Consider the following 230,686-nt stretch of genomic DNA (forward strand, 5'->3'; position numbering starts at 1 on the left):
ATCATTTGGTAAAATTAACGGCAGAAAAATCCTGAAAATCAATGAGAAATGTATAAGAAAATGGATTAAACCAAGCTTTTTACTGCCTTTCGTAAACCCTCGATGGTTAGGGGAAACATAGGGACAACATCTTCGATGGCCTCGATGGTCGGAGCACCCCAAAAACGTTTGGGTTCGGGATTGAGCCAAACCGATTCAGGGAAATAGCCGACCAATTCTTTGAGTGATTCCAGTCCACTTTTTGCTTTTCTTTGTTTTTCATCAGAGTTTGCAGAATGATACGCATAAGGATTGTAAGGTGTCCCCATTAGCTCATAAGGAGCCATATAGGCATCACCCACAAATATCAATTTAGTGTTTTTGCGAAACTTCTCTTCGAAATGTTTGAGCGAGATCCTTGATTGAAATTCGTGGTTTTCGTATAAATATTCGTGAAAGATATTATGAAAAAAATAATTATGAACTTCTTTGAAATGATAGAGTCCTCTGCTGGCACTAAAAAGTTTGCTCACTCGATCGGAATGCGGGGTCATACTCCCCCCAATGTCCATTATGAGTACGAGCCGAAGTGAATTTTTACGTTCTCTTTCTTCTACAAGTTCTATTTCACCTCCATTTTCACAGGTTCTATCAATCGTTTTATCAACATGGAGTTCCCTCCTTCCTTCTTTTTTTAAGAAGCGGAGTTCTTTTAAAGCTAGTTGAATGGACCTTGTATCTAAAATTTCATCTTCTCTGTATGCTTTGTATTTTCGTTCATTCCACAAACTAACGCCAGATCGATTCCCTTCTCCTTCCGTATTTCCTCCAATGGAAATTCCATTGGGATTATATCCAGAATTGCCAAAGGGTGAAGTTCCTGAAGTCCCAACCCATTTATTTCCGCCATTATGGCGTTCTTTCTGTTCCTCTAATCTTTTTTTTAGTTCTTCAATGACTTCTTCCATACTCATGTGAGGAGCATTTTGTTTTTCCGCATCAGTTAAATGTTTTGGAATATTTTCTTCCAACCATTCAAATAAGGTATCTCGAAATTGGATTCTTTGTTCTTTCCAAGAACCAAAGGTTTGGGAAAAAGCTAAATCATAACTATCATAGTATTTTAAATCTTTGACAAAATTGAGGCGTCCTACTCGGTACAATTGATCTAAACTCATATATCCAGAAGGGTCCGTTAACTTTCTTAAGGTGGCAAGAAATGCAATCAACTCTCCCGTAGAACAAGGAACAGATTCTCGCCTTAGATTGTAAAAAAAATCCAAAAACATATCAGTTTAAGTAAACTCGGTAATCCTCTTCCGATTTAAATAAAGTTCCGGCAAAAGGAATTTTACTCGATTCCAAAGTTTCTCCAGAAACTAGAAGAACTTGAATCCAGTCCAGGAGTTCACTCGTAGAAGGTTTTTTACGAAGGCTTTCAATTTTTCTTATCGAATAAAACATTGCCAAAGCTTTTTCCATAAATTCTGTTTCAATCGAAGGATAATGTGCGCGGATGATCTCTTTCATTGCTTCCCGTTTTGGAAATTCAATGTAATGAAAAATACATCGTCTTAAAAAGGCATCTGGTAGTTCCTTTTCATTATTCGATGTGATGATGACAATTGGTCTTTCTATTGCAACAATATGTTCCTTGGTTTCCGGAATAAAAAATTCCATTTTGTCTAATTCCAAAAGTAAATCGTTAGGAAACTCAATGTCTGCTTTATCAATTTCATCAATGAGAACCACCGCTTTGTGGGATTGTGAAAATGCTTCCCCCAGGGCACCAAGCCGGATGTAGTTTTTGACATCCCGAACTCGCAGCATTGCCTCCTCTTCTGGAAACCGCGAATCATTCAGCCGAGAGACCGCATCATAGAAATATAATCCTTCTTTTGCAAGGCTTGTGGATTTGACATGCCAGCGATAGAAAGGGAGTTTTTTGGTCTCGGCAAGGAAACTTGCGAGGAGTGTCTTTCCAGTCCCTGGTTCTCCTTTGAGCAGGAGTGGTCGCTTTGTAATTTCTGCAACTTGGACCGCTTCTTTTAGATCTTCGGACAGGATATAATCAGCCATGGTGTACCTTTTGGACTCCAATCTTTTCAGAAAAACAGGGGAATCCACTAAAAATTGCTTTTTGTAAGAAATTGAATTCCCATATTGAGGAATTGGAACGATAGTAAATTATGGGCGATTTTGATAATACGAAACGAGCAATTGGCGTAGGGAAACTGGATGATTCTGCAAGAAAGGATATGTTCAATAAGTTTGTCAATGCCGGCGGGGAGATCATAAAGGAAAAACAACCGCCAAAAGAAGACGACACAAAAAAAAGTCGCCCGGAACCTAAGGTGCGCCAAAGCACAGTTTCTCGTGGTGGTGATGACAGCCGTTCGGGAAGTCGAGGTGGAAACCAAAACAAATCCGATTCAGGGAACACAAAGTCCCAGGCAGATTCCAAAGCACAATACGAAAAAGAGATTAGTAGTTTTTCTGCTCGGTTTGGAATCAAACTGAAATGTTGGCTTGCGCGAGTCACTTCTTTTGGTTCGAGTGATCTCACTCCTAAGTTTATGCACGACTTTAGTATTCGCGCAAAACAAGCATTAATTGAGTTACAATACAGCGGAAATGAACTTTTAGCCAACCAACAATATTCTCCGCAATTGAGTAAGGCACTCGATAAAATTAATCCTCTACTTGTCGAATTACTTGCGATGGGTCAAAAACTATACAATGGACCTGAATTAACAGACATTACAGACCCAATCATGGTAGCACCAGAGTCTCCCGTCGCCATTGAACGAGTAAAAAATCCTATATTCGCTCTTTTTAAAAGGATGTATATTCTTTATCCTTACCAAGAGACTTTGAAAAAATCTTTTGTCCAAGCATACGATGAATTACAAAAATTAGAGGGAAAACCTTCTCTTATTTATGCGAATAAAAAACGCAAAGTAACACAAGAGATCGATAACCTATTTGAAGGTTTTTTCGACAGACTCTATCTTGTTGTCCTTCGGGCAGAAAATAAAAATATTCCACTAATTTCTCGTTATATGGAAAATCTCCTTGGGATTAACCCAGAAGATCGCCCTGGACAAAGAAAATCAGGTGAAAACGTTCCTGGTGGAAAAGAATTAGAATCTAAGGATTCAAAAAAAGAAGAAGAGAATAAAGAAGAGGATAAAAAAGAAGAAGAAATCCCTCTTTCCAAAGAACAGGCGTATGGACTGCGTCTGATGCAGATGTATTCTATCCCCAAACTTCGTAAAAAGTTTGATCCAAAAAATGAATACGCTAACATTCCGGATTCAGACAAAGCGTTACTTGCATTGTTTTACTTTTATGAATTTGATGATGAATATTCATTTGTGATGACCACAAAAAAAATTGATATCAAACCTGGCTCTGTCAATGGAGTGAAGGTGGATTATCGTCAAAAGATGTTGGATATCTATGAAGGCACAAGAACCATCATTGACCAATTCCGAATTTATAATGACATTCTTAGAGAATTAGAAAAACACAAAGCAAACCCGGGCGCAAATTATATTGAAGCTTCAAAAAAATTAACTGGGATTGAACAAAAACGTACAGGACAATCGAGAACAGTTCGTTTGGCGATTAAAGAATTTAGCTTAAAATCTAGAGATTCCCTCCTCGTGCTCATCAAAGATATGAAGGGCAAAAAGGAAATCGTCGCAAACATGAATGATGTTTTAACTTTGGATTCCATGGAGTCTCGTAAAAGACTCAATAAAAAACCAGTGAAACAATGTATCATGGAATCTTATTGTTATTTGATGGCTTTGTATGATCGGCTAGAAACCGGAGATTTGTTTGGTGGACTTGTGGAACTTACACCAGATCAAATGAAATCTTCATTCGGTGTAGATGTTGGAAACGGAACCGTAGAATCTAGTGGAACAGAACTTGCTGATTTGGATAAGGAAACAAATGAATCAGAAACGATGAACCAAACATCAAATGATACAGAAAGTACGGGTGCAAGCGATGTTTCAACAAATGAAGAAAATGACAGTTCTGATGATCCTTTAGATGATGACATATTACCATCGGGGAATCCTTTTTAATGGCTGTCATCAAAATCGCAATTTATCAAAAGAACTTACACAAACGGATTAGCCCAGAGGAAATTGCCAAAATCCAACAAACTAAGGCGCATTTTTTAATTTTACCAGAAGGTTTTCCTCACTTCTTTCAAAGTGAATCCCCTGAAAATGCGGCGAATCACGAAAAAGAATACCAAGACCATTTATTAGAAATCTCTGAAAGTTTCTCTGGAGTCATTTTGGGAGGAACTCATTACCGGAAAAATGAGGAAGGACTTTTGGTTTCGGCACTTCCGATTCTCCAATCCTTAGTTCTTGTTGATTTTTATGAAAAAAAATCTCCTTCTTCCTCGAAAGAACCAGGTGTGAAGGATGGAAAAACTGAATCTATTTTCATTATGGGTGGACTTCGGTTTGGGCTTCTTGTCGGAGAAGATTTGGAAAACAAATCCATTTGGGAAGAGTTTAAAAAAGAGAATATCGAAATTATTTTTTACCTATCTTCAGCAGAACAAAGCCGTTCATATGAAGAAGATCTAACTTACTTTGAAGCACTTGCAAAAGAAAAATCAGTTCATTTCATACGTGTTTGTGGTCCATCAGAAGGAAAACCTGCAAGAAGTTTATATGCTTCACCTTCGGGAATCAATTGGAAAGTGGGAAAAGTAGAAGAAGACAAGGATGTTTTAAAAACTTTGTCAGTGAATGTGATGAGAAGTTATTTGTTATAATCGTATTTGATTTGGGACAAAATTATAAATGGTTTGTCCCAAAATTGATTCTTTTTTCTAATTTTATTTTTTATCTAACTCTTTCCAATCCATTGTCAGTAAAAGAATTACGATTCCGATTGAAACGCAAGAGTCTGCGACATTGAACGCAGGCCAACGGTCGAAGAGTAAAAAGTCTGGCCACTCAAAATCTAAAAAGTCAACGACACCAATGTATTCAATCCCTGGTTTTTCAGGAGTGAATCCAAATCGAAAGCCTTCTCCCGGAATTTTTACAAAAAATTTATCTAAAAAGTTCCCGAATGCACCCGCCATAACAAAGTTCCAACCCCAGGCGTTTCCCAAATCGGCATTTTGCCAACGGTAGAAAATAAGAAATACAATCGCAAATCCAGTAGCAAACAAAGAAGGAAGAGCATTGTCTTGGAAAAGACCAAATACAAAACCTGTATTAAATGTTAATGACAATCTAAAAAAATCACCTAACACAGGAATACTTTCATGAGCTAACATTTTAGTGATGATGATGTATTTAGTGATCAGGTCTAAAAAAAGACCAAATAGAACAAAAGCCAAGTATCCAGGTTTAAAGACAGAAAAAAAAGGAGTTTTAGGTAGATTCATAAATTAGAGAGGGTCCGTTTATTTTTGTTTCCAATAACTTAGACTTGATTTGGCTAAAGACCAAAAACTAAGTCCTGATAGTATATAAAATAATATGCTCGGTTCTTTCCAGAATTTTTCAGAATAATACATTCCGAAAAAGAAAAATATCGATCCTAATGCGCCAAAGGTGAATATTTCCTTGAGTCTTAGCTCCTCTTTTCTGGATGAATCTGGGGTTTGGAATTCGCCTCTGTTCCATTTATATAAAAACTCATTTAATTCCTTCGGTAAGGAAAAAAGACTCGTAATGAACTCCTCTCCCTCATCTTTCCAAAGTTTTTTTAAGGAACTTCCTTTCAGAACGATTTGAGAAAAGGGTTTTTCAGCATATTCAATCATTGAACGCGTCGGATCAAGATAAGAGGAATTTCCAAGTAATAGGGCCAGAACACGGTGGAGACTCAGGAAATTTGGAGGTAGTTTTAGACTAGAAAGCAATCGTTTCAAACTTACTTGGATTTCTTTTAAAAAACGGAGGTCTTCGGCGGGTCTTAGTGTATCAAAGCTGATATTACGAAAATGATCTGTCGAATCAAGGATACGATTTAGTTTTTCAAGTGAGTATTTGACAATTTGGATGAGTTCTTCTTTTGATAAGGATTCTGTAACAGCACCTAACTCAAATAAGGATTCTGTGATCAAATGGTAATCTTTTCGCATTGCACCAATTAAAATTCTTTCTAAAATACGTGTTTCTTCTTCGGAGATGGACTGGACGGCGCCGAAATCGATAAAACAAAGTTCCCCTGTTTCCATAAAAATTAAATTTCCTGGATGTGGATCTGCATGAAAAAAACGATACTCAAAGATCATAAGTATATAAGCCCGAATTAGTTTTTCTAAATTGGGATTTTTCTTTGTATAAGAATCTAAAGGTTCAATTTCATAGATTTTTTTACCCTCCACAAATTCTGTTACTAATGTATGTTTGTTACATAGTTCTTCAATGGGAGTTGGAAAAAAAAAATCTTTCTCCAAAGCAAATAATTGTTTCGTATATTTTAGGTTTTTTAACTCACTTCGAAGGTCTAGTTCCGAACGTATCATTGTGTTTAATTGTTCATTCACTTCTTTGGCTGAAACTTTAAAAACAAATCGATCAATAAGCCAAATCACCCTAGAAATAGTTTTTAGATCGCGAATGGCATCTTCTTCAATTTTTGGATAGAGGGTTTTGATTGCTACTTTTTTGCCGTTATAATATCCGATATGAACTTGGGCTGTGGATGCACTTGCATAGGAGGTTTTATCTAAATCGGTAAAGATTGTGTCCATTGACTTTTTATAGTCATATAGCCAACGTTCGTTGATTTCTTCAAATTCTCTAGGTGGGATTTTGTCCTGTAAATCCTGGAGTTCCCATAAAAATTCTTCTGGTAGTATATGGAATAAATTGCTGACAAATTGTCCAATTTTGATGTAAACACCGCCCATTGCAAAAAAAAGATGTTTTGTTTCTTTGCCTTTTCTTTTAAGAAAGTGAATGCGGATGGATTCGTATTTGGGTTCTGAATAAAATTTCTTTTTGAATTTTGTCAAAAAAAGATGTTCTATCCAGGTTTTAATAACAAATAGATAAATCGAAGCGGACCTGTGTTTTTTAGAGTTCATTGTTTTCGCCTGTAAATTGATTCTATCAAGTTTAAAATTTCGATATTATCAGAAAGAGTTCCTTCCATTCTTTGTTTTTTTCCTTGGATCACTTGATTTATTTCTTCATAAATTCCAATGAATGCATTTGCTGTTTCTGGTTTTGGGAATTGTTTGGGAACGAAAGGAACCAAACTCTGAAACCCTTGGTATAACTGAGACGGTACGGATTGATAAAAAGAAAATCCATCATTTGAACATATGATTCGATTTGAACTTGTATGAATGTCTATTTCGAATTGAAAGTAGTCTCGTCCACCTGATACATCTAAAAATACTTCTACACCGGCTTGGTTCTGAAACCAAGCAACAGCTCGTGTTTCTACAGAATTTTTTTTTGGCCTTTCCAATTTGGAATGGAGTAATTTAGGTTTTCCAATCAACCAGTGGATCAAATCAACTGCATGGGTTCCGTCATGAAGTAAAGGACCGCCTCCTAACTTAGAAAAAGCAAGGCCCGGATTTTTGGCTGATGTGAAAACGGATGCTCGAATGGATTTGAGTTCACCAAACACTCCCTTGGTGAGTTGGTCTTTCACAAATTGGTAACTGGGATGATAACGTCTTTCATGGTTGATCCAGATCCTTGTGTTGTGCTTTTTGGCCAACTGATGGATTTTCTTTGCTCCATTTTCTGAAAGAGCCACAGGTTTTTCGATGAGTAAGTTGGGAATTCCTGATTGGATACAATGAATGGCCCAATCTTCATGGTAAGAACTGGGGGTCGAAATAACTGCTAAATCGATAGAAGACCCGAAGGAAGTTTTTCTTGGATCATTTGGCACTAGTTTTGCATCCTGATCCCATTGGGATTGGAACAATTCGCATTTTTTTGGGTCGGAATCATATCCAAGAAGAAACGAAAACCGTTTTTTCCCCCACTCGGATTGTAAAACACCCATATGGGTACAAGGTTTTTTACGAAATGGATCCCTTTCCAAACCGGAACAAATCCGTCCTAGACCGATCAGGATGGTTTTGATTTTGGATCGTTTCATTTATCTTTTTCTTCCAAATCTTTCTTTCTGAAAGAAACTGGCGTAGAAGCTATGATCGCACCATTTGAATATTCCCTGTCAACTATTCTAAGTTTGTTTTCCAAAGACTGGCACTGGGAACAAACAGAGAATCCTACTTTCCAATGGATCACTACCTCCTCTATGGAAACAAAAGACCGGTCACTATTTGTACCTCTGCAGGGAACAAGAGATGGACATGAGTTTATCTCTGATGCCTTAGCCAAAGGTGCTTTGGCCTTCCTCTGCGAAAAAAATCATCCGATTTTAAAAACTCTTTCCGAATCCGAAAGGAACAGGGCCATCTTAGTTCCCGATTGTTTGGTGGCACTCGGAAAACTTGCAAATTATCACAGAAATCGATTCCAACCCATTGTTCTTGCGATCACAGGTTCTTCCGGAAAAACAACAACCAAGGATTTGTTAGGTGGTTTGTTCAATTTTTTAAATCCAAAAACTCTCGTTGTGACAGAAAAAAATTATAATAATGAAATTGGATTACCTTTTACTTTATTTCGAATCACAGAAAAAACTCGAGTTGCCATTTGTGAACTTGGGATGAACCACAGAGGAGAGATTTCAAGGCTTTCTCATATTGCAGAACCCACACATGCACTTATCACCAATATTGGTTCAGCTCATATAGAAAATCTCAAATCAAGACAAACAATCGCAGAAGAAAAGATAGATATCATCCAAGGAATGCGCCCCCACTCTGTTTTATTTGTACCGGATGATTTGGAATTTTTAAGCCGGGTAAAACTCAGAACGAAACAAAAAAATACCAAACTCATCGTTTGGAGTCATAAAAAGAAACCAAACTTAAAAACAATCCAAGTAAAACCAAATGGATTTCAACTGGAATGGAATGGCCAAAAGGTGGAATGGAAACTCCCTGGAGAAAAACTTTTAAGCAATGTTCGCGGAATGTTTGCAGTTGGTATACATTTCCAAATAAATCATCATCAAATTTTAAAAACAATAGAAACTTATAAAAGTCCCGACAAACGTTTGAATATCAATCGAGGATATTATACGATCATTGATGATTGTTACAACGCAAATCCTGAATCAATGCTTTCAAGCATCGGAGCGACAGGCCAGTTTGCGGGAAATAAAAATGTAGTCTGGATCCTTGGTTCAATGAAAGAACTTGGGAAATTTTCAAAATATTACCATGAAGAAGTTGGCAAAGAAATCCAAAAAATTGGGAAAGGAATCTTACTTGGATTTGGCGAAGAAACAAAGCCAATGGTAAAAAAAGTTCCGGATGCCCGATGTTTTCTGGATGTGGAAGAACTTGTTCAGTTCGTAAAAACAAACGTGCCAAAAAAATCTGTTTTGCTCGTGAAAGGTTCAAGGTCTATGAAAATGGAACGAATTGTTATGGCCTTGGAAACATTTAAGGGTTGATCCAGAATTGGCTTTTCCTAGATTACACGTATGCCTACAAATCTACCTAAAGTAGCTGTGATCATGGGTTCTCATTCCGATTGGGAAACCATGAAAGAAGCTTGTGATATTTTGTCAGAGTTCGGAGTTCCTTATGAAAAGGAAATTGTGTCCGCTCATCGTTCTCCAGAACGAATGGTAGAATTTGCGAAATCGGCAAAACAAAATGGTTTTGGTGTGATCATTGCTGGTGCTGGTGGTGCTGCCCATTTACCGGGAATGACGGCTTCTCTAACCACGTTACCCGTATTAGGTGTTCCAGTTCAATCCAAAGCATTGAACGGAATGGATAGTCTTCTTTCTATTGTACAAATGCCGAAAGGTGTACCTGTTGCCACTCTTGCCATCGGAACCAGTGGTGCCGCAAATGCAGGTTTATTAGCAGTTCGGATTCTCTCTCTTTTGGACCAATCATTACATTCAAAGTTAGAGTCTTATGCGGATACAAATCGAAAGTTAGCTCTTTCGAAAAATGACCAACTTATCTAAAGAGAATCATATATGAAAATTGGTGTTTTAGGATCGGGTCAGTTGGGCCAAATGATGTGTTTAGAAGCTCTTCCCCTTGGTTATGATTTTTACTGTTATTCTCCAGATAAAGAATCACCTTGTATGCGTGTTGGGGCTTTTTCAACCGTTGCATCCTATGATTCACTTTCTGATTTAAAAGAATTTCTTTCAAAAGTAAACGTTCTGAGTTTTGAATTTGAAAACATTCCCAAAACCACCTTAGAATTTTTGGAATCGGAATCAAAACAAACCCCTATTTATCCACTACCGAAAGCTTTGCTCATTGCCCAAGACAGGTTTTTGGAAAAAACACATTTTAGAAAATTGGGATTTAGAACTGCTGAGTTTTTTCATCTCACAAAAGATAGTTCTAATCAAAAAGTTTCAATTGGTTTTCCTTGGATCATTAAAACCTTACGTTTTGGATACGATGGGAAAGGACAGGTGAAAATCCAAGATGAAAGCCAATACAAAAAGTTTTTAGAAACTGCCTTTCGAAATGAAAACGAAGAATACTTAGTTGAAGAAGTAATTAAGTTTCAAAAAGAAATCAGCATCATCCTCACTCGGTTTCAAAATGGCGAAATTGTTTGTTATGGTGCTGTTGAAAACGAACACAAAAATCATATTCTGGATCTTTCAATTTATCCAGCAAGAATTCCCGCTGGGCTTAATTTAGAAGCCATCGAAATGGCCTCAAAATTAGCGGAATCCATCGGTTATATTGGAACCATTGGGGTAGAATTTTTTCTCAAAGACAATCATTTGTATCTCAATGAATTTGCTCCTAGACCACATAATACTGGACATTTTACACAGGATTGCCAAAGTTTTTCTCAATTCCATTTGCATGTTTCTGCCATCACTGGGAATCATCCCCCAACAGATGTTAGGCCAAAACCAACCTTAATGAAAAATATTTTGGGTAATCAATATGAGGAAAGCCTAAAGATTGCTCGTACACTTCTAAAAGATGATAGATACCAGTTACATCTTTATGGAAAAAAGGAAGCGAAAATCGGAAGGAAAATGGGACATATGAACTTTAAAGGAAATTTAGAGGAAGTAAATCCCCTGTTCCACGATTTATAATTCATTCATTGGTTTTTAGTAAACTAAGCCCCCAGTCTCGAACATTACCAGCACCCAAACAAAGTAGAATGTCTCCTTTGTTTAATTTATGTTTGATGGAAGTTAAATCGGATTCGATTTCTCCACTTAACAATTCAGTGTTTTCGGAATTTAGGAATGGTAAAAAAGATTGGTGGCTGATTCCGGGAATTGGAGTTTCCCCAGCAGAATAAATTGGAAGTAAAAAAAGATTATCTGCACAAGCCAAAGACTTAGCCAAATCTTCTAATAACAATTGAGTCCGAGTGTATCGATGTGGTTGGAAAACTACCACAAGTTTACCGGTTGATTTCAATTGGTTCGTTAGGGAACAAATGACCATTGCAATTTCTGTTGGATGGTGACCATAATCATCCATAATCGTCACTTCGTTCCAAGTTCCCAAAGTTTCCTGTCTTCGTTTTACACCGATATAACGAGAAAGGATTTCCACTGAAATTTCTGGTAGAATCCCTGTTACATAGGCACCTGTTAAGGCGACAAGCCCATTTGTCAAATAATGAACACCCGGATATGGAAGTTGCAGAAAATACTTCTTAGGCTCGGGAAATTGAAATTCTAAAACGCCATCTTTGATTTCATAAACAATCGAAACCAATTGATTGCCGAGTTTTGATTGCAGTTTTCGAAACCATTCTTTCTCTAATTCTTTTTTCTCCAGACAAAGATACAGATGGAAATTTGGATGAAAGAAAATTTCCTTTGTTTTATGAGTCAGTACATCCCGAATCCCTGGATCATTTGCAAATAAAACAAGGTCCCCTTCCACTCCAAAGGCCATATATTCAAAAAAAGCATCTTCCAAACGATCTCTTGTTTTGTAATAATCCAAGTGATCGTTATCAATATTTGTTAATAAACGAATAGAAGCTTTGTGTTTCAAAAAACTTCCATCAGATTCATCTGATTCGTAAACAGCAAAACTTCCTTTCCCTATTTTTCCTCCTCTTTTTTCAAGAAGGCTTGTATCTCCACCAATCATAATGGTAGGATCCATTCCCTGTTCGGAAAGGATTTGGGAAACCATCGTTGTTGTTGAAGTTTTGCCGTGGCTACCTGCAACAGAAATTGATCTCTGGTTCGAAACAAGCAGGTGCATAAATTCAGATCTATGTTTTAAAGAAATTTGTTTTTCTCTAATTTCATCAAACACTTGTTTGTGTTTGTCATTGATAGCGGAACTATAAACTACCATTTCTATTCCATCTAGGGGAATTTTAGAAATCTCATTTTGTATCAGAGCCCCTCGTTGTTCTAAGTAAGCAGTGGTATCTGTTTTTTTTTGATCATATCCCAAAACAGGAAGGTTTAAATCAAGAGCCATATGAGCAAGACTCGACATCCCACTCCCACCAATTCCTAAAAATAAAATCGGACCTTTCATTTCTTTCGATACGTCAGTTATGTTCAGTAAAAAAATATGAAACTGTTTGGTAGGCTGCATTGACATTTGACAATGCCAAGGATACATGTCCCATCTCACGAAGGATTTCAGAATGGTCTTTCCATCCAAGTAAAATCTGTACAAGTCTTGTTGGGTCATCCGAAGTGGAATGAATGCTCACACCAGCACCTTGTGATTCTATATAATTTGCATTTTCCTTTTGGTGGTTGTCTGCAGCGTAGGGATAAGGAATAAGGATCATTGGCAATCCAAACACCAAACATTCAGCAAGAACACCGGCACCAGATCTTGCCACAACGATGTTTGCCCACTCATAGTTTGGTTTCATATCATTGGCGTAAGAAATGATTTCTGCGTCACCGACTGATTTTGATTTTGTTTCCTCATATAGAGAAGTCCCAGTGAGAAGTCTGAATTTATATTTTGATGAAATTTCTGGATTCTCCATTGTTTTCAGAATCATTTGGTTGAGTTGCCTTGCACCTTGTGATCCACCAAGCACCAAAACATTTACTGTATTCTTTTTGCCTTCATGAAGATTTTCATTTTGTCTTATATTGAGGTGTTCGGGAATCACTCTTCTTCGAACAGGATTACCGATGATTTTTCCCTTAATGCCGTAACCTTCCGCTAAAGGAAAACTAAATGCAATTTTTTGAGAAAACTTAGCAAAAATCCGAGTGATTTTTCCCGGTACACAATTTTGTTCACAAAGGTATAAATGTTTACGAAATAAAATCGCATATAGGATTGCAGGAAGACTAGAATACCCCCCCATCCCAATCACAGCTTTTACTTTTAATCGATTGAATAGAATAATGGTTTTTAAAAAGGGAAATAAGAACAAAAGAGGATAAATAATTGTTTTTAGACCACCTAACTGCGGTACATTATGCCAAAGGACTTCACAAGGAGGATTGAGTAAATCTGGGTTGTCTTTATTTCGGACAAGAGAATGCAAATACACCGCATCAAACCCAAAGGAAGAAAGTTTTTCAGCCAATACTTCTGCGAGCGCAACACCAGGAGAAATATGACCACCGGTTCCACCGGCAGCAATTAGAACAGATCCACTCATAAGACCAGGTTCTCCTTACTTGTGATGTTGGCAAGAATTCCGAATAGGATGAATATAGTGATCAGAGACGATCCCCCATAACTAAGAAACGGAAGGGAGATTCCTGTGACTGGAACAATTCCGGTAACTACAAATAAATTCAAAATTGTTTGGAACCCAAAGAGAATCAGAATCCCTGAACCCAAAAAAAAGCCAAGTTTGTCTTTTGTCCGAAGGAGTAAAAAATAGATCCGAACTAAAAGAAAGATAACGAGAAAAAGAAAAAACAAAAATCCTAAAAATCCAAAATCTTCCACAAAGGAAGCCATCACAAAATCGGTATGACTATAGGCCAAATAACGATGGGCGTAACCTGATCCTACGGGCCTTCCCAAACTTCCTCCATCAAAAAAGGCACGAAAACTAGTCACAAGTTGGTGCCCTTCATCAAATCGAAATTTATAAGGATCAAGCCAGATTTCTAAACGTTTTTTACGATACCCAACTTGTGTCACAAGAACAACTAGTAGCGGTAGAACAGAGGCACCCAAAATAAAAAGCCGTTTCATGGGAAAACCTGCAAGCAGGACGAAAAAAAATAAAACAAGTAGAAGTTCGACTGTGGTTCCAAATGCCGGTTCAATGACAATGAGAACTAATGTTACAAAAATAAGAAATACTGAGGTAATTTTCTTCCGGTCCCATTTTACCTTTTTAAAATCAAAGTTATAAAAAAAATAAGAAGAAAATAACAGAATGCTGATTTTAGAAAATTCGGATGGTTGGATTTGAACTCCACCTATTTGGATCCAACGGTTAAAACTTCTTCCATAACTTGTCCCAACAGATTTTCCAAGTCCAGGAATGAATACGGAAATCAAAAGTAACAAACTTAAAACAGAAAATAAAAAAGACCACCTAACGAGAAATTGGTAAGGAATTTGACTAAAAACCAAAAAAGTGAATATTCCAATTCCACCCCATAACAACTGCTTGTTTAGGTAATAATTGGGATCTGAAAATTCACGTTCTGCGGGAATCACGGAGGCACTGTACATAATGACAATGCCCATTCCGAACAAAAGAAAAATCCCATACAATACCGGACCATCAAACCTCGAAGTCCCAAAACGAAAGAGGTTTTGTATGTTCCGAAAAATTTGCATTATTGGATTTTCAGTGTAGATAAGGTAATGATGGCAAGAATGATTCCAATGATCCAAAATCGAATCACAACCTTTTCTTCCGACCAACCTGACAATTCAAAATGATGGTGCAAAGGTGCCATTTTAAAAATACGTTTCCCTGTCAGTTTAAAGGATCCTACTTGTAAAATCACGCTCACTGCCTCAGCCACAAATATACCTCCGAGGATGACAAGAAGGATTTCTTTTTTGAGCATAATAGCAACAAGTCCAAGTGTGGACCCAAGAAATAGAGATCCAGTATCACCCATAAACACTTGGGCAGGATGGCAATTAAACCATAAAAATCCCAGTAAAGCCCCAGAAAGACCTGCTAGAAATACAGAGTATTCGTGAGAACCAGGAAGGTAAGGAATGTGGAGATAATTAGCAGCAGAAGGAGTTCCTGATACATAGGAAATAAGTGCAAATGTTGCTGTGGCAATGACTACGGTGCCGGAAGCTAATCCATCCAAACCATCCGTTAAATTGACTGCATGAGAACTTCCAATGAGTACGATGATAGCAAAGGGAACTGCTAAAATTCCTAAATTCCAAACCGGGCCTTTGACAAATGGCAAAAACAAATCGGTAATTGTAAATATAGTTCCTTTGGTTGCAACGATATTTGATTTTCCCGTAAAGTAGAAGTAAAGAGTTGTGATGGATACAGCAAAGAAGATGGTAACTAAAAATTTGGTTCGAGCACGCATTCCCCCTTTGATTTTTTTAACCGACTTCATATAATCATCAGTAAATCCAAGGCCAGCAAATAGAATGGCTGACACAAGAAGTAACAAAACATTTAGATTGGAAAGATTTCCCCATAACAGCGTTGAGATGGTAAGGGATAATATCATAATAAGACCACCCATTGTAGGTGTTCCTGATTTGGCAGCATGGGATTGCGGACCGTCGTTACGAACCGATTCTCGAAACTTCAAAGAGAGAAGAAACGAAATCAATGACTTTCCAAAAAGAAAAGTAATAAACATAGAAGTAAGACCCGCCATCATCGCACGGAGTGTTACATAACTAAAAACTCTAAGGAAACCATAATCGTTTCCAAACGATTCATAAATCCACTGGAACATTCTATTTCCCCTATCGACCTAATTCTAAGTTTTGAAAAGCATTCTCTATTTCTTCAAAATCGATAAATTTTGTTTTTTCTTTTCCGATGATTTGGTATGTTTCATGACCTTTTCCGGCTACGACCAAAATTCCATCCCGTTCCAGTAAACTCACGGCTCGTTTGATTGCCATTCGTCGGTCGACGATTTTTTCATATCTCTGGAACCCACGGGAGAACCCAGATTCAATTTCGTCTAAAATAACCTCTGGCGACTCCGTCCTCGGATTGTCTGAGGTAAGAATGACTAAATCAGCTAGATTCTCAGCGATCTTTGCCATTTGCGGACGTTTGGTGCGGTCTCTATCCCCTCCACATCCAAATAAACAAATGATTTGTTTGGGCGCAATTTCCACGCAGCTTTTTAAAATGTTTTCTAAAGCATCGGGTGTATGGGCATAATCCACAACGGCAATTCTTGATCTATCTGGAAATGGAACCACATGGAATCGTCCAGGAACAGTTGGAATTTTTTCAAGACAGGAAATTACTTCTTCCCAAGGAAAACCTAACTCGTAAGCAACTGCTAACGCAAATGATGTATTGAATACATTAAAATTTCCAAGTAGGTTTGTTCGAATTTTACGAACTTCAATAAAAGGAAGGTTTTTTGCTTTTTTATGAAAGCGATATTCACTTCCAAGTAGAGAAAGTTTTGTATTCGAATAATTAAATTCCCCAGATTTTCCAAGTAAATAAATTGGGGATTTGAATTTTGCTTCCGCAATTCGTTTTACCATCTTTTCCCCAAAGGAAACATCTGAAGCAACGAGACCAAATTTATTTTTTACAGAGGATTGTTCCAAAAGTTGAAAGATTTTAAATTTACTTTCAAAATAATCTTCCATAGAAGTATGAAAATCCAAATGATCCTGTGTTAAATTTGTAAATCCAGCGCAAGTAATTTCAAGACCTGCTACACGCCCCAGTTTTAATCCATGGCTACTCATTTCCATAAAAACATATTCAATGCCTTCATCTAACATCTGTTTAAGAAGTAGATTTAATGAAGAAGCATCTGGAGTTGTATATCCCGATTCTAAAACTCGATCCATAATTTGAATTTGAACAGTTCCAATCAGGGCAGCATTTTTCCCAACTTTCCTTGCTAGGTGAAAAAGGATGAATGTTAACGAAGTTTTTCCATTGGTTCCAGTGATGGCCACAAGTTTCATTTTTTTGGCTGGGTTCCCTGCAAGCAAACATGCAGTTTTCCCATGGGCCTCGCCCACGGCTTCTTCCGTTTCAAGGACCACCGGAAAGGATTCTAAAGTTTTTAATTTAACATCACGTTTAGAAATAAGAACAACTTCAGATCCTTTTGCAAGAGCCATTTTTAAAAATGCCTCTTGTTTTTCTGTGTTTTCTTCCGGCAAAACGAAGATATCCCTGGCTTCTAATTTTCGGCTATCAGCCCAAATATAAGCTACTTCAGTTGAACTTTCTCCTTTGATTAGTTTCAATTCAGGGATTCGTTTGATAATTTCTGATACTTTCATTATTTTTGAGTGATTACCTCATCAGGAATCGGAGGAAGTTCGATGGTCACCGTACGATTTCCTAAACTGATGGGAAGAAACTGGTAAGTCCTTCGGTAAAGAGTTTCGATTCGTTCTGCAGATGTATAAGAAACAATTCCTATTTTTAATTCATCGTTTTTGCGTTTTAATTCTTCTTTGGTGGAAGTACGTTCGTGGATCTGTCTGGTGAGTCTTGCCTTTTCCAATCCTTGCCAAACACTCGAATAAAAAAACAAAAGAAAAGGAATTAAGAGAACAAAAGGTTTGAGAGGAGAAATAAAATCGACAAAGAATTTCGGAATGTTCTTTAATTTTCCAGTCATCGTTCCCATCTCTTATTTAATATCGGACTTATTCTTTGAAGACCTCTTAATTTTGCCGATCTGGATGCCCGATTTTCTTTGATTTCCGTATCGGTTGGTAAAATTGGTTTTTTGGTTAGAATTTCAAAATGTTCGGATGCCTTTAGGTCGCGGAAGGTCCATTTGACAATTCTGTCTTCTAATGAGTGGAAGGAAATACATGCGAGTACGCCACCCACTTTCAAACACTCGGCAAGGTTACGAATTCCTTTTTCTGCATGTAACAGTTCTTCGTTGACTTCAATCCGCAAAGCCTGAAAGATTTTTGTGGCTGGATGTGATTCTTTTGGCCAGAACTTTCTTGGGATGGAAGCCTCCACAAGCTTTACCAGGTCGGTATTGGTTTGAAATTTTTTTTTGTGTCTCGACTGTACAATGTTATTTGCTATTTTTAATGCCCAACGTTCTTCCCCATATTCCCAAAACACTTTTTTTAAGTGTAAAACTGTGCTATAATTGATAATGTCGGCGGCAGTTTTCCTGCCCACTTGCGGTTCGAGCCTCATGTCCAAAGGTTCTTCATTTTTAAAAGTAAATCCACGTCCTGAATGTAGAAAATGGAAAAGAGAGACACCTAAGTCAACCAAGGCTCCGTCGAGACCGGGGCAATCTAAAGATTCCAAAAGTTCCTTATCCACTTCAGAAAAATTCATTTGAAAGGAATGAACACGGTCAAGAGAACCAATGACAGATTGAATTTCTTTTTTTGCCCTTTCCAACATGACAGCATCTCGATCAATCAGGATGAGCTTTGCATTTGGGAAGGTTTGTAGAATGAGTTTGGAATGACCACCTTCACCAGCAGTCCCATCTAAGAACCACTGGGGTTCGGTGACTTCCGATTTTTGTAGCAAATCAATGACTTCTCTTGGAAGTACGGGAATATGAGGCGATTCTGACACTGTTACTTTCTTACTGTATACCTGTCAAAATCCTTGCAATCCTTTAATCCTTTGGGGAGATTGAAAGTACAAATGAGTTCCTATGAAGAACATTCTCTTAGAAAAAACCTGTTCAGCATAGGGAAATTGGGTTATGCCAAAGGGGACAGACCCAATGTGGATTGTATCCTTTGTGGGGTCCGAGACAAAAACGAAATTGTTCCCAACCTGACCATTGCCGAAACCGAACTTTCCATTGTTTCGGTGAATCTTTTTCCTTACAATCCAGGCCATATCATTATCTTTCCCAAACGTCATATCATCCACTACTTAGAACTTACGGAAGAAGAAGCATTGGACATCCATAGGTTGACCCAAAAAACGATGCGAATTTTGGAAAAACAATGGAAGGTGCAAGGGTTTAATATTGGTTATAATTTAGGAAAAAATAGTGGTGGGTCCATCCCTCATATCCATGAACACATTGTGCCCAGATTTCCCAATGAGGCAGGTTTTTTAGATGTACTTTCCAATACTCGGATTGTCATCTATGAACCCTACCAAATGTGGGAAGATCTAAAAAAGATTTGGGCCAATGAACCAGAGATTGTTTAGTCTTTCTTCTGGTAGATGGTATGTCCTAAAAATTTAAAACTATCCGAAATTCCAAACATAGTTTCCGAGTGACCAAGAATCAAATATCCTTTTGGTTTCAAACTGGCTTCAAAGTTTTGGAACAAAGTTTTTTGGGTTTGTTTGTCAAAGTAAATGACCACATTTCTACAAAAGATTAAATCCAATTTGTCTGTGATCGGAAATGGGAAATGCAAAAGATTGATTTGTCTAAAATCAATCAAAGCCTTTAGGTGAGGTTTTGCTTCATAATAAACATGGTCTTTTTCAATGATTTTATTGAAATGTTTGATTTTCACTGCCTCTGAAACTGGTTCGAGACGATCATCCCGATACACTCCTTTTTTTGCAGTGGCAATCACTTGGGTATCAATATCTGATGCGTAAATTTTACAATTCCAACCAGGTTTTGTGTGGAAGTAGTCATAAACAGTGATGGCAATGGAATAGGGTTCTTCTCCAGTGGAAGACGCAGAACACCAAATCCGAAGTGATTTGGGACCACCAGTGGCGACTGCTTGTTCTAAAGCAGGAAAGTATTGGTTCTTTAAAAATTCAAAATGATGGTTTTCGCGAAAAAAATCGGTTTTGTTAGTGGTAATCCGGTTGATTAGCTCCTGCATTTCTTCCGTAGCAAACTTAGGATCTAATTTTAGTTTTGCTACATAGTTTTCAAAACTAGTAATCCCTAAGGTACGGAGCCTTGCATTGAGTCTGGACTGGACCATGATTTTTTTATGCGGAGCTAAAAAAATCCCAGCTTGTTTGTACACTAAATTTTTAATGAATTCAAATTCGGCATCACCGATTGTGTTTAAAGATGTTCGAAAGTCCAATTTGCCCTCGTAAGTGATTCGACACGTTTTTCTCGATCTGACAAGTTGTTTTTTAGAAGGGAAATTAGATAATGAAAATTGGCATTGTAAAACACCTGAATGCCCGCCCCCTAACCCTGTATTTTGAAAGAACTTCCGGATATTTACCATTGTATGAGAACCCGAGTGTTCTCATCGAACTTCTGAAACAAGGAGAATTGGACTGTGCCCTCGTTTCGTCTATCGAATGTGAAAGAAACCACGAAACCTTGGATTATACGAAAGTTGTGGGAGTTTGCGCAAGAGATGTCGTTCGTTCTGTTCTCTTCTTCCGGCACGAAAAAGATACCGGAATGCCCCAGGTTGTTTATACAGACAAGGGGTCTAGGTCGAGTGTGGCCCTATTACAATGTTTACTCTATCGTGAGTTTGGAAAAATTGTGGAGGTAGTTCCCACCCCAGCTTCTGAGATCTCGCAAATGATGTTAGATGGGATTGGGTCTCACCTTTTGTTTGGAGACCATGCCTTATTACAAACTCCAGTTCCTGGATACCAAGTTGTGGATCTTGCGGAATGGTGGAACAGGTCAACCGGACTTTATTTCTGTTTTGCTTTTTGGGCCTTCCCCAAAGGAAAGGTTTGGGATGACAGACTTTTTTTAACCGCTTTGGAATACGGGCTAAAAGAATTGGACTCCATCATCAAAGAAGAAAAACGATTGCCGATTGCGGTGACAGATCGTTATCTCAAACAAGAATTACACTATATACCAGAACAGAAAAATTTAGATGGTTTTGATTTGTTTATCAAAACTGCCAAAGAGTTAAATCTCGTTTAGAAAAAACGGATTTTGTACTCCCAGGTTTTGGAGTCTGGATTTTCCAAAGTTTCTTGCAATGGGATTTGGTAAGTTAAATTTCCAAGTCCAATAAAACCACGGTTCGAACTACATTCTGAATCTTTAGGAAATAAAACCTTAAACTGAATACGTCCTTCTTTGAGTAACCGAGACGTCTCCGAAATGATTTTTTTCTCACCGGCACTGCTATCAAGAATTGCATTATCTGTTAGGTTAGGAAAATCTCTTTTGACAGTGAGAGATCTTGGTTTTGATTTAATAGAAAAAGTTCCAATCAATACCCCATCCAAATGCAAAGGATCTTCAAAGTCGAGTTTGTAGGAAACCTTTCCTTTTCGTTTGAAATACATATCAGTGGTTTCTGATTTTTCCAATTCCCGAAAGGTAAAGTCTCTCACCTGTAGATTGTTATTCGATTTTTTTTTAACAGAATTAATGATTTCTTCTTTGGAAGTAGGTAAAAATTTAATCAGGGAATCGTTGGAATCCCTTTTTAAGGGAACTGTATAGGCAATTTCGACTGTTCCAGAGCTGAGTTTTCGAAAGAGGATTGTCTCTTCGTATTCAAAACAACCGACAAAAAATAAAATGAGAACTAAAGGAAAACGGAACACACCCTAGACTTCCCATATAGAATGCCTAGGGTCAAGGACTATTTGGAAACGGGGTAAGCTTCGTTTCCGTGTTCTAAAATATCCAAACCTAATAATTCTTCTTCTTCCGAAACCCGGAGTCCAATGGTCTTTTTGATTATATAAAACATAAGGAAACTGGTTGGGAAAGCCCAAAGAAAGGCAGTCGCCACTCCGATTGCTTGCGCTGCAAATTGAGCAAATCCAGCCCCGGAAAATAATCCTGTTTCTACACTAAACAAACCGACTGCCAAAGTCCCCCAAGCCCCACAAACCCCATGAACCGAAACAGCTCCCACTGGGTCATCAATTTTGATTTTATCTAAGAAAAGAACGGAAACAATCACAAGGACCCCAGCCACGGCTCCAATACAAATGGCACCGGTAATACTCACCACATCACAAGGAGCGGTGATGGCGACAAGACCTGCCAGTCCTCCATTTAAAGTTAATCCAATTTCTGGTTTTTTGAAAAGAATCCAAGTGAGAACCATAGCAGCGATGGCACCGGCGCAAGCAGCCATATGTGTGACAACAGCGATCCTTGCAAAACTTCCTCCCTCTATGGAAGTCGTTGAACCAGGGTTAAACCCAAACCAACCAAACCAAAGGATGAACACACCAAGGGCAGCCATGGACATATTATGACCCAAAATAGGATACACACGCCCATCGGTTTGAAATTTTCCCATCCGAGGTCCCACTACAATCGCACCAGCAAGTCCTGCCCATGCTCCTACACTATGAACAACAGTGGATCCAGCAAAGTCATGAAATCCCACTCCTTCTCCACCGCCAAGTCCAAGAGATTCTAAAAATCCTGTAGAAATTCCGAGTAAGCTCCCCCAAGCAAAGGAGCCAAAGATTGGATAAATAAAAGCCGTGATGATGATCGAAAAAACCAGATAAGCTGAAAACTTTGTCCTTTCTGCCATCGCTCCCGAAACAATGGTTGCAGCAGTCGCAGCAAAAACAATTTGGAAGATAAAAAAAGTATACTTAGAGGGATCCATACTTCCATCCTCAGCATTGATGAGACTTTCTGCAAAGGAAGGAACACCCACTCCAAATCCTGTTAACACTTGGGGACCAAACATAATGGAAAAACCAATCACCCAATAGGCAATGGCTCCCACCGTTAAGTCAGAGAAGTTTTTCATCAGAATGTTCACAGCATTTTTGGCTCTTGTGAATCCTGCTTCCACATAAGCAAAACCTGCTTGCATAAAAAATACAAGAAAGGCTGCTATACAAGTCCAAACCCAATTTGCCTCTTGTTTTGTTGTTTCTAAGGCAAGTTTTGTTTCAGCGAGAGAAGACTTGATACTTGCCATTTCTTTTGCCAATGATTCTAAACTTTCTTGGTTATTTGTTACTTCTTCCGCTCCAATTGTGGAGCCAAAAAGAAGAACCGTTAAAAATAAAAATATGCTAACTTGTTTCATAAAACTTTCCTTAACCGACCTTTTGCGAGTGTGATTCTAACCTCAAAAGAGAAGTTTTTAATTCCAAACTTTGAGGTGTGTTCTTTACGCCTTGTTGCAATACTTTGATTGCTTTTGGTTTCGCATTTTCTTTCAAATAACATTGTGCAAGTAGGATACTTGCTTTGGCAAAACTATGGTCACTGGAGAGTGCCATCTTTAACGCTCGTTTTGCTTCCGAAATCATCCCCGCTTTGTAATACGCCCTTCCCATCATAAAATGAGAGGCAGCTGTATTATCACCCGAAGTTCTCAAATATTCTTCTAAATATCGAATTGCCTCTTTATATTTCCCATCTCGGTAATACATTTTTCCTAAAAACACCAATATCTCTTTTAAAGAAGAATCAATACTAAAGGCCTTTAAGGCTTGTGCATATGCTTCTTCCATTTTCATTTTTGAATTGGATTGTTTCGCCAATTGGATGTAATGCGAAGCTTCTGGAATGGAATCCCCACAATAAAGGAAAAGAAAACTTAAGTCGTCTCCATTGGGAACGTCACCTTGATAGGCTCTAAATCTCTCCACAAAGGCTGCGGACAGTTTTTTTAAGTCAACCTTTCCTCTTCCTTCCATCACAAGTTTTTCTCGTTCATCATGTAACCAGGATTGGATTCTTTCGACACCAACCTCATCTTTTAAATGATTTCTTTGTTCACTGAATCCATCAGAGATCAAAAGTAAAAAATCTCCTGGCTCCAAACGGCCTTGTTTTTCTTCGTAATCAATTTTTCTGACTGGAAGAATCCCGAGAGGAACTCCTTTTGTATCATACTGAATAAAAGTGTCATCAGCTGCTTTGTAATGCAACATTCGTTGGTGGCCTGCGTTTACATAACCGAATGTATAATCGCTAAAGATCCGAACCATAAAAGCTGTAAAATAGGTAGATTCTGGTAATTGTTCTCTTAGTTTTTCACCAAGTTCTTCCATTATTTCGGTGAGTCCAAGTCCTGCCATCACGGATCTGCGGAATTGGTGGTGGATGGCCATGGTAACTAGCGCCGCAGGAATTCCATGTCCAGATACATCAATGTTAATAGCTGTTAAAGAATGACCTTGTCGAACGATATCAACTAAATCACCACTGACTTCTGCCATCGGTTCATAGTGGCTTGCAAAATAAATTCCATTCCAAGCACTTAAGTCCTGAGGGAGGATTTGACTTTGGACATTTCGTCCCATTTTTAAATCCCATTCCAACTGATTCAGGATGGCAGCTTCTCTTGCTCTGGCTGTGACAAGTCCTTCAATGAGTCTGACCCCGTAAAGAGCTAGTGCCAGTTGAGATGTCAATGCTTCTAAAATTTCTAAATCATCGGTGATATAAAAATTTTCGCGTTCACTTTCCACCGCAAGTGTTCCAAGAATTTCTTCTTTTTGCATGATGGGAACACACATCACTGATTTTGTGGTTTCACCTTCATCAAAGAAGTGAGCCGAACGAGTGAGATCATTCACAAGAACAGGTTCTTTGGTTTCAAAAACTGCTCCCGAATAACCTTCTCCCATCACTAAATTTCTACGGGGAGGTTCGGTCTCTTTGACAAACTTGACAGGGACAAGATACTCTCCATCCCAGAGCCGGAGTGTCGTATTGTCCGACTCAAAAATTTCCTGACAGATCAGGATGACTTTCGAAAAGAGTTGGTCTTCTCTATCTAAATTAGCAAATTCTTTGGAAATGTAGAGAAGGATCGCAATTTTATCTTTATCTGTTAATCCTCCCACGACCTTGTTTTGTCCGCGGAAGTTGACGAGCATTCGTTTGGAAACTTTGAAATCAACCATATAGGATACCTTTCTGATTTAGATGCAAGTATCGTACCGACAGTGCATCTCGCCTAAAGAAGTCAGAATATCCTATATTTCTCTACAATATGTACCTAATTAGAACAAAAGGGAGAAGAAGTGTTTATGGAAACCAGCCATTTTGTGCAAGATTTAAGCAAATGGTGTTCTTCATTGGAACTGAATTTGGATTTGTGCAGAGGCTCGAGTCTCAGCCCCGTCTCTTTCCGGAACACCGAGGCCTGATCTTTGCACAGAAATCGAGTACAAATACCCAGGACCCAGCTCTCCAGGAAAAATGGAACCAGCAACTCCCAGAGAGGCAGTATAAAACCCTCTTAGGTTCGAATCCGCACGAAACTCTCTACCTAATCCAGATAAAATTTGGAATGATTCAATTTTCCCAATCGCTAAACCAATGTTACCTGCATACATCGTATGAACTGGATATTGAAGAGAATTTTTCCCACCATTGAGTGAAGTATAAGATTTTTCAAAAAAGGTTCGATTCCCCTCTACTTGGATATCAATCCATTCATTCAGTCGATAACCCAAACCCACTAACAACCGTTCAGGGAGACGTTCTTTTAGTTTTTCAGTTTCTAAGTATTTGTCAAATCGATAGGTTCCTGGTGATTCTAAAATGAACCCCAATCGAAAGTTACCATATTGAAATGCACTTGATACCGATACATTCCAAGAATAGGAACTATATCCACCCATGCGTCCCGAAACACCCGGACCCAAATGAAGGGCAAATGATAAATACTCGTTCCATCTCCAGGTTACAAAACCTTGAAAGGCATAATTCGAATACCTTTCATCCGCCGGAAAAGATCTTAAAAAAATTGGTTTTCCCCGAAACCCAAATCCTATCGATTCCGAATATGAAAAATAAGTGGCACCAGAAAGATATAAGGGAGATGTTTTTGGATTCGCATAACTTACGTTTACTCCACCGTCCACAAGATGTTTATTTTGAAATGAAAGAAAGGCAGAATTTCCGTAAACGGTTCCCATTGAATTTGGGCTAACTACCCCGGATGAAGATAATCCCAACAAGTAGGCAGAAGGATAAGCTGATTCATAACCAGAAACTTGTGCGGAAATTGTTCCTAAAAAACAAGTGGAAAAAAAAAGAGCAATGACAGGGAAATACCATTTTCTTTTGAAAATCATTTACTGCCATTACTCCAAAGATTTATTGGAAAGAAAAGGGATTTCTTATGACAAAACCACTCTACAAACAATTTCGGTCCCCACAAGGTTGGTATTCCTTTCTATTCCCTGCGACTTGGGAACATATGGTGGTGGAAGAAATTCCTGCTTTTTTTCATCCCGATGGCGGAGGTGCTTTGCAAGTTTACGCCTTCGAATCAAAATTAGAAGATTTCAACGTTGACAAAGAATTAGAAAACTACTTAAAAATTCACGAAATCGATTATGATGCAGAAAACGTGGCAGTTTTTGAAAACAATGAAGGTTCTTCTATTCGCGCCTGCGAATTTTTAAAGGAGGATCGAGTATGGATGGTGTATATGGTTGCAAACCAATCTAGAATGCTTCTTGTTACCTACAATTCTGATGAAGAAGTGGGTGATGAACTTTTCCAACAGTTAACTAACATTATCAGTTCGGTACGGTTTTTGAATTAATTTCTTTCCCTTTTTTACTTTACAGAAATAAAATTTATCTTAGTCTCTATTCCACTCGTTAGTGTCGGAATTAGGAGACCATATGAAAAAAATAGGGTACGGAATTGGAGCAGCCATTGCAACAATTCTCCTCATCGTAATCATCGCGTTAGTTTTTGCTGGTAGTTTGATCAATCCCAGTTTTTTAGTCAAACAGATCGAATCATCCATCAATGTACGAGCCCATGTCGAATCAGTCAACATCAGTCTATTCAATGTCCTCTCTGGAATTGAAATTGAAGGGATCATCCTTGCCCCAAGAGATGAAGTAGCCAATAAAGGCATCCCACTGGACGAAAGAAAGTCAAAACCAAAAGGTCTCATCCAATTGGGAAAAGCAGATGTTAAAATATCTTTTTTAGCACTTCTCACAAAAACCTTGAAGGTAAACAAAATCCTACTCAAACAACCAGAAATCTCTCTTACGATGAATGAAGATGGTGGAAATAATTTAACATCTCTTTTTAAAACACCTAAAATCGTAGATGGTGAAAAGAATCCAGCGCTTTCTCCAGAAGCTTTAGCGGAGAAAAAAAAAGAAGCTGAGGAAGAAGCAAAAGAAAAAGCAAGTGCCCCACCTTCAGGACCTTTTTCCATTAAGGACATACCGATTGCCATTAAGATGGGACTTGTGGGGATCCAAGAGGGAAATATCCAAGTCAATATGAGAAAAACTGGCCAACAGATTTTGGTTCAAAAATTAGATTTAGAGTTAAAAGACATTGATATTGATGGAAGTGATTTGAATTCGCATAACAATGTAAATGTGAATTTTGATGCTGATGTCACAATCATTGGTAGAAACAAAAAAGAAGCTGCCAAGTTTTTATTGGAAACAGAAGGAAAGGTAACTCCTTTTGTGGTCAAAACTGGACTTGTGAATCCTAAAGTAAATTATGAAGTTACCATGAAAGAAGACTCTTTTGTTTCCGGATTTGCTGCTTTCGATGCAATTGCAGGGGAACTTCCAGCGTTAAACCAAGCCGGTTTGAAACTAGATAAACTCAAAGAAAAAGCGGAACTAAAAAAAGACGTATCCTTTCATATAGAATATAGCAATGGAAAGGTAACCTTTCTAGATGAACCAACATTTCCAACTAAAAACTATGACTTACAAATCACCAAAGGGTCTTATATAGTTACCACAACCAATTACCACGAAATGAAAATGGGTATGCTCTATGATGAAGATGAATCCAAAAAATCTCTCGCATCAGTGGATGAAAAAATCAAACAAGCCACGAAAGGACAAGGCGATCCGAAAGCCCTTCGCAATAAAATAGTTGGGAACTTGGTGAAAGACGAAAGGCTTTTTATTCCTTTTCGAACCTATGGAGACATACGGAATCCAAATGTAGAACTTGGTGTGGGTCTAGGTACCATCACCGATCTAATCGGGGGTGCTGTCAAAGAAGTCATCAAAGGGAAAGCTGGTGATGCATTGAAAAAAATTCCGGGTGCAGGAAATGCTCTGAAAGGATTGGGATTTTAAATCGAATCAACATCCCTTTACTTTTCTCTATGTATAAAAAAAGGGACTAAATTTTTAGTCCCTTTTTTGTTTGGTTTTAGAAATCAGTTAGAGTTTTTAACTTCTACTTATCTCCCACCACCAGATCTTTTTCTCATACTGGCATCCAAAACTTTTTTACGAAGGCGTAAACTTTGCGGAGTCACTTCCAAAAGTTCATCATCATCTAAAAATTCAATGGATTGTTCCAAGGTGAGTTTCTTCGGTGGAACAAGACGAATTGCTTCATCTGATCCAGAAGCACGAACGTTGGTGAGTTTTTTCTCACGAACAGGGTTTACTTCCAAGTCGGAATCTCTACTGTTCATCCCAAGAATCATCCCAGGATATACCGCTACTTGTGGTTCAATGAAAAGATCCCCACGTTCTTGCACTTTCCATAATGCGTAAGCAGTGGATTCCCCTGAGTCCATAGAAATAAGAGCACCGTTTTTACGACCAGGAATTTCACCTTTGTATTTATCAAAACGTAGGAAACGGCTAGACATTACCCCTTCCCCACGAGTTTCAGAAATAAAATGACCTCTAAATCCTATGAGTCCTCTTGTCGGAATGGTGTATTCCACACGAGTGATTCCAGAAGTATGAGCATCCATTCCTGTTAATTCCCCTTTACGGCGGTTTAGCTCTTGGATACATGCGCCCGAGTATTGGTCAGGAAGGTCCATTACGAGTGTTTCGTAAGGTTCAATCTTTTCCCCAAGTTCGTTTTGTTTGATGATTACTTCTGGGCGTGATACTTGGAGTTCATATCCTTCCCGTCTCATGTTTTCAATGAGGATGGATAAGTGAAGTTCTCCACGTCCTAAAATTTTAAAACGATCTTTATCTTCTGTTTCTTCTAAACGAAGTGCCACGTTGGTTTCAAGTTCGCGGTCAAGGCGTTCGCGAAGGTTTCTTGTGGTAACAAACTTTCCTTCTTTTCCAGCAAACGGAGAGTTGTTGACCATAAAGAACATGGAAACGGTTGGTTCTTCTACTTGGATGGCAGGAAGTGGAAGTGGATTTCCTAAATCACAAACAGTATCTCCAATGAACACATCTGGAATCCCAGCCATGGCAACGATATCTCCAGAACCTGCCTCATCAATTTCGTAACGAGTGAGTCCTTCATAACCGTAAAGTTTTGTAATTTTATAGTTAGCAGTGGTTCCATTTGTTTTTGCAAGTGTTACATCAGCGCCTTTTTTCATGGTTCCTTGGTAGATTTTACCAATGGCAATACGACCTACGTATTCATTATAATCAAGAGCTGTGACTTGGAATTGGAGGGCTTTGTCACTTTCGTTTTTAACAGCAGGCACATGTGCCAAAACTTTATCCAGAAGTGGTTCAATGTTAGAACCAGGAACTTCCGAAAGTTGGTTTACGGCCCAACCTTGTTTGGCCGAAGCATAAATAATTGGAAAGTCTAACTGTTCTTCGGTGGCACCGAGATCACTAAACAAATCAAATACTTTGTCTACTGAAAATCCTGGTCTTGCGCCTTCCCGGTCTACTTTGTTCACAACCACAATTGGTTTATGGCCGAGTTGGAGTGATTTACCCAAAACAAATCTTGTTTGTGGCATCGGACCGTCGAATGCATCAACAAGTAATAGTGTACAGTCTGTCATGGACAGAACTCGTTCCACTTCCCCTCCAAAGTCAGCGTGACCCGGGGTGTCTACGATATTAATGCGAGTGCCTTTGTATTTTACCGAAGTGTTCTTGGCAAGGATGGTAATCCCTTTTTCTTGTTCCAAAGTGTTGGAATCCATGATTCTTTCTCGGTCTTCTTTTGCGGTTACGGCGCCCGTATGGCGAAGGATACAATCTGTTAGTGTCGTCTTACCGTGGTCGACGTGTGCGATGATGGCGATGTTGCGAATTTCCATTGTTTTTACCAGAAATTCTAATCCAGTTAGGCTGTAAATGGGGATTTCAGTTTGACAAGAGGTGCCCATCAGAAATCCTGGTAAGAACTACATTCGAGAAAGAGATTAGGATAGTTATATGTTCGCCATCATTGAACTTGGAGCCAAACAATTTAAAGTGTCTCCTGACCAGGTATTCGTCGCAGAAAAAACAGGAAACTCGGTTGGAAGCACAGTAGAAACGAAAGTCCTACTCCTTTCCGATAACAACAAAGTCAACATTGGATCGCCAGCGCTTTCCGGTGCCAAAGTGACTTTGAAAGTATTAGAAGACTGCAAGGGTGAAAAAATCCACGGCTTTAAATACAAAAAGAGAAAAAACTACAAGAAGTCTTGGGGTCATAGACAACAACTCCAAAAACTCCAAGTAGTATCCATCAACGGATAATTGATTTATAGTATAATTTTTAAAGATTTAGGAGGGCAAATCGCAGGAATCCAACTGGAAGGACATTCTCCCAAGGACTTAGGTTCGAAAGGCGAAAACCTTTTGTGTGCAGGAGTCTCCACTCTGGTTCAGAGTGCTCACTCGTATTTGGCATCACAAGACAGTTTGGAATCGGAAGAAAAACGAGACGGGTATTTAAGCTTTTTAATCAAAAAAGACCAAAGAGTTGGCTACCAAAGCCTACTTTCCATGGTCGAGTTTGGATTAAAATCTTTAGAAAGGTCTCATTCCCAAGCGATTTCCATCCAAGACGAAATAATAAAGGGGTAAACAATGGCTACAAAGAAAGGTGGTGGATCCACAAAGAACGGTCGTGATTCGGTATCGAAAAGACTTGGTGTAAAAGTTTACGGTGGACAATTTGCTATTGCTGGTAATATCATTGTTCGCCAAAGAGGAACTGAATACAAACCGGGAAAAAACGTAGGGATTGGTCGTGACCATACTCTTTACGCACTTGTTGACGGTGTAGTGACTTTCGAACACGTAACTAGAGAAAGACAACAAATCTCCGTTTACCCGAAAGTGTAATCCTCTCATACATTTGAGAGGCAAAACCCGTTTTAGGATCTCCCTTAAACGGGTTTTTTTTTGACCAAAGGATTATATGAGCGGATTTATCGACGAAGTACCCATTCAAATTCGAGCCGGACACGGAGGGGCAGGTTCTGTCCATTTCCATAAAGAGAAATTTGTGGAATTTGGTGGTCCGGATGGGGGTGACGGAGGCAAAGGGGGCGATGTGATCTTTGTTGCCGAAGGTCGGATGATGACTTTAGAAAACTACCTCCCCGACCGAATGTACGCAGCCCAAAACGGAGAACCAGGGCTTGGTCAAAACCGAAATGGTAAAAACGGCGAAGACTTAATCCTCAAAGTTCCTGTAGGAACTCAGATTATTGATTCTGTGACAATGGAACTTATTTATGATTTTAACCACGACGGTGAAAGTTTTACCATTGCGACCGGCGGACGTGGTGGTAAAGGAAATACATTTTTTAAAACATCTGTCCAACAAGCTCCTAGATACAGCCAACCCGGAGAGGAAGGTGGCGAGTTTTCCTTAATTTTAGAATTAAAGTTACTGGCAGATATTGGTATCGTTGGTCTACCGAATGCCGGTAAGTCAACCCTACTCGCAAAAATCACCCACGCTCATCCTAAAATTGCTGGCTATGCCTTCACTACCCTTTCACCTAATCTCGGTGTGGTGCATAGACATGAAGATTTGTTTCGTTACACTGTTGCAGATATTCCGGGAATCATCGAAGGAGCTTCTCGTGGTGTGGGACTTGGAATTAGTTTTCTCAAACACATTGAACGTGTCCAAGGGATTTTGTTTTTATTTGATGGTGGAAATCTACAATTAGAAGAAGAATTAGAAATGTTACGAAGTGAACTTGGAAATTATAACCAATCTCTTTTAAACAAAAAATATCTTCTTGTTATTAACAAAATGGACATTTGGGATAACGATCCCACATTCACTGCAGAAATCCAAAAAAACTATTCAAATTTAGGAGAAATCATTTGTATTTCTGCTGATAAAGAACTGAATCTGGATTACCTACTCGAACGAATAGACAAAGTATTTTTTGAAGACAAATCGAAGATAGTTTATGGAAACACGTAAGGATTTTTTAAACTCCATCCAAAAATCAAAACTCATTGTGATTAAAATCGGAAGTGCTCGTGTTTCCGGTGAAGAATCTAAAATTAATGATTTTTTGTATGACCTTGTGGGAGACATTCGTTCTCTTCGTGACCAAGGAAAGGAAGTGATCCTTGTTTCTTCTGGTGCTATTGCCCAAGGAAAAAAACTTCTAGTGGACCAAAGTGGTCCTGTTTCTTTACCCAATGGGAAAACCTCTCTCGCCGAAAAACAGGCATTTGCTGCCATGGGCCAAAACAAACTCCTCAATCTTTACGAAAGTTTTTTTAGTCGGGTGAATGTTCCGATAGCGCAAATTCTATTTGGACGAAAGGATTTGAATGAAGAAAAAAGTTTTACAAATCTCAAACAAACCTTCCGCCAACTTCTAGATTGGGGAATTCTTCCCATCGTGAACGAAAATGATTCCGTATCCACAGAAGAAATCAATTTAGGAGATAACGATATCCTTTCTGCGATTGTTGCCTCCATTGTGGGAGCGGATCTTCTTCTCATCCTCACTGGAGTCGATGGATTTTTGAAAGAGAATTCGAAAATTGATTTATTCACGGAAATTACTAAAGATACCGAGAGCCTGGCAACGGGACCTTCGGGCCCAGGGACTGGGGGAATGTTCACAAAAATTAATGCCGCTAAACTTTTGTTACCTTATGGAATCAAAACGGGGATTGTGAATGGAGAAAAAAAACATGCCATTTCACAGTTTTTTGAAACGGAAAACTTTGGGACTTTGGTCGCCAATCGTTCATTAGCCCATCGTGTGCCCAGTGCTTCTGAAATCCAAACGCATTTTTTTTCCTTCCAGGCGGAGTAAACTATGGCAGATCAAAATTCAATTTATGCAAAAACATTAGCCACCAAAGCAAAGTTAGCAAGCAGAGGTTTAAAGGCTTTAACCACCTTAGAAAAAAACTCAGTTTTAAAACGTGTGGAAGAACTTCTTTTGGCAAATCAAAAGCAGATCATAGAAAAAAACCAAATCGATATGAAAAATGGCCAGGAAAAAGGTTTGTCATCATCGATGATGGACCGTTTGCTTCTAGATTCCAAACGAATTGCTGCTATGGCAAAAAGTATCGAAGAAATTCGTAATTTGCCAGATCCTGTGGGTGAAGTGGTTCGGGGCACCATCCTTCCCAATGGACTCGAACTTCTTACCAAACGAGTGCCCATTGGTGTGGTGATGACGATTTTTGAATCTAGACCCAATGTCATCATTGATATTGCTTCCCTTTCCTTTAAATCGGGGAATTCCTGTATTCTACGTGGTGGTTCAGAAGCATTTCATTCAAATTTTATCCTTTCTTCTTTATTTCATCAGGCCATTGAAGAAAAAAACCTACCCGGCGTGACAAAGGATGTCGTGACCTTTGTCGAAAATACAAACAGAGAGGCAATGGTTCCTTTTTTCCAATTAGATGATTTGATTGATGTGATTGTTCCCCGAGGTGGAGAGGCTCTCATTCGGTTTGTATCCGAAAACAGTAAAATTCCTGTCATCAAACATGATAAAGGTGTTACCAATCTATACCTTTCCCAACATGCAAATCCAGAGATTGTCCTTCCGATTTTACTGAATTCAAAAGTGCAACGCCCAGGCGTTTGTAATGCTTTGGAGAACCTTTTGGTTCATAAAGACTATCCTAATTTAAAAAATTTATTGGAATCTTTGGAAGCAAATGGGGTTCAAATTCTTGGGGATGAATCCATTTGCAAAATTCTGCCTTCGACCAAACCGGCGTCGGAAGAAGATTTTTATACAGAGTTTTTAGACACGAGACTTAGCATAAAATTAGTAAATTCTCTTTCCGAGGCAATGGAAAACATTCGAAAATACAGTTCGGGTCATACGGAATGTATTTTGTCTGATGACATTACAGAAATCCAAACCTTCCAAAAGGAACTAGACAGTGCTGCCATTTTTGTCAATTGTTCCACTCGGTTTCATGATGGCGGTGAATATGGACTTGGTGCCGAGGTTGGAATTTCTACTGGTAAACTCCATGTCCGTGGACCAATGGGACTCATTCACCTAACAACGACCACAACTTATGTGACAGGAAGAGGACAAGTCCGCGGATAAAGATGGAAGTTTTGTTTTTTGGAGGAAGTTTCAATCCCCCACATTTGGGACATCGCCATGTCATTGAAACGATTTCCAAATTCTATCCCAATGACTTACTCTATATTTGTCCTAATTTTGTTTCCCCATTAAAAAAAACGGGAAAAGAGTTTCGTGCAAATGAAATTTGGGAATTATGTTTGAGTGAATTTGAAAGTTTCCTTTCGGAAAAAGTGATCCTTTGGGATGAGGAAATCAAAAAACGAAATACAAGTTATACGGTTGATAGTTTACATTTATTGCAGAATCTCCATCCAAATTCGCAAATTTCTCTTGTGATAGGAGAAGATAATTTAAGCTCCTTTGATCTATGGAAGTCCTATCGAGAAATTCTAATTCTCGTCAAAATGGTTGTCGTGGTGAGAAGAGAGACTTCTTTTCCAAATGAAGTTTTCATTCCAGATTTTTTTCCCAAATCTAAAATCACAGTTTTGGCAAATCCAGTATTACCCATCAGTAGCACGGAAATTCGACAAGTTTTGAATGGAAACTTAGTCACAGAGTATCTTTTACCTAAAACTAGGGAACTTGCCCTGAAGTTTTTAAACGCAAAAGATAATGGTGGCCCAAAGTGAAACAAATTCCAAAGACAAATGTTTCCTTTGAGGATTGGATTTTATTTTTTACCGAAGAAGTTCCAAACCATGTCACAGAAACCAGGTTCCAACATATTCTCCGAGTGGCCAACTATGCAGAATCACTTGCAAAAATTCACGGACACCCCTATCCAAAAAAAGCATACCTCGCTGGCCTTTGTCATGACATCACCAAACAGAAAAAATCGGAAGTCCATTCGAAACTCTTTCAAGAATATTCTCTAGACCTAAACGATATTCCCTCGCAGGCCCTACATGCTTTTTCGGCTCCCTTATGGTTAGAGAAAGAATATGGTTTTTCCGATCCAGAAATTGCAAAAGCAATCTCCTCTCATACATTGGGAAATACTTCCCCTTCACTTTTGGACCAAATTCTCTATGCTGCAGATTTTTTAGGATCTGATTTTGCATTCCGACAACCTGACCTTTCCTTATGGGTGGCAAAAACAGAGGAAAATTTATTATACGGAGTTTTTATGAAAGCCTCTCAAACCATTTCTTTTCTTATGGAAAAAAAGGAAGTCATCCATCCTTATACATTTCAGATGTACAACCGATCCGCCAATTTGATTAAGGAAAACCAAATCGATGTTACGTGAAGCTCCCAAAAAACAACCAATCCCTGCAAAAACACTTTTGATTGCTGCAGGATCCTTTTTTTTGATTGCCCTTTTGTTTTTAATTTTCCGCTCCAAAGGTGGATTTTCGTTAGACCAAAAATTTTCACAAAGCAAACGACTTCCCATCCTTTTTTCTGTTCTAGGTGAAAAGGATGAGTATCTATTTTCTCTTTATGCGGAGTTTTATCCCAATGAAAAGAAAGCTGCCCTTTTTTTTGTAAATCCAAAAACCAGTTTTGATGATGGAAGTAAATGTCTAAAAGAGAAAGGAAGCTCAGCACCTTCCTATGTTGAGTCTGTTTTAGAAGACACTTTAGATTCCAACATCCCCTTTAAAATAGTTTTGACCAAAGAACAATTTCAGAATTGGGTCAATTTACTCGGTGGGTTAAATTTATTTTTTGAGCCGAAGTCATTACACATAACAAAGAATTACGCACGGAATAAACAAACCTATATTCTAGATGGCGAGGACACATTTGATTGGATGAGTTCCCTTGCAGATGAATCGATGATTTCCTATATCAGAAGGCTCGAAATCCAAGAAACAATATTCTTAACCATCCTTGAATCCATTCATGATAAAAAAGATCTACTCGGAAAACAAAGGGTAGCTTATCTTCATAGCCAGATGACCACAAATCTTTCTGTCAAAGAATGGGAAACATTGATCGATTTTTTGAAGAAAGAAAAGATTCATTTTGGAGTTTCCGAAGTTCCAGGTGAGCCAATGGGTCGCCCAAAATTCAAAGATGAAGTTTTAAAAGCCAATGAAGAAACGGTAAAAGTTGCCTTCCATAAATTTTCTAGTGAACTCAAATCCTTATCTTTTAGCGAAGGGGAAAGAGCAAGGATCGAAGTCTTGAATGGAACTCCTAAAAATGGGCTTGCCAGATATGGTAAGGTGCTTCTGAATGATAAGGGTCTGAAAGTTCTCTCCGTTGACAATGCCTGGGATTCTAGTTTTAAATCCAGTATCATCCTAAACCGCTCCGGAAACACACAGTACACCGATCTTATCTCCGATACATTTCAAGGACGCAAGGTTTACTTTGCACTGAGAAAAGATTTAGGGTTAGATGCCACTGTGATCCTCGGGGAAGATTTTCAAAATTCCAAGGACTAAAATGCCGAATATCAGCGCCGAGACAATAGAACATCTCAAAAAAATCAAACAAACGTTAATTGACAAAAAATGTGAAAACATTCAATTTCTGGATCTAAAAGACGTACATAGTTATTTATCCTTATTTGTAATAGCAACGGTCAAAACAGAAACACAAGGTAGATCTTGTGCGAAAGATATTGATAAATACATGAAACCTTTGAAACTTGCAGTCAAAAGACAAAACCTAACAGATCTACCCAAGGACGCAACGGGTTGGATCCTTCTCGATTACGGTGAAATTTGTGTGCATATTATGACAGACGAAATGAGAACCTACTATTCATTAGATCGTCTCTGGGGAGATGCCACTCCTATTGTTGTATAAGAGTGAGTGCTTCTTCTAGATTGTCTTTTGGCAATTCACAAGAAAAATTACGGCAAACATAGAATAAAATCCCAGAGCCCGCCCCTCTACCCGTAAGGAGTTCTAATTCTTCCGCTAATTGTTTTGCCTTTGATTCTTCTAATACTAGCCAAACCAAATTCGGATCTTTTAATTCACTTAGTTTTTTCCGAATGGATTTGATTTCCGTTGCATCCTTGTCTTTGTAAACCACAAGGACTTCCTTCGAAGGGTATTGAAATTTTTGGAATGCTGATATCATCGAAGGGTAACTTAATGAATTTTGCGTTAGTTCTGGAAGGAAATAAGAAAAAATAGCATTGGCCTTTGATTCTAAATCTTGTCCTTTGTATCCAAAAGAAAACAAAAGATAAAACAAATGTAAGATGGTTGAATTCCCAGATGGTTCAACTCCATCGTAACCTTCAATAGTTCTTACAATTAAATCTTCATTCCCATGAAAGGATTCGTAAAATGGACCCACAGTGGAGGCAAAATGAGAAAACAAATATTCCAAAGAACGTTTTCCCTTTGTATAGGCTTCAATATCTTCATCCAACTGAAAAAGTTTCATAGAAACCCAAATGAATTCTGCATAATCGGGTAAGGTTCCAAAGTATTTGGCCTCTCCTTCCCGGAATCTCCTTAATATGGAACCATCATCACCAACGAGTTGTTTTGTGATAAACTGATAAATCTTTTTGGCATCATTGAGATACTCAGTATCACCGGAAACTTCATAAGCAGACAAAAGTGCTCGGATCCAAAGACAATTCCAGGAAGTAAGGACTTTGTCATCCCGAAGGGGTCGAATCCTTTGGCTGCGATTTGCCAAAAGTTTTTCTTTTGCGTATTCTAATTTGTGAGTAAACTCTGGTTTGAATTGAATTCCATCCACAAAAGGATTTTTTCCCTTCCAATATACATGTAAGATGTTTTGGTGTTCAAAATTTCCTTCTTCGGTGACATTCCAAAATCCTTGGATTTCTTCATCAGGAACAATTTGATTCAATTCAGAATGGGTCCAAAGATAAAATTTTCCCTCTTCTCCTTCCGAATCGGCATCTTCTGCGCTGGCAATCCCACCGGAATCCAAGGTCATATCACGTCTGATATAGGTAACGATTTCTCGAATCACCTCTAAAAAGAAAGGTTCTTCTGTAGCCTTGTATAACAAAGAGAGGGCTTCTACATAGAGGGAGTTGTCATACAACATTTTCTCAAAATGGGGAACGAGCCATTCATGATCAGTCGCATAACGGCAAATTCCACCACCCACTTGGTCATAAATCCCACCGGATTTCATGGCATAGGCTGTGTTAAATGCCATCTCCAAGGCACGTGGGTCTTTTTTTAATAAGTAGAATTCCGTAAGGAAACTGAGGGCCATACTCGGGGGAAATTTATTACTTGAGTTGGTTTTGAATCCAAAAAATTCCTTATCGTACACTTGCAGGTATCGTTCAAAATTATTTTCGATGATTTCTTTAGCAGGTAGCTTTCCTTCATTGGGTCTAGTTTCATTATCACGTAAATACTGTGTCAAATCAGAAGCAGCTGTGACGAGTTCTTCTCTTTGGTTCTTCCATGCTTCCGAGACCAATCGAAGGACCTCTTTAAAGCTTCGTTTTCCGTAGCGATTTTCAGGAGGGAAGTAAGTTCCCCCAAGGATTGGTTCCTTTGTGGGGGTAAGAAACATATTGAGAGGCCAACCCCCTTGGGTTCCCATAGCATGCAAAGCATCCATATAAATTTTATCAATGTCTGGACGTTCTTCCCTGTCTAACTTGATGCATACGAAATTACGGTTTAAGACTTCTGCTGTGGAATCATCTTCAAAGGATTCCCGTTCCATCACATGGCACCAGTGACAAGTCGAATACCCAATGGACAAAAGGATGATTTTATCCTCTTTTTGGGCTTTTTCGAAGGCTTCCGCTCCCCAGGGAAACCAATCAACGGGATTGTGTGCATGTTGTAACAGATAAGGACTTTTTTCATGAACCAAACGATTCGGTTTTTTCGACAGATTTGCCACAATGTTCTCCCAGAAACTAAGGTTTCTCCACGTAGCTTTTTACATTTTAGGTTGATTGACAAGATTGATTTTTTCATCTTGTCTGTGTAAGGGGTTTAAGAAGTTTCCATTGAACAGTCACAATATTTCTACCCCGTATTTTTTTATCAGTCCTCGAAAGTTGACCAGCTGGTTAATATCTTTTAGTCTTTTAAGTTTCCCTATTTTTGCGGAAACTGACTTTGAAGAGGATGTCAAACGGATGCAGCTTTCCCAGTGGGAAAATGGGAATACCATTCCTGAATCCCTCCAATCGGGGAATGGTCCGAAAAAACTACGACTCACGATCTCCCAAGCCATCGAACAGGTGATTGAGAACAATACCATTGTTCAAAATGCCAAATTGGAAATTGTCAAAGCTGACAGCCCCGAATGGAAAAATGAATCCAAATACACTTGGAAGGCGTTGGCAAGTATCCAGTCTTCCAAACAACTTTTTCCGAATAACAGAAACAACATCTTTGCCGGAACAATTCGTTCCCAGGATAAAATTTCTGCCGGTATCGAAAAACAATTCAAAACCGGAACTTATTTCAAAACAGAAATCAGTACAATTCGTTATGACGTAAATGCCTTTGAAGATCCTGCATCTCAGAGTGGATTTGGAAGTTTACTTGCTGCTCCCCCTATGTACACAGGTGCTGTCACTGCGACATTGTCCCAAGAGTTACTGAAATATGGATTTGGTAAAAACGAAGAAGATAAAGAAAAACTTTTAAAAAATCAAACCCTTCTTGTTCGCGAAAACTATATCAACATATTGACCCAACTTGTAGTAAAGATCCTCGTGGATTATTGGTCTCTTAGCATTGTAGATTCTCGAATTGCCACATACGAAAAAGTATCAAAAAATACAGAAGAGATCAGGCGCCTAACCTTACGAAAAACTGGACTGGGGCTCTCGGAAGGATTTGAAGTCAACCAGTGGAACCAAGCATTTCTTAGAACCCAATCTCTTTTAGAAAAAGCAAAAGTAGATCGAATTGAAGCCGAAAGAAATTTAGTGCGAATTCTCAACGTGGACACTGGCTCTTCTATTGAAGGAGTCACTGACCTAAGTGAAACTTTGCCAACGGGAATCAACCTCAAGGCTGACAAAGAATATGCACTTTCTAGAAGAACCGATTACTTAATGTTAAAACGGGAAAGAGAAATTGCAAAACTTGCTTTGAGTACTGCTCTTGCTGAAGATGATCCTTCATTACTTGCCACCTTTTCTTATAGCTCGATTGGACAGAATTTTATTTCACCCCAAGACAATTTCATTGCGCGCCAAAGAGGAATCACATCCTTTAACCATCCACAAATTCTGGCTGAATTAAAGATGTCTTACCCTCTTTGGGACTTAGGAATCAAAGCGGGAATTCGAGATGCGGAAACGAATCTCAAAGTGAACGAGATGAAAATCCAAAACTTGGAACAAGAGATTACGCAAGAAATTGATAACCGGTACGAAGCGGTTTTAGCTAGCCATGCTCTTTTAAAGGACTTATTAAAAACCAGAAAAGAAACCGAAATTTTCTATAATGGACTGATCGAACGATTTCGCCAAGGACGGTATACAGCCGTTAACGTCAAAAATGCCTTGGATAGTTTGGCGAATGTCGAACTTGCCGTGACACAAGCAAAGATTAACTTTAATATCAATTTAGTTCGTTACGAATTGGCTAAAAATTCTCTATTTGAGAAATATGGTCTCGATCTTTACTCAATCTTAGAGGAAGTCGAAAAAAGAGCCAAACAAGAAACTGACAAATTATGAAAGTTTACCCTTCGCACAGAAAAGAGGAAATGGTTCGTTACAGGCGAACCTTCCACCAGTTCCCCGAACTCAAATATGAGGAAAAGGAAACTGCTTCTTTTGTGAAGGCACATTTAGAGTCTTTGGGTTTTCAAGTGGAATCAGGGATCGCAGAAACTGGACTTGTTGCTTTATTTGATTCTGGAATTCCTGGAAAAACCATCCTCGTCCGAGCCGATATGGATGCCCTCCCCATCCATGAAGAAAATAACCACGACTACAAAAGCAAAAACCCCGGTAAGATGCATGCTTGCGGACATGATGGGCATACAAGCATCCTTATGGCACTTTCTTCTGAACTAAAATCCTCTTTTTCGGAATTTGTCCCCAAAGGTCGAGTTCTCCTTTGTTTCCAACCAGCGGAAGAAGGTGGATCAGGGGCTGACAAAATGATCGCTTCTGGAATTTTGGACCGGTACAAAGTAGATTCCGTTTTTGCTCTCCATGTTTGGAATCATATTGATCTCGGGAAAGTGGGGGTTGTCAACGGTACCATGATGGCTTCCGTTGATGAATTTAAAATTACAGTAAAAGGAACCTCTGGCCATGGAGCAATCCCCCAGCACACAGTGGATCCGATTGTAGTTGGTTCTCACTTGGTGACCGCTTTACAGACATTAGTTTCCAGAAATGTGGATCCTTTGGAACCCTGTGTGGTGACCGTGGGATCATTCCATTCTGGAAATGCCTTCAATGTCATCCCGGAAACAGCAACCCTTCATGGAACAGTTCGCACCTATTCCAAATCCGTTTATGAAATGATTCCCAAACGAATGGAATCTCTGGTGAACCAAATTGCCGCTGGGTTTGGAGCCACCGTTGATTTTGAATACAACCGAATTGACAAACCCACCATCAATGACTCAGGTATGGCTGACATCGTCCGAACCGCTGCAAAAAATGTTCTCGGTGAAAACTGCCTCACTGAAGAAAATACAAGGACCATGGGAGGCGAAGACTTTTCGGCTTTTCTAATGGAAAGACCAGGTTGTTATTTTTTTATTGGTTCTCGGAACGAGACCAAAGGATTTATCCACTCCCACCACAGTTCTTTTTTTGATTTTGATGAAGATGCCCTTCCCATTGGCCTTTCCGTGATGAAAGAAGTCATCAAAACCTATCTTTTAAATTCAATTTAAACAAAAATAAACTTGTCTGTTTTTTGGCCCATTCTATTAGTTAGACATCTAACCATTTTTTCCCGAGGATTCCTATGATATCATTCGAACAAGTAGACGGAATCGGATTTATCCGATTGGGCATTAACGACAAGAACAGTTTTTCTAACGAATCGTTTTTGGAATTGAAAAAAACAATTCAAATCGCTAAGGAATCCAATTCCAAAGCCATCGTATTAAAAAGTGATTCTCCTGGGTCTTTTTCTTTAGGACTTGATCTTACCACTGTCAGCACAATGGATCTTTCCAAAGATTTAGCTCCCTTTTTAAATTTGTTCTATGACAACTTAAAAGGTTTGTTTACCCTTCCCGTTCCAACAATCGCAGAAATTTCTGGCCATGCTTTAGGATATGGAGCGATGCTTGCCCTTGTTTGTGACTATCGTTATGCGACAGAAGACATTCGATTTGGTTTGCCTGAGGTAAAAATTGGAATCCAAGTTCCTTCATTTATCTATACCCTTCTCGGTGAAGCCGTTGGATATGATGCTGCAAAAAGGCATGTATTGTTAGGTGATGCATTTAAAGCCAAAGAAATGCCAAGTTTGTTTGAAGAAATTGTTGGAACAGAAGAAGACGTAAAGAAAAAGTCGAAATCTCTTCAAACCAAACTAAAGAAAAATTCCCTGTCAGCAATGAAAGATACAAAATTAGGAATTTTGAATGTACAAAAAAACATTTTATCGTTAATTGAAACGGATATCCAAGCGACCATCCAAAGTATCCAATCAAAGGATGCGCAAGAAGGTATTTCTGCTTCCGTTCAAGTCAGAAGACCTGTTTTTACTTCCTAAAAAAAGCGAATGATTTAATTTTCTCTTTTATTTCGAATGTGTTTGTAAATTTCTTCGAGGATAGGATATAAAATATCCTCGCTTTCTTTTGAGATTCCCCATGTTTGTAACGAAAGAAGTTTTGCAGAAATTGTCACAATCTTCTTTCGTATTTTTTTCCCATCCTTTGATAAAAGTAAGGCCCATTCTCTTCCGTCATTTGGAGATGGATTTCTTTCCACAAGGCCCTCTTTGACCAATCTGTTGACAAGAACTGTACAAGTGGGCTTCGTCTTCTCAATGGTTTTGGCAATTTGTGTCATATTGATGGGAACAGTGCTACGTAAGAGAAAGGTTAAAATTTCAAAATGTGAAGTCGTAAGCCCGGGATAACCCAACTTTTCCATTTCACTACGAACAATGTCTGCAATTTCCGAGCTGATACGATCAAAATAGCGAACGGATCGAAATCGTTTTGGAAGTTCTCTACTCATCAAAAACCAACTAACATTAAAAAGTTGGAATCCATTAACTCTTTAAAGATTCAATTTCAGAAATTTCTTTCGGAATGGATTCGGTTAAATTGATGGGCGTTTTACCATGGATGAGAATATCATCCTCGATTCGAATTCCAATCCCTCGAAATTCTTTCGGGATGGTTTCATCCGTTGGATCAAAATACAATCCAGGTTCCACAGTCACTACCTGACCATCTTTCAATGGTCTAGATTTTCCATCCAAAAAGTATCGCCCGACATCATGTACATCCATTCCCAAATAATGACCTGTCCGGTGCATATAAAATTTTCGGTAGGTGCCCTTCTCGATGATCTCTTCTAAACTCCCTTTTAAAAAACCCATTTCCCTTAGACAATCACTGAGGAAGCGAACCGTTTTTTCATGCACTTCATTAAAAGGAGTTCCTGATATAGAATTACGAATCGCATTTTTCTGAGCATACAAGACAATTTCATAGATTGTTTTTTGTGCTTCAGTGAATTTTTTTCCCACGGGGAACACACGTGTGACATCTGCCGTATAATAATTCCATTCCGCACCTGAATCGACAAGGACCAAATCTCCCTCTTTGAGGAGGTCGTCATTACTAACGTAATGCAGGATACAGGCATTTTTTCCTGCGGCAACAATATGGCCATATCCCCCTCCAATTGATCCGTATTTTATATACTCTTGGTCAAGGAGAGCTTCCAATTCATATTCATACATCCCCGGTTTACTCTCTCGCATAATGCGCATATGTCCATGTTTTGTGACATCAGCTGCATTCTTTAAGATTGAAATTTCCTCTTTGGATTTAGTGAGTCTTTCTTCATGTAGAAAATGTGGATGTTCGATCCTATGCGGACCGAATTTCCCTTCCCTTGCCCTTTCCGATAGATTTCGACATTCGGAAATCAGCTCCCGGTCACGGTCTGGATTTTCTCCAAAAAAATAGTATAAGGTATGATTCCCAATCAGGATGGCAGACTTTTCTTTTTCCCATTCACTTAAATCATAAGAAAAATCCAAACCTAACATGGATTTGATTTTTTCTTTTCCAAGTCGAATCCCCGTCCAAATTTCTTTTTCTTTGTCTTTGGGTAAACAGAACATCCCTGAAACATCATGAGTGATGACAAGGATAGAGTCTTCTTCTGTAATCCCTGTTAGGTAATAAAAATCGGAATTCTGGCGAAACTTATATTCTACATCCCGGTTTCTAATCTTATGGTTTGCTGCAAAAAGTAAAAAGATTTCCCCCTTTTTTAACTTTTTCTGAATGTTTGTGATCCGACTACGATATAACTTAGAATTGTATTCTCTTGTTTTTTTATTTGGTAATTTCATGAGTGATGACTTCCTCTAAGGCCTCGAAAATACGTACAGGATTTTGGTCCATCATACAACGAAAATGTCCTTCTGGACAAATTCGTCCACCGTGAATCCCGCAAGGCCTACAATTTAGACCTTGTACTTCCATGATTTTATGTTTATCTGAAAGGCTTCCATATCCAAACGCAGGGATGGTTGCACCATACAACATAACCGTCGGAGTATTAAAAGCAGATGCAAAATGAATGGGACTTGAGTCGTTGGAAATAATCGCACTGGCATTCCGAATCCAAACCATTAGTTCTTTTAAATTTGTTTTACCCACAAGAGAAAACAAACGATCCCTTTCTTTTAGTTCTAAAGGCTCTGTTTTCATCAACCGTATTATGGTATTCTCAATTTCTAAATCTGCTTTGCTTCCAATTAAAATAACTGTTTCCTTTCGTTTGCGTAGGATTTGTGTAATGACACTCACAAATTTTTCTTCTGGCATTCGTTTGGTTTCCCAAAGAGAAGAAGGAGCAATCAGAATGTATCCTTCTTCATGGTTTAAAATTTCTTTTTTCTTTGTTAAAAAAGAATCTTCCTCTGGTTTCCCTGGGAATAAATATGGTCGTCTTTCTCTACCTGTAGGATAATCATATTCCTCAAATAATAAGGAAAATAGTTTTTCCACTTCATGTGGACCTTGTTTGGGTCTTTGCACCGTCTTTGTATGTAAAAAAGAAAAACCAGATTCTTTATAACCAATACGAATCGGAGCCCTAGTGAGGTAGGATAACAAACTTGAACGAAACGAAAAATGTGCCGAATACACTTTGTTAAAGTTCTCTTTTTTTAATAATCCAGCGAAATGCAAAAACGCAAAAGGATTCTTTTTGATTCGTTTTTTATCAAGTGACCAAACTTTTGTTAAATCTGGATTGTTTTCCAAAACAGATTCTGTACCTGCATTCACGAGTACATGGATTTCTGCTCCAGGATGTTCCGTTTTGACCGCATGGAAAAACGAAGTGGATAGGATCAGGTCACCTAAAAACGCGGTTTGGATGATGAGTATTTTTTCTGGCATCAGTCTCTTTCTAGTATCGACACAAAGTTGTTTGTAGCAAGTCCACCTATACTTTGTGCTATTGCCAACCGCTTTTCCGGCCATTCCTCAAAGAACCGGCAAAGTTCGACAATTTGTGCAAGGCCAGAAGCACCCACAGGATGGCCCCGCGATTTGAGCCCACCTGAAGAATTGATAGGAATTTTGCCCTTAGGATGGGTAAGGCCTGCTTTTACCTGGAATAAGGCTTCACCTCGTTTGAAAAAACCTGCATCTTCGGCCCCAACAAGTTCAAAAGGAGTAAACGCATCGTGAAGTTCTGCAAAATCAATATCACTTGGTCCCACACAAGCTTCAGCATAGGCTTTTTCAAAGGCAATGCGATTGGCCAAAAAACTGGGATCCGCTGATGAAAGAAAAGGAGCGGTTCCCGACCCCATCCCTTTGACAGAAATGGAACTAGGATTTTTGGAAAGGATCAGCGCTGCCGACCCATCGGAAAGTGGTGAGATATCATACAAACCTAAGGGACTTGCAATCTTTGTTTGGTTTTGGTATTCTTCCTGGGTTAAATTCTTTTTGATATGTGCTTTTGGATTCAAGAGACCGTTGTCATGTAATTTTTTTGCAATGGCAAAAAGGTCTTCTTCTTTGTATCCATAATCATTTAAATACTTACGAGTGATCATGGCTCCACCTTGCGCCATAGACATTCCAAGTGCTCGTTGGGAATCAGAGAGAACAGAACCTAACAAAAGATTACTCTCTTCTCGGTTGAGTTGGCTCATCAATTCTGTTGCCACAACAAGTCCATGCTCAAACCTTCCACTGAGAATTAAATTCACCCCCAATTGGAAAGCGGCTGCTCCTGAAGAAGAAGCCGTTTCCATTCTTATGGAATAAACGTCACGAATTCCCAATAAACCCGGGAGTTTTGCAGATAAATGGTATTCTTGATTATAGGAATCAGGTGAAAAACTAGCGTAAATGATGAACTGAATTCTGTGAGATTGAAACTCATGTACAGATTGTTTTGCGGTCACAAAGGATAAATCAAGTTGTGATCCTTTGTGTTTTCCGAATACACTCAATGATGGATTGTGAATGTAAACTTTCTTCATTGGAATATACTTTACGCTTGCCTATTCTATGAAAACCAATTATCTTTCCATTTGAAGAGAGAAAATGAGGCTACCCATATGAAGGGAAAAAAAGAAGTAATCGACATTTTAGCGGAAGTTCTAGCTGCAGAACTCACAGCCATCAATCAGTATTTTATTCATGCAAAAGTCTGTAAAAACTGGGGGTATTTGGAACTTGCTGAATACCTCAGAAAAGAGTCTATCGAAGAGATGAAACATGCAGACGAAATCATTGAAAGGATTCTTTTTTTCGATGGAACTCCTGACTTGCAAAAGTATTTAAAAATCAACGTAGGCCAAACGGTTCCTGAGATGTTGGATCATGACTTACAGTTAGAATACAATGCGGTAGAAAGACTCAACCGTGGCATTGATATCTGCGTAGCAGCCAAAGACAATGGAACAAGAGAACTTTTGGAAAAAATCCTTGTTTCTGAAGAAGAACATATTGATTGGATTGAAACACAAAAATCCATTATCGATTCGATTAGCATCCAAAACTACTTGGCTCAAAAATTAGGAGACTCGGAATAAAACCTACTCACCCCACTTACCATGCCATTTGCGGAGAAGGACTTTCTCCGCTTTTGGAAACCGAAATAAAAACCCACCATCTTAAAATTACCAGTTCCAACCGGGGTGGAGTTTTTTTTGCCGGAAAAAAAGAAGATGTCATTCAGTTTGCCATTCATAGCAAGTTTGCATCAAGAATCAATTTACAGTTGTTACATGAAAATGCGGAGACTTACGACGAATTTTATGCCAAAGTCAGTGAACTTCCTTGGGAAAAATACATTGGACCCGAAGTTAGTTTTCGAATAGATGCTGAAACCAAAGATAAATTAAAAAATTCTGAATTCACTATGCATCGAACCAAAGATGCAGTCCTTGATCGATTGCGGAGTAAAAAAGTCCCTCTCCCGGAAATTGAAAAACGAATGGCAGATATCACCATAGTTGTGAGATCTCATACAGACAAGTTTAGCATTGAAATTTCTCTTTCGGGAGATCCCGTTGGAAGACGTGGATACAGACTTTTTGCAGGGAATGCACCTGTGAGAGAACCCATTGCCCAAGCCATGCTCGAAGTATCCGGATGGAAAGAAGGAAACACTTTGGTTGATCCCATGTGCGGATCGGGAACCATCCTCATCGAAGCGGCTCTCCGCGAACGGCTGTATGGCGAAATCAATCGTTTCCTATTTGCAGAATCTCCTGTTTTTCAAATCTTATTTCCAACGTATGTATTCAATGAAAGGAAAAAAGAAAAACCAGATACTCCGCATCTCTTTGGATTTGATGTTGATCCAGAAGCAGTTCGGATTGCAAAAGAAAATGCATACGAAGCTGGGGTGGAAGATTTTGTGCAATTTGAAGTAGGAAATTGTTTAGATATCAAAAACCAATTTGGAAAGGAGGGACATGTAGTGACAAACCCTCCTTATGGGGACCGGATAGGAAAACCAATGGAAGATTTAAAAGAGATGTACTTTCAATTTGGAAAAGTCATCAAAAATGAATTTGGTGGATGGAAGTTTACCGTTCTATCGGGAGATTTTTCTCTTCTTGGAAAATTTGGACTCAAAGAAAATACTCATTTGAGTTTGAAACACGCAAACCTCAAAGCAAAGATTGTTGATTATGAAATCCGAGGGGGGAAATGAATTCCAAAGACGTACTCAGTCGGGTCTTTGAAATCACAAGAGATCCGAGAGATGGACTACTTTTCTTAAAGGAATTCCAATCTTTATCGCCTGAATCCTTTGCCATTCTTTATGCCGACTCGGAAACGATTTTTGATAGTTCTGAAGCTTTGTTTTCAGATCTAAAACTCCTTTACCAATTGGATCTTTTTCCCTTTGTCATTTTAGAAGTTGATAGTTTCCAATACTTAAAAGTTTTTTTCCCACTCGAACAAACAAATTCCGATGCAGAAAGAAGCCTTGGTTTTTCTTACCAAGTTGTGGATCGTAACAATCCCCTAAAAGAGGAAGTTACCAAAAGTATCCGTCAGAAAAAAATCCCAATTTTACTTTGGGATGATGAATCAGAAAAACTTTCAGCACTCATCGATCGTTGTCGCTCCATCCTCCATTCTTCTAAGGTGATTTATGTTTCCATCGATGGTCCACTGAAAGATCCAAATACAAATAAAGTAAAATCTATCTTACAAAGTGATTCTCATTTGTCTCTCCCGGAAGGGATGACACTGTCTCGGTCACAGGAGGAATTCATCCAACTTTCCGAAGACCTATTGTCAAAGATAGAGGATCCAAAATTCAGTATTGTCCTTACCTCACCCTTTACCCTACTGACTGAACTTTTTACAGTGAAAGGTAGCGGAACACTAGTGAAGCGAAAAAACAAAATCAGGGTTTGTCATTCCACTGAGGATGTGGATATGAAAAGAGTTTTTCAACTGATCGAAGAATCCTTTGGAAAACCTTTAAAACCTGAGTTTTATAAAACTAAATTTGATGTTCTATTTTTAGAAGAATCTTATAGGGCCTGTGCCTGGATGCAAAAAACAGAAAATGGGTATTTGCTTTCTAAATTTGCAGTCAATGGGGTGGCAAGAGGGGCCGGTGTGGGTCGCGATATTTGGGATCAAATTTTAGAACATTGTAGACCACTTTTTTGGCGAAGCAAACCTGACAATAATATCAACAAATGGTATATGTCTGTCGCACAAGGCATTGAAAAAGATGAAAGTTGGTATTATTATTGGTTGGGACTTGGCCAAGCACTCATTCCAGATACCATCCAAATCTTAAAGTCACAACCTGAAGATTTTTTTCCAAAGTAAACCCCAACCTATGTTATCTAAAAATTCAGTCTTAGTGTATGATGGGAATTGTGGGTTTTGTACCCGCCTGGCAAAATCCATTCGAGAAAAAACGAAGGATCAGGTGGCAATTGTTTCCTTTCATAAGCTTACAGATACGGAACTTCAGTCCATTCACAAACAACTAAACAAAACTTTGTGCGCGGGGGAAGTCCAACTCATTGAATCAGGGATACGTTATCCTGGATTTTTTGCGGTACGACAACTTAGTTGGAAAATGGACAAATACAAATACTTCAGTATCCTTTTGTATTTGCCCCTGGTCCCCTTTTTCGGAATGGGAGTTATGTTTTTTTTGAAACGATTTCGAACTAAACTTTCGTAAGGCGTTCTTGATCCAAACGAGAAAGACCTTTGTAAAAATCTTCCCTTGCCACAAGAGCCTGTAAATTTCCTTCGATCACTTGCTTCTTTGATTCGTCAGTGATGGCTGTTTCTTCAATCAACTCAAACATACGTTGGCTATGACCTTCATCGGCTTCTAAATTTACTTGGAAAAATTTCCCTTCGGGAAGGGTCATTTCCGTTTTTAGTTTTTTGTAGGCCAGAGCAATCTGAGAATATTCCAATTTTAATAGGTATTCATTTGCCGGACCGAGTGCTCCAAGCCCATAAAAGAATCCTCTTGCAATGATAGACTCCATTTTATCCAAATACGTTTTGGTTTCGGGTAGGATCTTATGGTTGCCAAAATCAAATTTTAATTTTGTTAAAAATTCAATGAGAATGGAAACGTGAGTGTCTGCGATTTTTCCTTCTCCGAGTTCCCCCCAAATATTTTCCACAAGGACAATTTTTGCATTTTGATCTCTTGTTTTAGCCGCAACTAACAAAAACCAATCCACAAAGCCAATGGATACAAAGTATTCTTGGCTTAGCCATAAAATTAAGTCATTAAAACTCATTGAGGCACTTCGTTCTAACAACCACTGCGATCTAAGGATGGGATGAGTTTCTACATCCTTTTTTAAAGTTTCCACGATGTTCATAAGTTTTTATCCTTTGCATACTTGTAACGATGATGATGTTTATATTCCTGAAACCCTAAATCCAAAACATAATTTAAAAGTTCAGGGTAAGTTCTTTCACTACTTTCCCATAACAATGGTAATGTGGAATAAACAGAAGAAAAACCGGGAGTGGCATTCACTTCCAAAAAATACGGTAGGTCTTTTTCCAATTTAAAGTCGATACGAATGTAACCAGAACTTCCTATAAGATTGGCAATTTGTACTGCATAAGTTTGCAAAGAAGTAGTTAGTTCTTTTGGCACAGAAAAATCCAAAGATTCCACAAAACTTTCTTTAGATTTGACAAGATCACTGTATACAGATCCGGGATACTCCACAAAGGCAGGAGCTGTGGCCGAATAACTCCCTTTATTTCCGAGTACAGCGATTGTCAGTTCCCTTCCCGAAAGATAAGATTCAACAAGGACTGGACTGTATTTTCCAACTAACGCAGGTAAAACTTCCATCCAATCATTAGTATTCTGAATCTGATTTTTTTCGTTTATGCCAAGACTCGAACCCTCGCCATTTGGTTTGAGGAACAAAGGAAAGTTCCCCGGTGGTGTTTGGTTTTTATCTTCCACAAGCCAAAAATTTGCTGTGGGGATTCCAAAGGATTTTAAAAAAAGTTTGGTTTTGTATTTATCTAAAGTGAATGTTTGGACTGCCGCAGAACTTCCCGTATGAGGCACGGCCAAATATTCGCATAACGCCGGTATGTAGGCTTCTCTGTTTGGAGACTGGTATCCTTCAATTAAATTCCAAACTATCCAATGTTTTCTTTCTTCTATGGGGATGTTACAAAGAACTGATGTTATCTCTGTTGGGTTTGATAAAACAGCAACATCATAACCCAAATCCTTAATGGTAGTTTCCATTTTTTGGATGGTCTCTTCTGATTCCCATTCCTGAGAAAGTTCGGGTTCATTTGGATCATACACATCACATGCAAGAATCACAGTTCCTTTCATAAGCCTAGGTTCTCCAAATCCACATCACTCAAAACAGGATAATAGGATTCCTTATTGGAATCTACTGGTTCAAAGGATAAATGGATTTTTTTTGTGACTGCCGATCGAAATACATGTTGGCGGGTTTTGGGATTATACCCCAAATACCAGTTAGGTGCAATGGTAATTTTACCACCTCCACCAGGAAGGTCATTTACAAATTGTGGGATCCCCATCCCTCCAATTTTTCCCCGCATGTATTCTACAATTTCAATCCCACGGGCAAGCGGGGTACGAAACCCTCTGGAACCGGGAATCAGTTCCGGATCATATAGGTAATAAGCACGAACACGCATCTCCAAAAGTTTTTTATGAAGAGTTAGCATGGTCTCTTCCTCATCATTGATTCCCTTTAAAAGTACAGACTGGTTCCCGACAGAAACACCAGCTTTTAATAACCGGAGGATTGCTTCTTTCGATTCTTTTGTACATTCTTTGGGATGGTTGAACTGGGTATTACAAAATATGGAAAGTTTGTCGTTATTATAAGTTTCAATGATTTTACACAAAGTCTCTGTTATGCGAAATGGCAAAGTGACTGGGTTTCTTGTACCTAATCTACAAATTTTTACATGAGGGATGGAGTTTAATTCCGAAAGAATCCAATCAAGTCTTGAATCTGCTAAGTTTAATGGATCTCCACCGCTAATGACTACATCTTCTATTTCTGAATGATTTCGAATGTATTCAAATGCCTTTTCCAAATCCCCTTTTTCCATTCTTTCTTCATTGGAAGATACCTTTCGTCCCCGCATACAATGGCGGCAATACACACTACAAGAATGGTTGGAAAATAAAAGAACTCGATTGGGATACATATGGGTCAGCCCACGAACAGGGCTTAGTCGTTCTTCATCTAAAGGATCGGCACTTTCTTCAGAAGAAAGGACTGCCTCTTCGGAACGAGGAACAATCATTTTTCGAATGGGACAATTGGGGTCATCGGGGCTTGACAAGGAAAGGTAATACGGAGTGGTAGAAACATGCAAACGAATGGTTTCTCTAATTCCTATGAGTTCCGATTCTGTTAGAACAAAATACCGAGATAAGTCTTCCCCTTTCACTCGATTTTGCAACTGCGAGGTGTGATCCGTCCAATTTGTTCGGGAATACAACTCTTCGCGCGCCTTAAGAACTTCTGATAAACTGCTTTGCACGAGCATAACTTCCAATTCCTTACTTGCCAAGAGACCGCCAAATTCTTTTCTGGTGGTAATGCAAGAAAACCGCCTGGGGGAAATCCGCATGGTCGCCTTCGATGTCGATGGGACCTTATTTTCCTCAGAATCCATAATCTTTAAGACCTATGTGCAGGCAATCGAAGAGTTTGCACAAAAGACGGGAAAAATCACGTCCTTACCGAGTCATGACCAGATTATGAATGAGATTGGGAAACCCGTTCGTACCATCTTTAAAAACCTTTTGCCTGACCTTCCCGAAGCCGAACGTGATATTATTTCTGGAAGGGTTCTAGACCTTCTCTGCGACGCTATCAGAAGCGGTGGTGGTGATTTTTATGCAGGTGTCGGTTCTACCATCCATTATCTGAAAGAAAAAGGATACACCATCACTTGTGCCTCCAACGGAAGAAAAGCTTATATTGAAACCGTTTTAGATACAGCAGGCGTTTTACAATACTTCGAACCAATTGTTGTCATCAACCAAGACACCATCCATACCAAAGGAGAAATCCTTGCTGAGTATGTTCGCAAATACAATTTAGAACCAAGTGCCATTGCGATGATTGGAGATAGACATAGTGATTGGGAAGCAGCAAGAGAGAATGGATGTCCATTTGGCTTCTGCACCTATGGTCACGGCCTTCCTGGTGAAATTCCGGATTTCGATTGGAAATTCGATGATTTACCCAATTTGAAAGAATTTTTTTAAATTCGAAATTCTCTACTTTTCCGACATTGATACTGTGGCGGTACATCCCCAAATCCAAGATGATAAATGGAAATCTTTACGCTATTTGATTGGCGGGATTTTTCTTGTACTGGTCCTCATTGAAAAGTCGATGGGCTTTGACCCGAAAGCCACTGGAAGTTTTCTCCCCAAACAAGGATTCCGCAATATAGGCAAATCGCAAGATAAGGGAAAATTTGCGGAACCTTCCGATCCTTTTGCCAAAGAAAATTGGGAAGATGATTTGAATTGGGAAGAAGAAGTTTTGACCCAAACTTTCCCTGATTCTGATTCCAAACAAAAACCTCGCACAAAACTAGTGGATGAAACCATTCCGGAAATCACCCTTCCTGAAGACAGGTTTCCTGGCGCCGGCAAACGACTGCAAGTGGATGCCGGGTACTTACCTGTATATTTCTTAAAATTTTATGGAACCGGCAAAAATAGCCAATCCCAGCTAGTCAAACTCACCCGGGAATTTCCAGGGGGAGATCCCATTCCCTATTTATTCCAAGAACTTACAAAAGGACCAAATCCTGAAGAAAAAGGCAAAGGGATACTTTCGGCTCTATCCAAAAGAGTCCGAATGGAGCCCAATTACCGTTTGGAAAATGGAATTCTCCATCTTTCAATTTCGGAAGATATCGGTTATGGAGGGAGTATGGAAATTTTAAAAGACAGACTCGATCAAATTTCATTTACCATGATTGGAAATTTTGGAATCAAAGGAGTAATACTTTATTCCAATGGGGAAAGAATTCGGACTTTAGGCAGTGATGGAATGACAATTCCTGAAGTTCTTGCTAGATCCCAAAGGAAGGTAATCATTTTCTAACTCAAGGAAATGGTTTACAGATCTTAGATTTTCGGTATCTTTAGTTCTGGTTCTTACATGCGTAGGCATACATTCAAAAGATATTTTTTTGTTTTTCGTAAAATGTTTTTACGAACCTACCATCCTAGTTTCACCGCCACAAATATTTCCGACATAGGCTCTTCCCTTCAGATTTTTAGTGTGATGACGGCCTTTACTTCGATCATCTCTCTTTTGTTTGTTGATTCCCTTGTGCGAACCAAAGAAGCCAGTTTCTGGATTGCTTTTTTTAGAATCTCTTCTCTTGGCATTTGTTTTTTTGTTTATCTCTTTGGAAAAAAAAGAGTCAAACTCTACCAAAGACATATCTACGGAATCACAAGTCTTGTCCTCATTGGTCTGATTTTACTCTATATTCCAATGATGGTGTATGATAAACCAAACCATGCCTATTATCTGTTTGGTTCTGCCATTGTCATTGCCAGTGCTTCAATTCTTCTATGGATTGAACCTTTCCGGATTCTACTTCTTTCCACTCTTTACATTGCTGTATTCATTCCCTTACATTTAAACTTTTCACGCATCCAAGGATTTGATCGTTTTGTTTTTTACCAAGATGTTCTCATCGTTTCTTTTTTACTCGCCTTTGGATTTGTGGCAAACCTCCTCATCAACTATTGGCGGTTTGAAGAATACCGGGTCAAGGCAAGACTTAGGATCACAGTCGGGAAACTACTTCGGATCAATCAAAAAATCGAAGACCTTTCTCGTGTGGATTCGATGACAGAACTATTTAACAGGCGTCATCTGCTCGAACAGTTTGATCTCTATAAAAAAAGATCCAACAGAGAAGGGTTTATCATTGGTCTTGTGATTTTAGATTTGGACCGGTTAAAAGCAATCAATGACAAATACGGTCACAAACAAGGAGACCTTGCCATCCAAGCTTTTGCCAAAACGGTAAAGTCCCGAACAAGGATCACAGACATTGCGGCACGAATTGGAGGAGATGAATTTTGCCTTCTCGTTTCTCCCATTGATCGAGAAGGTTTGCAGGTTCTTGCCGAGTCCATTCGTGAGAAATTGGAACGGTTACAAATCCCCATTCACAACCAACCAGGAGAGTCCCTTACCCTAACAGTATCCATTGGGGCCACACTCTTTCGTCCAGAAGACGATCCGAGTTTTGATGAACTCTATCACAAAATTGATACAGCCCTCTATACCTCAAAAAATGAGGGAAGAAACAGAATCACTCTTATCGAATCTTAAAAAAAAAGATCGACAGGTTTTGCAAATTTCATTAGCGTTGAAATTGAGACTGATTCTCAGTTTATGTCCGTAACGGATAAGGTGTAAAACTTCCAAGATGGGTGAAAGCCCGTCTTTTTTTTTACTCCACCCCTGCTCGGTTGCAGTCGTATTCTTCGGTGTAGAGTAAGTTTCGTCGGATGGGTTGGAACCCTCCTTCTTTTAAAAACCTACGAGCTTCCTTTTCTGTTTTTAATCCAAAAGAACGAAGTACATTCTCCTCAATGACAACAGAGGAAATATCATCAGCCCCGGAATAAAGTGCCAGTTGTCCCACACCTTTTCCAAGAACCATCACGGAAGTTTCAATGTGTTTGATATTGTCTAAAAAAATGCGGCAGATCCCAAGCACTTTCAAATATTCATGCGTGGGCACTGGCCTGACTTTAAACCTTTTGGTTTGTGGTTGGAAGGTCCAAGGAATAAAAGATAAAAATCCACCGGTTCTGTCTTGGAGGTCTCGGACCACACTTAGGTGTTCGATTACCTCTTCTTCTGTTTCTTCCGATCCAAAAACGACGTTTGCTGATCCAAGGAGTCCTACTTCGTGACAGGTTTCCATTGCACGAACCCATTCCGATACAGTGGCTTTTTTTGGGGAAATGATTTGGCGCATCCTTTCTGTGAGAATTTCTGCCCCAGCTCCAGGAACCGAATCAAGACCCGCTTCTTTTAAAATGAGTAAAACTTCCCTGAGAGGTTTTCCTGTGATGGTTTCTAAATTGATCACTTCCACAGGAGAAAAGGCACGGATATGCATCTTGGGGTATTTTGCTTTTACCGTCCGAATGACATCTAAATAATAATCAAAAGGAAGATTTGGATACACACCACCTTGGAGAAACATTTGGTCTGCTCCTTCTTCCACGGCATAATCCATTTTTTGTAAAATCTCTTCTTTGGAGAGAACATAACCTTTTCCATTCCCAATTTCATCCATAAAGGAACAAAAACTGCATTCCACATTGCAATAATTGGTATAATTCACCACTCGGAACATAGTGTAACTGGCTTCTGTATGAGGACGAATTTTTTCCCGAAGGAACCTTGCTGCCATTTGGATTTTCAGAAAGTCCCCACTTTTGTAAAGGAGGAGTGCTTCTGCAGGAGAGATCCGTTTGCCTTGGACAGCGTTCAAAAGGACAGCATCTGCGGGGTCATTTGGGCTAAATGAAAACGAGTCTAAGTTCATAATCTCTACCTACTTGGACAGGAAATCTTCTGACAGATCCCTGTAAAAACCGAATTTTCCTGGACATTCATTTTTCTATACAAATCCTAGGAAATACCAAACACCTTAAGGGCATAAACATAAATGGATATCGGAAGAATACTCTTTCACCTATTATTCACAGCATTTTTCGTCGTGGCAAACATTGTCTTTGTCCGCGCCATCCTTTACAGGCTCGGACTGATCTTCAATGGTCGTCCTGCTTTCTTCAATGAAGATGCAAAAAAGAACCTAAATATTGGATTTCGTCTTAAAAGTTTTTTAATAAACGTTGTCCTACAAAAGAAAAATTTCCGGGAACCAGTGCGCGGAATCATGCACGCATTTGTTTTTTACGGATTTCTCGTGTACACCATCCACACAACAAGCCAAATGATTGCTGGTGTGTTTGGATATGTCATGGACGATCCTTACAAATTTGCTCTTCCTGAATTTCTTTTGGGCGAAGCTGCCAATCATATCTATGAACAAGCAGTAAACTATGTTTCCATCCTTGTATTAACTGGTCTTGGATTTTTTGCTTGGAGACGTTGGATCAAAAAGGCAAAAGGATTGGATGTTCACTCTCCAGCTTCTGCGATTGTGATCAGTATGATCGCAACTCTTATGGTTACCACCTTACTTGGGAATGGTGCGAAAACTGTTGCGGCAACTTACTTCACTCATGCAGGTCTCATTGATGGAGCCATTGGATCCGTTTGGGAATCCATCGGTGTTGCAAACTCTTCTGCCGACATCGTTTTCCAAATTATGTGGTGGGGACATATCATTACTGTGTTCTCGTTTATGTTGTATGTTCCTACATCCAAACACGCTCACTTAATTTTTGCTCCGTTTAACTACTTCCTTGCGACAGACACTCCTAAAGGCCAACTTTCTAAACTTAATTTAGATGATGAAAATGCAGTTTGGGGATCCAACCGCGTAGAAGACTTTCCTTGGCCAAACCTACTCGATGGTATGTCTTGTATTGAATGCGGACGTTGCCAAGTAGAATGCCCAGCCAATAGAACTGGAAAAGTTTTAAATCCTAAGGCTATCATTGTAGAACTCAAACACCAAATGTTAGAGAAAATGCCAGATGTGGCAGCAGCGCGTGCGGGAAAAACTCCTGAAGAAGCTGCAGAAGCAGTTGCTGCACTTGAAACAGGTGTTATCAATTCCCACGAGGGCCTCAGTGAAGAAGCACTCTGGGGATGTACTACTTGTTATGCGTGCGTGGAAGCATGTCCTGTAGGAAACAACCAAGTAAATGCCATCATTGAAATGCGCCGTCACTTAGTTCTTGCGGAATCAAAAATGAGTCCTGAACTTCAAAAAGCCTTCACAAACATGGAAAACAATTCCAATCCATGGGGTGTGGGAGCACATACAAGAGCAGACTGGGCAGAAGGTCTTGGTGTGAAAGTTCTTTCAGAAGCAGAAGACAAAAACGTAGATGTACTCTATTGGGTAGGTTGTGCGGGTGCTTTTGATGAAAGAAACAAAAAGATCTCTCGTGACTTTGTTAAAATCATGCAAAAGGCTGAAGTAAACTTTGGAATCCTTGGAACCGAAGAAGGTTGTTCTGGAGATTCGGCTCGCCGCGGTGGTAATGAATACCTCTACCAAACTTTAGCACAAACCAACGTAGACACAATCAACGGTTACGGAATTAAAAAAATCGTTACGGCTTGTCCACATTGTTACAACACAATCAAAAACGAATATCCACAATTTGGTGGAAACTTCGAAGTCATCCACCACTCTGAATACATAAACCAACTATCCAAAGATGGTAAAATTGATGTGAAAGTGGCTGATGATGCTAATACCGGAAAATACACTTACCACGATTCTTGTTACATCGGTCGTTATAACAACAACTACGATAACCCTCGTGATGTTGTGAAAAAGGTATCCGGTGGAAAAATCGAAGAAGCAGTAGACCATCACTCCAAAGGACTTTGTTGTGGTGCGGGTGGTGCACAGTACTGGATGGAAGAACATGTAGATGAATCCAATCCTGAAAGTATCCGTGTGAATAGCAAACGTACAGGACAACTTCTTGATACGGGTGCCACTACAATCGCCACTGCTTGCCCATTCTGTATCACTATGATCACAGATGGTGTGAAAGCTGCGGAAAAAATTGATTCTGTAAAAGTGAAAGACATTGCAGAGTTAGTTGCTGAGAACATCGACTAACAAGTCAGAGTTGTGAGAAAAAAATGAAATTTCAAAATTTCCTCGCAACTGATTTGGTTGTTCTTTGGAAAAGGTGGAGGGAAACTTCCACCTTTTTTATTTCTAAACCAAAACCGTATTTTATCTCACATTGGTTCTCTGTTTTATTTGTCCTTCAGGCTTTTATTTTTATTTCCCTAACTGCTGAATCCAAACCCATCCATCCGCCAGAAGGCGACGGAATCACCATCATCGTAGAAAAAGGACAAACTCTGAGTATCATTTCCAAAACCTATTTGGATGATCCAAGGAAATGGAAAGAACTACTCAAATCCAACCAAATTGATAATCCGAATCTGATCATTCCAGGAATGAAATTATGGATTCCAAAAAGTTTGGGTAAAAAACCACTCGCCGACCTCCAAAGGTATACGGGAAAAACGGAAGTTTTAAAAGTATCGCAAAAAAGCTCCGATTGGGCAGGAGCCACAATGGGAGAGGGACTCTATGCAAAAGATGAAGTGCGTACTTTCAAAGATTCGGAAGCCCAATTTCTTTTGTTATCAGGCTCTCGGTTTGAAATCACAGAAAACAGCCATGTGATTATGGAAAAGGGAAAATCAGATACAGAACCGGATGAACTATATCTTCGCAAAGGACGAATTCGTTCCATCATTCAGAAAAAACCATCTGCCAACCAAAGAATGTTTTTACTAAAAACAGATTCTGCCATATCGGAAGTTCGAGGAACAGACTTTCTTACAGAAGTAGATCCTTCTGGGAACACAACCTTAAGTTGTTATGAAGGACTTGTGGCAGTCTCCGCACAAAATGTAACCGTAAACGTTCCTTCTGGCTTTGCGACCTTTGTCGAAAAAGGCAAACCTCCGCTAAAACCTTTCAGTTTACCAGATCCTCCGAAACCAAAAGAAGAATGAATCCTTTCCATCATTTCAGATTATTCCTATTTTGGTCTCCATTTTTGTTGGTTAGTCTTGGATTCTTTTTTCCTGTCTTTTCCGAACCAAAAACCATTAAATTCACTCTTGAACCGGAAAGAGATGATATCATTCAGTATGAATTTGAATTATGGAAAGAACCTAACTTTGATTTGGAGATTCCTTTTCGAGTGGTAGCAGGTCCAGGAAAAATCCAACTGTATATCCCCAATGGATATGAATACTTTCGAATTCGGGCCGTGGCCAAACGCCAGGTACGTGGGTTTTGGACAGAACTATATGCAGTGAATTCCTTTGGAAAACCAAAAGAACAGAGTAAAATCGTGGCCCGCAAACCTGCCACAACAGATGTTTTGGTTCCAATAACGAATAAGGAAGGAACCAATCATTATTATTTAACAGAAAATAAAATCCACGTAAAACCCATCTTAAGCCAACCAATGAAAACTACCGTTCGTTATCGTGTGAACGGCGGACCTTGGGTGATAACCAAACAACCGGAGTTAACATTTGCAAATGATGGGAACTATAAACTAGAATACCAAGTCACTAATGAACTAGGAATTTCTGATTCTATGCAAGTTTGGGAATTTAGTGTGGACAAAACTCCCCCAAAAACAGAGTTTCATTGGCAATCTCCTCCTTTCAGAAAATCGTCTCTCTCTTTCGTAGGACCCAATTCCAATTTAGAACTGCTGTCAACCGATACAGGTTCAGGATTAGACTCTATCCGGTTTCGCACCATTTGTGGAAAGAATCCTCCCTCCGCATGGTATCTCTGGGATAATCAAACATCTTGGACAAACGTGATCCATTCCTGTTCGGAGGATTTAGATTTAGAAATTTCAGCCACAGACAAGTTGGGAAACGAAGAAGTCCCTCAAAAAATCAAAATTCTACAGACAAAAAAAGGAAACTAAGCTGTGTTCACCGGAAATAGAATCCGAGAACTATTTGATCATTTTTTGTATGTAATTAAAACAAAATCTTTTCTTAAATTATTTCTATCAATCATTGCCTTCTTAATTTTTCCTTATTTTCTTCTCGTTTCTTCAATGATCCATTCCAGATACAAAGAAGCTTTGGATTGGAACCAAAGATTCCAACTCATTCGGATCCAACTCCTTGCCATTGATTTAGAAAACCAAATTAGAGAACAAATCAACCGAGAGATTTCTGAAAAAAAAAACGTGGGGATGATTCCCATCACAGAACTTCCAGAAATAATAAACCGCTGTGTTCCCACTCCTAAAGACCTTTCCCAGTTAGAAGAAATTACCTTGTTACAATGCGACTGGGGATCAGAAAAAAAATCGTATCTTTTCGTTTTAGATGGGAAGAATGTTTCCGTCCACTCTGCTAAGTTTTTAGAAGATGCTTTACTTGATTCACCTTTTAGTGATCCGAATGAGGGTTTATTTATACTCGGCACGCAAGGAGATTTTGGAATTTCAGGATTTATCGAGGATGAATTTTTAGTTTCTGATTTTTGGAAATCCGATGTAAAATCTTCTCTCCAAACTCATTCCAATCTACCATCCCTTCGGGAAACAAAAAAGGATGATTTGGATTATTTTGTTGTCAGTTATCCAATGTTTGAACTACCAATTCATTTATTCATTGTTAGCCCAAAAGAACTAGTCTTAATTCCAATTAAAGAATCCTTAAAAAAGAATATAGTCATATTAGTTTCCTTACTTTTTTTATCCTTTGTTTTTTCTCTCGCAATTTCACTTAGAGAAATTGAATCAAAACAAAAATTAAAACTTCTTTTACAAGAGTTCCCTCATGCAGCCATCCTATATGATTCAAAGGGAAAAATTCTTATAGAGAATCAAGAGATCGAACAAAAACTTTTGGTAACAAATTTATTCCGAGACCAACTTTCCGTCAAAGAGTGGATTGAAAAAGAAATCAATTTATTCCTAAAGGATGAGTCAAATTTACAATTGGACCTAACCAAACTTAGAAAAGAAGAATCTGAGTTTTATTCAGAAGATGGCTCTGTTTATTTATTGGAATTTACATACCAACTTTGGTTTTTGGAACAAAAATATCGGTTCGCAAGCGGAGCCCTAGTCCTTGTACAGAATGTAACAAAAAAACGTTTAGAATTCGAAAAGGAAATGGACTACGCAAAAGACTTACAAAAGAAATACCTTCCCAATCGAATTATCATTTTACCCAATTTAGATTATGAAGTTTTATATAAACCACTGATCCAAGTGGGTGGTGACTATTACGACTATATTGATTTGGGAAACAATAGATCCATTTTTGCCCTTGGTGACGTGATAGGACATGGAGTAAAAGCTGCCATGATGATGACAGTTCTACGGGTTCTATTCCATCAAATTGTGAAAACAGAATCTGATCCAAAAGAAATTCTAAAAAAAATGAATGAAGGTGTTTCCAATCATTTTCCAGATCCCTATGCTTTTGTTCCTTTTTTGTTTTTATTATTTGATTTTAATCAAAACACAGTTTTATACGGAAACGCAGGCCATCCGGGGATGTTATACCTCTCAGGAAATGAGATTCTTTGTCCCGAAAAATTAAACCCTATGTTTGGAATGCTTCCCAAAATAGAACCAAAAGTTTTGGAATTTCCCATCCAAAGAGGTGATCGTTTTTATCTTTTCACAGATGGGCTCAAAGATGTCGAAAATTCTAAAGAAGAAAAACTCGGCGATAAGGAATTAAAAGATTTTTTATCTTCGATGAAGGACAAACATATGTCCCTCATCAAACAAGAATTAGAACTAAAAATCAGATCCTACTCAGAGGGAATCCCTTTCCTCGATGATATCACCTGGATTGGAATAGACGTCATTTAGATCAATCTTCCAGCGGTGGATTCTCTAAGAGTTCGATCCCTTCGTTGTTTTTGTGAAAATAATTCATATCCCACTCAGTATCAAAAAGAAGGGCCATATTTCCAAATAAATCTTCTACAAGTCCTGCGTTTGATGGGATTTTGGTTCGGTCTTCCTTTTTCACCCAACGAGAAATTCCATAAGGTAAAATATGAATGGATGTATCGGCTCCATACTCATCTTTTAAACGACGTTGGAAAACTTCAAATTGGAGTTTACCCATGGCACCAATGATCGGGACCCCACCACCAATCGTTCGTGAGGTGAAAAGATGTAGGATTCCTTCTTCTGCCAATTGGTCAAGTCCCTTCTTAAAAGACTTTAATTGTAAGGTATCTTTACAAGAAATTGTTGCAAAAAGTTCAGGAGCAAAACTAGGAAGAGGACGTAAAGGAGGTGTGTTTCCCGTTGATAGTACATCTCCAATTTTATATGTGCCTGGATTGACTAGTCCAATGATGTCTCCTGGATAAGCAGTATCGACCGTGTTTCGATCTTGTCCAAAAAAAGCAAAACTCGAAGAAAGTTTGACTGGTTTGTCCAATCGGTTGTGATTTACGTTGAGCCCTCGTTCAAACACACCAGAACAAATTCTTAAAAAAGCAATTCGATCTCTGTGTGCCTTATTCATGTTCGCTTGCACCTTAAAGACAAAGGCACTGAAAGGGGAATTAATCGGATCTAAATAATTTCCATCCCGAAGGGGAATATGATCAGGACCTGGAGCTAATTCCAGAAACTTATTTAAAAAAAGTTCGATACCAAAATTATTAACCGCCGAACCAAAGTAAACCGGTGTTTCCTTTCCAAGTAAAAATGAATTTTTATCTACTTTCCCAATTCCATTTTCGACTAGATCAATTTGTTCACGAAATGCAGTTACGATTTCGGAATCAAACTGTTCATCCAAACTCGGATCATTAGGACCTGCCATACGAGATACGGCTTTTTGTTTTCCCCCTGGAGTCCTATCAAAAAGATACAATTGTTGGTCTCTGAGGTCATAAACCCCCTTAAAATCAAATCCGGTTCCAAGAGGCCAAACATCTGGAACAGCCTTAATCCCAAGAACTTTTTCAATTTCGTCCAGAAGCGCATAAAGGTCCTTAGTCGGTCGATCCATCTTGTTGATAAATGTGATGATGGGAATGCCTCGGTCCCGACAAACACGGAAAAGTTTAATGGTTTGTGGTTCGACCCCCTTACCGGCATCAAGAACCATCACGGCAGTATCGGCAGCCATTAGGGTGCGGTAAGTGTCCTCGGAGAAGTCTTCGTGGCCTGGTGTGTCCAGGAGATTTAGAATGTTGTCTTTGTATTCGAACTGGAGGGCTGCCGAAGTGATGGAGATTCCCCTTTCCTTTTCCATTGCCATCCAATCGGAAGTCGCAGACTTCCCTTCCTTTTTGGCTTTGACCGCTCCGGCAAGTTGGATGGCACCTCCGTAAAGGAGGAGCTTCTCCGTAAGCGTTGTTTTTCCCGCATCGGGGTGAGCAATGATGGCAAAAGTCTTTCGGCGGCGGACTTCACGTTCTATAAGATCAGGAGACATAACTTGGTTTCCATGCTGTCTAAATTTAAGATTCTGTCGAGAATAAAGAGAAAACTAAAGGTCCAAATCCCAAGGAAGGGGTTGACTTGTAGATTATGTCCCATTAGATTGGGAGCGGAGGGACTGTCTTTGAGAAAGTTACTATTGTTTTTCTTTCTATTGGTAAGCACACAAGTTTTCCCTCTGGACTTTCCCAACTTTTCCTTGGGGGAAGAGAATGCCAAGGAAGAATTCAAACGAGGACTCACTTATAAAAATTTAAGAGAGTACTCCGCAGCCAAAGAACGATTCCAAAAGGCTGTCAATTTAAAGAAAGATTTTCATTTAGCCAGACTAGAACTTGCCAACAACTATTACCTGCTAGGTGAATGGGAAGAAGCTCTCGATGAATTGGAAATTCTTGCTTCAAAAGCCAAAAATGATCTGCTCATTGTCAATAAAATTGAAGCTCTACGTTTGGCCATTGCCGGCGGAGTGACAGACAAAGAAAAAGTTTATTTCAAAACGATCGAAGGAGATTCCATTCGGGGTTATCGGTTTCGTAATCCAGTGGACATCACTTTCGATGAAGACGGCAATTTCTACGTTGCTGGATTTGATACATCCAATATCATTAAATTCAATGCGCAAGGAAATCCTCTCTCAAATTGGAGAGGTGGGATTACAAGAAAACTAGATCGTCCAGTTTCTCTCGCATATCATAACCAAAAAATTTATGTTGCCGATTTTGCCCGCGACGAAGTTTTACTTTTTGATTTATCTGGAAGTTTTATTTCATCTTTTGGTGGATCAGGAAAAGGCCAAGGACAGTTTCGAGGCCCCTCTTCTATTTATATAGATTCCAACGGAAATATCTTTGTAGCAGATTCTGGAAATGCAAGAATTCAAAAATTCAATTCCAATGGAAAATTTCTTTTAGAATTCCAAGGTTCTGGTAATTCAAAACTGGGAAACCCGTCAGGGATTACAATCCATGATGGAAAAATCTATGTAGTTGATAAAGATAACATTCGAGTGTTAGTTTTTGATGGCGATGGTAATACTTTAAATATCATTCAAAAACCAGAATGGAAAAAACCAAGAAGCATTCGCATTTTAGATAACCAAATTTTTCTTACCGATGAATTGACCGGCATCTGGACCTATTCGTTGTTACATGGTGAGTGGAAACAATTGAGTAAGTTTAGAGATAAAAAAGGAGTGTATCGAGTTTTATTTCGCCCTTTTGCTACCAATATGGATTCCACAGGGAGTCTCTATTTTGTAGATTTTGGAAAACACAGAATCGATATTTTTTCACAAAAAAACAATCTCCTCTCTAACTTAGATTTAAAAATTGAATCTATAGATACCTCTGGATTTCCAGACATTCATATTTATACTCGGGTTCGTAACCGCGCGGGCAAAGAAATCGTTGGAATTGACAGGTTGAGTTTTCGAATCTTTGAAAACGACAATATGACTCCTCTATTCTCTTTAGCCAACAAAAACAAGTTAAACGACATATTAAGTGTAGCGATGGTTTATGAAAATAGCGAAGGATTGAAAAAAGGAAAACTAGCACTGGAAGATGGTCTTTTCCCTTTCTTTCGATCCCTACATGACAATGATAAAATTGCTTTGTACCGAGCGGGAAAAGATAGTAATTTGATTTTACCGGAAACCGTATCCCTCCGTGATATCTTAGCAAAAATCAGAGATAGTGTCCCGGAGGAAAAATACAATTTCGGGAAAGCAAGTATAGCTGCCTTACAAAAACTTTCTTTAGAAACTGGTCCTAAAGCTTTGGTTTATTTGGTGTCCGGAGAAAGTAGAGAAGATAGTTTCCTTCAATACCAAAAATCAAGAATTGTAGCCTTTTCAAAAGCACACTCTATTCCTATTTATGTTTTGACAGTTAATCCCAATATTACTCTCGAAGATTCCTGGTCGGATATGACAGGTCCAACAAACGGTCGCTATATTGTGCTTGATGGAGAGGGAGAGGAACGCGAATTATACAAAAAATTGAAGTCACATATTGATTACCGATACATTTTGTCTTACAAAACAGATACAAATCCAGAACTCATCAATCGTTATATCAAATTAGCCATTGGAGTGGAACATCGGGGTGTCAAAGGTCGAGATGAAGGAGGATACTTTGTTCCAGAACCTCGTTAAATACTTCACTCGATTCATATTTAAGTTTGGAATTTTAATTTTTGTTTCACTTTTATTTGGTGAATCAACCACACTTGAAGATATTGCCGAAGGAAAAAGATTTCAAGCCGAACACAACTGCCGAAAAGCAATCCAATTCTTTCAATCGGCTTTACAAAAGAATAGAAACTCAATCGATGCAAAACTGGGTGTGGCCAGTTGTAGTTTCCAATTAGGCGCTTTTCGCGAGAGTAAAAAATTCTATTTAGAAATTTTGGATCGAGACCCAAAACATATTCCGGCAGTTACAGGGTTATCTGAAATTTACCTTCTTGATTCCGATTTTGTGGGGATATCCAAGTTAATTGATCCATTACTGATTGAATTCCCAAACAATACTGCTTTACGAATCACCGAAGCAAAGTCTCTTCAAAAACAAGGAAAACTGGACTCTGCCATTTATAAAATCAACACCCTGTCTAAACGATTAGAAGAACCGTCCGACTTGATACGTATGTTAGCCGAATTGTATTTTACAAAACAAAATTATACAGATTCGTTCAATGCAATCGACTCTTATTCTAAAAAGGAACCAAATGACCCGGAGGGATTCGCATTCAAAGCGAAAGTACTTTTGTATCAAAACTACTTTTATCCGAATCAATTAAAAGCGGTTTTATCCTCTGTTGAAGACTCATTGCAGAATTCATTAAATCTAGATCCGAAAGGAGAAGAAGCTCGTTTTTATTCTGTATACCACGATATCATTTTATCCAATTTAAATGGAGACAAGGAAATCAAAAAGAGAGCCTTTCGAACCATTTATGAACTAGCAAGAGAATATCCGGAAAACCAACTTTACCATAGCATTGAAGCCAATTTGGCCTGGGAGTTAGGAGAAACAAAATTTGCTACATACCATTATCGTAGAGCTCTACAGTTAGATGATTTGGATGAGATTCTTAGATTTGAAGCCGAAGAATATACACTTTCAAATGAAAAGGAAGAATCAAAACTAAGAAGAGAATTGGGTGACTATAGGAGAGACCGGTTTTACTCCGAAAAACACTCGTTATACCACAAGAGTTCCTTATTCCATTTAAAACGAGCCAAAGATCTGAGCCCACAAACACCTGTGATCAGAAAAGAACTTCTGGAGTTTTATAACCAAACCGGAGAATCAGTCAAATATACGAATTTATTACTTAGACTTAGAGAAGAAGATCCAAACTCCTTCAAACTTCAGAACAAATTGGAATTTTCCATTAAAAACCTAAAAGATTCTTTGGAGTTTCGCGAAGGTTATCTTCAAATCGATCCGAATTCTGTTTTAGATAATACGGTTCGGTACAGTCCAGAAGTTTATGTTTTTGATATGGAATCAAGTTTACCGTTCCCATATCATTTACAGGCGGGAAGATTGTTGTCAGAAGCACTACGTTATAATTTAAAACAAATGCAAATGGTTCGTGTTGTGGATGGTGATGAATTTAAACTGATTCGGGGACTACTCAAGGAAATGAGTTACCATCCATTTTCCCAAACATTACCCTTTGCCATTGATAATTTGCATCTTCTGGATTCAAAAAGAAAAAATGCTGCCAAAATACGTTATGTAGTTCACGGAAAGTATAAAATCAAAGATGGAGACATCCGCCTAGACGTTTCTGTTTATGATCGAAATAGTTTACGTGATATTGCTACATGGTCCACAAACCAAAGAGGAAGAGATAGTTTGCCAACCATCATTCATAGGATTGGGGAACGGATCAGAGACCTACTTCCCAAAGAAGGAAAAATCCTAAAGGTCAAAAAAGATGAGGTCATTGTTTCCCTTGGAAAAGATGACGGATTAAAAAAAGATTCAAAATTAGAATTCCAGAGAAAGGGAAATCCTCTCTTCCAAGGTGAAATCACGGAACTTGGCAAATCCATTTCTTCAGTGAAACCAAGTGTTCGTGGGTGGGAAAAAGAATTGGCTACCGGAGACAGTGTCATTCTTTCCATGGACTCGAATAAAGAGAAGAAAGATAAGTAAGAAGAACCTCTGAAATTACTTCTTCTTTTTCTTTGGTAATATCTGGGATTTCCAACTGGCAGAGTTTCCCTTTGAAATAAAGTGATTGGACTCCTTCTCTATGAAAACATTCATAGAGGATTGGACGCAAACGAAGAAAATTCTCTGATTCTAAATAAATTGGTTCTTTCGAAAATTCGTAATTAGCAACTAGCTTGTGTATGTTGGTATGTGATGTTTTTTTCCATTCCAAATCGACATTCGGATAAAAATAGAAATTACCAGATTCATATTGAAGTTCCCCGCGACTCAAGAGAGACTCGTCTTCATTTCTGACCCAACGGACATCTCCCGTTTCGGACAATTCTTTATCACTAAACCCAACAAATACAGAACCGAGGCCTTCTTGGTTCCGTTTGATTTCGATTAACAAAATTTGCGGTTTTCCGAATCGATTTGATTCCTCTAAAATTCGTTTTTTAGCTTCATCAGAAATTCTTAATTTCTCTTTCTTTTTTTTAAAGGAAAACCAAATCATTTATCTTCTGATCCCATTCTAATTACCATGAATACATTTATCTATCGATCGAAGTTTCCAATCAATAAAGAAATACTCTTTCGATTTCATGAAGAACCAATTGGTTTTCAAACTTTAGTCGGTGGAACCAAAGGAATCGAAATCATTCAACCGCCAAAATCCTTAGCAATTGGTGAAGAAGTTATTTTTAAAATAAGAATCTTCCCCTTTTGGAAAACAATTTGGATCGCAAGACATATTGCTTATCAACAAAACCATTTTTTTGTAGACCGCCAAGAGAAAGGTCCATTCTTAAAATTCCAACATAGCCATTTGTTTTTAGATGGAACCGATGGAAAAAACTCATGTATCCTTTCTGAAGAAATTGAAATCAATTTTTATCTCTGGCCTTTATCCCGATTTTTTATATTCCCTTTTCTATATTTTATGTTTCGGAAACGACACGAACTAACGGCAAAACATTTTGGCGTAAAAGAAGAACTAATTTTTTGCCGGTATTCTTGATCCGTAATCAATCAATTGGCGGCTGTATTCTCTTTCCATTAAAGGAGATGAGATTAAAAAATCAGCACTGGACCTGTTACAAGCCATTGGAATATTATACAATACTGCAATTCGAAGTAAGGCCTTTACATCTGGATCATGTGGTTGTGCCGAGAGAGGATCCCAGAAAAAAACCATAAAATCAATTCCATCTTCTACAATTTTTGATCCAATTTGTTGGTCGCCGCCAAGTGGTCCGGAAATAAAACGAAACACAGGAAGGCCAATTTGTTCATGAATCAATTTTCCAGTGGTTCCAGTAGCGGAGAGATGGTGTTTGCTTAAAGTGCCTTTATTGTATTTTACCCAATCTAATAAATCTTCTTTTCGATTGTCATGAGCAATGAGGACGATCTTTTTTGTGATCTCCATTTTTCTTTGAATTAGTACCATAGAATGATAGTTCTTGCCAATATCTAGGATTCAAGGAAAGTTTCCCTGTAAATGAAATTTCCCATCCTATTTTTATGGATTTCTTTGATTTTCTTAGGAACCTTCCCGCTTCGTTCCAAAGAACCAAATCAGTCATCTTCTCCTGAAAATCGGGTGGAGTCCATTCTCCCTACCACTCCCGAATCCGGTTCCCCTTGGGGGGAAAATTCCGAACGATTGGATACAATTCCTGTCTTAAATCTAGTTGATGAAAAAAACTCCCAAAAACGTTGGCAAGATGCGAACAAGGAGTATTCATCAGCCATTGAATATTTTGAATCTGCCAAAAAAAATATCGATAAACGTCGAGAAGATTCCAAAAAAGAAATCTACTACGAAGATAGATACGAGTGGCAAAAACAAATCAGAAAAGAAAACAAGGAAAAAGAATATCAAAAGTTACTCTTTGATTTGCGATCACAAACGGTGGCTCGACTTGTAAAAGCCATGAATCTATTGGATAAAATAGAAAATCCAAAAGTAAAAGAAAGTGCACCTTATTTAGATTTAAAATCTGGAATTTATAGAGAATACATCAAACACCAAGAAGCTTATAAAAATTACCTACAAGTCATTGATTTTGCAGAGCGGTATATGGAACTTTCTCCAAAAAACGAAGCGGAAGCGGAACCGCACCGTTTGCTTGCGCTCTCGTATGAAAAAATGGAACAAACTGCTTTACGTTCCAAAAACCAAGAACTCTACTATGAGTTTAAAGAACTAAAGAAAAAACATTTATTAAGATTTGCGGAAATCCACTACGGTCGCGATTCAAAAGAATATGCAACCATAGAAGAAAAGGTAGGAAGGGATTTTTAAGAAATTCCGAGTTTCTTTTTTAAGGCTCTATTTTCTTCGACAAGTTCCTTAATTTCTTGTTCGGTATATTCGAAAAGTCGATCTTGAGCCCTAAGAATTTTGTCCAAGTTCATTTCTTCGATTCGCGAATAGTTTAACACTTGTTCTGTTGCTTTTTGCAATTCAAGAGCTTGTTTTAACTCTTTTTCTCGAAGTTCATCCAACTGTTGACTTGCCTTCACACGTGCATGAAGTTCAATCAATTCTTGATTTTTCATGTCATTCACTTTATCCAATGCAGTATTAATTCCTGCTTGGGAACGTTTGACTAGTTCTTCATACTTCAGAATGGATCGAAGTGCCTCGTTTTCTTTTTTGGATTCTTCATATTCTTGGTGGGCTAAAGAAAACACTCCTTCAAAAAAACCAACGTTTTCTAAACAAGAATTTCCAATGTCGAGAGCTGCTGCTTTGTATGATTCGGATTGAATGGTTCGATCCAAAATCATTCGTAGTTCTCTTACATGAAGTGGATTTTCTAAAACTAAATATTTCGAATGTCCTTCGACCATCTCCTGGATCTGGTTCACCCCGTCTTCGGTGGAAATCAAAATCAATGAAACAAAGGGATTGGCTTCGAATGAGGACGAAACAGTAGATTGGATCTGTTTCCATTCCGCAAGAGTCACTTGGAGGAATAAAATATGAATATCATTCGGACCGATCAAAATTCGATCCAATTCGTCCAACTGCATTTGGTTGACTTGAACTTTGATCTTCGAATGTTTCCAAAGCTCTACCGGAAAAGGTCGTCCTTTAGAAATATTCCAAATGTAAGAAGTTTTCAAATCAGATCTCCTGTGCGACAACTACTGATTCTATAGGACTGTAGTAAGGGGAATTTTCTAGCAAATTTTATCTTATTTGGCTTTTCGGAACCGATTTTTTACAAGTTCTATCTTCTCATCCAAGAGGTCACGGAATCGGAAATAAAAACCCAGTCGGCTACGGATGGACTCAGGTAATTTGGCGTCTGTCCGTGAAATCATGATATAGATGGAAAGTGTGGCAATGACGATATTAGCCGACCAAGGTCCAACCCAATCAGGGACATTTTCTTTGTAAGAGATTCCAGAACCAAAAATAAAAAACGTATAATAGATTAATAGGAAAATGACAGCAAGGGTAAAACTCATTCCTTTTCCCGAACGTTTGACAACCAGACCTAATGGAAAAGACAAAAAGAAAAAGATCTGGCAAGACAGAGGAGTTGCGAATCGTTTATGGATTTCTACATTGAACCCAGTGAGTGTTTTTTTTGATTCATTGAGTAATTCGGATAATTGAGTAAATAAGGCAAACTTCTGAGCCATATCTTCTTGATTACCGCTGGTTGCACCCATTAATAATTCATACTTAAATTGCTCCACCATTTGTCTTAATCCACCAACTCCCTTGATCGATAGACCATATTCTTTCAAAATTTCTAAACCAGGAATATTTTCTAAACCTTCCGTTTCGATTGCGTTTCGTATTTCAATGAGCATTGGCAAGGAGAAGGTATCAGGTTTTACGTTGATACTCATAGTTTTAGTATCTTTTTTGGCAGGTGTATTATAATCCATTTCTCCATCCATAAAATTGGTAACACCGATTGCGCTAGTTTCTGGATCCCATTCAATTACATACCCTTTACGCAAACGAACAGACTTTTCATACTCTCCTGCTAAATTTTTCTTCTCAACTAAGAAACCTTCCTTGGCGTTGATAATCTGTAACATACGAGATCCACCCATCGGTACAGCCAAATTATTCACCATAATAAAGTCGGTTCCATCTGCAGAGATCGCCCATTCTCGGATTTGAACGTTACTTAAATTTCCATCCGCATCAATCCCACCAGAGTACATGGTTCTACCCTTTTCTGAAAAAAAGTCCTGGGTTTTGTCTCCGGAAAATTGGCCAGGTTGGATGGCGAGCAACGGATTGTATGTAGCAATCCAGTTATCAAAATCCTTCATCTTACGAGTGTTTTCTGGTCCGAGATAAAAATTCAAATACCCAACAATCAAAGTCATTAGAAACCCAAAAACAAGAAAGTTGGAATATATATATGGAAAAGAAACACCTGATGCCCGCATCGCAGTAATTTCAGAATCTCCAGACAGACGACCTGCCGCCATAATCCCTGACATAAGGCATGCCATCGGAATTGTCATTGGTAGTGTATTTCCAAAGACATATCCCATATAGTCCAAAAGACGAAAAAAATCGACACCCTTTCCCACAAAGAGTCCAATCATCTTCTGAATGGCCACTGCCATATAAATCATTGTAAAAAATGAAAGTGCAACTAGAAAGGGGCTTAGGATTTCCTTAAGGATATAGATCCTTAAGATGGATGGTTTAAACCGCTTCCATCTTCCCAAACGGTCCGTATCCACCATAAAATCTGGTGGTAAGTCATCTTTTGAAAAGACTCTTACAGTGCGAAGGTCAACTTGTTTAGCCAACGAGTTTCCCTTTCAGCGTTGCGCTAGTGGCAGACTCAACTAAAACATTTACTGTTTTTCCAATCCAGTTTTCAGGATCTATGGAATGTCCTTCTGGAATTGGGAATACAATCATTCGCCCACAATGGGAACGACCACAAAACTCAAGTTTCGATTTTTTGGAAGTATTCTCAACTAACACTGAAAAAACGGTTCCAATCTTAGATTGGTTCTTTTCGAGGGAAATTTTTGTTTGTAATTCAACAAGTTCAATCAACCGTTTACTCTTTACTTCTTCTGGCACATCATCAATAAACTTTCGTTTTGCGATCGTACCTTCCCTTTCGGAGTATTTGAACATATAAGACATATCAAATTTTACTTTTTTAACAACTTCCAAGGTTTCCTGGAATTCTTCTTCCGTTTCACCTGGAAATCCAACAATAATGTCAGAAGTGATTCCAATATCAGGAATTCTACTTTGGATGCTAGCGACTAAATCTAAATACTCTTCTTGGGTATAACTACGTTTCATATCTCGAAGCACTTTGGAACTTCCAGCTTGTAAAGGCATATGAATTTGAGAAGAGAACCTTTCTTCCTTTGCCATCAGGGAAATTAAATGATCTGGGAAGTCCTTAGGATGCGGACTAGTAAATCGCACTCTTTCCACAGTTGTCTCTGATAGAATTTTTTCAACAAGGCCACAGAAATCTATACTTTCATATGAATAACTATTTACGTTTTGTCCAAGTAAGGTAATTTGTTTTACACCCATTACTTCTAGCTGTTGAATTTCTGTAATGATGGAGCCTGGTTCCCGACTTCTTTCCCTTCCTCTTGTATAAGGAACAACACAGAAAGTACAGAAATTATTACATCCTCTCATGATGGTTACAAAAGCTTGGATTCCGTTTACGACTTTGGGTTCCAATTCATCATAAGTCTCTGTTCGCGAAAGTCGAGTGAGTTGGACATCTCGCTCTCCTCCACGAATTTTTTGAATCAGTTCCGGTAAAGTTCGGTAATTATCTGGACCTACAATGAGATCGAGAGGAAGTTCTTGGTGGAACAAATCTTCCCCTAAATTCTGTGCCATACACCCAAGAACTCCAATCACCAAGTTGGGATTTTTTTTCTTCAGATAACCTAAAGACTGCAATCTTCCATAAATCTTTGCATGGGCATTTTCACGAACAGCGCAGGTATTTAAAAAAATAATATCGCTGTCTTCTACGGATTCCGTAGTTTCATATTTTTCTTTTCGAAAGAGCTCCTTGACGATCCCGGTATCGTATTCGTTCATTTGGCACCCGTAGGTTTCCACATAGACCTTTCCGAGTTGGATTGTGTCCGTGGTTGGGGTTTCAGTCAAGGATGGGTTCATAATGATATGTTTTTCCAGAAAATCTCCTTGTAAAGCAAAGAAGATGGGTACGAAAAGGTGTATATGGCTTGGACAAAAAAAGAAACCTTCTACGAAATTTTGGGGGTGAAGAAAGAATCCACAATTGAGACCATCGAAGCCATTTATCAAAAGGAATTGGAGTTCTGGGAAAATTTACAAGGACCAGGGAGCCCTGAGGCCAGGGACAAAATTCTCGAATTGACAAGGGCCTATTTGACCCTCAGTGATCCAAAAAAACGAAAGGAATACGATTCAGAACTCGACTTTGAATTTGTGCTTTTGGATGGAAAGGCAAAGGACCCAGAAATGGAAGAAGCCTACGACCAATACAGGTTAAACCACAACAAAACCTATCAAGAAATTCTTGGTGAATTTACACGTTTTCGTGAAGAGATGGGAGATACACTTTGGATTCTAAAAAAAACCACTATCTATATGGTTTTGAATTTACTTGTATATTCAGGATTTGTTCTTTCCCATTCTCTTTTACTGGAAACTGAAAAAACCGAAAAGTCATGGTTAGATTCTGTGTCCGGTTGGGGCTCTGGAATTTTTCTTGTATTCAGTGCCCTCGGATATCTTTTTTTCCGCTTCCATTTTCTTAGTAAGGAATTAGAGAAACGGAAACAAAAAAGAAACTAACGAACTTCTTTTGGGAAAAGAATTGGCAATAGATTCGGAAAACAAGCTCCACTCAAATGGAGAGAATCCACAAAGTCTTTACAAACCCAACGAGGGTCCACATTGGGATCTACCACAGTGAATTTAGAATTGGGAACTTCTTTTGCCTTTTCCACTGCCTTTATAATCTCAGAATTAAAATTCTCTAAAAGCCCATCCCTAGACATACGTTTTCTTAAAGCATCAGAAACAGCAGGAAAATAGATGATCACAGGGATTCCTGTCCCCTCTAAGAGCTGAAGCATCTTCTTAAAAAAATAAACTTGCGTGGGGGCAAGGGACTGACCTCTTAAATACTGGTTGTACATGGCTTCTGCGTCTCGTTCCAAAAACACATCCATATTCGCAAACTTGATTTCATTCGGTAAGGCTCCAAACTTCACCCGATTCACCATTTTGATTTTATCGATATAGTTACGTTTATGATCTTTACCAGTGATTCCAACAGACATACCAGGGAAAAAGCCAACTTCAATTTCTTTGTTATTTGCTTTAATTGCCGTAGGATCAAGCGGGTATTTGTACAAAGCAAAAAGTTTCTTTAAAAAATAAACTTCTACTTCGTCAGTTGAAAACCCATTCGCACTAGAAGCCCAAGGATTTTTATTTTTGGCTCTGTATAAGTCAATTTGACTTAATACATAAGCATTATCATACGATCCATTTAAAGAATAATCAATTGCAGATTGTGAGAATAAAAGCGGATCCACCTCAATGAGAACATACCGCAATGGTAACTTTGAATTAAGCGTTCTTTCTAACCAATAAGCTTGGAAACTGGGTGGACCAAAAGGTGCCGCAAAATTAAATGAATTTGTATTGGGAAAAAATGATTCCAACATATCCGAATCAAATTCACCGGAACGGGAACTACCCAAAATCAAACCAATTTGTTTGGAAGGATTCTTTTGTTGTTCCGCAAGCATTACCTCAAAAAGGTCTTCTTTTAATTCATAAAACTTTCTTTCAATTTTTTTCCAACTGTATGTGTTTTCGACAATCACAGGTAAAAAGAAAATTTTATCCAAAAGGAATAATGCTAAAGCCAAAAGGATAGGATATAAAACGACTGGAAATTTAAATTTTGAATTCATATTAAAATTGGAAGTAGATAAATTCCGTTCCTCCTGGTGCTAAATAACCCAATAAGATGGTAACAACCAATGAAAATAACAACAGAAAACTAACGGAAGTTTTGGTTGACCAATTCTCTCTAGGAAAACTTGGTTTCGTTTGTAAATAGTTGAGTAAAAAAGTAAGAGCCAAACAATATGCGATAACTTCTAGTTTGTTCGTTCGTTCTCCAGATCCAGCACTAAAAACCTTAGCAATCATAACTAATGATTTTTGTACAGTTGGTGCATTAAAGAAAGCAAGTGTAAAAACAAAAAAGGAAAATGCATAAATCATTCCCAATACTTGTTTCCATTTGGGGAGAATTGCGTTCTTATCTGGTTTGCGGATTAATTCAATTTTTCGTTCTACACAAAGGAGAAAACCATGCAAAAACCCCCAAATGATAAAAGTAAAATTGGCCCCATGCCAAAATCCTGCCAGTGTAAACGTAACAATCAAATTCAGGTATCCGCGATATTCGGAAACACGAGAACCACCTAATGGAAAGTAAATATAATCTTTGATCCAAGTGGCAAGAGTCATATGCCAACGAGTCCATATTTCCCTAACAGATCTGGATAAATATGGTGCATGAAAATTCTCTGGTAAATTAATTCCTAAAAGTTTCCCAAGACCTCTTGCCAAATCAGTATAGCCGCTAAAATCACAATATACCCTTGCCGCATATCCGAACCAAGCCACAAGATTAGTAAAACCATCAAACTGATCAGGATTCTGAAAAATTGGTTCGATGACAGGCGAAAGATTATCGGCAATTACGACCTTCTTAAATAATCCAAGAAATACTAGATAGTAGCCTTCAAATAATTGTTCTTTTTTTGCATTCCAAACTTCTAATTGGTAAAAAAATTCTCCATGCCTTACGATAGGACCTGCAACTAGTTGTGGAAAGAAAAAGATAAACAGCGCAAACTGAAAAAAGTTTGGATTCTCTTCAGCATTTCCTCTTTTGATATCAATGGTATAAGCAACCATTTGAAAGGTATAAAAACTGATGGCCAATGGAAGGGTAATCGATTCAAATCCAAACTGCGATTGTAGTAAGTTTTGGATGGTTTCGGGAGCAAAAAAAATGTTACCTGTGAGCTGGAAAACAAGCGCCCAAACAAAATAGAAATACTTGAACAAAAAAAGATTTCCAAAGTTAACGAGCAAAGAAACCGGATACCAAAAGGAGGACTTATTTTTCAGAATCTGTTTATTAAAAAAATGATTTAACAAAACAATCAAGAGAAAGTGAAAAGCAAAAGGAATCGACCAGGCTGCATAAAATGCAAAAGAGGCCAAAAACAAAAACCCCAGGCGAAATTTGCCGCGGAACACCCAGTGTAAACAATACACAACAAGAAAGAACAAAAGAAAACTAAGGGACGTAAATTTCATTTTAAGATTTCACCAATATAATAGATCATATATCCCCATCAACCTGAATCACAAGCCCCTTTAGGTATTCTCCTTCCGGATGAAAGACAGAATATGCGTGGTCCGGGCTTTGGGTAAGATGGTGCAAAATTCTAACTCTCTTTTTGGCATCCTTTGCGGCACCGAAAACAATTTTTTTGAAAAGATCAAAGGAAATATGCTGTGAACAAGAAAAAGTAAAAATGAGTCCTCCCGTTTTTATTTTGGACATGGCCCTCATATTGATGTCCTTGTAACCTCGGCTTGCCTGGTTGACTGTACTGATACTTTTCGTAAACGCCGGAGGATCCAAAATGATTAAATCATAAAAATTGGAATCCATAGTCTTTAGATAATCGAAACTATCCAAAACCAAACTTTTGTGTTTTTCTGACTGCTGTTTTAAATTAATTCCATTTAGTTCTAAATTTCTTTCACAAAGTTCAATTGCCTGTTTCGATATATCTAAACTATGAACTGATTTTGCTTCAGCTAACAATGCATAAACAGAAAAAGCTCCAGAATAGGCAAAGGTATTTAAAACTATACGATCCTTTGCATAACGAGATACCAATGCCCGATTGTCTCTCTGGTCTAAAAAAAATCCTGTTTTTTGTCCCTTCGTAATGTCAGCAATAAACTTAATTCCATGTTCTTTAAATTCAGGTTCTGTTTCTGTTCCTTTATGGAAAATAGAATCTCCGCCAACTTTATCATCTGATTTTTCACGTCTTTCTAAAATAGTTTTGAAACCTTTTTGAGATAAAAATGAAACCAAAGATTCAGATAAACCGATAGCCCCTGGTGTTTTTAGTTGCATAACGGCTGTTTCATGGTAACAATCGACAACCACACCAGGTACACCATCGCCTTCTGAATGAAAAAGACGAAATCCAGTTGTCTCCTTGGGGAGAAGAGATCTTTTGGATTGATAAATTGCGTTCCATTTTTTTATCCAATATGCTTCATCACTTCCATTTTTCAATTCATCAAAAGAGAACAAACGAATGCGAATTTGGCTTTTGGGATCATAATGTCCCCAGGCTAAAAAAACACCTGATGATGATTCCACTCGTACAATGGAACCGGAAGGCAATCCCTTTTCTTCCGAAGCTATGGCGCCCGAAAATATCCAAGGATGAAAATTTAATACTGCTTTTTCTTTATTCTTTTTTAATCGAATGACCATTTTGAATCCATTTGGAAACATTACAGAGTTATGAACGTTCAAGTTCGTTTATATATGATAAAATCGATTCTCATTTTTCTTGTCTTTTCTTTTTCCCTACTCCACTCCCAAACATTACCAAATTCTACTACAAAAACCTATGAAAATGATATTGTTTCACTCGATACCAATCAAAACGATCCCGATTCATTTTGGTATATGATTGAAGAGGATTTGAGCGAAGAAAAAATCCAATCCATTACAGAGTCAAATTTCAAAACGAAAGAATGGAAACAAATCGCAGTTCCAGGAAATCTTTATCAAAATAAAGAACACTATGCAGCAAAAAAAACTGTCACACTTGCAAAATGGGTTCAGTTTCCACTGGATTCATCGAAACAATTAAGTTTTCGACTAGGAGTGATCAATGACAGGGACCGGACGTATTTAAACGGGAAATTGATAGGTCAAACAGGAGAATGGAATGCAACGGAACCACAAGCATATGACAAGTTACGATTCTACAATATTCCCTCTCAACTCATTCAGTATGGGAAAAAAAATCTTTTATTAATTAGAATCCAACCTTATTTCGGGAACTCCGGTGGGATCGAACAAGATGAGACCCTACTTGGACCCACAGATAAAGTCAATGCACGGTTTTTTAAAGACGAATTTATTAAGTTACTATTTCTGACGATTTACTCTACAGTCGGAGGTTACTTTCTCTTTTTGTTTATTCGAAGAAGAAAAGATAGGGAAAACTTGTTTTTTGCATTATTTTCCTTCTCGTTCGTCATTTATAATTTTTTAAGAAACCAACTTAAGTACGAATTTGAATTTTCATTTTTAGAAATGAAAAAATTAGAATACATGACAATTCTATTACTCATACCATTCATGTATCATTTTCTTCGCACCTTATTCGAAGAAAAATACCATATCCTTGGTAAAATTTTAGATGGAATTCAACTTGTTTGTTTTATCTATTTTGCACTGACTCATAACATAGAAACATTTAGTTTTTTACTGACTAACTTCATCCAACCAACCTGGGTTTTATATGTTATACTAATTTTTGCGATTCTTTTCAAAAACCTAAAGAAAAAAGAAAGGAGAGCATTTTATATTACCATCGGGCTTACGATCGTTCTTTTTGCAGCAGTCGTTGACACAGCCACTAATCGTAATTACTGGGTGTTCCCACGAATTATGGGATATACATTTCTTGTTTTCAATATCTCTCTTGCGATCATTCTCGCAAATTCATTTGTAAAACTAAATGAGGAAGTAGAAGATTTAAATAAAAACTTAGAAAAAAAAGTAGAGGAAAGAACTGACGCGTTAAATGAATCACTAAACCAATTACAAATTTTAAAAGAAAAACAAGATGGTGATTACTTTTTAACATCCCTTCTCATCCATCCACTTGCGCGCATCGACAACCAAATTCCAGAAATACATATCGAAACATATGTGAACCAAAAGAAAAAATTTCAATTTCGAGGCAAAGACGGAGAAATTGGCGGCGATATCTGTATTGTTGGTACTGTGCATTTGGAATTGGGAGAATATACTGTTTTTGCCAATGGAGATGCTATGGGAAAATCAATCCAAGGTGCAGGCGGCGCTTTGGTCTTAGGCGTTGTATTCCAAGCAGTACTTTCCCGAGCAAAATCAAGTTATACTAAATCAAGACCACCAGAACTTTGGCTAAAAGATTTATACGTGGAACTACAATCTGTATTTGTTAGTTTTGATGGATCAATGTTGTCCAGTGTTGTCCTTGGGATGGTCGCAAAAGATGGATTTGTTTACTATATCAACGCAGAACATCCTTGGAGTATTCTCTATAGAGATGGAGTTGCTTCATTTATTGAAACAGAACTTTCTATGAGAAAACTCGGCTTTCCCAAAAACGACCATTACTTTCAAATCAAAACCTTTGCGCTAGAACCAGGAGATACTTTACTCATTGGTTCAGATGGAAGAGATGACATCGGTTTTATCAAAGAGGAAAACGGCACAAGAATTATCAACGAAGATGAAACATTAATTCTACGTTTTGTGGAACGTTCTAAGTCAGATATCAATAATTTGGTTTATGAAATCGAAACAAATGGAGAAATCACTGATGACCTATCATTTCTAAAAATAGAATATTCTCCAAAAAACAGAAGGATGTCACTCCCTGACTTTGTCAAAAAAGAATATATAGAAATCAAAACGAAAGCAAAACAAGGGAAATATGAATTTGCATTGGAACAATTAGAAACTCTTATGGAAAAATTCCCTCATCCAAATTTCTATGCATTTGCAGGGAAATTGTATTATCAGTTGAAAAATTGGGGAGAAGCCATTCGGAATTTTAAACTGGCAACAAATGAAAATCCCAACAGAGAAGACTATCTCTATCTGACAGCTAAGACCTTATTCAAAAACAATCAAACACAAGAAGCTGTGATTTGGAGCGAACGACTGTTTTTACGAAATAAGTTTCACAAGCAGAATACAAAATTGTTTCTGCATCTGCTTGATTTAACAAAGAATATAGACAAAAAAGAGTTTTATTTAGAATTTTTAACCGCGGAAAAAGTATAAAACAACAAGGAGTCCAAGTAGAATTCGATAGATTCCGAAGGACAAAAAACTCCTTCTGCGGATAAATGCCATAAACAATCGAATGATAAAGTAACAAATTACAAAAGAAACTATGCTACCAAAAAAAAGAAGGCCAATGGTCTCCGAATTCAAAATCGCTCTGTGTTTATAAAGTTTATAAATACCTGCAAGAGTTAGGACGGGAATCGCAAGAAAAAAAGAAAACTCAGCAGAGTCTTTTTTCGAAACACCAAGAGTCCTTGCAGTGATGATGGTTGCTGCTGACCTTGAAACACCAGGTATCAAAGCGAAACATTGAAAAAGACCAACAAGTATGGACTCCTTCATCCCAATGATCCGACCATCCCCTTCGTCATAATGTTTTAATTCTACAAACACCATCACAAGACCTCCCACAAACCAAGAAAGTCCAAGGATTAACAGAAGATCAGGTCTCATTTTAATTTGGTCTAATATGTTTTTAAACAAAAAACCAAGAATGAGGATAGGAAGGATCCCAACAATTAAATTGCGATAGAATTCTAATCCTGATTTATCATCAGAAGTTTTGGTTACAAATTGAACGGCAGTTTTCGTATGTTTCCATAAAACTCTGAAATACAAAACTACAACAGAAAGTATTGCACCTGTTTGAATGAATATATCAAACAAATCCTCAAAGGCTTCATGATCAATTGTAAGGTTTTCAAAAGGAAAAAAGTAACTAAAAAGAAAAAGATGTCCTGTAGAGGAAACGGGAAGGAATTCCGTGGCAGCTTCAATGATGCCACGGAGAAACGCATTTAAAGTATTGTCCATTCCGACTTATTATTTTTTGTCAGCTGGTTCTTCCACTTTTTTCTTTGGTGCAAGGTATGCATCTAAGTCAAATTTATCATTACGTTTGATGGTAACTTCTTCTTTGATTCTTTCGACTACCAGAGGAAGTTGCTCTCTTGTTTGTAATTGTTTGATTTGTGCTTTTGCAAAAGTGAGGCATTTATCGATTGTTAGGTTTGCAATATTTCGATCCAAACCACGAAGTCTCTCACATTCTGCTTTTGCTTGTTCGTCAGTGATTTGGATTTTTTTCTCCACTTGTTCCGAAACATACATTTGAGCAATGGTTTGCATTTCCACTTGTTTAATCACTTCTGCAACATCTGGACGAGAAATGTATCCATTTTTCTCAGCAACAAGTCGAGTCATGATCATTTGGCGGTAAGTTTGATAGAAGTTCTTCTTTTGAAGTTGGTAGTTCAAATCTTGAAAGTTTTGAGGAACCTCATTGATGTCTTTTTCAATGAATTCCAAAAGAGTTTTCTTTTCGATATTTTGCAAACGACTGATCGAATCGAGAGCTGTATCGTAAGCTGCTTCAAAGTCTTTTACGGTAATTTTATGGTTATCCAAAGTTTCGATGACCGGAGAGGAGTCCGAACACTGAACGAGGAAAAGAGATGCCAAAAAAACAAACAAAGGAAGGATTTTAGTCATATTATTTTAGTGCCTGAAAGGATTTGGGATGATGGTTTCGTGAATTCCCGCAATGTCCATCCTTTTTTAAGCAGACTAGATTGAATCTAATGCTTAAAAATTAAGCGGCTAAAAATTCCAAAAGAGAGAGCAGTTTTTTGATTTTTTGTAGATCTTCGCGCTCCGGAATCGTATAACGCAATACAGATGGCTCTTGAGGCGAAATGAGCAAACCTTTGAACTTGGCCATGGCTTGGATCACACGGTCAGGATTTCCCCGAAAATACGTTCCACATTTGAATAAAATCTCTTCTGGTTTTTCCGTCACAAATTCGAAACCTAAATTGGAAGCCAAGGTGCGGATTTTTTCCAATTCCACGAAGGTCTTTGCAATTTGAGGCAGTTCCCCAAATCGGTCTTCCATCTCAAGGGAAAGTTCCTCGATTTCATCCAAATTCGCAGATCCTTCAAAACGTTTGTAAAACTCAATTTTCTGTTTTGTATCCGGGATATAATCATCTGGTAGATAGAAGTTTGTTTTCAAATTGACAGCTGTACGAACTTCCACTCGTATTTCTTCACCTTTGATTCGTGAAATCGCCTCTTCTAACATTTTGACGTATAGATCAAAACCGACTTCCATGATATCACCGGATTGTTCTTTCCCCAAAAGATTCCCTGCACCACGGATTTCTAAATCACGCATAGCGACCTTAAAACCAGAACCTAACTCTTGGTATTCGAAAATTGTATTAAGCCTCTTTTCTGCAAGTTCAGTCATCAGCTTTTTAGATGGATAAAACATATAGGCATAGGCTTTTCTATCAGAGCGACCAACACGTCCCCGAATCTGATATAACTGGGAAAGACCAAACATATCTGCCCGTTTTACAATCAGAGTATTGACATTGGGCATATCAATTCCTGATTCAATGATTGTTGTTGTGACTAAAATATCATATTTTTTTTCATAAAAATCGACTAAGGTTTCTTCGATTTCATCTTCGGTCAACTGACCGTGAAGAATACCAACAGAAACTTCCGGAACCAAAGAACGAATATAAGCGGCTTCTTCCTCAATCGATTCTACCCGATTATAAAGATAAAAAACTTGCCCACCTCTTTCTATTTCTTTCCGAATCGCTTCTTGAATGAGAGTGTCATCTTCTTCCAAAACATATGTTTCGACACTCTGTCTATTTTTTGGTGCAGTCGAAATTATTGAAAGTTCACGAATTCCAGTGAGAGCCATATGCAAAGTTCTCGGGATAGGAGTTGCTGTTAAGGTCAAAACATCCACAAGGTTTTTGAATTTTTTAATCGCCTCTTTGTGAGTGACACCAAACTTCTGTTCTTCGTCGATAATCAATAGACCTAAGTTTTTTGGTTTTACCTTTGAAGACAAAATAGCATGAGTTCCTATGAGCATGTCAATTTTACCTTCTGAAAAATTCTTTAGATCTTCTCGAATCTCAGCGGCAGAGCGAAAACGAGAGACAAAGGCAATTTTTACTGGGTAGTTCTCATATCTTTGTTTGAAAGTATTAAAATGTTGTAAGGAAAGGATGGTTGTGGGAGTGAGAAGCATTACTTGTTTCCCAGCCATAATTACCTTGAATGCCGCACGAATCGCAACTTCTGTTTTCCCGTATCCAACGTCACCGCAGACCAAACGATCCATTGGCCTTGCAGATTCTAAATCTTGTTTTACCGATTCAATTGCAGAAATTTGATCAGGGGTTTCTTCAAATTCAAAGGCAGCTTCAAATTCTTCCTGCCAAATGGTATCAGGTGGAAATGCAAAACCATTCAATTTCATTCGATTCGAATAAAGTAACACTAGTTCTTCGGCAAGTTTATCAACAGATTCCTGAACTCGATCCTTTGCTTTTTTCCAAGAATTTTTTCCGAGAGTGTCGAGTTTTGGTGTATCTGTACCGCCAATATATTTTTGAACTAACGAAATTTGATCGAGGGGAACAAATAAACTATCCCCACCTGCATATTCTAATTTTAAGAAGTCTCTTTCTTTTCCGTCTGCTTTTGTTCTTTCAATTTTGACAAATCGGCCCACACCATGATTGACATGCACTACATAGTCGCCTTCTTTCAAATCAATGAAAGATTCAATCATCTGGGAGGCTTGTTTTTTATAACGAGTTTTTCGTTTGTACTGACGCCCGAATAAATCATTATCAGTAAAAATATAGGTATTATCCTCTAAAACATGAAACCCACGTTTTAGGTCTGAAATCACTAAGTGAATTCCAGGTTTGACTGAATTAAGTGGAAGGGGTCTTGGTTCTTCCGATTCGGAATGAACAGTTTCTAATTCGTTTTCAGAAAATAATCCTTTTAATCGCATCATCTGAGCAGAAAAGGAAGATGTAATGAAAATTTTATTTTTGGGATCTTCGTTTAATAACTCTAAAAAATACTCTTTAGCCTCACGAATCTTACCACGAAAACCCCTAACTTCAGTAATAGGTTCATAAGAAAAATTTTTCTGGTGGTCTGGTAAAAGCGAAAATCGAATCCCTGGAGTTTCCTCAGAAATAAGTGTATTCCACTCCTCTCCAAAGGAAAGTAAATCTTCTGGTTTTAAACAGAGGGCTTCTTCTTTTTTCTTTTCGAAAAGAGTGTTGTATTCTCTTTCCATTCCATAAGAACGCTCTTTCGTATCAAAAAATCTAGGAAAAATGACAATTGGTTTCTTAGGAAAGAAGTTTAGAAAACCTTCGTGATTTCGAATCAGCGGAAGATGTTCCTCGATAATTTCTAATTCCGAGTCGATGGGAAGGCGTCTCTCTTTATGGGAAACCAAAATCTCCTGGTATTTTGTTTTCTCTTCTCGACTCACAATGGTTTCGTTTGCTGCCGTAATGACAATTTCTTGAATTTTTGCAATGGACTTTTGGGTATTGGGATCGAAGGTTCGAATTTCATCCACTGTATCGCCGAAAAAATCGATCCGCACAGGGTTTGCCAAATAAGGAGTGTAAATATCTAAAATTCCACCCTTTAAACTAAAATGACCAAACTGTTCGCAAACCTCTTCCCTATGGTATCCTAAATTGACCAAATCGGATAATAATCGATCTAAAGGAAAATCTTTTCCCAATTTTAATGTAATGGATTTTCCTTTTAAACTATCTTTTACCGGAAGTTTTCTAAGAAGAGCAGAAACTGAAGTGACCACCAAACAACGATTTCCTGACAAAATACGATTGATGGTAAGAATCCTATCACGTTTCCATTCCATTTGCCATTTTGTATACTCATAAGGAATATTTTCTGGACCAGGAAAATAAAAGATTTCCTCTTGTGGTAAAAAACTCAAAAGTTCTCTAGAAAAACTCTCTGCATCTTGATTAGTCGGTAGTACAACTAAAAAAGTAGAATCAGAGTTAAGTGTTTCATACAAAGAACCTGTCACAAAAGAATGAGCCGATTCTGGAATCCCACTCAAATTGACTAAGGTAGTCTTTATTTCAGATAATACAAGTTTCGGATTAAATTTTCGATCTTCGATTTCTTTGGACATTTAAGTTTCATTTGGAATTTTAATTATCTGATTGTCGATGAGACGAACATCACCAACAAACACAGCCAATGCGAGAAGCACTTCTCCTTCCATTTTTTCAATCGGTTGGAGATCAATTGGATCTACGACTTCTAAATAATCAATACGAACTGAACTTCCTGTGAGCAAAAAATCCCTCAGAATTTCTTTCCAAAGAGGAAGGTTCCGTTCTCCACCAAAAACAGTTTTTTCAGCCAAGGCAAACATTCTTGGAATGAGACTTGCTGTTTCCCTGTCTTTAGGGTTCAGACGAACATTACGAGAACTCATTGCGAGCCCATCCGGCTCCCTTCGCGTGGGAACGCCAACCACTTCCAAAGGAAAATTAAGATTTTCGACCATGGCAGAAATCACCCGGAATTGTTGGTAGTCCTTCAGGCCAAAAAAAACAGTCGTAGGTTCGATTAAATGGAATAGTTTCGAAACAATTTGTAATACACCTTCAAAATGACCAGGCCTTGTGCGCCCACAAAGGTGTTTTTGTAATGTTGGGATACTCATTTGGATTGGAGTTTTAGTATCCGGATAAATGGTTTTGACTTCGGGTAAAAAAACCAAATCCACTCCCCTTTCTTCGCATAACTTCAAATCGGTTTTTGTATTCACCGGATAATTCTCAAAATCCTTTGGATCATTAAACTGAGTGGGATTTACGAAAATTGATACAATGGTTTTATCTGTTTTTTTCTTCGAAGTTTCTACCAAATCCATATGACCTGAATGCAAACTTCCCATGGTAGGACAAAAACCAATGGAGGATCCTTCCCTTTTCCATATTCCAATTTGTTTCTTTAGTTCTGGAATGTTAGATATAACGATCACAATGATTCCTCTGTACGAACCTTAACACTAGTTCCATGCTCTTCATCCAATCCCTCTAATTCCGACATCAATTTTACAAATGGATAAAGTGTTTCTAAGGATTCTTTTGTTACTTCTTGGAAAGTTACTCGTTTCAAAAATGTATCCACTCCAAGAGAAGAATAAATTCGACTCCCTCTGGCAGTGGGAAGGATATGATTGGTGCCACTAATATAATCCCCCATAGCCACTGGAGAATATGGACCAATAAAAACACTGCCGGCATGTTCAATTTTTGAAAAAACGGATTCGTTATCTTTTGTTTGAATTTCTAAATGTTCGGGAGCCAACTCATTCGAAAACCAAATACAATCTTCTATACTCGGAAAAACCAAAATAGCTGAATTTTTATAAATGGAATTTTGTTTCATCTCTAAACGTTTGGGGCGTGCAACAAAGGCTTTTTCCAATTCTTCACTTACCTTTTTTGCAAAATCTTCCTCTGTTGTGAGTAAAATGGCAGAAGAATCTTCCCCATGTTCTGCTTGCGATAACATATCACAGGCGATCCATTTTGGGTTAGCAGAAGAATCAGCAATAATACAAACCTCACTTGGGCCAGCAGGACTATCAATACCAATGATTCCTTGCCCAGCTAAATACGATTTTGCGGCTGCTACATATGCATTTCCAGGACCAACAATGAATTCTGATTTTGGAATGGATTCAGTTCCGTAAGCGGCTGCTGCAATTCCCTGTGCTCCACCGATTGTGACAATGCGATTTACTTCCAAAATTTGGCAGAGCCAAACAAGAATATCCGGAAGACCATCTTTTTGTGGCGGAGTGATGAGTTGGATATTTTTGACTCCTGCAATTTTGGCAGGGATCACACCCATGAGAACACTAGATGGATACAGTGCCTTCCCACCAGGAGCATAAACAGAAAGAGAAGGAATGGGAGTGTATTTGACACCCAATCGGTTGCCATCAATGGTCCTTGACCATGACTCTCTTTTTTGTGCCTCGTGAAAGGCTTCGATATTCGATTTAGCCCGAAGGAAGGCTTCTTTCACATTTTGATCTAGATTTGTTTGTATGGAATGCGGATCAAGGCTAACCGAATGTAACTGAATCCCGTCAAATTTTTCTGTGTATTCGATAAGGGCTTTGTCTCCCCTCGTTCGAACGGCCTCTAAGATTGGAAGGATTTTTGCCGTAGCAGAACTCAGGTCTTCTTTCGCTCCCGAAAGGAAACGATCCAATTCTTTTTTAGAATTTCTGTCGGAACGTAAAATGGGAATCGGCATAAAATCAGCATGAGGGGAAGACCTTCCCTAAACAAGCTTTTTGTCAGAAACGGGAAGAGAATTCGATTTGGTACCTCGAGCCGTATTCATAGGCAAATTTTGATTGGTTCCAACCGGCATCCGTACTGACGGAAGCTTGCACACGTTTGTTCGTTTCACCCAGAGGAAATCCAGGTTCGTTGTTTGCAACATTCCGTTTGGCTGAAAAATAAGAATCTACAATATTATAGAGTAAAAATACACCTAAAATCCCAGCTCCCGCCTGGATTACACCTAACTCAGACTTAGCGGAGTTAAATTTTGCTTCGGCATTGGTTCTGTTGATTAACCATAAAACTTGCGTATCCTGTCTCTCCACAAGCAAAGCTCCCAATAGGACTGCTGATTGGTAATCTGATCTAGCACTTAAAAACCGATTATAGGAATTGGCATAGATAGCAACCGCAGACAAGGCCACAACTGGAAATACATATAGTTTCCAATTGTTTCCATCAATATATTTTTGGCCCCAACCTGGTAGGACGGTCGATCTCCAAAGTGTGGAAAAATAAGGAGTTTCATAGTAGTCTTCAGGGATTTCTTTTTTTACGATTCGCTCTTGCCTTTGGGCAAACCGAGCTGCTTTTTCTTTTGAGTCTGATAAAACAACTCTTTGTTTGGCGGTAAGCACTTTATTCCTTGGATTTTCCAAAACCAAATCATAAATACCTGTATCAGTATCTGCATCTACTGCGAAAGTTGCTTTGGCTACCGAATCAGATTCAATCACTACTTTTTTAGCGAGAATTCTTTTTCCACCAGTCACCATATAAACTTTCATAGGACTGATAAAATCTTTTCCCTCTAACAAAAATACTTTTTCTTTTTCTTCCTTGGACACAGAGTATACTGAATCTTTCGTTAATGTCGGAACCTTAGAAACAACAACTTCAAATCTTACCCATTCCGAATAACTTCCTACTTTACCAAGTTTATTAATTACAGCAACTCTGTGTTCATAAATCCCAGAAGTATAGTTTACCAAGTCGTAACTTGTTCCATTCACTCTTTCTGAAAGAACAAGATAGCCACTGGAATTTTTAATTTCTAAAACATATCCTGTCGCACCTTCTACGTCTAACCAACGCAACTGGTATTGAGTTCCATCTTCATTACTTGATTGTGATACAAGAGAAGAAGTAAAAACCAAAAGTAAAATGAAAAAAAACCGAAAGTTATTCCACATAAATCTTCCCTGGTGTTAGGATTTTTGGAACCTTTAGTTCTGGAACTGAAATAAAAAAATCCTGTTTATTATAAGCAGATTCGCGTTCGGTTCCATCTGCTTGTTTGTAGAGTGCCGCAACTTCCCAACGGAACCTTCCTACATTCAATTTTTGAATTTCGTTAAATTGGAATCTTGTAGAGTTAATCCTTTCATTCAAAACTTGTTTTTCCCTGATCCCAGAAATATCGATCAAACGAATTCGGTAACTAAAAACTTTCTCTACTGGTTTCCATGTGAATAAAATAGAATTTCTAGAGAACAAATCGACAGTTTCATTTCGACTTGGACTCACCAAACTAGGCGGTTCCATATTCGAAATCATTTGAAAACTGCGAGGTGGACTAACATCCGATAAATCAGCTCCAACGGGTCGCACTCTCCAAAAAAATCTGCCCAAATCTTTAGATTTGAATTCAAAATAATTACCAGAAACCGTTTCCTTTGTGAGAAGAGGTTGGAAATCTGATCCTTTTGCAATTTCGATTTCGTAACTTGATTTCCCTGTTAATTTTTTCCACTTTAGAATGACAACAGAACGTTCATCCACTTCCACCTCAGCTCCGTTTGCTGGTGCTATTAATTCCATTTCTTCTTTGGCAATTACCGTAAATGTATTGGGCTTTGATTCCAATGTCGTTCCATTCGAACCAATTCCTTTCACTCTCCAAAAATAGGTTCCGACTCCAAGACCACTTGGTAGTTTTAGAAAATTATTTTTGATAGTCTCCGTCTTGACTTTTGATGAAAAATTAGAATCAGAACTCAGTTCCCACTCATATTGAATAAAGTCTTTATCATCCTTCCAAGAAAAGAAAAGTTGCGACTTGGTTTGTTCCTCTGCGAAACTTTTTCCTTTGTTTGGTTCTAGAAGCTCTGGAGGAGTCAGATTTGTCTTTTTTGTGACTTGAAAACTAATAACAGAGGAAACCTTCTCCGAAATTCCAGGGAGATTGGATTTTGCTTGGATCTTAGCAAAATAATTCCCTTCTTTTAGAGAATCAAAGGCTAAGGATTGATTTTGAGTTTGTTTTGAAACAACGATATCTGAAAAATTTGTATCCTTAGCGACAAGGACTGTATAAGAAGAATAAAGATCCAGAGGATTCCATACAAAACGAACCACAGGAACTTCCTGGGTATAAGAAAAAACTTCGTTTGATTTAGGACTTAAGATTTTTAATGAAGGATCACTTAAAATTCTAAACTGAAACACCTCTGTTGTTTGTTTGGATTTTGAGTTTGGGTCTTCATACGAAACCCTCCAATAATACGAACCTGAACTTAATTTTTTAGATAGGTTTGGTGAAGTTAACTTTTCTTTGACTAAAGATTTGGAAAAATCAGGGAATAATGAAATTTCAATCGTTGGATTTGTTTGTTTGGATTGGTCCTGTTTCCAACCAGATATCGTAAATAAAATCTTCTCTGACCCCGATTCGGAAAGAATATTTTTTCTATCCTCAGGCCCCACCAAACGATACACAGGTTTTCCCACTTTCACACCAGATTCTGTAACATTTGCCACTTGGTCTTTGGCTATCGTTTCTTCTTTTCCATTAGTAGTGAGTTTTGCTTCCCCTTGGTCTACTTTGATGTTTAATTCAGATTTTGTTTTATCAAGTTTGACATCCCCGCTTGCTACTTGTACTGTTTTATCACCAGCGGTAATGTTCATTTTCATATCACCAGAAACTGTTCCTTCACGGGCAGCTTCAAATGATCCATAAGCAAAATTAATATTAATATTCCTATCTGAAATATCCAAAAGAATCATTGAATTTTCGGATATATTGATTTTTGTTCCATCATTTAACGTGAGTACCGCGTCAGATAGTCCTTCTGTACGAATTGTATCTCTATTTTTTACTTCCGTTTTGGATTCAATTAAATCCCAAACAACTGCATCATTATACTTCCGTAGAACAGTTTTATTTTTAAAAGTAATCACTCCAATCGTAGGGCTTGAAGAGTCAATGAAACGATCATTTAAATTTCGATAGAGAAAGTATGAGAATACAAGAATTAATAAAACTAAAGCAGTTACAACAAATCTTGTATCGTTCAACCATCTCATAAAACTTATTTATGTGTCCTTGTGAACACACCGTCCCAATCAAAATCAGGTGGGTTGATTTTATATTCTTCACAACGTTCAATGAGCATATGACAGGATTTATCTTTTTGGCCCTTTGTCTTTTCGGATTCCTTAAAATATTGAATCGCAGAAACCCAGTTTTTCTCTAAATATGCTTTGAATCCGGCTTCATAAATCTCTGCTGCTTCGATCTGATTTGGTGAAACCAAAGATTTGTAACCGATTAGTTCATGAATTTTGACAGGTTCATTTTTTCCTTTTACCCGGACCAAATCCAAATAACGAGTCACCATTTCCTCTTGGATGGCCGCTTGGATCGGATCCGTAATCAGAATGTTTACTCCATAATCCTTACCTGCCGCTTCCAACCTGGCTGCAAGGTTGACTGTATCACCCATCATCGTGTAAGAAGCTAAGGCATCTGTTCCCATAAAACCAACCTTAGCTGGCCCAGAATTGAGTCCAATTCGAGCATCCATCACTTGAGCTTCTTTGGAATAAAGGTTGTTTTTTGTCCAATAGTCCCTTAGCTCAGCAAGTTTCATCACCATATCAACACTGGCACGAGCTGCCTTTAGTTCGTGATCTATTACAGGAACTGGAGCGTTAAAAATTCCGACAATCGCATCCCCAATGTATTTATCTAAAACTCCTTCGTGTTTCTTCAGAAGAAGGGTCATGGCGGATAAATATTCATTTAGTAAAGCAGCAAGATCCGCGGACTTTAATTGTTCGGAGATTGTTGAAAAACTTGCAACATCAGAGAAAAAGGCAGTGATATGAGTTTCTGATCCTCGTTTCAAAGCAGCAAGATCTACCATGGCTTCTTGGACCACAACTGGATCAATCATACTTCCCAGAATGTTTTTTACCTTCTCTCTTTCTTCCAAACCTTGTCCCATATCAATAAAGTATTTGGTAAGAAGACCAACCTCATCTTGAGTCGTTGGTTTGATTCCTATTTTAAAATTACCTTTTGCAATTTCTAAAGTGGCAGAGAGAAGTTGTAATACAGGCTTTGTAATTGTTTTAGAAAAGAAAAACACAAAGATCAGTGCCGCACAAAGTCCAATTCCTGCTATGTAAAGATTTGTTTTTTGGCTTCTATAAACATCAGCAAATGCTTTTTCTTCTGAAACAATCGTAATCACTCCTGCATCAGCAAATCCAATCTTTTGAAAGGATCCTAAATAAGAACCACCTAATTCTTCATCGATATAACTCATTTGCCCCGTATTGGGAGCACTCGTTAACATTGATTTTACGATTGGCATAGAAGCAAGGTCAGTGGCCGCAAGAATTAAGTCTTCTTTCGGATGAGCAAGGGCAGTCCCATTCCCGTTTACCATAAAGGTAGTTTCGATTCCTTTTTTAGAGAATGCTCCAATGATTTTGTTTAATTTAACAATCATCACAAGAGCGTTGTCCAATTCCCCATTTTCAGAAGTGGGAATGGCAATGGCGAAGGATGGTTCTTGAAATCCAGGGCTTGAGTTTAAAAGTACAGCTTGTCCATTAAAGGCCTCAGCCAAAGCATCTCGATTGCGATTTACAACATTATGAAAATCTTCTTCTGTAACAGAACTTTTTTTCAGTTCCTCTTCGTTGAATACCTCTCGTTTCATAATGAGAGTATTTTCTTTTTTTTCAAAAATTCCTAAATAAATGAATTCTTTATCATTTTGAAAAAAAGTTTTGATCAGAAGTCTTCTTTCAGCTTCAGGAAGGCCTTGGGTTGTTAGGGTGATGGCAATTTGACGACCTTTTTCCACAACCCCCAGAATATCAGATTTAACTTTTGAACCAATAATTTCCGCAATACGAATGTTATTGTCTCGCAACTGAAGTTCAATGGATCTTTTAAAATAGAAAGAAGCAAAAAAGATAATTACCCCTACAGACAATGCAAAAAGAAAACTAATGACACCCATCATTTTTAACTGAAGGGAAAACTTGGTATTCGAAGATCCATCTAATGTATGTAATTCGGGAGACTCTGTAGTTTTAGGTTCTGTCGATTCCGCTTTCGATACAATTTCTACTGGAACCGGTTCTTTGGTCACAACTTCTTCAGCAAAGGAAGATTCAATTAAATCATAAGGATGGTTTGGTGACTCATCTTCAAAAGATGAAACCTCAGTTGGATTTTCAAAAGAAAGTTCAGAATTTGTGTCTGGATAAGAACCGTTTAGGTTTCCCGAAGCAACCAGAACCTCTTCTTTGATTTTTTTTCGTCCAGACTTTCCGACAAACTCCAGAGGAGGATAACTGAAATGAGTTTTTTTGGAATTTGTTTCTTTGGTAACCTGTGATTCTGAAACGGAACTTGTTTTTCCAGTAAGACCAAATTTATGGGATATACGATCAGGAGAAATTTTATCATCCCAAAGGTATTCTAATCTTGCAAAAACAGATCGTGCTTCCAATTCCATTCGTTTGGGGATCAGGACATAAATCGTTTTATCTTCACCTAACCTTGATAATTCGGTAGCCAGGTATTTATTGGTTGGGATATTATGAATGGATACAAAGGGAAACTCAATGCGATTGGTATCTGTTGGAATGCCCCAAAGCGGAGGTCCAAATCGGAATTCCAATTCCCCGGCACGCCGAGTTTGAAAGAATATAGTAATCCCCTCGTTCCAATCCCAGGTTTCTAGGCTTCCAGGGGATTCGTCCCAGAAGAGAAAAGCGAGTTTGGACGTTCGGAGGAACGGAATTTCAGCGGAAATTTCTATCATGCCTTTTTTAGTATCGACTTATTCGGCCAAACAATCGATCTCAATTCTAGATGAAAATCATCACGTTAAATTGCAACGGAATTCGCTCCAGTTTGAGCAAAGGTTTACTAGATTTTATACGTCAGGAAAATCCTGACATTATTTGTTTCCAAGAAACAAAGGCTCCTGTTTCAGAAATTGACCGATCGGAGTTTCGAAGTCTGGGTTATGAAGTCCATACCTGCATTGCAGAAAAACCAGGATACAGCGGAACGGCTGTTCTTACCAAATTCAAACCAAAATCAGTGGTTGTCGGATTTGGGGACGGAATCTATCGAAGTGAAGGTAGGTCCCTTTTTCTGGAATATCCAGATTTCTTTCTCTGGAATCTTTATTTTCCCTCGGGCACAAGCGGAGAAGAAAGACAAAAGGTAAAGTATACTTTCCTAGATTCCTTTTTTGACCTAGCAAAACCCTATACAAAGAAGAAAAAACCTTTGGTTGTTTGTGGGGATGTCAATATTGCACATACGGAATTGGATATCCACAACGCCAAGGGCAACCAAAAGAGTTCCGGATTCCTTCCAGAAGAAAGAGCCTGGGTTTCCAAGTTTTTAGATTCTGGATTTTTAGATTGTTTTCGAGTTTTGCAACCGGAGATCCGAGATGAATACTCGTGGTGGACATATCGGTTCCAAGCAAGAAAGAACAATAAGGGTTGGAGGATTGATTACTTTTTTATCACAAAATCTCCTTCATACAAATTGGAATCAGTATCAATCGCCAAAGAACCGATTCTCTCTGACCATGCACCGGTCGTTATGAAAATCCAATTCACTTGACAAAGTAGTTTTTTAGGAGATATTTCTGGGATGAAATTGGCCATCCCTATTCTTATCTCTCTTTTCACTTTCCAATGTTCTGTTCTCGGTGTGATTCAGGATAAAATTCCTTTGCCTGAATTTGAATTCGATTCCTTATCTATAAAAAATATCACACTCACAGATATCACACTTTCTGTTGTCACTTCCGTTGAAAATCCTTACCCAGTTTCCCTTCCCAGTTCCTTACTGGATATGGATATCAAAATAGAAGGTTTAAAACTTTCTCAAATCAAAACAGATTTAGGAGCCATTGAAGGGAAAAAAACAAAACAACTTCCTCTGGAAGTAAAACTTAAATATACGGATCTATTAAATTTATACAAAAAATTTCCAAACAAACCAATGTTAGAAGTAAGTGCCGAAGGAAATATGAAAGTTCCTATCCCAAAACAATGGCAACTTCTTGGAAAAGATTCCCTAAGTTTTCCTTTTGTCAAAAAACGAGAAATCCCCGCCATCCTTCCCAATGTTGAAATTAAAAACTTTAAAATCCTTATGCCCACAGAAGCAGAAATTCTGAGTGCATCAAATACGAATGTTTTGGCTGACACTGCCACCGGATTTTTGAAAGGGCTTCTGGGAGGATCAAAACAACCTGCAACTTCAGCGGCAAAAGCAGGTTTATCCAACTTAAAGTTAGACCTAAATACAGAATTTGATTTTATATTTTCTAATGAGGCAGCTTCCAATTTAAATCTGACAGGACTTAATTATGATTTAAATCTTGCTGGTGAAAACTTTTTAAACGGAACTCCAAAAGAAATTGTCAATTCTGGAAAAACGTCGACTGTTAAAATAGCAACAAAGTTTCCCATCACTTCGATTAGTTCATCGTTGTATAAAACGATTCAAAACAAATCGGCTCAATTTGACTTAAAAGGGGATTCTGGACTTAAGGTTCCTTCTGTTTCTGAACCTATTCCCTTCCAATACGAAAAACAAGGGAATTTTAAGTGGTAAGTATAGAAACGATTGGCATAAAAAGTAAACCGAAAGGAATCTCGGTTTACTTTTTCTTCTGTAACATCTGTTTGATTTCGTCTCTGGTTTTTCCAGGATACAGACGAATCTGATAACTAATCAAAAACTTAGTGATGATGGGTGTTCCATCTTTAGAGGAATGTTCATAATTAAAACGCGAAGCATCATTTTGAATGATCTTTGCCACGTCATTGATTCTTGGAACCCGACGGTCAAAGGCAATGGATTCCAATTTGCCTGTTACTGTATTGAGGCCAATGACGATCATCCCATCATCCACAAAACTTAAGAGGTCAAACTTTTTCATTTCCTCTTTGGAAAGTTCATCCCCACCGGCATCCGGTTTTCTACGAATTTTATCGGTATGACGGATTTGGCGGACCATATAGGAATCAGAAGCAATATAGACCCGAAAGATTTCTGTTGGGAGATCACTCTTTTTTTGGAAAAAAGGAATTTCTCCAGAGTTGTTTTGAACCTCTTCTCCTTTTTCGTTTAGGATGATTTCACCTTCGCCGCCAGGAGGTGGGAGTACATCCTTTGTTTGGTGTACTTCCTGACTGGTTTCAGTGTTGGCATTTGGATTGGTTTGCGGAGTGGATTGGCAACCGAGGATCAAAGAAAGTGAAACAACCGGTAAAAACAAAGGCAAGAATTTCATTTTGTCATCAGTATTTGGCCCTTTCCTTCACTGGCAAGAATTTAAAATCCAAGGGACAATCCCTAAATTAAATATTTTGCAAACACTGTGGCAAGTCCGAGGAAAAAGAAAAATCCACATACATCTGTGGTTGCTGTTACAAAGATCGATGAAGCAATCGCCGGGTCCACTCGCATCGCTTTTAAAACAATGGGAACAAGGGAACCAGTGAGAGATGCTACAATCATATTCACAAGCATAGCAGTTCCTACCACAAGCCCGAGTACAAGATTCCCTTTTACAAAAAAGATCATAAGACCCGTAACGGTTCCCAGTACAAACCCATTCAAAACACCGATCGTAAATTCTTTTCTGACCGCTTCCCACCAATTGGAAAAAGAAAGATCTCCAGTGGCAATATTACGAATAACAACTGTTACTGACTGTGTTCCAGCGTTCCCACCAAGACCTGCCACAATCGGCATAAGTGTCGCAAGAACCACAATTTGAGAGATAGTATCTTCAAAAAATGCAACAACGGTCGAACTCACAAAGGCAGTGAGTAAATTAACATTGAGCCAAATAATTCTACGTTTTACTGATTGTAAAATGGGGGTAGAAAGTCTTTCATCTTCAGAAACCCCGGCCATGAGGAGGATATCTTCTGAAGCTTCCTCTTCCACAATTTCTAAAACATCATCAACAGTGATCCGACCAATGATCCTTCCCAAATCATCCGTTACCGCGGCACTGAATAAATCGTATTTTTTAAAGGTATTGGCAACCTCTTCCTGATCCACGTCGTAATGAAAAGCAAATACTGAAAAATTGGTTATCTTTGCCACTTTGGTATTGATAGGAGTGAGAAATAAATCTTTTAAAGGAATGAATCCTTCTAAAACTCCATCTTCGTCTGTGACATACACTTGGTAGATATCTTCAATTTCTTTGGCTTTTTTTCGAACGTTTATGATTCCTTTGCGAACATTGTCTGTGATAGAAACTGTGGCAAAGTCTTTGGACATAAGTCGTCCTGCTGATGACTCGCGAAATCCAAGTTGGGAGCGAATTTCAAAACTATCGGCTTTACTTAAATTTGCTAAAACTAACTCTCGTTTAGCGCTAGGTAGATAGGAAAGAAGATATGTTGTTTCATCCGTTTCAATATGATTTAGAGTATTGGAGATTTCATCGACGGAAAGTTCCTCTAAAAAAGACTCTAAAGTCTCTTCCTCCATTTTGACTAAGGCATAGGCCTGGTCTTCTTTCGGAAGGATACGGAAAAGGTATAATTCCTCTTCCCTTTCTAAATCACGAAATAAAGTGACGATGTCTGCAGGGTGAGCCCCATCTAGCATCTCTTTTAATTGTTTTGAATTTTCTTCGGAAACTAGGGTTTTGATCTGTCCGACAAATTCATCATAGGAATCGCTCTCTCTGTCGATTTTGATTCGGAATTCGGACTCTTTCTTTCTTTCTTCTTCCATAAATCAGCGGATTTCCTGAAATTTACAATTGACGGTTATGTCACGTGGAGCATAGGCTATATCCTATGTCGGCACGAGTTCGAATTTTGAAAACGAATCTTTTTCTTCTCCTAGTTTTTTCCCAATGTGTTCTTTTCGAACCTAAAATTAATAAGGTTCCCGATGCCTATGTTAGGGACGAAGTGATGAATGCCGAGCAAAAGAACGCAACAAGAGTTCTAACCGACCGCATCATCAAATTGAATAACGAAGTTTCGGCCCAAAGAAAGGCCAACACACTCACAACCCAAGCCATCAAAATCTCTCAGTCGAAAGTAACAAAACACAGTGCACAACGTGATTTGGCCAGAAACAAAGAAACTTATTTTGTTTTGAGAGAAGACTCTGCCACATCCAAAAGGTATCTAGAAGAAAGCCAAGCTCATGAATTGGAGCGCGCCAAAGAAGAAACAAGATACAAAACTTGGGTGCAAAAGGAAAAAGAAGACAAGGCTTATTTGGAAATGAAAGAAGCAGCTCTCGGGGAACTCATCGCAGAACTGGAATTAGTTCGTTCCGAAATCGCAGTCAAGTTCCAAGAATCTCAGGGAAAAACTCCCGCTGATCCAGAATACATCAAAAAAGAAATTTATGAAACCCAGTATGCAGAAAAAAAATCAGATGCTCGTCGTCGGGTCTCTGACTGGGAACGGGTAAAAACAGAAGCACCGAGTTTGCCAAAAGTCAATTTAGAGGATAGTTTTGATGATGCGAAATAAAATCCGATTCATTGGCATCCTCTTCCTATATGGTTTTGTCTCCCTAGCAAACCTCTCTGCCGATTGGGTTTATTTCCCTTATGAGTACAACCAAATTTATAAAGAAAAATACGCTTTAGAATTGGAATTAGCTGATATTCGCAAACAACACCAAAACGAACTGAACCGGTTGGAAGAAGAAAAAAAAGAACTCCAAACGCAAAACCGAAATCTCACTGAAGATTTGGAACTGGAAAAACGCAATCGCGCCAAAGAACAAGATGAATACTCCGACAAAATGCGTGATTACGATATGCGCCTTCGAAGCCTGGAAAAAAAGGGAACAGATAAGGAACGCCTACTTGCGGAAGAAAATCGAAAACGAGAAGAAAAAGACCGAGCCGATTTAGATGCCTATAAGAAAAAACTAGAAGATAAAGAACGTGAATGCCTCCAAAAAGAACAAAAACTTCGAGATACCTATGAATCAAAAATAGATGAACTCAAAGAAAGAATTCGTAATTTGGAAGAGGAACTAGGAAACCTTCGCAAACTCACCAAAGAACAAAAAAGAGAATTGGAACGCCTTGCGGAACAAACCAAAGAGTTTGAAGAAAAATTAGCAAAAGAAATTACCTCTGGCCAAATCCGTCTCAAACGTTTTCACAACAAACTCATCATCAATATCGATGATAAAATTTCCTTTGATAGTGGCTCCTCGGAACTAAAACCTGCCATCCTTCCTGCCATCGATAAGATCCGAGAGATCCTTGCTTCTTATCCAGAGAACTATATTGTTGTGGAAGGACATACTGACAATGTTCCGATCAAAACTAAGTTTCGAAACAATTGGCACCTTTCCAGCGAACGAGCATTATCCGTTTTGGAATATATGTTACAGAATAAAAATCTAAACCCAAAAAACTTTTCGAGTGCCGGTTATGGTGAATTCCAACCCATTGTTCCCAATACTTCCAAAGAAAACAAAGCACTCAATCGTCGTGTGGACATTGTTGTGGTACCAAGGGCCACTGGGTCATTAAACACAAACAATGACTAAACCAAGACCCAAACGTTCCCGATTGGTATTTTTTTTAAGCCTATCGGGTATTTTATCCATAGTTATTTTTTTTATCGAATGGATTGGTTCCCGGGAAAGTGGAAGCCTTGCCCTATTCGCAGATGCTGGCCATATCTTTACTGACGTATTTGCCCATCTCATTTCCTTATTTGCCTTACTCATTGCTTCAAAAAAACCCACAACAAGATACCCATTTGGATTTCACCGTTTTGAAGTGCTTGCAGCCTTATTCAATGGCTTTCTTCTCATAGGCATTGCCCTTTTCATTTTATACGAAAGTTATTTACGTTTTTCAGGGACGGCTCATGTAGAACCCGACTCAATGTTGGCTTATGCTGCCATTGGTTTTGGAATCAATTTGGTATCGGCGGGCCTTCTTGTGGGAGTGAGTAAAACTAGTCTCAACTTAAAGTCAGCCTATTTACATGTTCTAAGCGATCTATTAGGAACCTTAGCCGTAGTTCTCGGAGCTCTTATCATTCGTTTTACTGGATTTAAAGAAGTGGATCATTTCCTTAGTGTGATTCTTGGAATTTTTATCCTAAAAACTTCCTATGGAATCGTTAAAGAATCTATTGAAATATTAATCGAAGCTGACACGAGTGATTTTGACAAAGAACATTTGTTAGAGCATATTAAAGTATTAAAAGGGATTGAGGCCGTTTCTCAGATAACGGTTCGAAAACTTACTTCCGGTGTATTTTCTGTCGAATTACAGATCTTAGTAAACCAAAATACAGACAGAGATAAAATCGTATTAGAAATTCACAAAGTACTCAAAGGAGAATTTGGAGTTCCCTTTGTTTCTGTAGAAATTCTTTCCTCTTCACTCAAAGAAAAATTAGAAGAAATTTCTGTTAGAGAAACGGAACGTGAGTTTGGCCACCATGGGCATAGCCACGGACATGCACACGACCACCACCATTAAGAAAGTTTTCTTTTTTTCTTTTGGATTAAATACTCTGTGAACTGATCTTCCCAAACAAAAAGTTGGTAGTCTGGATCCACAGACTTTAAGTCTTTTGGAGATCCTAAATTCCAATATTTGCTCAGTGCCAGAAGAAGTCCCTCTGTCGGATAAGGAAAACCTGAAAGTAAAAAATCGGTATCTGGATTTCCATGGCACTCTGATAAAAATTTGTTTCGCCAGAGAGTGAGTTTTTCTCTTTCCTCTTTTACAGGTTCATTTTCCAAAGAGACTTTTTTGGATTTTCCAATGAGTAAGGATACCAAAGAAAGAAGTTCTTTTAGTCTTAGTTCCATTCCCAATTTTCCATAGTTTTCTAAAATCAAATCTTCTGGATGAATTGGATATTCGCATAACTTTAGTTTGAGGTGGGTAACCAGCGGAGTAAAATCGGTATGGAAGGATTCTTCACTAGTTTGGTTAGAATTGTTAGAATCTTGCCCTATGATTGGACTTTTTGTATTTTGATTCCGTTTGACCAAATAAACTGGATTTCGCTCTTCCGATTTAGTCACCCAAAAGATGGTATCTGCTTCCGCCCCATTTGTGATAAAGGATTTAGTTCCAGATAACTTTCCTTCTATAACCCTCGAACTTAACTTTCTAAGTTTCGTTTCCCAACCAGGTTCACTCACTCCCACAGCATAAATTTTCGTCGGATTGCCAGTTCGAAAAGCATCCCAAAGCGAATGAAGAACCTCTTGCGTTAGTGTTTCCAGATTCTGATTTTGGTTATGGTTTTCCCAATGGATTCGGCTCGCATGACAAAGGATTCCTCCGGCCACGTTCACTTCTACCATACAAGAAAGGCTTAAGGATACTCCAACCGGCTCTTCTGCCAAAAGAGAAAGTTTCTTTTGGAATTCTAAATAAGACTCGCGACCAAGCAGGAAATGGTAGTAACCTTCACGGATAAGATAAGGTTTCCAACTCCGGTAAAAGCCCTCGATTCCCTCTGAATCTTTTGGATAGGGAGATCCAGAGTTTCCATATTTCAGAATCAAATTTTCGGGATACAAACTCACAAAAATTTACTTAGATTTCTTTTTAGAAAATTTGGCATCGAGAGCCTTCTCTTCTTCCAAAACCTTTTTTAAATACTGGCCAGTAAACGAACGTTTCACGGTAACAATTTCTTCCGGAGTCCCTGTGGCGATCACCTCACCACCTCCGTCTCCACCTTCAGGACCAATGTCTATGATATAGTCTGCTGCTTTGATCACATCTAAGTTATGTTCGATGATGACCATTGAGTTTCCTTTGTCCACAAGCACTTGCAAAACAGATAGAAGTTTTTCGATGTCTTCAAAATGAAGGCCTGTCGTCGGTTCATCTAAAATATAGAGTGTTTTGCCTGTTGGTCTTTTGGAAAGTTCTGTAGAAAGTTTGATCCTTTGCGCTTCTCCCCCGGAAAAAGTAGTGGCAGCTTGTCCGAGCTTGATATAACCAAGACCTACATCCATCAGAGTGTCTAGTTTTCGTTTGAGGTTTGGGATATTTTCGAAAAAAACGACAGCTTCTTCTACGGTCATATCCAAAATATCAGAGATATGTTTTCCTTTGTATTTGACCTCTAAGGTTTCACGGTTGTATCTTTTTCCCTTACAGACTTCACATTCCACATAAATATCGGGAAGGAAATGCATTTCGATTTTTAGAATTCCGTCCCCTTCACATTTTTCACAGCGTCCCCCTGCTACGTTGAAACTAAATCGTCCAGGGCCATAACCCCTTACTTTTGCTTCTTCGAGTCCACTGAATAAATCTCTTACAAATGTAAACAAACCAGTGTAAGTTGCCGGATTGGAACGAGGAGTCCTACCTATGGCTGATTGGTCAATATTGATGACTTTATCAATTTGGTCTTTGCCAATGATTTTTTTGTGTTTTCCTGGAACAAGTTTCATTCCCATCACAGAACTTGCGAGTTCCTTATAAAGAATTTCATTGATGAGAGTGGACTTTCCAGAACCGGAAACCCCCGTAACCACCGTTAAAGTTCCCAGTGGAATGGATACTTCCACATTCTTTAGGTTGTTATGTGTAGCCCCTGTGATCTTTAAAAACTTTCCATTTCCTACCCGCCGAGTTTCCGGCATGGAAATTCTTTTTTCCCCAGAAAGGAATTTTCCTGTGACAGAATGTTTGTCCTTTTTGATTTGTTCGGGAGTTCCAAAAGAAACAATCTCTCCCCCGTGGACTCCTGCCCCAGGCCCCATATCCACAATGAAATCTGCCTCTTCCATCGTTTCTTTGTCATGTTCCACAACAAGAACGGTATTTCCTAAGTTGCGAAGTCCTTTTAAGGTTTGGACGAGTTTGGTATTGTCTCTTTGGTGAAGACCAATGGATGGTTCATCTAAAATGTATAAAACGCCCATTAGGCGAGATCCAATTTGGGTCGCAAGGCGAATCCTTTGCATTTCACCACCGGATAAAGTTCCAGCAGCACGGCTTAAATTCAAATATCCAACTCCCACATCATTTAAAAAATGAAGTCGTTGTAAAATCTCCTTTAAGATGGGTTTGGAGATGGTATCTTCTGCCCCTTTGTAATCAGAGGATTTGGTAAAATCCAAGGCCCTTTCAATAGAGAATCCAGTATAAGCATCAATTCCAATCCCTTGGACTTTGACAGCCAGTGCTTCTGGACGAAGGCGTTTTCCATGACATTCATCACAATCATGATTGGTCATAAAGGATTCAAACCATTGGCGCATAGAATCTGATTTGGTTTCTTTGTACCGGCGTTTGAGGTTCGGAATCACACCTTCATAGTTTTTGGAAAATTCATAATGGGAATTGGCACCTCGAAAATCATAATCAATATGAATGGAAGAATCTCCATGTAAAATGGTATTTCTCACTTTTTCAGGTAAATCTTTCCAAGAAGTATTTAAGTTGAATTTTAATTTTTTAGATAACGCCTGTATGGTAGCCATATACCAATAAGAATTGGATTTGGATCCTCCCCATGCTTCAATACAACCTTCTGCAAGGGATGCTTCACGATCTGTCACAAGAAGGGATTCATCAAATTCCAAGAGGGCACCAAGGCCATCACAATTGGAGCAAGCACCAAAAGGAGAGTTAAAGGAAAATAATCTCGGAGTGAGTTCAGGGATACTCACATCATCACATTTGGGGCAAGATAATTTTTGTGAGAAAAGATGATCCTTTTCTCCATCTTCTACAACCACAATTCCCTCGGCAGTTTTTAAGGCGGTTTCCACAGAATCAGACAACCGAGATTGGATTCCCGGTTTCATCACAATCCGGTCCACAACGATATCGATATCGGCTTTGAAATTTTTCTTTAAAGGAATTTCATCTTCTAGGGAATACACTTCCCCATTCACTCGCACCCGATTGAATCCTTCCTTTTTATAACGTTCGAGGACTTCTTTGTGTTCCCCTTTTTTCCCTTGGATGACAGGGGCCATAATTTGGAGTTTGGTTCCTTCGGGAAATAAATTGATTCGGTCGGTGATTTGGTCTACAGACAAACTAGAGATCGGAGTCCCACATTTCGGACAGTGTGGTTTTCCAACACGGGCATATAACAGCCGTAAATAATCATAAATTTCAGTGACAGTTCCCACCGTCGAACGAGGGTTTCTATGGGTTGTTTTTTGTTCGATGGAGATGGCGGGGCTTAAACCTTCAATTTGGTCTACCTCTGGTTTTTCCATTTGTCCAAGGAATTGGCGGGCATAACTGGAAAGAGACTCGACATACCTTCGTTGCCCCTCGGCATAGATGGTATCAAAAGCTAAGGAAGATTTTCCCGAACCGGAAAGACCAGTGATAACCACAAGTTTGTCCCTGGGGATATCAAGATTTACGTTTTTAAGGTTATGTTCACGAGCGCCACGAATACGAATAAAGGAATCCACAACGGATAGCTTGTTTTCCTCTTTCATTCTGGAAAGAATTTTAAGAAATGACGGAAGAGGATCTTACGTGTTTCGAATTCTTTTTTTAATCATTTTCCTTCCCTTCCGGCTTCTGTACTTACTTTACCTACGTCTAAGCCTAATTTTTCAAAGGGGTCGGGAAGTTTATGAATTGGAATTCCCTGCTGTCTTTGAGGATTCTTACAAATCTTATATTGTCAAAAAATTGCAAGGGAAGGAAGAAACGGTCACAAGACTCGAACTCCTCATCCTTCTCAAACTCATCCAAAAAAATGATAAAATCAAAACATTGGATATTTCTCTACCACCATTAGAATGGACTCTCTCTGAATTCTATGAAGTGAGAAACCAAATTTTAGCGATCAAAGAATCAGGGAAAAAAGTGAGAATTTTTGCCAAAGAAGGTGGTGTGGGAACTTTGCTTTTACTCACGGCCGCAACGGAAAATTTTTTGGCCCCAGAATCCGAATTTATGGTTTTACTTCCAAGCGCCGAACCCATGTTTTTTGGTAAATTTTTAAAAACCTGGGGAATCGAAGTGCAAGCCTTTGCTTCAGGCCCTTACAAATCCTTTGCCGAAAGTTTTACACGAGGGGAATTTTCTAAAGAAGCAAAAAAGAATTTAGAAACTCTGATTTTAGATTTACGAAAAGTATTACTGACTGCCCTTACCAATGGACAAAAGTCTTTAGAATCTTTATTTTACAAACCGATGCTTTCAGCCGATGAACTTTTGTCAGCAGGTGTCATTACAGGAATCAAAACAGAAAACGAATTTTTCTCTGAAGACAGAAAAGTATTTTCTGGAAACTATCCATCGTTACATCATTCTATCAAAGATTTTTGTTTTTTCCCCAAACGAAAAGCAGAAGTAGTTATCCTTCCTTTAGAAGGAGGAATTACCGGTGGGGACTATTTGCATAAAAATCGAGAAAACGGTAAAATTGAAGCTTTCTCTCTGATTCCGAACTTGAAGGCACTTGCAGAAGATAAAAAAATAAAAGCAGTCATTTTAGAAATTTCCTCTCCCGGCGGTTCTGCTTTTTATTCCGAACAAATCCATCAGGAAATTATGGAGCTCAAAAAAACAAAAATTGTCACTGCTTACTTTAAAGATACAGTGGCAAGTGGTGGGTATTATATTGGTTCGGCGGTGGATCATATCACAGCATCCCCTGTATGTATTACAGGTTCCATTGGAGCCGTGAGTATCAGGGCCAACTTACAAAAGTTATATAAAAAATTCCAACTGAATAAAGAAGCCATTGGTTTTTATCCATTTCGCGATATTCATTCCGAATTCCAACCACTCTCCAAACAAAGTGTACAATATTTGGAATCCCAAATCAAAAAAACCGAAGGCCTATTTTACCGCCGAGTTTCTGAAGGCCGAAAGATTCCTTTGGAAGAAATGCCAAAAATTGGAATGGGCAGAGTGTATTTGCCTACAGTAGAAAACCGAATTGTAGATTCCCTGGGAGGACTATTGGATGCCGTACACGACATCAAAGAAAGGTTAGGTGGAAAACCCATCATCGTGACTGAGGAACTCCCTGCTTACAATTTGAAAAATAAAATCCCACTCCTTGGTGGGCTTATGGCTGAACTAAAATTTCTCGAATCATTCAATGAAGTATCGCTGTTAAGTCCCGTGCGTCTTGCTTGGAAAAATAGAAAGTAAATTTAGTTTTAATTTCTCCGGGAGGCTTTTTCGAGCCGGTTTCGTAAACCCTCCCACCCCCTACCCAGTTTGGGAGCTTCACAGATGATGGTTTGGATTTTAGCAAGATCACAGGCCTCAAAGAAAGCATAGAGTTTTGACGCATACTCTTCGTTTGTCGACACAAGAGAGAAATGATCAAATTCCGAATGCTCTTCTCTTTTTTTGGCAACAGTTTCATTTGTCTTGGAAAAGAGATTTCCTTTCCTGATTTTTTCTGGGAAAGAAAATCCAATCCAAGCCGTCTCTTTGGGATCAAATCCAACCTCTAAACTATGGATAAATTCTTCTCTGGAAGCCAAGACCACTTGGGCTGAGGGTGCATAGTGTTTGTATTTGGTTCCCGGACTCAACGGAACATGGGAAACAGACAGGACTGGCGAAGTTTCAAAAGGACTGGGAATGATCAGGTTAGGAAGGATTGTTTTTAACTCTTCTGATTCAATGGAACCAGGTCGGAGAAGAGTTGGATGTTCTCCCACTAAACTCACCACAGTGGATTCGATTCCGAAACTAGGTTCTTCCGCAATTAAGATTCCATCCACTTTCCCCTCAAAGTATCGCACAACATCTGTTAGTTTAGTAAGAGAGGGCCTTCCAGATAAATTGGCGGAAGGAGCAGAAACAGGTCCACCCGTCTGCCGAATCCATTCCCGGATGACTGGATTTTTTGGAATTCGCACCGCAAGAGTATCCAATTCCTTAGGAAATAGGGATTTATCTTTTTTGGGAAGGATGAGAGTGAGAGGGCCTGGCGAAAATTTTTCTAATAACTTTCGACCGAGTTCCCCTAACACACAAACCTCTTCAATGAATTCAATCGAATGAAAATGGGCAATCAGGGGATTGTCTCTCGGCCTTCCTTTGATTTCGTAAACCCGAAGGCAAGCCTCTTCGCTTCGGGTTGAGGCTCCAATCCCATAAACCGTTTCTGTGGGAAAGATCACAACCTTACCCTCTTGGATGAGGTTCGCAAGCAAACTTACATCCGAAGAGATTAAGGTCTTCATTTTAAAACTTTTTTGTTTTGGTTTTTGGTTTTGATTCAGATACTTTCAATGTTTCTTTTGATTCATTGGCAGGGAGAACCGCTTCTTCTTTAGGTTCTTCTTCCTCTTTTGCTTTTTCTACCGGAGGAAGTTGGCCTTGGACCAGTTTACTCAAATACACATTGATTTCTGGATCATTGTCTGTTACGAGTTGCCAAAAAGAAAATCCACCTAAATCGTATTTTCTTAGAAGTGTCATTTTTTCTTCAAAGGCCCGGCGGTTCATATAAAAAGCAACTCGGTCACAACCACCACTCGTATACCAAAGAGAAGGATCTTCATACGCACGGTTTTTATGAATTTCCGAAAACTTAGATAAGTTTCTCCAACTTGCTACTTTGTTTTCTTCATTTAAGATTCGATTGATATCAGTCGGTTGGCGATTTTTATGTGTCCCTGCTTTGATCCTTTGGGCATCAGAATGATAGATGGCTTTGGCAGATGCCTTACAATTCAAAGCCCAATCATATCCGTAAGTGGGGATTGCCATATAAAGTTTATGTGTTGGCACTCTTTTTTTCGCATAAGTGATAATGTCTTTTAGCCAAACATTGGGTGCTTGGGGGCCTGGCCCTGGGTTATGGTACTTTCTTGGATGGAGTTCGTAAGCCATAATTTTCACTCGGTCTGCGTGTTTGGCAAGGAAGGCATAGTCGTGGGTGGTAGGCCCTCTCCAATTTTCACGGAAGTCTAGTGCGATCGGTTTCGATAGACCACGGCATTGGAGTTCCTTCTTTTTACTTTTTTCAGCGGGAGTTTTTGGGTGAACTGCCACCGAAATGAGTTTTCCTTTTTTATGAACTTCACGAGCGAGTAAAACAAAGAACTCTTCAAACTTTTCTTTTTTATCGCAAGACATCCCTTCGTAATCGATATCAATCCCGTCATAACCATAGGTCATAATTTCGTTTACGATGACTTGGATGTGGTGGTCGCGGATGTCGTTACGTCCCCCCATCCCAATGTTTTCTTGGATTTTTTCTTTTGGATTTTCCCAACGAAAGATAGTCGGAATGATTTTTACTTTCGGATTGAGTGCACGAAGTTCCTGTACTCGTTCTTTTCTGGAAGAACTGGACCAACTAGAAATAAGTTCCCCATTATTGGAGAGCCCACCTTTCATGGTATAAATAAAAGGATGGATTTCATTGTAAAGGTGAACCGTTTTCTTCATGGCAGTCCAATCAGTGGACCAAGCAGAGGAACGGAAACTCACATTTTCGTCAGGAACAAAACCAGGAAGTTCCACAGATTCCTCTGGGTTCTCCGTAGTTGTTTGGTTTTCAGCGTTTTCCTTGGTTTCCATCTCCGATGGAGTTCCTAGAGAAGGAGTCGATGCTTCCACAACACTGGGATTTGCATTTCCGGCTTTTGCAGTGTCTTTTAAAACAAGAGCCGTTCCATCATTTTGGATTAAGTTCATTCCTAAATAAAAGGAGATGGTGGAAAGAAATACCCAAGAGGCAAATAAGAGAGTGTATTTAGCTGCATTCGACAGCGGACGTTTCGGTGTGGATGGGTTTTCTTTTTCGGACATAAATTACTTCTAGTATGATTATCGATCTTATAATAAAAAAAGAGTAGAGAATATTAAAAGAACTCACTATCTATTTCACATCCCATATTTTTTTAGCCAGGAATCTCTCCTAGTCGAAATTAATAAGAAAGGAAAAAGATAGTATGCATCTTCTCAAACAAAAACCGGTGATTCTTTATACGGTTCTTCTTAGTTTTTTTCTCACCTTTCTCCTTCTTGCCGAACTCACAGGTAGTAAATTATTTTTTGCCTTCGGGTTTACGATGACGATGGGGGTTATCCCTTTTCCTGTTACCTTTATCATCACAGATTTACTCAATGAATATTATGGTCGCAAAGTGGTTAGGGCTACTACCTTTCTTGGGATGGTGATGATTGGTTTTGCTTACCTCCTCATTGTGATCGATATCCAAATTCCCGCAAGCCCTGAGTCACCCATTGATGATGCCTCCTTTGAACGGGTGTTTGCCAATTCAGGTCTTGTGATCCTAGGTTCCATCATCGCTTATGTGATTGGCCAGATGATAGACCTTCACACCTTTCATTTCCTTCGCAAAAAAACGGGAGGAAAACATATTTGGCTTCGGGCCACTGGATCTACCGTCATCTCACAACTCATCGATTCCTATGTGGTCATCTTCATTGCCCTTGGAAAATACCATCCCGTTTCCAAACTGATCTCCATTGCCAATACAAACTTTCTTTATAAATTGGGAGTGGCCATCCTCATCACACCACTTCTTTATGCCATCCATATCTACATTGATCGATACTTAGGAGAAACACTGAAAAAACAAATGTTTAGCGCTGCGATGGAAGAAGAAGGACTAGAGTCCACCATCCAACCAGGGTAAGGGAGAATATGTTCCAACCAAGAATCGAAAGACTCAAAACCATTTTGGGAAATGGTCCAGCGAATATTGGACACAGGGGGGCACGTGGCCTTGCACCCGAAAACACCCTTGTATCTTTTCTTGTCGGTGCGGAATCCACAAGGTTTTTTGAATTGGATACCATGCTTTGTGGCTCAGGAGAACTTGTGGTCATCCATGACTTTACAGTCGATCGAACGACTGACGGTGAGGGAAAAGTCTCTGAATATAAATACCGCGACTTAGCAGAACTTGATGCGGGGAGTTTTTTTGATGAAGCCTTTGAAGGGGAACAAATTCCCACTCTCTCCCAAGTGATCCAAACTCTTCCAGAGAACACAGTTTTCGATATTGAAATGAAAAGTGAAGGGAACCCTGAAGAAAGAAAGGCTCTGGCTCTTGCCCTTGTGAAACTCATTCGGAAATGGAAACTACACAATCGAATTTGGGTGAGCAGTTTTGACTGGGATCTTGTGGATCTCATTCGAAAAGAAGAACCAGAAGTACTACGTGGCCTTCTTGTCGAAAAAGGAGATTCGCTAAACAAGAATTATATGGACTATGAGCCAGATTTGATCCTTCCACATCTTTCTGCTTGCACCAAGGAATTTGTGGATGACCTAAAGGCAAAATCTCTTCTGGTGATTCCTTATACCACCAATACGGAAGAAGAATGGAAGACACTGCTTGCTTCCGGAGTGGCGGGCCTGATTACCGATTACCCTGACCTTTTGGCAACTTACTTAGAATCTAAAAAATAAATCCAAATCCAGTTCCCCCAAGAGTCTTCATACAAAGAATAATTCTTCCCTGGCACTTGCTCGACTAACTTCAAAGTGGAAAGTTGAGGATGATTTTGGACCGTTTCGGGCAAACATTGAATGGTAATGGTCCCTGGTCGCACGGGGCAATGTTCTGAATTTTTGGAAAAGACTATGGTTTGGCCAGTTGCAAGTTTCAATTCGGAATGGCCAAAACTTTCTTTTAGAAGAGTTCCACCCAAAAACGATTGGTAAAACTGTGCTGGTATCGCAGTATTTTCTCCACCGAATAAATTCACCGAGAAAAACTGAGGGAGGACAAAATCCATGTTTTTATTTTCTTTCATTTTCCAAGGAACTCTACCTTAAGTTTGAGAATTTTATTTAAGAATCCTATGTCGACCCAATCCCCATCTAATTTTTCCTTTTTTTTGTTTTTTTTGATTTCATCCTTCATTAACTTTTTGTTATGCGAAACCATATATTTTGAATCCATTCATTCGGCTGATCATTTATACCTTCCCTTACTTCTGAAGGATCTAGTTTCTGGGAAGGGGATCGGGCATTGGTATCTCCCACCTTCTCCTTATTTTTTCCCTGACCTTTTGATGGATTTGGCTCTTTTTCCCTTTGTCCCTTTTTTATACCTTCCAAGTATTTATGGAACCATCCAAATGTTTTTTGTCCTCCTAGGGATTGCCATTTTTATTTCATTCTATACAACAAAATTGAAATCATTAGAATTTTTGTACTGCTTTGAATTTCTATTGGTGATATTTTCACTCATCGGATATGGATTAGGTGACAAACCCCTTCCTTTTAGTTATTTTTTTTCTGGGGCTCATCATAGTTCGGGATTTTTTTTCTCTCTATTTCTCACAATCTATCTATATTCACTGTTAAACGATAAAGAAAAAAAGATATTAAGGTCCTCGCAGGTTTTGCCACTTCCTTTGGTTTTCATTTTTTTCTTCGGTTTTTCGCTCCTCTATCTGTCCGATCGGTTTTCCTTTGCTGTCGGAGTGATTAGTTTTTTTGTGGTTAGGATTTGGAATTTGGAAATTCCTTTTGCGGATCGAATTTCATATTTTAAAGAAAAACGATTTTGGATTTTGGTAATTTTTTTCCTTTTTTGGAATGAACTCATTTTCTTTGGATGCAAAGAAAGTTTATCCATTCCCAGTAGTTTCCAAACTTTATTCACTTACCTAAACAAACTGAATCCAAAAGAAGTGATTACACTTTCGGGAACTTATCTTTTTGATTTTTCAAAACATATATTTTACCAAGGCAGGTCCCTTCTCGTTTTGACTGGATTTGTCTTTTTGAGTTTTACCAGATTCCCAAAATTAAACCAACACTTACTCCTTGTGTTTTTTCCGATCCTTCTTATACTTTTACTCACTATAGGAAGGTTTACCTATCTCCACCCTTATCCCATTCGGTATTTGTTCCCTCTTCTCTTCTTTTCTCTTCTAGGAGTCACCTGGGTATTCTTTCCCATTTTGCAAAAGATGAATCCGAAGGCCCCCGTTTTGGTTCTTTTGGTACTTTCGGGGATCCTTTTTCTATTTCCATTTCCCCGAGAGAATACCAAGGCCTACTTCTCCCAAATCACCGAAACAAAAGTCCCTTACGAGTTAGAAAAACCCATCCGGTTTTGGAGTGAAGGGAGAAAAACTCCCATTCCCATAGGCAAGGACGGGAAACCCTACCATTGGATCACGGGTGCATTCCATACGCACTTGACAGAGTGAAGCGAACGTATGATCTGGAAGTAGATGGAAGATTACGTACGCATATTTGATACCACACTTAGGGATGGGGAACAGTGCCCAGGGGCTGCGATGAGCGAAGATGAAAAGGTGGAAATTGCCCAACACCTTGCCCGGATGAAGGTGGATATCATCGAGGCAGGATTTCCAGTTTCTTCTCCCGTACAATTCAAAGCAGTGGAGCGAATCGCACGTGAAATTGAAGGTCCTATCATTTGTGGACTGGCTCGTGCCCTTCGACCTGATTTAGAAGCAGCTCGTGATGCCCTAAAACCTGCCAAACAAAAACGCATTCATACCTTTATTGCTTCATCTCCCATCCACATGAAACATAAACTTGGGAAGTCTCCCTCGGAAGTATTAGAGATGGCAAGAGTGGCTGTGAAAATGGCTAGAGACTTTGTCACCGATGTGGAATTTTCCCCAGAAGATGCAACTCGCTCCGAATGGGACTTCTTACGCGAGTTAGTGGAGGCAGTCATCGAAGAAGGTGCCACTACCATCAATATCCCAGACACTGTTGGTTATACAACCCCGCAAGAATACATGGATCTCTTTCGTTTCTTAAAAAAGGAAGTAAAAGGAGCCGACAAAGTGATTTTTTCGGCCCATTGCCATAACGACCTAGGACTTGCAGTTGCGAACTCTCTGGCAACCGTTCTTGCTGGTGGTCGTCAGATTGAATGTACCATCAACGGAATCGGAGAAAGAGCCGGAAACACAGCTATGGAAGAAGTGGTGATGGCTCTCAAAACAAGAAAAGATGCTTTTGGTGTGGAAACAAAAATTGATTCTACTCTCATCACTCGCGGCTCTCATTTGGTAAAAACCATCACAGGGATGGTGGTCCAACCTAACAAATCCATTGTGGGAGCCAATGCCTTTGCGCATGAATCTGGAATCCACCAAGATGGTGTGATTAAAAATAGACAAACCTATGAAATTATGACTCCAGAATCTGTGGGACTCAAATCCAATCGTATGGTGCTTGGACGCCATTCCGGAAGAGCAGGATTCAAAGACCGAGTCATTCGTATGGGTTTTGATCCCAAACCGGAAGAAATCGACAATGCATACAATCGTTTCCTAGAGATTGCTGATAAAAAAAAGGAAGTCTTTGATGAAGACATCGCGGCCCTTTTCCAAGCAGAGATCAGTAGATCCCAAGTGGATGAAAAATATCGCCTCCTTTCTTTTGAACAAAATACTGGTTCCAACCAAACTCCGAGTTCCAAAATTTCTTTGTTCATCAAAGGAGAGACCAAGGTCTCGGAAGCACACGGAGACGGTCCAGTCGATAGCATTTTCAAAGCAATTAATATGGCCACTGGTCTTTCCCCACTCCTCTCAAGACTTGTGATCTCACCTGTAACAGAAGGAACAGATGCCATGGCTGAAGCATCAGTCACGTTAGAAGACGGAGAACGTAGGGTGGTTGGAAAAGGGGATTCTACCGATATCATTGAAGCTTGTGCCAAAGCTTATATCAATGCTTTGAACCGGTTGTGATTCTATGAAAACAGAGACAAAACTTTTTTCAATCGAGTCCCTGGTTCGTAAGGAACTACTCACTTACAAACCTTATACACCAGGCGAACAACCAGGCCTGAGTACCACAACGATCAAACTCAATACGAACGAAAACCCTTACCCACCTTCTCCCAAAATCAAAGAAGCCGTAGACAAAGTTTTGGTGACGGGTGTTTTACGAAAGTATCCCAACTACCACGGAAGAAAACTTCAGGAACTCATAGCGAAAGACTACCATTTAGACCCAGATCAAATTTTAGTCACCAATGGATCTGATGAAGCCTTACGTTTGTTATTCCAAGCCCTCATTGGCCCAGGAGATGTGGTCGTTGCCCCAGACCCAACCTATTCCTTTTATCCGGTTCTTACCGAACAGATGATGGTGGGAGCTACTTACAAAGCCATTCCCCTTAAATCCGACTTACATTTTGATTTTGAATCCTTGGAAAAGGAACAAGGAAAACTACTTTGTTTTGCTCATCCCAATGCACCTACCGGTGTGGAAGAACCAAAAGAAAAACTCCTTAACTTGGTTAAAAATTTTCAAGGCATTGTTTTATCCGATGAAGCCTATATAGATTTCACAGAGCCGAACTCTAGTTTGATGCCTGAAATAGGAAACCATCCAAATCTAGTAGTTTCTCGTACCTTTTCTAAATCTTATGCTCTTGCTGGACTCCGTGTGGGTTATCTAGTAGGATCTCTTGAAGTGATCTCCTGGATCCGCAAACTCAAAGATTCTTATAATGTAGGAATTTTGGAGCAAGTGGTAGCCGAAACCTCCTATGCAGACAAAGAATACTTTTTGGAAAAACGTTCTCTCGTGATTTCAGAAAGGAAAAAACTAAAAAATGAATTGGAATCTCTTGGATTTACCATCCCCGATTCTTCTACCAATTTTTTGTTTTGCAAACCGAAATCGGGTGTTTCACCAGAGAGTTTGTATTTGCAATTGAAAGATAAAAACATCCTGATCCGATATTTTTCTACAGGGATTTCCAAAGACTATATTCGTATCACCATTGGAACTCTGGAAGAAAATGGGAAACTACTAGATACCATTCGTACGCTCATTTAAATAAAAAAACCGGCGCACCTTTTGTAGATGAGCCGGTCCGAAATTAAATTCTCTTTCGATTTACCAAACACCAAAGAGATTTTATTTTTGGATTTCGATTTTGGTTTTTTTAGGTTCCATTTTAGGAATGGTTAACTCTAAAATTCCATTTTTCATTTTGCCAGTGGCCTTATCTGAATGAATTGCTTTGCCAATGGTAAACTTGCGGTAGTAGTTTCCTTCCTTGTATTCCGCAAGTCGCACTTGGCCACGAGATTCTTCCACTGGAACAAATTTACCTTCCAAAATCAATTGGTCTTTTTCAATGGAAATGTCCACCGAGGATTGGTCCACTCCAGGCATTTCTATAAAGAACAGAATGGCTTCTTCTGTTTCCAACACATCAACGTTAGGTGAATAAACACGAGTAGTTAACTTTTGGTCTTTCCCTTCGACGGTCTCTGAAACGTTTCCATGATTTTCTTTTGTCAGTGTATTCATAACTTATCTCCTTACCCAAGTGTGATGGATACTTTTTTAGGTTTATCTTCTTCTCTACGAGGAAGATGGATGTTTAAAATTCCATTTGTGAATTTTGCAAGGACATGTTCCGAATCGACTCGAAACGGTAATTCTAAAGTCCTATGGAATTCTCCATTAAAAATCTCTCGGCGTAGGACTTCGGTTCCTTCGGCTAGTTCTTCTGATTTTTTCTTTCCGTGGATCGAAAGAAGATTGTCTTTTACGTTGATTTCGATTTGGTCTGGTTCGAGTCCAGGAAGTAAACAAGTCACTAGGGCCTCATCTTCCTTTGTATAAACGTTCACTGGAGGGAAATTGGACGAAGATCCAAATTGACTGTCTAAAATAGAACGAGTCAACTCATCGTTCAGTCTGTCAAAATCTCTCCAGAACTGATTTGCTTTGGTTTGTGGGTCTAGAATTCGGAACAACATGCTCATTCTCCTCTTTAGCACTCATTAATCACGACTGCTATTTTTATTAGCAATCTATACATTTGACTGCCAACTATCAAGAATGTTTTCTATTTTAGCCGTTTTTGGAAAAAAAATTTTGTCTCGTGCGCTAGGCCCAGTGATCCTGGAATCCAATGCCTATCCAAGACCACCTGAAAGAACTCGGTTTAGAAATTCCCCCTGTTCCAGCGGCCCTCGCTGCCTATATCCCTTCCAAAAGGTCGGGAAACCTGATTTTTACCTCCGGACAACTTCCGCTCGTGGGAGGAAAACTACGAAAAACGGGAAAGGTTGGAAAAGACCTAAGCATCGAGGAAGCCAAAGAAGAAGCCAAACAATGTGTTTTGAATGCTTTAGCGGCAACTCTACTTCATATAGATTCTTTAGACAAAATCAAATCCATAGTAAAACTTGGAGTTTTTGTTGCGGGAACACCTGAATTCACCGAACAACACTTAGTCGCCAATGGTGCCTCAGAACTTCTTGCAACCATTTTTGGTGAAAAGGGTAAACATGCTAGGTTTGCGATTGGAGTAAGTTCTCTTCCGCTTGATGCTGCTGTAGAATTGGAAATGGTTGCTGAAGTAGAATGACAAGTTCCCTTCTTTCTAAATTCTTTCTGATTGTTCAATTTTTAAAAGAATCTGTTTTCTTTGTTCCAGACCTAATTTTTGCTTGGTGGCACCTAACAAAAAAAATATTTTTAACACTTTACAGCTATTGGAATCATAAAATATTCTTTGATAAAATATTTTTTATCTTTTTATTCCTGCAACTTCTCTTTTCTGTTCTACCCTGGTTCTCATACCAAATTCGGTTTTTTGAAATTACGGAATCCATTTCCCTTGGTCCTAAGTTAAACTCAGTGTTTATTCTTCTCGCACTTCTCAATTTTTTCTTTTTGGGATTTTGGAAATCCTCTTGGACAAGGATTTGGTTTTTCGCAGGCCAAATGATATCGATTGTATTTGTGATTTGGGGATACTTGGACCCGAAACGTTATTTTTATGATTTTGTTAAACCAGAAGAAGTGGGACTGGGACTTCCCTTCTATTTATTCCTGGGATCATTACTCGGAGCCTTTGTCTTTGGATACCTTACCTTTAAAAGAGAGGACGAGGTTCTCGGTAGGATTTAAAACAGCTTAAAAAATGTTTATACTTTTTGATCTTATCACAATTTTTGTTAGCGCTAAACTAATTAATGATACGTTCTTAAGTTCCAGGAGATTCACAGAAGTTTTTTTTCTATTCTCTCTTATCTATATTTTACTAACGCAAGAGATTTTGTCTTTTTTCAATGCTTTAGATCAAACATTACTTCAATACTCGATTTCAATCATATTTTTTTCCTGTATGTTACCATTTAGAAAGAAAATGCGATTTTACTTTCCTAAATTTCCAAAAAGCTTTTTTCCGAGACTGGCAATCGCCATTTTTATTCTATTTTTGCTTCTTAATTTCTCTATAGTCTTAATCCTACCACCACATAACCATGATTCCGTTGCCTATCAGATTCCTCGCATCTTCAGATATTTATCGCAGGGAAACTTTGAGATATTTAGGACAAACTACTGGGCGCAAGTCACCCATCCCCATGGAGTTACAAGTTTGTATATTTGGCTCTGGAAAGGAACGGGGTATCTCCCGCTCCTACAAATTTTTAGCCTTTATTCATTTCTGGCTCTATCTATCTCTAGTTTTCATATTATGGAGTTAATTTCTCCTAATATTAATCTAAAATATTTTTCTTTAATTGCGAATCTCTTTATCGTTGAGACATTATTAATCTCAACGACGACACAGACCGATATCATTCAGACTGCAATAATTTTTAGCTCAATCAGTTTATGCCTTTTTGTGAAAAGACCAATGATTCATTGGAATGATTTAAGAATTGCTATCATTTTAGGAATTATGGTATTACTCCTTACGGCTATAAAAGAAACCTTTGCTCTTTATTCCTTATCCCTAATCCCATTTTTTTGGAAACATCTTTGGCCGAAAGGATTGCAGTTGGATTCCATAGGAATCAGCCTAAGAAATACATTGATTATTACCTCAATTGCTACATTTGGATTTTTTTTTGGCTATAAAGATAATCTTATACGCTACGGGTCTCCTTTCGGACCAACAAAAGTTCTTAAAGAACATACGGTCGTAAAAGATTCCATCTGGACCTCCGGTTTCGATAATTTAATCAGATTTACTTCAGACATCCTTACACTTGACGGTCTTCCCCCGCAAGTTTTCAAAGAAACAAATCGTGATATAAAGAGAATCACTTCTAGTATTTTTGAATCTATCTCAAATCATTACGTTTTACAAAGGAATTTGAGGGCTGAATTTAACAAAGAAAGAGAACAAAGAATTCATGAAGATTTTTCTTATGGTGGAATTTGGGGAATAATAATATTTCTATCATCATTTCTTTTACTTATCAAAAGGCCTTCCCGGTTTCCTAAAACTGCAACATTATTTCTTTATTCCGCCATTCTTTATTTTATTACCAACGCCTTTATCGGTCCTTATGACCCGTGGAGAGGAAGATATTTTGCAGGAATGTTTTCGCTCCTAATGATACCGGTTTCATTTTTTTTGTTTCGAACGGATAAAAGAGCAATTCTTTTAACCATCACCACTCTAACACTAACGATTGCTAGCTTGTATGTTATAAACAAACGGGAAGGAAGGGAGTATCTAGGACAAGACTCTGCTTTTCGAAATTCCTTCAATAGTAATTCCTATGCGAACGATCCCGATTACAAATTAATTGCTGATTCGGTTTATGAAAAAATTGAAGCGAAAGAAAAACAGATATCTATTGGTATTTGTATTCCAGAAGATACACCTTCCCTTTTTCTTTATAAATACGATGGCTTTCTAGAAAATAAAGTGATTACAATTTTTGATTTTGAAGAGGGACTTTCACCACATCTATTAAAATCAGTTGATTACATTTTCTTCCACGAAAAATACTTAGAGAAAAAACCTTCGGATTTTGTACTAAAAAGAGGATTCTATTTAAGAAAAACTAGCACAAAATAAATCCTCTCTTTTACAGACCATCTCCTATGTATCCAAAAGAATAATTTCAAGAACGGCTTTCCCATCTTTTTCAATCACATCTACGAGATAACGAGTTCCCTTATCTTTTTGGAAAAGGATTTTTTTAGAGAGAGGTTTTCCAATCTCTGCATTTAAAATCCTTTGGATAGGCCTTGCCCCCATTGTTTTGTCATAACCTGTTTCTGCCAAATGCCGCACGGCTTTCTCTGACAATTCCAAATGGATTCCCTTTTCATTTGCTTTGGCCTGCAAAGTGCGAAACATTCGTTTGACCACGAGCTCCACTACCGGAATAGAAAGAGCTCCAAATTCGACAACGGCGGTAAGTCGGTTTCGAAACTCAGGAGTGAATGTCCGCTCTATGGCTTTTAAGGAACGATCATCATAACGGTCAGAATCAAAACCTAGAAGGGGTTTGGAACTTTCCTGAGCACCCGTATTTGTGGTTAAGATCAGAATTACATTGCGAAAATCCGCTTTTTTACCAGTGCTATCGGTGAGTGTAGCATGGTCCATTACCTGCAACAAAATATTATAAATATCTTCATGTGCCTTCTCGATCTCATCGAATAACAACACGCAGTGTGGATTTTTAGCTATGGCATCTGTCAGTTGACCACCTTGGTCATAACCCACATATCCCGGAGGACTTCCAATCAAACGTGATACGGAATGTTTTTCCATATATTCACTCATATCAAAACGCAGAAACTCCACTCCCATTTTTTCTGCCAAAGTTTTTGCCACTTCTGTTTTACCAACACCAGTCGGACCAACAAAAAGGAAACTACCAATTGGTTTTCCTTCGTCACTGAGACCAGAACGAGAATAATGGATCGCATCTACTACTTGTTCGATGGCATGATCCTGTCCAAAGACAATGGATTTGATTTCAGAATCTAGATTTTCTAATTTCTTTTTATCATCTGCTTTGACAGTTTTTTCTGGAATTTTGGCAATTTTGGCCACAAGGGATTCAATTTCTAAAATCCCTACTTGTTTTTTTGCCTTTTCTTTTTTCTCATCACGTAACTTTACAAAGGCGCCAGATTCATCCATTAAATCAATGGCTTTGTCTGGTAAAAAACGATCTCTAAGATGTAAACTGGATAAATCCACACAAGCTTCGATGGCTTTGACACTGTATGTCACTCCGTGAAAAGATTCATATTTAGGTTTAAGTCCTTTTAAGATTTCGATCGCATCTTCTCGGGAAGGTTCAGTCACTTCAATCTTTTGAAACCTACGAGAGAGTGCATGGTCCTTTTCAAAAATAGATTTATATTCTTTGTATGTTGTGGTGCCAATGCATTTGAGTTCTCCATTGGCAAGGGCAGGTTTCATCAAATTGGAGGCATCCAAACTTCCACCGGAGACTGCACCGGCTCCCACAATGGTATGGATTTCATCCACAAAGATGATTCGTTCCGGTTTACCAACTACTTCTTGTAAGATGGCTTTTAGACGTTCTTCAAATTCCCCACGAAATTTGGTTCCTGCCATCACAAGTCCCATATCAAGTGAATATATTTCTAGATTGAGTAAACTTTTGGGAACAAGACCCTTTACCACTCGTTCGGCAATCCCTTCCACAATGGAAGTTTTTCCCACTCCCGCTTCCCCTACAAAAATAGGATTATTTTTACGACGACGAGATAAAATATGAATAGTTCTTTCGATTTCCACTTCCCGACCAATACAAGGATCTAATTTTCCTAACCTGGCCCTTTCTGTTAAATTGACACAAAACTTTTCCAGTGCGGATTTACGGGAGCCTGTCTCTCCTTCTTCTGGTTCAATTTCTTCTGAAAAATTAAGTTCTTCTGGTTCCGATTCTTTTTTGATTCCATGCGAGATGTATTTAATCACATCCAGACGGTTGACTTCTTGTTTGGCCAATAGATAAAAGGCTTGGCTATCTTCTTCTCGAAAAAGGGCCACAAGTACATTGTTTCCATCCACTTCTTCTTTTCCCGAATTTTGGACATGGAAGGCTGCAAACTGTATGACAAACTGCACTCCAACAGTGTATTTTGGTTGGATTTTTAAATTAGGAACGGCAATGGTAGAAAGGTCTTCTTCAAAGTATTCAGTGAGATCCTTACGGAGCAGATCCAAATCACATCCGACATGAATCAAAACATCTTTTGTTTTTTCATTGTATGTCAAACCATATAACAAATGCTCTAATGTTATAAATTCGTGATGGTATTTACTTGCTTCATTCCCCGCAAGCTCTAAGGTTTTTTCTAAATCAAGGGAAAGGTTCATTCGTCCTCCTCTTTTGCCAATTGGCATTGTAATGGATGCCCTGCGTCGTCCGCAAGTTTATGTACTTCCGCTACCTTTGTTCTTGCGATGTCCAAAGAATACACCCCACAAACGGCCGACCCAGAAGTATGAGCCTTCCACATTATTTGACGAGATTCTTCCATAGATTTCCGAAAGACATTGGCAAGTACATAGACCACAAATTCCTGCGGGGTGTAGTCATCGTTAATGAGAATCACTTTATACCGGTCAGGTTTTTTTAATTTCTTTTTCTGTTTTTCTCTTTCGAGAAGTTCCACGTTCATATCGGTATAAGATTTGCGTTTTGGATCTGACACTTAAGTTCCCTCCCGAAGCGATTTGATAGGAGACTGTGAATTATAAGCGGAAATATTTTCTCTTTCCATTACAATCTCTCGTTCCAAATAGGATTCAATGGCCGCTCTGCCCTGTTCATTATAAATATGGTGCAAACTATACATGGGAACCGCTTCGTAACCTCTTAAGAATTTATGTTCCCCTTGGGCACCCGCCTCCACTCGTTCCATTTTATGTTCAATTGCAAAATCAATCAATCGGTAATAACAGCATTCAAAGTGTAAATTGGGAACATGTTCCAAAGCTCCCCAATACCTACCAAATAAAAATCCGTCTCGAAACACATTCCAACTTCCACCTACTGGTTTCCCGGAAGGGTCGCTTGCCAAAACAAGAACCAAACGATGGCGAAATCTCCGATGCATTTCCAAAAAGAACTTTCGGTTCAAATAGGCTTGGCCCCATTTTTTTGAATGTGTATCCTGATAAAACGTAAAAAATATATGAGCATGGTCCTCGGTAATCTGGTCACCGGTAAGGGTTTGGATTACCAGACCCGATTCAGAAATTTTTCTTCGTTCTTGGCGTATGGTTTTTCTACGATCTTTGACAAGAGTGGATAAAAACTCTTCAAAATTCGCAAAACCTTTGTTAAACCAGTGGTATTGGTGAGAAAGTCTTGGAGCAAAAGAATTTTGGATGCCTAACTTCTGTTCGTTTTCTTTACAAAACAAAATATGAACAGAAGAAGTTTCTTTTTCCTTTCCAAATTGAATCAGCCTTTGCAAAAGTAAAGATCCAAGAGAATCTTTTTCCGTATCGCTTAAATCGGCAGAAAATAAAATTCGATTCCCCGTCACAGGTGTGAAAGGAACGGCCACCGTCAATTTTGGGTAATAAGGAATTCCTGCTCTGTGAAACGCATTGGCCCATTGGAAATCAAAAATATATTCGCCATACGAATCACTGCGAAGGTAAGCAGTAAGGACAGCTTTTAAAATTCCCTCTTTTCTGGCAGAAACAAGGACTGGGATCCAATCCCCATTTCCGATACACCCAGCATTTTCTAACCCGGAAAGAAATTCGTATTCTTGAAAAACGGAATCTGGTGGTACTAAAAGATTCCATTCCTCTTCCGTAAAGTCCCGAAAACTTTCGGAAATTTTTATCTCAAACGTTTCATTCAATGTAAATCTTAGACTCTAACTCACAACATCTTGTTTGTTTTGTTTTTTCCGAATGTGGTCAAGAAGCCTCTGCAAACTCGGATTTTCTGGGTCCAATTCCAAAGCAGAACTAAGGATATTTTCTGCCCGAGAAAAGTTTTTATCAGCCAAATAAGTCTGCCCTAAATTGATCAAATTTTTGACATGGTTGGGATCACGAAGGCGAACCCTTTCCCCAAAATCAATGGCAGTTTTGATATCGGCCACCTTCCTTGCACAAAATGCAGTGATGTACATAATCTCCGTATCCATTGGTTTTAACAAACTATAGTCTTTTGCCATTTTTTTGGCGTTTCCATAGTCTTTGAGTTTTAAATAGAGTTGGATGAATTTCTTTTTGATTTCAGGAATGTTCTCTTCCAAAGAATTGGCTTTTTCTAAATACGAAACTGCTTCTTGGAGATCAGAAGATTCACTCGCTTCTTTTGCTTTGTGGAGTAAGGATTGAATTTCTTTTAGTTTTTCTTTTTCAATTTTATAACGTTCTTTTTCTTCAATAAAAGAAACTCTTAAAAGTGATAAATCGTCTGTAAGGCTACCGTATTGGCGCAGTTCTTCATAAATCCGGTCCAAATCTCCTTTTCCCGATTCCACAACTCGAAGAAAAAGCCTTTCGTCTTCATTGATGACTCGTTTCCCATCTTCGGTATGTGAGATGAGTAGATCATCTCGACCGTCAGATCCAGCCAGTAGAACATCTCCTGCTTCCAACTGAAAGGTTTTGATATATAAATTTCCTTGGACTCCGGATGTTCCGAGTTTTCGAAACATCAGTTCGTTTTCGATAAAACTGGCAATTCCATCTCGGTACAAAACCATCCAAGGATGTTCTGCATTAATAAAATACAAAAGACCTGTTTCATTATCGATGAGTCCAAGAACCAATGAAACAAGCATGGAACCGTCAAAACCTTCAAAGATTTTATGAAGTTCTAAAAAGGTATTTTTGATCCAACGTTCCGGATATGTATTGCGAGCCTCACTTAAAAGTTGAGTTCTTGTAATGATTGATTCAAAAACAGAACCAAGAACAAGCGCACCTCCGGCACCCTGCATGGACTTACCCATGGCATCAGCATTTAAAAACACAGTGTAGGAACGATTGTTTAAAAAAATCTGATTGGCAATATTCAAATCCCCACCGATTTCTTTTTCATATTGGCGGAAGGTAAATTTTTTCTTTTGTTCCAGTAAAAAATCAACCTGGACATTATCATGATTCGCATTATTTGCATTAAACGGCTGCAAAAGAAGCGATGTTAAAAAATAATCTCCATCCTGTTGGTGTTTGAGAGATTGTACCTCTTTTAAAGAATTCTCCAACTCCTTAGTGCGTTCCTGCACCTTTACTTCCAATTGGTCAGCATATTGTTCCAACTTTTTTCTAGCTGCTTGGATGGAACGCACCATTCTGTTGAATGATCTTGCCATAAATCCAATGTCATCTTCCACATGAACTGTCAGTCGATGTTCTAAGTTTCCGGAGTTTACCTCTGTCAAACCTTCGATGATTTGTTCAATTGGCCTTAAGAGTGCAATTAGGAAAAACAATCTATATCCAAATATGACGAGCACCGCAAGAGACAAAACACCAATGATCCAAGGGAGTGTGACTTCTTCCTGGAATTCCCGGTAATCCAAATAAGGATAACCCACTTCATGGATAAGTCCTTTCTCTTTATCCACCACAAGATAACTTACATAAAACGAATACTCAGGATTGTTTTCGGCAAATTTAACCCGACCCCGGTAATTTCTGTCTCCATGATTCGGCATAGGGGAAAACATCTGATCAAGGACTTCGAATTTTTTTTCTTCAGAAATGTCCGTCTCTAAAACCGTACGCGCTGCCCCATAAAAACCGGAAAGTGGACCATCTTTTTTGAAAACCAATGAAATCGCCCCTTCGGAAAAATTTTTCACGGGGATTTCTCTTAATTTATTTCTAGTGTACAGGATTTTACGTTTTTCAGATTCCAATTCTTGGATGAGAAGTTCCGGGGATGTCACTTGGTCCAATGACAAAAGTCGTTTGATCTCAGCCGCATAACCTTTGCTTGACTCTGGTAACTTTGAAAACAGACGACTTGTTTTTTCTTTCCAATCAGAACTTTGTTTGTAAGAAAGAATGGTTTCCAATGCCCAGGAATTCCAATATTCTGATTCGTAACTCGCAGGTTCCACAGAAGTTTCTTCGATTCCTTTTTTACGAACAAACTCTTTCTCGTTAATATCATAAGTATAATGAAAACTGGGAACTTGGTCCGTATCGATCCCTGCAATATAATTTTTGGCTCTTGCCGTATGAACCATATCATAGTTTGATTCAGACTGTTGGATGACAGAATAAGCAACAAGTTGTAGCACAAGTAAAAATGATGCGAGAGAAATTCCGATAATTCGCGAGATAATCGTAGTTTTGTCTTTTGTATTATTGATATAAACTACATTGGCAACAAACAAACCAACTACCAAAACTAAATCCGTAATGGTTTGGTAAAGTCCGCGGCCAATGGCTCCATCCCTTGATTGTGCATTCATAATTCCTGGTAGGATGGTCACAAGGATAAATGCGATGAGAATGCTTGCTGATGCAAACCTCGACTCTCTTGGCATTTTGAATATCTGCACAATGGCAACGAGAGAAAAAGTAACAAAAAAAATCAGAACGATGATTGCATATGCTTTGTAAAAAACAGGAACAGGAAAATCCCAATAATGACCACTAAAGAAAAACAACCTACCAGCCGTTAGGCTAATATATACAAAGTAACCAGTTACAGTCACAACGACAAAGTTCATGACCCTAAAGAGGTATTTTTTTAATCGGGGGAAATAAACTTCTGGGTAACTTAGAAAAAAGCTGGTTAGGTATGTCGCTCCAGCCATAGCACCTATGATGACGAGCCATCGAAGATAAGCGGACGAAGGACCCATAAAAGAAAAATTAATGAGATACCCAAAATGAAACAGGCCAAGCCAGAGCGTACCCATTCCCAATTGATAGGTAGCTTCCGATTTTTCTTTCACCGTCAAAAAAAATTGTGCATTGTAAAAAGTAAAAATAACACCGACGAGCGAGCCGAATGTATAAAAATCAAACGCTATATTTCCCCAAGAGTTCATGGGTGAAAACCCTAACAGAAGATCAAATCATGTCAACTTTGTATTTCTTTTCTTCCTAATTTGGTATAGAAAGTACAAAAATAAACAAATGAGAACTATTCCAATGGTTTGATTGTAGTATGATAACATAACAACGATTTGGTTCCAATTAGATCCAAGCAGGGAACCCCCAGAAAGTAAGAGCCCACACCAAATCGAAATAGCCAAAGAATACAGAAGGACAAATTTAATGACGTTCATTTTGGACATACCCGCAACAATGGAGACAAAAAACCGAATCCCTGCCGAAAAACGCGACAAGAGGACAACAATCACTTCGTGTTTTCGAAACCAAATAAGAGTCTTATGTAAATTTTCTTCTTGGTAAAGTGCGGCCAAAAAAGGAAACTTAGATCGTTTTAGAAATTGTAAGATCCTTTCCCCAAAAAAATACATGGCCAGGGCTCCCAGAAGGTTTCCCAAGTAGGTTGCCCAGATGATCGATGATAAGGAAAGTGAAGAGCCGGGACTTGAAGATAAAAACCCAGAAAAGACTGTGACCGTATCCCCTGGCCAAGGGGGAAAAATATTTTCCAGAAAGTTAGAAAAACAAAAAAAGGCCCAAAGTACACCAGGGGGCAATGCAAGGATCTGATTCAAAAACGCATCAAATTCTAAGAAATCCAGCACAAAAGAAGAGGATATGTTTCCAAACCAGATGGCAACAAAGATTTAAAAAAATGAATGGAAGGAATCACTAGTTTCACATTTGCTTTCCCTAATGCTTCGATTTTTGCCTATTTTACTTCTTCTTCTCTGGGAATGTCGCCCGGTTCCTCAAACCGAAATCTATCGATTTGATCAAATCGTTGTGACAAAATACCCGATGAATGCTCCGCCAGCATTTCCTCAGTCCTTTTTTCCTGAAAAAGCGCAATTACTCCAATCCAGCGAATTCAAAACAAGTCATATCCATACAAAGGAAGCAAGTTTACTTTTGGAATCAGAAGAAAGTTTGGAGATGATTCTAAAAAGAATCGAAACAAGAGCCGCACAAGGTGATTGGAAACTCATCGAAAAAAATGAAAAAAATGGAGAAGTTTCTTATTTACTAGAAGGTTTTATTAAAAAATCCCTTTCCATCATTGTTTCGACTTCAGGAACAAATACAAATTACATTCGATTTTATTTCAGAAAACATTCTAGTTATTAAAAATGAATTGGATTAAAAATAAAAATGAAACAATCGTATACCTACTACTCGGTGCGATTTTTTTAGGAACCTGTCTTACATTATTTTTTGTTTTTAAACCCTTCCTTTGGGCGAGTTTCCTTGCCTTATTATTTTACCTCACCACAAGGAAAACTCATAAAAAACTAAAGAATCTTTTAGGTGTTAAGTTTCATGGATTGTCTCCCTATATCATGGTCATCCTGATGCTTGCGGGAGTATTCATCCCTTCCTATCTCATTCTCTCTACTTTGATAAGAGAATCATTAAACTTAGTCAGTTATATTAGAAACCAACTCACTGAAGAATCAATCGTTGCATTGTTACTCAATAGTCCGATGTTGACAGATTTTTTTACTGAAAATGAATTCTTTTGGATTAAACTACCTCTGATGTACCGCGAGTATGTGGGCCAACATATGGATATTCTAAACTTAGATTCCATTTATAGTTTATTAAAAAACTCTTCTGGTTTTTTACTTGGTTCATTTGAAGTACCTGGTGCCATCATCTTCAATGCATTTTTTACGTTTATTCTACTTTTCTTTTTATACAAAGAAGGAAGTAGGATGGAACATGGACTTTTTGTTTTGTTACCGTTCCCAACGGAAATAGAAGAGAGACTAGGTAGAAGAATAGAAGAAGCCATTCGTACGGTAATGATGGGGAACCTTTTTATTTCCTTGTTACAAGGTGCTCTAATCTATGTTTTGTTACTCTTTACTTCTGTTTCAAATAAGTTTTTACTTTCTAGTATTGCTACGATTTTTTCATTAATCCCCGTTGTCGGAACATCTGTTGTATGGTTACCGATTGGACTTTATATCGGTTTAGTCCAAGAGAATTGGACAGGCAGTATTCTTTTTATGATCGCAGGTGGAGCAAGTTATTTGATTTTAGAAAACTTAGTGAAACCAAAAATTTTAGACAAAAAACTAAAAACGCATCCATTTTTAATTTTTCTCTCTCTTATTGGCGGTTTACAAGAGTTTGGTGTTGCAGGAATTATCATTGGACCAATGGCTTTAACCCTTGTCATCATCCTATGGGATTTTTGGAAAATTTTTAGAGAAACTCGTTTTCAGACCACGTAAATGGAAACAGTAGATTCATCGCTCAGTGTCAGTGAAGTCAATCGGCTGATCAAAGCCAAACTTCAAGATTCTCCTGAATTCAAAAATATTTGGATTCGGGGAGAAATCTCAAATCATTCCCAAACCAATAGTTCGGGGCATATGTATTTCTCTCTGAAAGATACGGCTAGTGTCATCAAATGTGCCTTCTTTTCCTTCCAGGCAAAAAACTATAAAGGAACACCTCTTCGCAATGGAATGGAGATTTTGGTTTATGGTTCTGTTTCTGTGTATGAACCAGGCGGATATTATAGCATTACCGTGCAAAAAGTAGAAGAAATCGGTGAAGGGGATATCCTCTTAAAAATTGAGAAACTGAAAAAAAGCCTACATGAAAAAGGAATTTTTGATCTAACTCACAAACGCCCTCTTCCAAAATTTCCGAAACGTTTAGGCATTGTCACTTCTCCCAAAGGGGCTGCCGTTGAAGACATCATTCGGATTGCTACAGACCTCAATCCTTCCATTCAAATTTTAGTTTCACCATGTCTTGTCCAAGGTGATGGGGCAGAAAGTTCCATCATAGAAGCCATAAGAGAAATCAATGATCCGAAATGGGAAGTGGATGTCATCATTGCAGGCCGAGGCGGTGGATCCTTTGAAGATCTTATGGCCTTCAACCAAGAAGCAGTGGTCATGGCGTATTACAATTCTCGAATTCCAATTATCTCAGCTGTGGGTCATGAAATTGACAGGGTACTCACAGACTTAGCAGCGGATGCAACAACTCCTACTCCCACGGCTGCTGCAAAACTAGCCATCCCCAATGTTTCAGATACCCTTATCCGTTTGGATGAAATGGAAGAGAGACTGAAAGCAGCGCTTAATGGTGTTGTGCGTTTGGGAAAAGAAAAATGGGCAGGGATCATAGGAAGGTCAGTATTTCAAAATCCGAAAACTCTCTTAGAGGTAAGATCCACGACTCTTGATGAACTCATGACAAAAATTTCCCTCCTTGGGAAAAACTATTTGGTACGCAAACAAAGTGAATTTCAAAAGTTTGATACCTTAACACAGAACTGGAAATCTTATTTAGAACGAATTCAAAATAAATTTACCCTCGCAGAACAACGATTAATTCATTTTTCACCTCTTGGAACTTTACAAAGAGGTTACTCTGTGGTTCGAAATAAGGACAAACAAGTTATATCCTCCATTCATAAAATCAAAGAAAATGAGAGTTTAGAAGTTTTTCTTTCTGATGGAAAACTTCTTGTAGAAGTAAAAGAAAAAATATAGGAATTCAAAATGGTTGAGAAAAAAACAGTTAGCTTTGAAGAAGCACTTCGTGAATTAGAAGACATTGCCGAAAAATTAGAACGAGGAACTCTTTCTTTAGAAGAATCCATCAAAGCCTATGAAAGAGGAATGGAACTAAAAAAAGTTTGTTCAGAAAGATTAGTCGATGCAGAAGCAAAAATTGAATTTTTATCGAAGGCTCCCAGTGGTGAAATTGTAAAATCATCAGTGAAAAAAAAGAAAGATGAAAGTCCTTCGAAACCAGTGGAAGAAGATTTATTTTAAAAAATGAATTTCCAAGCTGCATTTATCATAGGTTACCTTTTCATTACGATTGCAATTGGAATTTATGCGGCAAAAAAAGTAAAAAATTCCAAAGACTTTATTTTAGCCGGTAGAAGTTTACCCCTCCCCATCTCCACTGCAGCTTTATTTGCCACTTGGTTTGGAAGTGAAACCATTCTTGGTTCCTCCGTAGAATTTGCAAAGGGGGGATTTTTAGCAGTCATCCAAGATCCGTTTGGTGGAGCCCTTTGTCTTTTTTTACTTGGACTCGTTTTTGCTAAGTATCTTTATCGAATGCAAATCCTTACCTTTGGTGACTTCTACAGAAACCGGTATGGAAAAAAGATGGAGTTTATCGCCGGGATCTGCCTTATCTTTTCCTATTTTGGTTGGGTCGCGGCACAATTTGTGGCTCTCGGAATAATGGTTCAAATTTTATTTGGAATCAACCAATTCACTGCCATAGTCATCGGAGCCTGCCTCGTTGTTTTTTATACTTATTTAGGAGGAATGTGGTCTGTTTCTTTAACAGATTTTTTCCAATCCATTTCCATCATAGTGGGCCTTGTCATCGTATTATTTGAGTTAAATGAAATAAAGCCTATATGGACATCTATCCAAGAAAAACCTGATGGATTCTTTCGTTTTTTTCCTGAATCCAATTTCCATGCTTGGACTTTGTATTTATCTGCTTGGATGGTTGTTGGTTTTGGATCTTTGCCCCAACAGGATATATTCCAAAGGGTCATGTCTGCTAAATCCGAAAAAGTGGCAATTCGTGCCTCTTATCTCTCTTCTGTTTTTTATTTACTTTTTGCTCTCATCCCCCTGTTTTTAGGACTCCATGCCAAAAGCCTGATCCCAAATTTTGATTTAAATTCCGAAACAGGACAACTTCTGATCCCGACGATGATTTCCAAGTTTTCCAGTCCTTGGATTCAAGTTTTATTTTTTTCTGCACTGATCTCTGCCATTCTTTCGACAGCATCTGGAGCCATCCTTGCTCCATCTTCTATATTATCTGAGAATATTCTAAAATACGCATTCAAGGATATGGACGATAAAAAACTCCTTTTGCTTTCGAGAACTTCGGTCCTAATCATTGCCGGAATTTCATTTTTACTGGCAGTGGGAAAACCTTCGATTTATGCTCTTGTGGAAGACTCAGGTGGGATCTCTCTTGTGACTTTATTTATCCCGATGGTATTTGGACTGATGAGCCAAAAGGCCGATGAAAGATCTGCGCTTTTTTCTTTACTCGTGGGGATTGTCACCTGGCTTATTTTGGAGGTTTACGGTGACGATATGACAAGCCATTTTTATGGAACCATAGCAAGCCTTATCGCCATCTTAATTGGGATGTATTTTTTTCCTAAGAAAGGGCAATCCTTAGAAGCCAAGTAAATACTTCTTTCATCTCGATCCCGAGTGCTTTTGCTTGTTGGGGGATGAGACTTGTTCCCGTCATTCCAGGAAGTGTATTGGTTTCTAAAACATAAGGAATTCCTTCGCTAATGATAAAATCCGTTCGTGAATACCCTTTGCAGCCCAAGATTTCATGGCATTTCAAAGTATAGTCTTGTAATTTTTTTGTGATTTCATCTCCGACTGGTGCAGGAGTGATCTCTTCACTTCCTCCCTTTGTGTATTTGGCTTCAAAGTCAAAAAATTCTGATTTGGGTCGAATCTCTGTTGGCACTAAGGGAAAAGGAATTCGTTTTTCGCCTTCAAAACGTTCCAGAACTCCAATGGAGACTTCTGTTCCAGATATCAATTTCTGGATCAGGACTCGGTCTTCCGAAACAAAAATTTTATCGATAAGAACCATTGCCTCTTCGGGAGTTTTTGCCATTCCCGTATTGACACTAGAACCACCAAGCGTTGGTTTGATGAAAACGGGAAACGGGAAAGGAAGATTTAAAACTGTTTTTCTCGCATCTGATTTTCCTTTTTCTAAATCCACAAAAGGAGCCACAGGAATTCCAACGGTTTGGAATAAAAGATTCGCCCGATATTTATCCATAGCAAGAGCAGAAGCCAAAACCCCTGATCCTGTATGAGGAATTTCTAATACATCTAAAAAACCCTGGATCCTACCATCTTCGCCAGCTCCCCCGTGTAACCCCAAAAAGGCGGCCTGAAATCCATGTTCCAATAAACCGGCACCGGAAGACGGTTTTGTCATCCCATTGACAGAAGAAAATTCGTTCAAAAACTCAGTTTCCGATTTGCCAGAGGGATCAGGATACTGAGGATCTTTTCCCTCTGGAATCCAAAATTTTCCCGATTGGTCGATATAAACCGGACAAACTTGGTATTTTTCCCGATCAATTGTATTGAAAATGAAATAAGAAGAACGAATGGAGATAATATGTTCCCCGGAGATACCCCCGAAAAGCAGTGCGATTTTTGTTTGGGTCATGAAATCACTTGATTCCTTTTATAGAAACTTGAAGATATTGAAATTACGTGGATTCCCGCTTTAAAATTCAATTCGGAATTGTTTTTTGTCTCTTCTTTCTCAGTTCCTCGATTTTTGCCAAACTACCCAATTCCTTTACAGAAGATATCAAGTCTGATTACCACCAATTTTGGTTTTTATATGAATCTGAAGAACGGGGCAGGCAAAGTTATTTAGCCTTTCGTCCGTTTTACATGGGTTTCCAAGATAAAACCTATGCCTTTCGTTTTAAAAGTTATCTCTCCCCTATCTATTACAAAGAAGAAACCAACTACTGGTATACCTGGTCCTCTTTGTTTTTCTTCAGTGGAACAGGATTCAAACATGAAGAAGGTGACGATGATGAGGACATCCTCTTCACTCCTCTTTTGATTTGGGGGAAAGGTGAATCACAAAGAGAAAACTATTTTAGTGTGTTTCCCCTCTATGGAAAAATTAGAAACAAACTTTCCTACCAAGAACTAAGTTATGTTCTGTTTCCAGTTTACTCCGAATGGAAGTATAAAACCTATGAAGCAAAATCCATCTTTTGGCCCTTGGTGATGTGGGGCGGATCGGAAACAAGAAGTGACATTCGTATTTTCCCGATTTATTCAAAGAAGGAAAACGAAGGAAAATACAAACGACAGTCCTTTCTTTGGCCTTTTTTCCAATGGGGAGAAGAAAGATTGGATAAAAAAGAACCAACCACGTATTCTATTTTTTTCCCTCTTTATAACAGTAAGGATTCTAGAGATGGGAATATGAAAAGTAGAGCCTACCTTTGGTTTCCTATTTTGAATTCTTTATTCTCTTATGGCTATGACAAAAAAACAGGACAAACCAACTACACTGCTCTTTTTATTTTTTTTCAATATACCACTTCCATAAAAAAAGATACGGAAAAACTTGTATTTTTTCCTTTTTATGGATATTCTTATTTTGCCAATAAAGAAGCGGAGTTTATAACACCATTTTACATTCGTTTGTCGCAAAATACCTCACACTTAAAAGCTACTTCTCATTTTTTATTACCTTTTTATTCCCATATGAAAAGTGAATATGTCCAAACAGGAAGGGAAGATTATTACTGGAAACTTTGGCCCCTATTCCGGTATCATAAAGATGCCGATGGGAATTTTGGATGGAATACCCTAGCCATTATTCCAGTTCGCTTTGAAGTGATGGAGGATGTTTGGGAACCTATCTTCTCTCTCATCGAATACAAAAGATCGTCCAATGGAGAGAAACGTTTGCATTTAATCACAAGGCTTTACTCGCATCGTTGGACAGAGGATGAAACACATATCCATATTCCCTTACTCGTAGAGTATTCCAAATCACCGACGGGGTTCCGTTATGATTTTGTTTACGGATTATTTGGAATTGATACCCGAGATACAAAAAATAAATTCAAACTCCTCTGGTGGGAACTATGAAACGCCTATATTCCAAAACCTTGGAACCTTTTCTTTATGCCGTTGGTTACACTGTCCTTCTTCTCTTTCGTGCCATAGGACAATCTCACCATCTTTATTTCAAAAGAAAAGAGATCTTAGAACAAATGTTTATCGCTGGAGTTGGTTCTTTGTTTGTTGTCTCCATTGTTTCTGTTTTCACAGGAATGATCCTTGGACTAAATACCGGCCTTGGACTTCGCGACTTTGGAGCCGAAGGTCAAATTGGACTTTTGCTCACCATCACCCTCACTCGTGAGATGTCCCCATTTATGACTTCTCTCATCTTGGCAGCATCTGTTGGTTCGGCGATGGCTGCTGAAATCGGCACCATGAAAGTTTCGGAAGAAATTGATGCTTTGGAAGTGATGTCCATTAGTCCAATCAGGTATCTTGTACTCCCAAGGATAGTTGGATTCTCCTTGATGGTTCCTGTTTTATGTGTGTATTCAGCTGCATTAGGAATCTTAGGTGGTGGAATTGTAGGACATTTTCAACTGGGAATCGATATGATCAGTTATTTCCAAGATGTGTATTACAGAATCTCCTCTGTTCCTGGACTAAAAGATTTATATGTGGGTCTTCTCAAAGGTTATGTATTTGGTCTTTCCATCTCTACCATATCCTGTAGCCAAGGACTTAGGACAGAAGGTGGGGCCATTGGTGTGGGCCAAACCACAAGAAAGGCTGTGGTCACATCTTTTCTTATGGTCATTTTTTCTGGTTATGTGCTCACCGCTCTATTCTATAAATGAAGGAAATGATGGAACCCTTTGCCATTGAAATGAAAAACGTCCATAAAGCTTTCGGAAAACGAAAGATCTTACAAGGAATGAACCTAACCGTCAAACAAGGCGAGACGATGGTCATCCTTGGGCCTTCGGGAACGGGAAAATCAGTGAGTCTCAAACATATCACGGGACTCCTTGATCCAGACGAAGGAGATTGTCAGATTTTTGGTGAGTCCATTGTCAACGCCAGTGAGAAAAAAAGGGAAGAACTTAGATCCAAACTAGGAGTGTTATTCCAATCAGGTGCACTCATCAACTGGCTTACTGTTTATGAGAATGTAGCCCTTCCCTTGCGAGAACATAAAATTGCCTCTGGGGAAGAACTGGATCGTATTGTCATGGAAAAGTTAAAATGGCTCGATTTAGTTCCCGCCAAAGATACCTTACCCAGTAATATTTCCGGGGGGATGAAAAAACGTGTGGGTCTTGCACGAGCTCTCACTTCTCAACCTAAAATCGTGTTATACGATGAGCCTACTTCTGGTCTTGACCCGGTGATGTCCAATGTCATCAATGATTTAGTCATTCGTTTGCAAAAGGAATTAGGTCTAACATCTATAGTAGTGACTCACGATATGAATTCCGCTTACAGAATTGCCGATCGTATCAGTTTTCTTTATGAAGGTAAGGTACAATTTTGCGGAACCTCAGAGGAAATCCAAAAATCAACAAATCCAGTTATCCAACAGTTCATTCACGGCAATACCGTTGGCCCGATGATTCTGGATCATTCCGAATTAAAAAAAGGAAAATCCAATTGACTTTGCCCATCACTTTAGGAGAAATTTAGGGAATGCCTACCGTAGGTCGCGCTCTCATTGTCGGTCTTCTTTTTATCTTTTCACTAGTAGCTGTGGGTTATTTTACCATTGTCACAGAAGGTGGCCCTTTTCAAAAATCAGGATACCAGCTCCCCGTTTATTTTCCCGATGCAGAGGGAATCAAAATTGGGAACAAAGTCACCATCCACGGGGTACCTTTTGGTTATGTTTCCAAAATCCGATTGGTGCAAATTGATGAATATGGAAATCTACTTCCCGAGGGAGAAACAGGGATTGGAACCAAGGTGGAACTCACCCTTCTCTTAAAAGGAAAGGTGCAACTTTTCTCCAATTATGAGATCACAATCAAAAACGAAAGTTTACTTTCGGGCCGGGTGGTCTCTCTCGACCCAGGTTCTAAGTTTCCGGTCGATCCCAAAACCAAAGAATACATGATGACGGAGCCTGCCCTCACTAAAGTGGAGATCTCTCCTCGGTCGGGAAAAATGATACCCATCCAAGGAAAAGTCACCCAAGATCCACTCGTATCTCTTTCGGAACTCATTGCCGAAAACCGCTCCGACATTCGCAAAACAGTGCAAAACATTGCCGGGATCACAGGAAAGATCAACGAAGGCCAAGGGACTCTCGGAAAACTCATCAACGAAAGTGATGTCCACAAATCGGTCAATACCACCCTCGGGGATGCCCAAGTCGTTTTGAAGGAACTTCGGGAAGGATTGGAAGATACAAGGGAACAAGCACCTGTGACCAGTTTCATTCGTTCCGCTCTCAGTGCTTTTTAAGCACTAACACGTAAAATGCGGTCTGTTTTGTAGTAAAATTCTTTAGTTTAGCGCACAAAACCAGGCCGTCACATTCCCACCACACTGTTGTAAAAAGGAGACATTTTTTTGACTTGGGGTCACGGTTTTGGAATTGTCCCTCCCCCCTTTTCTACAAATTTGTAAGTAGGAACTGAATATGGTAACGGCGATACACAGAAAAACGATCCAAAACTCCATCACTCTCAGGGGAATTGGCGTCCATTCCGGAAAAATGGTGACTTTACGGCTCCATCCTGCGGAAGCAAATACAGGACTGATCTTTTACCTCTACAAAGGGACCCAAAAAATCCGAATTCCCGTCTCTCTCGACCATGTTGTCGACACAAGTAACGCCACTACCATCGGAGACGGAAGTTCCAACCGGGTGCAAACCATAGAGCACCTTCTCGCCGCAGTCCATACCTTAGGCATTACTGATTGTATTTTTGAAATTGATTCCGTCGAAGTTCCCATTATGGACGGATCCTCACTTCCTTTTTGGGAAGGAATCCGCTCGGCAGGGATTCGAGTTCTAGACGAAACTATCGAACCCATTACCATCGCAAACCCGATTTGGGTTGTAGACGGGGACAAATACCTCGTCATGTTGCCTTCTGATGAATTAAAAGTCACTTATAGCATCGATTTTAACCACCCACTGTTGCGTGGACAATCCTACACCACAACCCTTGACGAATCCATTTTAGGAACAGACATCCTTCCTGCCAGAACCTTCGGGTTTTTGAAAGATGTGGAAGCCCTCCAAGCCCGTGGCCTAGCAATGGGTGGGTCTCTTGACAATGCGGTGGTTCTCACTGACGACGGGTATCTCAACGATACTTTGCGTTATGACAACGAATGTGTTCGCCATAAAATTTTGGATTTGATTGGGGATTTGGCTGTGATGGGAAGACCGTTCCGTGGCCATCTCATTGCTTCCAAAGCGGGACATGCCCTAGACATCTCTCTTGCCAAATGCATTATGAGCCAAGTCACGGGAAACGAACTCACCCAGTTCAAAAGCAAACGAATTCCGCTCTTTTCTAAAAAACAAGCGGTTCGTTAGAATCCCTCTTTTTTTACTTTCCAAACGAAGCCTTACCGAAATCATTTTTGGCAAAGGGACGGATGGAAGAAAAAACCACATTCAAAGGCATTTCGGCCTATCCAGGCACCGTATATGGCAAGGTTTTCCGTTGGAAACAATCCAAACGGAAACGGGAAGACCGAACCGATCTTTCTCCCGATGAAATCAAAGAAGAAGTCGAACTCTTAAAAAAAGGACTACTCAAAACTGAGGAAGATCTAGCTGACCTAGTCCAAAAGTCAAAGTCAAACCGTGAACTTTCGGAAATTTTAGAATCCCAAATTGTATTCCTAAACGACCCCCTCTTTCGGGCTCGCGTTTTCGAAAGGATTGCACAAAACAACGAATCGGCGGGACTTGCCCTCGAAACAGCCGTTAGCTCCTTGTATGATGAATTCCAATCCATACCAGATGAATTTTTCAGAGAACGTGCAGATCATATTTTAGATATTGGAAAAAGAATCGAATCCAACCTCTACCCGGATAAAGTAGCCGACCAAACAAAAATTCCCGATGATGTCATCCTCATTGCGAAAGAAATCACTCCTTCGGAGATGATCCAACTAGGGAAATGTAAACTTAGGGGGATAGCGACTGATTTCGGAGGAAAAACAGGTCACACGGCAATCATTGCCAGAAATTATGGAATCCCCACAATTGTAGGTTTAAAAAACATAACCTCACACGTAGAAGATGATGATTACATTTTACTCGATGCCACCAAAGGAATTCTCAACAGGTCTCCCGGACTCGATGAGATCAAACTTGCTGGAATCAAAAGTGAAATCCATAAAGTCCAACCGATTCGTGAAGTCAGTGACGGTCCGAAGGAAATCAAAACCAAAGATGGAAAAAAGTTTTCTCTTCGCGCCAATATAGATTCCGAAGACGAAGTGGATTTGGCTTTTGAACAAGGAGCCGATGGAATTGGTCTTGTCAGGACGGAAATTTTATTCATCCGTTATGTAGAATTCAAACCCACAGAAGAAGAACAATTTGCAGTTTATAAACGAATTTTACTAAAAATGGTAGGACGTCCCGTCACTTTCCGCGTTTGGGACATTGGTGCCGATAAAATGGAGAATGGATACGAAGAAGAAAATCCTTTTCTTGGAAATAGAGGAATTCGTTATCTCCTAAGGCATCCCCACTTTTTTAAAGAACAATTAAAGGCACTACTACGCGCCAGTGAATTCGGAACCATGCGAATCATGCTTCCAATGATCACCACCAGATCAGAAATTTTACAAACCAAAGTGTTGTTTGCGGAATGTCTTGAAGAACTAAAACAAACAGGACTTGTGATCAACAAAAAAATTCCACTTGGGATTATGGTGGAAACACCGGCTTGTGCTTTAAACTTACCATTTCTTGGAAATCATGTGGATTTTTATAGTGTGGGAACCAATGATCTTTTACAATATTTACTGGCAGTCGAACGTAACAACCATTTGGTGGGAGATTTATACAATCCTTGGCAAGTCGTCTTTTTGTTATTATTAAAAAACATTGCGGATGTGGCAAATTCCCAAAAGAAACCCATAAGCATTTGTGGTGAAATTGGCAGTGATCCCATGTTTACCGCTGTCCTCATTGGGCTTGGGTTCCGAGATTTAAGCTCAGCCCTACCTCTGATGCGAGAAGTGGGAGAAAAAGTGCAAGAGATTTCTACTTGGAAGGCAAAACTTCTTGCAGAACAGGTGATTGTCCTTGCGGGGGAAGAAAAATTTGAAGAAATAGAGGCCTTGGTTTTAGAAACCAAGGGTTAAAACTTTTCTTTTCTCCGATTCTAAAATTTAGATTCGGTTGAGGTCTAAAGACAAAGAGTCATTTTTCTCACCACTTGCTAACAGATGTAAGATTGACTTTTTTCTCCAAATGTAAATGCTGTATAACAAAATGGCACCTAACCAAGAACATAGGACAAAAAATCCATAAAAAACAGTCATACTGCCCCATTGGTTTTGGTATCCTGATAAAATTCCTGCTGCGTAATGCCCAAAGGCATTGGATAAAAACCAAATCCCCATAAGAACCGATGCATATTTCACTGGAGCCATTTGGCTGACAAAGGACAAACCCACAGGAGAAAGACAAAGTTCACTCAAGGTATTCCAAAAATACACAAAAACTAAAAAAAGAATCGAAACTGAGATTCCTGTTTCTGCTATTTCTCCGGCCACCACCATCACAAGAAAACCAATCCCCAGTAGAACCAAACTCAGTACAAATTTCAAAACTGGATTGGGATTCCTGTTCTTTTTGGCTAAGGAAGTCCAAATAATAGAAACAAGTGGTCCAAAAAGAAGAATAAACAAAGGGTTGATGGATTGTAATACGGAAGCTGGAATTTCAAAACCAAAAAGAGACCGATCCGTATTTCGTAGGGCAAATAAATTAAGAGAAGAACCCATTTGTTCGAAGGCCATCCAAAAGAAAATACTAAAAAAAGAAAGAAGGACTATGAGTAAAATTTTTGGTTTGGTTTGATGGTCCGATAAACTTGCGCTAGATGGTAACAAAAAATCGTTTCCCTTTTTCCAAATGGAACTTGGCAGGCGTTTGCTTCCGAAATAAAAAACAATCATTCCAATACCCATACCAACACCGGCGGATAAAAAACCCAAATGCCAATCGACCCTTTCGCCTAAACTTCCACAAATGATAGGACCTATGAGACCACCTAAATTGATTCCCATATAAAAAATCGTAAACCCACTGTCTCGTAAACCAGGTTTTTCAATGTACAATCTTCCAAAGATGGTAGACATATTGGGCTTAAAAAATCCATTTCCTAAAGCAAGTAAAACAAGGCCTAAATAGAAAAATGAAAGGTCAGAAAAGGCAAGAGAAATATGCCCACATAACATTAAAAAGCTGCCAAGATAAATAGAAAACTGATAACTAAAAAAACGATCTGTTAGGTATCCCCCAAGAACTGGCGTTAGATAAACAAAACTGGTATAAAAAGCGTAAACTGCTCCTGCATCTGCATCAGAAAAACCCAAAGACTTTACTAAATACAAAACAAGGAGTGCCCTCATTCCATAATAACTCAAACGTTCCCACATTTCGGTGAGAAACAGTGGAGTGATCCCCTTCGGGTGTATATGCGATTCTATTTGGTCCTGCTTTTCCAAATGGTTTCCTCTTGTCCTATTGCATGATTCACAAAACGTGCTGCCGCAAATAAATAATCTGAAAGACGATTGAGGTAAATTCTTAAATCGGAATGGATTACTCCTCCCGATTCAATAAAAACAAGTAGGTCTCTTTCTAAACGCCTACAAGTCGTACGAGCGATATGGAGAGCACTTGCCATAGATGATCCACCAGGAAGAATAAAAAATTTAATCTCGGGAAGAACTTCCATCAATCGATCAATTTCTTTTTCCAAACTTTCCACATCACTCAGATGAACTACTGTTCCCTCTTTCGAATCTCTAGGCACATACCCTGCAAGTTCCGATCCAATTTCAAAAAGAAAACTTTGAATGCTCTTTAAATACTCAAGAAAGTTCGATCCCAAGCTAAGGTCTTTGGCAAAAGAAAGGGCCAGGCCAATTGTACTATTCAATTCATCACAACTTCCGTATAGATCCACTCTTGGATCTGTTTTGGAGACCTTGATTCCAGAGGCAAGGTAGGTCTGACCACCATCGCCAAATTTGGTGTAGATTTTCAATTTCCGACTCCTCTTTTGGTTAAATTTTCTTTACAGACCTTAGTTTTTTAGTATAGAATCATCTGGAAAGGCAAAATTCACGGAAGAACCAAGGGCAGGCAACCCCTTCTCTTCCCGATGGAAACGGACTCCTGGGCAGTGTTTTTTACTTTTCTCCGCATGTAGGGAAACAGGCGGGTCATGGACACACAGGAGGGTGTGACAATGATTATCAATCACAACATAAGTGCGCTTGTTGCAAAACGAGCGCTCACGAATACCGGGCGTGATATGGACAAGTCCATGGAGCACCTAGCAACGGGTATGCGAATCAACAGAGCAGGAGATGACTCTCTGGGATTTGCAGTGTCCGAAAAATTAAGATCACAAATTCGGGGCCTTGGCCAAGCAGAACGAAATACTCAGGATGGTATGTCGTTCATCCAAGTGACCGAAGGATCTTTAGACCAAGTAAACTCCATCTTACAGAGGTTACGTGAACTTTCCGTCCAATCCTCGAACGGGATTTACTCTAACGAAGACAGAAAACTGGTTCAGTTAGAAGTATCCCAACTTGTGGAAGAAGTGGAAAGGATCGGAACTTCTGCTGAGTTTAACAAAATCAAACCATTGGATGGACGGTTTTCTCGTGCTTCCAAAAATCCAATGACTTTGCAAGTGGGTGCGAACGGTTCAGAGAAAATAGAACTCTATATCAACACGATGACAAGTTCTTCACTCAAACTAAAAACAGCTGGAGCCAAGTTGACTCTATCAACTCCGAATAAGGCTTCCGATTCGCTCCAAGTTTTGGATGATGCGATCACCAAGGTCAACCGACTGAGGTCTGATCTCGGAGCCTATTACAACCGATTGGATTTAACTTTGAAATCACTGAGTAATAACTATGTGAACATTGTTTCTTCTGAATCGCAAGTAAGGGATGCTGATATGGCAACGGAAATGGTCGAATATTCCAAAAACCAAATTCTTACCAAATCAGGTGTGGCGATGCTTGCACAAGCAAACCTCCGACCGGAATCCGTAGTAAAACTCCTCACGGACAGATACTAATCCGATCGAAAAAGAAACGGAAATCCTCCTTGCAAACAAGGAGGATTTCTTCAAACTTTGTCCTTATACTTCACGAACAGTGTAAGCGAGGACAAACACTTTGAAACAAATCATCTCAGGACTTCTTTCCCTATCATTACTTTCCACAATCTCTTGTGGATTATCTGACAATACAAAAAGACTTATCTTAAGCACTTCGATTGGGTGTGGCGTTGGTCTTGCGCTTGGTGCAGTTTACGACGAAACACAACGTAAAAAAGATTCTAAAGACAAAAAGAACGACATCCAAAGACAAATCAAATCCTCATTGGCTATGGAAAAGAAAAAACCACAAAACAAAGGTAAGATTGTAGGTCTCGGAGCAGGATGTTTGGCAGGCCTTGGAACTGGTTTTTATCTCAATACAATGTACGACAACATGGCAGAAGAGATGAAAAAACAAGGAATCACTCTTACCAAAAGTGAAAGAGGCGGAGAAACAGTTGCTCTAACTGCAACTATGGATGGAGGGATTGCTTTCGAAGATGGAAAGGCCGACCTCAAAGGAAAAGGTAAAGAAAATATTGATAAGTTGGCTGAAGCACTAGCAGCCTATCCAGAAACCAAAGTCAATATCTCAGGACATGCCAATAAAACTGGTTCAGAAGATCTCAACCTAAGCCTTTCCAAAGATCGGGCAGTGACTGCAAAAAATGCTCTCACGAGCAACGGTGTGGAAAGCAAACGAATTGGAAACATTGAAGGACTAGGTTCTTCTTCACCTCTCAAAGGAGTTGATCCAAAAGATGGATCCAACCGACGTGTAGAAGTGGAAATTGTTCCCGCAAGTTAATCAATTTAAGACATAAAAAAGGGACAGAATGTCCCTTTCGTCTGCGTAAAAAAGCCTACAGTCTTTGTAGGCTTTGATTCAATCTCTTCAAAACCAATTTACATTCCGAGACCTGGAAATCCGCCCATGGCCTGCATTTGTTTGGCGGCACCGGCTTGTGCGTCTTGCAAAGCCTTTGTATAAGCTTCCTGGATGGACTTTTCTAGAAGATTTTTATCTTTTTTATCAATCAATTCATCTTCAATCTGAATGGATTTCATTTGGAACTTTCCATCCAAAGTAACAGAGAGAAGTTTGTTTTTTGAAATTCCTACAAAATTGAGACCGGCAAGTTCCTTTTCCATGGTTTTTACCTGCGATCGCATTTTTTTCATCTGTTTGAGCATATCAAACTTGTTTCCGCCCGCTCCACCGAACATAATCACCTCTTTTCCTTTCAGGATTATTTTTCTTAAAAAGAAGGCAAATATAAAACTTCTCCTTGTCGATAATGAAATTATGATCCATCCAAATTCTCCATACAAACGAATCTGGGATCTTTTTGTATTTATTTGTATTACTTACTTTGCCATTGAAGTGCCAATTCGTCTGGTCTTTCACTATAAACTTTCTGCCGGAGTGAATTACTTTGAAAGAGCGATCCAAATTGTATTTGGAATTGATGTAATTTTAAATTTTAACACTGCGATTTTAAAAGACCGACTCCTCATTCATAATAGAAAAATTGTCACAAAAAATTATTTACGCTCATGGTTTCTCATCGATTTTTTATCTGCTTTTCCCTTTGATCTCTTTGGGGGATTTTTTTTCCAATACTTCGGTGTGACCGATAGTTTAAAAATTTTGCGCCTGCTCCGATCAGTTCGAGTTTTTGAACTTTTTAAATCACTTAGACTTTTGGCCTTGGGTGCGGATTCCGATGACCGTTTCAAACTGGTCGAAGTGATCAATCCTATGACCTTTCGATTGATCTTTTTTGTGTATTGGACAAGTTTATTTGCACATTGGGTGGCTTGCGGATGGATCCACCTTGGTCCAGAGTTTTTAGCAGATAAAGACATCACTACTAGATACATCCGGGCTCTTTATTGGTCTGTGACAACACTCACCACAATCGGGTATGGGGACATCACACCTGTCACAAATAGCCAAACTATCTATACAATGGGAGTGATGATTTTAGGTGTCGGTATTTATGGATATGTCATTGGTAATATTGCCACTTTACTTTCTAATTTAGATATTTCTCGAGTCACCTTCCAAGAGAAATTAAATACCATCGATAGTTTTATTAAATATAAAAAATTACCACCTAACCTTGCCAATCGAATCCGTTCCTACTATGTCAATCTTTGGGAAAACAAACACGGAATTGATGAAACCGAAATTTGGGACCAACTTCCATCTGGTATCAAAATTGATGTTTCCATGTTTTTGCATAATCATTTAATTTCAGTGGTTCCATTTTTCAAAAATGCACCAGAGGAATTAAAAAGAGAAGTGGTATTAGAATTGAAACCCTCTTTCTATATGAAAGGTGATGTCATCTTTAGAGAAGGTGATGTTCCACATAATATGTATTTTTTATCTAAAGGCCATGTAGAAGTCATTAAAGAGAATTCAGGAGAATTACTTGCTACACTCAACTCCGGTTCTTTTTTTGGAGAGATGAGTTTGATTGATGACTCGCTACGAACTGCAACGATCCGAGCTGGTTCCTATTGTGATGTATATACTTTGGGAAAAGATAGGTTTAGTGAAATTTTAAAACACCACCCAGATTTTGCCAAACACATCCAAGGGATCGCAGAAGAAAGAAAAAAAAACCAAGCATCTAAATCAAACCCAAAAGAAACTCATTAAATTGAATTGAGTTTATGAAACCGGCCACAACTAAGGTTTCATAAAAAGAATCGAATTTTCTGGATCAACAAGGGCAATGGATTCGTCAGCTAACACATCAAAGGCATGCCAAGCATTGCTATCTTTTTTTAGTGGTTCTTGTTTTTCTGTTTTCGTTTTGATGGTTTCAGATTTAGGAATTTCAGAAAGTGTAGGAATTTCTTCAATCTGTTTTAGTTTGTCCAGTAAATCTCTGTGTTTTTTAGAAGGTCCAAACCAGGAAGGAACAAAGGCAATTTTTTTCTTTTGACTAAAGATAGTTTCTGTTTGCGAAATTTCATCAAGAAGCAAATTCACTGCTCGGATGGTCCACTTACTAGGAGTCACCGGAATCAAAATCAGTTCTGAATTATAAATGGCAGTGGTGAGTTCATGTTTGGCAGAACCCGGTGTATCGATGACCACAAACTTATATTTGTTTCGTACTTCTTCTAATGCTCGTTTGAATTGAAGGCAAAGGCTAGTTGCATCTGGATTGTATTTGGTGAGTTTTGCTAAACTAAGTGTGGATGGCAATACATCGAAGGTTTTGGTTTCTCGAATGCAGTCAGTGATCCTCTTCATCCCAAGGAGGACACTCATGACATTGGATTCGTCTAGTTGGGCTAGATCCAAATCAGGCAAACAAAAATCTGTCAAATCTCCTTGCATGTCCATGTCGATGACCAGAGTTTTCCCCCTTCTGGCAAGGGCACAGGCCAAGTGAGCAGCTGTAGTAGACTTTCCACTCCCCCCTTTGATATTGGAAATCGAAATGACCTTCATGGGGCATAGAATCTTTCGAATTCTCCCATTGACCATCGATTTTTTTTTGAATTTTCCTTGGAAAGGACTTCGCTTGCCTTAATTTGGGTTCAGTTATGGCATTTACAATTCGGTTCCGCGTTTGGGACAAACAAGAAAAAGAATTCACCCAGAAAGGCTTTAGTTTAACCCTCGATGGAAAACTTCTGAAGTTTGGACAACCAATTTCGAATGAAGACAATTATGTTGTAAATAGTTTCACAGGTCTCAAAGACAAATATGACAAAGATCTTTTTGAAGAAGACATCATTGAACATACGGTTGCCAAAGGTGGAAACCTAACACAACATACAGGGGTAATTCGTTATAACAACGAACATGGGGCCTTCTATTTGGAAAATGGACCTCCTATTCTACAACTTTTCTCCATCCGTAAGGTGGGAAATCCATATGAAAATCCCGTTCTATATGATTTGTATTTAAAAAGTAAATCTTGAGATTTTTCCTTTTCCTTCTTACATTTTTAATTTCATTTTCAAGTCCTCTTCGAGCGGGTCTCTTAGAGGAATATTGGAAGGCAGTCCAAAACACAAAAGAAAAGTTTGAAATTTCAGACCATAGTCCCAAACGTTTTAGTTTTCGATTTGGTGCTGATCTTCCCATTGTTTTACATAAAGAATCCTTAAATCATGAAATTTTTTGGTTCTGTCAAAAGTATTTAGACAAATACCATACAAACTACCCCTATCCAAGATTCAAACAGGACATCAGGTCTCACCTAACAGATCATTATGGAGATCCTGCTCAAAATTTTTTAAGTGGAAAACTTTCATTTTCCTGTTTTTCCGGATGGAAAGAAGGAAGTTCTTTATTAAAGCTTTCTTTCTTTTTGAATGATGAAGAATTTTTTCCTTATCGTTGGGATTATTTTGATTCCAAAGGCCAAATGTTTCTCACAGAAGAAGACGAAACAAAGAATGGGAAAAAAGATAGTTTTACCTATTACGCACAAGGAGGTTGTCCAAAAGAAATCACTAAAGATAAAAATGATTTTGGCGGCATGGACGAATGGTGGTACTTTAAAAACTGCCAACTGGTGCGCGTTGAATACGACTCCAACGAAAATGGATTTAGGGAACGAATTTGTTATTATGAAGGCAACAAAGAATCCTATTGTGAAGGTGTAGGAGAAAAAGAAGAGAGAGAAGGAATCCAACTAGAAGCAAATCAAAAATTCCAAGAAGCATTAAAAGCCTATAGAAAGTCTTTAAAAGAATACAAAAAGGAAGTATCCATCGGAACATCTCGCACTTGCACTTTATTAAAAAAAATTGCAAACATTGAATACTCTGAAAGAGACTTTCCTTCCTTTACAAAAACACTTGATGAGTTTTTTTCTTATCGTGCTTGCGAATCCGATTCCCTCGATGTTTTAATTTATAAATCCTATTATTATCTTTATGTCCTAGGTGATTACAAAACGGCAAAAGATAGTTACCAAAAAACTTCTGAAATATATAAAAAAACTCATGGGGAAATTAGTCCTGAAATTTCACTCAATTTAGCCTACGCACAATTTATGGATAAAGATCCAAATTCTTGTTTAGTTAGTTTAGAAAAACTGAATAGCCGTCGGTTGACCGCTTATCCTCGATTTTTTCTCTTTTACTACCGGGGATCTTGTGAACTAAGTCTTGGCCGCTGGGAAGATGCCTATACAAACTTAAAACGAGCACAAATATTGGGTGGAGAAAAAGAATTTTTGCCTGTTGTGTATTATAAATTGGGAAGGGCTTCCTTTGCAACAAACAGAGACCAAGAAGGAAATCTTTGGACCCACCAAGCCTTACTCTATGATTTTGAATTAATCGAAAAAATGAATATTGATCCTCTCTTTGATCGTTTTTTTGAATCTCCCAATGGGATTTCACATAAAAGAAAATATTACTTGAATAAACAAAAAAAACAATGATATTCAGCTCCAACGGAGACTGATACGATCAATGAAAAATTTTACGACGCTGAATGATGTTTTTTATTATGCCAATAGAGCTTATGGCTCCAAAGAAATGTTCTTTGGAAAGGATGCGGGAAAAAACTTTATCGGTCGTACATTCTCAGATATCTTTCATAATGCGGAAAATCTTGCCCTTTCCCTTTTACAGATGGGAATCCAACCGGGTGATCGGATTGGACTGATGGCAGACAACCGAACGGAATGGGCAATTGCCGACATCGCAACTCTGTTAAACGGTGCCATCAACGTTCCTAGAGGTTCTGATTCCACTCCACAAGAAATTGAATACATTCTTAGCCATTCAGAAAGTAAGTATTGTTTTGTGGAACATGAGAAATTGTATGACTCTTTAAAACCAATCCTTTCTAATACAAAAGTAGAAAAAGTCATCATTTTAGATCCTGGATTTGATTCCAAGGATACACTTGCAGTTTCTATGCAAACATTGATTCGCGATGGCGAAGCTCTACGCAAAAATTTGCCTTCTTTGGAACTTCGTTCGAAACAAGTAAAACCAGATGATCTATTTACCATCATCTATACTTCTGGCACAACAGGAATGCCCAAAGGGGTCATGCTCACCCACCAGAATATGGTCTACAATGTGGTCAAAGTTCCGCCAAGAGTGGGACTTAAAAGTACAGATAGAACACTTTCCATTCTTCCCGTTTGGCATATCTTTGAAAGAGCCATCGACTATGCAATCATTGCAGAAGGGGCATCCATTGCTTATACAAATATCCGCGATTTACGTGATGATTTTCAAAAGATCAAACCAAGTTTTATGGCATCTGCTCCACGGTTATGGGAAAATTTATATCAGGGCATCAAACAGAAGTTAGAAAAAGCCCCAGAAAACAAACGTAAACTTTTTGATTTTGCTTATGATATATGTAAAAAATTCAAAGATGGACAAGACTACCTTGCCGGGAACAAACTTTTAACAAAAGAAGAATCTCCCTTTGAAAGAGCAAAAAATACAGCAGTTTCTCTTGGTTATGTTTTAAATCTATTTTTACTTTCAAAAGTATTGGATGGTCTAGTGTTCTCTAAAATCCGAGATGTTTTAGGAGGCCACCTAACAGGAACAATTTCTGGTGGAGGAGCACTACCCTCTCATGTGGATGAATTTTTTAATGTCATCGGAATTCCTGTATACGAAGGTTACGGAATGACAGAATGTGCTCCCATCATTTCAGTTCGGTCTGTTGGGAATGTTGTCCAAGGTTCTGTTGGAAAATGGCCAGATGGAACTGCAGTCAAAGTGGTGAATGACCAAGGAGAGACCGTTCCCAAAGGAAAAATGGGAATCATACATATCAAAGGCCCACAAGTAATGAAAGGATATTATAAAAACGAGGAAGCCACATCCAAGGCCATCCATGACGGGTGGATGAATACAGGAGATTTGGGTTTTATTTCCTTTAATGATACCTTGTCTGTCAGAGGCCGCGTAAAAGATACGATTGTTCTGTTAGGTGGCGAAAATGTGGAGCCAGTTCCCATCGAAAATTTATTATTAGAAAACGCTCTTATCAACCAAGTGATTGTGGTTGGCCAGGACCAAAAATCCCTCACAGCATTGATTTGGCCCGACAAAGATCGAATGAAAGAAGTTGGCCTAAGCCCGAAAGAAGGTGAAGACTTAAACCAAAATAAAGAGATTCGACTTTATTACCAAAACATCGTCAAAAAACAAATCTCTTCAGAAAATGGATTCAAATCTTTTGAAAAACTGACAGATTTTCGTTTTTTGCCCAAGGCCATGGAAGTGGGCGATGAATTGACGAACCTATTCAAAATGAAGAGGAACGTCATCCATGATAAATACAAAGACCTGATCAAATCTATGTACGTTTAAAGAGAGGTCAGTATAGTTCCAACAATCTCCCCCAGTTCCTTTGAAAGATTGGGGAGAGAGGAAAGGACTTCTAGTTCCCTTTTGGCAATTTTTGGAAGTTCCCCTTTTTGTTTAGAAACAGGGGAATACAATTTGGTCAGAGCTGCTGCCATCTGAGGATTGATTTCGTTTAAAGTTTTAATTCGATCCGCTAAAAATGAATACCCACTCCCATCTTCTTTATGAAAAGTCAAAGGATTTCTTGCTAAACTAAAATACAAAGAACGAACCTTATTCGGATTGCGAATGTTAAACTGTGGATGGTTTTCTAACAGTTTTGTTATTTCCAAACGATTTTCGCCCGTTCCAACCTGAGCAGCAAACCAAACATCCAAAACTAAATTATCATGTTTCCATTTTTCAAAAAATAAATTTACGGATTTTTCTTTTTCTTTCGAATCTACTTCTAAAAGAAAACGCATCGCAGAAACTTCTTCGCTCATATGTTTTGCTTCTCTTTGTTCAGCAACTGCCAGACGTTCAAACTTCTTAGTTGGATCGTAGAGAAGATAATACAAACAGATATTTTTTAATCTCCTTTTCCCGATCTCTTCCTTTGTTTGTACAGGAATGGTTTTCCGGTTTTCTTCAAAAATAATCTGGAACTGATTGGTGAAGGTGGTAGCGATGCTTTGAATGGCAAAAATTCTTAATTTTTGGATCTTTTGAAATTCGTAACAGCCAATATTTTCACTAACCTGTGTTAGACCAGGAAAAGACAGGTAAAAACTATGATATGTTTTGTCCCAATTCCTTCCAAAAGAATCAGCAATGGTTTTCAAGATGATGGAGAAGTTTTCTTCCAAACCAGATTCTAAAGACTTACGAAACCAATCAAAAATCAAACTTTGAAACGCAAAAAAACGTGACACCCCATCTGTTTCCACCTTTGCCAAAATTTGTTTTTCTTCCTCAGATTGGTTGTAATCCAAACGAATGGGACTAGATAAAGAACGAAATAAAGAAATAACTGGCTTTGTTCCATTTGAGTCCAAGGCAGAAAAACGAATTTGATCACGAGCTCCACTCATCAAACGTTTTTCTTCTTTTAGGATAGTTCCTTTTTTATCAAAAACTGCAAGAGAATTTGAAAAAACTAACGGATATTCGCCGGCACCTGCATCAGTGATGTCTAAGATCCATTCGTTAGAATCCTTTGCATAATGTTCTTTGACTGAAAGTAAAGGAGTTCCACTACGGTGGTACCAATTTCGCAGATAAGGAATTGGACCACCTGCCACTTCCTCCATAGAGGAAACAAACTCTTCAAAGGTGACACCTTGTCCGTCATATTTTGACAGATAAAGTTGTAAGCCTTTTTTGAATTTTTCTCTTCCGATTAGCTCCGAAACCAACCGAATGACTTCCGCTCCTTTTTCATATACAGTAACCGTATAAAAATTATTCATTTCTTTATAAGATTTGGGAAGGATGGGATGTGACATTGGCCCTTGGTCTTCCGGAAACTGAAATTCCTTTAAAAACAAAACATCTTTGATTCGTTTGACTGCGGGGTCTGTCATATCTTCCGTAAACCACTGGTCTCGGAAAACTGTAAGTCCTTCCTTTAACGTTAAATTAAACCAATTCCTTAGAGTGACACGATTTCCAGTCCAGTTATGAAAGTATTCATGGGCGATCACTGCAAGTATGGCTTCAAAACTTTCATCTGTTGCCGATTTTTTATCAGCAAGCACAAGTTTGGCGTTAAATAAATTAAGGCCTTTGTTTTCCATGGCGCCCATATTAAAATCTTCTACAGCGACAATCATAAACAAATCCAAGTCATATTCGAGTCCAAAGGTGTCCTCGTCCCATCGCATTGCTTTTTTTAATGAATCAAAAGCAAAACTCACCTTTTCTTCATTTCCTTTTTCTACAAAGATCTTTAGAGTGATTTTTCTTCCAGACCGTGTGGTAAAAAAATCTTTGGTTTCCACAAGTTCTCCGGCAACAAGAGCAAATAAATACGATGGTTTTGGAAAAGGATCTTCCCAGAGGACCTCTCGTTTTCCTCCACTAACCCTTTCGTCTAACAAATTCCCATTCGATAACATCACTGGAAAAAGTGAAACTTCTCCAGAGATGGTCACACGAAAGCGCATCATATTGTCTGGTCGATCAATGGAATAAACAATTTTTCGAAAACCTTCCGGTTCATTTTGAGTGCACAACATAGAACCCGATTTGTACAATCCTTCCAAAGATGTGTTCCCTGCAGGAGAGATTCGGTTCTCAATTGTCAGTCGAAAGGAAGGTTTCGGAGGATGAGGGATTAAAATTCCAGAAGATGAAACCTGGTACTCACCCGGATCAACAATGGCTCCATCAATCCGGAGAGATAAAAATTCTAAAGATTCACCGTTTAAAAATAGCGGCTGAATTGTATCAGTAGTTAGGACCACTTGATATTCGGCTCTGACAACTGTCAGGTGCAGATCCAGGTCAAATCGAAGATCCACTTCAGGAGTGAACCAAGGAGTTGGTTTGTAATCTTCTAATTTATGGACGAGAGAGGAGGATGGAGTCATCCTCCTTCTTTATGGGATGGGCCATCCCGGAAAAGTGAATTTTAGTTCTGTTTTTCTTTTCTTTTATCCTCGGCAAAAGTCACTTTCAGGTTCCTTCCATCGACAGGCTGACCGTTCATTTGGGTGACAGCTTCTTCTGCTTCTTCTGGATTGGCATAAGTGATAAAAGCAAACCCTCTGAAATTTCCAGTTTCTCTGTCATGAATCATTTTCAGATCTTGGATCACTCCGTAAACGGAGAATATCTGGCGTATATTTTCTTCCTTAAGGGTAAATTTTAAATTTCCCACATATATTTTCTTAGAAATCATTCCTGTCCTCGTAAAACCAATTGCACGCACCCAAGCGACTTGGGAACCGGGATGATTAGATACAATCGAAAGAAAATGTCAACATCAAATATTTCTTGCATATTCTGAAAGATCACAATTATTTAAGACTCTTCTCCAGGTACCCTTTGAACGAAAAACCCTATATCTTATGCATTGATGATGAATTCTTCATCCTTTGGAATCTAAAGGAACAATTAAAAAAAGTCTTTGGATCTAATTTCACCATTGAAACTGCGGAAAGTGCAGAAACAGCAAAGGAAATTATGAAAGAAATTGAGGGAAGTTCCGCAGACCTAGCCGTTGTCATTTGCGACCACGTGATGCCAGGCCAAAAAGGAGACGAATTTCTCATTGAGATGCAGGAAACTCATCCCCGAACCAAAAAAATTATGCTCACGGGCCAAGCTCCTGCCCAAGCCATAGGAAATGCACTCAACCACGGCTGTCTCTATCGATACCTTTCCAAACCATGGGACGCTCATGACTTAGAACTCACCATCAAACAGGCCATTGATGCTTATTTCCAAGAAAAAACCTTAGAAGAAAAAAACAAAGAACTTGCTGATACACTCTACTTTCATCGAGATTCCAAATACCCTAATTTTGAATCTTTAGTCCAACAATTAAAATCAGAAAGGCCTCATACAAACGAACATTCGATGATACTGATGAAAATTGTCAGTTTTCCGACCATCATCAAAACCTTTGGGATTGAAGTTTACAGAAAATTATTTAGAAAGTTGTTACAATTGCTTTCTGTTCACTTACAAAATGAAGAAAAGGTTTTTCATATCTATTCAGATGAAATTGCTGTTCTTTCTAATTTATCCGAACAAACCTTGTTAGAAAAAATCAGAAGTTTTCGACTTTTATTAAAATCAGACGATTTGATTTTAGATGGAGTTGGGTTCCACTTAGATTGCCGATTTTCCTCCGCTTCGGGACAAGAAGATTGTTATTACAAAGCAAAATTAGCATTGTTTAGAGCAGAAACAGAAATTTCTTCTGATTTTGTTTCTTACACAGAAGATCTTTCCACAGACCATCATTTACAAAACTTCCAACGCAGTCAAAAAATCCAATCTGCGATCACAAACAAACAAATTATCCCCTACTTCCAAGGGATTGTTGATAACCAAACAAAACAAATACGAAAATTTGAGTGTTTGGCTCGGATTAAAGACAGGGATGCCATTCTCACTCCCGATGTATTTATGAAGTTAGCAAAGGTTACAGGAAGCATTCGTATGATTGGTTTACAAATGATTGATGAATCAATGAATTATTTTTCCGACAAACCTTTCGATTTTTCCATCAACCTCACTGAATCTGAATTAGAATATAAAAGTTTTAGCAAATGGGTAGAAGCAAGACTTTCCCACTACCGAATTGATCCCAATCGAGTGACTTTTGAAATTTTGGAAGATGTCAGTTTTTCAGAGAATAGAAATAGCCTCTTTACCATTCGTGATTTAAAAACCATTGGTTGCCAAATTGCCATCGATGATTTCGGAGTCCAATATTCAAACTTGGCGCGTTTATTGGAATTTGATCCTGATTATTTAAAAATTGATGGTCAATTCATACGAAATTTACCAGAAAATAAAACTGCTTACTTACTTGTACAAGGGATCGTGGAACTGGCGAGGGGAATTGGAGCAAAAGTAGTGGCCGAGTTTGTGGATCGACCCGCCATCCAAGATATGATTGAAACCTTAGGAATTGAATATTCCCAAGGATATTTATTTATGAAACCTTCGCCAACCATCCCAGCAGAAGCCAACTTACAGCTGTAAAGTCACCCCAAAGTTAATTTGACGAAATGGCCCCGGTTGGATTCCTTCAGGTAAACGTGAAGAAATGTATTTTCGATCTTGTAAGTTTTTCCCAGAAAGAAACAAAGACCAGTTATCCTTTTTGTATCCAATATTGGCATTTACAAGTTCATAGGCGGGAATTTCACCATCTAGTCCCGATACATCAGACTTAATACCGGCATAATTCAAAATGGTTCGAGAGTCCGCAGTTGTACCAACTGTATCATACCAAGTAACAGTTTTGGAATTTTCTAAATCATGAAATTGTTTGGAAAAAAATTGCCATTCAATCCTAGCATAAAAGCCGGTGCTTCGACTTGAAATTCCAAGAGAAAGTGTTAGGATGTCTCTTGAAACATAAGGCAGACGATTTCCATTTGTGTCTACATGTGCGAATGGATTGGAGTCTCCCTTGGTCCAAGCTCCTAAATTATAGGTATATTGGTTTGATTTTGCTTCTGTCCTTGTGTAGATGATATCGAAAGGGATTAAATAGTTTAACTTCCAAAATTGACCAAAATCAAAGGTCATGTTAGATTCCACACCACGATGAATGGACCTACCTGCATTCACAGGCCTAGAGCCTAAATTTCCGCCAGCAGCAGAACTATTGATGATTTGATCCTCGAAGTTTAAGAGATAACCTACCAATTGACCACTTAAATACTCGGTTACATCTCCCCTAACACCGGTTTCATAATTCCAGGAACGTTCTGGTTTTAAAACTAAATCTTCTGCTGTGGGAGAAATGGCCGATTCATACCGAGGCGGCGAAAACCCTCTATGAACTCCTGTAAACCAAGTCATATTCCTTGCGAAATCTAAAGTGGTTCCAAATCCAGGTAAAACAATTTGGTTTTTGGCTGTGGCAGTTTTGTCCAATTGCACTGTTGGATTTGTTCCTGAAAAATATTCAAACGTAACGGTATCAAAATCTCTTCGGGCACGATTGATGGAACGTGTTTGTGTAAAGGATTCATAACGAACCCCAGGGATTATGGAAAATTTCTCTGTTAGGCGGATTCTATCTTGTAAATAAACAGAAACGGCTTTTGCAGAACGCCTTTCATCATCTCTCAGTTCGCCACTATTCGCTAAACTCGTTTGCGATTGTAATAAAACAGCTGGTGTTGATCCCACTCCATTCGGATATACCACAAAATCAGGTGTTGTTGGACCATTTAGAAGTTGGACCTTTGCCATATCGACATGGTAACGAGTACCTAAATCAATTTCGTGTTTGATAGATCCAGTTTCGATTTCGGTTTGTAATTTGGTTTCGATACCAGCAAACTTATAGGTCCGATCTCGATGAGCATTCGTTCCTCGCATCCAAATGGTATCACTATTTCTTGAAGTGAAAGGTTCCCCATCGTAAGTGGCAAGTGTATCCGTTGGCATTGTACTCCCTCTCGAATTTCGAGAGTAGTTTTGTCTTGCCCAATTCCGTTCTGTATAAGCTGAATACACTCTTGTGATGAGTTTCGTTTTTTCTGAAACAGCCCATTCATGTCCTATCGAAAAACTGTAACGTTCGATGGATCGTTTGTCATTCTCTGCGGGGTTGTCTTTTGGGTTGTTTTGAAACATTCCGGTCGTAAGACCTACATAAGTTGCTTGGGACTCTTGTTGGTGAAAACCTAATTTGGTAGTAATATTATGCTTTTCATTTAACTGGTGTATGGTTTTTACATTGGCTTCATTAACAAAGTAACCTTGGTTTGCACGAAATCCATCACCCTGTTTCCTTAGGACATTGACATCAAAACCAGTATTACCAAAGGTTCCTCCATATCCAACCATTTGGCTGAAAAAAGCGTTTTCTCCACCTATGGTTTGGATATTCAATGTAGGATCTTTAGGAGGCCGTCTTGTGATAAAATTAACAACACCTCCAATCGTAGAAGGTCCAAATAAAATGGAACCAGAACCCTTTACTATTTCAATTCTCTCCATTCGTTCGATTGAAGGAGTATAGTACATTTCCGGTTCACCATAGGGGTTTAGCGAAGTAAATAGTCCATCTTCTAAAACAAGAACTTTTCTGGAAACTTCCCCACTCACTCCCCGAAACCCCAAGTTCATGGTAAGGCCAGCTGGATCTTGATAACGAATGTTAGCTCCTGGAACCCGGCGTAAAACTTCCATATTGTCCATTGGTCTTGTTTCTTCTAAAAACTTCTTTGTAATGATGGTTGCTGAACCGGGAATTCTTTTTAGGTCTTTTTTATCTCCGATCACTCGAATTTCTGCTTTCTTCCATTTCGGATCCTCTGAATTCTCTTCTGGAACTTCCGAACCTTCCGCTGGTGCCTGCACCGAAGGTTCAGGATTTGGTTTAGAAGTTGTTTCCTGAGCCATAAGCTGACTTGTTTCGCAAAGTACCATTAAGGTTATGGTCAAAACCGTATTGAGAAGTAGTTTCATTTTCATATAATTTTAATTTTGAGACTAGGGTTCATTTAAATACTTTAGAGACAACAGAAAATTAGGACAAGGAGGATCCATGAATCCGAAAATTTGCTACTACGACCACCGATCCAAAAATACAAAACTGGCTCATCGCATCTTATTTGGTTTTGACCTAGTCGCACTTGCCATTCTGATACCAATTCTATATACTTCCGGACTATTAGAAGAAGATCCATTGGTTTTAGTATTTGCCTTAGGAATGATTGTGGTATTTTTTATTTCCCCTCATCTCCTACTTTATATTTTCCAAAAACAAAAATGGACAGAATTTGATTCCGATCTTCGAGTTGTCCACCTAATTGAAAATAAACGAATCATTAGAACAATTCCATTCGACCAAATTCAATACATTTATATATCAGAATATACTTATACACTAAAAACAAAAAACGGTTCTCGCACAATAACAGTATTTACAGTTTTAGGTCATTTAGAAGGGGAATCGGTGCAATTATCCGAATCAACGAATTATCCAGAAATAAGACAATTTAGCGAATCCATTGCTAAACTACTAAAAACTTCGATACAAACGAAAACAAACGAATTGATTCCTTATACTGAACTAGATCTTCCCATTCACAAACGGAAAAGACCAAAAGAAATTTTAGAATCAGAAATTTCCTTTGATCCAAATTCATATATTTCAGTCCAAAGAACTAGTACTGAAAGTTTACTCAAATCAAACTACCGACCAAAAATTTTTATTTTTGTTGGAATCACTGTCAGCTTTGCTTTGATTCTTATGATTCATTTTGCAATCGGATCTGCCTTTGAACTTTCCGTTGAGTTTTGGCAAACATTTCCGCCAAACAAAATCCAAATCGGATTTTTAATCATTTCCCTACTTTTAGGATTTATGCCCATACTTTCTGTTTGGTGGAACTACAAAAAACGAAAAGAAATTCGGATCACAAAAGATACAATCTTTTGGAATGAGATAGCCTATCCATTTCAAAACTGGGAAGAAATTTTATTCAAAGAAAATACGTTATACATTGTCAATGATCGAGAAACAAAAACTCATTCCTTATTTTTCTTTTGCCAACCTAGTGATTGTTTGTCAGTTTACAATTGGATTCTAAAAGAAATTGTTTTTCGGTCAGGAGAAAGTGTGGATTTTAGTCGGTTTTAAGAGAAAACAACCCCCACGATTCTCTGAATTTGAATGTGAGGTTTGTTCGTTTGAATTCAAAATAGAACTACTGTGCTGGAACTCCAGGGATTTCTTTTTTCTTTTTTTCCTTAGAGAGCAAACCTTTTAGCTTTTCTTGAGTGGCAGGGTCTTGGAGTTTTTCCTTTCCCATTTGAATGGCTTTTTGGCCTTCTTCAGAATTGGCCTTTTCAATGATTTTGTCCATAATGCCTGGTTCTTCAGAAGTTCCGTCGTTTGTTTGCGAACTAGCACAACTGAGTGAAAGGGAAAGGATGGTTGCTAATAAGAGTATTTGTTTCATATCTGATTTCCGTAACTGAAAGGATTCTAGTTTCGAAATTTCAATTCGTCAATGGAAAAACAAAATCGTTTGTAGAAAACAGACCTCGTTCTAAAACCAATCCTGGAATCAAAACTATCATCAATTATAAGGATCTTTCATGGACCAAAACTCTCTGGATCAGGATTCAGCACAACTAGAAGCACTTGGACTCAAATCTGAATTTGAACGCAGTATGAGTTTTTGGGAAAACTTTTCTCTTGGTTTTACTTACCTTTCTCCCGTTGTGGGAGTGTATTCAGTATTTGCCCTAGCCATCCAAGCAGGTGGGCCTCCCATGATTTGGAACTACCTACTTGTCGGTTTTGGTCAATTTTTGGTTTGTTTGGTCTTTGGTGAAATTGTCTCCCAGTACCCAATCTCAGGTGGGATCTATCCATGGTCTCTTCGTTTGGTAGGAGAACGTTGGGCTTGGATGTCTGCTTGGGTTTATGCTTGGGCACTCTTTACCACTGTCGCAGCTGTGGCGGTCGGTGGTGCTCCTTTTTTAAGCCAACTCATCGGCATCGAGTTTGGTAATTCTGGATTTATTTGGATAGCGATAGCAATGATCCTAATCTCTACCATTCTCAATTTAAGTGGGACAAGGCTCCTTGCCCAAGTTGCGTTTTTTGGTTTTTTATGTGAACTGATTGGAGCAGTCGTTGTTGGTGGTTACCTTTTACTTTTTGCAAAAGTAAATTCAATCTCCATTCTCTGGAATACATTTTCCTTTGGGGAAGGAGTGAATTATTTTCCAGCATTTCTAGCCTCCTCGGTAGCTGCTATGTTTTGTTATTATGGATTTGAGGCTTGTGGTGATGTTGCCGAAGAAACACCAAACGCAAATTCGGCGATTCCAAAATCAATGCGTATGACCATTTATATTGGTGGGGGTGCCGCCACCTTTGTTTGTTTGGCACTTCTGCTTGCTCTTCCCAATGTAGAAAAAGCAATCTCTGGAGAAGACGCCGATCCGGTTACTACAACACTTATGGCTGCTATGGGACAAACTGGATACCGAATGGTGATTGCAGTCGTCATGGTTTCTTTTTTATCTTGTCTACTCAGCTTACAAGCAGCTGCCAGTAGACTTTTATTTTCCTTTGCCCGTGATGGAATGATCTTTGGAAGTAAACACTTAAACCATCTTTCCAAATCAGGAAAAGTTCCAGTGAATGCTCTGATCGTTACTGGTCTGATTCCGATTGTCATCGCAAGTATAGGGCACTGGTTACAAGATGCTGTCACAACGATCATTAGTTTTGCCTCTGCGGGAATCTACGTGGCGTTTCAGATGGTAGTCATTGCAGCTTTGTATGCTAGATCCAAAGGATGGAAACCGTCGGGAACGTTTCGTTTAGGGAAACTGGGGTTTCTCATCAACGCCTTGGCTCTGTTTTACGGAATCACAGCAGTCGCCAATATGGTTTGGCCAAGAACACCGGATGAACCTTGGTATATTAATTATGGAATGATTTTTACATCCTTAGTCGTTGTATGTTCCGGAATTCTTTATCTCTTTATGGCCAAACCACATTTACAACGAAAAACTTCTTAAAAAAAATTGGTTTGTAGGTTTTATCTGTTTGGGATTAGGATTTATCCTTTTCCCAAACTTGAAACTCCCCACCAGAAATTTCTTCATTCAAAACCAATCTAAATCCAGGCAAATAACTACCACCGAACCCATGGAAGGTGATGAGTTTTGATTTTGGTTTCAATAAAAAAAGATTCTGTTTGAAAGTGTGTAAGTCTTTCAAAAATTGATTTGCCGATTTATTCTTTTTTAAATCAATCGAATGGCTCCCCTTAATAGTTTCATACAAAGGGTTAAAACAATAATAATGAGAATGCCCATAAGGAAAATGAGTTAAAAAATTCTTCTTTTGGAATTGGACCCTAGAAACCCCCCAATGTTTTTTTATGGCTTCAGAAACGGAAAGGAGTTCTTCTCGATCTTCTAATCCGATGACTTCAATGGAATCGGAAGAGAGAAGTGAAAGATAAATGCAGAACTTTCCAACTCCCGAACCTAAATCAACAACAGAAGTAACACCATCGGAAAAAAGATATTTCCAAGTTCTTTCAATCACAGAAATCGGAGTCCATTGGAATGGGGAGAGAGTCTGTAACGGCAAAGGAAGTAAAGAATCCCAACTTTCATCTGTCATTGGATCCCCTACGATGATTTTCCTCTCCTTATCGAAAAATTGGTTTCTCATTTCTTAATGCTGTGTTACAAGTTTTGTTTATGGACCAAAAGATTCAATATTTGAACCAAATGATCGAAATCATTGATAACAAAGTAACAATTTTTAAGAAAAACAAGTCCAAATTACCACAAGCCGCTTACGCTGCAGAAAAACAAGTTCTGACTCGCACCATTGAAGACACGATCAAACTAGCTGAAGAAATAAAACCTGTTCCCTTTTCCCTCATTAATGATTTAAAATCTTTAATCAAACAATTGTAAGAGAGAGAATCGCTATTATTCTTTTGCGAGTAACTCTCGGAACTGATTGACTCTCCTTCTGTTGGCAAAAATATCCCAAAGACCCAAAATGGATTGCGAGCGAACTTGGGCTTCTTGTTTCCCTTCAGGAAAATAAATCTCAACACGGTCAGGAAATCGAAAAACCTTTGTGAAAAATATCACACGAATGTATTCCCCTTCCTTTTCTTCCTTAATCCAAATGTTTTCAGATTCATGGAAATACTTTGCCATTCTTTCGTAGGCAACCTTTCGCGTTGTAGTATAAACAATTGGGTCTACTTTATGAACAAAATTGTATTCCATACTTTGGCTTGAAACACAGTTAGGCGAAGGAGGACATCCTCGAAGTTCCCCTTCGTCCACACCGGAAAGAGGACTGAGAACACTCATACAACAAATAAAGAAAACAGATAGTGCAGATTCCATATTTTCCAAAAAAGGAATCTGCCTTTTTTTTACTTGCAGAATTTGGTTTTTTCCTATTTTTTATGTGCTCATGAAACGAACCATAAAGTACACCATTTCGGGATTGATTTTCATAATCATCTTACTCGTTGCCATTTCCTATTATTTTTCTAGTTTAGTTTTATTTCCGAAAGTCAATTGTAAGTTAGACCATCATGTGTATTGCCAAGGCCCTGTGGAACTTGGTTTGGAATTTGAAGAAGTCCAATTCGAAACAGTGGACAAATTGAACCTTGTTAGTTACTGGATCCCCGCCAAACAAAATAAAGGTTCCATCATCATGGTCCATGGTCACGGGGGGCAAAGGAACGAAGGACTTCGGTTTGCTAAAAGCTTACATGAAGCAGGCTACAATTTACTTTTACTTAGTTTGCGAAGAAATCATGGAGGGTTTGCCTCCATGGGATTTCATGAACAAAAAGATGTAGAGGCAGCACTTACATTCTTAAAATCGAAAGGTTTCCAAAAAATTGGAATTTTTGGATTTTCAATGGGTTCTGCTACCAGTATCATTGCAATGGCAGAACATCCAGAAATCCAAGCTGGTATTTTTAGCAGTGGGTATGGAAGTGCCATTGATGTTCTTGTAGAATCTGCAAAACGCGATTTTGGAATTCCTTATTATCCACTCATTCCTGTCGTCAAACTCGCATTAAATCTCCGTGGTGATATGGACATTGATTCAGTAAGACCGATAGATCATATTGCATCCATTAGCCCAAGACCCATTGCCATCTTCCATTGCACAAAAGATGATTACGTCGACTACCATCATGCAGAAGATTTATTTGCAAAGGCAGGAGAACCTAAATCCCTTTGGTCTCCAGAGTGCAATCGACACGAACGTCTGTGGAATTTTTCTCCAAAAGAAGCAGAAACGAGAGCCGTTGTTTTTTTTCAGAAGTATCTAAAATAAGTGTTCTGTTTCAATTCGTTTGGGTGAGTAAAAGAGAAAAAATTTTCATTCGAACTTGGTCCATATTCTTGAAATACATAAAGAAATGACCAAGGGAGAACTCATCATTTGCTCACAAAACAAAAACCATACTTTGAATCAAAATATAGAATTTAAAAGTAAAACCGATGTCCAAAACCATTGAACATCTATTAAAAAATTCGCACCTCCCTGGTCCAAGGGGGAATTTAGAACTACTTGGTTCCTTTTCCAAAACTGCATCGGCAAAGGAAATATCTGAATGTTTATCCTATTGCCACGATGATTTACATAATTCTCCAGAAGAATTTGTAGTTATGTGCGGTATTGTTGGGTTTTGTATAAAAAACAGTAATCATATAAAGAAAACTCTCTCGAACATTAGAAAATATGCCTCTCATAGCAGTTGGAGAATTAGGGAAGCTGTAGCGATAGGCATCCAGGAAATGACAGAAAACAATACAAAAGAAATATTGGAAAATTTAAAAGTTTGGATAAATGGAAATGATTTAGAAAAAAGAGCCGTTGTTGCAGCTTTATGTGAACCAAAACTCCTAAAGGAAAAAACATTTATTTTGGAGCTATTAGAAATCCTTAAGCAGATCACTATGCCCTTTGCTAAGATCGAAGGAAAACTATCCGAAAACCAAAATTCCCTACGAAAAACACTAGGGTATGGATGGAGTGTTGCCATTGTTTCTCTTCCCAAAGAAGGCAAAGCCTGTTTTGAAAAAATTGCAAAAAACAAAAACAAACAGATCCAATGGATTGTAAAAGAGAACTTAAAGAAAAACAGATTAAAAGTGATGGATAAAACTTGGGTGGAAACACTACAGAATATCGTATAACAGACTACCGTTAAACGATCTATTTGTCATTGTGGGTAAATATACTGAGATTCGAGAACTTTTAATATCTTTTTATCGAGAGTCCAAAGTTTTAAATTTTTCTGTTTCGTTTCGTAAATTAAAATGGAGTCGATAATACCGATTCCTTTTTCAAAATGTTTTTTTTCAAAGGATAAATTTCCAGCTTTAATGAAGGCTCCATTAGATAGAATATTATTTAAGCTTCTCCAGTAATGTAAAACAAACTCAATTTCGCTTTTGTTTTTACAACCTTGTAAAATTTCTCCAAAGACAACTTCATGTGCGATGACCTCCGAAGCCTCAACGAGTCCAACTAATTTTGAAAAGTAAGGTTCTTTTCCTCGGAAGAATTCAATCCAAACAGAAGTATCAACTAAAATCATTTTGTTCTATTAATTTTTCTAATTTTTTCAGCGGAAAACTGAGATGAAAATTCAAGCGGTTTGTTTCTTAATTTTTCATTAAGCTTCTTTACCTTTGCAAGTTTTACCCATTCGGATAATGCCTTTTGGAGGGAATCGGTAATATTTTTACCTTCAGTATATTTCTGAACTTCTATAATTAATTCATCAGGAAGTATTGCTGTTACTTTCATACGATATAAGATACGATGAAACTTCGGATCTGTCAAAATTTTTTTAATAATTTAATGAATGTTTAGTGAACAGTTCGTATAACAGACTTTGGTCGCATTGATCTATTCATAAATTAGTCTCAAAGGAAATGTAAGGTTCGTGCCTTAGCTAAGAAATCTTCTTGCGTTCGGGGGATAGTTGTTTGAGAGGATTATTGATCCAACTGCTCGAAGGGGGACTCGCCCTCTCCGCTGTTCGGACTTCCTGTCCGAACCACGCTTCGAGGCACGGTTTTGTTCGTCGCCTTCCGTCCAGGTCGGCTTGTCCGAATCATTGCTCCCTATGGGTCGCAAGCGATTTGGCTCACAAAACTGTTCGAGTCGATTTTTATATATTTAACAAATGTTTTGTGATGAATAAGATACTGCTCGAAGGGGGACTCGAACCCCCACACCTTGCGGCACTACCACCTCAAAGTAGCGTGTCTACCAATTCCACCATCCGAGCGGGCGTGTATGTAGGACAGGTTAGGAAAACGGGTTCTTTCGTCAAGGAGATGAATTTTCTCTTGTCACTCCTCCTTGTCTTTCGGTAGGTTGTAGGGGTCAGCAATATGCAAGTATCCGATCTCACCTTTCGACTCAAACTCCTCTTTATTGGATTTTTCTCTCCCCTTCTTATTTTGGTTGGTCTCCTCCTATCGGCACCGTATTGGCTAAAATCATCGGAAACTTACCAAAAATCAGATATTGCGGTTTTAGAAATTGCAAACACTTGGCCAACAAAAAAGAATTTAAAATCCGTTGTTACTTTATCCAGCCGGTCTGATTTTAAAAAACTGATTCTTGTTATACGAGAGGATAAGTCACAAAACCAAGTATTTTCCCCTTTGGAAGTCGAAACTAAAATTAAGGAACAACTTGTTTCACTAGGATTAAGCCAGAACTTACTCTCTTCACTCATAATCCAAACATCCAAAATGGGTGACACAGACGAGGCATCCAAAAACCTATTAAAAATAGCCGTTTCTGACAATCTGGTAAGCATTTTACTTCTTTGTAGGGAGTATGAAACCAAAAGAGTGTTAGGAACCTATCGTAAAACCTTAGCCAGTTTGCCCATCAAGGTTACCGCTTACGGATTTCCTTCAGAGGTTTCCGGTTCCAATTGGTTTTTAACAGAAGATGGGGTCAGAGAAATCACCGGTGAATTTGTACGTTATCTGTATTCTTATATTAGAGGTATCCTTTAAATGGATGAAATCAAAGATTCCAACGAACTGATAGAACAACGCATTCAAAAAATTAACGATTTAAAAGCGAAAGGAATCAATCCCTATCCTCTTCGTTTTTTCCCCAATGCCGATTCAAAATCCCTAATCGCCGGATTTGATCCAAACCAAACGGAAAAAAAGTCCTTCAAACTAGGTGGACGTTTGCATGCAAAACGTGTGATGGGAAAGGCAAGTTTTGCTCACTTAAAAGATGCAGAAGGTCTTATCCAATTGTATGCAACTCGTGATGATTTAGGTGAAGAAAACTATTCTCTATTTAAGTCATTAGATTTAGGAGATTGGATTGGAATTGAAGGTTGGTTATTCCAAACACAAAAAGGAGAAACCACCCTTCACTTAACAAGTGTTCAACTTCTTGCAAAATGTATCCGCCCACTTCCTGTTGTCAAAGAAAAAGACGGAGTGATTTATGACGCTTTCTCTGACGTAGAACAAAGATATCGTATGCGTTATGTGGATTTGGTTGTGAACGAAAATGTAAGGGAAACATTTAAAATGCGTTCCCGAATCATTTCTGAAATTCGTAAATTTTTAACCAATGAAGGATTTTTGGAAGTAGAAACTCCAATGATGCAACCGATTGCTGGAGGTGCTGCCGCAAGACCATTTGTCACCCACCACAACACACTCGATATGGAGTTATTTTTACGAATTGCACCAGAGCTCTATTTAAAACGACTGATTGTTGGTGGAATGGATCGAGTGTTTGAACTCAACCGTAACTTTCGTAACGAAGGAATCTCCACAAAACACAATCCAGAATTTACCATGATGGAAGCCTATATGGCTTTTGGTGATATGGAAACTATGTTATCACTCACAGAGAGAATGATTGTTTCTGTTGCACAGTCGATTGGAAAAGGTTTAAAGTTTGCTTATGGAAAAGACCAAATTGATTTATCGGCTCCATGGAAACGTGCAAAATATATTGATATCATTAAAGAATATTCTGGAATTGATTTTAGTAAAATCACTGATCTAAATGATGCCATCGCCCAGGCAAAGTCCAAAGGAGTGGATTCTTCTGATTCCGTTTCTATTTGGAAGGTATGTGATGACGTGTTTAGTTCTCTTGTAGAACCACACCTCATCCAACCAATTTTTATCACTGATTTTCCAAAAGAACTCTCACCTCTTGCAAAATCAGGGGAAGATGATCCCAAATATGTAGAACGATTTGAACCTTACGTGGCAGGTCGGGAAATCGGAAACGCCTTTACTGAGTTAAATGATCCTTTCGACCAAAGAGAAAGGTTTGAAGAACAAGTAAAACAAAGAGAAGCTGGGGACGACGAAGCCTTTATGATGGACGATGATTATATTCGTGCTTTGGAATATGGACTCCCACCTACAGGTGGTCTTGGGATTGGAATTGACAGGCTTGTAATGTTACTCACTGACTCGCACTCCATCCGAGATACCATTCTTTTCCCACTGATGCGACCAGAATAAAATTCTGGAATCCAAATACCAAGTGTCCTTGGAGATTTTTCTCTCTTTCAAAAAATTTGAGAAATGTCTTTGGGGATAAAAAAAGCCTCCGAGGATTTTGTCCTGGAGGCTTTTTAATTTAGAAAGCTATAACCATTACTTTTTGTTAATATTGAGTTTTGGTTCCGACTCGATCGTGCGAATCAGTTTGGATAAATTCGACTGAAAGTTTGCAGTTTGGCCCGAACTTAGACTGAAGTTAAGGGTCTCTTTTCTATTTGTATAACTAACCGCAATGTTTTGGCTTTCTCCAATTTTTGGAATGAGTTCGGATGAGATCGCAGAGCTAATGATAATGGTATCAGAATAATCGGTATTTGTCCGTTTGAGATTGTACCATGTATCCCCTAACTTCAAAGACACACCAATGGGAATGTCTACGTCAAAGGTTCCAATTTCGTAGAGAAGGAAATATTGCACAAGGCCCGTTCCATTCTCTCTTTCTGCTTTAAAATACATACAAGGGCGTTTTCCAGGAAACAACCCAAGAAATTTTCGCAAACAGATCTCTTTGGAAATTGCCGTTTGTTGCTCTAAGGTTGGTTCCGGTGTGACCACATAGGCTTTGGTTCCCGAGCAGGAAACAACAACCAAAAAAGTGAGAAAAATGGAGGAAATTCGGGTGAGGGAGAAGATTCTTTCCATGGTAAGCTCAACCTTTTTCGAGGTGCAAGGTTTAGCAAAGGAAAAAATCCTGTTCCTATGGTATCTTATCCCAAAGGAAAAATAAAAGTCCTACTCCTGGAAAACATCCACAAGGATGCTTACGAACTTTTCCACCGAGACGGTTTTGACGTCACCCTCGTCAAAGATGCGATGGAAGAAGCGGAACTCATCGAAAGAATAGCAGACGTACATGTTTTAGGCATTCGCAGCAAAACTAATGTTACGATCAAAGCTCTTGAAAATGCTAAAAAATTAATGACCATTGGATGTTTCTGCATTGGGACAAACCAAGTGGAATTAGAAGAAGCAGAAAAACGTGCAGTCCCTGTCTTCAATGCACCTTACAGCAATACAAGATCCGTAGCAGAACTTGTGATCGCAGAGATCATAATGCTCGCACGAAAAGCAACAGACCAGTCTCGAGATGTTCACTTGGGCAAATGGAATAAAATTGCAAAAGGTTGTTTCGAAGTCCGAGGAAAAACACTTGGGATCATTGGTTACGGACATATTGGATCACAAGTATCGGTATTGGCTGAGTCAATGGGAATGAAAGTAGTTTTTTATGATATCATTTCAAAACTGCCACTTGGGAACGCATCCTCTGTCCATACTTACGAAGAACTTCTCAAACAATCTGACTTTATCACCTTCCATGTTCCAGAAACAGAAGAAACAAAGAACCTCTTTCGCAAAGAACACTTAAATCTAGTAAAGCCTGGGGCTTACCTATTAAACCTTTCTCGCGGAAAGGTTTTAGAGATCGATGCTCTTGTTGAAGGTTTGAAGTCTGGAAAACTTGCCGGTGCCGGAGTGGATGTATTTCCAGAAGAACCAAAATCAAATGATGATCCTTTCGTAAGTCCATTACAAGGTTTACCAAACGTCATTCTTACACCGCACGTCGGTGGTTCAACGGAAGAAGCTCAAAAGAACATTGGATCAGAAGTGGCTGAAAAACTTTTGAAGTATGTGAATAATGGTTCTACTACTTTTTCAGTAAACTTTCCTAATATTGAATTAGGTAGTTTGAAATCGGGTTACCATAGAATTCTCAATATCCACCAAAACCAACCAGGTTTTTTACGAGATATCAACTCCATCATATCCGATTTAGGTGGAAATATTCTAACACAAAACTTGAGTACGTCAGCAAACATTGGTTATTTGAGTATGGAAATTGATAAAAACTTGGGTGATGAACTAAAAGACAAAATCAAAGCCCATAAACATTCGATCCGGACTCGAATCCTCTATTAAAACTTTGGGAAGGATTAGTTCAAATGATAGAAATCCTTCCCATCTTTACAAACTCACCACTCAGAAATTATAGTTACCTCGTTTATTCCAATCGGACAGGTGAGGCATATTGTATCGATCCCCTTGATGTTAAACAGATCCTAAACCATTCACAAAAGTTGGGAGTGAAGATCAAAGGAATCCTGAATACCCACGAACATGGTGACCATACCCAAGGCAATTTAGAATTAAAGGAAGAAACAAAAGCGATTGTCTACGGACATAAAGATGCAAAACACAAAATCCCTGGGATGGATCAAATTCTAAAAGAAGGTGACCTTGTTTTTTCCGTAGAAGAAGAATCATTGGCTGTTTGGGATACACCTGGCCATACATTTTCCCACCTAAGTTTTGTTCGCAAAAACCCCAAAACCATCCTAGGGATTTTTTCCGGAGATACTTTATTTAATGCAGGTGTGGGAAATTGTTTTCGAGGCGGAGACCCAAACGTTTTATATGAGACCATTCAATCTCGTTTTGAATCCCTACCCGATTCTTGTTTGTTATATCCTGGACATGATTATTGGGATAATAATTTAAATTTTGCCGAACATGTGGACCCAAAGAATGTCTTTCGGGACAATTACAAATCTTCCTTAAAACCTTTTCAAATTTCGGAAATGGGTGACGAAAAAAACCTAAACCCATTTTTTAGAAGGAATACAAACTCAGTCAAAGACCGACTAACGGAGCTAAAGGAAACATTCACGAATGATCGTTCCATATTTTTGACACTTCGAAAACTAAGAGATCATTGGTAATTTTGTATTTTACAAACGACAAAGAAAAGACAAACTTTAGCCAATGACGATCATTACTATTTGTTTACTTGTTTCAATCGGCCAAATTTATTTAGCAAAAGGAATTGTTGCCATCGCCATGGCAAAAGAAGGAAAAGGTTACGATAACCATCATCCTAGAATGCAACAATCAAAACTCACTGGTTGGGGTGCTCGTGCAAACGGTGCACATCAAAATGGGTTTGAGGCATTTTCCATTTTTTCTGTCGCCATTTTATTCAATCTTCTCCAGGAAGTTGATTTTTATTGGTTAGAAATTCTTGCGATGAGTTTTGTGGCTTTGCGTTTTTTATATATTTATCTTTATATTGCGGATTTACCGAAAGCTAGGTCAACCGTTTGGACTTTAGCATTTCTTTGTACAATGTTGATCTATTTACTACCGATTCTCCCTTGAAAAAAATCAACTTTCCCTATTTCACTTTTTTTCTCCTTTGTTTTGTCAGTTTTTTTCTCTATGCCCAAACAGAAGAAAAAGAAGAACCAAAAGAATTACTCTCAAAGGAGTTTGATTTTCAAAAAGCCAAACGAATTCTCAAACGTTTTTATAAAAAGGTGGGAACTGACTTCTATTGTGGTTGTTCCTTTACAGAAGATAAAGAAAACTTTGGAAGGCTCAAAATCGATTTTTCATCCTGTGGACTCACAAGCAGAAAAGACAACCATCGCCAAACATGGATTGAGTGGGAGCATATTGTACCTGCTCATAGTTTTGGGAGCAGTCGTGAATGTTGGACCCAGAAAAACTGTGAGGCCAATGGAAAACCAGTGCGGGGAAGAAAATGTTGCAGGGCCACCGATCCTGAATTTAATCGAATGGAAGCGGATATGCACAATATTGTTCCTGTTCCCGGTGAAATCAATGCAGACCGTGGAACCTTCTCGTATGGAGAAATTGAAGGTGAAGAAAGAAACTATGGGTTATGTGATTTTGAAATCAATTTCAAAGAACAAACAGCAGAACCCAAACCAAACATTCGCGGTGATATTGCTCGAACCTATTTTTATATGGAATGGAAATATGGAATTCCTGTTCCAGAAAATAGAAGAAAACTTTATGAATCTTGGAACCAACTGGATCCACCCGATACCTTTGAAATTCGAAAAAATGAAATCATCGAAAAAATCCAGAAGGTTAAAAATCCATTCATTGATTGAATCGCAAACTACATTCGGATTCTAAAAAATTACGAAAGACCATCATCCTTCTGGAAGGAGTCCGGTTACTCGGATGGATCACCCAGACACTTCCAAAGTTTTCTAAGGGTTGGTCGGTGAGGATGGGAATCAGTTTTCCTTCTTGGATATATTCTTCTATGTCCCAAAAGGAACGAATGAGAACCCCTTTTCCTTTCAGTCCCATTTGCACAAGGCTTGCAGCATCATTTGACAAAAAGTATCTCTCCTTTGTCACATCACTCAAAGACAAATGAGTTCCAGAAAATTGAATCGTTTTATGTAATTCCAAATACAAAAGATTATGCGTTTCTAAATCCTTTGGAGAAAGAATTTTCTTTCTCATTTTCAAATATAACGGACTCGCCACAATTGAAATTTTATTTTTAAATAATTCCATTCCAACAAGCCCCGATGGAATCTCTGTTCCGACACGAATTCCAATATCAATCGACTCTTCCATAAGATCGAGCAAACTATCTGTAACGATAAGCTGGATGGTAATTTTAGGATTTTGTTCTTGGAACTTTTCGATGATTTCGGATATAAAATTCTTTGCCATAGAACTCACACAAGTGACCCTAAGGATTCCCTCTAACTCATCTTTGTTGGTTAATGAATTTTCTAGTTCTTTCACACTCTCAATGACAGAGATTACTTTTGGAAAAATTAGGTCAGCCTCTCTTGTGGGGATCACCTTTCTTGTATTCCGATAAAACAACTGAGTGTTCCAAAGTTTTTCTAAACCCTGGATTCTTTTGGCAACCGCTGCCTTTGTTAACCCCAAGCGCCCGGCAACTTGGGTAAAACTACGTTCCTGGACCACCAAAACAAAGGTTTTTAGGTCATCTAGGTCTCGAATGGGTGAAATCATCACTCTATTGTAAATCAAATATATACAATCAGTCAACTAACTATCAAATTGAGTATTTTTGATTTACGAATTGCCCTCTCCTAAGAAACCGGGCAAATGAAAGCAATTGCCGCAGTTTATGATTCCATTGAGAAAAAATCCATATTACAAATATTAGATGTTCAGAAAGAACCAATGGGACCCCACGATGTTCGAATTGAAGTCAAAGCGATTTCAGTCAATCCAGTCGATTATAAAGTCAGAAATTCGATCACAAAGGAAAATCCAGGTCCAAGGATTTTAGGATGGGACGGCGCAGGTGTTGTGACGGAACTTGGTGCAAAGGTATCCACTTTGCAATTGGGAGACGAGGTTTTTTATGCAGGTGATCTCAAAAGACCAGGCAGTAATGCTGAATTCCAAGTAGTGGATGAGTTTATAGTAGGAAAAAAACCAAAAACTCTTAGTTTCAAAGAAGCTGCATCCCTTCCTTTAACAACGATTACTGCCTATGAGTCCATTTTTGAGAAATTAAAATTGGATCCAATGACAAATAAAACAGTTCTTGTTGTGGCAGGTGCTGGGGGTGTGGGAAGTATCACCATCCAAATTTTAAAACAAAAAACAAATGCAAAGGTCATTGTGACGGCTTCCCGAAAAGAATCGATTACTTGGGTCAGTTCCCTCGGTGCTGATTTGGTAGTAAATCCAAACAAAGATTACCTGGAGCAAATCCAAACGTTTGGACTCAATGGAGTTGATGAAGCCCTCCTTTTGAGTGATCCGAAAGACCATTTTGAAAATTTGGCAAAGGTTCTCCTCCCCTTTGGAAATATATGTTCGATCGTCGAATCAGGATCTCCCCTCAATATGAACCTTCTCAAATCCAAAAGTAATGGATATTTAAATGAGTTTATGTTTACAAAATCCATGTACCAAACAGAAGACCGAATCAAACAAAAACAACTGTTAGAAGAAATAGCGGAACTTGTGGACAAAGGAAAAATTTTCCCAACAAACAAATTAGATTTGGGAGAGATGACTGTCGAGAGTCTAAACAAAGCACACGAACTATTACAAACAGGAAAAACGATTGGTAAAATTGTACTTGGAGGAATCAAAAAATGAATACAGGTCTAAAAGACAAAAAAGTTTTGGTGACAGGATCCACAAAAGGGATTGGATTTCAAACCGCACTGAGTTTTACAAAAGAAGGTGCGGAAGTGTTCCTCCACGGTAGGTCGGAAGAAGATGTAAAAGTGGCCATTTCCAAAATCAAAGCAATCGTACCGAATGCAAAGTTAGGTGGGGTATCCGCAGATTTAGCAATAGAGGAAGGTATCCAAAAATTAACAAAAGAAATTCCAGAACTTGATGTACTGGTGAACAATGCAGGATACTTTGAGCCGAAACCTTTTTTTGAAATCAAAAGAGAGGATTGGAAAAGAATGTATGAAACCAATGTCTTAAGTGGTGCCGAACTCACCCAATATTACTTAAAAGGGATGATCCAAAGAAACTACGGCCGCATTGTTTTTGTTTCAAGTGAATCGGCTCTGAACATTCCCGTCGAAATGGTTCACTATGGGATGAGTAAAACCGCACAACTTTCGATTGCGAGAGGAAGTGCCGAAGTTTGTAAGGGAACAAGTGTCACAGTCAATTCGGTTTTGCCTGGCCCTACGCTTTCGGAAGGAGTGGAAGATTTTATCGAGTCCCTGGCAAAGGAAAAGGGAAAATCAAAAGAAGAAATGGCAAAGGACTTCATTCGAGAAAATAGACCCTCATCCTTAGTCGGACGTTTTGCAAAACCTGAGGAAATTGCTAATGTCATCCTCTTCCTTACAAGCGAACTTGCATCAATGATCAACGGTGCCTCCGTTCGAGCTGATGGAGGAGTCTATAAATCGATCTAAAACCCGGATCTTGGATGGTCCGGTTTTTCTAAAAATAGGAAAAGGAATTTTGCTTCATTTACAGAAAACCGGCAAATTTCCAAGCTGGAACCAGTATGAAAGAATATGACATCATTGTCATTGGGGCGGGGGCAGGAACCAAACTTGTGACCCCACCTTCCAAGATCGGAAAAAAAGTCGCTGTTTTTGAAAAGGAAACTCCGGGAGGGACTTGTCTCAATCGGGGTTGTATCCCTTCCAAAATGGTGATTTATCCTTCTGAACTCATACGTATGGCAGAGGATACGGAAAAATTCCCTGTATTTTTTAAAGAGAAACCTGTAGCTGATGTCACAAAAATTTTCAAACGAGTGAATGAGGCGGTAAAATCAGATTCCGATTCCATTCCCATCGCTTACGAAAAAAATCCAAATATAGACTATTACCCAAAACAAGTTCGATTCATAGCTAATCGTATCCTTTCCGATGGAGAAGAAACCTATACCGCCAAACATATATTTATTGTTACGGGGACAAGACCCAATATCCCAGATATCCCTGGACTAAAAACAACTCCCTTTTGGACTTCGAGAGAGGCACTGTCCCCGGACAAGTTTCCAAAATCACTCATCATCATTGGTGCCGGATTTATTTCTTTGGAACTGGGTGCCGCTTATAAAGCCTATGGTTCTGAGGTAATCGGACTTACACGAACAGATATTTTGCGAACAGCAGATGGTGAGATCAAAAAAGAATTAAACAAACATTTACCCTTCCCCATCGAATCTCATTATCAAATCGAAACAGTAGAATTCAAAGATGATCTTTTTTTTGTTACAGGAGTTACCAAGGAAGGAAAAAAGACCATTCATTCTGCTGAACGACTCCTAGTGGCCACGGGTATTCGACCAAATACAGATGACCTTGGACTCGAACATACTAAAATCAAAACAAACGTTAGTGGATACATCCAAGTGAATGATCACTTAGAAACCACAGAACCTGGAATTTATGCTTTCGGGGATGTGATCGGTAGGTATTTTTTTCGCCATAGCGCCAATTTTGAAGGGGAATATCTTTTTGACCTTTTGTATGGAAAAAAAGAAAACCAACCCATCCAATACCCTCCCATGCCGGAGGCTGTTTTCACACACCCTCAAATTGCAAGTGTTGGATTCACAGAAGAGGAACTCCTCCAAAAACAAATTCCCTATTACAAAGGTGTAAACCCCTATTCTTCCAGTGCCACTGGGATGGCAAGAATGTCAGATTCCGGATTTGTGAAAGTGCTAGTTTCCAAAGAAACCGAACAGGTGCTTGGTGCTCATATCATAGGTGAGGAAGCAGCAAACCTCCTCCACCAAATCCTACTCGGAATGTATTTAAAAGCCAAACTAGATGATTTTTTGGGAATGATCTATATCCATCCCGCCATTTCGGAGATCACAAGAAATGCTTTTCGAAAAGTAAAAGAAGAAAAACTGAAAGGTGAGAAATGAAAAAGTTTTTATTCAACCGTTATGACAAAGAAACCTTAAAAAAACGTGTGGAAATGGACACAAGGGAACGCCGTGTCATTTCCTTTTACCGTTATGTGAAACTGGAAGACCCAATTCAATTTCGGGACAAACTATATGATGCCTTTGAAGATTTAGGTATCCTCGGTAGAATTTATTTAGCAAAAGAAGGGATCAATGCCCAATTTTCAATCCCGATTGAAAACTATGAAGCCCTACGTTCGGCAGTAGATTCCATTCCCGAACTAAACAAAATCTATTTTAATGATGCTGTCGAAGATAAAAAAGAAAGTTTTATCAAACTCGCCATTAAGGTTCGCAAAAAAATTGTAGCTGATGGACTTGATGATTCAAAATTTGATCCTTCGGATGTTGGAACTCATCTAACACCTCTCGAGTTTCATGAAGCCCTTTCCGAACCTGGTGTGGTTGTGGTGGATTTACGAAATAATTATGAATCCGAAGTCGGACATTTTGAGAATGCCATTCTACCTGATGTGGGAACGTTTAGAGAAGAACTACCTCTTGTGGAAGATCTCTTAAAAGAAAACAAAGATAAAAAAATTCTACTCTACTGCACCGGTGGGATTCGTTGTGAAAAAGCCAGTGCGTATCTGAAATACAAAGGTTTTTCCAAAGTCCACCAATTGCGTGGAGGGATCATCAATTATGCAAAAGCTGTGCAAGATGCCGGAATCCCTTCTAAGTTTAAAGGGAAGAACTTTGTTTTTGATGATCGTTTAGGAGAACGAGTGACAGATGATGTTCTAACCGTTTGTTATACTTGTGGAAAACCAAGTGATCGGCATACCAACTGCGCCAATCTCGGTTGCCATGTTCTTCTTGTTCAATGTGAAGATTGTTCTAAAGAACTTCTTGGTTGTTGTTCCGAGGAATGTAAAAATATCATCTTACTCCCAGAAGATGTACAAAAAAACTTACGAAAAGAAAATATCAAAAACAAAAAGTATCCGACACACCATCTAACAAGGAAACTAGTAGGAAGATAAATGCAAAAATACGCAATCGAACTCGAAGGTCTAGAAAAAACATATGCCAATGGAGTGAAAGCCCTTCGTTCCATAAATCTGAAAGTAGAATCAGGAGATTTTTTTGCCTTACTTGGACCCAATGGTGCAGGGAAATCAACAACCATTGGAATTTTAAGTTCTCTGATTAATAAAACAGGAGGGAAAGTCAAAATCTTTGGAACAGACATTGATTTGCAACCTGACCTTGCCAAAACCTTTCTTGGGATTGTTCCCCAAGAATTTAATTTTGGAATTTTTGAAGCTGTGGAACAAATCCTAATCAACCAAGCAGGTTTTTACGGAATCCCATACAAAGAAGCCAAGGAAAAAGTTGAATATTACTTAGAAAAACTATCACTGATCGACAAACGGAAGTCAGCTGCAGGCCAACTCAGCGGAGGGATGAAACGAAGACTGATGATTGCAAGGGCCCTCGTCCACGATCCCCAACTTCTGATTTTAGATGAACCCACAGCAGGTGTGGACATCGAAATCCGTAGGTCGATGTGGGAATTTTTAAAAGAACTAAACCAAGCCGGAAAAACCATCATCCTCACTACCCATTACCTGGAAGAAGCAGAATCTCTATGTAAGAACATAGCCATCATCGATAAAGGAGAGATTGTGGAAAACACTTCAATGAAAAAACTCCTCCATCGTTTGGACAAAGAAACTTTTATTATCGATTTAAAAAAATCGATCAAATCGAAACCAATCTCAAAAAAGTTCACCTGGGACTGGTTAGATGACCATAGTTTAGAAGTTCAGTTGGATAAAAAAGAATCGGTGAACCAATTGTTTACCGAACTTACAAAACTGAACTTAGAAGTTCTGAGCCTTAGAAATAAATCCAATCGATTGGAAGAACTCTTTTTATCATTAACAGGAAAAAACTAATTATGTGGAAACAAAACTTCACAGCCTTACAGACCATTGTGCGAAGAGAATGGATTCGCATCATTCGGATCTGGGTGCAAACTCTTATCCCACCAGTCATCACGATGGCCTTATATTTTTTAATTTTTGGAGAACTAGTTGGTCGTCAAATTGGGAAAATAGGAGAATTTACTTATATTGAGTTCATTGTTCCGGGCCTAATTATGATGAGTGTCATTACCAATTCATACAACAATGTCGTATCTTCCTTTTTCTCCAGTAAGTTCCAGAAAAACATCGAAGAGTTACTCGTGTCACCAACCTCACCTTATACCATTGTCATCGGTTATACCTTTGGTGGTGTTGTTCGAGGAATCTTTGTGGGAATACTTGTCACACTTACCTCTCTATTTTTTACAAACCTCAGGTTCCATAATCCGTTTGTGATTCTTTTCACTGTCCTTATGACGTCCATTTTGTTTTCTTTAGGTGGGTTCTTTAATGCACTGTTTGCAAAAAAATTTGATGATGTGACTATCATTCCCACCTTCATTTTAACTCCCCTTACGTATCTTGGTGGAGTTTTTTATTCGGTAAAAAACCTACCCGGATTTTGGCAAATGGTTTCTTACTTCAATCCCATCCTTTATATGGTGAACTTGTTTCGTTATGGATTTATTGGTGTGACCGATGTAAATTTATACTTTTCTTTTGGGTTCATCATTCTACTTTCAGGAATTCTTTTTATCATCAATGTGAGGTTAATGAAAATTGGTTATGGAATCAGAAACTAAAAACTCAAGACTGAATCGAATGGAAACCATCCTTCAAGAAAAATTTCAACCTGTGTCAATCCTCCTTCGAGACGTATCTCTTGAACATGCAGGCCACCCAGGAATGACCAAGGATTCCAAAGAAACCCATTTCCGTTTGCAAATGGTTTCCTCCAAATTTTCCGGAAGATCCACGGTAGAAAACCACCGATTGGTCTACGCTGAACTCGGAGAAGAATTTAAGAAAGGCCTCCATGCTCTGGAAATGGATCTTTCTGCTCCTTAGGTGAGTCTAATCAGTATGACAAAACCCGTTCTCATCAGCTTTAAACTTTGTCCCTATGTCCAAAGATCTGTGATCAACCTTCTTGAAAAAAAAGTGGATTATGATATCAAATACATCGACCTCGCAAACAAACCTGATTGGTTTTTAAAGATCTCTCCGTTTGGGAAAGTACCCGTCTTACAAGTGGGAGACGATGTCATTTTTGAATCTGCGGTCATCAATGAATACCTAGACGAAACAAGCGCACCGGCTCTTCATCCGAAAGATCCTATCCAAAAGGCCAAACATCGCTCCTGGACAGAATTTGCCAGTGCCCTCCTTGTGGACCAATACGGATGGACGATGGCAAAGGAAAAAACAGATTCCGATAAAAAAAGAGAAGAACTCCTTTCCAAATTCAAAATCTTAGAAGCAGGCCTTCCTTCTCCCACTGGCAATTCTCTTTTCTTTGCTGGATCCAAAATGCATTTGGTGGATACTGCCTTTGCTCCATTTTTTATGCGCCTGCAATTTTTGGCCGATCACAACCCAGAACTTTATTTGCTGAATGATTTTCCAAAAATCCAAAAGTGGAGCGAAACTTTACTTTCATTGCCTTCTGTAAAGAATTCTGTTTTACCAGAAGTGCCTAAAGAATATCTTGAATTTATCAAAGCCCACCATTCCTGGATGGGAGGAATACTATAGGATGACAATCCCAGAAATCCAAAAAAAAATTGAAGATGGCCTACCCGGCTCTCGAGTGGAAATTCTTGATCCCTATCGGGACGGAGTCCATATCAAAGCAGTGGTTACCTTTTCTGGCTTTGCTGGCAAGGGCCTCATTGAACAACACCGGATGGTGTATGCCACTTTGAAAGATGAATTAAAAGAAGAAATCCATGCTTTGGCATTGGAAACTAGGAGCGAATAACCATGGAACAAGAGTTAAAGGACAAAATTGAATCCTTAATCAATTCAGAAAAAGTTTTTCTTTTTATGAAAGGAACACCGGAAATGCCACAATGCGGATTTTCAGCAGGAGTAGTTTCAACTCTCAAACAACTTGGAATTCCGTTTGGATCGTTTAATGTTCTTTCTGATATGAAAATCAGAGAAGGAATCAAAGAATTTACCAACTGGCCGACCATCCCTCAACTTTACATCAAAGGTGAATTTGTAGGTGGTCACGACATCACAGTGCAAATGGCTCAGTCTGGCGAGCTTACCAAAAAAGCAGGATAATTTTTATGATCCGCCTCTTCCAATATGATACTTGCCCTTATTGCAGACGAGTGATCCATACAACGGAAGCACTTGGTCTTGTACCTGGCAAAGACATTGAATTTGTGGAGGCATCGTACGGAACTCCTGGCCGAGCAGAAGTGGTTCGGCTTGGAGGAATTTCTCAAGTTCCTTTTCTCGTCGATGGCGATGTGCAAATGTATGAATCTGCAGACATCATCACTTACTTAAGATCAAAATACTCTTAATCGAAAGAATGTTTTTCCTTCAAAGTCGGATTACATAGAAGCAAATTTTATAGAGATTGGTTTGGAACCAAGTTCCTTCCTTCTAAAAATTCTAGTATTTTAGAATCCAAACATAAACAAATCAATCATTGAAAACCAAGTAAATCCAATATTTTATCACCAACAAACCTTGGTTTGCCGCTGTAGGGGAACTCATGGATATAAAGAACAGGATTGAAGTTGATTTCTAAGATTGCATAAGTCTTTGGATCTGGTTTTGATTCAATACTTGAGGAAATGATATCGATCCCACATATCACAGCCCCTGCGGCCTTGGCACAAGATACAGCAATGGATTTGAATTCTGGATGTACATTGTCTGTCACATCGAGGGAATCCCCACCGGTAGAGATATTTGAATTTTTTCGGAGAAAAATTTGTTCCCCTAAACTGGGAACCGAATCAAAACCTAGGCCTTGGTCTTTTAGGATTAGTGATTCCACTTCCGACATCTGGATTTTTTCCAGTGCGGTTTTATGGCCTTCTCCCCGCCTAGGATCTTCATTCTTTTTTTGGATCAGTTCCCGAATCGAACTTTTTCCATCTCCCATGACATTGGCAGGAACTCGGTTACAAACAGCCATCACCTCATCACCTAACACCAAAAATCGATATTCGGGACCTTCCATAAATTCTTCTATGATGATAGAATTGGAAAGTCCAAGAGCAATTTTCACAAAGGAAGTAAATTTTTCTAAACTATCTCCTGGCTCCGAAATTCCAATTCCCAATCCAAAGTTGGTTGTGACAGGTTTAATGACTTTCTTTTTATCTAAAAAGAAAGAATAGTCTTCCAAAGCAGATTCTAAATTTGAATAATTTCGACCCACAGGAACACGGATTCCACTCTCCTCTAACACAAGTTTGGAGGCAATTTTATTCTCCATGACAAGGTATGTCATCAAACTATCGAGTCTCGTTTTACTCGCTTCTTTGACGAACTCCGTGTGATTTCCTTGGACGAGACGTAGGAAATTTTCTTTGCGATCAACCATCTCAATTTTAATCCCTCGTGTAAGGGCATCCCGAATGATGATCTGAGTGGAAATTTCTAAATCTTCAAAGCCTGCTGGTAATGGTTTTCCCTCCGCCACTTCAAACCCCACTACAAAGTTTCAGAGGTTTAATTTGAATCGGTTTTTGATTTTTCTTTAAATGACTGCCCTCTAGGTTTTCAATCTTTTGTTGTTCGTAAATGGATTGTACACTCAAATCTTCATAATACTTGATTACGTTTGGTGGTAGTGAGTATTGTAAAAGTTCTTCTTTATGTAATTTTGCAAGTGTCAGGCCAAATTCACGAAAACTGGATTTATGAATTTTTAAATCAAGTTCTGACATTGTGGAACCTAATTGGCTTGGATCGTTCCATTTCTCCCAAAAATTTTCCCAAGCTTTACTGTAAGGGCCACTCCCATCATTTTCATCCAATAAGTCAGCGATGGGTTGAATTTCGACAAAGAGTTGGTAGGTTAAATCTCGGAGATTCATCTCCTCTCCCATAAACTTAACTTTTGTTTCTTCCTTTCTACCAAACCATGTGGTTACTTCTTGGTTTTTTCTCCAGTCTGCCATTTCCACCAAATCTGCTTTAGGTGATTCATTTAACATACAATAGAGCAGCACCATATGTAAGAAATAGAGTCTATTTTCTTCCACACCGATGGCAGAAAAGGGATCCAAATCCAAAAGCCTAATTTCTAAGTATTCCACTCCCCGTTCAACAAGGGCATCCACCACTCGTTCGTCACCTTTTGGCACTTGTTTCGGACGGACAAGAGAGTAGTATTCATTTTCCAATTGAAGGATATGGTCATTCAACTGATTGGTTGGTTTTCCATTGAACGTTTTGTATGGTGTGTATGATTTGGAAACAACCTGACACATATCAGACGCATACTCTTCCAGAGAATTTACCGAAATAGGATATTTCCCTTGCACTTTACTTGTATAACCAATACTAGAAAGTCGAAGAGTAGTTGCAAAATCCGATTTTAAAGTTTTAGAATCTAGTTTTTTAATTTGTTTTGACTCTTCTGTAAAAGTAATATCCGTTAAACTAGAAGACCCAAATAAATACAATAAAGCAGGTGAAATTCTATAAAAATTTCGAATGGTATCAAAGTATATTTGTGACTTCGTATTTGGCGTTAATGGTTTTTTAAAACGTTTTTCAGAAACTACCGACAACATACAAGTGTCGAAGGAAATATTGTAATGCACACCTGAGATCGTTTGCATCTTCTTGCCATACCGATACCCTAATCCATTTCGATAGATGGTTTTTTTTCGACCTTCTACAGAGGTTCCATAATTTCCCACTTCGATTTTATTTTCAGAAGGTAAAACTGGGGGCATACTAAAAGGCCATAAATATTCTGCATCCAATCGACTGGCAGTAAAAGCGTGTAATTCTGTCAGTTCTCGTATTGCATCCGGAATAGACTTATGTACATTTGTTGCATATTCGATTTGAGCTTCGGCAAAATCGGTTTTAATGAGTGGGTGGGTTAAACTGGAGCCCAAAGATTTCGGATGTGGGTTTGCGGAAATTTGAGATTTTCCGTCCACACGAACACTTTCTCTCTCTAATCCATGTTTGGCGCTTAGTAAACAGGCTCTGTATTCTTCTGATAATAAATTACGGGTTGAATTTTTTTTGTTCGATGTTAATAACTTTGATTTCATGGTTTAAAAACCTAAAGGGACTCCTTCCCCTTTGGGATCTGACACGCCAATCAGACGGTCTCCCTCTCTCACAACGGCAAATACTTTCGCACGATGCCTAATATATTGGACTTGGTAAAATGGTAATTCCGTTTGCGGAAAGGAGTCTTTTATTTCTGGATCTAAAAAAATACGATCTGGTTGGAATTGGTGGTGGATTCTCGGATACGAAACACTTTCATAAAGGCCCTCTTTTTGGACCAAATACCGGTATAAGGTATTGAAGATGGAAGTGGGAATTTGTGAACCACCGGGAGCTCCAATCACCATCTTGGTTTTCCCAACCTCATCCAGAAGGATGGTTGGGCTCATACTGGAAAGTGGAGTTTTCCCAGGTTCAATCGCATTTGCCTTGGAACCAATAAGTCCGTAGAGATTCGGAACACCCGGTGCGACAGCAAAATCATCCATTGTATTGTTCAGAACAAGACCAGTGCCCGGGACCATCTGCACTGCCCCAAAAATTCCATTGATGGACTGCGTGGAAGAAACAGCATTTCCATCCTTATCCATAATCGAGATATGAGTGGTATTATAAGATTCAGATTTTTTACTTTCTTCTTTTGGCCCGGGCCAACTCCCCGAAACTACTTTTTTTTCAATTTCGTTTACTTCCTCTTTGGCATAACCTAAAGACAAAAGTTTGGGAACGGGCACTGTTGTGTAGAATGGATCTCCTCCTAGTTCGGCTCGGTCCCGATAAGCCACCCGCATCGATTCGATGATGCGAATCATTTCCCCCACATCCCCCGAAGGAAATGACTTTCGTTTTTGCATTTCCGAATATAAATTCATCATCGTCACGAGATGAACACCAGAACTAGGTGGTGGCATGGTGAGGACAGTATGTCCCCAAGTTGAACTTACCAAAGGATCCGTCACCCGAACTTGATAGGTTTTGAAATCATCACTTGTGATGAAGTTTTCATATTCCGAATAATAGTTGGTCACCAGTTGGATGGTTTCCCCTTCGATAAACTCTTTCTCTGCATTTTCAACAATACGTTCCAAAGTTTTTGCCAGATCTTCTTGGATGAGAAGTTCACCTTCCCGAATGGCACGGTTATCAATCCCAAAAACTTTTTTCATGGCTGGATTCATTTCTGGCCAAGTTTTCGAGACCACATTTGCTAAATCAGCATACACAGAAAAACCATTCTTCGCATAACGAATCGAAGGTGCTAAAATCGCACTTAATGGTAATTTCCCATGTTGTTTTTGGATTTGTAAAATTCCCTGTACGTTTCCCGGAACCCCTGCACTGTAGGCACCTTTTAAAGTTTTACCAGAAACCACTGAGCCATCTGGATTTAGGTAAAAAGAAGAAGTCCCTTTCTTCGGAGAACGTTCTCTGAAATCGTAAGCCCATTTTCCTTTTTGGGGCAAAACAATAACTGCAAATCCTCCCCCGAATAAACCTGTGGAATGAGGACGAAGGACGGAGATCGCAAAACTAGAAGCGGCAAAAACATCCACCACATTCCCCCCTTGTTTCCAAACCTCCATCCCTGCTTGAGAGGCCAGAGGGTGGTCGGAAGAAATGATGATCTCTTTTCCTGAAAATTCATAACGATCCCGTTTTGTATCGGCTCCCTCAATCTGTGGGAGATGAAGTTTGGTTTCTTCCTTTCCCGAAAAAGATCCTTGTAAAAAAGGAATCGTCTCACAACTGTTAAAGACAAATAAAAAAAGGAAAAGGAGACGGATTTTAAAAGGAAAATTCAATCGAAGATCCCCATTTGCATTTTGGCTTCTTCGCTTGCCATAGAACGAGGTTCCCACTTCGGATTCCAAACGACATGGACCACCGCTTCGTTAATCCCATCTACCCGAAGGGCATGGTTTTCAATGTCTTGTTTCATCTGGGGGCCGGCGGGACAAGCAAGCGAAGTATAGGTCATAGTGATGTCCGCTTTTTCACCTTCTACCTTGATATCATAAATCAAACCTAGTTCAATGAGTGAGATGCCGATTTCCGGGTCTTCCACCATACGAACACTATGGAATACTTCCCATTCCTTTTCTGTTTCTGGATCACGAATCATAAATTACCCTCTCTGAATTTTACTAAGGTCTGCCAAGGAAGGAGACCGCAACGATAACGGCCGGGATGGTTACGAAGGACCTTCCAAAAGGATATCTCTTCTTCGTCTCCAATCAAACAAGAATCCTCACCATCCAAAAAATTTTTCCGATCTAGTAGATAAGACTGGAATTGGTCTGGGGTAAGTCCTTCTTTCTTTCGAAAAAGAAGACCTGCCGCAGCCGAGCAGATCGAACAAGACTCACCACCAAGTCCCAAAATCTGGAAGTTATGGTCTTCTTTCTCTTGGTAATAAATATAAATTTCATCGCCGCAAAGAGGATTGAGACCTTTTAGTGTTTGGTAAGGAACCGAAGGTTTCTCCCATAACCCGAAGGATTTCCATCGTAGGAAATCTTCAAATTTACTTTCTTGCGACACGACCAAAGATTGATTTTACTTTTTCAATCGAATGTACGAGGGCATCGATGTCTTCTTTTGTATTGTATAAATAAAAAGAAGCACGACAAGTCCCAGGAATGGATAATTGTTTCATCAGAGGTTGGCAACAGTGGTGGCCCACACGAATCGCAACCCCTTCTTCATCCAGAATGGATCCTACATCATGGGGATGGATTCCGTCCATCGTAAAGGATACAACTCCTCCTCTTTTGTCTAAATCTTCTGTTCCATAAATATGAAGGCCACCAATTCGATTGAGTTTTTCTAATGCATACTCGGTTAACATCCGTTCGTGTTCTTTGATGTTTTTCATCCCTACTTTTTGTAAGTAATCAAGTGCATGACTAAATCCAATCACACCAGCGATGTTGGGAGTCCCTGCTTCTAGTTTTGCCGGAAGGGCCGCATATGTAGATGTTTCCAGTTCCACAGATTCGATCATGTCCCCACCACCAAGCCAAGGTGGCATAGCTTCCAGAATTTCTTCTTTTCCGAAAAGAACTCCCACCCCTGTTGGCCCAAGCATCTTATGGGCGGAAAATGCATAAAAGTCCACGTCCATATCCACCAAATGGATGGGCATATGGCAGGCTGCCTGCGCCCCATCAACCAAAACTTTTGCGCCCACTTGGCGGACACGATTGATAATCCTTGTTAGGTCATGAACCGTTCCGGTCACATTGGACATCTGACTGATAGCGACAAGTTTTGTCCGTTTGGTGATGATTTCATTCAAGTTAGATAAATCGTAAGTGGTATCTTCCTGGATAGGAATGAATTTTAAAAATGCCTTTTTCTCTAAAGCCAACATTTGCCAAGGCACTAGATTGGAATGGTGTTCCTGGACGGATAATACAATCTCATCCCCCTCACTTATATTGGTTCGACCCCAGGTCTGCGCCACTAAATTGATGGCATCGGTTGTTCCACGAGTGAAGATGATTGCTTTTGCACACTGTGCTTGAAAAAAATGAGAAGTTTTAATCCTTGTGCGTTCAAAAAGTTCGGTTGCATGTTGGGATAAATAATATACTCCCCTATGGATATTGGCATTATCGTTCGTATAATATTGGTTCGTTGCATCAATCACCGACTGGGGTTTTTGGGAAGAAGCACCATTGTCTAAATATACAAGCGGTTTGCCATTTGGCAAAATGCGAGATAAAATAGGAAAGTCCTTTCTGATTTGGTAAGGATCTAAACTCATACCGCCTCCAAGTCTACTTCCAAATCATCTCCGTTCACTCGTACCGGAAAAATCACAAGGGGTTCTGTTGCCGGAAGAGCCAATACCTTTCCCGTGCGGACATCAAACTTTGCAAAATGCCTTGGACAAGTGATGACGCATCCTTCTAATTTTCCGCAAGAGATTTCTTCTCCATCATGCGTACAAGAATCTTCAAACGCAAAGAATTCCCCTTCGACTTTTGTCACAACAACATTAAAATGACGGGTTTTGACTACCACCAAACTGCCTTCACCAACTTCGGAAACAGAGATTAATTTTTTAAAGGCCATCATTTGCCTCCTACAAGAATCTCTTTGATTTCAGATTCTAATGATAACTTTATATCTTCTGAAAATCCAATCGAATGAATGGTTTCACCATAAAAGGCAGTGACAAGTAAAGACTTTGATTCTTCTGGAGTGAGTCCGCGTGACAAAAGATAAAAATACTGTTCCTCATCGATGTCTCCGACCGTTGCCCCATGTGTACAAGATACATCTTCTGCAAGAACTTCCAATTTAGGATTGGCCTCTGCTCTTGCCTTTTTATTCAACGATAGGTTAAACGATTCTTGGTGAGCAGTCACCTTTTTTAAGTTTGGTGGAATGATCAAATTTCCCGTAAAAATATGGTGGGATTTATCAGTCACAATGGCTTTGTAACTAATTTTACTAGTGGTAAAATCCGCATGATGGAACATTTCCATATCTAAATCCTTAAGGTTTCGACCGCCAAGAGCAGACACCCCATCTACAGTCACTTCCGCACCTTTCCCAAGTAAATGAGCATGCAAAAACAATTTAGAACGAAATCCGCCCATAGGATAATAGTGATATTTTACATGGGAATCATTTCGGCCAAGAATACAAACATTACGGAAACGGTATAAATCCGGATCACTCAATTCACGATCCAAAATCTCTAAATAAGAAGAATCATCTGCAATATAAAAATCCAAAGCCGAAGTCAGATGTAGGTTATCCGAATCATGTTGGTTTTTGAATTGGATTTGTGTTTTGGTTGTTTTTCCCTTTGTGAGATAAAAAATCCGTACGGAATGTTTTGGTTTATCCCCTTCTTCTTCAAATTCAAAATCCGACTCTCCCTCTTCCAGAAGAAAAACTTCGTATTTAGATGCAGCAACCAAACTAAGAAAAGCAAAATAATCCTTTGGTGTGTATTTTAAAATATCTGTAAAAATGGAATCAATGACTTCCTCAGATAATGCCTGTTCTGCTGAATTTTCTTCAGACGAAACACTGATGATTTCCTTTGGATCAAATTGTAATTCGTTCCAATCTACAGAACCAATTGGGAATTTTCTCCATGCTTCTTCTGAATCTTTTGGAATTTCTAACTGATTCCAAATTTCGAATAAGGCGGAATGAAATTTTGGATTTTGTTCTTTTGTGAGAACCAATCGATTTTTGATGAGTGAGGAATTCATTTGACCCCTTCTCTCTCCAAAATCCAATCATAGCCAACTTCCTCTAGTTTTAAGGAAAGGTCCTTGCCACCAGTTTCTAAAATTCGTCCATCAGCAAACACGTGTACAAAATCAGGAACAATATAATTAAGCATCCTTTGGTAATGGGTGATGAGTAGAATAGAACGTTCTGGATTTCGATTCGAATTGATTCCTTCCGAAACAATGCGAAGTGCATCAATATCCAAACCAGAATCGGTTTCATCCAAAATGGATAAAACTGGTTTTAACAAACTCATCTGTAAAATTTCAGCTCGTTTTTTTTCCCCACCGGAAAAACCATCGTTCACATAACGACCGATAAATGACTGAGGCACTTCCAAAAGATCCATGGATTGTTTTAATTCTTGTTTGAATTCTTTGACGGGAACTTCCTTTCCCCTATGTGCTTTGAGAATTGATTTTAGAAAATTTCCAATGGTAACACCGGGAAGGGAAGTTGGGTATTGGAAGGACAAAAAGAGCCCAAGCCTTGCCCTTTCATCGGTTGTTTTGTTTAAAATGGACTCTCCCTTAAAGAGAATGTCCCCCGATGTGATCGTATATTTTGGGTGGCCAAGGATGACATTGGAAAGTGTACTCTTTCCTGACCCATTGGGTCCCATAATGGCATGAACCTCTCCGGGCCCGATGGTGAGATTGACTCCCCGGAGGATCGTTTTGTCCCCTACACTAGCGTGCAGAGATTTAATTTCGAGAATAGCGGACAAGGTGGTATCCTGTATTGTATGTATTTAGAATGATTCTATAATTTAGACGAATCCCTTCTACCAGGAAAAAGCACCACTCAAAAAAAACAAGATTCTATTCCGACCAACCCACCTGTGCAATCAGGATCTTTCCATCCATTAGAGAGAAGGTAAAAATCACATATTGGTTTTGGTTCGAAATATCATACAAAGGGTAAGTGACCCCCCATTTTTTGCGAAACCGCTCCGACTCTTCTTTGTGTTTTAAAAAGTAGGGTTTCCAAGCGTAATTGTTTCCAATTTGTCTGGATCTTTCCAAATACCCACCATTCAAACGATCCAAATCGTAAGTAGGAGTGATTTGGTAACCTTCCCCATCACAAACAAAAACCTTTAAGATTTCTCTTGGCAAAGAACTTAGGATTTGGCCAAACCGATAGGAGAATTCATCCTCTTTGACATCAGAAAGTTCATAAAACAAATCTTGGAGTTGGTCGATGATCCTTTGTTCCCGGACTCCTTTTTCCCGAAGTTCCTTAGAGCGAACACTAGAAAAGTTTTCGAGTACTGTTTTCATTTTATCAGAGAAAGTATTGCGGTTGAGAAAATGTGGATTGGGGGTAGAAAAGTAAAAACCTTGTAATAGATTGGCACCCATGGAAAGGGCCAGATTCACCTCTTCCTCGGTTTCAATCCCTTCAAAAAGAAGTTGGCTTCCGAGTTTTTGAGACATTTCCGAAATGGCACCCAGGACTTGTTTGAAGGAATTTTTGTTCAGACTCTCTCGCATGATGCGAATGTCGACTTTCATAATGTCTGGGTGTAAATACCCAATTCGTTCCAAATTGGAAAATCCAGTTCCCAAATCATCGATCGCAATTTTTAAACCATAATCTCGGAAAATTTGAACAATTTGGATCAGACGATCAATCGATCCATCAAATTCATCCTCTGTGATTTCGATCACCACTTGGTTGCGATCAATTCCATATTTTTCAATGAGTTGGATGATGTGAAAGTTTTCAGCAAAAAGATCGGTATGATGAACCCTTGAAAGAAAGTTCGGCATCATATTGAAAAAGAGTTTGGTCCGCAGATTACTCTCTTTCAAAGTCTGGACTGCCTTTTCCCTAAGGATGCGGTCAATATTGTACACCGGAACTGGATCCTGGTCCCGATTGTGGAAAAGCCCACCTAAAGAATGGTAGGTGTTTTCCTCTGGATTGAACTGTCGCCCAAGCACTTCATAAGCTGAAATAGAGCGATTGATTGCATTGACGATGGGTTGGAAATGAGGGACAAAGTATGTCTCGTTCCAAAACTGGTTTCCTTCCGTTGATTCCGTTGTGAACATGGTTCCCTTTCGTCCAGGCTAGAACTAAGTTCAAAACTGACAAGTCAAAATCCCTAAATTTGAGACAACTTCAAGGAAAAATGACGCAAATTTGACCCAAATATGTCAAATTGCCTTAGATTGAATACCCATCTGGGACAGCTGTATGCCGGGGAACCACGATGATTCCTTCTCGAATTCGAATGTATTCGTCTTCATATTCCTGGAGATTTTGTTCGTTTAACAGACGCACGTTGGCTCCTATGGCACAGTCTTTGTCGACAATTGTCCGTCGTATTTCGCAGTTAGGCCCAATCCCAATGGGGATCTTCCCTGACTTCCGATCAAAATATCCATAATGGTCAAGACCCATAATGATGGAGTCATAGATCTTGGTTCCTGAGGCAATGAGTTGGCGCACCCCGATGATGGAACGATGCACCTCACATTGGTTCAAAATGGTTCCTTCTGAAATGAGAGCTTGGTTCACGACAGCCTGGATGATTTTGGAAGGAGGGAGAGCCCTCGCCCTCGTATAAATCGGTGTTTTTTCAAGGTATAAATTGAACTTAGGGATATGATCGGTTAACATCAAATTGGCTTCGTAAAAAGCTTTGATGGTCCCTATGTCTTCCCAATAACCGTCGTAAGTATAAGCTTTTACTTTTCTTTCTCGGATGGCCTTTGGTAAAATTTCTTTTCCGAAGTCTGCCATATTGCGGTCTTCTAAAACATCAATGAGAGTGGATGTGTTAAAAATATAAATTCCCATATTCGCAAGGAAGTTACCTTGTTTTGTGCGACAGGATTCCACTTGGGATATTTCTTGTGGTTTTTCTATGAATTCTTGGATGAACCCTCCTACTCCCGATTTGACAATCCCAAGTCCATAAATTTGGTCTTCGGGGATTGCATTGGTGGCCACCGAAATTTCGGTTTCAGGATCCATCAAATGGCTCTGCATAAAATCAGAGAGGTCCATATTATAAAGTTGGTCACCAGAAAGAATGAGGACGTATTTCGGTTTTTGTTCTCTAATATAAGGAAGGACTTTTCTTACGGCATCAGCTGTCCCTTCAAACCAATTGGCGCTGGATACAGTTTGTTCTGCGGCAATGATTTCGACAAAACTCTTTTGATGGATATTGTTTGTCGCATAGGTTCGGTTGATATGGCGATTGAGAGAATAAGAATTAAATTGGGTAAGGATAAAGATCTTTTCAAAACCACTGTTAAGTGAATTGGAAATAGGAATGTCAATGAGTCTGTATTTTCCACCAAAACTGACCGCAGGTTTGGATCTTTTTTCTGTCAGAGGTAATAAACGAGTTCCTTTTCCCCCACCTAAGATGATGGTCAATACTTCATCTTTTTTGAGAATGAAGTCCACACAATCAATAGAGTCTTCTTGAAATCGCATACCTTCCCTTGTAATTCCATTGGACGAAAAAGCAAGAAAAGGTTAAAAAGATTTCTATTTTTTTAAGAGAGCCTCTAAGATTTGTTTTCCATCCATCTTTCCCGTATAAGGATTTACGGCTCTTTCTGGATGGGGCATCATTCCTAGAACGTTTCCAGCTTCATTACAAATCCCAGCAATATCATGTAAGGAACCGTTAGGATTTTCTTTATAACGAAAAACCACCTGTCCATTTTTTTCTAATCGTTCTAAAGTATCTGCATCAGCAAAATAAGCACCTTCGCCGTGAGCAATCGGAATGGATAGTGTTCCTTTGATTTCTTTTGCGATCCTATTTTCCGAAACGGGAACGAGGTCCACATCTTTACAAATGTATTTTAAAGTTCGATTATGAAGTAAGGCACCAGGAAGGAGTCCCGCTTCGGTGAGGATTTGGAATCCATTACAAACTCCTAATACCTTTCCGCCTTGGTTTGCGTATTTGACTACGGATTCCATTGCGTTCGAAAACTTAGCCATTGCCCCGCATCGTAAATAATCTCCAAAAGAGAACCCACCAGGGAGCACAACTAAGTCCGGTTGATCAGAAAAAGATTCTTTGTACCAAGTATAGTCTACGCGAGCACCAAATTCCGATTCAAGAACCGACCCTACATCTTTATCACAATTGGAACCAGGAAAGGTAACCACCCGAACCTTCATACTTTCTCCACAACCAACCGGTATGTTTCAATGACTTGGTTCACTAAGACCGATTCACAAATTTCTTTGGCAAGTGTCTCTGCCTCAGCCAAAGATTTGGCATCGATTTTCATTTCGATGTATTTCCCAACCCTTAAGTCAGAGATAGAACTTTTCCCTTGGTCGTGAAGGGTGCGGAGAACGGTTTGGCCTTGTGGGTCAAGGACCGATTCTTTGAGAGTGACGTTTATTTTTGCGACAAACATAGCGTGATTTTATCTTCCAATTCCAAGTATTTTTTACGTAGTTCTAGGATCAAGGATTCGGGCAAAGCAGGTGCGGGAGGATTTTTGTCCCAATCGGTGGATTCGAGCCAATTCCGTAAAATTTGTTTATCAAAACTGGCTGGGGTTTTGCCAAGAGCATAGGTGGAAGCATCCCAATACCGCGAAGAATCTGGAGTGAGGATTTCATCAATTAAGATGGGATCTCCATCCACCAGGCCAAATTCAAATTTTGTATCACAAAGAAGGATCCCTTGGTTTGCCATTTGTTTATGGGCTGCATTGTAAAGATGGAGAGATAGGTTTTTCAGTTTGGAAAATAGTTCCTGACCCACTTCCTCTTCCATTGTTGATTCACTTACATTTTCGTCATGACCAGAATCATTTTTCCGAGCCGGAGTAAAGATTGGTGTTTCAAATTGGTGTGATTCCAAAAGACCTTGGGGATAATGAACATGGGCAATGGTCCCATTTGTTTTGTATTCCTTCCAAGCAGAACCTGTCAAATACCCACGAACCACACATTCAAAATCAATTCGTTTTGCTTTTTTAACAAGGACCGAACGATCCCTTAGAGATTCCTCATTTTGAAAGGGAGGGGGAAATTTTGATACATCATCGGTAATCAAATGATTGGGAATTTCAGGGAAATTTCGAAACCAAGTGGTGGAAATTCTTGTGAGAATCTTTCCTTTGTCCGGAACAGGTTCTTCAAAAACAACATCAAATGCTGAAATTCGGTCTGTAGCGACGAGAAGAAGAGAATCTCCCAAATCATACACATCCCTTACTTTTCCTTTATAACTAGGGGTTGGAATCATAACTGTATACACACCATTGCCATATCATCACTCGGAGTGGACGCACCACAAAATTCTAATATTTTCGTTTGCACTGACTGTAGAATATCTTTTCCAGACTTTACGGATTCATGAAAAATATCCTTCATTCCTTCTTCTGTAATGTATTCCGACTTTGGGTTCATTGCTTCACTGGCCCCATCGGTATACATAAAAAACATAGATCCTGTTTTTAATTGTACAGTTTGAACTTCATCATTTGCCGCAAAATTAATTCCCATAATCATGGGACTCATCCCTTTTAAAAACCTGGTTTCCCCATCCATATAAACAATTGGAGCCGGATGGCCTCCGTTGATATAAGAAAGTTTTAAGTCTTGATCTAGAATCGCATAACAAAAAGTAATCGCATAATCTTCAGGTAACACTAATTCCATGTTTTTTCTTAAATGTGCCACACGTTCTCTAAGATCCATAGTAGACACTAAGTTAAATAATTGCATTTTGAACATGGCACCAATGAGGGCCGCACTCGGTCCATGCCCAGAACAATCAGCAATGACAATATGGAGTTTTTTTTCTTCGATCCAAGAATCAACAAAGTCCCCACCAATTTGTAAGTAAGGATGGAACAAAGTCTGTGCTTTGATCCCGTTCCAAATAAAACTTTTTTCAGGAATGAGTTGGTCTTGGACACGCCTTGCTGTCTGTAATTCTTTTTCGTATTTACTTTTTTGTCTGTACAACTCGTCCTGTAAGTCCTTCAAACGAATGACAGAATGAATTTTTGCAACTAGTTCCCTTTTGTTGAAAGGTTTGTTAATAAAATCATCTCCACCATTTTTCATGGCTTCTTGAAACCCTACTTCTCTTTCGATTGAAGTGATAAAGAGGATCGGAAGGAGTTTGAACTGATCCATCGTCCGTAGTTCCCTACAAAAAGAAAACCCATCTTGGACCGGCATATTTACATCTAACAAAAGTGTATCGATTGCCGTGTTTAACAATACCAAACGTGCTTCTTCTGCAGAAAAGGCCGTATATGTTTTAAAACCTTCTTGTTGCAAAAGGTATTTCAAAAGTTCCACGTTTTCTGGAACGTCATCTACGATGAGAATGGTATGAGTAGATTCTTCTTTTGGCATATTCTAATCCAGTTCCGATTTCAGTTTGGATCTAATATCTTGGATTTTTTCACTACGGTTGGAAACAAGAAAAAGGAAAAGAAAGAGAAAGTGGAAGGCAATCACCCCAAGCCACATACTTTGTTTCATATCAGAATCCATCCCCCCTTTTCCAAGAACACTGCCAGGGTGGTTTCCTGGGTTTTCAATCCACCGAATAGCTCCCCAGGTAAGAACGGCACTCACGGCACAAAGGACGGAAAGATAAGCGGAAAGAATGGCTTTTTTGGATTTGGCAGGGACTAAATAACGGAAAATAAAATAACTTACCAAGGAAATACAAAGAATAAAGAAAGATTGTAACCTAGCATCCGTTTTGTCCCAAGGAACTCCCCAGGCGCTATAGGCCCAAATCGGGCCAGAAAACAAAACTCCAACCGCAAATAAAAAGGAAAGTTGGTTTGCAGTAAAGGCAAGTCTGTCCCAAAGCAAATTTCTGGTAAAAAGAAAAATTAGGGAAAAAACAAAAGAAAGGATTGGGCCATATAACGCAACCCAGGCGACCGGAACATGTAAATAAAAAATCCTGTGACTTAGTCCTTGTTCCAAAATGACATTAGGATACACTAACGAAAAGATAACGGCAAAGACAAGTGTGGTGCACACAACGAGATAAAAACCGATGTCGAAAACAGGGTGGAATATCCGAATCTTACGTTCCATTTTATTCCAAATTTTCAAAGATAGAAAGAAATTCTAGGAGAAAACAAGGTCTCAGTGCTCATTCCTAAGAATCTCAATCATCACCGAACCAAGCGTTGCATAAAAAATCATAAAAAACAAGAGAAGTCCCACGGACGGTAGGTAAAACCCTGGTTCCAGCCAATACCGATGTTCCGCTTCCAACCCAAAAAGAAATAGTGGAATGGAAAACGGCAGTTGCAACAAGGGAATGATAATTTCTTTCAAACGACTCTCAAAAGCGATGAGCCCAAGGGAAACTCCAAGAAACACAAGAGACCCACTACCAAGGTTAGCAAAAAGCCATTCTCCGAAAAACCGATCCATACTCATGTTTTGAAAGAAAACGGAAAGGACCAAAACAAGGGCACCATTCACAAGTATGGTACAAAACCAAATGGCAAAGGACTTGGCCAAATAAAGGGAAATTGGACTCACAAAAGAGAGACTTGCCTCCCAACCCATCGATTCTCGTTCTTCCCAAAGGCTTTGGCTTACAATCACAAAGTTAAGGATAAATATAATGGCCCATTTGATCCCACGTACACTTCTTTCCGTTAACATTTCATTTACTTCGATGGAGGTATAAAAAATAAATACCACAGAAACACTCAAAGTAAAAAGAGAAAGGATCCCACCAAGAGACCTACCAATCAGATAAAATTCTTTTTTAAGTAAGGTGAGTAACAAAAGCCCCCCCCTTTTCAATTTGTAATTGGGATGTACATTTTAATTCATCGGGAATCGAATGGAGGACTGCCAAAATCAATTTTGATTTGGATTCTTCATTGAGAAGATCGCTGAGAATTTTTGAGGAATCAGCATCTAACCCGGTGTAAGGTTCATCAAACAAAATCACATCTGCCGAAGAAAGTAGAACCCGAAGGATGGCAGCTTTTTGTTTCATTCCACGTGAAAAGGTATGAATGGGATCCCAAATCCGTTTTTGTAACCGGAAAGATTCTAAAAGTTGGTTTTTCCTTGTTTGGTCCAAAGGACGCCCGTCTAACTTTGCAAAATATTCTAAATTCTCTTCTAAACTTAAGGAGGAGTAAAATCCCAACTCATGACCAAGATAACTCAATTTTTTTTTGCCTTGGTGCCAAGTCCATTTGGGAGATGATAAAGAATGGTGGTAAATTTCTTTGAGAAGAGTGGACTTCCCTGCTCCATTTTCTCCGAGCACAGCCACAAGTCCTGTCTCAAAAAAAGAAAGATAAATCTCTTTCAGTAAGACCTTTTCGCCGACAGTTATAGTAAGCGCTTTTGTTTCCAAAAGGGTTTGGTTCATTCTACACCATGTTCTTCCGTAGCTTTAGTATCGCACTTCTGTTTTTATTCCCCACTCTGATTTGGGGACAAAAATTGATTGGAAACGTGGAATACCCAGAAATCCTCTGGGGCAAAGACCAAGAATTTGATACTTCTGATTTTCCCAATGGGTCTTTTATTTACCACAAAGACGATTTTATCCTCGCCAGGGGAAAACTCTTCCAAGGGGAACCTCCCAAATCAAATGGAAGTTTTACTTACGAACAAGAAACCATCACCAATTCTGGAAAATGGAATAATGATACTCTTGAAATTTTATTTTCAGAAAAACCAAATGTTCGTCTCGAAGTGATCAAACGTTTAGAAGCTGGCATTCGTTTTGATCCCCAATTTTTTCCTTTCCGATACAATTTAGGAAGATTGTATTCACTTGAAATGAAATATGAAAAAGCTTTGGTTGAATTTGAATATGCCAAAGCAGAAATGCCAGATTATTTTAAAACCTATCTCCACATTGCGATTCTTTCCGAAATCACACGCCAAGTGTATTATGCGATTATGAATTATAAACTGGCGGTAGAAAAAAATCCCTATGACACTGAGGCTTTAATCCGTCTGGCTGATCATTATTTGGCCACAGGTTTAAAAAACAGAGCACTTCTCTATTTAAACAAAGCCCTGAAGATTGAAGAAGAAAGTCCAAATGTGAAATTAGGATTTGCAAGACTCGAAATGGAAAAAGGAAATTTTCATATCGCATATAAAATTTTTAATCGCACCACTCTCACCACAGCGGAAGGAAAACCAAAACCTTACGATAAAAAATTTCATTATTATTTTGCAGAGACTGCTTCCAAAGTCACTGACTATGAAACGGCAGAAGAAGAATATACAAAGATGCTTACCTTTACAAATGATCCCTTTTTTGCCACAGTTTCTTCCAAAGTCATTGCAAGAAGACGTGACATTGCGAAAAAATTTGCCGAAGCAAAACGAACTCAATTGGATGATTCAGAAGAAGAAACAGCTCCCCCAAACGAATGATTCCTAGCTTCCTTTAATGTTTGTAACAACTGAGACTTTGGGTTTGATAGAATCTCATTCGTTGGACCAAATTCTACAATTTCTCCACCATCCAAAACAAAAATCTGATCACACATATACGATAAAAATCCTAAATCATGAGATACTATAAACATTCCTATGTTTTCAGTTTGGTTGATTTGTTTTAGTTCTTCTGCAATTTTTTTTTGGACAAGAACATCAAGAGCGGTGACAGGTTCATCCAAAAGTAAATATTCAGGAGAAGTGAGTAAGGCTCGAAGGATGGCAAATCGTTGCAATTGACCACCACTTAACTCTTGTTTTGTCCTTTCTAACAATTCTTTTGGCAAATCAAATCGGTCACAAAAAGTCTCAATACGAATCCGTTCTCTTTTTTTGGTATCCTCAGATAAAAAAATTCCCCTTTGGATACGGATTGGTTCGAGTAACAATTCTCTCATAGTGCCTATATGAGAAAAACTCCCATGTGGGTCTTGGAAGACTGGTTGTAGTTTGGGATTTTGCCTTTGGGGTAATTTCTCTTCTTTCCAATGCAGAGACCCACTCCACTTGTATCCAGATGTTTCGTCGAGTAGTCCTAAGGCCAACCGGAACAAAGTTGATTTCCCGGAACCTGATTTACCAATGAGGCCCGTAATCAGATTTGGCTTTGCTACTAAATTGATATTCTGTAAAAGTTGGCGTCCACCAATATGTACCGAAATATTTTTAAGAGTAAACATTGGGTTCACTCCATAAAATCATTGCGTTTCTTATTTTTAACATCAAGTTGAAGGAGAAGGAGAATGGAGAATTGGAACAAATTAAAATCACAGAAGTAGGCCCAAGAGATGGACTGCAAAATGAAAAAACCATTCTTTCCACTCAGGATAAATTTGAATTCGTATCCCGTCTAGTAGAAAGCGGATTGAAACATATAGAACTCACTTCCTTTGTCCGCAAAGACCGAATCCCGCAAATGGGAGATGCATTAGAACTCTCAAAACTCATCCTCCCAAAGTATAAAAACCTAGTGCAGTTTTCCTCTCTCACACCCAATGCCAAAGGTTATGAAGGAGCAAAGGAGGCCGGTTTTTCCGAGGTAGCAGTTTTTACTGCCACTTCAGAAACCTTTACCAAAAAAAATATCAATATGACGATTGAAGAGAGTTTGGAATTTTTTAAACCCATCTTCTCCCAAGCAAAATCCGATGGAATCAAGGTAAGAGGATATATCTCCACCGTAATTGCATGCCCTTATGAAGGAAAAATAAAACCAGAAAAAACCCTGGAAGTCGCTAAACGACTGCTAGATGCCGGAGTATACGAAATTTCTCTAGGCGATACGATTGGAGTCGCTGTCCCTTCGGAAGTAGAATCTCTTTTGGAAGTTCTTTTGAAAAAAATCCCTAACAATCTACTAGCAGGTCACTTCCATGACACCTATGGAATGGCCATCGCAAACACCAAACAAGCGCTCAGTATGGGACTTCGTAGTTTTGATAGTTCAGCCGGAGGACTCGGAGGTTGTCCTTACGCTAAAGGAGCTGCTGGAAATGTGGCCACCGAAGATCTCGTGTATTTTTTACATAGAGAAGGATATACAACTGGAATCCAATTGGATTCTCTAATTTCTGCCAGCCGATTTATGGAAGAAAAAATCGGAAGAAAACTAACCTCAAGAACTTATATTGCAATGAAGAATGCCGATTGATTTTAACCTTCTCCATTCTAAGTTAGAGGATTTAAGAAAAAAATACGAACACCTTCACTATTTAGATTCTGATCCCATATGTTTTCCCAAAAGATATAAGGACCCACTTGATATAGAAGTGGTTTCTTTGATTTCTTGTTTGTATGCTTACGGCAATGTCAGAAGTATCCAAGGTTTTTTAAAACCGGTCTTTTTGGACCTAGGGCCTTCTCCTTACCAAACTTTACGGAGAGCAGACAAAACCTTTTCCACGTTTCTAAAAAATTTGAAGGTATACCGGTTCCAAACAAAAACTGACAACCAGATCTTTTTCCAAACTTTCGCTCGTGTTCTGCAAGGATTGGATGCCAAATCCCCTCTCTTTGAATCCAAACTAACCAACGGCCAAGGTAATTTTGTTGGAGAAAGTTCGATTTCTATATTCCAAAGTTTCTGGGAGGAAGAACTAAAAATTACACTGGGAAAAAGGAAACTTACTTACGGCCTTCAATTTTTAATTGGAAAACCGGAAGCCAAATCTCCTAAAAAACGATTGTCCCTTTTTTTACGTTGGATGGTCAGAAATTCTTATCCCGACTTCGGTCTTTACCAAAACATACAACCAAACCAAATCCCATTTCCTTTGGATGTTCATATCCAAAAACTAATTCAAATTTTAGGAATTACAAACCGGAAAAGTTTCGGAGCCAAAGAAGCATATCTGATTAAAGAATTTTTTAAAAAGATAAATCCCGCAGATCCTTTGTTATACGACTTCTATTTAACTAGAGTGGGAATCATTGAAAGATGCACAGCAAAATACCAGAAGGATATTTGTGAAGTCTGTTATTTGAAGGAGGTTTGTTTGGTATTTGGTAGTGCCACGGGGAATTGAACCCCGATTGCAAGGATGAAAACCTTGTGTCCTAACCATTAGACGATGGCACCGTTTTAAGAACGTGGTTTGAGAGTTACAGGAACACTCTTTGTGAGTCGTCGGGGATTCGAACCCCGGACCCATTCCTTAAAAGGGAATTGCTCTACCAGCTGAGCTAACGACTCGTTCTGTAGCCAAGAATATCGAACCACCTTTCTCGGTCAACAACTACTTAAAAAAAAGATCAAGAGCTCTCGATTTTTTTTAGTCCATGATGATCGTGTGTTCGCGATCAGGTCCTGTGGAAACAATTCCAATCTTTGTATTCACTAGGTCTTGTAAGGACTTAATGTACGACTGGCAAAGTGTTGGTAACTTAGAAAAGGAATTGATTCCAGAGATATCATCCTTCCAACCTTTGAACTCAGCAAACAACGGTTTGACGTCCTCGAGTCCTTGTGATGGAAAAAAGTCTAATTTTTTGCCTTTGTATTCGTATCCTACAACAACAGGAATCGAATCGTAATGGCTAAGAACATCTATTTTCGTTAATACGAGAGAATTGATTCCGTTCACAGTCACTGCGTGTTTGATCATTTGTACATCAAACCAACCACATCGTCTTGGCCTTCCTGTAGTGGAACCATATTCACCACCTAACTTGCGTAGCACATCCCCGGCTTCCCCTAGAATCTCAGATGGGAACGGACCCTCCCCTACTCTTGTGGCATAGGCTTTGGTGATCCCAATCACATCTTGTAAATATCGGAAACTCACACCTGATCCTGCCAAGGCCCCACCAGTAGTAGGATTAGAGCTTGTTACGTAAGGATAGGTTCCAAAATCAATATCAAGCCCTGTTCCCTGTGCCCCTTCCAGAAGTACACGTTTGCCTTTTTGTAATTCCGAATTGAGGTAGTACACTGTGTTCACAATGTTTTTTCCCATTTTGTCAGCGAAGTCCAAAAGGAAATCATACATTTCTGTGATGTTGACAGGTTCCAAGTCGTAGTATTTAACCAGTTCTTGGTTTTTCACTTCAAGGATATGAGTTAGTTTTCGTTTGAGAACATCTTTATCTAAAAGGTCTCCGGCACGAACTCCGTTACGAAGCATTTTGTCCGCATAACACATCCCGATCCCTTTTTTTGTGGTCCCGATCTTTCTTTCAGGTGAAGAACCAGCCTCTCTTGCTTCATCAATCAATCGATGGTAAGGAAGAAGGATGTGACAGGAATCACTGATAAGGACTTTTTCTTTTACTTTGAATCCGTGTGATTCTAAATCTGCACACTCTTTTAAAAAGTATTCAGGATCCAAAACCACTCCGTTTCCAATCACACAAGTGGTATTGTCATAAATAATTCCCGATGGAACCAAATGGAAAATGTACTTTTTTCCACCCACCACAACCGTATGACCGGCGTTCGCACCACCTTGGTACCGAACAATGATATCTGTATCTTTGGAAAGATAATCAATTACCTTTGCCTTTCCTTCATCACCCCATTGTGCTCCGACAACTAAATTTGCAGGCATAATTCCCTCATTTCACCTTATTTACAATTTCTTCAATGGAATCAAGGTGCAGGGCAAAACCGCAGGCATCCTTCTTGATTCCCGTAAAACTTTCATACAATTCGTTATAAACTCCACCGGCAAAAACCGGTTCAGGATCCCCTTCCACATAACCCTGAAACATAAACCCAGTATAGTAGGATAAATCTCTCACAAGGGAAGGATCCCAAATACAAGGAATCTCTCCGAGAACTTTCGACCACTCAGCAAAAAAACTTGTGATGGTTTCTAAATCCCCTTTCAAAGTATCCCATTCTTTGGATGATAATATCTTATGTAATGCATTATGAAATTTTTGCATTTCGCTAACCGGAATGGGTCGCAGAAGCAACTGGATCATCTGCATATGGACTTCTGATGTGTTTTCTCTTGCAGCAAGAGAAACTAACTCTGGTAAGTTTTTAGTATACAATAGTTGCCGTAGAACCTTTGTTTGTTCCTCATTCCAACCTAAAATCTCTAATACAGAACGAAAAAAAGAAGAGTGACCAAATACAATCGTAAATGGCTCGGCAGGAACCGAAATTTTCCAAAGGCGATTCAAAATTTGAATTTGAGATATGATCTGGTTTGCATCGCTCTTTCCAAGTGATTCCACACCGATTTGTAGAATTTCTCGCCTTGAGGCATTGCGTTTTTTGTGGTCACGAATCTTACGTGCAAAGTAAAATACGTTTTGGTTCTCTTCCCAGTGGGAACGAGCCGCCATTCCTTTCACAACTTGTAGTGTTAAATCCACACCAGGAGATAGTTCATTCCCATCCCAGTCTTTTGTCACAAGTAAACTTTCGACTCCATGATCCAAATGAGAGCGAAACGAATTCGAATAATCAAAAGAAGGAAGGCTAATTTCAGAATACCCTTCTTTCTCAAAGAGTTCTGAAAATGATTGTAGTAAAATCCGCCGGTTTTTGCTTTCTTCGGGGCCTAAAAAATGAAATCCATCCGGAATCCACTTTTGTTCCGAGGAAATTGATTTGTTTTTTTGATTCATACCGGGATCTCGATCACCCAAGAAGTCAGTTTAGAGAAATCCTGGATTTACGCAATCAATTGTAAAAATCGAATAGACAAATCGAAAGTTTTCAGTAATTTAATGTCGGTTTAGAGGCATACATGACAGAAAAAGAAGCCACTTTGGGACGCTGGCATAAAGAATTTTTTGAGAACATCCACCTATTTGTAAAATCAGGTCTTACCGAGTCTGAAGCAAAGTCCATTTTAGAAGAGTTTTTAGTTCTTTCACAAAGCACTCCAAAACCAAAGGTCATGGATATCTTCCAAGAACCAGAACGATTGGAAGAAATCGGAGTGTATACAGACATTCGTCCTGAACCTCGCGACTTTATGTTAAAATTTCTCGATCCCATCATGAATAAATTCAAGGTGGAAGGAACAGAAAACCTAAAACTTTTGGATGGGGTCATTGGCAAATATCCTGTGACTTTAATTTCCAATCATTTAAGCCATTTGGATGCGCCTGCCATCTTTACTCTTTTATACAATTCAGGACCCGAAGGAAGAAAAATTGCGGAGTCACTCGTCTTTATTGCGGGGAGACTTGCCTTCGAACCAGACTTCACTCGCCTCGGTCTCTATATGTTTGGAACTCTTCTAGTTTGTTCCAAAAAGGATATGGCCGACAACCCTTCTCTTTCTGATGTGATGACCAAAATCAATATGCGAGCCTTTCGGAATTCACAAAAACTCCAATCAGATGGAAAGGTCATTTCTATTTTTCCAGAAGGAACTCGGTCTCGCGATGGAAGGCTTATGCCATTTGTGGACACTGTGTACCATTATGTTGCAAACAAAGTTATACTCCCGATCTCACTAGAAGGAACAGAAAAAATTCTCCCCATAGAAGGATTACTTTTTAACCAAGCAGTCGGAAAACTTGTCATCGGCAAACCAGTGCTTGTTGGGGAACTTACAAAAAAAGAAATGGAATCCTTTCCATCTCATATAGAACAGATTTCTTTTCCTGGAACGGGCGATAAAAAGCAGTTTATCATTGATAACCTTGCGCTTCTTGTTGGTAGCAACTTAAACAAACACAAACACGGAACCTATCGTAACCTCTATAAAGGAGACGTTAGAGAAACCAACCAACTCATTTCGATTCCGAAAAAACCCGAGGAACATGTTGTCATCATTGGATCATCCAATATGTCAGTGGCCTTCGCTTGTGTAATGGCAAACAAAAACGTAAAAGTAACCATCTACAGCCCCGATTCAGAAATGGTAAAACAAAGTAATGAAGAAAAACGCGATGTAGTTCATTATCCTATTTACAAACTCCCACCAAACATCGAATTTTCGGATAAACCAGAAGTTCTGGAATCTGCCACTCTCTTCATCCAAGGTACAAATCCATGGGAATTTGATGGAATTTACTCTAAAATTAGAACCCATTTGCAAAAAAACAAATCGCCAATGGTAAACGTCATCAAAGGCTTCACTGGATCAAAAAAAGGACTCATTTTAGAAGACTTAAACGAACTTTTGCTCATTGAAAGGGAAAGGTTGGCCGTAGTTTCTGGGGCCTGTTACCCAGACCAAATCATGGAAAGAAAAATTTCTGGATTTGAAATTTCAGCCTTCGAAGACTCTCTCATTCCGAAACTCAAAGAACTTTTAACAAACAATTATGTTTTCACAAGAACCGCTATCAATTCGAGGGATACAAAAGGTGTACAACTTGGTGGGGCTTTAAAAACTGTTTATGCGCTCGCAATGGGGCTTGTAGAAGGATACTTTAAACGAGAGTTAGGTGGTAATGTTGACAACACTTTGTTTCATTTAAGTAATCGATTTTTTAATGAAATGGTTTCGATTGGTGTATTACTTGGTGGGGATCCAACCACATTCAATGGACTTTCAGGTATGACAGATTTTATGTTGGCTTGTTTTGGATCTGACACAAGAGATAGAAAGTATGGATACGACCTAGCCTATGGAACAAGACCAGAAAAAATTACCAATGGTTTTTATGGACTCAAAGTATTGCCGAACCTAATCCAATTGGATGAAAAAAGACATCCCATTGTTACCGCTGCCTACCGAACGGTAATTCAGAATGAGGATTTTGATTTGGTAGCAGAAAAATTACAAATGCAACTGGCTCGCTAAGATTTCGGAAGATAAACTTGAAATTCCGTGTGACCGGGTTCCGACTGGAACTGAATCCGTCCACGGTGTCTTTCTTCCACAGACTGTTTTACTATCCCAAGACCAAGTCCCGTTCCTTCTCCTTTTTCCTTTGTTGTGTAAAAAGGCTCAAAAATTCGTTTCTGAATGGTAGGAGGGATTCCTGGTCCATTGTCTTTGACTCTCACAATGATTTCAGTTTCCAATTCGTCTACTTGGATGGTAAGTATCCCCTTAAAGGCCATGGCCTGCAACGCATTGTAGATGAGGTTTGTCCAAATCTGAATGAGTTCGTCTGGATAACCTGCTAAAACAGGATTTGCATTGTACAAACGAATGCATTCTACTCCTGTTTTCATTTTATTCTGATAAAGTGTCAGGACCGTTTCGATTGTATCGACTAGGTTAATATCCGATTTGGCTTCGTTTCGATCAAAACGGCCATAATTTTTTAAACTATAAACAATTTTGGAAGTTCTTTCGACTGCAAGCCGAATTGATTCTACACTTCTAAGCGTATTTAATTCAGATAAAACTAACTCTAGTAAGGGAGAAGATTTAAAATGAGATAATAAATTTTGATTCTCTAAAATAAAATCGGAGACTCCCAAATCAACGATTCGATCCGCTAAATCATATGCAGTCTCAATCCCTAAATCAAGAAAAATAGCTTCCAGAGTTTTTTTGGCTTTTCTGGATTCGGCAAATACATAAGTTTTCGGTTTGATCGTAAATAACTCAATCACCCAGGAAATGATTTCATTGATTTCTTTTTCTGAATACTTAGAGAAACATTCTTTGATTTGAAACAATCTTGTTCCAAAATTACCCATTCGGTAATGAATCTGTTCGCTAAAGGCGGAAATGGCTGCAAGGGGATTATTAATTTCATGAGCAACACTTGCAACTAACTGACCCAAGGTGGCCATTTTTTCAGAAAGAATCAATTGATCTTGCGTTTTTTGTAAATCTTCTAAAATGCGGTTTAGCTCTTTTGTTCTTTCTTTGACCGCAAATTCTAAAGCTTCTTTGTTTTGTTTGGATTCGGTGATATCAATGAGTATCGCAAGTAGAGTTGGTCTACCATGGTTATTGAGAATTGTATTTCCTGAAACCACATGACGAATTTCACCCGATTTCATACGTATGCTCGCCTCCATCCCGGTGCTCCAACCTTTTTTTTGAACTTCCTCTAAAAGCCTGGCTCGGTCGAGTCTTGTGATCCAAATATTCAATTCATGCGAAGTTTTTCCGACTATTTCATCTCTAGAAAATCCAATTAGGCGGCAGTACGCTTCATTCACATCGTCGTATTGACCAGTTTCGGCATTCGATAAACTAACTGCTGCTGGGTTTAGTCGAAATACACTTTCAAATAGTTCTTTGCTAATGACCAACTCACTTTGCAAAACTGCGGCAAGGTATTCCTTTTCCTTAAGCGCAGTGATATTCTGTCCTGCCGAAAGAAGATACTTTCCATTCTCAACGATTCGACCACTAAAGAGGATGGTGACAGTTGCCCCCGTTTTTGCAACCAGAGGCACTTCTAAATTCAATACATACCCATCTCTTTTTAATCCGGCCAAAATATATTCTCTGTCATTGACATTAGAATATATCCCCAAATCCAAAGTGGATTTTCCAATGACCTCCTCTCTAGTCCTTCCAAGCCAAGTACAATAAACATCATTGGCATCAACGTAGAGGCCCGTCTGCATATCGGTAAGTGCCATCCCGATAGGACTTGCACTAAAAGCGGTATGCCAAATTGAATCGGATGTGGATAAGGAAGGGAGCATGTTTGGAATGTAGAATTTAATCGGAAATCCAAACGAATGCAATAAAAAAAAAGCCTACTCAGATTCGAGTAGGCTTCTTTATCACGAAGCGGAAAAAAAGCTCTGCTTACTTGGCAGCTGCTTTCTCTTTTTTAGCTTTTTTAGGTTTTTCTTCTTTTTTAACGGGTTTCTTTTCTTCGCGTTTTGCTTTTGTTTCTGCTTTTAACTCATCTTGAGTTTTGCGATCCACAAGTTCCAAAATTCCCATCGCCGTGTTGTCAGAAGGACGGTTTACCAAACGAATGATTCTTGTGTATCCACCCACTCTTTCCGCATAACGATTTGCTAAGTCTTTCAAAAGTTTGTTCACGATTTCTTGGTCACCAAGGTGGCTATAAAGATATCGTGTGTTATGCAGGATTGCTGCATTTTTCTTTTGTTCGTCAAGATTTGCTAGGTTCGCGTCCAAATTGCGTTTTGCTCTTGTGATGATTCGTTCTGCGTAAGAACGAGCCACCTTCAACTTCGCAACAGAAGATTCAATTCTTTCGTGGCGAAGCAAAGAGATTACCATATTTTGGATCATAGCTTTTCTATGATCTGCGGATCTATTGAGTTGTTTAACTTTATTACGTTTATTCATCTTAAAAATCTCTCATACCGAAAGAAAGTCCCATAGAGGAAAGTTTCGCTTTCAACTCTTGTAAACTTTGTTCGCTGAAATGTTTTGATTTAGTCATTTCGTCTTCTGATCTCTTAACGAGTTCACCAATGAAGTCGATTTCCAAACTACGAAGAACGTTAGTCGAACGAACAGATAGTTCCAATTCTTCTACGTGTTTAGATAAAGCTGCTTTTAGTTTTTCATCAGCTTCATCCAACTCTTCTTCTTCTTCTTCAATTTCTTCTTCAAAGTTAATGAAAACAGTTAGGTGGTCTTTTAGAATTTTTGCTGCTTGTGCTACTGCATCTTCTGGAGAAACAGAACCGTCAGTCCAAACTTCCATAGTAAGTTTTTCGTAATCAGAACGTTGTGCAACACGAGTTTCTGATACTTCAAACAATACTTTTTGGATTGGTGAAAAAATTGAATCGATTGGGATAGTTCCCAATACTTCGATATCTTTCTTTTTATCTTCAGCAGGAACGTAACCACGTCCTCTTTGGATTTCCAAATCCATAATCAAATTGGCATCCTCATTAAGAGTCGCAATATGAAGGTCTGGGTTCATGATTTCAATGGAAGAGTCTACTGCCAAGTCAGCAGCACGGAAGTAACCAGCACCTTTTAGTTCTAAGTGGATTACTTTGCTTGCTTCTTTGTCTTCAGGCTCGTATTTGATTCGAACTTGTTTTAAGTTAAGAATGATACGAGTGACATCTTCTGCTACACCTTCAATGTAGGAGAACTCATGTGAGACTCCTTCAATTCGAATCGCGGAAATTGCCGCTCCTTCGATAGAAGACATGAGCGTACGACGAAGGGAATTACCGATCGTAGTACCAATTCCTCTTTCGAAAGGTTCTGCAACAAACTTACCGTAGTTTGGTGTATTCACATCGGTAGTGAATTCGATTTTTTTGGGTCTTTTAAAACCTTTTAATAAATTCTTTGGAGACAATGTCGTATCCTTCTTCTCTAAATTCTTACTTCGAGTACAACTCTACGATTACCTGTTCTTTCACAGGAATATCAATATGCTCTCTAGTTGGAAGTGAAGTCACTTCGCCAGAAAACTTGGTATAATCCACACTGACCCAGGAAGCAGTACGATTGATTGCTTGGGCAAGTTTGATATTTTCTTCGATAAACGTAGATTTTTGGAATTTCTCACGAATTTCGATTTTATCGCCAACATTCACACGATAAGAACAAATATCCACTCGGTGACCATTTACAAGAACATGTCTATGTGCCACAAAGTTACGAGCTTGTCTTCTAGTAACAGCAAAACCCATACGGTAAAGAACGTTATCCAATCTTCTTTCGAGGAATTGAAGTAAGTTTTCACCAGGAATCCCTGGAGTATGAGATGCTTCTTCAAAATATCTACGGAATTGTTTTTCTAAAACACCATAAGCGCGTTTTACTTTTTGTTTTTCACGTAGCTGTGCACCGTATTCTGTTACCTTCCCTTTTTTCTTAGGAGGAAGACCTGGTGGGTACTTTCTCTTTTCTAGGGAAGATTTTTCTTTATGTAATGTATGACTATTTTTGAGAAAGAGGTTAAGACCCTCTCTTCTCATCAATTTAACAACTGGACCTCGGTAACGTGCCATATCTAATTCCTACACCCTTCTTCTTTTTCGTGGTCGGCACCCATTGTGCGGGAGCGGAGTTACGTCTTTAATAAGTTTGATTGCAATGCCTTTTGTGGTCAAAGAACGAATGGCAGATTCACGTCCAATTCCAGGACCAGAAACCATTACATCCACTTCAGATAGACCAGCTGCTTCAATTGCTTTTTCAGCGGCATTCGTAGCGGCAACTTGTGCTGCATACGGAGTGGATTTTTTAGATCCACGAAAACCCATCATTCCAGAAGAGGACCAAGAAAGAACGTTTCCAGCCATATCCGTAATGGATACGATTGTATTGTTAAACGAAGCTTGGATATAAACCTTACCCCGTGGAACGTTTTTCTTTTCTTTTTTCTTAACCTTTTTGGTATCTTTTTTATTCTTTGCGTCTTTTTCAGCCATGGATTAGTCCTCTACTTAGTAGCCTTTTTCTTATTGGCTACAGTCTTCTTGACTCCCTTACGGGTTCTTGCGTTGGTTCTTGTTCTTTGTCCGTTGACTGGAAGTCCACGTCTATGACGGAAACCTCGGTAACAACCTACGTCCATCAATCGTTTGATGTTTAGGTTGACTTCTGAACGAAGATCCCCTTCTACCTGGTATGATTCTTCAATAACTCTTCGGATCGCGGCTTCTTGTTCGTCCGAAAGGTCCTTCACCCGGATAGATTCGTCAATTCCTGCTTTTTTCAGGATATTTTGAGAGGAAGTCTTACCAATACCAAATACGTATGTAAGACCGATCACTATTCTTTTGTTTGATGGTAAATCAACACCCGCGATACGTGCCATATCTTTCTATCTTTGCCTTTGTTTGTGTTTTGGGTTCGTGCAAATCACTCGGATTACACCTTTTCTGCGAATGACTTTGCATTCAGGACAGATTTTTTTAACTGATGCTCTAACTTTCATTATAGTTCCTATTTCTTTCTGTAGGTAATACGGCCCTTGGTTAAGTCATAAGGAGAAAGTTCCACAGTGACTTTATCTCCAGGTAAAATACGAATGTAATGCATACGCATCTTTCCTGAAATATGTGCTAAAACTTTGTGACCATTCTCTAGTTCCACACGGAACATCGCATTTGGTAACGGTTCTAGAACGGTTCCGTCAATTGTGATTGCTTCTTCCTTAGCCAGGGTCTATCTCCTACTAGATCGATTTTAAAATAGTGTTAGTGATTTCTTCCATACTTCCCAACCCATTGATTTGCCGAAGGATCCCAGAGCCTTTATAAAAGTCTATTAGGGGCAACGTCTTTGTGTTGTAAGTATGCAGACGGTTTTTGATGGTCTCTTCGTTGTCATCCGAGCGTCCTTCTTTGATCGCTCTACCTAGCAACCGTTTGACGAGTTCTTCGTCAGGAACGTCTAGGTTGACAACGGAGTCGAGCTCCATGCGGAGCTCTTTGAGGATTTCCGAGAGAGCCTTTGCTTGCTCCACCGTCCTAGGAAATCCATCCAGTATGAATCCATTTGCACAATCAGCTTCGACCAATCGGTCGCGAATTATGCCTATAACGACAGCATCTGGAACAAGGTCTCCAGCGTCCATATATTTTTTTGCTTCAACACCCATAGGCGTCCCGTTTTTTACGGCAGCACGGAGGATATCTCCGGTAGAGATTTGTGGAATTTGGTATTTCTCTTTGATGATGTCAGCTTGGGTCCCTTTTCCAGCGCCTGGGGGCCCCATAAAAATGAGTCTCTTCATTCGTTACACTCTTCCCTTGATTTTAGTCTTCTTCATGAACCCTTCGTAATTTCTCATAAGGAGTTGGGCTTCGATTTGTTTCAAAGTTTCGAGTGCCACACCCACCATAATGAGAAGTGAAGTTCCTCCGAAAGTATACACCAAAGTTCCTCCACCGGTGTTAGAACCGAGGTTTAAAAACTTGATGATGAGATACGGAGCAAGAGCAAGACCAGCAAGGAAAAGAGCACCCGGAAGGGTGATTCGATTCAAGATTTTCTCAATCATATCTTTTGTTTGGCTACCAGGGCGAACGCCCGGAATAAACCCGCCGTATTTTTTTAGGTTATCAGCAAGCTCCTGTGGGTTGAACTGAATCGCCGTATAAAAATAAGCAAAGAAAATGATAAGAGATGTATAAATCACATAGTAAAAAAGGGCATGGTACCAAATTTGTGAAAATGGATTAAAATAGTCCATAATCACTGCCCAACCAGCCCACTGACCACCCTTAGAGGATAACCACTGAACAATTGTTTGTGGGAAAAGGATAAGTGAGGATGCAAAGATAATTGGCATTACGTTGGCACTGTTCACTTTGAAAGGAATGGACTGGCTACGAGCCTGAACCATCTTTCTTCCCACCATTTGTTTTCCGTAATTTAACGGAACCCGGCGAACCCCTTGGGTTAAAATCACCGTTAAGGCAATCAGCACGATAAATATAATGATCAGAATCAGGATACTGAGAGCATCCGAAGTATCAGAAGTAAACATCGCAATGAGCGCTTCTGGCATACGACCAATAATCCCTGCGAAGATAATAAGAGAGATTCCATTACCGATACCGCGTTCTGTGATCTGTTCCCCGAGCCAAATGAGAAGAACTGTTCCCGTAGTGATGGAGAGCATCGCAATCGGTAAAAAATAACCTTCTACAGATGGGTTGATAAGACCTGGGTATTTCGCTTGCGCCGTTCCCGATCCCGTAGACCAAGAATTAGCAAGTTGGATCACCGCAAGTGATTGGATTGCACAAAGGATAAGAGTACCGTACTTAGTGTACTGCTGGATCTTTTTTCTACCCTCTTCTCCTTCTTTTTGCATCTTTTGCAAACTAGGAATGAGAACCATCACTAGCTGCATGATGATGGAAGAAGAAATATAGGGCATAATCCCTAGAGCAAAAATAGAAAATTTTAAAAGAGCACCACCTGCAAACAAATCTACCATTCCGAGGAAACCTTCACTCGGATCGGCAGTAATGCCCGTCACAATCAAACTATTGATACCTGGAATGGTGACATGAGTCCCCATTCTAAAAAGTAACAACATACCGATCGTAAATAGGATTTTAGATCTTAATTCCGGGATTCGAAAGATGTTAGCGATGGTTTGAAACATAGGTTATCTAGTTTTTTTTCTCTTCTTTTTTCTTTTCTCTAATGATGACTTTTCCACCCGCTTTTTCGATTTTCTCTTTTGCAGAGGCAGAAAAAGCATCTACCGTAATGGTGATGGCAACAGTCACTTCTCCAGTTCCGAGAAGTTTAATTGGTCCTACTTCTGACTTAATCAAAGACTTGGCTTTGAGAATGGCAGGAGTGACTTCCCCAGAAAGACCCGCTTTTGACAAAGAGATCAAGTTGACTGGTTGGAACTCTACAGAGAAAATATTGGTAAAACCACGTTTTGGCAAACGTCTGTGAAGAGGAAGCTGTCCCCCTTCGAATCCACGTCTCATCGAAGCTGCACGAGCTCGTTGTCCTTTGGAACCTCGAGTGGAAGTTTTTCCCATTCCGGATCCTGGACCTTGGCCCACTCGTTTCGGAGAGGTTTTTGCCCCTTCAGGAACGGGAACCAAGTTTTTGTTGCCTAGAGAAGTGGATTTTTTTGGACGTTTTGCCCCAAATCCACGACCTTGTTCAATTCTATCTTGCGCCATACAATTATACCTTTTCCACTTTCAACAAGTAACCTACTTGTCGTAACATCCCTTTCAATTGGGGAGTCATTTTGTGTTTTTTGGATTGACCTTTCTTTTTAAGGCCGAGTGCAATTAGAGTTTTTTTGTGTATCGGGATGATACCAATAGAACTTCTTTCTTGCGTTACGATCACTTCTTCCATAGTCAGTTACCTTTTATAGATCTTGCCCAAACAAATGTTTGAGGCTAACACCACGTCGTTTTACCGCCATTGACGGAGTTTCCAACTGTTGTAATGCATCCATAGTCGCCTTCACAATGTTCATCGGGTTTGAAGATCCCCATGACTTTGTCAAAACATCTTGAATTCCTGCTCTTTCCAATACGGAACGAACAGAAGCACCAGCGATGATCCCCGTTCCCGGAGAAGCTGGTTTCAAGATCACTCGAGCGGATTTGAACTGTCCCACAACATCGTGAGGAACTGTATGACCGATATAGTGAATGGATTTTAAATTCTTTTTTGCCGATTCGATGGACTTTCGGATGGCATCTGGAACTTCATTTGCTTTTCCAAATCCGATTCCTACTTTTCCTTTAGAGTCGCCAACGACTGAAAGTGCGTTAAAGGAGAAACGACGTCCCCCCTTCACTACTTTGGCAACTCGGTCGATTTTTACGACCTTCTCAGTAAATTCTTTTGTTTCTTCTTCTAACATCATTTAGAACTCCAATCCACCTTCACGGGCAGAATCAGCAAAAGCAGCGATCTTTCCATGGTAAACCATTCCAGATCTGTCGAGAACCACTTGGGAAACTCCTGCTTTTTTCGCTTTTTCAGCGACTACTTTACCGAGTTCGGTTGCAGCCGATTTACTCTTCTTAGAATTTTCATGTTTCGGAAAATCTTTCTCTAAAGTGGTTGCGTAAACAAGCGTTACACCCTTCGCATCATCAATGATTTGTGCGGTGAGGTAACGGTTTGTTTTGTTGAAAACCAACCGAGGTCTTTCCGAGGTTGAACGGAGTTTGTATCTAACTCGCTCCGCTCTTCTCAATCTTTTGATATTTTTAGCTGTCTTATTGATCATGACGTTCTACTTCTTACCGGTTTTTCCGGCCTTTCTACGGATGTATTCGTTCTGATATTTGATCCCTTTTCCTTTGTAAGGCTCAGGAGGTCTTTTCGAACGAATGTCAGCCGCAACTTGTCCAACCAGTTGTCGGTCAATTCCCGATACTTTGATTTTAAGCTGATCTGCGACATCGATTTTGATACCAGTAGGTTCAGGGAAAACCACTTCGTGAGAATATCCAAGTGCCATCACAAGGTCTTTACCGCGTTTTTGAGCACGATAACCGACCCCAGTGATTTCTAGGTTTTTTTCCCAACCAGTAGTCACACCTTTTACGCAGTTCATCGCAAGGGAACGAACTAGACCGTGTAATGCCACAGTCTTTTGGTCTTCACTCTTACGAGTGAAAACTAGTTCGCCGTTTTCCACATTGGCGCTGACACCTTCGTAAAGCGGAGTTTTTAATTCCCCTAAAGGCCCTTTGATTGTAAGGGCTTCAGCTTCTGCTTTTACTTCTACCTTTGCAGGCAATTTGATAATACTTTTTCCAACTCGAGACATGGTGTTATCGTTCTCTAGAATACCTTACAGAGAACTTCCCCTCCTACTCTGAGTTTGCGAGCACGTTTCCCTGTCATCACACCTTTCGAAGTAGAAAGGATGAGAGTTCCGATGTTATTTCGGAACGGACGGATTTCACCAGATTGGATGTAAACTCGACGACCAGGAGTAGAAACTCTCTCGATCATACGAATTACCGGCTTTTTTTCCGTGTCGTATTTTAATTTCACTTGGAAGTCATCAAAACTTCCATTTTTTACTGTTTGAACATCATCTACAAAACCTTCTTCTTTAAGAAGATCGAGGATGGACTTCTTGATTTTGCTACCAGGAATCACACAAAGCTCATGTTTTGCTTGTTGTGCGTTTCTGATTCTTGTTAGCATATCTGCGATTGGATCTGAAAGACTCATACTTACCTTAACCTAATTACCAGGAAGACTTTTTCACACCGGGGATCTGAGCCTTGCTAGCAAGGTCCCGGAAGCAAAGACGACACATATCAAAGCGGCGCAAATAAGCGCGTGATCGACCACAAAGAGGGCAACGATTGTACTCTCTCACTTTGAATTTTTGCTCTTTGGCGTGGCGTTCCATCATTGATTTTTTCGCCATGATAAATCTCCTACTTACCTGCCGTTCGGTAAGGCATACCGAAGGCTTGGAATAATTCGAACGCTTCTTTGTCCACTTCCGTGTTCGTTACAAAAGTGATATTGATCCCGTAGATAGTATTGATTTTATCAAAATGAATCTCAGGGAAGATGATCTGTTCTTTTACAGACAGGTTGTAGTTTCCTCGACCATCGAAACCTTTTGGATTAACTCCGCGAAAGTCACGAACCCGTGGAAGAGCCACGTTAATGAATCTGTCAAGAAACTCATACATATGATGACCACGAAGGGTAACTTTGCAACCAAGCACCATCCCCTCTCTCACTTTGAAACCCGCAATGGATTTCTTAGCGAATGTTTTCACCGGTCTTTGGCCTGTGATTTGGCCAATTTCTACCAAACAAGCTTCCATCGCTTTTGGGTTGGTGTGAGCTTCTCCCATACCAACGTTGATCACGATTTTTTCTAGTTTGGGAACTCGCATGACACTTTGAAAGCCGAGTGACTTTTGGAGTGTAGGACGAATTTCCTTCTCGTATTTTGATTTAAGCCTAGGTACCATAACTATACTTCTTTCCCTTCAGGTCGAGTCACTCGTACGGATTTACCATCCTTCTTGGCAAAGCCCAATCGTACAGCCTTAATTTTCTTCTTTGGCTTCGCTTTGTTCTCTGCTTTTGCGTCGTGAAACATCACGTTGGAAATATGGATTGGGAATTCGATTTCGATCGCTCCACCTTGAGGGTTCTCTTGGGTTGGACGTACGAATCTTTTTCTTTTGTTCACACCTTCGATATAAACGCGGTCTTTGCGTTTATCCACAGCGAGGACTTTCCCTTTTTTTCCTTTTTCTTTACCGGAAATCACAAGAACTTCATCGTCCTTTTTGATTTTTGTCTTTTTGAATTTAGTGGGCTCGGAGCCTCTATATGCTAATTTAGCTGCCATTCTAGAGAACCTCCGGAGCGAGAGATATAATTTTCATGTATTTTTTATCGCGAAGTTCACGGGCAACAGGTCCGAAGATCCTGGTTCCTTTTGGATTCCCTTTGTCATCAATGATGGCAACGGCATTGTCATCGAAACGAATGTAAGTTCCGTCTGGACGACGAACTTCTTTTTTCGTTCTCACAACAACTGCTCTTTGAACCGCTTTGTTATGCACTTTTTTACCTTGCCCGTCACGAAGACCGTATGCAGGTTGTGCTTCTTTCACAGCGACGATAATCTCGTCACCAAGCGTTGCGTAGCGTTTTTTGGAACCGCCAAGCACTTTAACGCACATGACTTTTTTCACACCCGAGTTATCGGCTACTTGTAAAATAGTTTCTTGTTGAATCATACTAATTTCGCCTTCTCAATTACCTTTACAAGTTTATGGTGTTTCTGCTTAGAAAGTGGTCTTGTTTCCACAGCGATGACTCGATCACCAACTTGACACTCGTTCTTCTCGTCGTGAATTTTCACGCGGGAAGTTCTGGTCATAATCTTCTTAAACCGTGGGTGCACTTTTCTTGTGATGATTTCGATCACTACGGTTTTATCCATAGCATCACTCACAACTACACCTTGAATGGTTAAAGACTTTTTAGAGTTTTTATCTTCCATAACCTACTTCTTCTTACCTTTGCTTGTTTTAGCGACTTTTGGAGCCGAACCAGCTTTCGGTGCGATTTGTTTGAGTTTACCCTTTGCAGTTAGTTCCTTCTCACGAAGTACAGTTAACGCTTGGGCAATTCTCTTCTTATTATTGCGGATTACTTTTGGGTTCTCAAGTGATCTTGTCACACCAAATTGGAATCTTGCTTTTCTTACTTCTTCGGAAGAGGAAAGAATTTCTTTCTTCAAATCTTCAGGAGATAGTGATTTGAAATCGTCTTTCATAGAACGTTCCTCTTAACAAATGAAGTTTCTACTGGCAGTTTGAACGCTGCTAAATGAAGTGCTTTTCTTGCTGTATCTTCATCAACACCAGCCATTTCAAAAAGAACTCGTCCTGGTCGGATTTCAGCAATCCAGAACTCTGGGTTACCTTTACCTTTACCCATACGAGTTTCGGCAGGTTTCTTTGTGATTGGTAAATGAGGGAAGATCCTGATCCACAATTTCCCACCTCGTTTCACTTGGCGGTTGATAGTAATCCTTGCAGCTTCGATTTGACGCGCAGTGATACGACCGGAAGAGATGGCTTTTAAACCGAACTCACCGAACGCAACGTAAGAACCTCTTTCGTCCTTACCTTTTAAGCGCCCTCTTTGGCGTTTTCTAAATTTTACTCGTTTAGGTGCTAACATGATTGTTTCTCTTTAGTACTTCTTAACTAGTTCTACGTTTTACAGCGTATTTATCTTCATCAGACTCTTCCTTAGTTGGGAAGTAGTCACCTGTATAAGTCCATACTTTCACACCAATTTGTCCGAAAGTCGTGAGGGCTTCTTTGAATCCAAAATCAATTTTGGCACGAAGAGTATGAAGCGGAACTCGTCCTTCCATATACTTTTCAGTTCTTGCCATATCCGCTCCGTTGAGACGTCCGGAGATTTGGATTTTCACACCTTCCACTCCACCGCGCATGGCACGACGAAGTTCTGCTTTCATGACTCGACGGAATGGCATCCTTTGTTCGATCTGAAGGGCAACCGTTTCTGCAATTGCTTGCGCAATCACTTCTGGTTTTTTCACTTCGATGATGTTCATTCCAATCGGTTTATCAGCGTATTTTTTAAGTTCTTGTTTTACCGCTTCAATGTTTTGGCCTTTTTGACCAATCACCATACCAGGTTTAGAAGTATGGAGGTTTACGTTGATCTTTTCAGGGAATCTTTCGATTACGATTTTCACAACGGATGCGTTTTTGAATTTCTTCTGAAGGAATCTACGGATCTTGATATCTTCGTGAAGATTTTTAATGTAATCTTGTTTGGAAAACCAAACCGAATCCCAATTGCGTGTGATTCCGATTCGTAGTCCGATTGGATTTACTTTCTGACCCATAAATTAGCTAACCTTCTTTTCGATTTCAGATACAACAACAGTGATGTGGCTTAGGCGTTTACGGATCCTAGAAGCACGACCACGTGCTCTTGGGCGGAAACGTTTCATGATAGGGCCGTCATCCACATAGATTTTTTTAACATAAAGTGAACTCGGATCCAAACTTTCGTTCATTTGGACTGCGTTCGCCACTGCCGAGTTCAGAAGGTTGATGATCATTGAACTTGCTGCTTTATTAGTAAAACGCAAGATATCAATGGCTTCCTTGTAATCGTATCCACGAACTTCATCAGCAACCAGGCGAGCTTTTCTGGCAGAAATTCTGAGGTGTTTTCCTACTGCTTTTGCTTCCATCTCTCTACCTATTTCTTCGCTACTTTTTTGTCTCCACCGTGACCTTTGAAGGTTCTAGTGGGAGCAAATTCACCGAGTTTGTGACCGATCATGTTTTCGTTTACATAAACAGGAACAAACGCTTTGCCATTATGAATCATGACTGTGTGACCAATCATATCTGGATAAATGGTACTTCTTCTGGACCAAGACTTGAAGGGAGTTTTTTTCCCTTCAGAGTTTAGGCTTGTAATTTTTTTCATGAGGTGGTCGTCAATGAACGGACCTTTTTTTAAGCTTCTAGCCATGAGTATCTAGATCCTACCTATTCCTGTTTTTCTTACGTCTTTGGACAATAAAACGGTCAGACGGTCTAGTCTTACGTGTTTTAAATCCTTTCGTAGGTTTACCCCAAGGAGTCACTGGGTGACGACCTCCGGAAGTTCTACCTTCACCACCACCGAGTGGGTGGTCCACAGGGTTCATAACGACCCCTCTTACTTTCGGTCTCTTTCCTAACCAACGGTTACGACCCGCTTTACCAATGATGACCAAGTTATGGTCTTTGTTGGAAAGTTCTCCGATTGTTGCTAAGCACTCTTTACGCACTTTTCGGATTTCCGAAGAAGGAAGTTTGAGAGAGACATAGTCACCATCTTTAGCGGAGATCACAGCAAATGATCCTGCTGTGCGAGCGATTTGACCGCCTTTTCCGATATGAAGTTCAATGTTGTGAACGTTAGTTCCCGCAGGGATTTTATCCAAAGGAAGTGTGTTCCCTAGTTTGATCTCTGCATTGGCACCTGATTCAATTTTATCCCCAACTTTTAAGCCGTTTGGAGCTAAAATGTATCGGTATTCTCCGTCTGCATAACAGATCAGAGCAATAAAAGCGGAACGGTTTGGATCGTATTCGATTGTTTTGACTGTCGCAGGGATTCCAAATTTATTACGTTTGAAATCGATGATACGAAACTTTCTTTTGTTACGTCCACCTTTGCGTCTAACAGCGATTCGTCCCTTGTTATCACGACCAGCTTTGTAAGAAATGTTGGCAGTGAGTGGTTTGTAAGGAACCACTTCAGTGATTTCTTTGAAATCTAGAACGGAATAATACCGGCTAGACTGCGTTGTGGGTTTAAGTTTTCTAATTCCCATAATTAAACCTTAGCAAAATCCAAATTTGCTCCGTCAGCAAACGTCACTACAGCTTTTTTGTAGTGAGGTCTTGGAGACGGCATGTTTCTAAAACGTTTCATTTTCCCACGGTAAACGGCTACGTTTACAGCAGTTGGAACTACGTTATACATTTGTTTCAGGGCTTGTTTGATCAAAGTTTTGTTCGCATCCGGGTGGACTTTGAACGTATACTTGACAGTTCTTTTTCCCATACGTTCTCCAATTGTTTGAAGGTCTTGCGACTTTTCTGTAACAACTGGTGATAAGATTACATTCTCTAGGTTCACTGTCTTATCCTTTCTTAGAATACTGAGCCTGAAGCTCTTTTAAAGCGCTTTCAGAGATTACTAAATTGTTATTATAGAGGATGTCTCGGCAAACGACTCGTTTGCTGTTCACATATTTGAGGTTCTCTATATTGCGAGTGGATTTTTTGAGGAATTGGTTTTCACCAGCTACCACAAAACCCACGTTACCCTTCTCCGCAATTTCCATGTTCTTCAAAATGTTGTAGATGGACTTTGTGGAGTAAGAAGAAGGTTCTACGTCTTCTATGATCGCGATTCTGTTTTCTTCTGCCTTTTTGTTAAGGATGGAGAGAACAGCCTTTTTCTTAACGCTGCGTGACAAGTTAGAGGAATAATCTCTTGGTTTTGGTCCATGAATGATACCACCACCAACGAAATGTGGAGCTCTGATGGATCCTTGTCTTGCACGACCAGTTCCTTTTTGAGCCCAGGGTTTGATTCCCCCACCGCGAACTTCGGAACGATCCTTAGTAGAATGTGTTCCTTGTCTGTTGTTCGCATTTTCAGCTTTAACCGCATCATAGATGGCTCCAAGCGAAATGCCGGTAGCAAATAATTCTGCCGGAAGTTCAACTTCGCTTACGAATACGCCTTCTTTATTGTATTTACGCGCTTTCATGTTCTACCTATCTATTTATCCGATTTTTTCTATCGTAACGATACCGCGTTCTCTTCCTGGAACCGGACCGGATACAAATACCAAGTTGGCGTCTGCATCAATTTTTACTACTTTCAGGTTTCGAACAGTGCTCTGTTCAGAACCCATTCTTCCGCCCATCTTCAAACCCTTAAACACACGTCCAGGAGTTGTATTAGAACCAATCGAACCTGGATGTCTTTGGAATCTGGAACCGTGTCCAGCTGGACCACCAGCAAAACCGTGTCGTTTAACAACACCTTGCGTTCCCTTTCCCTTAGAAGTTCCGGTTACTTTCACCGTGTCGTTCAAAGCAAACACATCAGCGAGTTTTACCTCAGCACCAACTGCTACATCCTCAAAACCTTTGAATTCAATCAGAGTTTTTTTCGGAGCCGCAATGTTAGCTTTTTTAATGTGTCCAACTTCGGCCTTCGTCATGTGTTTTTCTTTGGCATCACCAAATGCTAATTGAACAGCTTCGTAGCCGTCGTTCGCAGATGTTTTTACCTGGGACACAAAACAAGGACCAACGCGTAAAACAGTTACAGTAACCATTTTACCTTCGTTATTGAATATGTGGGCCATGCCCAATTTTTCGCCGATTAAACCTTTAGCCATGGATCCTATCCTTAGGATTTAATATCTACGGAAACTCCAGCAGGGAGTTGAAGCTTCATCAGGGCTTCTACCGTATCTTCATTCGTATTTAAAATATCGATGAGTCTCTTATGAGTTCTCATTTCAAACTGTTCTCTAGCTTTTTTATTCACGTGCGGAGAACGTAATACCGTGTAGATTTCTTTTTTTGTTGGAAGCGGGATTGGACCGGAGACAGTAGCTCCGGTCCTCTTCGCAGTCGCAACAATCTCAAAGGTTGATTGGTCAATCAACCGATGATCGAAAGCTTTTAACTTAACGCGAATTCTTTGTCCAGCCATTGGGATTACTCAACGATCTCCGCAACAACACCAGAACCAATTGTTCTTCCACCCTCACGGATAGCGAACTTCAAACCTTGGTCCATAGCAATTGGGTGGATAAGTTCGATTGACATCGTAACGTTATCTCCCGGCATAACCATCTCCATTCCACCAGGAAGGTTACAAACACCAGTGATGTCTGTAGTTCTGAAATAGAATTGAGGACGGTAGTTGTTAAAGAATGGAGTATGACGTCCACCTTCGTCTTTAGTAAGAACGTAAACTTCCGCTTTAAATTTTCTGTGTGGAGTGATAGTACCCGGTTTCGCAAGAACTTGACCTCTTTCGATGTCTTCTTTTTTAGTTCCGCGAAGAAGAGCACCAATGTTGTCTCCAGCTTCCGCTTGGTCAAGTAGTTTACGGAACATCTCAATACCAGTAACAACTGATTTAGATGTATCACGGATACCAACGATTTCGATCTCGTCGTTGATTTTAAGTACGCCTTGCTCAACACGACCAGTTGCAACAGTTCCACGACCAGTGATTGAGAATACGTCCTCAACTGGCATAAGGAAAGGTTTATCAACAATACGTGTAGGGTTTGGAACGTAAGTATCAACAGCTTCCATAAGTTTAAGAATGGATTTCATTCCTAGGTCAGAATCTTCACCTTCAAGAGCTTTTAATGCAGAACCAGAGATGAAAGGTGTTTTATCACCAGGAAAGTTGTATTTGTTAAGAAGGTCTTTGATTTCCTCTTTAACCATCTCAACCATATCGTCTCTTTCATCAGCTGCAAGCATGTCAGCTTTGTTTAGGTAAACCACGATGTAAGGAACCCCTACTTGGCGAGCAAGAAGGATGTGTTCTTTCGTTTGTGGCATAGCACCGTCAGTTGCAGAAACTACGAGAATCGCAGCGTCCATCTGAGCAGCACCAGTAATCATGTTTTTAACATAGTCCGCGTGTCCCGGGCAATCTACGTGTGCGTAGTGACGGTTTGGAGTTTCGTACTCCTGGTGAGACGTTGCAATAGTAATCCCACGAGCCTTTTCTTCGGGCGCATTGTCGATTTGGTCATAAGCAATCGCTTTATTTTTTCCACCAACTAACTTCGCAAGCGTTGTTGTGATAGCTGCTGTTAGGGTTGTCTTACCGTGGTCAACGTGACCAATAGTTCCGATGTTTAAGTGTGGTTTTGAACGGTCAAATTTTTCTTTAGCCATTGTTAGAATCTACTCCTCAATCGTGGTGCAAGACCCGATCCTCGGTTCTTTACTCCTTTAAAACTGCATGAAATTCATAGGTAAAAGCAGTCCTTTCCCAAGAAATGCCAATCCCTTTGGTCATGTTTCTAAGAGCCCCTGAAAAGCCAAGCAGGTTTTGGGCCGGTGCATTGGCTTTTAAGTGACTCTTCCCTGCCACAGCTTCCCAGATGGAGACCACCTTGGCGTTTCTGCGACTTAGATCAGAAAGAACTACACCCAAATGGTCTGCGTCCACCATCACTTCTACTTCCGTGAGGGGTCCGACCAAATACGTGTTGGATGGAAACAATTCCTTTACGCCTGCCAGTATCGCTACTTTCAAAAGCGTCAAAGTGGTTTGCAAATCTCCCTCGGGAATCTCATAAGAGAGAACACGAAGTCTGAGACCAACAATTTCCTCACCGTAAAACCCGTGTAAGCAGGCTTCCAGAAAGGATGTTTCTATCGAATTTTTTACTTCTTCCGGAAGACTTACCTCGAAGGCAATATGCTTCGAAAAATCGGCAGTATCTTCCAGGACTGCGATGAGCGCGCCGCTTGACTTTTGGTCTTCAAAGGCACGATGCTCTAGGGCAACCTTATGAGACATTTTTTTAAGATGCTCTAATTTGGCAATGTTTATCGAACTAAAGTTCAGTTTTTTTTCAGTTCTTTCCTGAATTCTGCGAATTCCGATCTCGAGATGAAGTTCCCCTCTTCCTAATAGTACCAATTGTCCGGTATCGTCCTTCTTTTCTAGGCAGTATCCAGGATCTTCCCAAACTAACTCTTCGAGGCGACATAACCAAAATTCTTTTTCGGAAGAATGTTCCGGCTCGAGAACAATGGAGAAAGGACTGGGGACTCGATCCGAAGATTTGGTTTCCAGATCATTCAGAAGTTCGTTCGCAAGCGATACGGAACTTCCGGGAAATAAAAGTAGATCCGGGTGGTCTTTTAAAAATACAAGTTTACCCTTCTCCAGGCTTGTGGCCTCTTCCCTGGTTTCCGGATCGATAAAGTGAAAAGATGGCTCCGGATGATCTTTGGACGGGGACTTCCCGCTCTCGACCTTGTTTTTTCCCAGACTTTGGATCGCCGATTTGTTTTTCTCTTCGGTAGGATAGACGACGGCATACCGACCGAGTTCTTCGTCCGTTCGTCTGGAAAGCACGAGTAACGGGAGACCAGATCCAAGTTCCTCTGGTGGATTTTTTGGCTCTGTCCACGCCACTAAATCCAAAAGTTCCCGAACCCCTTCCCCAGTTTTGGCCGATCCTCCATAAACAGGATAGAGTTTCCCGGAACCAGGCCCACTTCGAAGTCCTATCATAGAATAATCGGTTTGGCCAGAGGGATCATTCCAAGAAGAAAGAAGGAGCTCATCATTCCAAGCCATCAGTTCTTCTTTTACCGTTTTTGGAAAACGAGAGGGGGATCGCAGGTAGTATTCCCACTTTCCCTCTGGATCCTTCTGAAAAAGAGAAACAGGAACCCCGTCCAGAATCTCTTCGAGAGAGACCAAAGTGTCCAAATACTCTTCATCAAACCGGTCGAGTTTATTGATAAAGAAAACCATAGGCACACTGGCCTTCCGTAGTTCTTCAATCACAAGGCGGGCTTGTGATTGCACCACAGTCCCTGCCTCCAAAACCACAATAGCAGTTTCCATGGCAGGCAGAAGGTCTGTGACTTGGTTTCGAAAATCAATATGACCAGGTGTATCGACTAGTTGGATCGCAAACTCACCAAATGTTGTTTTCCAGGGAATGGTATGAAAGGTGGTGCGAATGGAAATTCCCCGCTCAATTTCTTCCTGTAAAGAATCGGATTCGGTATTTCCATCTTCAATGGATCCTACTGCCGAAATTATCCCAGCCTCGAATAAGATCCGTTCGGTGAGTGTGGTTTTACCCGAATCAATATGCGCGAAAATTCCAACAGTTCGGTATTTCATAAATTTGGTGCTTTAAAATAAAAAAGCCAGGTTTCCACCTGGCTTGTCAATGTTTGGAATCGAATGGATGAGACTACCAGCGGTAGTGGGAGAAAGCCTTGTTGGCGTCTGCCATCTTTCTGATGTCTTCTTTCTTCTTGATTGCAGATCCAGTTCCTTTTTGAGCTTCCATGAATTCTGCAGCCAATTTATTCTTCATTGATTTTTCGTTTCTTCCACGGCTATATTTGATAAGCCAGCGGATTCCAAGAGCGAGACGCCTTTCTGGACGAACTTCGATTGGAACTTGGTAAGTAACCCCACCCACACGACGAGATTTTACTTCCACTTGTGGTTTCGCATTTTCCAAAGCTTCTTGGAAAACAGCAAACGGGTCTTGCCCAGTTTTTTTAGCAATTACTTCTAACGCATCGTAGAACACGGATTCAGCGACACTTTTTTTACCATCTACCATTAGGCAGTTGATAAACTTAGAAATCACTTTGTCATTGTATTTAGGATCGCCTTCGATGTGGCGTGGTTCAACTTTTCCTCTTCTTCTAGACATATACCCTTTCTCCGATTACGCTTTAGGACGCTTAGCGCCGTATTTAGAACGTCCTTTACGACGTTTGTCCACACCGAGTGTATCCAGTGTTCCACGAATGATATGATAACGAACCCCTGGTAAGTCTTTTACCCTTCCCCCACGGATAAGAACCACGTTGTGTTCTTGGAGGTTATGGCCTTCACCAGGAATATAAGCAGTCACTTCAATTCCAGTAGTGAGGCGAACCCTTGCTACTTTACGAAGAGCTGAGTTCGGTTTTTTAGGAGTAAAGGTCATTACCCTTGTGCAAACCCCACGTCTTTGTGGGCATGCTTTTAGGGCAGGAGATTTAGTTCTTTTCTTTTGGTCTTCTCTTCCAATGCGGATGAGCTGGTTAATTGTAGGCATTCGATTCCTTCTTCTACTTCTCTGTCTTTAAAAAAATAATGACGTTTTCGTCCAAAATTCCAGATGGGGACATTTTGTAAACGAAAACATGATTTTGTCCCCAGAAACTCTTACGAATTTGCTAGGGACAAGGTTTGGGTCTAATCGTCGTCGTCCTCATCATCTGAGTCATCCGATTCTTCTTCCAACTCATCTTCATCCTCGTCCTCTTCGGCAACAAGGCGTGAAAGTGTGGCAGTGGAAACAGGAGCTGACTCGGAAATCTCGGAAATTTCTTCTTCCTCTTCTTCCGATTCCAGATCCCAATCCAAGTCTCCTGGGAGATCTTTGAAAACTTCAATGTCACGGTATTTTTTCATACCTGTTCCCGCAGGGATCATGTGACCAATGATTACGTTTTCTTTCAAACCCATGAGGTTGTCTGTTTTTCCTTTGATGGCCGCATCGGTTAGAACCTTAGTAGTTTCCTGGAAGGAAGCTGCCGAGAAGTAAGACTCAGTGTTTAGGGAGGCTTTGGTTAATCCCAAAAGAACTGGAGTTCCTTGTGCTGGCGATCCACCTTCTTTTTCCACTCGGTCGTTTTCTTCATCAAAAAGGAATTTATCCACTTGTTGTTGGTTCACAAAAGATGTGTCCCCACTATCAGTGATGATCACCTTACGAAGCATAGAGCGAACCACCACTTCGATGTGTTTATCGTTGATATGAACCCCTTGCAGACGGTAAACTTCCTGAACCTCAGAAACCAAATATTCGTGAAGGGCGTTTGGTCCTTTGATCGCAAGGATGTCATGCGGGTCAAAGTTTCCTTCATCCAACTGGTCTCCTCGTTTCACAAAGTCACCTTGGCGCACACGGATTTGTTTTCCGACAGGGATGGCTACTTTTACTTTTTCTTGTTCTGCAGTTTCTGGGATGATATAGAGAATTCGTTTTTCTTTTACGATTTCTCCTTTGTCTTCGATCTTTCCGTCAATTTCTGCCAGTGTGCAGGCATCTTTCGGACGACGAGCTTCAAAAAGTTCATCTACCCTTGGAAGACCACCCGTGATATCTCGAGTTTTTTCTGCAACCGATGGAATCTTGAAGATGATATCCCCTTCTCGCACCTTGTCTCCATTTTGGAATTGGAGAAGAGCATCCACTGGAACTGAGTATTCATCGGATCCGATCAGAACTTTTGGAACCAATCGATCTTTCTTTTGTTCTACAACTTTCAGAATGATATTGGAAGTTTTTGGATCCACGTCACGACGAACGTTTTTACCAATTTCCAAATCTTCCCATTGGATGGTTCCTGCTGCTTCCGCAACTGCCACCTCGTTAAATGGGTCGAACTCAGCAAGTGCCTTGTTCTCTTCTACGATTTGGCCTTCTTCTGCACGAAGGATGGTTCCGATTTTTACTGGAATCACAAAGTCATCACCGAGAATTCGCAGTGTGGTTCCTACAAGAGAAACTGTTCCCGCTTGGTCTGAAGTGATTCGTTGTTCTGTTGATTCGCCAACTTGGGTCGCAAATACTTCCCCTTTTTCCAATCTTTGTCCATCCACAACACGAACACTAGAGAGTGAATCTGTATTATATTCTTGGATGAGTCGGTTGACGATAATGGTTCCGCGACGAGCAAACACTTTTGCAGAATTTGCATTGATCACGAGACGACCATTGATTGATTTTACGATAGAGCGATAAGGAACTTTATGTTCTTTTTCTGAAATGGTAGCAGAGGCAGCACCACCCACGTGGAAGGTTCTCATCGTCAGCTGTGTTCCCGGTTGACCGATGGACTGAGCGGCAATGGTTCCCACTGCTTCCCCAATCTCAGCAGGAACAAGGCGAGCCATGTCCATACCGTAACATTTTGTACAAATTCCGTGGCGAGATCTACAAGTCAGAGGTGATCTGACTTTGATTTTATCATAACCAAGGTTTTCAATCTGTTGTCCAAGGGCTCTTGTGATGAGAGTATCTTTCGGGAAAACCACTTTCTCAGAAACTGGATCCACCAAATCTTCAGCCGTATAACGACCGAACACTCTGTCCGCAAGAGAAACGATTACGTTTTCCCCTTCTTTTACGATTCCAAGAGTGATGTTTGCTTTGGTTCCGCAATCATCTTCCGATACGATCACATCCTGAGAGATATCCACTAGACGACGAGTGAGGTAACCGGCATCGGCAGTTTTTAACGCCGTATCCGCAAGACCCTTTCTCGCACCATGTGTAGAGATAAAAAATTCTAATACCCCGAGACCTTCACGGAAGTTGGAACGAATCGCAAGTTCAATGATTTCCCCAGACGGTTTCGCCATAAGACCCCGCATCCCAGCAAGCTGACGGATCTGTTGTTTTGACCCGCGAGCACCAGAAGCTGCCATCACGAATACTGGGTTGAATCCACCTTGGTCTTTTTCGAGTTCCTTAAACATCCCGTCCGTAATGCGGTCATTGGTTTTGGTCCAAATCTCGATTACTTTTTTACGACGTTCCTCATTGGTGATGATACCTTTACGATACTCCATATCCGCTTTTTCTACTTCTTTGTTGGCATCAGTCACGAGACCTTCTTTTTGAGGAGAAACTCGGATGTCATCAATGGAGATGGTAGGAGCAAATACAGTTGCGTAACGGTAACCAAGGCGTTTGATTTCATCAAGCATCACAACAGTGATCCCTGGTCCAAACTTCTCGTATACGTCTGCAATGATTTTGTTTGTTTCTTTATCACCGAGGGTTCTATTGATATAAACATACCCTTTTGGCATCACCTGGTTGAAGATAAGCCTTCCCGGTGTGGTTTCGATGATTTTCCCTTCGTGTAAAACAGAGATTTTGGAGCGAATTTCAACGGTTTTCGTTTCAATCGCATACATCACTTCCTCAAGACCTGTGAAGAATTTACCTTCTCCCTTCGCGTCTTTTACTTCAGAAGTGAGGTAATAAATTCCAAGAACGATATCTTGTGTTGGTCCACAAATCGGTTGTCCGTTCGCAGGATTCAAAATGTTATGCGGTGATAACATCAGCATCCAAGTTTCAAGCTGTGCTTTTGGAGCAAGCGGAACGTGAATTGCCATTTGGTCCCCGTCAAAGTCAGCGTTGAACGCGTGACAAACGAGAGGATGGAGTTTGATTGCCTTTCCTTCTACTAGTACTGGTAAAAATGCTTGGATTCCTAGTCTGTGAAGAGTTGGAGCACGGTTCAGGAGAACCGGGTGTTCTTTCACCACAGTTTCCAAAACATCAAAAACTTCTTTGTCTTCTGCTTCGATTTTTTTCTTCGCAGATTTGATGTTTGGTGCTAGTTCCAAATCCACAAGGCGTTTCATAATGAATGGTTTGAAAAGTTCCAAAGCCATTTTTTTAGGAAGACCCATTTGGTGGTATTTCAGTTCAGGACCAACAACAATTACGGAACGACCAGAGTAATCCACACGTTTACCGAGTAGGTTTTGGCGGAACCGGCCTTGTTTTCCTTTGAGCATATCGGAGATAGATTTAAGTGGTCTATTTCCTTTTCCTTTTACGGTTCGTTTACGACGGCTGTTATCAAAAAGAGCATCCACTGCTTCTTGTAACATACGTTTTTCGTTTCGTACGATGATCTCAGGAGCTTTCAAAGCAAGAAGTCGTTTGAGACGATTGTTTCTATTGATCACACGGCGATACAAATCATTAAGGTCGGAAGTCGCAAAACGACCACCCTCTAATTGTACCATAGGACGAAGTTCTGGTGGGATCACAGGAACTACATCCAGAACCATCCACTCAGGACGGTTTCCAGAATCCCGGAAAGCTTCCAAAACTTCCAAACGTTTGAAAATACGTTTGTCAGAGATTTTATTTTTATCTTGGATCTTTTGGCGGATTACACGAGCTTCTGCATCCACATCAATGCGTGCGAGAAGTTCTTTGATGGCGTCCCCACCAATCCCTGCGATAAATTTATCACCGTATTCATCTAAATAATTATGGTATTCATCTTCATCGATGAGTTCCCCTCTGTTCCTTCCGGAATCAGCTGGGTCAATGATCACATACTTCTCAAAGTATAAAACACTTTTGAGTTGGTTGATGGTCATATCAAGAAGGAGTCCCATACGAGATGGAACCGATCGGTAGTACCAAATATGCGAAACTGGGGCTGCAAGTTCAATATGACCCATTCTCTCACGACGCACTTTGGAGTGAGTTACCTCAACCCCGCATTTGTCGCAAACCACTCCCTTATAACGGATGGATTTGAATTTACCGCAGTAACATTCCCAATCCTTAGTGGTTCCGAAGATTTTTTCGCAGAAAAGACCATCTCGTTCCGGTTTTAGGGTACGGTAGTTGATCGTTTCAGGTTTTTTGACTTCCCCGAACGACCACTCTTTGATCCGCTCGGGTGATGCCAAACGGATCGTAATCGATTCAAAACTATTGTAATTTCTCATACTTTTTCCCTTCCCTAAACGTTTTCAATGGTCTCGAATTTGATTTTCTTTTTGTTTTTCGAGAATTCATCTTCGTAATCAGAGATATCCACTTCCAATCCTTCGGAGTCTTTGATGATGATATCAAGAGCAAGACCACGGAGTTCTTGTACAAGAACGTTGAATGATTCTGGAATTCCCGGTTTGATCGAATGAATTCCTTTTACGATCGCTTCGTAAATTCTTGCACGTCCAAGCATGTCATCTGACTTGATGGTGAGTAACTCTTGTAAGGTGTGTGATGCACCATAAGCCTCAAGAGCCCAAACTTCCATCTCCCCGAGCCTCTGTCCCCCGAACTGCGCTTTACCACCGAGTGGTTGTTGCGTTACGAGTGAGTATGGTCCAGTGGATCTTGCGTGGATTTTGTCATCCACCAAGTGAGCCAGTTTCAACATGTAAATGTATCCGCAGAAGACTTGGTTGATGAATTTTTCTCCCGTTCTTCCGTCGTATAACTGAAATTTGCTGTTTTCCGGTAATCCCGCTTTTTTGCAGAATTCATGAACGTCACCTTCGGTGGCACCATCAAACACAGGAGTTTCAAAATTGATTCCTAGTTTTTTGGCAGCGAAACCAAGTTGTGTTTCAAAAATCTGACCGAGGTTCATACGTGAAGGAACACCTAACGGGTTGAGTACGATATCAACAGGAGATCCATCTTCCATGTATGGCATATCTTCTTGTGCCATCACACGTGCAACAACCCCTTTGTTTCCGTGACGACCCGCCATCTTATCACCCACGAGGAGTTTCCGTTTGCGAGCCACATACACTTTCACCATTTCTTCCACGCCAGCAGCGAGTTCGTCGCCTGTTTCACGGGAATAACGTTTGATATCGATCACAGTTCCTTCAAAACCGTTTGGCATACGAAGAGAGGAATCTCTTACTTCTTTTGCCTTCTCTCCAAAAATGGAGTGTAATAGTTTGTATTCTGGAGTGAGGTCGGTTTCTCCTTTAGGAGTGACCATACCGACAAGGATGTCCCCTGGTTTCACTTCCGCACCCACACGGATCACACCAGACTCATCCAAATCACGGAACGCTTTGTCCGAAAGGTTTGGAATGTCACGAGTGATTTGTTCTTGTCCAAGTTTCGTTTCCCGAGCTTGGATTTCG

General features: G+C 39.2%; 229 protein-coding genes and 3 tRNA genes (2 of these 232 only partly in view). 97 read left to right on the forward strand and 135 right to left on the reverse strand.

The window, feature by feature from the left end; all coding sequences use genetic code 11:
* The 3 genes in view from EHQ47_RS14575 to EHQ47_RS14585 are tightly spaced (at most 60 nt apart) and all read right to left on the reverse strand, a layout consistent with a single transcriptional unit that may run on beyond the window.
* A protein-coding gene (locus EHQ47_RS14575; protein WP_135777454.1) for a PrsW family glutamic-type intramembrane protease crosses the window boundary here: on the reverse strand, nt 1-5 show its 5' end (the start). Its footprint begins 1,342 nt before the window's first position; 5 of the gene's 1,347 nt are visible here — the first part of the coding sequence; the start codon lies at nt 3-5; its stop codon lies off the left edge, out of view.
* 60 nt (nt 6-65) lie between these two features.
* The gene (locus EHQ47_RS14580) at nt 66-1,268 is read right to left on the reverse strand and encodes a VWA domain-containing protein (RefSeq protein WP_135749077.1); all 1,203 of its coding nucleotides are present in this window, start codon (nt 1,266-1,268) and stop codon (nt 66-68) included.
* A gap of 1 nt (nt 1,269) precedes the next feature.
* Entirely contained in the window at nt 1,270-2,058 is a 789-nt protein-coding gene (locus EHQ47_RS14585) for an AAA family ATPase (RefSeq protein ID WP_135749076.1), read from the reverse strand.
* A 110-nt stretch (nt 2,059-2,168) separates the two neighbouring features.
* On the opposite strand from EHQ47_RS14585, the gene EHQ47_RS14590 reads away from it, so the two are divergent.
* The gene (locus EHQ47_RS14590) at nt 2,169-4,079 is read left to right on the forward strand and encodes a hypothetical protein (protein ID WP_135749075.1); all 1,911 of its coding nucleotides are present in this window, start codon (nt 2,169-2,171) and stop codon (nt 4,077-4,079) included.
* Entirely contained in the window at nt 4,079-4,789 is a 711-nt protein-coding gene (locus tag EHQ47_RS14595) for a carbon-nitrogen hydrolase family protein (RefSeq protein ID WP_135749074.1), read from the forward strand. The genes EHQ47_RS14590 and EHQ47_RS14595 overlap by 1 nt, the downstream gene beginning before the upstream one ends.
* A gap of 63 nt (nt 4,790-4,852) precedes the next feature.
* Here the strand turns inward: EHQ47_RS14595 and EHQ47_RS14600 are convergent, their stop codons facing one another.
* The 3 genes from EHQ47_RS14600 to EHQ47_RS14610 are packed head-to-tail and all read right to left on the reverse strand — an operon-like array spanning nt 4,853 to nt 8,103.
* Complete coding sequence (locus EHQ47_RS14600) at nt 4,853-5,413, reverse strand: lipoprotein signal peptidase (protein ID WP_135749073.1); 561 nt, start codon at nt 5,411-5,413, stop codon at nt 4,853-4,855.
* An 18-nt stretch (nt 5,414-5,431) separates the two neighbouring features.
* Nucleotides 5,432-7,066 (reverse strand): ABC1 kinase family protein, encoded by a 1,635-nt coding sequence (locus tag EHQ47_RS14605; protein ID WP_135749072.1) that lies wholly within the window; start codon nt 7,064-7,066, stop codon nt 5,432-5,434.
* Nucleotides 7,063-8,103, reverse strand: a complete 1,041-nt coding sequence (locus EHQ47_RS14610; RefSeq protein ID WP_135749071.1) for a Gfo/Idh/MocA family protein — start codon at nt 8,101-8,103, stop codon at nt 7,063-7,065. Before EHQ47_RS14610 ends, EHQ47_RS14605 begins: the two co-directional genes overlap by 4 nt.
* A 51-nt stretch (nt 8,104-8,154) precedes the next feature.
* On the opposite strand from EHQ47_RS14610, the gene EHQ47_RS14615 reads away from it, so the two are divergent.
* Genes EHQ47_RS14615 through EHQ47_RS14625 form a run of 3 tightly spaced genes read left to right on the forward strand, consistent with a single transcriptional unit; the run spans nt 8,155 to nt 11,175 of the window.
* Nucleotides 8,155-9,534, forward strand: a complete 1,380-nt coding sequence (locus EHQ47_RS14615) for a UDP-N-acetylmuramoyl-tripeptide--D-alanyl-D-alanine ligase (RefSeq protein ID WP_135777455.1) — start codon at nt 8,155-8,157, stop codon at nt 9,532-9,534.
* A gap of 30 nt (nt 9,535-9,564) precedes the next feature.
* Nucleotides 9,565-10,062 (forward strand): 5-(carboxyamino)imidazole ribonucleotide mutase, encoded by a 498-nt coding sequence (gene purE, locus EHQ47_RS14620; protein ID WP_135749069.1) that lies wholly within the window; start codon nt 9,565-9,567, stop codon nt 10,060-10,062.
* A 12-nt stretch (nt 10,063-10,074) separates the two neighbouring features.
* Nucleotides 10,075-11,175 (forward strand): 5-(carboxyamino)imidazole ribonucleotide synthase, encoded by a 1,101-nt coding sequence (locus tag EHQ47_RS14625; RefSeq protein ID WP_135777456.1) that lies wholly within the window; start codon nt 10,075-10,077, stop codon nt 11,173-11,175.
* 1 nt (nt 11,176) lies between these two features.
* On the opposite strand, the gene murC is transcribed toward EHQ47_RS14625, so the two are convergent.
* Genes murC through rsmH form a run of 7 tightly spaced genes read right to left on the reverse strand, consistent with a single transcriptional unit; the run spans nt 11,177 to nt 18,776 of the window.
* On the reverse strand, nt 11,177-12,598 hold the full coding sequence (murC, locus tag EHQ47_RS14630; protein ID WP_135749118.1) for a UDP-N-acetylmuramate--L-alanine ligase: 1,422 nt from the start codon (nt 12,596-12,598) through the stop codon (nt 11,177-11,179).
* Nucleotides 12,599-12,611: 13 nt separating this feature from the next.
* Nucleotides 12,612-13,697 carry a UDP-N-acetylglucosamine--N-acetylmuramyl-(pentapeptide) pyrophosphoryl-undecaprenol N-acetylglucosamine transferase gene (locus EHQ47_RS14635; RefSeq protein WP_135749067.1) on the reverse strand — a complete coding sequence of 362 codons (1,086 nt, stop codon included), beginning with the start codon at nt 13,695-13,697 and terminating at the stop codon, nt 12,612-12,614.
* Nucleotides 13,694-14,842 (reverse strand): FtsW/RodA/SpoVE family cell cycle protein, encoded by a 1,149-nt coding sequence (locus tag EHQ47_RS14640; protein ID WP_135749066.1) that lies wholly within the window; start codon nt 14,840-14,842, stop codon nt 13,694-13,696. Before EHQ47_RS14640 ends, EHQ47_RS14635 begins: the two co-directional genes overlap by 4 nt.
* Entirely contained in the window at nt 14,842-15,954 is a 1,113-nt protein-coding gene (mraY, locus tag EHQ47_RS14645; RefSeq protein WP_135777457.1) for a phospho-N-acetylmuramoyl-pentapeptide-transferase, read from the reverse strand. Before mraY ends, EHQ47_RS14640 begins: the two co-directional genes overlap by 1 nt.
* A 10-nt stretch (nt 15,955-15,964) precedes the next feature.
* The gene (locus EHQ47_RS14650) at nt 15,965-17,491 is read right to left on the reverse strand and encodes a UDP-N-acetylmuramoyl-L-alanyl-D-glutamate--2,6-diaminopimelate ligase (RefSeq protein ID WP_135777458.1); all 1,527 of its coding nucleotides are present in this window, start codon (nt 17,489-17,491) and stop codon (nt 15,965-15,967) included.
* Complete coding sequence (locus EHQ47_RS14655; RefSeq protein WP_135748014.1) at nt 17,491-17,844, reverse strand: hypothetical protein; 354 nt, start codon at nt 17,842-17,844, stop codon at nt 17,491-17,493. The genes EHQ47_RS14650 and EHQ47_RS14655 overlap by 1 nt, the downstream gene beginning before the upstream one ends.
* Nucleotides 17,832-18,776, reverse strand: a complete 945-nt coding sequence (rsmH, locus tag EHQ47_RS14660) for a 16S rRNA (cytosine(1402)-N(4))-methyltransferase RsmH (protein ID WP_135748015.1) — start codon at nt 18,774-18,776, stop codon at nt 17,832-17,834. The genes EHQ47_RS14655 and rsmH overlap by 13 nt, the downstream gene beginning before the upstream one ends.
* 72 nt (nt 18,777-18,848) lie before the next feature.
* On the opposite strand from rsmH, the gene EHQ47_RS14665 reads away from it, so the two are divergent.
* Nucleotides 18,849-19,370 carry an HIT family protein gene (locus EHQ47_RS14665; RefSeq protein WP_135748016.1) on the forward strand — a complete coding sequence of 174 codons (522 nt, stop codon included), beginning with the start codon at nt 18,849-18,851 and terminating at the stop codon, nt 19,368-19,370.
* Here EHQ47_RS14665 and EHQ47_RS14670 read toward each other — a convergent pair.
* A complete protein-coding gene (locus tag EHQ47_RS14670) occupies nt 19,367-20,224 on the reverse strand; it encodes a CheR family methyltransferase (protein ID WP_135748017.1) in 858 nt (285 codons plus the stop codon). The two genes, EHQ47_RS14665 and EHQ47_RS14670, sit on opposite strands and share 4 nt — an antisense overlap.
* 71 nt (nt 20,225-20,295) lie before the next feature.
* On the opposite strand from EHQ47_RS14670, the gene EHQ47_RS14675 reads away from it, so the two are divergent.
* Entirely contained in the window at nt 20,296-21,042 is a 747-nt protein-coding gene (locus tag EHQ47_RS14675; RefSeq protein ID WP_135777459.1) for a menaquinone biosynthetic enzyme MqnA/MqnD family protein, read from the forward strand.
* On the opposite strand, the gene EHQ47_RS14680 is transcribed toward EHQ47_RS14675, so the two are convergent.
* The 4 genes from EHQ47_RS14680 to EHQ47_RS14695 form a co-directional block, all read right to left on the reverse strand.
* Nucleotides 21,039-21,677 (reverse strand): LIC11874 family lipoprotein, encoded by a 639-nt coding sequence (locus tag EHQ47_RS14680; RefSeq protein ID WP_135748019.1) that lies wholly within the window; start codon nt 21,675-21,677, stop codon nt 21,039-21,041. The genes EHQ47_RS14675 and EHQ47_RS14680 overlap by 4 nt on opposite strands.
* 38 nt (nt 21,678-21,715) lie before the next feature.
* On the reverse strand, nt 21,716-23,140 hold the full coding sequence (locus EHQ47_RS14685; RefSeq protein ID WP_135777460.1) for an ammonium transporter: 1,425 nt from the start codon (nt 23,138-23,140) through the stop codon (nt 21,716-21,718).
* A 10-nt stretch (nt 23,141-23,150) separates the two neighbouring features.
* The gene (locus tag EHQ47_RS14690; RefSeq protein ID WP_100718308.1) at nt 23,151-24,971 is read right to left on the reverse strand and encodes a GAF domain-containing SpoIIE family protein phosphatase; all 1,821 of its coding nucleotides are present in this window, start codon (nt 24,969-24,971) and stop codon (nt 23,151-23,153) included.
* A 171-nt stretch (nt 24,972-25,142) separates the two neighbouring features.
* Complete coding sequence (locus EHQ47_RS14695; protein WP_135748020.1) at nt 25,143-26,150, reverse strand: hypothetical protein; 1,008 nt, start codon at nt 26,148-26,150, stop codon at nt 25,143-25,145.
* A gap of 47 nt (nt 26,151-26,197) precedes the next feature.
* On the opposite strand from EHQ47_RS14695, the gene EHQ47_RS14700 reads away from it, so the two are divergent.
* Together EHQ47_RS14700 and EHQ47_RS14705 are read left to right on the forward strand one after the other, a co-directional pair.
* Complete coding sequence (locus tag EHQ47_RS14700) at nt 26,198-26,626, forward strand: hypothetical protein (RefSeq protein ID WP_135693431.1); 429 nt, start codon at nt 26,198-26,200, stop codon at nt 26,624-26,626.
* Between the two features lie 82 nt (nt 26,627-26,708).
* A complete protein-coding gene (locus tag EHQ47_RS14705; RefSeq protein WP_135777461.1) occupies nt 26,709-28,157 on the forward strand; it encodes an AsmA family protein in 1,449 nt (482 codons plus the stop codon).
* 107 nt (nt 28,158-28,264) lie between these two features.
* On the opposite strand, the gene typA is transcribed toward EHQ47_RS14705, so the two are convergent.
* The gene (gene typA / locus EHQ47_RS14710; RefSeq protein ID WP_135748049.1) at nt 28,265-30,073 is read right to left on the reverse strand and encodes a translational GTPase TypA; all 1,809 of its coding nucleotides are present in this window, start codon (nt 30,071-30,073) and stop codon (nt 28,265-28,267) included.
* A 118-nt stretch (nt 30,074-30,191) separates the two neighbouring features.
* Between typA and rplU the strand changes: the two genes are divergently transcribed.
* The 10 genes from rplU to rsfS all read left to right on the forward strand — a co-directional run bounded on the left by rplU (nt 30,192) and on the right by rsfS (nt 37,063).
* Nucleotides 30,192-30,500, forward strand: a complete 309-nt coding sequence (gene rplU, locus EHQ47_RS14715) for a 50S ribosomal protein L21 (RefSeq protein WP_002974492.1) — start codon at nt 30,192-30,194, stop codon at nt 30,498-30,500.
* A complete protein-coding gene (locus EHQ47_RS14720) occupies nt 30,501-30,830 on the forward strand; it encodes a ribosomal-processing cysteine protease Prp (protein ID WP_135748022.1) in 330 nt (109 codons plus the stop codon).
* 3 nt (nt 30,831-30,833) lie between these two features.
* The gene (gene rpmA, locus EHQ47_RS14725) at nt 30,834-31,091 is read left to right on the forward strand and encodes a 50S ribosomal protein L27 (RefSeq protein WP_100742967.1); all 258 of its coding nucleotides are present in this window, start codon (nt 30,834-30,836) and stop codon (nt 31,089-31,091) included.
* Nucleotides 31,092-31,167: 76 nt separating this feature from the next.
* Entirely contained in the window at nt 31,168-32,193 is a 1,026-nt protein-coding gene (gene obgE / locus EHQ47_RS14730; RefSeq protein WP_135748023.1) for a GTPase ObgE, read from the forward strand.
* Nucleotides 32,180-33,046, forward strand: coding sequence for a glutamate 5-kinase (proB, locus tag EHQ47_RS14735; protein ID WP_135748024.1), 867 nt, complete (start codon nt 32,180-32,182; stop codon nt 33,044-33,046). Before obgE ends, proB begins: the two co-directional genes overlap by 14 nt.
* Nucleotides 33,047-33,049: 3 nt before the next feature.
* Nucleotides 33,050-34,315, forward strand: a complete 1,266-nt coding sequence (locus EHQ47_RS14740) for a glutamate-5-semialdehyde dehydrogenase (RefSeq protein ID WP_135748025.1) — start codon at nt 33,050-33,052, stop codon at nt 34,313-34,315.
* A 2-nt stretch (nt 34,316-34,317) separates the two neighbouring features.
* Nucleotides 34,318-34,929, forward strand: coding sequence for a nicotinate (nicotinamide) nucleotide adenylyltransferase (nadD, locus tag EHQ47_RS14745; RefSeq protein WP_135777462.1), 612 nt, complete (start codon nt 34,318-34,320; stop codon nt 34,927-34,929).
* Entirely contained in the window at nt 34,926-35,549 is a 624-nt protein-coding gene (gene yqeK / locus EHQ47_RS14750) for a bis(5'-nucleosyl)-tetraphosphatase (symmetrical) YqeK (protein WP_135777463.1), read from the forward strand. The genes nadD and yqeK overlap by 4 nt, the downstream gene beginning before the upstream one ends.
* Nucleotides 35,539-36,696, forward strand: coding sequence for a LytR C-terminal domain-containing protein (locus tag EHQ47_RS14755; protein WP_135777464.1), 1,158 nt, complete (start codon nt 35,539-35,541; stop codon nt 36,694-36,696). The genes yqeK and EHQ47_RS14755 overlap by 11 nt, the downstream gene beginning before the upstream one ends.
* Before the next feature lies 1 nt (nt 36,697).
* Nucleotides 36,698-37,063 (forward strand): ribosome silencing factor, encoded by a 366-nt coding sequence (gene rsfS / locus EHQ47_RS14760; RefSeq protein WP_135777465.1) that lies wholly within the window; start codon nt 36,698-36,700, stop codon nt 37,061-37,063.
* Here rsfS and EHQ47_RS14765 read toward each other — a convergent pair.
* On the reverse strand, nt 37,050-39,119 hold the full coding sequence (locus EHQ47_RS14765; protein WP_135777466.1) for a thioredoxin domain-containing protein: 2,070 nt from the start codon (nt 39,117-39,119) through the stop codon (nt 37,050-37,052). The two genes, rsfS and EHQ47_RS14765, sit on opposite strands and share 14 nt — an antisense overlap.
* A gap of 241 nt (nt 39,120-39,360) precedes the next feature.
* Between EHQ47_RS14765 and EHQ47_RS14770 the strand changes: the two genes are divergently transcribed.
* The 3 genes from EHQ47_RS14770 to EHQ47_RS14780 all read left to right on the forward strand — a co-directional run bounded on the left by EHQ47_RS14770 (nt 39,361) and on the right by EHQ47_RS14780 (nt 42,931).
* Nucleotides 39,361-40,920, forward strand: a complete 1,560-nt coding sequence (locus tag EHQ47_RS14770; protein ID WP_135748030.1) for a TolC family protein — start codon at nt 39,361-39,363, stop codon at nt 40,918-40,920.
* Entirely contained in the window at nt 40,917-42,098 is a 1,182-nt protein-coding gene (locus tag EHQ47_RS14775) for a M20 metallopeptidase family protein (RefSeq protein WP_135777467.1), read from the forward strand. The genes EHQ47_RS14770 and EHQ47_RS14775 overlap by 4 nt, the downstream gene beginning before the upstream one ends.
* A gap of 74 nt (nt 42,099-42,172) precedes the next feature.
* On the forward strand, nt 42,173-42,931 hold the full coding sequence (locus tag EHQ47_RS14780; RefSeq protein WP_135777468.1) for an enoyl-CoA hydratase/isomerase family protein: 759 nt from the start codon (nt 42,173-42,175) through the stop codon (nt 42,929-42,931).
* Between the two features lie 14 nt (nt 42,932-42,945).
* Here EHQ47_RS14780 and EHQ47_RS14785 read toward each other — a convergent pair whose 3' ends face one another.
* From EHQ47_RS14785 to EHQ47_RS14800, 4 genes are read right to left on the reverse strand one after another with little or no spacing between them, the layout of a single operon-like run.
* Nucleotides 42,946-43,404: a MarR family winged helix-turn-helix transcriptional regulator gene (locus EHQ47_RS14785; protein ID WP_135777469.1), complete on the reverse strand. Its 459-nt coding sequence runs from the start codon at nt 43,402-43,404 to the stop codon at nt 42,946-42,948.
* Nucleotides 43,405-43,438: 34 nt separating this feature from the next.
* Nucleotides 43,439-44,758 carry an aminopeptidase P N-terminal domain-containing protein gene (locus EHQ47_RS14790; protein WP_135748034.1) on the reverse strand — a complete coding sequence of 440 codons (1,320 nt, stop codon included), beginning with the start codon at nt 44,756-44,758 and terminating at the stop codon, nt 43,439-43,441.
* Nucleotides 44,742-45,815: a lipopolysaccharide heptosyltransferase II gene (gene waaF / locus EHQ47_RS14795; RefSeq protein ID WP_135748035.1), complete on the reverse strand. Its 1,074-nt coding sequence runs from the start codon at nt 45,813-45,815 to the stop codon at nt 44,742-44,744. Before waaF ends, EHQ47_RS14790 begins: the two co-directional genes overlap by 17 nt.
* Nucleotides 45,815-46,915 (reverse strand): thiolase family protein, encoded by a 1,101-nt coding sequence (locus tag EHQ47_RS14800; RefSeq protein WP_135777470.1) that lies wholly within the window; start codon nt 46,913-46,915, stop codon nt 45,815-45,817. Before EHQ47_RS14800 ends, waaF begins: the two co-directional genes overlap by 1 nt.
* Nucleotides 46,916-46,993: 78 nt before the next feature.
* On the opposite strand from EHQ47_RS14800, the gene bfr reads away from it, so the two are divergent.
* Genes bfr through EHQ47_RS14820 form a run of 4 tightly spaced genes read left to right on the forward strand, consistent with a single transcriptional unit; the run spans nt 46,994 to nt 50,106 of the window.
* Nucleotides 46,994-47,470, forward strand: a complete 477-nt coding sequence (gene bfr / locus EHQ47_RS14805) for a bacterioferritin (RefSeq protein WP_135693461.1) — start codon at nt 46,994-46,996, stop codon at nt 47,468-47,470.
* 26 nt (nt 47,471-47,496) lie between these two features.
* Nucleotides 47,497-48,600: a THUMP domain-containing class I SAM-dependent RNA methyltransferase gene (locus EHQ47_RS14810; RefSeq protein ID WP_425269585.1), complete on the forward strand. Its 1,104-nt coding sequence runs from the start codon at nt 47,497-47,499 to the stop codon at nt 48,598-48,600.
* A complete protein-coding gene (locus EHQ47_RS14815) occupies nt 48,597-49,742 on the forward strand; it encodes an acetylglutamate kinase (protein ID WP_135777472.1) in 1,146 nt (381 codons plus the stop codon). The genes EHQ47_RS14810 and EHQ47_RS14815 overlap by 4 nt, the downstream gene beginning before the upstream one ends.
* A 10-nt stretch (nt 49,743-49,752) precedes the next feature.
* Nucleotides 49,753-50,106: a DCC1-like thiol-disulfide oxidoreductase family protein gene (locus tag EHQ47_RS14820; RefSeq protein WP_135777473.1), complete on the forward strand. Its 354-nt coding sequence runs from the start codon at nt 49,753-49,755 to the stop codon at nt 50,104-50,106.
* On the opposite strand, the gene EHQ47_RS14825 is transcribed toward EHQ47_RS14820, so the two are convergent.
* Genes EHQ47_RS14825 through EHQ47_RS14835 form a run of 3 tightly spaced genes read right to left on the reverse strand, consistent with a single transcriptional unit; the run spans nt 50,093 to nt 52,964 of the window.
* Nucleotides 50,093-50,770, reverse strand: a complete 678-nt coding sequence (locus EHQ47_RS14825; RefSeq protein WP_135748040.1) for an iron-containing redox enzyme family protein — start codon at nt 50,768-50,770, stop codon at nt 50,093-50,095. The genes EHQ47_RS14820 and EHQ47_RS14825 overlap by 14 nt on opposite strands.
* Complete coding sequence (locus tag EHQ47_RS14830; RefSeq protein ID WP_135748041.1) at nt 50,767-51,762, reverse strand: D-alanine--D-alanine ligase family protein; 996 nt, start codon at nt 51,760-51,762, stop codon at nt 50,767-50,769. The genes EHQ47_RS14825 and EHQ47_RS14830 overlap by 4 nt, the downstream gene beginning before the upstream one ends.
* Entirely contained in the window at nt 51,759-52,964 is a 1,206-nt protein-coding gene (locus tag EHQ47_RS14835; protein WP_135777474.1) for a KamA family radical SAM protein, read from the reverse strand. The genes EHQ47_RS14830 and EHQ47_RS14835 overlap by 4 nt, the downstream gene beginning before the upstream one ends.
* Before the next feature lie 82 nt (nt 52,965-53,046).
* Here EHQ47_RS14835 and EHQ47_RS14840 point away from each other — a divergent pair, with 82 nt between their 5' ends.
* The 3 genes from EHQ47_RS14840 to EHQ47_RS14850 all read left to right on the forward strand — a co-directional run bounded on the left by EHQ47_RS14840 (nt 53,047) and on the right by EHQ47_RS14850 (nt 55,795).
* A complete protein-coding gene (locus tag EHQ47_RS14840) occupies nt 53,047-53,691 on the forward strand; it encodes an HAD family hydrolase (protein ID WP_238837973.1) in 645 nt (214 codons plus the stop codon).
* A 34-nt stretch (nt 53,692-53,725) separates the two neighbouring features.
* Nucleotides 53,726-54,544 (forward strand): GerMN domain-containing protein, encoded by an 819-nt coding sequence (locus EHQ47_RS14845; protein ID WP_135777476.1) that lies wholly within the window; start codon nt 53,726-53,728, stop codon nt 54,542-54,544.
* A 102-nt stretch (nt 54,545-54,646) separates the two neighbouring features.
* Nucleotides 54,647-55,795 (forward strand): GGDEF domain-containing protein, encoded by a 1,149-nt coding sequence (locus EHQ47_RS14850; RefSeq protein ID WP_238837971.1) that lies wholly within the window; start codon nt 54,647-54,649, stop codon nt 55,793-55,795.
* Nucleotides 55,796-55,916: 121 nt separating this feature from the next.
* Here the strand turns inward: EHQ47_RS14850 and mqnC are convergent, their stop codons facing one another.
* A complete protein-coding gene (mqnC, locus tag EHQ47_RS14855) occupies nt 55,917-57,026 on the reverse strand; it encodes a cyclic dehypoxanthinyl futalosine synthase (RefSeq protein ID WP_135777477.1) in 1,110 nt (369 codons plus the stop codon).
* A 123-nt stretch (nt 57,027-57,149) separates the two neighbouring features.
* Here mqnC and EHQ47_RS14860 point away from each other — a divergent pair, with 123 nt between their 5' ends.
* From EHQ47_RS14860 to EHQ47_RS14875, 4 genes are read left to right on the forward strand one after another with little or no spacing between them, the layout of a single operon-like run.
* Nucleotides 57,150-59,252, forward strand: a complete 2,103-nt coding sequence (locus tag EHQ47_RS14860; protein WP_135777478.1) for a (Fe-S)-binding protein — start codon at nt 57,150-57,152, stop codon at nt 59,250-59,252.
* A 23-nt stretch (nt 59,253-59,275) separates the two neighbouring features.
* Nucleotides 59,276-60,169 (forward strand): FecR family protein, encoded by an 894-nt coding sequence (locus EHQ47_RS14865; protein WP_135777479.1) that lies wholly within the window; start codon nt 59,276-59,278, stop codon nt 60,167-60,169.
* On the forward strand, nt 60,166-61,110 hold the full coding sequence (locus EHQ47_RS14870; protein WP_135777480.1) for an LBF_2017 N-terminal domain-containing protein: 945 nt from the start codon (nt 60,166-60,168) through the stop codon (nt 61,108-61,110). Before EHQ47_RS14865 ends, EHQ47_RS14870 begins: the two co-directional genes overlap by 4 nt.
* Before the next feature lie 3 nt (nt 61,111-61,113).
* Nucleotides 61,114-63,027 carry a PP2C family protein-serine/threonine phosphatase gene (locus tag EHQ47_RS14875; protein ID WP_135777481.1) on the forward strand — a complete coding sequence of 638 codons (1,914 nt, stop codon included), beginning with the start codon at nt 61,114-61,116 and terminating at the stop codon, nt 63,025-63,027.
* A 1-nt stretch (nt 63,028) separates the two neighbouring features.
* Here the strand turns inward: EHQ47_RS14875 and EHQ47_RS14880 are convergent, their stop codons facing one another.
* On the reverse strand, nt 63,029-64,618 hold the full coding sequence (locus EHQ47_RS14880) for a peptide chain release factor 3 (RefSeq protein ID WP_135777482.1): 1,590 nt from the start codon (nt 64,616-64,618) through the stop codon (nt 63,029-63,031).
* 129 nt (nt 64,619-64,747) lie between these two features.
* Here EHQ47_RS14880 and EHQ47_RS14885 point away from each other — a divergent pair, with 129 nt between their 5' ends.
* Nucleotides 64,748-66,781 (forward strand): 6-bladed beta-propeller, encoded by a 2,034-nt coding sequence (locus EHQ47_RS14885; RefSeq protein WP_135777483.1) that lies wholly within the window; start codon nt 64,748-64,750, stop codon nt 66,779-66,781.
* Nucleotides 66,762-68,798, forward strand: coding sequence for a tetratricopeptide repeat protein (locus EHQ47_RS14890; RefSeq protein ID WP_135777484.1), 2,037 nt, complete (start codon nt 66,762-66,764; stop codon nt 68,796-68,798). The genes EHQ47_RS14885 and EHQ47_RS14890 overlap by 20 nt, the downstream gene beginning before the upstream one ends.
* Here EHQ47_RS14890 and EHQ47_RS14895 read toward each other — a convergent pair.
* Nucleotides 68,755-69,315: a hypothetical protein gene (locus tag EHQ47_RS14895; protein WP_135777485.1), complete on the reverse strand. Its 561-nt coding sequence runs from the start codon at nt 69,313-69,315 to the stop codon at nt 68,755-68,757. The two genes, EHQ47_RS14890 and EHQ47_RS14895, sit on opposite strands and share 44 nt — an antisense overlap.
* A 27-nt stretch (nt 69,316-69,342) precedes the next feature.
* Between EHQ47_RS14895 and EHQ47_RS14900 the strand changes: the two genes are divergently transcribed.
* Nucleotides 69,343-69,819, forward strand: coding sequence for an SRPBCC family protein (locus EHQ47_RS14900; RefSeq protein ID WP_135777486.1), 477 nt, complete (start codon nt 69,343-69,345; stop codon nt 69,817-69,819).
* Here EHQ47_RS14900 and EHQ47_RS14905 read toward each other — a convergent pair.
* The gene (locus EHQ47_RS14905; protein WP_231292582.1) at nt 69,796-70,251 is read right to left on the reverse strand and encodes a methylglyoxal synthase; all 456 of its coding nucleotides are present in this window, start codon (nt 70,249-70,251) and stop codon (nt 69,796-69,798) included. The genes EHQ47_RS14900 and EHQ47_RS14905 overlap by 24 nt on opposite strands.
* A gap of 51 nt (nt 70,252-70,302) precedes the next feature.
* Here EHQ47_RS14905 and EHQ47_RS14910 point away from each other — a divergent pair, with 51 nt between their 5' ends.
* Nucleotides 70,303-71,109, forward strand: coding sequence for an FcpA-related putative periplasmic flagellar protein (locus EHQ47_RS14910; RefSeq protein ID WP_135777487.1), 807 nt, complete (start codon nt 70,303-70,305; stop codon nt 71,107-71,109).
* On the opposite strand, the gene EHQ47_RS14915 is transcribed toward EHQ47_RS14910, so the two are convergent.
* From EHQ47_RS14915 to miaB, 3 genes are all read right to left on the reverse strand, one after another.
* A complete protein-coding gene (locus tag EHQ47_RS14915; protein ID WP_135748541.1) occupies nt 71,106-71,936 on the reverse strand; it encodes a hypothetical protein in 831 nt (276 codons plus the stop codon). The two genes, EHQ47_RS14910 and EHQ47_RS14915, sit on opposite strands and share 4 nt — an antisense overlap.
* Nucleotides 71,937-72,008: 72 nt before the next feature.
* Nucleotides 72,009-73,601 (reverse strand): LptF/LptG family permease, encoded by a 1,593-nt coding sequence (locus EHQ47_RS14920; RefSeq protein WP_135777488.1) that lies wholly within the window; start codon nt 73,599-73,601, stop codon nt 72,009-72,011.
* Nucleotides 73,594-74,967: a tRNA (N6-isopentenyl adenosine(37)-C2)-methylthiotransferase MiaB gene (gene miaB, locus EHQ47_RS14925; protein WP_135777489.1), complete on the reverse strand. Its 1,374-nt coding sequence runs from the start codon at nt 74,965-74,967 to the stop codon at nt 73,594-73,596. The genes EHQ47_RS14920 and miaB overlap by 8 nt, the downstream gene beginning before the upstream one ends.
* A gap of 63 nt (nt 74,968-75,030) precedes the next feature.
* Between miaB and EHQ47_RS14930 the strand changes: the two genes are divergently transcribed.
* Nucleotides 75,031-75,630 (forward strand): J domain-containing protein, encoded by a 600-nt coding sequence (locus EHQ47_RS14930; RefSeq protein WP_135777490.1) that lies wholly within the window; start codon nt 75,031-75,033, stop codon nt 75,628-75,630.
* Here EHQ47_RS14930 and EHQ47_RS14935 read toward each other — a convergent pair.
* The 3 genes from EHQ47_RS14935 to EHQ47_RS14945 all read right to left on the reverse strand — a co-directional run bounded on the left by EHQ47_RS14935 (nt 75,627) and on the right by EHQ47_RS14945 (nt 79,396).
* The gene (locus EHQ47_RS14935; RefSeq protein ID WP_135777491.1) at nt 75,627-76,763 is read right to left on the reverse strand and encodes a DUF1574 domain-containing protein; all 1,137 of its coding nucleotides are present in this window, start codon (nt 76,761-76,763) and stop codon (nt 75,627-75,629) included. The two genes, EHQ47_RS14930 and EHQ47_RS14935, sit on opposite strands and share 4 nt — an antisense overlap.
* Before the next feature lies 1 nt (nt 76,764).
* Nucleotides 76,765-77,934, reverse strand: coding sequence for an MBOAT family O-acyltransferase (locus EHQ47_RS14940; protein ID WP_244290375.1), 1,170 nt, complete (start codon nt 77,932-77,934; stop codon nt 76,765-76,767).
* Between the two features lie 280 nt (nt 77,935-78,214).
* Nucleotides 78,215-79,396, reverse strand: coding sequence for a class I SAM-dependent rRNA methyltransferase (locus tag EHQ47_RS14945; RefSeq protein ID WP_135777493.1), 1,182 nt, complete (start codon nt 79,394-79,396; stop codon nt 78,215-78,217).
* A gap of 30 nt (nt 79,397-79,426) precedes the next feature.
* Between EHQ47_RS14945 and EHQ47_RS14950 the strand changes: the two genes are divergently transcribed.
* The gene (locus tag EHQ47_RS14950; protein ID WP_135777494.1) at nt 79,427-81,976 is read left to right on the forward strand and encodes a SpoIIE family protein phosphatase; all 2,550 of its coding nucleotides are present in this window, start codon (nt 79,427-79,429) and stop codon (nt 81,974-81,976) included.
* Here the strand turns inward: EHQ47_RS14950 and EHQ47_RS14955 are convergent.
* The 8 genes from EHQ47_RS14955 to EHQ47_RS14990 all read right to left on the reverse strand — a co-directional run bounded on the left by EHQ47_RS14955 (nt 81,956) and on the right by EHQ47_RS14990 (nt 95,249).
* Complete coding sequence (locus tag EHQ47_RS14955) at nt 81,956-82,795, reverse strand: undecaprenyl-diphosphate phosphatase (RefSeq protein WP_135777495.1); 840 nt, start codon at nt 82,793-82,795, stop codon at nt 81,956-81,958. The two genes, EHQ47_RS14950 and EHQ47_RS14955, sit on opposite strands and share 21 nt — an antisense overlap.
* 9 nt (nt 82,796-82,804) lie before the next feature.
* Entirely contained in the window at nt 82,805-83,473 is a 669-nt protein-coding gene (locus tag EHQ47_RS14960; RefSeq protein WP_004788544.1) for a lipoprotein LipL31, read from the reverse strand.
* A gap of 100 nt (nt 83,474-83,573) precedes the next feature.
* Entirely contained in the window at nt 83,574-86,996 is a 3,423-nt protein-coding gene (gene mfd, locus EHQ47_RS14965) for a transcription-repair coupling factor (RefSeq protein WP_135748187.1), read from the reverse strand.
* The gene (gene panC, locus EHQ47_RS14970; RefSeq protein ID WP_135748186.1) at nt 86,997-87,857 is read right to left on the reverse strand and encodes a pantoate--beta-alanine ligase; all 861 of its coding nucleotides are present in this window, start codon (nt 87,855-87,857) and stop codon (nt 86,997-86,999) included.
* Entirely contained in the window at nt 87,854-89,146 is a 1,293-nt protein-coding gene (gene hisD / locus EHQ47_RS14975) for a histidinol dehydrogenase (protein WP_135748185.1), read from the reverse strand. The genes panC and hisD overlap by 4 nt, the downstream gene beginning before the upstream one ends.
* A 43-nt stretch (nt 89,147-89,189) precedes the next feature.
* Nucleotides 89,190-90,371, reverse strand: coding sequence for an LIC11435 family protein (locus EHQ47_RS14980; protein ID WP_135777496.1), 1,182 nt, complete (start codon nt 90,369-90,371; stop codon nt 89,190-89,192).
* Complete coding sequence (locus tag EHQ47_RS14985) at nt 90,361-92,487, reverse strand: FecR family protein (protein WP_208727450.1); 2,127 nt, start codon at nt 92,485-92,487, stop codon at nt 90,361-90,363. Before EHQ47_RS14985 ends, EHQ47_RS14980 begins: the two co-directional genes overlap by 11 nt.
* Nucleotides 92,488-92,492: 5 nt before the next feature.
* Complete coding sequence (locus EHQ47_RS14990) at nt 92,493-95,249, reverse strand: adenylate/guanylate cyclase domain-containing protein (RefSeq protein WP_135777497.1); 2,757 nt, start codon at nt 95,247-95,249, stop codon at nt 92,493-92,495.
* A gap of 50 nt (nt 95,250-95,299) precedes the next feature.
* Here EHQ47_RS14990 and EHQ47_RS14995 point away from each other — a divergent pair, with 50 nt between their 5' ends.
* A complete protein-coding gene (locus EHQ47_RS14995; RefSeq protein WP_135748182.1) occupies nt 95,300-96,070 on the forward strand; it encodes an exodeoxyribonuclease III in 771 nt (256 codons plus the stop codon).
* Nucleotides 96,071-96,100: 30 nt separating this feature from the next.
* Nucleotides 96,101-97,072, forward strand: coding sequence for an LEA/WHy family protein (locus EHQ47_RS15000; RefSeq protein WP_135777498.1), 972 nt, complete (start codon nt 96,101-96,103; stop codon nt 97,070-97,072).
* 46 nt (nt 97,073-97,118) lie between these two features.
* On the opposite strand, the gene EHQ47_RS15005 is transcribed toward EHQ47_RS15000, so the two are convergent.
* A complete protein-coding gene (locus EHQ47_RS15005; RefSeq protein WP_135748180.1) occupies nt 97,119-97,754 on the reverse strand; it encodes an LA_2219 family laminin/E-cadherin/plasminogen-binding protein in 636 nt (211 codons plus the stop codon).
* Nucleotides 97,755-97,816: 62 nt separating this feature from the next.
* On the reverse strand, nt 97,817-99,220 hold the full coding sequence (mgtE, locus tag EHQ47_RS15010; RefSeq protein WP_135693540.1) for a magnesium transporter: 1,404 nt from the start codon (nt 99,218-99,220) through the stop codon (nt 97,817-97,819).
* Nucleotides 99,221-99,285: 65 nt separating this feature from the next.
* On the opposite strand from mgtE, the gene EHQ47_RS15015 reads away from it, so the two are divergent.
* From EHQ47_RS15015 to EHQ47_RS15025, 3 genes are read left to right on the forward strand one after another with little or no spacing between them, the layout of a single operon-like run.
* Nucleotides 99,286-99,978 (forward strand): hypothetical protein, encoded by a 693-nt coding sequence (locus tag EHQ47_RS15015; RefSeq protein WP_135777499.1) that lies wholly within the window; start codon nt 99,286-99,288, stop codon nt 99,976-99,978.
* On the forward strand, nt 99,968-101,017 hold the full coding sequence (locus tag EHQ47_RS15020) for an OmpA family protein (protein ID WP_135777500.1): 1,050 nt from the start codon (nt 99,968-99,970) through the stop codon (nt 101,015-101,017). Before EHQ47_RS15015 ends, EHQ47_RS15020 begins: the two co-directional genes overlap by 11 nt.
* Nucleotides 101,010-101,966: a cation diffusion facilitator family transporter gene (locus tag EHQ47_RS15025; protein WP_135748178.1), complete on the forward strand. Its 957-nt coding sequence runs from the start codon at nt 101,010-101,012 to the stop codon at nt 101,964-101,966. Before EHQ47_RS15020 ends, EHQ47_RS15025 begins: the two co-directional genes overlap by 8 nt.
* On the opposite strand, the gene EHQ47_RS15030 is transcribed toward EHQ47_RS15025, so the two are convergent.
* Together EHQ47_RS15030 and uvrA are read right to left on the reverse strand one after the other, a co-directional pair.
* On the reverse strand, nt 101,963-103,030 hold the full coding sequence (locus EHQ47_RS15030; protein WP_135777501.1) for an acyl-CoA dehydrogenase middle domain-containing protein: 1,068 nt from the start codon (nt 103,028-103,030) through the stop codon (nt 101,963-101,965). The genes EHQ47_RS15025 and EHQ47_RS15030 overlap by 4 nt on opposite strands.
* Before the next feature lie 6 nt (nt 103,031-103,036).
* Nucleotides 103,037-105,928: an excinuclease ABC subunit UvrA gene (gene uvrA / locus EHQ47_RS15035; protein ID WP_135777502.1), complete on the reverse strand. Its 2,892-nt coding sequence runs from the start codon at nt 105,926-105,928 to the stop codon at nt 103,037-103,039.
* A gap of 40 nt (nt 105,929-105,968) precedes the next feature.
* On the opposite strand from uvrA, the gene EHQ47_RS15040 reads away from it, so the two are divergent.
* Nucleotides 105,969-107,603, forward strand: coding sequence for a S49 family peptidase (locus EHQ47_RS15040; RefSeq protein WP_135777503.1), 1,635 nt, complete (start codon nt 105,969-105,971; stop codon nt 107,601-107,603).
* Between the two features lie 8 nt (nt 107,604-107,611).
* Here EHQ47_RS15040 and EHQ47_RS15045 read toward each other — a convergent pair whose 3' ends face one another.
* Together EHQ47_RS15045 and EHQ47_RS15050 are read right to left on the reverse strand one after the other, a co-directional pair.
* Complete coding sequence (locus EHQ47_RS15045) at nt 107,612-108,652, reverse strand: L-threonylcarbamoyladenylate synthase (protein ID WP_135777504.1); 1,041 nt, start codon at nt 108,650-108,652, stop codon at nt 107,612-107,614.
* A 1-nt stretch (nt 108,653) separates the two neighbouring features.
* Nucleotides 108,654-110,228: a glycosyl hydrolase family 18 protein gene (locus tag EHQ47_RS15050; protein ID WP_135777505.1), complete on the reverse strand. Its 1,575-nt coding sequence runs from the start codon at nt 110,226-110,228 to the stop codon at nt 108,654-108,656.
* 143 nt (nt 110,229-110,371) lie between these two features.
* Here EHQ47_RS15050 and EHQ47_RS15055 point away from each other — a divergent pair, with 143 nt between their 5' ends.
* Together EHQ47_RS15055 and EHQ47_RS15060 are read left to right on the forward strand one after the other, a co-directional pair.
* Nucleotides 110,372-111,082 (forward strand): queuosine precursor transporter, encoded by a 711-nt coding sequence (locus EHQ47_RS15055; RefSeq protein WP_135693557.1) that lies wholly within the window; start codon nt 110,372-110,374, stop codon nt 111,080-111,082.
* Nucleotides 111,083-111,090: 8 nt separating this feature from the next.
* Complete coding sequence (locus tag EHQ47_RS15060; protein ID WP_135748172.1) at nt 111,091-111,861, forward strand: glycerophosphodiester phosphodiesterase; 771 nt, start codon at nt 111,091-111,093, stop codon at nt 111,859-111,861.
* Here EHQ47_RS15060 and EHQ47_RS15065 read toward each other — a convergent pair.
* Nucleotides 111,840-112,208 (reverse strand): VOC family protein, encoded by a 369-nt coding sequence (locus EHQ47_RS15065; protein ID WP_244290376.1) that lies wholly within the window; start codon nt 112,206-112,208, stop codon nt 111,840-111,842. The two genes, EHQ47_RS15060 and EHQ47_RS15065, sit on opposite strands and share 22 nt — an antisense overlap.
* Nucleotides 112,209-112,256: 48 nt before the next feature.
* Here EHQ47_RS15065 and EHQ47_RS15070 point away from each other — a divergent pair, with 48 nt between their 5' ends.
* Genes EHQ47_RS15070 through hisC form a run of 3 tightly spaced genes read left to right on the forward strand, consistent with a single transcriptional unit; the run spans nt 112,257 to nt 116,244 of the window.
* Nucleotides 112,257-113,618: a hypothetical protein gene (locus EHQ47_RS15070; RefSeq protein WP_135750040.1), complete on the forward strand. Its 1,362-nt coding sequence runs from the start codon at nt 112,257-112,259 to the stop codon at nt 113,616-113,618.
* Nucleotides 113,619-113,642: 24 nt separating this feature from the next.
* A complete protein-coding gene (locus EHQ47_RS15075; RefSeq protein WP_135748961.1) occupies nt 113,643-115,145 on the forward strand; it encodes a 2-isopropylmalate synthase in 1,503 nt (500 codons plus the stop codon).
* Between the two features lie 4 nt (nt 115,146-115,149).
* Complete coding sequence (gene hisC, locus EHQ47_RS15080) at nt 115,150-116,244, forward strand: histidinol-phosphate transaminase (protein ID WP_135748960.1); 1,095 nt, start codon at nt 115,150-115,152, stop codon at nt 116,242-116,244.
* Nucleotides 116,245-116,325: 81 nt separating this feature from the next.
* Here hisC and EHQ47_RS15085 read toward each other — a convergent pair whose 3' ends face one another.
* Nucleotides 116,326-116,724, reverse strand: a complete 399-nt coding sequence (locus EHQ47_RS15085; protein WP_135777506.1) for an Hsp20/alpha crystallin family protein — start codon at nt 116,722-116,724, stop codon at nt 116,326-116,328.
* Between the two features lie 11 nt (nt 116,725-116,735).
* On the reverse strand, nt 116,736-117,179 hold the full coding sequence (locus tag EHQ47_RS15090) for an Hsp20/alpha crystallin family protein (RefSeq protein WP_135693905.1): 444 nt from the start codon (nt 117,177-117,179) through the stop codon (nt 116,736-116,738).
* Nucleotides 117,180-117,334: 155 nt separating this feature from the next.
* Here EHQ47_RS15090 and EHQ47_RS15095 point away from each other — a divergent pair, with 155 nt between their 5' ends.
* The 3 genes from EHQ47_RS15095 (at nt 117,335) to EHQ47_RS15105 (ending at nt 120,247) form a co-directional block, all read left to right on the forward strand.
* On the forward strand, nt 117,335-117,793 hold the full coding sequence (locus EHQ47_RS15095) for a RidA family protein (protein ID WP_135777507.1): 459 nt from the start codon (nt 117,335-117,337) through the stop codon (nt 117,791-117,793).
* Nucleotides 117,790-118,338 carry a hypothetical protein gene (locus EHQ47_RS15100; RefSeq protein ID WP_135777508.1) on the forward strand — a complete coding sequence of 183 codons (549 nt, stop codon included), beginning with the start codon at nt 117,790-117,792 and terminating at the stop codon, nt 118,336-118,338. The genes EHQ47_RS15095 and EHQ47_RS15100 overlap by 4 nt, the downstream gene beginning before the upstream one ends.
* A 733-nt stretch (nt 118,339-119,071) precedes the next feature.
* Nucleotides 119,072-120,247 carry a hypothetical protein gene (locus EHQ47_RS15105; protein ID WP_135777509.1) on the forward strand — a complete coding sequence of 392 codons (1,176 nt, stop codon included), beginning with the start codon at nt 119,072-119,074 and terminating at the stop codon, nt 120,245-120,247.
* A gap of 24 nt (nt 120,248-120,271) precedes the next feature.
* Here the strand turns inward: EHQ47_RS15105 and clpA are convergent, their stop codons facing one another.
* Genes clpA through EHQ47_RS15130 form a run of 5 tightly spaced genes read right to left on the reverse strand, consistent with a single transcriptional unit; the run spans nt 120,272 to nt 127,848 of the window.
* Nucleotides 120,272-122,539 carry an ATP-dependent Clp protease ATP-binding subunit ClpA gene (clpA, locus tag EHQ47_RS15110; RefSeq protein WP_135748955.1) on the reverse strand — a complete coding sequence of 756 codons (2,268 nt, stop codon included), beginning with the start codon at nt 122,537-122,539 and terminating at the stop codon, nt 120,272-120,274.
* Nucleotides 122,536-122,877: an ATP-dependent Clp protease adapter ClpS gene (clpS, locus tag EHQ47_RS15115; protein ID WP_004788539.1), complete on the reverse strand. Its 342-nt coding sequence runs from the start codon at nt 122,875-122,877 to the stop codon at nt 122,536-122,538. The genes clpA and clpS overlap by 4 nt, the downstream gene beginning before the upstream one ends.
* A complete protein-coding gene (locus tag EHQ47_RS15120) occupies nt 122,878-124,044 on the reverse strand; it encodes a GNAT family N-acetyltransferase (protein ID WP_135777510.1) in 1,167 nt (388 codons plus the stop codon).
* Between the two features lie 15 nt (nt 124,045-124,059).
* Nucleotides 124,060-127,209, reverse strand: coding sequence for a SpoIIE family protein phosphatase (locus EHQ47_RS15125; protein WP_135777511.1), 3,150 nt, complete (start codon nt 127,207-127,209; stop codon nt 124,060-124,062).
* Nucleotides 127,210-127,236: 27 nt separating this feature from the next.
* Entirely contained in the window at nt 127,237-127,848 is a 612-nt protein-coding gene (locus tag EHQ47_RS15130; RefSeq protein WP_244290377.1) for a DedA family protein, read from the reverse strand.
* Between the two features lie 121 nt (nt 127,849-127,969).
* Here EHQ47_RS15130 and EHQ47_RS15135 point away from each other — a divergent pair, with 121 nt between their 5' ends.
* From EHQ47_RS15135 to EHQ47_RS15155, 5 genes are read left to right on the forward strand one after another with little or no spacing between them, the layout of a single operon-like run.
* Nucleotides 127,970-128,401, forward strand: coding sequence for a hypothetical protein (locus EHQ47_RS15135; RefSeq protein WP_135777512.1), 432 nt, complete (start codon nt 127,970-127,972; stop codon nt 128,399-128,401).
* Nucleotides 128,402-128,403: 2 nt separating this feature from the next.
* Nucleotides 128,404-129,513: an AI-2E family transporter gene (locus EHQ47_RS15140; protein ID WP_004788646.1), complete on the forward strand. Its 1,110-nt coding sequence runs from the start codon at nt 128,404-128,406 to the stop codon at nt 129,511-129,513.
* A complete protein-coding gene (gene xseA / locus EHQ47_RS15145) occupies nt 129,514-130,791 on the forward strand; it encodes an exodeoxyribonuclease VII large subunit (RefSeq protein ID WP_135746758.1) in 1,278 nt (425 codons plus the stop codon).
* A gap of 9 nt (nt 130,792-130,800) precedes the next feature.
* Complete coding sequence (locus tag EHQ47_RS15150; protein ID WP_135693577.1) at nt 130,801-131,076, forward strand: exodeoxyribonuclease VII small subunit; 276 nt, start codon at nt 130,801-130,803, stop codon at nt 131,074-131,076.
* A gap of 3 nt (nt 131,077-131,079) precedes the next feature.
* Complete coding sequence (locus EHQ47_RS15155; RefSeq protein ID WP_135777513.1) at nt 131,080-132,480, forward strand: high affinity choline transporter 1; 1,401 nt, start codon at nt 131,080-131,082, stop codon at nt 132,478-132,480.
* Here the strand turns inward: EHQ47_RS15155 and EHQ47_RS15160 are convergent.
* Nucleotides 132,449-133,498, reverse strand: a complete 1,050-nt coding sequence (locus EHQ47_RS15160) for a D-alanine--D-alanine ligase (protein ID WP_135746760.1) — start codon at nt 133,496-133,498, stop codon at nt 132,449-132,451. The genes EHQ47_RS15155 and EHQ47_RS15160 overlap by 32 nt on opposite strands.
* Before the next feature lie 47 nt (nt 133,499-133,545).
* Between EHQ47_RS15160 and EHQ47_RS15165 the strand changes: the two genes are divergently transcribed.
* The 6 genes from EHQ47_RS15165 to ptsP all read left to right on the forward strand — a co-directional run bounded on the left by EHQ47_RS15165 (nt 133,546) and on the right by ptsP (nt 140,208).
* Complete coding sequence (locus EHQ47_RS15165; protein WP_135777514.1) at nt 133,546-134,955, forward strand: hypothetical protein; 1,410 nt, start codon at nt 133,546-133,548, stop codon at nt 134,953-134,955.
* The gene (locus EHQ47_RS15170) at nt 134,952-135,728 is read left to right on the forward strand and encodes an MlaE family ABC transporter permease (protein ID WP_135746762.1); all 777 of its coding nucleotides are present in this window, start codon (nt 134,952-134,954) and stop codon (nt 135,726-135,728) included. Before EHQ47_RS15165 ends, EHQ47_RS15170 begins: the two co-directional genes overlap by 4 nt.
* Before the next feature lie 8 nt (nt 135,729-135,736).
* A complete protein-coding gene (locus tag EHQ47_RS15175) occupies nt 135,737-136,525 on the forward strand; it encodes an ABC transporter ATP-binding protein (protein WP_135569264.1) in 789 nt (262 codons plus the stop codon).
* 32 nt (nt 136,526-136,557) lie between these two features.
* Nucleotides 136,558-137,331: a mammalian cell entry protein Mce gene (mce, locus tag EHQ47_RS15180; RefSeq protein WP_135693582.1), complete on the forward strand. Its 774-nt coding sequence runs from the start codon at nt 136,558-136,560 to the stop codon at nt 137,329-137,331.
* Between the two features lie 178 nt (nt 137,332-137,509).
* Nucleotides 137,510-138,418, forward strand: coding sequence for a UDP-3-O-acyl-N-acetylglucosamine deacetylase (lpxC, locus tag EHQ47_RS15185; protein ID WP_135693583.1), 909 nt, complete (start codon nt 137,510-137,512; stop codon nt 138,416-138,418).
* 62 nt (nt 138,419-138,480) lie between these two features.
* Nucleotides 138,481-140,208: a phosphoenolpyruvate--protein phosphotransferase gene (gene ptsP / locus EHQ47_RS15190; protein WP_135777515.1), complete on the forward strand. Its 1,728-nt coding sequence runs from the start codon at nt 138,481-138,483 to the stop codon at nt 140,206-140,208.
* A gap of 27 nt (nt 140,209-140,235) precedes the next feature.
* On the opposite strand, the gene EHQ47_RS15195 is transcribed toward ptsP, so the two are convergent.
* Nucleotides 140,236-141,579, reverse strand: a complete 1,344-nt coding sequence (locus tag EHQ47_RS15195; protein WP_135777516.1) for a peptide MFS transporter — start codon at nt 141,577-141,579, stop codon at nt 140,236-140,238.
* Nucleotides 141,558-142,124 (reverse strand): cob(I)yrinic acid a,c-diamide adenosyltransferase, encoded by a 567-nt coding sequence (locus EHQ47_RS15200; protein WP_135746765.1) that lies wholly within the window; start codon nt 142,122-142,124, stop codon nt 141,558-141,560. The genes EHQ47_RS15195 and EHQ47_RS15200 overlap by 22 nt, the downstream gene beginning before the upstream one ends.
* A gap of 204 nt (nt 142,125-142,328) precedes the next feature.
* On the opposite strand from EHQ47_RS15200, the gene EHQ47_RS15205 reads away from it, so the two are divergent.
* Both EHQ47_RS15205 and EHQ47_RS15210 read left to right on the forward strand, forming a co-directional pair.
* Entirely contained in the window at nt 142,329-143,177 is an 849-nt protein-coding gene (locus tag EHQ47_RS15205; protein ID WP_135746779.1) for a flagellin N-terminal helical domain-containing protein, read from the forward strand.
* A 100-nt stretch (nt 143,178-143,277) separates the two neighbouring features.
* Nucleotides 143,278-144,009, forward strand: coding sequence for an OmpA family protein (locus EHQ47_RS15210; protein ID WP_135746766.1), 732 nt, complete (start codon nt 143,278-143,280; stop codon nt 144,007-144,009).
* A gap of 98 nt (nt 144,010-144,107) precedes the next feature.
* Here the strand turns inward: EHQ47_RS15210 and EHQ47_RS15215 are convergent, their stop codons facing one another.
* Nucleotides 144,108-144,428, reverse strand: a complete 321-nt coding sequence (locus EHQ47_RS15215; protein WP_002982683.1) for a YbaB/EbfC family nucleoid-associated protein — start codon at nt 144,426-144,428, stop codon at nt 144,108-144,110.
* A gap of 79 nt (nt 144,429-144,507) precedes the next feature.
* Here EHQ47_RS15215 and EHQ47_RS15220 point away from each other — a divergent pair, with 79 nt between their 5' ends.
* On the forward strand, nt 144,508-145,872 hold the full coding sequence (locus tag EHQ47_RS15220) for a cyclic nucleotide-binding domain-containing protein (RefSeq protein ID WP_135746767.1): 1,365 nt from the start codon (nt 144,508-144,510) through the stop codon (nt 145,870-145,872).
* Between the two features lie 30 nt (nt 145,873-145,902).
* On the opposite strand, the gene EHQ47_RS15225 is transcribed toward EHQ47_RS15220, so the two are convergent.
* Entirely contained in the window at nt 145,903-146,676 is a 774-nt protein-coding gene (locus tag EHQ47_RS15225) for a ParA family protein (RefSeq protein WP_135746768.1), read from the reverse strand.
* Nucleotides 146,677-146,771: 95 nt separating this feature from the next.
* On the opposite strand from EHQ47_RS15225, the gene EHQ47_RS15230 reads away from it, so the two are divergent.
* Genes EHQ47_RS15230 through EHQ47_RS15240 form a run of 3 tightly spaced genes read left to right on the forward strand, consistent with a single transcriptional unit; the run spans nt 146,772 to nt 150,533 of the window.
* Complete coding sequence (locus EHQ47_RS15230; protein WP_135693589.1) at nt 146,772-147,152, forward strand: YopX family protein; 381 nt, start codon at nt 146,772-146,774, stop codon at nt 147,150-147,152.
* Nucleotides 147,149-148,627 (forward strand): tetratricopeptide repeat protein, encoded by a 1,479-nt coding sequence (locus EHQ47_RS15235; RefSeq protein WP_135746769.1) that lies wholly within the window; start codon nt 147,149-147,151, stop codon nt 148,625-148,627. Before EHQ47_RS15230 ends, EHQ47_RS15235 begins: the two co-directional genes overlap by 4 nt.
* Before the next feature lie 31 nt (nt 148,628-148,658).
* Nucleotides 148,659-150,533 (forward strand): AMP-dependent synthetase/ligase, encoded by a 1,875-nt coding sequence (locus EHQ47_RS15240; RefSeq protein WP_135777517.1) that lies wholly within the window; start codon nt 148,659-148,661, stop codon nt 150,531-150,533.
* On the opposite strand, the gene pepN is transcribed toward EHQ47_RS15240, so the two are convergent.
* Both pepN and EHQ47_RS15250 read right to left on the reverse strand, forming a co-directional pair.
* On the reverse strand, nt 150,530-153,103 hold the full coding sequence (pepN, locus tag EHQ47_RS15245) for an aminopeptidase N (protein WP_135777518.1): 2,574 nt from the start codon (nt 153,101-153,103) through the stop codon (nt 150,530-150,532). The genes EHQ47_RS15240 and pepN overlap by 4 nt on opposite strands.
* Nucleotides 153,104-153,144: 41 nt before the next feature.
* Nucleotides 153,145-153,414, reverse strand: coding sequence for an RNA recognition motif domain-containing protein (locus tag EHQ47_RS15250; protein ID WP_004788998.1), 270 nt, complete (start codon nt 153,412-153,414; stop codon nt 153,145-153,147).
* 146 nt (nt 153,415-153,560) lie between these two features.
* On the opposite strand from EHQ47_RS15250, the gene EHQ47_RS15255 reads away from it, so the two are divergent.
* The gene (locus EHQ47_RS15255) at nt 153,561-155,231 is read left to right on the forward strand and encodes an EAL domain-containing response regulator (RefSeq protein ID WP_135746772.1); all 1,671 of its coding nucleotides are present in this window, start codon (nt 153,561-153,563) and stop codon (nt 155,229-155,231) included.
* Here EHQ47_RS15255 and EHQ47_RS15260 read toward each other — a convergent pair.
* Complete coding sequence (locus tag EHQ47_RS15260; RefSeq protein WP_135777519.1) at nt 155,220-157,685, reverse strand: TonB-dependent receptor family protein; 2,466 nt, start codon at nt 157,683-157,685, stop codon at nt 155,220-155,222. The genes EHQ47_RS15255 and EHQ47_RS15260 overlap by 12 nt on opposite strands.
* A gap of 73 nt (nt 157,686-157,758) precedes the next feature.
* On the opposite strand from EHQ47_RS15260, the gene EHQ47_RS15265 reads away from it, so the two are divergent.
* Entirely contained in the window at nt 157,759-158,856 is a 1,098-nt protein-coding gene (locus EHQ47_RS15265; RefSeq protein ID WP_244290378.1) for a hypothetical protein, read from the forward strand.
* A gap of 67 nt (nt 158,857-158,923) precedes the next feature.
* Here EHQ47_RS15265 and EHQ47_RS15270 read toward each other — a convergent pair whose 3' ends face one another.
* Complete coding sequence (locus EHQ47_RS15270; RefSeq protein WP_135746774.1) at nt 158,924-159,178, reverse strand: hypothetical protein; 255 nt, start codon at nt 159,176-159,178, stop codon at nt 158,924-158,926.
* Between the two features lie 139 nt (nt 159,179-159,317).
* On the opposite strand from EHQ47_RS15270, the gene EHQ47_RS15275 reads away from it, so the two are divergent.
* Nucleotides 159,318-160,757, forward strand: coding sequence for an APC family permease (locus tag EHQ47_RS15275; protein ID WP_135777520.1), 1,440 nt, complete (start codon nt 159,318-159,320; stop codon nt 160,755-160,757).
* A 34-nt stretch (nt 160,758-160,791) separates the two neighbouring features.
* Here the strand turns inward: EHQ47_RS15275 and EHQ47_RS15280 are convergent, their stop codons facing one another.
* Entirely contained in the window at nt 160,792-161,421 is a 630-nt protein-coding gene (locus EHQ47_RS15280) for a methyltransferase domain-containing protein (protein WP_135777521.1), read from the reverse strand.
* Nucleotides 161,422-161,450: 29 nt separating this feature from the next.
* On the opposite strand from EHQ47_RS15280, the gene EHQ47_RS15285 reads away from it, so the two are divergent.
* On the forward strand, nt 161,451-161,672 hold the full coding sequence (locus tag EHQ47_RS15285) for a hypothetical protein (RefSeq protein WP_004788665.1): 222 nt from the start codon (nt 161,451-161,453) through the stop codon (nt 161,670-161,672).
* 15 nt (nt 161,673-161,687) lie between these two features.
* On the opposite strand, the gene EHQ47_RS15290 is transcribed toward EHQ47_RS15285, so the two are convergent.
* Complete coding sequence (locus tag EHQ47_RS15290; RefSeq protein WP_135746777.1) at nt 161,688-162,119, reverse strand: DUF1499 domain-containing protein; 432 nt, start codon at nt 162,117-162,119, stop codon at nt 161,688-161,690.
* 70 nt (nt 162,120-162,189) lie between these two features.
* Between EHQ47_RS15290 and EHQ47_RS15295 the strand changes: the two genes are divergently transcribed.
* Nucleotides 162,190-163,074: an alpha/beta hydrolase gene (locus EHQ47_RS15295; protein WP_135777522.1), complete on the forward strand. Its 885-nt coding sequence runs from the start codon at nt 162,190-162,192 to the stop codon at nt 163,072-163,074.
* Nucleotides 163,075-163,241: 167 nt separating this feature from the next.
* On the forward strand, nt 163,242-163,940 hold the full coding sequence (locus EHQ47_RS15300) for a hypothetical protein (RefSeq protein WP_135747895.1): 699 nt from the start codon (nt 163,242-163,244) through the stop codon (nt 163,938-163,940).
* 26 nt (nt 163,941-163,966) lie between these two features.
* Here EHQ47_RS15300 and EHQ47_RS15305 read toward each other — a convergent pair whose 3' ends face one another.
* The 3 genes from EHQ47_RS15305 to EHQ47_RS15315 form a co-directional block, all read right to left on the reverse strand.
* Complete coding sequence (locus EHQ47_RS15305; protein WP_135747896.1) at nt 163,967-164,344, reverse strand: PIN domain-containing protein; 378 nt, start codon at nt 164,342-164,344, stop codon at nt 163,967-163,969.
* Nucleotides 164,341-164,556 (reverse strand): hypothetical protein, encoded by a 216-nt coding sequence (locus EHQ47_RS15310; protein WP_167483300.1) that lies wholly within the window; start codon nt 164,554-164,556, stop codon nt 164,341-164,343. The genes EHQ47_RS15305 and EHQ47_RS15310 overlap by 4 nt, the downstream gene beginning before the upstream one ends.
* Before the next feature lie 405 nt (nt 164,557-164,961).
* Nucleotides 164,962-165,043: transfer RNA gene (locus tag EHQ47_RS15315), tRNA-Leu, on the reverse strand.
* Nucleotides 165,044-165,149: 106 nt separating this feature from the next.
* On the opposite strand from EHQ47_RS15315, the gene EHQ47_RS15320 reads away from it, so the two are divergent.
* Together EHQ47_RS15320 and lysS are read left to right on the forward strand one after the other, a co-directional pair.
* Entirely contained in the window at nt 165,150-165,788 is a 639-nt protein-coding gene (locus EHQ47_RS15320; RefSeq protein WP_135777523.1) for a hypothetical protein, read from the forward strand.
* Nucleotides 165,789-165,797: 9 nt separating this feature from the next.
* Nucleotides 165,798-167,282, forward strand: coding sequence for a lysine--tRNA ligase (gene lysS / locus EHQ47_RS15325; protein WP_208727453.1), 1,485 nt, complete (start codon nt 165,798-165,800; stop codon nt 167,280-167,282).
* A 135-nt stretch (nt 167,283-167,417) separates the two neighbouring features.
* Here the strand turns inward: lysS and EHQ47_RS15330 are convergent, their stop codons facing one another.
* A complete protein-coding gene (locus EHQ47_RS15330; RefSeq protein WP_135747900.1) occupies nt 167,418-167,966 on the reverse strand; it encodes a hypothetical protein in 549 nt (182 codons plus the stop codon).
* A gap of 57 nt (nt 167,967-168,023) precedes the next feature.
* Here EHQ47_RS15330 and serA point away from each other — a divergent pair, with 57 nt between their 5' ends.
* Genes serA through EHQ47_RS15350 form a run of 4 tightly spaced genes read left to right on the forward strand, consistent with a single transcriptional unit; the run spans nt 168,024 to nt 171,244 of the window.
* On the forward strand, nt 168,024-169,247 hold the full coding sequence (gene serA, locus EHQ47_RS15335; protein ID WP_135777525.1) for a phosphoglycerate dehydrogenase: 1,224 nt from the start codon (nt 168,024-168,026) through the stop codon (nt 169,245-169,247).
* A gap of 23 nt (nt 169,248-169,270) precedes the next feature.
* Nucleotides 169,271-170,047: a hydroxyacylglutathione hydrolase family protein gene (locus tag EHQ47_RS15340; protein WP_135777526.1), complete on the forward strand. Its 777-nt coding sequence runs from the start codon at nt 169,271-169,273 to the stop codon at nt 170,045-170,047.
* Between the two features lie 43 nt (nt 170,048-170,090).
* Nucleotides 170,091-170,483, forward strand: a complete 393-nt coding sequence (locus EHQ47_RS15345; RefSeq protein ID WP_135747903.1) for an MAPEG family protein — start codon at nt 170,091-170,093, stop codon at nt 170,481-170,483.
* Complete coding sequence (locus tag EHQ47_RS15350) at nt 170,480-171,244, forward strand: endonuclease (RefSeq protein ID WP_244290379.1); 765 nt, start codon at nt 170,480-170,482, stop codon at nt 171,242-171,244. Before EHQ47_RS15345 ends, EHQ47_RS15350 begins: the two co-directional genes overlap by 4 nt.
* On the opposite strand, the gene EHQ47_RS15355 is transcribed toward EHQ47_RS15350, so the two are convergent.
* Entirely contained in the window at nt 171,234-172,136 is a 903-nt protein-coding gene (locus tag EHQ47_RS15355; protein ID WP_135777527.1) for a LysR family transcriptional regulator, read from the reverse strand. The genes EHQ47_RS15350 and EHQ47_RS15355 overlap by 11 nt on opposite strands.
* 96 nt (nt 172,137-172,232) lie before the next feature.
* Here EHQ47_RS15355 and EHQ47_RS15360 point away from each other — a divergent pair, with 96 nt between their 5' ends.
* The 11 genes from EHQ47_RS15360 to EHQ47_RS15410 all read left to right on the forward strand — a co-directional run bounded on the left by EHQ47_RS15360 (nt 172,233) and on the right by EHQ47_RS15410 (nt 179,965).
* A complete protein-coding gene (locus tag EHQ47_RS15360) occupies nt 172,233-173,243 on the forward strand; it encodes a zinc-binding alcohol dehydrogenase family protein (protein ID WP_135777528.1) in 1,011 nt (336 codons plus the stop codon).
* A complete protein-coding gene (locus tag EHQ47_RS15365) occupies nt 173,240-174,031 on the forward strand; it encodes an SDR family NAD(P)-dependent oxidoreductase (RefSeq protein ID WP_135747906.1) in 792 nt (263 codons plus the stop codon). Before EHQ47_RS15360 ends, EHQ47_RS15365 begins: the two co-directional genes overlap by 4 nt.
* 95 nt (nt 174,032-174,126) lie before the next feature.
* Nucleotides 174,127-175,509: a dihydrolipoyl dehydrogenase gene (locus tag EHQ47_RS15370; RefSeq protein ID WP_135777529.1), complete on the forward strand. Its 1,383-nt coding sequence runs from the start codon at nt 174,127-174,129 to the stop codon at nt 175,507-175,509.
* On the forward strand, nt 175,506-176,537 hold the full coding sequence (gene trhO, locus EHQ47_RS15375) for an oxygen-dependent tRNA uridine(34) hydroxylase TrhO (protein WP_135747908.1): 1,032 nt from the start codon (nt 175,506-175,508) through the stop codon (nt 176,535-176,537). The genes EHQ47_RS15370 and trhO overlap by 4 nt, the downstream gene beginning before the upstream one ends.
* Nucleotides 176,538-177,455: an ABC transporter ATP-binding protein gene (locus EHQ47_RS15380; RefSeq protein WP_135777530.1), complete on the forward strand. Its 918-nt coding sequence runs from the start codon at nt 176,538-176,540 to the stop codon at nt 177,453-177,455. It begins immediately after the preceding gene.
* A gap of 2 nt (nt 177,456-177,457) precedes the next feature.
* Complete coding sequence (locus EHQ47_RS15385) at nt 177,458-178,228, forward strand: ABC transporter permease (protein ID WP_135693614.1); 771 nt, start codon at nt 177,458-177,460, stop codon at nt 178,226-178,228.
* Complete coding sequence (locus EHQ47_RS15390; protein WP_135777531.1) at nt 178,212-178,493, forward strand: BolA family protein; 282 nt, start codon at nt 178,212-178,214, stop codon at nt 178,491-178,493. The genes EHQ47_RS15385 and EHQ47_RS15390 overlap by 17 nt, the downstream gene beginning before the upstream one ends.
* A 15-nt stretch (nt 178,494-178,508) precedes the next feature.
* Nucleotides 178,509-179,180, forward strand: coding sequence for a glutathione S-transferase family protein (locus EHQ47_RS15395; RefSeq protein ID WP_135777532.1), 672 nt, complete (start codon nt 178,509-178,511; stop codon nt 179,178-179,180).
* Between the two features lies 1 nt (nt 179,181).
* The gene (locus EHQ47_RS15400; protein WP_135693617.1) at nt 179,182-179,406 is read left to right on the forward strand and encodes a BolA/IbaG family iron-sulfur metabolism protein; all 225 of its coding nucleotides are present in this window, start codon (nt 179,182-179,184) and stop codon (nt 179,404-179,406) included.
* A 2-nt stretch (nt 179,407-179,408) separates the two neighbouring features.
* The gene (gene grxD, locus EHQ47_RS15405; RefSeq protein WP_135747910.1) at nt 179,409-179,717 is read left to right on the forward strand and encodes a Grx4 family monothiol glutaredoxin; all 309 of its coding nucleotides are present in this window, start codon (nt 179,409-179,411) and stop codon (nt 179,715-179,717) included.
* Nucleotides 179,718-179,722: 5 nt separating this feature from the next.
* On the forward strand, nt 179,723-179,965 hold the full coding sequence (locus tag EHQ47_RS15410; protein WP_135747911.1) for a glutathione S-transferase N-terminal domain-containing protein: 243 nt from the start codon (nt 179,723-179,725) through the stop codon (nt 179,963-179,965).
* Between the two features lie 125 nt (nt 179,966-180,090).
* Here EHQ47_RS15410 and gshAB read toward each other — a convergent pair whose 3' ends face one another.
* The 18 genes from gshAB to EHQ47_RS15500 all read right to left on the reverse strand — a co-directional run bounded on the left by gshAB (nt 180,091) and on the right by EHQ47_RS15500 (nt 196,293).
* Entirely contained in the window at nt 180,091-181,098 is a 1,008-nt protein-coding gene (gene gshAB, locus EHQ47_RS15415; protein WP_135747912.1) for a bifunctional glutamate--cysteine ligase GshA/glutathione synthetase GshB, read from the reverse strand.
* Nucleotide 181,099: 1 nt separating this feature from the next.
* A complete protein-coding gene (gshA, locus tag EHQ47_RS15420) occupies nt 181,100-182,692 on the reverse strand; it encodes a glutamate--cysteine ligase (RefSeq protein WP_135747913.1) in 1,593 nt (530 codons plus the stop codon).
* 3 nt (nt 182,693-182,695) lie between these two features.
* On the reverse strand, nt 182,696-184,456 hold the full coding sequence (gene ggt / locus EHQ47_RS15425; RefSeq protein WP_135747914.1) for a gamma-glutamyltransferase: 1,761 nt from the start codon (nt 184,454-184,456) through the stop codon (nt 182,696-182,698).
* Nucleotides 184,453-184,776 (reverse strand): metal-sulfur cluster assembly factor, encoded by a 324-nt coding sequence (locus EHQ47_RS15430; protein ID WP_135693623.1) that lies wholly within the window; start codon nt 184,774-184,776, stop codon nt 184,453-184,455. The genes ggt and EHQ47_RS15430 overlap by 4 nt, the downstream gene beginning before the upstream one ends.
* Nucleotides 184,773-185,195, reverse strand: a complete 423-nt coding sequence (locus EHQ47_RS15435) for an iron-sulfur cluster assembly scaffold protein (RefSeq protein ID WP_135747950.1) — start codon at nt 185,193-185,195, stop codon at nt 184,773-184,775. Before EHQ47_RS15435 ends, EHQ47_RS15430 begins: the two co-directional genes overlap by 4 nt.
* Entirely contained in the window at nt 185,179-186,423 is a 1,245-nt protein-coding gene (locus EHQ47_RS15440) for a cysteine desulfurase (RefSeq protein ID WP_135747915.1), read from the reverse strand. Before EHQ47_RS15440 ends, EHQ47_RS15435 begins: the two co-directional genes overlap by 17 nt.
* Entirely contained in the window at nt 186,420-186,734 is a 315-nt protein-coding gene (locus EHQ47_RS15445) for a Rieske (2Fe-2S) protein (RefSeq protein WP_135747951.1), read from the reverse strand. Before EHQ47_RS15445 ends, EHQ47_RS15440 begins: the two co-directional genes overlap by 4 nt.
* Nucleotides 186,734-187,891, reverse strand: a complete 1,158-nt coding sequence (locus EHQ47_RS15450; protein WP_135777533.1) for a SufB/SufD family protein — start codon at nt 187,889-187,891, stop codon at nt 186,734-186,736. Before EHQ47_RS15450 ends, EHQ47_RS15445 begins: the two co-directional genes overlap by 1 nt.
* Nucleotides 187,888-188,640, reverse strand: coding sequence for a Fe-S cluster assembly ATPase SufC (gene sufC, locus EHQ47_RS15455; protein ID WP_135747917.1), 753 nt, complete (start codon nt 188,638-188,640; stop codon nt 187,888-187,890). Before sufC ends, EHQ47_RS15450 begins: the two co-directional genes overlap by 4 nt.
* Before the next feature lie 94 nt (nt 188,641-188,734).
* Nucleotides 188,735-189,973, reverse strand: a complete 1,239-nt coding sequence (locus tag EHQ47_RS15460; protein WP_135747918.1) for an EAL domain-containing protein — start codon at nt 189,971-189,973, stop codon at nt 188,735-188,737.
* Nucleotides 189,974-190,088: 115 nt separating this feature from the next.
* Nucleotides 190,089-191,372, reverse strand: a complete 1,284-nt coding sequence (locus EHQ47_RS15465) for a sugar phosphate nucleotidyltransferase (protein WP_135777534.1) — start codon at nt 191,370-191,372, stop codon at nt 190,089-190,091.
* 54 nt (nt 191,373-191,426) lie between these two features.
* Nucleotides 191,427-192,074: a phosphoribosylformylglycinamidine synthase subunit PurQ gene (gene purQ, locus EHQ47_RS15470; protein WP_135747919.1), complete on the reverse strand. Its 648-nt coding sequence runs from the start codon at nt 192,072-192,074 to the stop codon at nt 191,427-191,429.
* A complete protein-coding gene (purS, locus tag EHQ47_RS15475) occupies nt 192,071-192,319 on the reverse strand; it encodes a phosphoribosylformylglycinamidine synthase subunit PurS (protein ID WP_135747920.1) in 249 nt (82 codons plus the stop codon). The genes purQ and purS overlap by 4 nt, the downstream gene beginning before the upstream one ends.
* Nucleotides 192,301-193,158 carry a phosphoribosylaminoimidazolesuccinocarboxamide synthase gene (locus EHQ47_RS15480; RefSeq protein WP_135777535.1) on the reverse strand — a complete coding sequence of 286 codons (858 nt, stop codon included), beginning with the start codon at nt 193,156-193,158 and terminating at the stop codon, nt 192,301-192,303. Before EHQ47_RS15480 ends, purS begins: the two co-directional genes overlap by 19 nt.
* Nucleotides 193,155-194,282 carry a PP2C family protein-serine/threonine phosphatase gene (locus tag EHQ47_RS15485; RefSeq protein ID WP_135747922.1) on the reverse strand — a complete coding sequence of 376 codons (1,128 nt, stop codon included), beginning with the start codon at nt 194,280-194,282 and terminating at the stop codon, nt 193,155-193,157. The genes EHQ47_RS15480 and EHQ47_RS15485 overlap by 4 nt, the downstream gene beginning before the upstream one ends.
* A 3-nt stretch (nt 194,283-194,285) precedes the next feature.
* Nucleotides 194,286-194,984 (reverse strand): cytochrome c biogenesis protein CcsA, encoded by a 699-nt coding sequence (gene ccsA, locus EHQ47_RS15490; protein WP_135747923.1) that lies wholly within the window; start codon nt 194,982-194,984, stop codon nt 194,286-194,288.
* Between the two features lie 51 nt (nt 194,985-195,035).
* Nucleotides 195,036-195,692 (reverse strand): heme exporter protein CcmB, encoded by a 657-nt coding sequence (locus EHQ47_RS15495; protein WP_135777536.1) that lies wholly within the window; start codon nt 195,690-195,692, stop codon nt 195,036-195,038.
* Nucleotides 195,673-196,293 (reverse strand): ABC transporter ATP-binding protein, encoded by a 621-nt coding sequence (locus tag EHQ47_RS15500; protein WP_135777537.1) that lies wholly within the window; start codon nt 196,291-196,293, stop codon nt 195,673-195,675. Before EHQ47_RS15500 ends, EHQ47_RS15495 begins: the two co-directional genes overlap by 20 nt.
* 8 nt (nt 196,294-196,301) lie before the next feature.
* On the opposite strand from EHQ47_RS15500, the gene EHQ47_RS15505 reads away from it, so the two are divergent.
* Entirely contained in the window at nt 196,302-197,318 is a 1,017-nt protein-coding gene (locus EHQ47_RS15505) for a tetratricopeptide repeat protein (protein WP_135747925.1), read from the forward strand.
* Here the strand turns inward: EHQ47_RS15505 and EHQ47_RS15510 are convergent.
* On the reverse strand, nt 197,273-198,061 hold the full coding sequence (locus EHQ47_RS15510) for an ABC transporter ATP-binding protein (protein WP_135777538.1): 789 nt from the start codon (nt 198,059-198,061) through the stop codon (nt 197,273-197,275). The two genes, EHQ47_RS15505 and EHQ47_RS15510, sit on opposite strands and share 46 nt — an antisense overlap.
* 71 nt (nt 198,062-198,132) lie before the next feature.
* Between EHQ47_RS15510 and EHQ47_RS15515 the strand changes: the two genes are divergently transcribed.
* Both EHQ47_RS15515 and EHQ47_RS15520 read left to right on the forward strand, forming a co-directional pair.
* A complete protein-coding gene (locus EHQ47_RS15515) occupies nt 198,133-199,032 on the forward strand; it encodes a hydroxymethylglutaryl-CoA lyase (protein WP_135747927.1) in 900 nt (299 codons plus the stop codon).
* Nucleotides 199,022-199,906, forward strand: coding sequence for a TIGR02757 family protein (locus tag EHQ47_RS15520; RefSeq protein ID WP_244290380.1), 885 nt, complete (start codon nt 199,022-199,024; stop codon nt 199,904-199,906). The genes EHQ47_RS15515 and EHQ47_RS15520 overlap by 11 nt, the downstream gene beginning before the upstream one ends.
* Here the strand turns inward: EHQ47_RS15520 and EHQ47_RS15525 are convergent.
* The 4 genes from EHQ47_RS15525 to EHQ47_RS15540 all read right to left on the reverse strand — a co-directional run bounded on the left by EHQ47_RS15525 (nt 199,885) and on the right by EHQ47_RS15540 (nt 202,460).
* A tRNA-Glu gene (locus EHQ47_RS15525) sits at nt 199,885-199,959 on the reverse strand. The two genes, EHQ47_RS15520 and EHQ47_RS15525, sit on opposite strands and share 22 nt — an antisense overlap.
* Nucleotides 199,960-200,000: 41 nt before the next feature.
* Nucleotides 200,001-200,073: transfer RNA gene (locus EHQ47_RS15530), tRNA-Lys, on the reverse strand.
* A gap of 79 nt (nt 200,074-200,152) precedes the next feature.
* Nucleotides 200,153-201,427: an adenylosuccinate synthase gene (locus tag EHQ47_RS15535; protein ID WP_135747928.1), complete on the reverse strand. Its 1,275-nt coding sequence runs from the start codon at nt 201,425-201,427 to the stop codon at nt 200,153-200,155.
* A gap of 7 nt (nt 201,428-201,434) precedes the next feature.
* On the reverse strand, nt 201,435-202,460 hold the full coding sequence (locus EHQ47_RS15540; protein ID WP_135777539.1) for an ATP phosphoribosyltransferase regulatory subunit: 1,026 nt from the start codon (nt 202,458-202,460) through the stop codon (nt 201,435-201,437).
* A gap of 122 nt (nt 202,461-202,582) precedes the next feature.
* Between EHQ47_RS15540 and EHQ47_RS15545 the strand changes: the two genes are divergently transcribed.
* Nucleotides 202,583-204,598 (forward strand): 1-acyl-sn-glycerol-3-phosphate acyltransferase, encoded by a 2,016-nt coding sequence (locus EHQ47_RS15545; protein WP_135747930.1) that lies wholly within the window; start codon nt 202,583-202,585, stop codon nt 204,596-204,598.
* Here EHQ47_RS15545 and EHQ47_RS15550 read toward each other — a convergent pair.
* The 37 genes from EHQ47_RS15550 to rpoB all read right to left on the reverse strand — a co-directional run.
* Nucleotides 204,595-206,415: a PAS domain-containing sensor histidine kinase gene (locus EHQ47_RS15550; protein WP_135777540.1), complete on the reverse strand. Its 1,821-nt coding sequence runs from the start codon at nt 206,413-206,415 to the stop codon at nt 204,595-204,597. The genes EHQ47_RS15545 and EHQ47_RS15550 overlap by 4 nt on opposite strands.
* A 106-nt stretch (nt 206,416-206,521) precedes the next feature.
* Nucleotides 206,522-207,037: a 50S ribosomal protein L17 gene (rplQ, locus tag EHQ47_RS15555; RefSeq protein ID WP_135747932.1), complete on the reverse strand. Its 516-nt coding sequence runs from the start codon at nt 207,035-207,037 to the stop codon at nt 206,522-206,524.
* Between the two features lies 1 nt (nt 207,038).
* A complete protein-coding gene (locus EHQ47_RS15560) occupies nt 207,039-208,016 on the reverse strand; it encodes a DNA-directed RNA polymerase subunit alpha (protein ID WP_002974165.1) in 978 nt (325 codons plus the stop codon).
* Between the two features lie 25 nt (nt 208,017-208,041).
* Complete coding sequence (gene rpsD / locus EHQ47_RS15565; RefSeq protein ID WP_135747933.1) at nt 208,042-208,674, reverse strand: 30S ribosomal protein S4; 633 nt, start codon at nt 208,672-208,674, stop codon at nt 208,042-208,044.
* A gap of 9 nt (nt 208,675-208,683) precedes the next feature.
* Nucleotides 208,684-209,097, reverse strand: coding sequence for a 30S ribosomal protein S11 (gene rpsK / locus EHQ47_RS15570; RefSeq protein WP_004783964.1), 414 nt, complete (start codon nt 209,095-209,097; stop codon nt 208,684-208,686).
* 11 nt (nt 209,098-209,108) lie between these two features.
* Nucleotides 209,109-209,486: a 30S ribosomal protein S13 gene (rpsM, locus tag EHQ47_RS15575; RefSeq protein ID WP_035983662.1), complete on the reverse strand. Its 378-nt coding sequence runs from the start codon at nt 209,484-209,486 to the stop codon at nt 209,109-209,111.
* Between the two features lie 6 nt (nt 209,487-209,492).
* Complete coding sequence (gene rpmJ / locus EHQ47_RS15580) at nt 209,493-209,606, reverse strand: 50S ribosomal protein L36 (RefSeq protein WP_002974084.1); 114 nt, start codon at nt 209,604-209,606, stop codon at nt 209,493-209,495.
* Nucleotides 209,607-209,614: 8 nt separating this feature from the next.
* Nucleotides 209,615-209,833, reverse strand: coding sequence for a translation initiation factor IF-1 (gene infA, locus EHQ47_RS15585; RefSeq protein WP_012476295.1), 219 nt, complete (start codon nt 209,831-209,833; stop codon nt 209,615-209,617).
* A gap of 13 nt (nt 209,834-209,846) precedes the next feature.
* Entirely contained in the window at nt 209,847-210,407 is a 561-nt protein-coding gene (locus EHQ47_RS15590) for an adenylate kinase (RefSeq protein ID WP_135747934.1), read from the reverse strand.
* A gap of 3 nt (nt 210,408-210,410) precedes the next feature.
* Nucleotides 210,411-211,790: a preprotein translocase subunit SecY gene (secY, locus tag EHQ47_RS15595; RefSeq protein WP_004783927.1), complete on the reverse strand. Its 1,380-nt coding sequence runs from the start codon at nt 211,788-211,790 to the stop codon at nt 210,411-210,413.
* Nucleotides 211,791-211,797: 7 nt separating this feature from the next.
* Nucleotides 211,798-212,331, reverse strand: a complete 534-nt coding sequence (gene rplO / locus EHQ47_RS15600) for a 50S ribosomal protein L15 (RefSeq protein ID WP_135747935.1) — start codon at nt 212,329-212,331, stop codon at nt 211,798-211,800.
* 4 nt (nt 212,332-212,335) lie between these two features.
* Nucleotides 212,336-212,515 (reverse strand): 50S ribosomal protein L30, encoded by a 180-nt coding sequence (gene rpmD, locus EHQ47_RS15605; protein ID WP_100743117.1) that lies wholly within the window; start codon nt 212,513-212,515, stop codon nt 212,336-212,338.
* A 13-nt stretch (nt 212,516-212,528) separates the two neighbouring features.
* Nucleotides 212,529-213,032 (reverse strand): 30S ribosomal protein S5, encoded by a 504-nt coding sequence (gene rpsE / locus EHQ47_RS15610; protein ID WP_002973816.1) that lies wholly within the window; start codon nt 213,030-213,032, stop codon nt 212,529-212,531.
* A 3-nt stretch (nt 213,033-213,035) separates the two neighbouring features.
* Entirely contained in the window at nt 213,036-213,404 is a 369-nt protein-coding gene (gene rplR / locus EHQ47_RS15615) for a 50S ribosomal protein L18 (RefSeq protein WP_135655886.1), read from the reverse strand.
* A gap of 6 nt (nt 213,405-213,410) precedes the next feature.
* Nucleotides 213,411-213,950: a 50S ribosomal protein L6 gene (gene rplF / locus EHQ47_RS15620; protein WP_002973724.1), complete on the reverse strand. Its 540-nt coding sequence runs from the start codon at nt 213,948-213,950 to the stop codon at nt 213,411-213,413.
* A gap of 14 nt (nt 213,951-213,964) precedes the next feature.
* Nucleotides 213,965-214,363 (reverse strand): 30S ribosomal protein S8, encoded by a 399-nt coding sequence (rpsH, locus tag EHQ47_RS15625; protein ID WP_002973604.1) that lies wholly within the window; start codon nt 214,361-214,363, stop codon nt 213,965-213,967.
* A gap of 16 nt (nt 214,364-214,379) precedes the next feature.
* Nucleotides 214,380-214,565, reverse strand: coding sequence for a type Z 30S ribosomal protein S14 (locus EHQ47_RS15630; RefSeq protein WP_012476296.1), 186 nt, complete (start codon nt 214,563-214,565; stop codon nt 214,380-214,382).
* Between the two features lie 10 nt (nt 214,566-214,575).
* Nucleotides 214,576-215,127: a 50S ribosomal protein L5 gene (gene rplE / locus EHQ47_RS15635; protein ID WP_135693648.1), complete on the reverse strand. Its 552-nt coding sequence runs from the start codon at nt 215,125-215,127 to the stop codon at nt 214,576-214,578.
* 2 nt (nt 215,128-215,129) lie between these two features.
* Nucleotides 215,130-215,513 (reverse strand): 50S ribosomal protein L24, encoded by a 384-nt coding sequence (rplX, locus tag EHQ47_RS15640; protein ID WP_135632113.1) that lies wholly within the window; start codon nt 215,511-215,513, stop codon nt 215,130-215,132.
* 1 nt (nt 215,514) lies between these two features.
* Nucleotides 215,515-215,907: a 50S ribosomal protein L14 gene (gene rplN / locus EHQ47_RS15645; protein ID WP_002974152.1), complete on the reverse strand. Its 393-nt coding sequence runs from the start codon at nt 215,905-215,907 to the stop codon at nt 215,515-215,517.
* A complete protein-coding gene (gene rpsQ, locus EHQ47_RS15650) occupies nt 215,904-216,173 on the reverse strand; it encodes a 30S ribosomal protein S17 (protein WP_012388932.1) in 270 nt (89 codons plus the stop codon). The genes rplN and rpsQ overlap by 4 nt, the downstream gene beginning before the upstream one ends.
* A 3-nt stretch (nt 216,174-216,176) precedes the next feature.
* Entirely contained in the window at nt 216,177-216,449 is a 273-nt protein-coding gene (gene rpmC / locus EHQ47_RS15655) for a 50S ribosomal protein L29 (protein WP_135777541.1), read from the reverse strand.
* Nucleotides 216,446-216,859 (reverse strand): 50S ribosomal protein L16, encoded by a 414-nt coding sequence (gene rplP, locus EHQ47_RS15660; RefSeq protein ID WP_015678382.1) that lies wholly within the window; start codon nt 216,857-216,859, stop codon nt 216,446-216,448. Before rplP ends, rpmC begins: the two co-directional genes overlap by 4 nt.
* A gap of 22 nt (nt 216,860-216,881) precedes the next feature.
* Nucleotides 216,882-217,559 carry a 30S ribosomal protein S3 gene (rpsC, locus tag EHQ47_RS15665; protein WP_100790762.1) on the reverse strand — a complete coding sequence of 226 codons (678 nt, stop codon included), beginning with the start codon at nt 217,557-217,559 and terminating at the stop codon, nt 216,882-216,884.
* Between the two features lie 3 nt (nt 217,560-217,562).
* The gene (gene rplV / locus EHQ47_RS15670) at nt 217,563-217,913 is read right to left on the reverse strand and encodes a 50S ribosomal protein L22 (RefSeq protein ID WP_004783773.1); all 351 of its coding nucleotides are present in this window, start codon (nt 217,911-217,913) and stop codon (nt 217,563-217,565) included.
* Nucleotides 217,914-217,921: 8 nt separating this feature from the next.
* A complete protein-coding gene (gene rpsS, locus EHQ47_RS15675; protein WP_100743125.1) occupies nt 217,922-218,200 on the reverse strand; it encodes a 30S ribosomal protein S19 in 279 nt (92 codons plus the stop codon).
* Nucleotides 218,201-218,213: 13 nt separating this feature from the next.
* Complete coding sequence (gene rplB / locus EHQ47_RS15680; RefSeq protein WP_100721553.1) at nt 218,214-219,050, reverse strand: 50S ribosomal protein L2; 837 nt, start codon at nt 219,048-219,050, stop codon at nt 218,214-218,216.
* A 2-nt stretch (nt 219,051-219,052) separates the two neighbouring features.
* The gene (locus EHQ47_RS15685; protein ID WP_002973792.1) at nt 219,053-219,358 is read right to left on the reverse strand and encodes a 50S ribosomal protein L23; all 306 of its coding nucleotides are present in this window, start codon (nt 219,356-219,358) and stop codon (nt 219,053-219,055) included.
* Between the two features lie 4 nt (nt 219,359-219,362).
* The gene (gene rplD / locus EHQ47_RS15690; protein ID WP_002973655.1) at nt 219,363-219,998 is read right to left on the reverse strand and encodes a 50S ribosomal protein L4; all 636 of its coding nucleotides are present in this window, start codon (nt 219,996-219,998) and stop codon (nt 219,363-219,365) included.
* Nucleotides 219,999-220,013: 15 nt separating this feature from the next.
* Nucleotides 220,014-220,637 carry a 50S ribosomal protein L3 gene (gene rplC, locus EHQ47_RS15695; RefSeq protein ID WP_002974191.1) on the reverse strand — a complete coding sequence of 208 codons (624 nt, stop codon included), beginning with the start codon at nt 220,635-220,637 and terminating at the stop codon, nt 220,014-220,016.
* Nucleotides 220,638-220,648: 11 nt separating this feature from the next.
* Entirely contained in the window at nt 220,649-220,957 is a 309-nt protein-coding gene (gene rpsJ, locus EHQ47_RS15700; protein ID WP_002974412.1) for a 30S ribosomal protein S10, read from the reverse strand.
* Nucleotides 220,958-220,962: 5 nt separating this feature from the next.
* Entirely contained in the window at nt 220,963-222,168 is a 1,206-nt protein-coding gene (tuf, locus tag EHQ47_RS15705) for an elongation factor Tu (RefSeq protein ID WP_002974170.1), read from the reverse strand.
* 49 nt (nt 222,169-222,217) lie between these two features.
* Nucleotides 222,218-224,146, reverse strand: a complete 1,929-nt coding sequence (locus EHQ47_RS15710; RefSeq protein WP_135777542.1) for an elongation factor G-like protein — start codon at nt 224,144-224,146, stop codon at nt 222,218-222,220.
* A 73-nt stretch (nt 224,147-224,219) separates the two neighbouring features.
* A complete protein-coding gene (gene rpsG / locus EHQ47_RS15715; RefSeq protein ID WP_012388943.1) occupies nt 224,220-224,693 on the reverse strand; it encodes a 30S ribosomal protein S7 in 474 nt (157 codons plus the stop codon).
* A gap of 15 nt (nt 224,694-224,708) precedes the next feature.
* Complete coding sequence (gene rpsL / locus EHQ47_RS15720; protein WP_004783543.1) at nt 224,709-225,083, reverse strand: 30S ribosomal protein S12; 375 nt, start codon at nt 225,081-225,083, stop codon at nt 224,709-224,711.
* A 140-nt stretch (nt 225,084-225,223) separates the two neighbouring features.
* On the reverse strand, nt 225,224-229,525 hold the full coding sequence (gene rpoC / locus EHQ47_RS15725; protein WP_135747939.1) for a DNA-directed RNA polymerase subunit beta': 4,302 nt from the start codon (nt 229,523-229,525) through the stop codon (nt 225,224-225,226).
* A 14-nt stretch (nt 229,526-229,539) separates the two neighbouring features.
* Nucleotides 229,540-230,686 carry the end of a DNA-directed RNA polymerase subunit beta gene (gene rpoB / locus EHQ47_RS15730; RefSeq protein WP_135747940.1) on the reverse strand. 2,540 nt of this gene lie beyond the right edge of the window, so 1,147 of the gene's 3,687 nt are visible here — the last part of the coding sequence; its start codon lies off the right edge, out of view; the stop codon is at nt 229,540-229,542.

The sequence above is a fragment of the Leptospira bourretii genome (assembly GCF_004770145.1).
GTDB lineage: Bacteria > Spirochaetota > Leptospiria > Leptospirales > Leptospiraceae > Leptospira_A > Leptospira_A bourretii.

What these genes read in the sequence shown, in the direction of transcription:
- EHQ47_RS14580 (WP_135749077.1), bottom strand. Translation starts at nt 1,268, where the DNA reads ATGTTTTTGGATTTTTTTTACAATCTAAGGCGAGAATCTGTTCCTTGT.
- EHQ47_RS14585 (WP_135749076.1), bottom strand. Translation starts at nt 2,058, where the DNA reads ATGGCTGATTATATCCTGTCCGAAGATCTAAAAGAAGCGGTCCAAGTT.
- EHQ47_RS14590 (WP_135749075.1), top strand. Translation starts at nt 2,169, where the DNA reads ATGGGCGATTTTGATAATACGAAACGAGCAATTGGCGTAGGGAAACTG.
- EHQ47_RS14595 (WP_135749074.1), top strand. Translation starts at nt 4,079, where the DNA reads ATGGCTGTCATCAAAATCGCAATTTATCAAAAGAACTTACACAAACGG.
- EHQ47_RS14600 (WP_135749073.1), bottom strand. Translation starts at nt 5,413, where the DNA reads ATGAATCTACCTAAAACTCCTTTTTTTTCTGTCTTTAAACCTGGATAC.
- EHQ47_RS14605 (WP_135749072.1), bottom strand. Translation starts at nt 7,066, where the DNA reads ATGAACTCTAAAAAACACAGGTCCGCTTCGATTTATCTATTTGTTATT.
- EHQ47_RS14610 (WP_135749071.1), bottom strand. Translation starts at nt 8,103, where the DNA reads ATGAAACGATCCAAAATCAAAACCATCCTGATCGGTCTAGGACGGATT.
- EHQ47_RS14615 (WP_135777455.1), top strand. Translation starts at nt 8,155, where the DNA reads ATGATCGCACCATTTGAATATTCCCTGTCAACTATTCTAAGTTTGTTT.
- purE (WP_135749069.1), top strand. Translation starts at nt 9,565, where the DNA reads ATGCCTACAAATCTACCTAAAGTAGCTGTGATCATGGGTTCTCATTCC.
- EHQ47_RS14625 (WP_135777456.1), top strand. Translation starts at nt 10,075, where the DNA reads ATGAAAATTGGTGTTTTAGGATCGGGTCAGTTGGGCCAAATGATGTGT.
- murC (WP_135749118.1), bottom strand. Translation starts at nt 12,598, where the DNA reads ATGAAAGGTCCGATTTTATTTTTAGGAATTGGTGGGAGTGGGATGTCG.
- EHQ47_RS14635 (WP_135749067.1), bottom strand. Translation starts at nt 13,697, where the DNA reads ATGAGTGGATCTGTTCTAATTGCTGCCGGTGGAACCGGTGGTCATATT.
- EHQ47_RS14640 (WP_135749066.1), bottom strand. Translation starts at nt 14,842, where the DNA reads ATGCAAATTTTTCGGAACATACAAAACCTCTTTCGTTTTGGGACTTCG.
- mraY (WP_135777457.1), bottom strand. Translation starts at nt 15,954, where the DNA reads ATGTTCCAGTGGATTTATGAATCGTTTGGAAACGATTATGGTTTCCTT.
- EHQ47_RS14650 (WP_135777458.1), bottom strand. Translation starts at nt 17,491, where the DNA reads ATGAAAGTATCAGAAATTATCAAACGAATCCCTGAATTGAAACTAATC.
- EHQ47_RS14655 (WP_135748014.1), bottom strand. Translation starts at nt 17,844, where the DNA reads ATGGGAACGATGACTGGAAAATTAAAGAACATTCCGAAATTCTTTGTC.
- EHQ47_RS14665 (WP_135748016.1), top strand. Translation starts at nt 18,849, where the DNA reads ATGAGTTCCTATGAAGAACATTCTCTTAGAAAAAACCTGTTCAGCATA.
- EHQ47_RS14675 (WP_135777459.1), top strand. Translation starts at nt 20,296, where the DNA reads ATGAAAATTGGCATTGTAAAACACCTGAATGCCCGCCCCCTAACCCTG.
- EHQ47_RS14685 (WP_135777460.1), bottom strand. Translation starts at nt 23,140, where the DNA reads ATGAAACAAGTTAGCATATTTTTATTTTTAACGGTTCTTCTTTTTGGC.
- EHQ47_RS14690 (WP_100718308.1), bottom strand. Translation starts at nt 24,971, where the DNA reads ATGGTTGATTTCAAAGTTTCCAAACGAATGCTCGTCAACTTCCGCGGA.
- EHQ47_RS14695 (WP_135748020.1), bottom strand. Translation starts at nt 26,150, where the DNA reads ATGATTTTCAAAAGAAAATGGTATTTCCCTGTCATTGCTCTTTTTTTT.
- EHQ47_RS14700 (WP_135693431.1), top strand. Translation starts at nt 26,198, where the DNA reads ATGACAAAACCACTCTACAAACAATTTCGGTCCCCACAAGGTTGGTAT.
- EHQ47_RS14705 (WP_135777461.1), top strand. Translation starts at nt 26,709, where the DNA reads ATGAAAAAAATAGGGTACGGAATTGGAGCAGCCATTGCAACAATTCTC.
- typA (WP_135748049.1), bottom strand. Translation starts at nt 30,073, where the DNA reads ATGGAAATTCGCAACATCGCCATCATCGCACACGTCGACCACGGTAAG.
- rplU (WP_002974492.1), top strand. Translation starts at nt 30,192, where the DNA reads ATGTTCGCCATCATTGAACTTGGAGCCAAACAATTTAAAGTGTCTCCT.
- rpmA (WP_100742967.1), top strand. Translation starts at nt 30,834, where the DNA reads ATGGCTACAAAGAAAGGTGGTGGATCCACAAAGAACGGTCGTGATTCG.
- obgE (WP_135748023.1), top strand. Translation starts at nt 31,168, where the DNA reads ATGAGCGGATTTATCGACGAAGTACCCATTCAAATTCGAGCCGGACAC.
- proB (WP_135748024.1), top strand. Translation starts at nt 32,180, where the DNA reads ATGGAAACACGTAAGGATTTTTTAAACTCCATCCAAAAATCAAAACTC.
- EHQ47_RS14740 (WP_135748025.1), top strand. Translation starts at nt 33,050, where the DNA reads ATGGCAGATCAAAATTCAATTTATGCAAAAACATTAGCCACCAAAGCA.
- nadD (WP_135777462.1), top strand. Translation starts at nt 34,318, where the DNA reads ATGGAAGTTTTGTTTTTTGGAGGAAGTTTCAATCCCCCACATTTGGGA.
- EHQ47_RS14755 (WP_135777464.1), top strand. Translation starts at nt 35,539, where the DNA reads ATGTTACGTGAAGCTCCCAAAAAACAACCAATCCCTGCAAAAACACTT.
- rsfS (WP_135777465.1), top strand. Translation starts at nt 36,698, where the DNA reads ATGCCGAATATCAGCGCCGAGACAATAGAACATCTCAAAAAAATCAAA.
- EHQ47_RS14770 (WP_135748030.1), top strand. Translation starts at nt 39,361, where the DNA reads ATGCAGCTTTCCCAGTGGGAAAATGGGAATACCATTCCTGAATCCCTC.
- EHQ47_RS14775 (WP_135777467.1), top strand. Translation starts at nt 40,917, where the DNA reads ATGAAAGTTTACCCTTCGCACAGAAAAGAGGAAATGGTTCGTTACAGG.
- EHQ47_RS14780 (WP_135777468.1), top strand. Translation starts at nt 42,173, where the DNA reads ATGATATCATTCGAACAAGTAGACGGAATCGGATTTATCCGATTGGGC.
- EHQ47_RS14785 (WP_135777469.1), bottom strand. Translation starts at nt 43,404, where the DNA reads ATGAGTAGAGAACTTCCAAAACGATTTCGATCCGTTCGCTATTTTGAT.
- EHQ47_RS14790 (WP_135748034.1), bottom strand. Translation starts at nt 44,758, where the DNA reads ATGAAATTACCAAATAAAAAAACAAGAGAATACAATTCTAAGTTATAT.
- waaF (WP_135748035.1), bottom strand. Translation starts at nt 45,815, where the DNA reads ATGCCAGAAAAAATACTCATCATCCAAACCGCGTTTTTAGGTGACCTG.
- EHQ47_RS14800 (WP_135777470.1), bottom strand. Translation starts at nt 46,915, where the DNA reads ATGAAGAAAGTTTACATTCACAATCCATCATTGAGTGTATTCGGAAAA.
- bfr (WP_135693461.1), top strand. Translation starts at nt 46,994, where the DNA reads ATGAAGGGAAAAAAAGAAGTAATCGACATTTTAGCGGAAGTTCTAGCT.
- EHQ47_RS14815 (WP_135777472.1), top strand. Translation starts at nt 48,597, where the DNA reads ATGAATTCCAAAGACGTACTCAGTCGGGTCTTTGAAATCACAAGAGAT.
- EHQ47_RS14820 (WP_135777473.1), top strand. Translation starts at nt 49,753, where the DNA reads ATGTTATCTAAAAATTCAGTCTTAGTGTATGATGGGAATTGTGGGTTT.
- EHQ47_RS14825 (WP_135748040.1), bottom strand. Translation starts at nt 50,770, where the DNA reads ATGAACATCGTGGAAACTTTAAAAAAGGATGTAGAAACTCATCCCATC.
- EHQ47_RS14830 (WP_135748041.1), bottom strand. Translation starts at nt 51,762, where the DNA reads ATGAAAGGAACTGTGATTCTTGCATGTGATGTGTATGATCCAAATGAA.
- EHQ47_RS14835 (WP_135777474.1), bottom strand. Translation starts at nt 52,964, where the DNA reads ATGCTCGTGCAAAGCAGTTTATCAGAAGTTCTTAAGGCGCGCGAAGAG.
- EHQ47_RS14840 (WP_238837973.1), top strand. Translation starts at nt 53,047, where the DNA reads ATGGTCGCCTTCGATGTCGATGGGACCTTATTTTCCTCAGAATCCATA.
- EHQ47_RS14850 (WP_238837971.1), top strand. Translation starts at nt 54,647, where the DNA reads ATGTTTTTACGAACCTACCATCCTAGTTTCACCGCCACAAATATTTCC.
- mqnC (WP_135777477.1), bottom strand. Translation starts at nt 57,026, where the DNA reads ATGAACTTAGACTCGTTTTCATTTAGCCCAAATGACCCCGCAGATGCT.
- EHQ47_RS14860 (WP_135777478.1), top strand. Translation starts at nt 57,150, where the DNA reads ATGGATATCGGAAGAATACTCTTTCACCTATTATTCACAGCATTTTTC.
- EHQ47_RS14865 (WP_135777479.1), top strand. Translation starts at nt 59,276, where the DNA reads ATGAAATTTCAAAATTTCCTCGCAACTGATTTGGTTGTTCTTTGGAAA.
- EHQ47_RS14870 (WP_135777480.1), top strand. Translation starts at nt 60,166, where the DNA reads ATGAATCCTTTCCATCATTTCAGATTATTCCTATTTTGGTCTCCATTT.
- EHQ47_RS14880 (WP_135777482.1), bottom strand. Translation starts at nt 64,618, where the DNA reads ATGTCTCCTGATCTTATAGAACGTGAAGTCCGCCGCCGAAAGACTTTT.
- EHQ47_RS14895 (WP_135777485.1), bottom strand. Translation starts at nt 69,315, where the DNA reads ATGATTTGGTTTTCCTTTAAAAAAAAGAAAGAGAAATTAAGAATTTCT.
- EHQ47_RS14900 (WP_135777486.1), top strand. Translation starts at nt 69,343, where the DNA reads ATGAATACATTTATCTATCGATCGAAGTTTCCAATCAATAAAGAAATA.
- EHQ47_RS14905 (WP_231292582.1), bottom strand. Translation starts at nt 70,251, where the DNA reads ATGGTACTAATTCAAAGAAAAATGGAGATCACAAAAAAGATCGTCCTC.
- EHQ47_RS14910 (WP_135777487.1), top strand. Translation starts at nt 70,303, where the DNA reads ATGAAATTTCCCATCCTATTTTTATGGATTTCTTTGATTTTCTTAGGA.
- miaB (WP_135777489.1), bottom strand. Translation starts at nt 74,967, where the DNA reads ATGAACCCATCCTTGACTGAAACCCCAACCACGGACACAATCCAACTC.
- EHQ47_RS14930 (WP_135777490.1), top strand. Translation starts at nt 75,031, where the DNA reads ATGGCTTGGACAAAAAAAGAAACCTTCTACGAAATTTTGGGGGTGAAG.
- EHQ47_RS14935 (WP_135777491.1), bottom strand. Translation starts at nt 76,763, where the DNA reads ATGAATTCAAAATTTAAATTTCCAGTCGTTTTATATCCTATCCTTTTG.
- EHQ47_RS14945 (WP_135777493.1), bottom strand. Translation starts at nt 79,396, where the DNA reads ATGGTCATTCGATTAAAAAAGAATAAAGAAAAAGCAGTATTAAATTTT.
- EHQ47_RS14950 (WP_135777494.1), top strand. Translation starts at nt 79,427, where the DNA reads ATGAACGTTCAAGTTCGTTTATATATGATAAAATCGATTCTCATTTTT.
- EHQ47_RS14955 (WP_135777495.1), bottom strand. Translation starts at nt 82,795, where the DNA reads ATGGACAATACTTTAAATGCGTTTCTCCGTGGCATCATTGAAGCTGCC.
- EHQ47_RS14960 (WP_004788544.1), bottom strand. Translation starts at nt 83,473, where the DNA reads ATGACTAAAATCCTTCCTTTGTTTGTTTTTTTGGCATCTCTTTTCCTC.
- mfd (WP_135748187.1), bottom strand. Translation starts at nt 86,996, where the DNA reads ATGTCCAAAGAAATCGAAGATCGAAAATTTAATCCGAAACTTGTATTA.
- hisD (WP_135748185.1), bottom strand. Translation starts at nt 89,146, where the DNA reads ATGCCGATTCCCATTTTACGTTCCGACAGAAATTCTAAAAAAGAATTG.
- EHQ47_RS14980 (WP_135777496.1), bottom strand. Translation starts at nt 90,371, where the DNA reads ATGTGGAATAACTTTCGGTTTTTTTTCATTTTACTTTTGGTTTTTACT.
- EHQ47_RS14985 (WP_208727450.1), bottom strand. Translation starts at nt 92,487, where the DNA reads ATGAGATGGTTGAACGATACAAGATTTGTTGTAACTGCTTTAGTTTTA.
- EHQ47_RS14990 (WP_135777497.1), bottom strand. Translation starts at nt 95,249, where the DNA reads ATGATAGAAATTTCCGCTGAAATTCCGTTCCTCCGAACGTCCAAACTC.
- EHQ47_RS14995 (WP_135748182.1), top strand. Translation starts at nt 95,300, where the DNA reads ATGAAAATCATCACGTTAAATTGCAACGGAATTCGCTCCAGTTTGAGC.
- EHQ47_RS15000 (WP_135777498.1), top strand. Translation starts at nt 96,101, where the DNA reads ATGAAATTGGCCATCCCTATTCTTATCTCTCTTTTCACTTTCCAATGT.
- EHQ47_RS15005 (WP_135748180.1), bottom strand. Translation starts at nt 97,754, where the DNA reads ATGAAATTCTTGCCTTTGTTTTTACCGGTTGTTTCACTTTCTTTGATC.
- mgtE (WP_135693540.1), bottom strand. Translation starts at nt 99,220, where the DNA reads ATGGAAGAAGAAAGAAAGAAAGAGTCCGAATTCCGAATCAAAATCGAC.
- EHQ47_RS15015 (WP_135777499.1), top strand. Translation starts at nt 99,286, where the DNA reads ATGTCGGCACGAGTTCGAATTTTGAAAACGAATCTTTTTCTTCTCCTA.
- EHQ47_RS15020 (WP_135777500.1), top strand. Translation starts at nt 99,968, where the DNA reads ATGCGAAATAAAATCCGATTCATTGGCATCCTCTTCCTATATGGTTTT.
- EHQ47_RS15025 (WP_135748178.1), top strand. Translation starts at nt 101,010, where the DNA reads ATGACTAAACCAAGACCCAAACGTTCCCGATTGGTATTTTTTTTAAGC.
- uvrA (WP_135777502.1), bottom strand. Translation starts at nt 105,928, where the DNA reads ATGAAAGAGGAAAACAAGCTATCCGTTGTGGATTCCTTTATTCGTATT.
- EHQ47_RS15045 (WP_135777504.1), bottom strand. Translation starts at nt 108,652, where the DNA reads ATGAAGACCTTAATCTCTTCGGATGTAAGTTTGCTTGCGAACCTCATC.
- EHQ47_RS15050 (WP_135777505.1), bottom strand. Translation starts at nt 110,228, where the DNA reads ATGTCCGAAAAAGAAAACCCATCCACACCGAAACGTCCGCTGTCGAAT.
- EHQ47_RS15055 (WP_135693557.1), top strand. Translation starts at nt 110,372, where the DNA reads ATGCATCTTCTCAAACAAAAACCGGTGATTCTTTATACGGTTCTTCTT.
- EHQ47_RS15060 (WP_135748172.1), top strand. Translation starts at nt 111,091, where the DNA reads ATGTTCCAACCAAGAATCGAAAGACTCAAAACCATTTTGGGAAATGGT.
- EHQ47_RS15065 (WP_244290376.1), bottom strand. Translation starts at nt 112,208, where the DNA reads ATGAAAGAAAATAAAAACATGGATTTTGTCCTCCCTCAGTTTTTCTCG.
- EHQ47_RS15070 (WP_135750040.1), top strand. Translation starts at nt 112,257, where the DNA reads ATGTCGACCCAATCCCCATCTAATTTTTCCTTTTTTTTGTTTTTTTTG.
- EHQ47_RS15075 (WP_135748961.1), top strand. Translation starts at nt 113,643, where the DNA reads ATGGAAGATTACGTACGCATATTTGATACCACACTTAGGGATGGGGAA.
- hisC (WP_135748960.1), top strand. Translation starts at nt 115,150, where the DNA reads ATGAAAACAGAGACAAAACTTTTTTCAATCGAGTCCCTGGTTCGTAAG.
- EHQ47_RS15085 (WP_135777506.1), bottom strand. Translation starts at nt 116,724, where the DNA reads ATGAATACACTGACAAAAGAAAATCATGGAAACGTTTCAGAGACCGTC.
- EHQ47_RS15090 (WP_135693905.1), bottom strand. Translation starts at nt 117,179, where the DNA reads ATGTTGTTCCGAATTCTAGACCCACAAACCAAAGCAAATCAGTTCTGG.
- EHQ47_RS15095 (WP_135777507.1), top strand. Translation starts at nt 117,335, where the DNA reads ATGCCTATCCAAGACCACCTGAAAGAACTCGGTTTAGAAATTCCCCCT.
- EHQ47_RS15100 (WP_135777508.1), top strand. Translation starts at nt 117,790, where the DNA reads ATGACAAGTTCCCTTCTTTCTAAATTCTTTCTGATTGTTCAATTTTTA.
- EHQ47_RS15105 (WP_135777509.1), top strand. Translation starts at nt 119,072, where the DNA reads ATGATTCATTGGAATGATTTAAGAATTGCTATCATTTTAGGAATTATG.
- clpA (WP_135748955.1), bottom strand. Translation starts at nt 122,539, where the DNA reads ATGAACCTTTCCCTTGATTTAGAAAAAACCTTAGAGCTTGCGGGGAAT.
- EHQ47_RS15125 (WP_135777511.1), bottom strand. Translation starts at nt 127,209, where the DNA reads ATGAACTCTTGGGGAAATATAGCGTTTGATTTTTATACATTCGGCTCG.
- EHQ47_RS15135 (WP_135777512.1), top strand. Translation starts at nt 127,970, where the DNA reads ATGCTTCGATTTTTGCCTATTTTACTTCTTCTTCTCTGGGAATGTCGC.
- EHQ47_RS15140 (WP_004788646.1), top strand. Translation starts at nt 128,404, where the DNA reads ATGAATTGGATTAAAAATAAAAATGAAACAATCGTATACCTACTACTC.
- xseA (WP_135746758.1), top strand. Translation starts at nt 129,514, where the DNA reads ATGGAAACAGTAGATTCATCGCTCAGTGTCAGTGAAGTCAATCGGCTG.
- EHQ47_RS15150 (WP_135693577.1), top strand. Translation starts at nt 130,801, where the DNA reads ATGGTTGAGAAAAAAACAGTTAGCTTTGAAGAAGCACTTCGTGAATTA.
- EHQ47_RS15155 (WP_135777513.1), top strand. Translation starts at nt 131,080, where the DNA reads ATGAATTTCCAAGCTGCATTTATCATAGGTTACCTTTTCATTACGATT.
- EHQ47_RS15160 (WP_135746760.1), bottom strand. Translation starts at nt 133,498, where the DNA reads ATGACCCAAACAAAAATCGCACTGCTTTTCGGGGGTATCTCCGGGGAA.
- EHQ47_RS15170 (WP_135746762.1), top strand. Translation starts at nt 134,952, where the DNA reads ATGAAACGCCTATATTCCAAAACCTTGGAACCTTTTCTTTATGCCGTT.
- EHQ47_RS15175 (WP_135569264.1), top strand. Translation starts at nt 135,737, where the DNA reads ATGGAACCCTTTGCCATTGAAATGAAAAACGTCCATAAAGCTTTCGGA.
- mce (WP_135693582.1), top strand. Translation starts at nt 136,558, where the DNA reads ATGCCTACCGTAGGTCGCGCTCTCATTGTCGGTCTTCTTTTTATCTTT.
- lpxC (WP_135693583.1), top strand. Translation starts at nt 137,510, where the DNA reads ATGGTAACGGCGATACACAGAAAAACGATCCAAAACTCCATCACTCTC.
- ptsP (WP_135777515.1), top strand. Translation starts at nt 138,481, where the DNA reads ATGGAAGAAAAAACCACATTCAAAGGCATTTCGGCCTATCCAGGCACC.
- EHQ47_RS15205 (WP_135746779.1), top strand. Translation starts at nt 142,329, where the DNA reads ATGATTATCAATCACAACATAAGTGCGCTTGTTGCAAAACGAGCGCTC.
- EHQ47_RS15215 (WP_002982683.1), bottom strand. Translation starts at nt 144,428, where the DNA reads ATGTTCGGTGGAGCGGGCGGAAACAAGTTTGATATGCTCAAACAGATG.
- EHQ47_RS15220 (WP_135746767.1), top strand. Translation starts at nt 144,508, where the DNA reads ATGATCCATCCAAATTCTCCATACAAACGAATCTGGGATCTTTTTGTA.
- EHQ47_RS15225 (WP_135746768.1), bottom strand. Translation starts at nt 146,676, where the DNA reads ATGAAGGTCATTTCGATTTCCAATATCAAAGGGGGGAGTGGAAAGTCT.
- EHQ47_RS15230 (WP_135693589.1), top strand. Translation starts at nt 146,772, where the DNA reads ATGGCATTTACAATTCGGTTCCGCGTTTGGGACAAACAAGAAAAAGAA.
- EHQ47_RS15240 (WP_135777517.1), top strand. Translation starts at nt 148,659, where the DNA reads ATGAAAAATTTTACGACGCTGAATGATGTTTTTTATTATGCCAATAGA.
- pepN (WP_135777518.1), bottom strand. Translation starts at nt 153,103, where the DNA reads ATGACTCCATCCTCCTCTCTCGTCCATAAATTAGAAGATTACAAACCA.
- EHQ47_RS15250 (WP_004788998.1), bottom strand. Translation starts at nt 153,414, where the DNA reads ATGATTTCTAAGAAAATATATGTGGGAAATTTAAAATTTACCCTTAAG.
- EHQ47_RS15260 (WP_135777519.1), bottom strand. Translation starts at nt 157,685, where the DNA reads ATGAAAATGAAACTACTTCTCAATACGGTTTTGACCATAACCTTAATG.
- EHQ47_RS15265 (WP_244290378.1), top strand. Translation starts at nt 157,759, where the DNA reads ATGAATCCGAAAATTTGCTACTACGACCACCGATCCAAAAATACAAAA.
- EHQ47_RS15270 (WP_135746774.1), bottom strand. Translation starts at nt 159,178, where the DNA reads ATGAAACAAATACTCTTATTAGCAACCATCCTTTCCCTTTCACTCAGT.
- EHQ47_RS15275 (WP_135777520.1), top strand. Translation starts at nt 159,318, where the DNA reads ATGGACCAAAACTCTCTGGATCAGGATTCAGCACAACTAGAAGCACTT.
- EHQ47_RS15280 (WP_135777521.1), bottom strand. Translation starts at nt 161,421, where the DNA reads ATGAGAAACCAATTTTTCGATAAGGAGAGGAAAATCATCGTAGGGGAT.
- EHQ47_RS15285 (WP_004788665.1), top strand. Translation starts at nt 161,451, where the DNA reads ATGGACCAAAAGATTCAATATTTGAACCAAATGATCGAAATCATTGAT.
- EHQ47_RS15290 (WP_135746777.1), bottom strand. Translation starts at nt 162,119, where the DNA reads ATGGAATCTGCACTATCTGTTTTCTTTATTTGTTGTATGAGTGTTCTC.
- EHQ47_RS15295 (WP_135777522.1), top strand. Translation starts at nt 162,190, where the DNA reads ATGAAACGAACCATAAAGTACACCATTTCGGGATTGATTTTCATAATC.
- EHQ47_RS15300 (WP_135747895.1), top strand. Translation starts at nt 163,242, where the DNA reads ATGTCCAAAACCATTGAACATCTATTAAAAAATTCGCACCTCCCTGGT.
- EHQ47_RS15305 (WP_135747896.1), bottom strand. Translation starts at nt 164,344, where the DNA reads ATGATTTTAGTTGATACTTCTGTTTGGATTGAATTCTTCCGAGGAAAA.
- EHQ47_RS15310 (WP_167483300.1), bottom strand. Translation starts at nt 164,556, where the DNA reads ATGAAAGTAACAGCAATACTTCCTGATGAATTAATTATAGAAGTTCAG.
- EHQ47_RS15320 (WP_135777523.1), top strand. Translation starts at nt 165,150, where the DNA reads ATGCAAGTATCCGATCTCACCTTTCGACTCAAACTCCTCTTTATTGGA.
- EHQ47_RS15330 (WP_135747900.1), bottom strand. Translation starts at nt 167,966, where the DNA reads ATGGAAAGAATCTTCTCCCTCACCCGAATTTCCTCCATTTTTCTCACT.
- serA (WP_135777525.1), top strand. Translation starts at nt 168,024, where the DNA reads ATGGTATCTTATCCCAAAGGAAAAATAAAAGTCCTACTCCTGGAAAAC.
- EHQ47_RS15340 (WP_135777526.1), top strand. Translation starts at nt 169,271, where the DNA reads ATGATAGAAATCCTTCCCATCTTTACAAACTCACCACTCAGAAATTAT.
- EHQ47_RS15345 (WP_135747903.1), top strand. Translation starts at nt 170,091, where the DNA reads ATGACGATCATTACTATTTGTTTACTTGTTTCAATCGGCCAAATTTAT.
- EHQ47_RS15355 (WP_135777527.1), bottom strand. Translation starts at nt 172,136, where the DNA reads ATGATTTCACCCATTCGAGACCTAGATGACCTAAAAACCTTTGTTTTG.
- EHQ47_RS15360 (WP_135777528.1), top strand. Translation starts at nt 172,233, where the DNA reads ATGAAAGCAATTGCCGCAGTTTATGATTCCATTGAGAAAAAATCCATA.
- EHQ47_RS15365 (WP_135747906.1), top strand. Translation starts at nt 173,240, where the DNA reads ATGAATACAGGTCTAAAAGACAAAAAAGTTTTGGTGACAGGATCCACA.
- EHQ47_RS15370 (WP_135777529.1), top strand. Translation starts at nt 174,127, where the DNA reads ATGAAAGAATATGACATCATTGTCATTGGGGCGGGGGCAGGAACCAAA.
- trhO (WP_135747908.1), top strand. Translation starts at nt 175,506, where the DNA reads ATGAAAAAGTTTTTATTCAACCGTTATGACAAAGAAACCTTAAAAAAA.
- EHQ47_RS15380 (WP_135777530.1), top strand. Translation starts at nt 176,538, where the DNA reads ATGCAAAAATACGCAATCGAACTCGAAGGTCTAGAAAAAACATATGCC.
- EHQ47_RS15385 (WP_135693614.1), top strand. Translation starts at nt 177,458, where the DNA reads ATGTGGAAACAAAACTTCACAGCCTTACAGACCATTGTGCGAAGAGAA.
- EHQ47_RS15390 (WP_135777531.1), top strand. Translation starts at nt 178,212, where the DNA reads ATGGAATCAGAAACTAAAAACTCAAGACTGAATCGAATGGAAACCATC.
- EHQ47_RS15395 (WP_135777532.1), top strand. Translation starts at nt 178,509, where the DNA reads ATGACAAAACCCGTTCTCATCAGCTTTAAACTTTGTCCCTATGTCCAA.
- EHQ47_RS15400 (WP_135693617.1), top strand. Translation starts at nt 179,182, where the DNA reads ATGACAATCCCAGAAATCCAAAAAAAAATTGAAGATGGCCTACCCGGC.
- grxD (WP_135747910.1), top strand. Translation starts at nt 179,409, where the DNA reads ATGGAACAAGAGTTAAAGGACAAAATTGAATCCTTAATCAATTCAGAA.
- EHQ47_RS15410 (WP_135747911.1), top strand. Translation starts at nt 179,723, where the DNA reads ATGATCCGCCTCTTCCAATATGATACTTGCCCTTATTGCAGACGAGTG.
- gshA (WP_135747913.1), bottom strand. Translation starts at nt 182,692, where the DNA reads ATGAAATCAAAGTTATTAACATCGAACAAAAAAAATTCAACCCGTAAT.
- EHQ47_RS15430 (WP_135693623.1), bottom strand. Translation starts at nt 184,776, where the DNA reads ATGATTCGTGATCCAGAAACAGAAAAGGAATGGGAAGTATTCCATAGT.
- EHQ47_RS15440 (WP_135747915.1), bottom strand. Translation starts at nt 186,423, where the DNA reads ATGAGTTTAGATCCTTACCAAATCAGAAAGGACTTTCCTATTTTATCT.
- EHQ47_RS15445 (WP_135747951.1), bottom strand. Translation starts at nt 186,734, where the DNA reads ATGGCCTTTAAAAAATTAATCTCTGTTTCCGAAGTTGGTGAAGGCAGT.
- EHQ47_RS15450 (WP_135777533.1), bottom strand. Translation starts at nt 187,891, where the DNA reads ATGAATTCCTCACTCATCAAAAATCGATTGGTTCTCACAAAAGAACAA.
- EHQ47_RS15460 (WP_135747918.1), bottom strand. Translation starts at nt 189,973, where the DNA reads ATGTTCACAACGGAATCAACGGAAGGAAACCAGTTTTGGAACGAGACA.
- EHQ47_RS15465 (WP_135777534.1), bottom strand. Translation starts at nt 191,372, where the DNA reads ATGCGATTTCAAGAAGACTCTATTGATTGTGTGGACTTCATTCTCAAA.
- purQ (WP_135747919.1), bottom strand. Translation starts at nt 192,074, where the DNA reads ATGAAGGTTCGGGTGGTTACCTTTCCTGGTTCCAATTGTGATAAAGAT.
- purS (WP_135747920.1), bottom strand. Translation starts at nt 192,319, where the DNA reads ATGTTTGTCGCAAAAATAAACGTCACTCTCAAAGAATCGGTCCTTGAC.
- EHQ47_RS15480 (WP_135777535.1), bottom strand. Translation starts at nt 193,158, where the DNA reads ATGATTCCAACCCCTAGTTATAAAGGAAAAGTAAGGGATGTGTATGAT.
- EHQ47_RS15485 (WP_135747922.1), bottom strand. Translation starts at nt 194,282, where the DNA reads ATGCCAAAAGAAGAATCTACTCATACCATTCTCATCGTAGATGACGTT.
- ccsA (WP_135747923.1), bottom strand. Translation starts at nt 194,984, where the DNA reads ATGGAACGTAAGATTCGGATATTCCACCCTGTTTTCGACATCGGTTTT.
- EHQ47_RS15500 (WP_135777537.1), bottom strand. Translation starts at nt 196,293, where the DNA reads ATGAACCAAACCCTTTTGGAAACAAAAGCGCTTACTATAACTGTCGGC.
- EHQ47_RS15505 (WP_135747925.1), top strand. Translation starts at nt 196,302, where the DNA reads ATGTTCTTCCGTAGCTTTAGTATCGCACTTCTGTTTTTATTCCCCACT.
- EHQ47_RS15510 (WP_135777538.1), bottom strand. Translation starts at nt 198,061, where the DNA reads ATGTTTACTCTTAAAAATATTTCGGTACATATTGGTGGACGCCAACTT.
- EHQ47_RS15520 (WP_244290380.1), top strand. Translation starts at nt 199,022, where the DNA reads ATGCCGATTGATTTTAACCTTCTCCATTCTAAGTTAGAGGATTTAAGA.
- EHQ47_RS15535 (WP_135747928.1), bottom strand. Translation starts at nt 201,427, where the DNA reads ATGCCTGCAAATTTAGTTGTCGGAGCACAATGGGGTGATGAAGGAAAG.
- EHQ47_RS15540 (WP_135777539.1), bottom strand. Translation starts at nt 202,460, where the DNA reads ATGAATCAAAAAAACAAATCAATTTCCTCGGAACAAAAGTGGATTCCG.
- EHQ47_RS15545 (WP_135747930.1), top strand. Translation starts at nt 202,583, where the DNA reads ATGACAGAAAAAGAAGCCACTTTGGGACGCTGGCATAAAGAATTTTTT.
- EHQ47_RS15550 (WP_135777540.1), bottom strand. Translation starts at nt 206,415, where the DNA reads ATGCTCCCTTCCTTATCCACATCCGATTCAATTTGGCATACCGCTTTT.
- rplQ (WP_135747932.1), bottom strand. Translation starts at nt 207,037, where the DNA reads ATGAATAAACGTAATAAAGTTAAACAACTCAATAGATCCGCAGATCAT.
- rpsD (WP_135747933.1), bottom strand. Translation starts at nt 208,674, where the DNA reads ATGGCACGTTACCGAGGTCCAGTTGTTAAATTGATGAGAAGAGAGGGT.
- rpsK (WP_004783964.1), bottom strand. Translation starts at nt 209,097, where the DNA reads ATGGCTGAAAAAGACGCAAAGAATAAAAAAGATACCAAAAAGGTTAAG.
- rpsM (WP_035983662.1), bottom strand. Translation starts at nt 209,486, where the DNA reads ATGGCACGTATCGCGGGTGTTGATTTACCATCAAACAAAAGAATAGTG.
- rpmJ (WP_002974084.1), bottom strand. Translation starts at nt 209,606, where the DNA reads ATGAAAGTTAGAGCATCAGTTAAAAAAATCTGTCCTGAATGCAAAGTC.
- EHQ47_RS15590 (WP_135747934.1), bottom strand. Translation starts at nt 210,407, where the DNA reads ATGAAGAGACTCATTTTTATGGGGCCCCCAGGCGCTGGAAAAGGGACC.
- secY (WP_004783927.1), bottom strand. Translation starts at nt 211,790, where the DNA reads ATGTTTCAAACCATCGCTAACATCTTTCGAATCCCGGAATTAAGATCT.
- rplO (WP_135747935.1), bottom strand. Translation starts at nt 212,331, where the DNA reads ATGGCGCAAGATAGAATTGAACAAGGTCGTGGATTTGGGGCAAAACGT.
- rpmD (WP_100743117.1), bottom strand. Translation starts at nt 212,515, where the DNA reads ATGGAAGAAGTGATCGTAACGCAAGAAAGAAGTTCTATTGGTATCATC.
- rpsE (WP_002973816.1), bottom strand. Translation starts at nt 213,032, where the DNA reads ATGTTAGAAGAAGAAACAAAAGAATTTACTGAGAAGGTCGTAAAAATC.
- rplR (WP_135655886.1), bottom strand. Translation starts at nt 213,404, where the DNA reads ATGATCAATAAGACAGCTAAAAATATCAAAAGATTGAGAAGAGCGGAG.
- rplF (WP_002973724.1), bottom strand. Translation starts at nt 213,950, where the DNA reads ATGTCTCGAGTTGGAAAAAGTATTATCAAATTGCCTGCAAAGGTAGAA.
- rpsH (WP_002973604.1), bottom strand. Translation starts at nt 214,363, where the DNA reads ATGAGTCTTTCAGATCCAATCGCAGATATGCTAACAAGAATCAGAAAC.
- EHQ47_RS15630 (WP_012476296.1), bottom strand. Translation starts at nt 214,565, where the DNA reads ATGGCGAAAAAATCAATGATGGAACGCCACGCCAAAGAGCAAAAATTC.
- rplE (WP_135693648.1), bottom strand. Translation starts at nt 215,127, where the DNA reads ATGGTACCTAGGCTTAAATCAAAATACGAGAAGGAAATTCGTCCTACA.
- rplX (WP_135632113.1), bottom strand. Translation starts at nt 215,513, where the DNA reads ATGGCAGCTAAATTAGCATATAGAGGCTCCGAGCCCACTAAATTCAAA.
- rplN (WP_002974152.1), bottom strand. Translation starts at nt 215,907, where the DNA reads ATGATTCAACAAGAAACTATTTTACAAGTAGCCGATAACTCGGGTGTG.
- rpsQ (WP_012388932.1), bottom strand. Translation starts at nt 216,173, where the DNA reads ATGGAAGATAAAAACTCTAAAAAGTCTTTAACCATTCAAGGTGTAGTT.
- rpmC (WP_135777541.1), bottom strand. Translation starts at nt 216,449, where the DNA reads ATGAAAGACGATTTCAAATCACTATCTCCTGAAGATTTGAAGAAAGAA.
- rplP (WP_015678382.1), bottom strand. Translation starts at nt 216,859, where the DNA reads ATGTTAGCACCTAAACGAGTAAAATTTAGAAAACGCCAAAGAGGGCGC.
- rpsC (WP_100790762.1), bottom strand. Translation starts at nt 217,559, where the DNA reads ATGGGTCAGAAAGTAAATCCAATCGGACTACGAATCGGAATCACACGC.
- rplV (WP_004783773.1), bottom strand. Translation starts at nt 217,913, where the DNA reads ATGGAAGCAAAAGCAGTAGGAAAACACCTCAGAATTTCTGCCAGAAAA.
- rpsS (WP_100743125.1), bottom strand. Translation starts at nt 218,200, where the DNA reads ATGGCTAGAAGCTTAAAAAAAGGTCCGTTCATTGACGACCACCTCATG.
- rplB (WP_100721553.1), bottom strand. Translation starts at nt 219,050, where the DNA reads ATGGGAATTAGAAAACTTAAACCCACAACGCAGTCTAGCCGGTATTAT.
- rplD (WP_002973655.1), bottom strand. Translation starts at nt 219,998, where the DNA reads ATGAAAGCGCGTAAATACAATAAAGAAGGCGTATTCGTAAGCGAAGTT.
- rplC (WP_002974191.1), bottom strand. Translation starts at nt 220,637, where the DNA reads ATGGCTAAAGGTTTAATCGGCGAAAAATTGGGCATGGCCCACATATTC.
- rpsJ (WP_002974412.1), bottom strand. Translation starts at nt 220,957, where the DNA reads ATGGCTGGACAAAGAATTCGCGTTAAGTTAAAAGCTTTCGATCATCGG.
- tuf (WP_002974170.1), bottom strand. Translation starts at nt 222,168, where the DNA reads ATGGCTAAAGAAAAATTTGACCGTTCAAAACCACACTTAAACATCGGA.
- EHQ47_RS15710 (WP_135777542.1), bottom strand. Translation starts at nt 224,146, where the DNA reads ATGAAATACCGAACTGTTGGAATTTTCGCGCATATTGATTCGGGTAAA.
- rpsG (WP_012388943.1), bottom strand. Translation starts at nt 224,693, where the DNA reads ATGTCTAGAAGAAGAGGAAAAGTTGAACCACGCCACATCGAAGGCGAT.
- rpsL (WP_004783543.1), bottom strand. Translation starts at nt 225,083, where the DNA reads ATGCCTACAATTAACCAGCTCATCCGCATTGGAAGAGAAGACCAAAAG.
- rpoC (WP_135747939.1), bottom strand. Translation starts at nt 229,525, where the DNA reads ATGAGAAATTACAATAGTTTTGAATCGATTACGATCCGTTTGGCATCA.